Source organism: Haloferax sp. S2CR25 (assembly GCF_031624535.1).
In the GTDB taxonomy this organism is placed as follows: Archaea; Halobacteriota; Halobacteria; order Halobacteriales; family Haloferacaceae; genus Haloferax; species Haloferax massiliensis.
The window spans coordinates 230,160-460,845 of the sequence record NZ_JAMQOO010000003.1 but is presented as its reverse complement, the minus strand read 5'-3'; the positions used below and the strand labels follow the sequence as shown (position 1 = coordinate 460,845).

204 protein-coding genes (2 of these 204 only partly in view) are annotated in these 230,686 nt (G+C 66.8%); 94 read left to right on the top strand and 110 right to left on the bottom strand.

The genetic code is table 11. The features are described from left to right. Positions 1–203: the end of an aminotransferase class III-fold pyridoxal phosphate-dependent enzyme gene (locus NDI65_RS10495; protein ID WP_089780373.1), read on the top strand. Its footprint begins 1,156 nt before the window's first position; 203 of the gene's 1,359 nt are visible here — the last part of the coding sequence; its start codon lies off the left edge, out of view; it ends in the stop codon at positions 201–203. Positions 204–277: 74 nt separating this feature from the next. On the opposite strand, the gene ilvA (NDI65_RS10490) is transcribed toward NDI65_RS10495, so the two are convergent. Both ilvA (NDI65_RS10490) and NDI65_RS10485 read right to left on the bottom strand, forming a co-directional pair. Further along, positions 278–1,576 carry a threonine ammonia-lyase gene (gene ilvA / locus NDI65_RS10490; protein ID WP_310893640.1) on the bottom strand — a complete coding sequence of 433 codons (1,299 nt, stop codon included), beginning with the start codon at positions 1,574–1,576 and terminating at the stop codon, positions 278–280. Further along, positions 1,573–2,880, bottom strand: coding sequence for an amidohydrolase (locus NDI65_RS10485; protein ID WP_089780377.1), 1,308 nt, complete (start codon positions 2,878–2,880; stop codon positions 1,573–1,575). Before NDI65_RS10485 ends, ilvA (NDI65_RS10490) begins: the two co-directional genes overlap by 4 nt. Before the next feature lie 129 nt (positions 2,881–3,009). On the opposite strand from NDI65_RS10485, the gene NDI65_RS10480 reads away from it, so the two are divergent. Together NDI65_RS10480 and NDI65_RS10475 are read left to right on the top strand one after the other, a co-directional pair. Further along, positions 3,010–3,978, top strand: coding sequence for a D-2-hydroxyacid dehydrogenase (locus tag NDI65_RS10480; protein WP_089780379.1), 969 nt, complete (start codon positions 3,010–3,012; stop codon positions 3,976–3,978). A gap of 6 nt (positions 3,979–3,984) precedes the next feature. After that, positions 3,985–7,149 (top strand): FAD-binding and (Fe-S)-binding domain-containing protein, encoded by a 3,165-nt coding sequence (locus tag NDI65_RS10475; protein WP_089780381.1) that lies wholly within the window; start codon positions 3,985–3,987, stop codon positions 7,147–7,149. A gap of 81 nt (positions 7,150–7,230) precedes the next feature. Here the strand turns inward: NDI65_RS10475 and gdhB are convergent, their stop codons facing one another. Both gdhB and NDI65_RS10465 read right to left on the bottom strand, forming a co-directional pair. Then, positions 7,231–8,535, bottom strand: coding sequence for a glutamate dehydrogenase GdhB (gdhB, locus tag NDI65_RS10470; RefSeq protein ID WP_089780383.1), 1,305 nt, complete (start codon positions 8,533–8,535; stop codon positions 7,231–7,233). A gap of 29 nt (positions 8,536–8,564) precedes the next feature. Beyond that, on the bottom strand, positions 8,565–9,743 hold the full coding sequence (locus NDI65_RS10465; RefSeq protein ID WP_089780385.1) for a M24 family metallopeptidase: 1,179 nt from the start codon (positions 9,741–9,743) through the stop codon (positions 8,565–8,567). Positions 9,744–10,101: 358 nt separating this feature from the next. Here NDI65_RS10465 and NDI65_RS10460 point away from each other — a divergent pair, with 358 nt between their 5' ends. Continuing rightward, positions 10,102–11,124 (top strand): LLM class flavin-dependent oxidoreductase, encoded by a 1,023-nt coding sequence (locus tag NDI65_RS10460; RefSeq protein ID WP_089780388.1) that lies wholly within the window; start codon positions 10,102–10,104, stop codon positions 11,122–11,124. Positions 11,125–11,191: 67 nt separating this feature from the next. Then, positions 11,192–11,548, top strand: coding sequence for a hypothetical protein (locus NDI65_RS10455; protein ID WP_089780391.1), 357 nt, complete (start codon positions 11,192–11,194; stop codon positions 11,546–11,548). Between the two features lie 27 nt (positions 11,549–11,575). Here the strand turns inward: NDI65_RS10455 and NDI65_RS10450 are convergent, their stop codons facing one another. The 5 genes from NDI65_RS10450 to NDI65_RS10430 form a co-directional block, all read right to left on the bottom strand. Continuing rightward, positions 11,576–13,456 carry a hypothetical protein gene (locus NDI65_RS10450; RefSeq protein WP_310893639.1) on the bottom strand — a complete coding sequence of 627 codons (1,881 nt, stop codon included), beginning with the start codon at positions 13,454–13,456 and terminating at the stop codon, positions 11,576–11,578. Positions 13,457–13,463: 7 nt separating this feature from the next. After that, positions 13,464–14,270, bottom strand: a complete 807-nt coding sequence (locus NDI65_RS10445; RefSeq protein WP_310893638.1) for a signal peptidase I — start codon at positions 14,268–14,270, stop codon at positions 13,464–13,466. A 3-nt stretch (positions 14,271–14,273) separates the two neighbouring features. Continuing rightward, positions 14,274–15,950 (bottom strand): TasA family protein, encoded by a 1,677-nt coding sequence (locus NDI65_RS10440; RefSeq protein WP_310893637.1) that lies wholly within the window; start codon positions 15,948–15,950, stop codon positions 14,274–14,276. A 110-nt stretch (positions 15,951–16,060) separates the two neighbouring features. After that, complete coding sequence (locus NDI65_RS10435) at positions 16,061–16,693, bottom strand: TasA family protein (protein WP_089780398.1); 633 nt, start codon at positions 16,691–16,693, stop codon at positions 16,061–16,063. A gap of 207 nt (positions 16,694–16,900) precedes the next feature. After that, positions 16,901–18,877, bottom strand: coding sequence for a helix-turn-helix domain-containing protein (locus NDI65_RS10430; protein WP_310893636.1), 1,977 nt, complete (start codon positions 18,875–18,877; stop codon positions 16,901–16,903). 204 nt (positions 18,878–19,081) lie between these two features. Between NDI65_RS10430 and NDI65_RS10425 the strand changes: the two genes are divergently transcribed. Genes NDI65_RS10425 through NDI65_RS10415 form a run of 3 tightly spaced genes read left to right on the top strand, consistent with a single transcriptional unit; the run spans position 19,082 to position 21,607 of the window. Then, complete coding sequence (locus tag NDI65_RS10425; protein WP_089780402.1) at positions 19,082–20,788, top strand: histidine kinase N-terminal 7TM domain-containing protein; 1,707 nt, start codon at positions 19,082–19,084, stop codon at positions 20,786–20,788. Between the two features lie 58 nt (positions 20,789–20,846). Continuing rightward, positions 20,847–21,212, top strand: coding sequence for a phosphatidate cytidylyltransferase (locus tag NDI65_RS10420; RefSeq protein WP_193310964.1), 366 nt, complete (start codon positions 20,847–20,849; stop codon positions 21,210–21,212). Further along, the gene (locus NDI65_RS10415; protein ID WP_089780404.1) at positions 21,209–21,607 is read left to right on the top strand and encodes a hypothetical protein; all 399 of its coding nucleotides are present in this window, start codon (positions 21,209–21,211) and stop codon (positions 21,605–21,607) included. The genes NDI65_RS10420 and NDI65_RS10415 overlap by 4 nt, the downstream gene beginning before the upstream one ends. 269 nt (positions 21,608–21,876) lie before the next feature. Here the strand turns inward: NDI65_RS10415 and NDI65_RS10410 are convergent, their stop codons facing one another. Beyond that, complete coding sequence (locus NDI65_RS10410; RefSeq protein WP_089780405.1) at positions 21,877–22,851, bottom strand: DMT family transporter; 975 nt, start codon at positions 22,849–22,851, stop codon at positions 21,877–21,879. Between the two features lie 196 nt (positions 22,852–23,047). Between NDI65_RS10410 and NDI65_RS10405 the strand changes: the two genes are divergently transcribed. Together NDI65_RS10405 and NDI65_RS10400 are read left to right on the top strand one after the other, a co-directional pair. After that, positions 23,048–23,836 (top strand): transcriptional regulator FilR1 domain-containing protein, encoded by a 789-nt coding sequence (locus NDI65_RS10405; protein ID WP_089780407.1) that lies wholly within the window; start codon positions 23,048–23,050, stop codon positions 23,834–23,836. Between the two features lie 286 nt (positions 23,837–24,122). Continuing rightward, complete coding sequence (locus tag NDI65_RS10400; protein ID WP_089780546.1) at positions 24,123–25,124, top strand: PQQ-binding-like beta-propeller repeat protein; 1,002 nt, start codon at positions 24,123–24,125, stop codon at positions 25,122–25,124. A gap of 113 nt (positions 25,125–25,237) precedes the next feature. Here the strand turns inward: NDI65_RS10400 and NDI65_RS10395 are convergent, their stop codons facing one another. The 3 genes from NDI65_RS10395 to NDI65_RS10385 form a co-directional block, all read right to left on the bottom strand. Next, on the bottom strand, positions 25,238–25,399 hold the full coding sequence (locus tag NDI65_RS10395; protein ID WP_167344150.1) for a hypothetical protein: 162 nt from the start codon (positions 25,397–25,399) through the stop codon (positions 25,238–25,240). A 107-nt stretch (positions 25,400–25,506) separates the two neighbouring features. After that, positions 25,507–26,124, bottom strand: a complete 618-nt coding sequence (locus tag NDI65_RS10390) for a class I SAM-dependent methyltransferase (RefSeq protein WP_004971616.1) — start codon at positions 26,122–26,124, stop codon at positions 25,507–25,509. A 359-nt stretch (positions 26,125–26,483) separates the two neighbouring features. Beyond that, complete coding sequence (locus NDI65_RS10385; protein ID WP_310893635.1) at positions 26,484–26,867, bottom strand: hypothetical protein; 384 nt, start codon at positions 26,865–26,867, stop codon at positions 26,484–26,486. A gap of 427 nt (positions 26,868–27,294) precedes the next feature. Between NDI65_RS10385 and NDI65_RS10380 the strand changes: the two genes are divergently transcribed. The 4 genes from NDI65_RS10380 to NDI65_RS10365 all read left to right on the top strand — a co-directional run bounded on the left by NDI65_RS10380 (position 27,295) and on the right by NDI65_RS10365 (position 31,329). Then, the gene (locus NDI65_RS10380) at positions 27,295–28,848 is read left to right on the top strand and encodes a helix-turn-helix domain-containing protein (RefSeq protein ID WP_089780411.1); all 1,554 of its coding nucleotides are present in this window, start codon (positions 27,295–27,297) and stop codon (positions 28,846–28,848) included. Between the two features lie 110 nt (positions 28,849–28,958). After that, positions 28,959–29,732 carry a helix-turn-helix domain-containing protein gene (locus NDI65_RS10375; RefSeq protein ID WP_089780413.1) on the top strand — a complete coding sequence of 258 codons (774 nt, stop codon included), beginning with the start codon at positions 28,959–28,961 and terminating at the stop codon, positions 29,730–29,732. A 97-nt stretch (positions 29,733–29,829) separates the two neighbouring features. Continuing rightward, entirely contained in the window at positions 29,830–30,132 is a 303-nt protein-coding gene (gene yciH / locus NDI65_RS10370) for a stress response translation initiation inhibitor YciH (RefSeq protein WP_089780415.1), read from the top strand. A gap of 168 nt (positions 30,133–30,300) precedes the next feature. Then, positions 30,301–31,329: a transcription initiation factor IIB 2 gene (locus NDI65_RS10365; RefSeq protein WP_089780417.1), complete on the top strand. Its 1,029-nt coding sequence runs from the start codon at positions 30,301–30,303 to the stop codon at positions 31,327–31,329. 128 nt (positions 31,330–31,457) lie between these two features. Here the strand turns inward: NDI65_RS10365 and NDI65_RS10360 are convergent, their stop codons facing one another. Beyond that, on the bottom strand, positions 31,458–31,895 hold the full coding sequence (locus NDI65_RS10360) for a hypothetical protein (protein WP_089780419.1): 438 nt from the start codon (positions 31,893–31,895) through the stop codon (positions 31,458–31,460). 93 nt (positions 31,896–31,988) lie between these two features. Then, on the bottom strand, positions 31,989–32,492 hold the full coding sequence (locus NDI65_RS10355; RefSeq protein WP_089780421.1) for a TRAM domain-containing protein: 504 nt from the start codon (positions 32,490–32,492) through the stop codon (positions 31,989–31,991). Between the two features lie 150 nt (positions 32,493–32,642). Between NDI65_RS10355 and NDI65_RS10350 the strand changes: the two genes are divergently transcribed. Further along, complete coding sequence (locus NDI65_RS10350; protein WP_167344151.1) at positions 32,643–32,816, top strand: hypothetical protein; 174 nt, start codon at positions 32,643–32,645, stop codon at positions 32,814–32,816. A 46-nt stretch (positions 32,817–32,862) separates the two neighbouring features. Here NDI65_RS10350 and NDI65_RS10345 read toward each other — a convergent pair whose 3' ends face one another. The 3 genes from NDI65_RS10345 to NDI65_RS10335 all read right to left on the bottom strand — a co-directional run bounded on the left by NDI65_RS10345 (position 32,863) and on the right by NDI65_RS10335 (position 36,170). Continuing rightward, the gene (locus tag NDI65_RS10345) at positions 32,863–33,381 is read right to left on the bottom strand and encodes a phage tail protein (protein ID WP_089780423.1); all 519 of its coding nucleotides are present in this window, start codon (positions 33,379–33,381) and stop codon (positions 32,863–32,865) included. Then, positions 33,378–34,001 carry a phage tail protein gene (locus NDI65_RS10340; RefSeq protein WP_089780425.1) on the bottom strand — a complete coding sequence of 208 codons (624 nt, stop codon included), beginning with the start codon at positions 33,999–34,001 and terminating at the stop codon, positions 33,378–33,380. The genes NDI65_RS10345 and NDI65_RS10340 overlap by 4 nt, the downstream gene beginning before the upstream one ends. A gap of 162 nt (positions 34,002–34,163) precedes the next feature. Further along, positions 34,164–36,170, bottom strand: coding sequence for a heavy metal translocating P-type ATPase (locus NDI65_RS10335; RefSeq protein WP_310893652.1), 2,007 nt, complete (start codon positions 36,168–36,170; stop codon positions 34,164–34,166). Positions 36,171–36,699: 529 nt separating this feature from the next. On the opposite strand from NDI65_RS10335, the gene NDI65_RS10330 reads away from it, so the two are divergent. From NDI65_RS10330 to ugpC, 8 genes are all read left to right on the top strand, one after another. Continuing rightward, positions 36,700–37,299: a MarR family transcriptional regulator gene (locus tag NDI65_RS10330; RefSeq protein WP_310893634.1), complete on the top strand. Its 600-nt coding sequence runs from the start codon at positions 36,700–36,702 to the stop codon at positions 37,297–37,299. Positions 37,300–37,519: 220 nt separating this feature from the next. Then, positions 37,520–37,876, top strand: coding sequence for a hypothetical protein (locus NDI65_RS10325; protein WP_310893633.1), 357 nt, complete (start codon positions 37,520–37,522; stop codon positions 37,874–37,876). 57 nt (positions 37,877–37,933) lie between these two features. After that, a complete protein-coding gene (locus tag NDI65_RS10320) occupies positions 37,934–38,284 on the top strand; it encodes an SHOCT domain-containing protein (protein ID WP_089780429.1) in 351 nt (116 codons plus the stop codon). A 126-nt stretch (positions 38,285–38,410) separates the two neighbouring features. Continuing rightward, positions 38,411–39,469: a biotin synthase BioB gene (gene bioB / locus NDI65_RS10315; protein WP_310893632.1), complete on the top strand. Its 1,059-nt coding sequence runs from the start codon at positions 38,411–38,413 to the stop codon at positions 39,467–39,469. A 260-nt stretch (positions 39,470–39,729) separates the two neighbouring features. Further along, positions 39,730–41,190 (top strand): extracellular solute-binding protein, encoded by a 1,461-nt coding sequence (locus NDI65_RS10310; protein WP_345784710.1) that lies wholly within the window; start codon positions 39,730–39,732, stop codon positions 41,188–41,190. Between the two features lie 23 nt (positions 41,191–41,213). Beyond that, the gene (locus tag NDI65_RS10305) at positions 41,214–42,107 is read left to right on the top strand and encodes a sugar ABC transporter permease (protein ID WP_089780436.1); all 894 of its coding nucleotides are present in this window, start codon (positions 41,214–41,216) and stop codon (positions 42,105–42,107) included. A 4-nt stretch (positions 42,108–42,111) separates the two neighbouring features. Continuing rightward, a complete protein-coding gene (locus tag NDI65_RS10300) occupies positions 42,112–42,978 on the top strand; it encodes a carbohydrate ABC transporter permease (protein WP_089780438.1) in 867 nt (288 codons plus the stop codon). Positions 42,979–42,988: 10 nt separating this feature from the next. Continuing rightward, positions 42,989–44,122 carry a sn-glycerol-3-phosphate ABC transporter ATP-binding protein UgpC gene (gene ugpC / locus NDI65_RS10295; protein ID WP_089780440.1) on the top strand — a complete coding sequence of 378 codons (1,134 nt, stop codon included), beginning with the start codon at positions 42,989–42,991 and terminating at the stop codon, positions 44,120–44,122. 35 nt (positions 44,123–44,157) lie between these two features. Here the strand turns inward: ugpC and NDI65_RS10290 are convergent, their stop codons facing one another. The 5 genes from NDI65_RS10290 to NDI65_RS10270 form a co-directional block, all read right to left on the bottom strand. Then, positions 44,158–44,559: a hypothetical protein gene (locus tag NDI65_RS10290; protein ID WP_089780442.1), complete on the bottom strand. Its 402-nt coding sequence runs from the start codon at positions 44,557–44,559 to the stop codon at positions 44,158–44,160. Between the two features lie 100 nt (positions 44,560–44,659). Further along, complete coding sequence (locus tag NDI65_RS10285) at positions 44,660–44,845, bottom strand: hypothetical protein (protein ID WP_089780443.1); 186 nt, start codon at positions 44,843–44,845, stop codon at positions 44,660–44,662. A gap of 676 nt (positions 44,846–45,521) precedes the next feature. After that, positions 45,522–46,289 carry an IclR family transcriptional regulator gene (locus tag NDI65_RS10280; RefSeq protein WP_089780445.1) on the bottom strand — a complete coding sequence of 256 codons (768 nt, stop codon included), beginning with the start codon at positions 46,287–46,289 and terminating at the stop codon, positions 45,522–45,524. 103 nt (positions 46,290–46,392) lie between these two features. Continuing rightward, positions 46,393–47,499, bottom strand: a complete 1,107-nt coding sequence (locus tag NDI65_RS10275) for a Gfo/Idh/MocA family oxidoreductase (protein WP_089780447.1) — start codon at positions 47,497–47,499, stop codon at positions 46,393–46,395. 99 nt (positions 47,500–47,598) lie between these two features. Next, positions 47,599–49,701 carry a pectate lyase gene (locus NDI65_RS10270; protein ID WP_193310965.1) on the bottom strand — a complete coding sequence of 701 codons (2,103 nt, stop codon included), beginning with the start codon at positions 49,699–49,701 and terminating at the stop codon, positions 47,599–47,601. Positions 49,702–50,081: 380 nt separating this feature from the next. Between NDI65_RS10270 and NDI65_RS10265 the strand changes: the two genes are divergently transcribed. Continuing rightward, positions 50,082–51,230 carry a Gfo/Idh/MocA family oxidoreductase gene (locus NDI65_RS10265; protein WP_089780450.1) on the top strand — a complete coding sequence of 383 codons (1,149 nt, stop codon included), beginning with the start codon at positions 50,082–50,084 and terminating at the stop codon, positions 51,228–51,230. Positions 51,231–51,254: 24 nt separating this feature from the next. Further along, positions 51,255–52,631, top strand: a complete 1,377-nt coding sequence (locus tag NDI65_RS10260; RefSeq protein ID WP_310893631.1) for a DUF362 domain-containing protein — start codon at positions 51,255–51,257, stop codon at positions 52,629–52,631. Between the two features lie 48 nt (positions 52,632–52,679). Here the strand turns inward: NDI65_RS10260 and NDI65_RS10255 are convergent, their stop codons facing one another. From NDI65_RS10255 to NDI65_RS10245, 3 genes are all read right to left on the bottom strand, one after another. Then, positions 52,680–54,239 (bottom strand): glycoside hydrolase family 28 protein, encoded by a 1,560-nt coding sequence (locus tag NDI65_RS10255; protein WP_310893630.1) that lies wholly within the window; start codon positions 54,237–54,239, stop codon positions 52,680–52,682. Between the two features lie 95 nt (positions 54,240–54,334). After that, complete coding sequence (locus tag NDI65_RS10250) at positions 54,335–55,399, bottom strand: alpha/beta fold hydrolase (RefSeq protein WP_089780550.1); 1,065 nt, start codon at positions 55,397–55,399, stop codon at positions 54,335–54,337. A gap of 498 nt (positions 55,400–55,897) precedes the next feature. Next, positions 55,898–56,140 carry a hypothetical protein gene (locus NDI65_RS10245; protein WP_226908766.1) on the bottom strand — a complete coding sequence of 81 codons (243 nt, stop codon included), beginning with the start codon at positions 56,138–56,140 and terminating at the stop codon, positions 55,898–55,900. Between the two features lie 160 nt (positions 56,141–56,300). On the opposite strand from NDI65_RS10245, the gene NDI65_RS10240 reads away from it, so the two are divergent. Continuing rightward, entirely contained in the window at positions 56,301–58,394 is a 2,094-nt protein-coding gene (locus NDI65_RS10240; RefSeq protein WP_089780460.1) for an ABC transporter substrate-binding protein, read from the top strand. A 207-nt stretch (positions 58,395–58,601) separates the two neighbouring features. After that, on the top strand, positions 58,602–60,728 hold the full coding sequence (locus NDI65_RS10235; protein WP_089780462.1) for an ABC transporter permease subunit: 2,127 nt from the start codon (positions 58,602–58,604) through the stop codon (positions 60,726–60,728). Positions 60,729–60,961: 233 nt separating this feature from the next. Here NDI65_RS10235 and NDI65_RS10230 read toward each other — a convergent pair whose 3' ends face one another. Then, positions 60,962–61,180 carry a hypothetical protein gene (locus tag NDI65_RS10230; protein WP_089780464.1) on the bottom strand — a complete coding sequence of 73 codons (219 nt, stop codon included), beginning with the start codon at positions 61,178–61,180 and terminating at the stop codon, positions 60,962–60,964. A 215-nt stretch (positions 61,181–61,395) separates the two neighbouring features. On the opposite strand from NDI65_RS10230, the gene NDI65_RS10225 reads away from it, so the two are divergent. Continuing rightward, complete coding sequence (locus NDI65_RS10225; protein ID WP_089780466.1) at positions 61,396–62,457, top strand: ABC transporter ATP-binding protein; 1,062 nt, start codon at positions 61,396–61,398, stop codon at positions 62,455–62,457. After that, positions 62,454–63,569, top strand: a complete 1,116-nt coding sequence (locus NDI65_RS10220) for an ABC transporter ATP-binding protein (protein WP_089780468.1) — start codon at positions 62,454–62,456, stop codon at positions 63,567–63,569. Before NDI65_RS10225 ends, NDI65_RS10220 begins: the two co-directional genes overlap by 4 nt. Before the next feature lie 85 nt (positions 63,570–63,654). On the opposite strand, the gene NDI65_RS10215 is transcribed toward NDI65_RS10220, so the two are convergent. The 3 genes from NDI65_RS10215 to NDI65_RS10205 form a co-directional block, all read right to left on the bottom strand. Then, positions 63,655–64,776 (bottom strand): Gfo/Idh/MocA family oxidoreductase, encoded by a 1,122-nt coding sequence (locus NDI65_RS10215; RefSeq protein ID WP_089780470.1) that lies wholly within the window; start codon positions 64,774–64,776, stop codon positions 63,655–63,657. A gap of 78 nt (positions 64,777–64,854) precedes the next feature. After that, entirely contained in the window at positions 64,855–65,880 is a 1,026-nt protein-coding gene (locus tag NDI65_RS10210) for a Gfo/Idh/MocA family oxidoreductase (RefSeq protein ID WP_089780471.1), read from the bottom strand. 126 nt (positions 65,881–66,006) lie between these two features. Next, on the bottom strand, positions 66,007–67,251 hold the full coding sequence (locus NDI65_RS10205) for an MFS transporter (RefSeq protein WP_310893629.1): 1,245 nt from the start codon (positions 67,249–67,251) through the stop codon (positions 66,007–66,009). Between the two features lie 95 nt (positions 67,252–67,346). On the opposite strand from NDI65_RS10205, the gene NDI65_RS10200 reads away from it, so the two are divergent. From NDI65_RS10200 to NDI65_RS10190, 3 genes are all read left to right on the top strand, one after another. Continuing rightward, complete coding sequence (locus NDI65_RS10200; RefSeq protein WP_089780476.1) at positions 67,347–68,030, top strand: carbohydrate-binding family 9-like protein; 684 nt, start codon at positions 67,347–67,349, stop codon at positions 68,028–68,030. Positions 68,031–68,109: 79 nt separating this feature from the next. Next, positions 68,110–68,763, top strand: a complete 654-nt coding sequence (locus NDI65_RS10195) for a ThuA domain-containing protein (RefSeq protein WP_089780478.1) — start codon at positions 68,110–68,112, stop codon at positions 68,761–68,763. Between the two features lie 70 nt (positions 68,764–68,833). Beyond that, a complete protein-coding gene (locus NDI65_RS10190) occupies positions 68,834–69,076 on the top strand; it encodes a hypothetical protein (RefSeq protein WP_089780480.1) in 243 nt (80 codons plus the stop codon). A 56-nt stretch (positions 69,077–69,132) separates the two neighbouring features. On the opposite strand, the gene NDI65_RS10185 is transcribed toward NDI65_RS10190, so the two are convergent. The 4 genes from NDI65_RS10185 to NDI65_RS10170 form a co-directional block, all read right to left on the bottom strand. Then, a complete protein-coding gene (locus tag NDI65_RS10185) occupies positions 69,133–70,215 on the bottom strand; it encodes an LLM class flavin-dependent oxidoreductase (RefSeq protein WP_089780482.1) in 1,083 nt (360 codons plus the stop codon). A 78-nt stretch (positions 70,216–70,293) separates the two neighbouring features. Next, the gene (locus NDI65_RS10180) at positions 70,294–71,727 is read right to left on the bottom strand and encodes a glycoside hydrolase family 4 (protein WP_310893628.1); all 1,434 of its coding nucleotides are present in this window, start codon (positions 71,725–71,727) and stop codon (positions 70,294–70,296) included. Between the two features lie 63 nt (positions 71,728–71,790). Beyond that, positions 71,791–72,240, bottom strand: a complete 450-nt coding sequence (locus NDI65_RS10175; protein WP_052368035.1) for a universal stress protein — start codon at positions 72,238–72,240, stop codon at positions 71,791–71,793. Between the two features lie 132 nt (positions 72,241–72,372). Further along, on the bottom strand, positions 72,373–73,509 hold the full coding sequence (locus NDI65_RS10170) for a mandelate racemase/muconate lactonizing enzyme family protein (protein WP_310893627.1): 1,137 nt from the start codon (positions 73,507–73,509) through the stop codon (positions 72,373–72,375). 264 nt (positions 73,510–73,773) lie between these two features. Here NDI65_RS10170 and NDI65_RS10165 point away from each other — a divergent pair, with 264 nt between their 5' ends. After that, on the top strand, positions 73,774–74,985 hold the full coding sequence (locus NDI65_RS10165) for a hypothetical protein (protein ID WP_089780488.1): 1,212 nt from the start codon (positions 73,774–73,776) through the stop codon (positions 74,983–74,985). A 63-nt stretch (positions 74,986–75,048) separates the two neighbouring features. Here the strand turns inward: NDI65_RS10165 and NDI65_RS10160 are convergent, their stop codons facing one another. Both NDI65_RS10160 and NDI65_RS10155 read right to left on the bottom strand, forming a co-directional pair. Next, entirely contained in the window at positions 75,049–76,293 is a 1,245-nt protein-coding gene (locus NDI65_RS10160) for a mandelate racemase/muconate lactonizing enzyme family protein (protein WP_089780490.1), read from the bottom strand. A gap of 93 nt (positions 76,294–76,386) precedes the next feature. Then, positions 76,387–77,439, bottom strand: a complete 1,053-nt coding sequence (locus NDI65_RS10155; RefSeq protein WP_089780492.1) for a Gfo/Idh/MocA family oxidoreductase — start codon at positions 77,437–77,439, stop codon at positions 76,387–76,389. A 114-nt stretch (positions 77,440–77,553) separates the two neighbouring features. Here NDI65_RS10155 and NDI65_RS10150 point away from each other — a divergent pair, with 114 nt between their 5' ends. The 3 genes from NDI65_RS10150 to NDI65_RS10140 all read left to right on the top strand — a co-directional run bounded on the left by NDI65_RS10150 (position 77,554) and on the right by NDI65_RS10140 (position 81,904). Then, a complete protein-coding gene (locus NDI65_RS10150; RefSeq protein WP_089780494.1) occupies positions 77,554–78,492 on the top strand; it encodes a dihydrodipicolinate synthase family protein in 939 nt (312 codons plus the stop codon). 243 nt (positions 78,493–78,735) lie between these two features. Continuing rightward, positions 78,736–80,685 (top strand): hypothetical protein, encoded by a 1,950-nt coding sequence (locus NDI65_RS10145; RefSeq protein ID WP_310893626.1) that lies wholly within the window; start codon positions 78,736–78,738, stop codon positions 80,683–80,685. A gap of 496 nt (positions 80,686–81,181) precedes the next feature. Next, a complete protein-coding gene (locus tag NDI65_RS10140; RefSeq protein WP_089780500.1) occupies positions 81,182–81,904 on the top strand; it encodes a ThuA domain-containing protein in 723 nt (240 codons plus the stop codon). Positions 81,905–82,106: 202 nt separating this feature from the next. Here the strand turns inward: NDI65_RS10140 and NDI65_RS10135 are convergent, their stop codons facing one another. After that, a complete protein-coding gene (locus tag NDI65_RS10135; RefSeq protein WP_089780501.1) occupies positions 82,107–82,532 on the bottom strand; it encodes a DUF5518 domain-containing protein in 426 nt (141 codons plus the stop codon). A gap of 250 nt (positions 82,533–82,782) precedes the next feature. Here NDI65_RS10135 and NDI65_RS10130 point away from each other — a divergent pair, with 250 nt between their 5' ends. Together NDI65_RS10130 and NDI65_RS10125 are read left to right on the top strand one after the other, a co-directional pair. Then, on the top strand, positions 82,783–83,136 hold the full coding sequence (locus NDI65_RS10130) for a hypothetical protein (protein ID WP_089780503.1): 354 nt from the start codon (positions 82,783–82,785) through the stop codon (positions 83,134–83,136). Positions 83,137–83,178: 42 nt separating this feature from the next. Continuing rightward, on the top strand, positions 83,179–84,003 hold the full coding sequence (locus tag NDI65_RS10125; RefSeq protein ID WP_089780505.1) for a carbon-nitrogen hydrolase family protein: 825 nt from the start codon (positions 83,179–83,181) through the stop codon (positions 84,001–84,003). 21 nt (positions 84,004–84,024) lie between these two features. Here the strand turns inward: NDI65_RS10125 and NDI65_RS10120 are convergent, their stop codons facing one another. The 8 genes from NDI65_RS10120 to NDI65_RS10085 form a co-directional block, all read right to left on the bottom strand. Beyond that, the gene (locus NDI65_RS10120; protein ID WP_089780508.1) at positions 84,025–86,328 is read right to left on the bottom strand and encodes a pentapeptide repeat-containing protein; all 2,304 of its coding nucleotides are present in this window, start codon (positions 86,326–86,328) and stop codon (positions 84,025–84,027) included. 216 nt (positions 86,329–86,544) lie between these two features. Beyond that, the gene (locus NDI65_RS10115) at positions 86,545–87,501 is read right to left on the bottom strand and encodes a hypothetical protein (RefSeq protein ID WP_089780510.1); all 957 of its coding nucleotides are present in this window, start codon (positions 87,499–87,501) and stop codon (positions 86,545–86,547) included. A 22-nt stretch (positions 87,502–87,523) separates the two neighbouring features. Beyond that, positions 87,524–88,054 carry a hypothetical protein gene (locus NDI65_RS10110; RefSeq protein ID WP_089780512.1) on the bottom strand — a complete coding sequence of 177 codons (531 nt, stop codon included), beginning with the start codon at positions 88,052–88,054 and terminating at the stop codon, positions 87,524–87,526. A gap of 5 nt (positions 88,055–88,059) precedes the next feature. Beyond that, a complete protein-coding gene (locus tag NDI65_RS10105) occupies positions 88,060–89,895 on the bottom strand; it encodes a spermidine synthase (protein ID WP_089780514.1) in 1,836 nt (611 codons plus the stop codon). A 75-nt stretch (positions 89,896–89,970) separates the two neighbouring features. Further along, positions 89,971–90,696, bottom strand: coding sequence for a hypothetical protein (locus tag NDI65_RS10100; RefSeq protein WP_310893625.1), 726 nt, complete (start codon positions 90,694–90,696; stop codon positions 89,971–89,973). Positions 90,697–90,789: 93 nt separating this feature from the next. Beyond that, positions 90,790–91,392: a hypothetical protein gene (locus tag NDI65_RS10095; protein WP_226908748.1), complete on the bottom strand. Its 603-nt coding sequence runs from the start codon at positions 91,390–91,392 to the stop codon at positions 90,790–90,792. Positions 91,393–91,552: 160 nt separating this feature from the next. Beyond that, positions 91,553–92,719, bottom strand: a complete 1,167-nt coding sequence (locus NDI65_RS10090) for a hypothetical protein (RefSeq protein ID WP_089779966.1) — start codon at positions 92,717–92,719, stop codon at positions 91,553–91,555. Between the two features lie 259 nt (positions 92,720–92,978). Next, a complete protein-coding gene (locus NDI65_RS10085) occupies positions 92,979–94,241 on the bottom strand; it encodes a glycosyltransferase family 2 protein (RefSeq protein ID WP_089779969.1) in 1,263 nt (420 codons plus the stop codon). Positions 94,242–94,399: 158 nt separating this feature from the next. On the opposite strand from NDI65_RS10085, the gene NDI65_RS10080 reads away from it, so the two are divergent. The 11 genes from NDI65_RS10080 (at position 94,400) to NDI65_RS10030 (ending at position 104,318) form a co-directional block, all read left to right on the top strand. Continuing rightward, positions 94,400–95,041, top strand: coding sequence for a helix-turn-helix domain-containing protein (locus NDI65_RS10080; protein WP_089780516.1), 642 nt, complete (start codon positions 94,400–94,402; stop codon positions 95,039–95,041). A gap of 133 nt (positions 95,042–95,174) precedes the next feature. Further along, entirely contained in the window at positions 95,175–95,414 is a 240-nt protein-coding gene (locus NDI65_RS10075; RefSeq protein WP_089779971.1) for a 4Fe-4S ferredoxin N-terminal domain-containing protein, read from the top strand. Further along, on the top strand, positions 95,407–97,926 hold the full coding sequence (locus NDI65_RS10070; RefSeq protein ID WP_089779973.1) for a molybdopterin-dependent oxidoreductase: 2,520 nt from the start codon (positions 95,407–95,409) through the stop codon (positions 97,924–97,926). The genes NDI65_RS10075 and NDI65_RS10070 overlap by 8 nt, the downstream gene beginning before the upstream one ends. 2 nt (positions 97,927–97,928) lie before the next feature. Next, the gene (dsrO, locus tag NDI65_RS10065; protein ID WP_089779975.1) at positions 97,929–98,750 is read left to right on the top strand and encodes a sulfate reduction electron transfer complex DsrMKJOP subunit DsrO; all 822 of its coding nucleotides are present in this window, start codon (positions 97,929–97,931) and stop codon (positions 98,748–98,750) included. Next, entirely contained in the window at positions 98,750–100,063 is a 1,314-nt protein-coding gene (gene nrfD / locus NDI65_RS10060; RefSeq protein ID WP_089779976.1) for an NrfD/PsrC family molybdoenzyme membrane anchor subunit, read from the top strand. The genes dsrO and nrfD overlap by 1 nt, the downstream gene beginning before the upstream one ends. Continuing rightward, on the top strand, positions 100,060–100,647 hold the full coding sequence (locus tag NDI65_RS10055; RefSeq protein ID WP_089779977.1) for a molecular chaperone TorD family protein: 588 nt from the start codon (positions 100,060–100,062) through the stop codon (positions 100,645–100,647). The genes nrfD and NDI65_RS10055 overlap by 4 nt, the downstream gene beginning before the upstream one ends. 152 nt (positions 100,648–100,799) lie before the next feature. Further along, positions 100,800–101,273: a molybdopterin-dependent oxidoreductase gene (locus NDI65_RS10050; protein WP_089779978.1), complete on the top strand. Its 474-nt coding sequence runs from the start codon at positions 100,800–100,802 to the stop codon at positions 101,271–101,273. Between the two features lie 4 nt (positions 101,274–101,277). Then, on the top strand, positions 101,278–102,048 hold the full coding sequence (locus NDI65_RS10045; protein WP_089779979.1) for a molybdenum cofactor guanylyltransferase: 771 nt from the start codon (positions 101,278–101,280) through the stop codon (positions 102,046–102,048). 96 nt (positions 102,049–102,144) lie between these two features. Further along, positions 102,145–103,059: an extracellular solute-binding protein gene (locus tag NDI65_RS10040; RefSeq protein WP_089779981.1), complete on the top strand. Its 915-nt coding sequence runs from the start codon at positions 102,145–102,147 to the stop codon at positions 103,057–103,059. Further along, the gene (locus NDI65_RS10035; RefSeq protein ID WP_089779983.1) at positions 103,040–103,849 is read left to right on the top strand and encodes an ABC transporter permease; all 810 of its coding nucleotides are present in this window, start codon (positions 103,040–103,042) and stop codon (positions 103,847–103,849) included. The genes NDI65_RS10040 and NDI65_RS10035 overlap by 20 nt, the downstream gene beginning before the upstream one ends. A 67-nt stretch (positions 103,850–103,916) precedes the next feature. Next, positions 103,917–104,318, top strand: coding sequence for a MaoC/PaaZ C-terminal domain-containing protein (locus NDI65_RS10030; RefSeq protein WP_089779985.1), 402 nt, complete (start codon positions 103,917–103,919; stop codon positions 104,316–104,318). Between the two features lie 67 nt (positions 104,319–104,385). On the opposite strand, the gene NDI65_RS10025 is transcribed toward NDI65_RS10030, so the two are convergent. Further along, on the bottom strand, positions 104,386–105,876 hold the full coding sequence (locus NDI65_RS10025; protein ID WP_089779987.1) for an aldehyde dehydrogenase family protein: 1,491 nt from the start codon (positions 105,874–105,876) through the stop codon (positions 104,386–104,388). 388 nt (positions 105,877–106,264) lie between these two features. Between NDI65_RS10025 and NDI65_RS10020 the strand changes: the two genes are divergently transcribed. From NDI65_RS10020 to NDI65_RS10010, 3 genes are all read left to right on the top strand, one after another. Continuing rightward, complete coding sequence (locus tag NDI65_RS10020; protein WP_089779989.1) at positions 106,265–106,480, top strand: hypothetical protein; 216 nt, start codon at positions 106,265–106,267, stop codon at positions 106,478–106,480. Between the two features lie 244 nt (positions 106,481–106,724). After that, the gene (locus NDI65_RS10015; protein WP_089779991.1) at positions 106,725–107,462 is read left to right on the top strand and encodes a sporulation protein; all 738 of its coding nucleotides are present in this window, start codon (positions 106,725–106,727) and stop codon (positions 107,460–107,462) included. Positions 107,463–107,540: 78 nt separating this feature from the next. Further along, complete coding sequence (locus NDI65_RS10010; protein WP_089779993.1) at positions 107,541–108,551, top strand: aldo/keto reductase; 1,011 nt, start codon at positions 107,541–107,543, stop codon at positions 108,549–108,551. 25 nt (positions 108,552–108,576) lie between these two features. On the opposite strand, the gene NDI65_RS10005 is transcribed toward NDI65_RS10010, so the two are convergent. Further along, a complete protein-coding gene (locus NDI65_RS10005) occupies positions 108,577–109,596 on the bottom strand; it encodes a GNAT family N-acetyltransferase (protein WP_310893624.1) in 1,020 nt (339 codons plus the stop codon). A gap of 260 nt (positions 109,597–109,856) precedes the next feature. Here NDI65_RS10005 and NDI65_RS10000 point away from each other — a divergent pair, with 260 nt between their 5' ends. Next, positions 109,857–110,249: a pyridoxamine 5'-phosphate oxidase family protein gene (locus NDI65_RS10000; protein ID WP_089779997.1), complete on the top strand. Its 393-nt coding sequence runs from the start codon at positions 109,857–109,859 to the stop codon at positions 110,247–110,249. A gap of 23 nt (positions 110,250–110,272) precedes the next feature. Here NDI65_RS10000 and NDI65_RS09995 read toward each other — a convergent pair whose 3' ends face one another. From NDI65_RS09995 to tenA, 3 genes are read right to left on the bottom strand one after another with little or no spacing between them, the layout of a single operon-like run. Beyond that, entirely contained in the window at positions 110,273–111,802 is a 1,530-nt protein-coding gene (locus NDI65_RS09995) for a sodium:proline symporter (RefSeq protein WP_089779999.1), read from the bottom strand. Beyond that, complete coding sequence (locus NDI65_RS09990) at positions 111,796–112,566, bottom strand: TenA family protein (RefSeq protein WP_089780001.1); 771 nt, start codon at positions 112,564–112,566, stop codon at positions 111,796–111,798. The genes NDI65_RS09995 and NDI65_RS09990 overlap by 7 nt, the downstream gene beginning before the upstream one ends. Then, entirely contained in the window at positions 112,563–113,228 is a 666-nt protein-coding gene (gene tenA, locus NDI65_RS09985; RefSeq protein WP_089780003.1) for a thiaminase II, read from the bottom strand. Before tenA ends, NDI65_RS09990 begins: the two co-directional genes overlap by 4 nt. Before the next feature lie 212 nt (positions 113,229–113,440). On the opposite strand from tenA, the gene NDI65_RS09980 reads away from it, so the two are divergent. The 3 genes from NDI65_RS09980 to NDI65_RS09970 all read left to right on the top strand — a co-directional run bounded on the left by NDI65_RS09980 (position 113,441) and on the right by NDI65_RS09970 (position 117,281). Then, positions 113,441–114,007, top strand: coding sequence for a TATA-box-binding protein (locus tag NDI65_RS09980; protein WP_089780005.1), 567 nt, complete (start codon positions 113,441–113,443; stop codon positions 114,005–114,007). 760 nt (positions 114,008–114,767) lie between these two features. Next, on the top strand, positions 114,768–116,000 hold the full coding sequence (locus tag NDI65_RS09975; RefSeq protein WP_089780007.1) for an orc1/cdc6 family replication initiation protein: 1,233 nt from the start codon (positions 114,768–114,770) through the stop codon (positions 115,998–116,000). A gap of 123 nt (positions 116,001–116,123) precedes the next feature. After that, on the top strand, positions 116,124–117,281 hold the full coding sequence (locus tag NDI65_RS09970) for a M20 family metallopeptidase (RefSeq protein ID WP_089780009.1): 1,158 nt from the start codon (positions 116,124–116,126) through the stop codon (positions 117,279–117,281). A 53-nt stretch (positions 117,282–117,334) separates the two neighbouring features. Here NDI65_RS09970 and NDI65_RS09965 read toward each other — a convergent pair whose 3' ends face one another. Then, entirely contained in the window at positions 117,335–117,754 is a 420-nt protein-coding gene (locus NDI65_RS09965) for a heme-binding protein (RefSeq protein ID WP_089780011.1), read from the bottom strand. A 221-nt stretch (positions 117,755–117,975) separates the two neighbouring features. After that, positions 117,976–119,223 (bottom strand): serine hydroxymethyltransferase, encoded by a 1,248-nt coding sequence (gene glyA / locus NDI65_RS09960; protein WP_310893623.1) that lies wholly within the window; start codon positions 119,221–119,223, stop codon positions 117,976–117,978. Positions 119,224–119,597: 374 nt separating this feature from the next. Between glyA and ilvA (NDI65_RS09955) the strand changes: the two genes are divergently transcribed. Continuing rightward, positions 119,598–120,839: a threonine ammonia-lyase gene (gene ilvA, locus NDI65_RS09955; RefSeq protein WP_089780014.1), complete on the top strand. Its 1,242-nt coding sequence runs from the start codon at positions 119,598–119,600 to the stop codon at positions 120,837–120,839. Positions 120,840–120,958: 119 nt separating this feature from the next. Here ilvA (NDI65_RS09955) and NDI65_RS09950 read toward each other — a convergent pair whose 3' ends face one another. Further along, a complete protein-coding gene (locus tag NDI65_RS09950) occupies positions 120,959–121,834 on the bottom strand; it encodes a hypothetical protein (RefSeq protein WP_089780016.1) in 876 nt (291 codons plus the stop codon). Positions 121,835–122,076: 242 nt separating this feature from the next. Here NDI65_RS09950 and NDI65_RS09945 point away from each other — a divergent pair, with 242 nt between their 5' ends. Beyond that, positions 122,077–122,727 carry a helix-turn-helix domain-containing protein gene (locus NDI65_RS09945; protein WP_042665745.1) on the top strand — a complete coding sequence of 217 codons (651 nt, stop codon included), beginning with the start codon at positions 122,077–122,079 and terminating at the stop codon, positions 122,725–122,727. Positions 122,728–122,751: 24 nt separating this feature from the next. Here NDI65_RS09945 and NDI65_RS09940 read toward each other — a convergent pair whose 3' ends face one another. Beyond that, the gene (locus NDI65_RS09940) at positions 122,752–123,126 is read right to left on the bottom strand and encodes a hypothetical protein (RefSeq protein WP_089780018.1); all 375 of its coding nucleotides are present in this window, start codon (positions 123,124–123,126) and stop codon (positions 122,752–122,754) included. Next, positions 123,119–124,261 (bottom strand): SRPBCC family protein, encoded by a 1,143-nt coding sequence (locus NDI65_RS09935; protein WP_089780021.1) that lies wholly within the window; start codon positions 124,259–124,261, stop codon positions 123,119–123,121. Before NDI65_RS09935 ends, NDI65_RS09940 begins: the two co-directional genes overlap by 8 nt. Before the next feature lie 197 nt (positions 124,262–124,458). On the opposite strand from NDI65_RS09935, the gene solA reads away from it, so the two are divergent. From solA to NDI65_RS09915, 4 genes are all read left to right on the top strand, one after another. Then, positions 124,459–125,601, top strand: coding sequence for an N-methyl-L-tryptophan oxidase (gene solA, locus NDI65_RS09930; RefSeq protein WP_089780023.1), 1,143 nt, complete (start codon positions 124,459–124,461; stop codon positions 125,599–125,601). A 291-nt stretch (positions 125,602–125,892) separates the two neighbouring features. Then, positions 125,893–127,647 (top strand): BCCT family transporter, encoded by a 1,755-nt coding sequence (locus NDI65_RS09925; RefSeq protein ID WP_310893622.1) that lies wholly within the window; start codon positions 125,893–125,895, stop codon positions 127,645–127,647. Positions 127,648–127,682: 35 nt separating this feature from the next. Continuing rightward, positions 127,683–127,841 carry a hypothetical protein gene (locus tag NDI65_RS09920; protein ID WP_167344146.1) on the top strand — a complete coding sequence of 53 codons (159 nt, stop codon included), beginning with the start codon at positions 127,683–127,685 and terminating at the stop codon, positions 127,839–127,841. 174 nt (positions 127,842–128,015) lie between these two features. Beyond that, positions 128,016–130,529: an FAD-dependent oxidoreductase gene (locus NDI65_RS09915; RefSeq protein WP_089780026.1), complete on the top strand. Its 2,514-nt coding sequence runs from the start codon at positions 128,016–128,018 to the stop codon at positions 130,527–130,529. A 145-nt stretch (positions 130,530–130,674) separates the two neighbouring features. On the opposite strand, the gene NDI65_RS09910 is transcribed toward NDI65_RS09915, so the two are convergent. From NDI65_RS09910 to NDI65_RS09895, 4 genes are all read right to left on the bottom strand, one after another. After that, positions 130,675–131,049 carry a PIN domain-containing protein gene (locus tag NDI65_RS09910; protein WP_089780029.1) on the bottom strand — a complete coding sequence of 125 codons (375 nt, stop codon included), beginning with the start codon at positions 131,047–131,049 and terminating at the stop codon, positions 130,675–130,677. After that, on the bottom strand, positions 131,050–131,280 hold the full coding sequence (locus tag NDI65_RS09905) for an AbrB/MazE/SpoVT family DNA-binding domain-containing protein (protein WP_004968458.1): 231 nt from the start codon (positions 131,278–131,280) through the stop codon (positions 131,050–131,052). Positions 131,281–131,375: 95 nt separating this feature from the next. Then, positions 131,376–131,786, bottom strand: coding sequence for a hypothetical protein (locus NDI65_RS09900; RefSeq protein ID WP_089780031.1), 411 nt, complete (start codon positions 131,784–131,786; stop codon positions 131,376–131,378). Further along, entirely contained in the window at positions 131,783–132,646 is an 864-nt protein-coding gene (locus NDI65_RS09895) for a ParA family protein (RefSeq protein ID WP_089780033.1), read from the bottom strand. Before NDI65_RS09895 ends, NDI65_RS09900 begins: the two co-directional genes overlap by 4 nt. Positions 132,647–132,908: 262 nt before the next feature. Here NDI65_RS09895 and NDI65_RS09890 point away from each other — a divergent pair, with 262 nt between their 5' ends. The 6 genes from NDI65_RS09890 (at position 132,909) to NDI65_RS09865 (ending at position 141,202) form a co-directional block, all read left to right on the top strand. Continuing rightward, positions 132,909–134,279, top strand: a complete 1,371-nt coding sequence (locus tag NDI65_RS09890; protein ID WP_004972233.1) for an SLC13 family permease — start codon at positions 132,909–132,911, stop codon at positions 134,277–134,279. 145 nt (positions 134,280–134,424) lie between these two features. Next, the gene (locus NDI65_RS09885; RefSeq protein ID WP_050460023.1) at positions 134,425–135,078 is read left to right on the top strand and encodes a helix-turn-helix domain-containing protein; all 654 of its coding nucleotides are present in this window, start codon (positions 134,425–134,427) and stop codon (positions 135,076–135,078) included. A 183-nt stretch (positions 135,079–135,261) separates the two neighbouring features. After that, a complete protein-coding gene (locus NDI65_RS09880) occupies positions 135,262–137,127 on the top strand; it encodes an ABC transporter substrate-binding protein (protein ID WP_089780035.1) in 1,866 nt (621 codons plus the stop codon). A gap of 51 nt (positions 137,128–137,178) precedes the next feature. Continuing rightward, positions 137,179–138,174, top strand: a complete 996-nt coding sequence (locus tag NDI65_RS09875; RefSeq protein WP_004972227.1) for an ABC transporter permease — start codon at positions 137,179–137,181, stop codon at positions 138,172–138,174. Further along, on the top strand, positions 138,171–139,091 hold the full coding sequence (locus NDI65_RS09870) for an ABC transporter permease (RefSeq protein WP_004972224.1): 921 nt from the start codon (positions 138,171–138,173) through the stop codon (positions 139,089–139,091). Before NDI65_RS09875 ends, NDI65_RS09870 begins: the two co-directional genes overlap by 4 nt. Continuing rightward, positions 139,088–141,202 carry an ABC transporter ATP-binding protein gene (locus NDI65_RS09865; protein ID WP_089780039.1) on the top strand — a complete coding sequence of 705 codons (2,115 nt, stop codon included), beginning with the start codon at positions 139,088–139,090 and terminating at the stop codon, positions 141,200–141,202. The genes NDI65_RS09870 and NDI65_RS09865 overlap by 4 nt, the downstream gene beginning before the upstream one ends. A gap of 394 nt (positions 141,203–141,596) precedes the next feature. On the opposite strand, the gene NDI65_RS09860 is transcribed toward NDI65_RS09865, so the two are convergent. Continuing rightward, positions 141,597–142,637 (bottom strand): alcohol dehydrogenase catalytic domain-containing protein, encoded by a 1,041-nt coding sequence (locus tag NDI65_RS09860; RefSeq protein WP_089780041.1) that lies wholly within the window; start codon positions 142,635–142,637, stop codon positions 141,597–141,599. A 99-nt stretch (positions 142,638–142,736) separates the two neighbouring features. Between NDI65_RS09860 and NDI65_RS09855 the strand changes: the two genes are divergently transcribed. From NDI65_RS09855 to NDI65_RS09845, 3 genes are all read left to right on the top strand, one after another. After that, complete coding sequence (locus NDI65_RS09855) at positions 142,737–143,510, top strand: SDR family oxidoreductase (RefSeq protein ID WP_089780043.1); 774 nt, start codon at positions 142,737–142,739, stop codon at positions 143,508–143,510. 763 nt (positions 143,511–144,273) lie between these two features. Further along, positions 144,274–145,143, top strand: coding sequence for a fumarylacetoacetate hydrolase family protein (locus tag NDI65_RS09850; RefSeq protein ID WP_089780045.1), 870 nt, complete (start codon positions 144,274–144,276; stop codon positions 145,141–145,143). A gap of 243 nt (positions 145,144–145,386) precedes the next feature. Then, positions 145,387–146,364, top strand: a complete 978-nt coding sequence (locus tag NDI65_RS09845; RefSeq protein WP_089780047.1) for a D-xylose 1-dehydrogenase — start codon at positions 145,387–145,389, stop codon at positions 146,362–146,364. Between the two features lie 27 nt (positions 146,365–146,391). On the opposite strand, the gene xacC is transcribed toward NDI65_RS09845, so the two are convergent. Beyond that, the gene (gene xacC / locus NDI65_RS09840) at positions 146,392–147,252 is read right to left on the bottom strand and encodes a pentonolactonase XacC (RefSeq protein ID WP_089780049.1); all 861 of its coding nucleotides are present in this window, start codon (positions 147,250–147,252) and stop codon (positions 146,392–146,394) included. 73 nt (positions 147,253–147,325) lie between these two features. Continuing rightward, positions 147,326–148,066, bottom strand: coding sequence for an SDR family oxidoreductase (locus NDI65_RS09835; RefSeq protein WP_042665766.1), 741 nt, complete (start codon positions 148,064–148,066; stop codon positions 147,326–147,328). A 323-nt stretch (positions 148,067–148,389) separates the two neighbouring features. Between NDI65_RS09835 and NDI65_RS09830 the strand changes: the two genes are divergently transcribed. The 5 genes from NDI65_RS09830 to xacK are packed head-to-tail and all read left to right on the top strand — an operon-like array spanning position 148,390 to position 154,045. Further along, positions 148,390–149,772: an ABC transporter substrate-binding protein gene (locus NDI65_RS09830; protein ID WP_226908750.1), complete on the top strand. Its 1,383-nt coding sequence runs from the start codon at positions 148,390–148,392 to the stop codon at positions 149,770–149,772. A 54-nt stretch (positions 149,773–149,826) separates the two neighbouring features. Then, positions 149,827–150,780: a xylose/arabinose ABC transporter permease XacH gene (gene xacH, locus NDI65_RS09825; protein ID WP_042665761.1), complete on the top strand. Its 954-nt coding sequence runs from the start codon at positions 149,827–149,829 to the stop codon at positions 150,778–150,780. 2 nt (positions 150,781–150,782) lie between these two features. Next, the gene (gene xacI, locus NDI65_RS09820) at positions 150,783–151,712 is read left to right on the top strand and encodes a xylose/arabinose ABC transporter permease XacI (protein ID WP_042665763.1); all 930 of its coding nucleotides are present in this window, start codon (positions 150,783–150,785) and stop codon (positions 151,710–151,712) included. A 3-nt stretch (positions 151,713–151,715) separates the two neighbouring features. Continuing rightward, entirely contained in the window at positions 151,716–152,891 is a 1,176-nt protein-coding gene (locus NDI65_RS09815) for an ABC transporter ATP-binding protein (protein WP_089780051.1), read from the top strand. Positions 152,892–152,893: 2 nt separating this feature from the next. Continuing rightward, on the top strand, positions 152,894–154,045 hold the full coding sequence (xacK, locus tag NDI65_RS09810) for a xylose/arabinose ABC transporter ATP-binding protein XacK (protein ID WP_089780053.1): 1,152 nt from the start codon (positions 152,894–152,896) through the stop codon (positions 154,043–154,045). A gap of 268 nt (positions 154,046–154,313) precedes the next feature. On the opposite strand, the gene NDI65_RS09805 is transcribed toward xacK, so the two are convergent. Then, complete coding sequence (locus tag NDI65_RS09805; protein WP_007274193.1) at positions 154,314–155,552, bottom strand: xylonate dehydratase; 1,239 nt, start codon at positions 155,550–155,552, stop codon at positions 154,314–154,316. A gap of 156 nt (positions 155,553–155,708) precedes the next feature. Between NDI65_RS09805 and NDI65_RS09800 the strand changes: the two genes are divergently transcribed. Further along, complete coding sequence (locus NDI65_RS09800) at positions 155,709–157,157, top strand: 2,5-dioxovalerate dehydrogenase (RefSeq protein WP_310893621.1); 1,449 nt, start codon at positions 155,709–155,711, stop codon at positions 157,155–157,157. 316 nt (positions 157,158–157,473) lie between these two features. Here the strand turns inward: NDI65_RS09800 and xacR are convergent, their stop codons facing one another. From xacR to cobN, 11 genes are all read right to left on the bottom strand, one after another. Further along, positions 157,474–158,229: an HTH-type transcriptional regulator XacR gene (gene xacR, locus NDI65_RS09795; protein WP_089780056.1), complete on the bottom strand. Its 756-nt coding sequence runs from the start codon at positions 158,227–158,229 to the stop codon at positions 157,474–157,476. 660 nt (positions 158,230–158,889) lie between these two features. Continuing rightward, on the bottom strand, positions 158,890–160,728 hold the full coding sequence (locus tag NDI65_RS09790) for an IucA/IucC family siderophore biosynthesis protein (protein WP_310893620.1): 1,839 nt from the start codon (positions 160,726–160,728) through the stop codon (positions 158,890–158,892). A gap of 8 nt (positions 160,729–160,736) precedes the next feature. Continuing rightward, positions 160,737–162,110: a lysine N(6)-hydroxylase/L-ornithine N(5)-oxygenase family protein gene (locus tag NDI65_RS09785; RefSeq protein WP_089780060.1), complete on the bottom strand. Its 1,374-nt coding sequence runs from the start codon at positions 162,108–162,110 to the stop codon at positions 160,737–160,739. Continuing rightward, entirely contained in the window at positions 162,107–162,748 is a 642-nt protein-coding gene (locus tag NDI65_RS09780; protein ID WP_089780061.1) for a GNAT family N-acetyltransferase, read from the bottom strand. The genes NDI65_RS09785 and NDI65_RS09780 overlap by 4 nt, the downstream gene beginning before the upstream one ends. Further along, positions 162,745–164,526 (bottom strand): IucA/IucC family protein, encoded by a 1,782-nt coding sequence (locus tag NDI65_RS09775; RefSeq protein ID WP_310893619.1) that lies wholly within the window; start codon positions 164,524–164,526, stop codon positions 162,745–162,747. The genes NDI65_RS09780 and NDI65_RS09775 overlap by 4 nt, the downstream gene beginning before the upstream one ends. Further along, positions 164,523–166,076 (bottom strand): aspartate aminotransferase family protein, encoded by a 1,554-nt coding sequence (locus NDI65_RS09770; RefSeq protein WP_310893618.1) that lies wholly within the window; start codon positions 166,074–166,076, stop codon positions 164,523–164,525. The genes NDI65_RS09775 and NDI65_RS09770 overlap by 4 nt, the downstream gene beginning before the upstream one ends. Continuing rightward, positions 166,073–167,452 carry a diaminobutyrate--2-oxoglutarate transaminase gene (locus NDI65_RS09765; RefSeq protein ID WP_089780067.1) on the bottom strand — a complete coding sequence of 460 codons (1,380 nt, stop codon included), beginning with the start codon at positions 167,450–167,452 and terminating at the stop codon, positions 166,073–166,075. Before NDI65_RS09765 ends, NDI65_RS09770 begins: the two co-directional genes overlap by 4 nt. Before the next feature lie 439 nt (positions 167,453–167,891). Next, positions 167,892–169,100: an ABC transporter substrate-binding protein gene (locus tag NDI65_RS09760; protein ID WP_089780069.1), complete on the bottom strand. Its 1,209-nt coding sequence runs from the start codon at positions 169,098–169,100 to the stop codon at positions 167,892–167,894. Between the two features lie 78 nt (positions 169,101–169,178). Then, positions 169,179–169,973 (bottom strand): cobalt-precorrin-7 (C(5))-methyltransferase, encoded by a 795-nt coding sequence (locus NDI65_RS09755; RefSeq protein ID WP_089780071.1) that lies wholly within the window; start codon positions 169,971–169,973, stop codon positions 169,179–169,181. Continuing rightward, on the bottom strand, positions 169,966–170,646 hold the full coding sequence (locus NDI65_RS09750) for a precorrin-8X methylmutase (RefSeq protein ID WP_089780073.1): 681 nt from the start codon (positions 170,644–170,646) through the stop codon (positions 169,966–169,968). Before NDI65_RS09750 ends, NDI65_RS09755 begins: the two co-directional genes overlap by 8 nt. Continuing rightward, positions 170,639–174,505, bottom strand: coding sequence for a cobaltochelatase subunit CobN (gene cobN, locus NDI65_RS09745; RefSeq protein WP_310893617.1), 3,867 nt, complete (start codon positions 174,503–174,505; stop codon positions 170,639–170,641). Before cobN ends, NDI65_RS09750 begins: the two co-directional genes overlap by 8 nt. 44 nt (positions 174,506–174,549) lie before the next feature. Between cobN and NDI65_RS09740 the strand changes: the two genes are divergently transcribed. Further along, a complete protein-coding gene (locus NDI65_RS09740) occupies positions 174,550–176,658 on the top strand; it encodes a VWA domain-containing protein (protein WP_310893616.1) in 2,109 nt (702 codons plus the stop codon). Between the two features lie 35 nt (positions 176,659–176,693). On the opposite strand, the gene NDI65_RS09735 is transcribed toward NDI65_RS09740, so the two are convergent. Genes NDI65_RS09735 through cbiT form a run of 11 tightly spaced genes read right to left on the bottom strand, consistent with a single transcriptional unit; the run spans position 176,694 to position 185,483 of the window. Further along, complete coding sequence (locus NDI65_RS09735; RefSeq protein WP_089780079.1) at positions 176,694–177,932, bottom strand: PQQ-binding-like beta-propeller repeat protein; 1,239 nt, start codon at positions 177,930–177,932, stop codon at positions 176,694–176,696. Positions 177,933–177,938: 6 nt separating this feature from the next. Then, the gene (locus NDI65_RS09730; RefSeq protein WP_089780081.1) at positions 177,939–178,322 is read right to left on the bottom strand and encodes a DUF3209 family protein; all 384 of its coding nucleotides are present in this window, start codon (positions 178,320–178,322) and stop codon (positions 177,939–177,941) included. Positions 178,323–178,324: 2 nt separating this feature from the next. Then, positions 178,325–179,545: a CbiX/SirB N-terminal domain-containing protein gene (locus NDI65_RS09725; protein WP_089780094.1), complete on the bottom strand. Its 1,221-nt coding sequence runs from the start codon at positions 179,543–179,545 to the stop codon at positions 178,325–178,327. Further along, the gene (locus NDI65_RS09720) at positions 179,542–180,264 is read right to left on the bottom strand and encodes a cobalamin biosynthesis protein (RefSeq protein ID WP_089780096.1); all 723 of its coding nucleotides are present in this window, start codon (positions 180,262–180,264) and stop codon (positions 179,542–179,544) included. Before NDI65_RS09720 ends, NDI65_RS09725 begins: the two co-directional genes overlap by 4 nt. Continuing rightward, positions 180,261–180,518 carry a ferredoxin gene (locus tag NDI65_RS09715; protein ID WP_089780098.1) on the bottom strand — a complete coding sequence of 86 codons (258 nt, stop codon included), beginning with the start codon at positions 180,516–180,518 and terminating at the stop codon, positions 180,261–180,263. The genes NDI65_RS09720 and NDI65_RS09715 overlap by 4 nt, the downstream gene beginning before the upstream one ends. A gap of 1 nt (position 180,519) precedes the next feature. Further along, entirely contained in the window at positions 180,520–181,539 is a 1,020-nt protein-coding gene (gene cobJ, locus NDI65_RS09710; RefSeq protein ID WP_089780100.1) for a precorrin-3B C(17)-methyltransferase, read from the bottom strand. 3 nt (positions 181,540–181,542) lie between these two features. Further along, a complete protein-coding gene (locus NDI65_RS09705) occupies positions 181,543–182,430 on the bottom strand; it encodes an SAM-dependent methyltransferase (RefSeq protein ID WP_089780102.1) in 888 nt (295 codons plus the stop codon). After that, the gene (gene cbiG, locus NDI65_RS09700) at positions 182,427–183,395 is read right to left on the bottom strand and encodes a cobalt-precorrin 5A hydrolase (RefSeq protein WP_089780105.1); all 969 of its coding nucleotides are present in this window, start codon (positions 183,393–183,395) and stop codon (positions 182,427–182,429) included. Before cbiG ends, NDI65_RS09705 begins: the two co-directional genes overlap by 4 nt. Then, positions 183,392–184,228 (bottom strand): precorrin-4 C(11)-methyltransferase, encoded by an 837-nt coding sequence (gene cobM, locus NDI65_RS09695; RefSeq protein WP_089780107.1) that lies wholly within the window; start codon positions 184,226–184,228, stop codon positions 183,392–183,394. The genes cbiG and cobM overlap by 4 nt, the downstream gene beginning before the upstream one ends. Next, positions 184,225–184,932, bottom strand: a complete 708-nt coding sequence (locus tag NDI65_RS09690) for a cobalt-factor II C(20)-methyltransferase (protein WP_089780109.1) — start codon at positions 184,930–184,932, stop codon at positions 184,225–184,227. The genes cobM and NDI65_RS09690 overlap by 4 nt, the downstream gene beginning before the upstream one ends. After that, a complete protein-coding gene (cbiT, locus tag NDI65_RS09685) occupies positions 184,929–185,483 on the bottom strand; it encodes a precorrin-6Y C5,15-methyltransferase (decarboxylating) subunit CbiT (RefSeq protein WP_089780111.1) in 555 nt (184 codons plus the stop codon). Before cbiT ends, NDI65_RS09690 begins: the two co-directional genes overlap by 4 nt. Positions 185,484–185,653: 170 nt before the next feature. Between cbiT and NDI65_RS09680 the strand changes: the two genes are divergently transcribed. The 4 genes from NDI65_RS09680 to NDI65_RS09665 all read left to right on the top strand — a co-directional run bounded on the left by NDI65_RS09680 (position 185,654) and on the right by NDI65_RS09665 (position 187,638). Beyond that, on the top strand, positions 185,654–185,839 hold the full coding sequence (locus tag NDI65_RS09680) for a CbtB domain-containing protein (protein ID WP_089780113.1): 186 nt from the start codon (positions 185,654–185,656) through the stop codon (positions 185,837–185,839). Positions 185,840–185,841: 2 nt separating this feature from the next. Continuing rightward, complete coding sequence (locus NDI65_RS09675; RefSeq protein WP_089780115.1) at positions 185,842–186,678, top strand: CbtA family protein; 837 nt, start codon at positions 185,842–185,844, stop codon at positions 186,676–186,678. Then, positions 186,678–187,019 (top strand): (2Fe-2S) ferredoxin domain-containing protein, encoded by a 342-nt coding sequence (locus NDI65_RS09670; protein WP_089780117.1) that lies wholly within the window; start codon positions 186,678–186,680, stop codon positions 187,017–187,019. The genes NDI65_RS09675 and NDI65_RS09670 overlap by 1 nt, the downstream gene beginning before the upstream one ends. Before the next feature lie 124 nt (positions 187,020–187,143). Further along, positions 187,144–187,638, top strand: a complete 495-nt coding sequence (locus tag NDI65_RS09665) for an Lrp/AsnC family transcriptional regulator (protein WP_042664723.1) — start codon at positions 187,144–187,146, stop codon at positions 187,636–187,638. Positions 187,639–187,764: 126 nt separating this feature from the next. Here the strand turns inward: NDI65_RS09665 and NDI65_RS09660 are convergent, their stop codons facing one another. Then, positions 187,765–189,177, bottom strand: coding sequence for an APC family permease (locus NDI65_RS09660; RefSeq protein WP_310893615.1), 1,413 nt, complete (start codon positions 189,175–189,177; stop codon positions 187,765–187,767). Between the two features lie 264 nt (positions 189,178–189,441). Then, entirely contained in the window at positions 189,442–190,821 is a 1,380-nt protein-coding gene (locus NDI65_RS09655) for an NAD-dependent succinate-semialdehyde dehydrogenase (RefSeq protein WP_089780520.1), read from the bottom strand. Between the two features lie 257 nt (positions 190,822–191,078). On the opposite strand from NDI65_RS09655, the gene NDI65_RS09650 reads away from it, so the two are divergent. Continuing rightward, positions 191,079–192,389 carry an aspartate aminotransferase family protein gene (locus tag NDI65_RS09650; protein WP_310893614.1) on the top strand — a complete coding sequence of 437 codons (1,311 nt, stop codon included), beginning with the start codon at positions 191,079–191,081 and terminating at the stop codon, positions 192,387–192,389. Between the two features lie 33 nt (positions 192,390–192,422). On the opposite strand, the gene NDI65_RS09645 is transcribed toward NDI65_RS09650, so the two are convergent. The 10 genes from NDI65_RS09645 to NDI65_RS09600 all read right to left on the bottom strand — a co-directional run bounded on the left by NDI65_RS09645 (position 192,423) and on the right by NDI65_RS09600 (position 203,803). Then, positions 192,423–192,953: an Lrp/AsnC family transcriptional regulator gene (locus tag NDI65_RS09645; protein ID WP_089780124.1), complete on the bottom strand. Its 531-nt coding sequence runs from the start codon at positions 192,951–192,953 to the stop codon at positions 192,423–192,425. A gap of 204 nt (positions 192,954–193,157) precedes the next feature. After that, a complete protein-coding gene (locus NDI65_RS09640) occupies positions 193,158–194,273 on the bottom strand; it encodes a DUF917 domain-containing protein (protein WP_310893613.1) in 1,116 nt (371 codons plus the stop codon). After that, a complete protein-coding gene (locus NDI65_RS09635) occupies positions 194,270–195,358 on the bottom strand; it encodes a DUF917 domain-containing protein (protein WP_089780128.1) in 1,089 nt (362 codons plus the stop codon). Before NDI65_RS09635 ends, NDI65_RS09640 begins: the two co-directional genes overlap by 4 nt. Continuing rightward, the gene (locus NDI65_RS09630) at positions 195,358–196,902 is read right to left on the bottom strand and encodes a hydantoinase/oxoprolinase family protein (RefSeq protein ID WP_089780130.1); all 1,545 of its coding nucleotides are present in this window, start codon (positions 196,900–196,902) and stop codon (positions 195,358–195,360) included. Before NDI65_RS09630 ends, NDI65_RS09635 begins: the two co-directional genes overlap by 1 nt. After that, positions 196,895–197,986: a DUF917 domain-containing protein gene (locus NDI65_RS09625; protein WP_089780132.1), complete on the bottom strand. Its 1,092-nt coding sequence runs from the start codon at positions 197,984–197,986 to the stop codon at positions 196,895–196,897. Before NDI65_RS09625 ends, NDI65_RS09630 begins: the two co-directional genes overlap by 8 nt. Beyond that, complete coding sequence (locus NDI65_RS09620; protein ID WP_089780134.1) at positions 197,983–199,047, bottom strand: ABC transporter ATP-binding protein; 1,065 nt, start codon at positions 199,045–199,047, stop codon at positions 197,983–197,985. Before NDI65_RS09620 ends, NDI65_RS09625 begins: the two co-directional genes overlap by 4 nt. Before the next feature lies 1 nt (position 199,048). Beyond that, complete coding sequence (locus NDI65_RS09615) at positions 199,049–200,161, bottom strand: ABC transporter ATP-binding protein (RefSeq protein ID WP_310893612.1); 1,113 nt, start codon at positions 200,159–200,161, stop codon at positions 199,049–199,051. Continuing rightward, positions 200,158–201,057, bottom strand: coding sequence for an ABC transporter permease (locus NDI65_RS09610; protein ID WP_089780138.1), 900 nt, complete (start codon positions 201,055–201,057; stop codon positions 200,158–200,160). Before NDI65_RS09610 ends, NDI65_RS09615 begins: the two co-directional genes overlap by 4 nt. Continuing rightward, entirely contained in the window at positions 201,054–202,085 is a 1,032-nt protein-coding gene (locus tag NDI65_RS09605) for an ABC transporter permease (protein ID WP_089780140.1), read from the bottom strand. The genes NDI65_RS09610 and NDI65_RS09605 overlap by 4 nt, the downstream gene beginning before the upstream one ends. Further along, positions 202,082–203,803, bottom strand: coding sequence for an ABC transporter substrate-binding protein (locus NDI65_RS09600; RefSeq protein WP_089780522.1), 1,722 nt, complete (start codon positions 203,801–203,803; stop codon positions 202,082–202,084). Before NDI65_RS09600 ends, NDI65_RS09605 begins: the two co-directional genes overlap by 4 nt. A gap of 745 nt (positions 203,804–204,548) precedes the next feature. Here NDI65_RS09600 and NDI65_RS09595 point away from each other — a divergent pair. After that, on the top strand, positions 204,549–205,424 hold the full coding sequence (locus NDI65_RS09595; protein ID WP_089780141.1) for an SMP-30/gluconolactonase/LRE family protein: 876 nt from the start codon (positions 204,549–204,551) through the stop codon (positions 205,422–205,424). An 84-nt stretch (positions 205,425–205,508) separates the two neighbouring features. On the opposite strand, the gene NDI65_RS09590 is transcribed toward NDI65_RS09595, so the two are convergent. Together NDI65_RS09590 and NDI65_RS09585 are read right to left on the bottom strand one after the other, a co-directional pair. Further along, the gene (locus NDI65_RS09590) at positions 205,509–205,925 is read right to left on the bottom strand and encodes a heme-binding protein (RefSeq protein WP_089780143.1); all 417 of its coding nucleotides are present in this window, start codon (positions 205,923–205,925) and stop codon (positions 205,509–205,511) included. Positions 205,926–206,094: 169 nt separating this feature from the next. Continuing rightward, on the bottom strand, positions 206,095–207,729 hold the full coding sequence (locus tag NDI65_RS09585) for a glycosyl hydrolase family 28 protein (RefSeq protein ID WP_310893611.1): 1,635 nt from the start codon (positions 207,727–207,729) through the stop codon (positions 206,095–206,097). Positions 207,730–207,785: 56 nt separating this feature from the next. Between NDI65_RS09585 and NDI65_RS09580 the strand changes: the two genes are divergently transcribed. Both NDI65_RS09580 and NDI65_RS09575 read left to right on the top strand, forming a co-directional pair. Next, on the top strand, positions 207,786–209,213 hold the full coding sequence (locus NDI65_RS09580; protein ID WP_089780145.1) for a sulfatase-like hydrolase/transferase: 1,428 nt from the start codon (positions 207,786–207,788) through the stop codon (positions 209,211–209,213). 118 nt (positions 209,214–209,331) lie between these two features. Beyond that, positions 209,332–210,462 (top strand): enolase C-terminal domain-like protein, encoded by a 1,131-nt coding sequence (locus NDI65_RS09575; RefSeq protein WP_089780146.1) that lies wholly within the window; start codon positions 209,332–209,334, stop codon positions 210,460–210,462. Between the two features lie 149 nt (positions 210,463–210,611). Here the strand turns inward: NDI65_RS09575 and NDI65_RS09570 are convergent, their stop codons facing one another. The 7 genes from NDI65_RS09570 to NDI65_RS09540 form a co-directional block, all read right to left on the bottom strand. Continuing rightward, a complete protein-coding gene (locus tag NDI65_RS09570; protein WP_089780148.1) occupies positions 210,612–210,830 on the bottom strand; it encodes a hypothetical protein in 219 nt (72 codons plus the stop codon). Between the two features lie 133 nt (positions 210,831–210,963). Then, positions 210,964–212,025, bottom strand: coding sequence for an ABC transporter ATP-binding protein (locus NDI65_RS09565; protein WP_089780150.1), 1,062 nt, complete (start codon positions 212,023–212,025; stop codon positions 210,964–210,966). Beyond that, positions 212,022–213,092 (bottom strand): ABC transporter ATP-binding protein, encoded by a 1,071-nt coding sequence (locus tag NDI65_RS09560; protein WP_089780152.1) that lies wholly within the window; start codon positions 213,090–213,092, stop codon positions 212,022–212,024. Before NDI65_RS09560 ends, NDI65_RS09565 begins: the two co-directional genes overlap by 4 nt. Before the next feature lie 45 nt (positions 213,093–213,137). Then, the gene (locus NDI65_RS09555; RefSeq protein ID WP_089780154.1) at positions 213,138–214,160 is read right to left on the bottom strand and encodes an ABC transporter permease; all 1,023 of its coding nucleotides are present in this window, start codon (positions 214,158–214,160) and stop codon (positions 213,138–213,140) included. A gap of 2 nt (positions 214,161–214,162) precedes the next feature. Next, positions 214,163–215,167 (bottom strand): ABC transporter permease, encoded by a 1,005-nt coding sequence (locus NDI65_RS09550; RefSeq protein WP_310893610.1) that lies wholly within the window; start codon positions 215,165–215,167, stop codon positions 214,163–214,165. 73 nt (positions 215,168–215,240) lie between these two features. Further along, complete coding sequence (locus NDI65_RS09545; RefSeq protein ID WP_089780156.1) at positions 215,241–217,040, bottom strand: ABC transporter substrate-binding protein; 1,800 nt, start codon at positions 217,038–217,040, stop codon at positions 215,241–215,243. Positions 217,041–217,214: 174 nt separating this feature from the next. Then, positions 217,215–217,436, bottom strand: coding sequence for a hypothetical protein (locus NDI65_RS09540; RefSeq protein WP_089780158.1), 222 nt, complete (start codon positions 217,434–217,436; stop codon positions 217,215–217,217). Between the two features lie 87 nt (positions 217,437–217,523). Here NDI65_RS09540 and NDI65_RS09535 point away from each other — a divergent pair, with 87 nt between their 5' ends. Continuing rightward, complete coding sequence (locus NDI65_RS09535; RefSeq protein ID WP_089780159.1) at positions 217,524–217,985, top strand: universal stress protein; 462 nt, start codon at positions 217,524–217,526, stop codon at positions 217,983–217,985. Positions 217,986–218,107: 122 nt separating this feature from the next. On the opposite strand, the gene NDI65_RS09530 is transcribed toward NDI65_RS09535, so the two are convergent. Both NDI65_RS09530 and NDI65_RS09525 read right to left on the bottom strand, forming a co-directional pair. Beyond that, positions 218,108–219,760, bottom strand: a complete 1,653-nt coding sequence (locus NDI65_RS09530) for a right-handed parallel beta-helix repeat-containing protein (protein ID WP_089780161.1) — start codon at positions 219,758–219,760, stop codon at positions 218,108–218,110. A gap of 130 nt (positions 219,761–219,890) precedes the next feature. After that, entirely contained in the window at positions 219,891–220,730 is an 840-nt protein-coding gene (locus NDI65_RS09525; RefSeq protein WP_089780163.1) for an NAD(P)-dependent oxidoreductase, read from the bottom strand. A gap of 228 nt (positions 220,731–220,958) precedes the next feature. Here NDI65_RS09525 and NDI65_RS09520 point away from each other — a divergent pair, with 228 nt between their 5' ends. From NDI65_RS09520 to NDI65_RS09505, 4 genes are all read left to right on the top strand, one after another. Further along, complete coding sequence (locus tag NDI65_RS09520; protein ID WP_089780165.1) at positions 220,959–221,897, top strand: dihydrodipicolinate synthase family protein; 939 nt, start codon at positions 220,959–220,961, stop codon at positions 221,895–221,897. A 610-nt stretch (positions 221,898–222,507) separates the two neighbouring features. Continuing rightward, entirely contained in the window at positions 222,508–223,542 is a 1,035-nt protein-coding gene (locus NDI65_RS09515; RefSeq protein ID WP_089780167.1) for a GDSL-type esterase/lipase family protein, read from the top strand. A gap of 98 nt (positions 223,543–223,640) precedes the next feature. Further along, positions 223,641–224,549 (top strand): AEC family transporter, encoded by a 909-nt coding sequence (locus NDI65_RS09510; protein WP_089780169.1) that lies wholly within the window; start codon positions 223,641–223,643, stop codon positions 224,547–224,549. A gap of 137 nt (positions 224,550–224,686) precedes the next feature. Then, positions 224,687–226,138, top strand: a complete 1,452-nt coding sequence (locus tag NDI65_RS09505; RefSeq protein ID WP_089780171.1) for an aldehyde dehydrogenase family protein — start codon at positions 224,687–224,689, stop codon at positions 226,136–226,138. 19 nt (positions 226,139–226,157) lie between these two features. On the opposite strand, the gene NDI65_RS09500 is transcribed toward NDI65_RS09505, so the two are convergent. Beyond that, positions 226,158–226,931, bottom strand: a complete 774-nt coding sequence (locus NDI65_RS09500) for an IclR family transcriptional regulator (protein ID WP_089780173.1) — start codon at positions 226,929–226,931, stop codon at positions 226,158–226,160. A 185-nt stretch (positions 226,932–227,116) separates the two neighbouring features. On the opposite strand from NDI65_RS09500, the gene NDI65_RS09495 reads away from it, so the two are divergent. Both NDI65_RS09495 and NDI65_RS09490 read left to right on the top strand, forming a co-directional pair. Next, a complete protein-coding gene (locus tag NDI65_RS09495; RefSeq protein ID WP_089780175.1) occupies positions 227,117–228,184 on the top strand; it encodes a glycoside hydrolase family 88 protein in 1,068 nt (355 codons plus the stop codon). 101 nt (positions 228,185–228,285) lie between these two features. Next, positions 228,286–229,383 (top strand): Gfo/Idh/MocA family oxidoreductase, encoded by a 1,098-nt coding sequence (locus tag NDI65_RS09490; protein ID WP_089780177.1) that lies wholly within the window; start codon positions 228,286–228,288, stop codon positions 229,381–229,383. A gap of 543 nt (positions 229,384–229,926) precedes the next feature. On the opposite strand, the gene NDI65_RS09485 is transcribed toward NDI65_RS09490, so the two are convergent. Further along, the gene (locus NDI65_RS09485; protein WP_089780180.1) at positions 229,927–230,229 is read right to left on the bottom strand and encodes an L-rhamnose mutarotase; all 303 of its coding nucleotides are present in this window, start codon (positions 230,227–230,229) and stop codon (positions 229,927–229,929) included. 79 nt (positions 230,230–230,308) lie between these two features. On the opposite strand from NDI65_RS09485, the gene rhcC reads away from it, so the two are divergent. Then, a protein-coding gene (gene rhcC / locus NDI65_RS09480; RefSeq protein ID WP_089780181.1) for an L-rhamnono-1,4-lactonase crosses the window boundary here: on the top strand, positions 230,309–230,686 show its 5' end (the start). The gene runs 492 nt beyond the window's last position; only the first 378 of its 870 coding nucleotides appear in the window; the start codon lies at positions 230,309–230,311; its stop codon lies beyond the right edge, outside the window.

Here is a 230,686-nt window from a genome sequence, read left to right as displayed (position 1 = left end):
TGCTCGCCGTCGAGTTCGACACCAAACAGCGCCGCGACGCCGTCGTCGAGGCGGCGCTCGACCGCGGTCTGCTCACCCTCGGCTGCGGGAAGAAGACGATTCGCCTCCTGCCCCCGCTCGACTCCACGGAGCGCGAAATCGAGATGGGCGTGGGCATCTTCTGCGAGGCGATGGACGCCGTGGCGACCGAAGTGCCCGCGTGAGCGTCGGCGTCGCCGAACGAACAGCACAAAAAGACGCGGACCCGAGACGGGCCACCCTCGTTTTTCCGGACTCGTCAGGCCGACTCGGTGGACTCGCCGACGCGCCTGTTCAGCGAGTGTGAGACGACCTCGACGCCGTCGAGAGCGGCCAGCGAGTCGAGCGCGTCCGCGAGGTGGTCCGGGCCGCTCCCGGCGAGTCGGACCTCGACCGGAACCCGGTTCGGCGCGTCCGCGGCGGTCCGGGCGGCGCGCTCGACGCTATCGAGTTCGGCTCCCGCGTCGGCGACGGTCTCCGAGAGGTCGCCCAGCGCCGCCGGCCAGCCGTCGAGTTCGAGACGGGCTTCGACGGCGCGCCCGAGCGCCTGCATCCCGACGCGAGTCAGTTCGGCGTGTTCGGACAGGCCGACGTTGCCGCCGGAGACGACGGCCGCGACGCGTTCGCCCTCGACGTCGACCGCGCCGGAGAGGAGCGCGGCGACCGGGGCCGCGCCGGCCGGTTCGGCGACCGTCTTCGCCCGCTCGGCGAGGACCGTCACGGCGACCGCGAGGTCCGCGTCGTCGACCGAGACCACGTCGTCGACGCGGTCGCGGACGACAGCGAACGTCCGCTCTAACAGCCGCGCGTCGGCGATGCCCTCGGCGACGGTATCGACCTCCGAGAGCATGCGAATCTCGTCGGCCTCCAGCGAGGGCTTTGCGTGGGCCGCGCCCTCGGGTTGGACGCCGACGACGCGCACGTCTGGGTTCCGCGCCTTCATCGCGGTGGCGATGCCGGAGATGAGGCCGCCGCCGCCGATAGAGACGAGAACCGTGTCCACGTCGGGCGCGTCCGCCGCGATTTCCCGCCCGACGGTTCCCTGTCCGGCGATGACGGCCGCGTCGTCGAAGGGATGGACGAACTCCAGCCCCTCCTCGTCGGCGAGGCGCAGGGCGTGTTCGTACGACTCCTCGTAGATGTCGCCCTCGACGACGACGTCCGCGCCGTAGCCGCGGGTGGCGTCGATTTTCACCGCCGGGGTGATTTCGGGGACGACGATGGTCGTGTCGATGCCGAGCAGGTCGCCCGCGAGCGCGACGCCCTGCGCGTGGTTGCCGGCGCTGGAGGCGACGACGCCCCGCTCGCGCACCGACTCGGGGAGTCGCGCCATCGCGTTGTACGCGCCGCGAATCTTGAACGACCCCGTCCGCTGGACGTTCTCCAGTTTGAGGTCGACCCGCTCGGCCCCGCAGCGGTCGGCGATGGTCCGCGAGCTATCGAGCGGCGTCCGGTGGACCACGCCGTCGAGTCGCTCGTGGGCGTCCGCCACGTCGTCGGCGGTGACGACGTCGGACGCCGGCGGGGCCGACTCGCCGGTGACGCGCCCGTCGCTCATCGATTCGCTCCCTCGATTTCCGGTGCCGACTCGACGCCGGCGACAGAGAGAATCGACCGCGTGAGCACTTCGACGCCGGTTTCGAGGCTTCGCTCGTCCACGTCGAACGTCGCGGTGTGGTGGCTCGTCGGGTGGTCGGTGCCGACGATGGAGTAACACGCGAGGCCGCCGTCCTGCTGGACGCGCTCCATGAGGAACGTCGCGTCCTCGCTCGCGCCGAAGTCGGCGGTCGGCACGACGCGGTCGACGCCCCGTACATCCTCGGCGGCGTCGGCGACCGCCTCGACGAGTTCGGGGTCGCTGTCGGCTCGGGGGCTCTCGCTGACCACGTCCACGGTCGCCTCGCAGTCGTGCAGTTCGGCCGCCTTCTCGAACCGCCGGCGGAGTTCGGACTTCGCGTACTCCATGAGTTCGGTCGTCTCGCCGCGCGCCTCGGCGACGGCCTCGACCTCGTCGGCGATGACGTTGCTCGCGGTGCCGCCTTCGACCCGGCCGACGTTGACGCGGGTCATCCCGTCGGAGTGCCGCGGAATCCCGTAGACGCTCTCGATGGCGGTACCGAGCGCGTGGATGGCGTTCGCGCCGGCCTCCGGCGCTTTCCCCGCGTGGGCCGTCGTGCCCTCGATTTCCGCGTCGATGTGGCACATGGCGAGCGGTTTCTCGATGCCGGCGACGACCTCGCCCGTCGGGTGGTCGAGGCCGACGTGGACCGCGAAGAAGTAGTCGATGCCGGCGGCGTACTCGCTTTTCGCCATGGGCGCGCCGCCGCCCGAAACCTCCTCCGCGGGCTGGAAGAACACGACGAGTCGGCCCGAGAAGTCGCTCTTCTTGACGGCTTCGAGCGTCGCCAGCCCCCACGTCATGTGGGTGTCGTGGCCGCAGGCGTGCATCGTCTCGCCCGTCTCCGAGCGGAAGCCCTCGGCCGCGGGGTCGTGGGCCGCGTCGTCCGACTCCTCGATGAACAGCCCGTCGATGTCGACCCGGAGGCCGACCGTCGGCCCCTCGCCGCGGTCGAGGACCGCGACACAGCCGGTCGTCCCGCCGCGGAGCGGTTCGAGGAGGTCCGGGTCGGTCCCGCTGTCGAGCGCCCGCTCGTACCACTCGTCGAGCCGGTCGTCGCTCGGGACGGCCATCCGGTCTGCGGGGTCGTAGGCGTCCGCGCCGACGGCGAGTTCGTCCACGCCGATGGCGCGCAGTTCCTCGACGAGCCGCGCGGTCGTCCGGAACTCGCACCAGCCGGGTTCGGGGTGGCGGTGGAGGTCTCTGCGAAGCTCCGCTAATCGCGCTCGAACGGCGTCAGCCATGCGTACACGTACCACTCGCCACCCACTTAAGCATAAACGGTATCCGTGGACACCGGCTACACAAAAAGACTAAGGGAGCGTCACCCAATCGATGTAGCAACCGCGCCCGCGACGCGCGCGACTCACACCATGACCGAGACAGACATCGTCGTCCTCCGCGAGGGGACCGAGGGCCTTTCGATGGAATCGTACGCCGACGCGCTCCGCGAGCGCCTCCCGGACCGGACCGTCACGCTCGCCCGGACGCCGAAACAGGAACGCGAACTCGTCGCCGACGCCCGCGTCGTCACGGGCATCACGATAGACGAGGACCTGCTGGACCGCGCCGACCGACTCGAACTGTTCGCCTGCACGTTCGCCGGGACCGACCACGTCCCGATGGACGCGCTCGCGGACCACGGCGTCGCCGTCACCAACGCCGGCGGCATCCACGCGCCCGGCATCGCCGAGCAGGCCATCGGCAACATGCTCGTGTTCGCCCGCCGGCTCCACGAGGGCTGGCGGCGCAAGCAGAGCGCCGAGTGGCGGCACTTCCAGTCCGGCGAGTTCACCGACAGCACGGTGACGATTATCGGTCTCGGCTCCATCGGGCAGGCCGTCGCCCAGCGCTTGCAGGGCTTCGAAGTCGAGACCATCGGCATCCGCTACACCCCGTCGAAGGGCGGCCCGACCGACGAAGTCGCCGGCTTCGAGGCCGACGCGATTCACGACGCGCTCTCCCGGAGCGAGTACGTCGTCGTCGCGTGCCCGCTGAACGACCTGACCCGCGGACTCATCGGCGTCGCCGAGTTCGCCACGATGCCGACCGACGCGGTGGTCGTCAACGCCGCCCGCGGCGGCATCGTCGACACCGACGCGCTCGTGTCTGCCCTCCGGTCGAACAAGATTCGCGGGGCCGCCCTCGACGTGACCGACCCCGAGCCGCTCCCCGCCGACCACCCGCTGTGGGGGCTGGAAAACTGCCTCATCACGCCCCACACGGGCGGCCACACGCCCAAACACTGGGACCGCCTCGCCGACATCGTCGCCGGAAACCTCGGGCGACTCGACGAGGGCGAGGAGTTGGAGAACCAAGTGCTGGCCGCCGAGTCGAACTGACTCCCGATGGCGACGCAGGAACGACCCGACGACCCCCGCGGCGACCGGCAGGCCGACCCGCCCGCTGACTCGCGGGTCGACCCCAGTAACGACCCGCGCGCCGACTACGACTACGTCGGCGGCGACACCGACCGCGAGGCGCTCGTCTCCGACCTCGACCGCCTCGTCGACGGAGACGTGCGGTTCGACGAGTACACCCGACAGCTGTACGCGACCGACGCCTCGGCGTACGAAGTGCTCCCCGTCGGCGTCGTCATGCCGGCCTCGACCGCCGACGTGGCGGCCGTCGTGGAGTACTGCGCCGACCGCGAGATTCCCGTCCTCCCCCGCGGCGGCGGCACGAGCCTCGCCGGACAGGCCGTCAACGAAGCCGTCGTCCTCGACCTCTCGCGGCACATGGACGGCGTCGAGTCGGTGGACGCCGAGGCGGCGACGGCGACCGCGCAGGCCGGAGTCACGCTCGCGGACCTCAATAACTCCGCGGCCGACCATGGTCTCACGTTCGGCCCGGACCCCGCCGCGGGCGACCGGAGCGTCCTCGGGGGCGCTATCGGCAACAACTCCACCGGCGCGCACTCCCTGAAGTACGGCAAGACCGACTACTACGTCGAGGAGTGCGAGGTCGTCCTCGCCGACGGGAGCGTCCACCGCTTCGGCGAGGTGCGCGTGGACGACCTCCGGGAGAAGGCCGACCCCGAGAGCGACGCGTGGGGGGCCGACGGCCCGGCGAGTCCGCTTCTCCCCCGAATCTACGCCGAGGTCGTCCGCGTGCTCGACGAGGAACGCGACGAAATCGACGCCCGCTACCCGGACCTCAAGCGCAACGTCTCCGGCTACAACCTCGACGCGCTGGTCGAGGAGGCTCGCGGGGAGCGCCCGCTGGCCGACGGGACCGGTACCGACCCGGACTGCGAGTCCGGGACCGTGAACCTCGCGCGCCTGCTCGCCGGGAGCGAGGGGACCCTCGCCGTCGTGACCGAGGCGACCGTCTCGCTCGAACCGCTCCCGGAGACGAAGGCGGTCGCGCTCCTCACCTACGAGGACGTGTTCGACGCCGCCGCCGACGTGGCCTCCATCCTCGACCACGACCCGGCGGCGGTCGAACTCATCGACGACGTGCTCATCGACCTCGCGCTCGACACCGCCGAGTTCCACGACGTGGCCGCGTCGCTCCCCGACGGGACCCGCGCGGCCCTGCTGGTCGAGTTCTACGCCGACTCCGACGCCGAGGGCCGGCGGAAAGTCGCCGACCTGCTGACGGCCCGCGCGCCCTCGGTGACGCCGGAGGCGACGCCGTCTTCGGGCGTCGGCGTCGCCGACGACGCCCGCGCGTTCGACGCGCTGGAGGCCCACGACGAGGCGGCCCGCGCGGGGCTCTGGGAGATGCGCAAGGCCGCCGCGCCCATCCTGCTCTCGCGGACGACCGACGAGAAGCACATCTCGTTCATCGAGGACTGCGCCGTGCCGGCCGACGAACTGCCGGGGTACGTCGAGCGCTTCCGCGAGGTCATCGACGACCACGACGCCAACACGAGTTTCTACGCCCACGCGGGCCCGGGCGTGCTGCACGTCCGCCCGCTGGTCAACACGAAGACGCTCGACGGCCTCGACTCGTTCGAGACCATCGCCGACGAGGTGACGGAGTTCGTCGTCGAGGCCGGCGGGTCGGTGTCGGGCGAACACGGCGACGGCCGCGCGCGGACCCAATGGAACCGCAAGCTGTACGGCGACCGCCTCTGGAACGCCTTCCGCGACCTCAAAACCGCGTTCGACCCCGACTGGCTCCTGAATCCGGGGCAGGTCTGCGGCGACGTGTCGATGACCGAGAACCTCCGCTTTTCCCCCGACTACGAGTTCGACGCCGGTTTCGACCCCGAACTCCACTGGGACACCGAAAACGGCTTTCGGGGGATGGCGGAGCTCTGCCACGGTTGCGGCGGCTGTCGGGGCGACCAATCGACCACCGGCGGCGTGATGTGTCCGACCTACCGCGCCACGGAAGAGGAAGGACTGTCGACCCGCGGCCGGGCGAACATGCTCAGACAGGCGATGAGCGGCGACCTCGACGCCGACGCGACGGACACCGAGTTCATGCGCGAGGTGCTGGACCTCTGTGTCGGCTGTAAGGGCTGCGCCCGCGACTGCCCGAGCGAGGTCGACATGGCGAAGCTCAAAGCCGAGGTCGAACACGCCCACCACCAGCGCGAGGGCGCGAGCCTCCGGGACCACCTGTTCGCCGAGGTGGACCGCCTGAACGAACTGGGGTCGCGGCTCGCCCCGCTTTCGAACTGGGCGGCGAAGATTCCGGGCGCGCGGACGGTCATGGAGAAGACCGTCGGCGTCGCCAAGGAGCGGTCGCTCCCGACGTTCCACAGCGAGTCGCTGGAAGAGTGGTTCGAGGCGCGCGGCGGCGCTCGCGTCCCCGAGGCCGAGGCGACCGACAAGGTGCTTCTGTTCCCGGACAGCTACACCAACTACAACCACCCCGACGCGGGGAAGGCCGCGGTTCGCGTCCTCGAAGCCGCCGGCGTCCACGTCTCGATTCCCGACGACGTGACCGCGACCGGCCGCCCGGCCCACTCGAAGGGCTTTCTCGACCGCTCGCGGGCGCGCGCCGAGACGAACGTCGACGCGCTCGCACCCCGCGTCGAAGCCGGCTGGAGCGTCGTCCTCGTCGAGCCGTCCGACGCGGTCATGCTCCAGTCGGACTACCTCGACCTGCTTTCGAGCGAGGACGCCGAGCGCGTCGCCGCCGAGACCTACGGCGTCATGGAGTACCTCGATTCGAAGCGCCTCGTGGAGGACCTCGACTGCGACGCCGCAACGTCGGCGGGCGCGGACGACGAGACGCTGACGTACCACGGCCACTGCCACCAGAAGGCGACGCGAAAGGACCACCACGCGGTGGGCGTCCTCCGGCGCGCCGGCTACGACGTGGACCCGCTCGATTCGGGCTGTTGCGGCATGGCCGGGAGCTTCGGCTACGAGGCCGAACACCACTCGCTGTCGAAGGCCATCGGCGGCATCCTCTCGGACCAAATCGGCGAGAGCCGCGGCGACACCGTCGTCGCCCCCGGCGCGTCGTGTCGGACGCAACTCGAAGACATGGACGGCGCGGCCGACGACCCGCCACATCCGATAGAGAAGGTCGCCGACGCGGTCGCTGACTGAGGAGCGCGCCGAAAAAGAAACCGGACCGCACCGCGGCCCTCGGGTCGCGGGTCGATTGGGGGTCGCGCGAGGCTCAGCCGCTCAGGGCCAGAGACCCCGCGTCTCCTTCGCGCCGCCGATGCGGGAGAGCGCGACGACGTAGGCCGCGTCGCGCCACGTCAGGTCGCGTTCTTCGACGTGTTCGCGGACCGCGTTCCACGCCTTGAGCATCTCGGCTTCGAGTTCCTCGTGGACGCGTTCGAGCGACCACTGGCGGCGGTTGATGTCCTGGAGCCACTCGAAGTACGAGACCGTCACGCCGCCGGCGTTGGCGAGGATGTCGGGGAGGACCGGAATCCCGCGCTCTTCGAGGACGGCGTCGGCCGCGAACGTCGTCGGCCCGTTCGCGCCCTCGACGACCATCTCCGCCGAGACGGCGTCGACGTTCTCGGTCGTGATGACGTTCCCGATGGCCGCGGGGATGAGCACGTCAACGTCGAGTTCGAGCAGTTCCTCGTTCGTGAGCGACTCGGGGGCGTCGTAGCCCGACACCATGCCGGGGCGCTCGTCGTGGCCCTCGACGTCCTGCGTGTCGAGGCCGGCGGGGTCGTAGATGGCCCCGTCCACGTCGGAGACGGCGACCACCTTCGCGCCCCACTCGTCGAGGAGGCGCGCGGCGTTCGCGCCGACGGACCCGAACCCTTGGACGGCGACGGTGGTGTCTTCGATGTCCCAGTCGTAGAAGTCGATGGCTTCGCGGGTGACGATGGCGACGGAGCGACCGGGGGCCTCCTCGCGGCCGTACGACCCGCCGATGACCGGCGGCTTACCCGTCACGACGCCGGGCGTCGTCTCGCCCTGCTGCATCGAGTAGGCGTCCATGAACCACGCCATCTCCTGCGGGCCGGTTCCCATGTCGGGCGCGGGAACGTCTTTCTTCGGCCCGACGACGTTCCGAATCTCCTCGGCGAAGCGGCGCGTGAGTCGCTCGCGCTCCTCGTCGGAGAGCGTCTTCGGGTCGACCGCGACGCCGCCCTTGCCGCCGCCGAACGGCAGGTCCATCACGGCGCACTTCCACGTCATCCACATCGAGAGCCCGATGCACTCGTCGGCGGTCACTTCCGGGTGGTAGCGAAGCCCGCCCTTGTACGGTCCGCGAACGTCGTCGTGCTGGGCTCGGAAGCCCGTGAACACGTCGAGGGAGCCGTCGTCGCGGCGGAGCGGGACCGACACCTGCTGGACTCGCGTCGGGTGCTTCAGGCGCGCGACGACACCGTCGTCGACGGCGGCGTGACTCGCCGCGCGTTCGAGCTGTCTGCGCGCCGTCGCCAGCGCCGATTCGGATTCGGACTCCGTGCCGCCGTCGGCGACCGCCTCGCCGCGTCGATTTTTGCCATCTTCGTTCATCCTATTAGGGCTGTGACCCCGAGTCATAATTAGGTTGTGAATAGTCGCCGGGGGAAGTCGGCCAGCGGCTCCGCCCCGTCGGACGTGACGACGAACGTCTCGCTGAGTTCGACGCCGAAGTCGTCGAACCAGAGGCCGGGGATGGTGTGGAACGTCATGTTCTCTTCGAGGACGGTCTCGTCTCCGGGACGGAGGCTCGCCGTGTGTTCGCCCCAATCCGGCGGGTAGCCGAGCCCCATCGAGTAGCCGATGCGGTCTTTCTTCTCGATGCCGTACTCGGCGATGGTGTCGCGCCACGCCCTCTCGACGGCCTCGCAGGTCACGCCGGGTTCGACCGCGTCGAGCGCGGCCTCCATCCCCTCGACGACGATGTCGGCCCGCCGGGACAGCTCTTCGGGGGGGTCGCCCACGAACGTCGTCCGCGCGAGCGGCGAGTGGTAGCGGTGGCGACAGCCGGAGAGTTCGATGATGACCGGGTCGCCGTCCTCGAACTCGCGGTCGGTCCACGTGAGGTGCGGCGTGCCGGTGTGGTCGCCCGAGGGCATCAGCGGGACGATAGACGGGTAGTCGCCGCCGTAGTCGTCGGTTCCCTCGATGAGCGCCGAGTAGATGGCCTCGGCGGCCTCGTACTCGGGGACGCCCGCCTCGATGACGTCGAGGCCGGCCCGCATCGCGTTCTCGGAGATGCGGGCGGCCTCGCGCATGTAGTCGAGTTCGGCGTCGGACTTCTTGATGCGCACGCGGTTCACGAGGAGCGTCGTGTCCTCGAAACTCGCCTCGGGGAGGTTCTTCTGCAGGCGCGTGTACGACTTCGCGGTGAAGTAGTAGGCGTCCATTTCGAGGCCGACGCGCGCGTCGTCGACGCCGAGGTCCTCCAAGACGGCCGCGACGAAGTCCATCGGGTGGAGGTCGTGCGGCGACTGCACGTGGTCGTCGCTGTACGGCCGGATGCTGTCCTCGCCCAACGTGGTCGTCGCGCGCGCGCCGTTAGCGTCCATGTCGCGGCCGACCCACACCGGCTCGTCGCGGTCCTGCGTCACCACGACGCCCTGATGGACGTAAAAGGACCAGCCGTCGTAGCCGGTGAGGTAGTTCATGTTCGCGGGGTCGCTCACGAAGAGCGCGTCCAGTCCCCGCTCGGCCATCCGCTCTTTCGTCCGGGCGATGCGTCTGTCGTACTCGGCGCTGTCGAATACGGCTCTTGGCATGGGAACCTCTATCGAACCATCGGATAGTGCCCGTAAAAATTTTTTGTGGACCGTGGTGACGGATACTGTGTACACGGGTGAGATTCGAGAGAGACAATATTGAGCTATTTAGACAATACTATGCCCATAGTTTGTGGAGGATAATGATGGAATCGCCGGGCACTGAGTGCTATCCCTCGTATTGTGCGTTTCGTGTCCAGTTGTAAATTTGAATAACCCAGATTATTTAGAATATTTGAAAAATGTAAATTGTAGTAAAGATAGTTCAGAGCAATACTGCCTGTTTTAGAAACCGCAGGAACAGTACGCATCTGCTGGGAGCCAAATCGTTATTCCTCGCAGTCTCGGAGGCGGGGGTATGGACCTCTCTATCGTCGACCTCTCGCCGGTTCCAGAGGGCGGGACCGCGACCGACGCGTACGCGAACACCGTCGAAACCGCCGCGCAGGCCGAGCGACTGGGCTACTCGCGCTTCTGGGTCGCCGAGCACCACGGCATGGCGAGCACCCTCGCGGGGACGACGCCCGAGGTGTTGCTCGGTCACCTCGCCGCCGAGACCGACTCGATTCGGCTCGGTTCCGGCGCGGTGCTGCTCAATCACTACAGCCCGTTCAAGGTCGCCGAACAGTTCGGCGCGCTCGACGGACTCGCGCCCGGTCGAATCGACGCGGGACTCGGCCGAGCGAACGGGTCGCCCGCGTCGGACCAGGCGCTCGGGACGGACCGGCACGTCGAGGACCCCGACGGCGACCACGCCGAGAAGGTCGAGGCCGTCGTCAACCACCTCTACGACGACTACCCCGACGAACACCCCTACGCCGACCTCGAACTCCCGCGAGGGGACGGCGACCCGCCGGTCCCGTGGGTGCTCGGGTCGAGTCCGTCGAGCGCGACCATCGCGGGCGAACTCGGGTTGCCCTACTGCTTCGCGGGGTTCATCAGACCGCAGTTCGCCGTCCACTCCTTCGAGGAGTACCGCGAGAGCTTCCGGGCGTCGCCGCTGGCCGGCGGCATCGACGAACCCCACGGGATGGTCGCGGTGAACGCCGTCTGCGCCGAGACCGACGAGGAGGCGGCGCGAATCCGCGCGGTGGCCGAGGCGACGTACAAGCGGATGCGCCGCGGCGAGGTCGGCACGAGGCCGACCGTCGAGGAGGCGATAGACGAACTCGGCGGGGTTCCCGAACCCACGCCCGCGACCCTCGGAGCGAAGGAGTGGCCGCGCGCGATTTCCGGCAGTCCCGAGACGATTTCGGGGCTGTTGGACCAGCTCGCGGAGCGCGTCGGGGCCGACGAGATGATGATTCAGCACGTCGTCGGCGACCACGAAGACGGACTCCGCTCGCACGAACTGCTCGCCGAGGGCGTCGGCCTCGTCTGACGCGTCGGCGTCCGCGACAGTCTGCCTGCCCGGATAATTCATATTGCAGTCCCCCGGAATAAGGAGTGTGTCACGACTTCGGCATCTCCGGCTCGAAGACACGCCCTTCGAGGCCAGAGAGTTCTCGCTGCTCTGGCTCATCGCGCTCGCTACCTACGGCGTCGGCGACATCGTCACGACGCTGACGATTCTCTACTACGAGCGCCGGTTCGACGAGGCGAACGCCCTCCTCGTGGCGAGCACGGACGCACTCGGACGGTGGGGGCTCGTCCTCCCGAAGCTCGCCGTCTTCCTCCTCTGTCTCGGCATCTGCGTCTACGGCGCTCGCGTGGGCGACAAGGTGCTGTACTACCTCCCGCCGGTCGCGCTCGCCGTCATCGGAGCGTTCGCCACGGCGTTCAACCTCCGGCTCTTCGTCGGGTGAGCGGCGGAAAATCGGGGCGAAGAGCGCTCAGTCGGTCGCCTGTTCGAGCGTGAAGACGAACTCCACGTCGACGCTGTCGGTCTGTATCTCGTTTCCGGCTGACTCCCGAATCTGCCACTCGACGACGAGCGACAGTGACTCCCCGCCGTCGAGTCGGCCGAGCGAGACGGACTCGTTCCACACGTCGGCGAAGTCGAGATACGTCGTCTCGTCGCCGAGGACGTAGGTGCTCGTCCCGTTCGCCCGCTCGACGCGGAGCCGGACGGCGAGCGCCTCGTGGAGTTCGCCCTCGTCGGCTCCGCCGGTCGAGTCGACCGACAGTTCGGGGCCGGAGCGGCCGTTCTCGGCTGACTCGAACGGCATCGAATCCAGCGTCAACACGCCGGGGTCGCGCCCGCGGTTGGTGAGCGTCCCCGTCGAGTTACCCGCGGAGCCGGGCGCGACCGACTGCGTGTCGAGAAGCGAGACGCCCGCCCCGCCGGAGCCGAGTTCGAGGTCGACGCCCTCCGGGGCGCTCCCGGCGGTGTTCTCGACGGTCACGTCGAACGACGCGGTCTCCTCGGTTCGGGCGACTTCGGTCGAGCCGCGGAACAACACCGCGGTCACGGAGACGTAGCCCGTCGTGACGGCGGTCTCGCCGTCGTCGGAAGCCGCGAAGCCGGCGGTTCGGTTGCCGTCGGCGTAGGTCACGTCGGAGCCGAGTGCGGCGGCAATATCCACGGGGCTCGACTCCCGGACAGTGACGCGACGCTCCTCCTGCCAGCCCTCGTCGGGGACCCACGCGTTCACCACGAGCACGACGCTGTCGACCGCGCCGGTCCACGAGAGCGTCCCGGTCACCGGGCCGCTGAGCGTCCCGACCGTCCCGTCGGCGCTTCGGACCGTCGGCGGGTCGGCGGCCCCGACCGAAAGCGTCGGGTCGGGCGACGCCGACGATGCGGCCGTGGTCGTCGTTTGACTGCCGCCACCGCCTCCACCACGGCCACCTCCTCCGCCTCCACCACGGCCACCTCCTCCGCCTCCACCACCGCCCCCAACGCCACCGTCAGTGCCCGAGCGCGCCGTGGTGGTCGGCTCGGGACTGCTCGTCGGCGCGGGCGTCGGCGTGGGCGACGACGGGGTCGGGTTCGATGTCGTGGTCGCGGTCGGCGTCGACGCGGGCGTCGGTGTGTCTTCGTCCTCGTCGTCCTCGTTTGGCGGCGTATCCGACGTCGGCGAGGGCGGCGTCACGGTGACGTCCGGCGGCGACGGCCCGGGGTCGTCGCCGCCCCGGAGGTCCGAAATCGCGTCGTTGATTCCGCTGTCGTCGAGGAAGCGGTCGACGCTTCCGGGAGCGGCCAAGCCGGTGCCGACCAGCACGATGCCGACGACCACGAAGACGATGACCAACCGACCGGCGACCTGCGAGATCCGCGGCGAGAGCGTGCCGAGGAGCTTCGCCGACAGGAGCGAGGCGAGCGACAGCGGAATCGGGAACAGCCCCGCCCGCGACGGACGGTACTCGACCACCAGCGCCGTCTCGGTCGGCCGGTCGCCGGGTTCGACCTCGTCGCCGACGGCGACCGGGCGCGAGTCGGTACGGAGTTCGTCGCCCTCGTCGGGCGAGGGTCGCTCGCGTTCGACAAGCGCGGGTGTGGCGTCGGCTTCGGTGCCGGTGCCGGTGCCGACGAACGACGCCGAATGCGCGTCCCAACGCCGGACCGCCCGAACGACCCCGTGGACGGGCAGACGCTCGCCGGGAAGACAGAGGACGCGGTCGCCCCGTTCGAGCCGCTCGAAGTCGACCTCCTCGAAGTCGTCCGCGTCGCCGTCGACGAGGCGTCGACACCGGGTCGCGTCGGCGAGCATCAGTTCGGGCGACTGCTCGGGGGTCCAGTCGGGTGCGTTCGCGTCGTCCGGGCTGGTCACGAGGGATTCACCGCCCGTCCTCGAAGGTTTCGTCGGTCGGCGCGTCGGAAGGGCAGTCGACGGGGTCGGTCACCCACTCCATACCGTCGGCCGAGTCGGAGCGCGCGGGGGTGGACGCCGAAGGAGACGGGTCGGCGACTGCGACGGGGGGCGCCGAGAGGCGGACGCCCGTCCGCTCCGGGTAGAGCGCGACGCCACCGTCCGAGGCGCTGACGTAGTCAGTTCCGGCCGTCCCGGTCCCCGCGTCGGGCGAACCGTCGCTCCCGTCCGACTCGTCGGAGTCGACCTCGACGAGCGCGTCGGTGTACAGCGAGTAGAGTTCGGTCACGACGAGGAGCGCGCCGGGGAGGATGACGAACAGGACCAACCCGAGTCCCGACTGGACGAACTGCGCGGCGAGCCCGAGATACGGCACGTGGAACCAGACGCGACCGACGACGCGGTCGGCCGCGACGGGGTCCGAGTCGACGTCCTCGTTGGCGTCGCCTTTCGTCCGGAACACCGGGCCGTCGGCGCTTCGGTCCACCGCGACGACCCGGTGGGTCACGCGGTCGGTCCGCTCGTCGGTGATGGCGCTTCCGGCTTCCCGGTAGGTGATGATATCACCCTCCGAGATGTCCGCGGGCGGCACGTCGCGGACGACCACCACGTCGCCGGCGTCGAACGTCGGCGACATACTCCCGGAGAGGACGGTGTAGCTGGCGTCGGCCCCGAAGGCCTGCGGCGCGGCGAGCACGACGACGAGCGCGACGGCGACGAGGAGGACGACGCCGCCGAGGACGCGGGCCGCCGCGGCGAGACGAGACCAGTTCATCGGTCAGACACCCCCGTCGGCGTCGTCTCCGTTCCCGTCGTCACCGCTGACGCTCTCGGGGGCGGCCGATTCGGTTTCGGTTTCGGAGTCGGTCGAGTCGGTTTCGGTTTCGGAGTCGGTCGAGTCGGTTTCGGTTTCGGAGTCGGTCGAGTCGGTTTCGGTTTCGGAGTCGGTCGAGTCGGTTTCGGACTCGGAGTCGGCCGTTTCGTCGCCTTTCCCGACGTCACCGTCTTGGCCGTCTTCACCGTCTCCGTCCTCTTGCTCGGATTCGGCTTCGTCGCCTCGTCCGGATTCGGTCTCGACGTCTTGGTCTTTCTCTCCGGCTCCGTCCTCGACATCCGCGTTCTCGACTCCACCGGCTTCTCCGTCCTCGGATTCACCGTCTTCCTCGGTCGTCTCGACTTCGTTCGTTCTGACTGCGTCGCCCGTCTTGACGTCGACGCGCATCACGAGGTCGTCGGGGTCGGCGTGCGAGTAGTGGTGCCACGAGAACTGGAGCGTGCCGGTGAGCGAGAACGACCCGTCTATCTCGCGGTCGATTCGGACGTGGTTCGTGCCGGTCGCATCGACCGAGACGTCGGCGAGAGTGCTCGTCTGCCCGGCGGCGGTGAGTTCGAGGTCCGAGACCGCGACCGACGACCCGGCGGCCGAGGCGGAGACCGTGACGCCGAGCGCGACCACGTCGTTCGCGCCGACGCCCTGTCCCTTCCACCCGTGTTTGTCCGGGTACTCGGTGCCGCCGACGGTCATCGTCACCTTGCTGCCGTCGAAATCGACGCGGAACGACTCGGTTCGACCCGACCACCACGCGTGTTGCCAGTCGCTGTTCTGCCTGTGGAGGCGAGTCTCGGAGCTTCCGGAGCGCTTCAGCACCGCGACTTCGTAGTTCTCCGGCTCCGAGTTGCCGTACACGAAGCCGTCGTAGGGCTCGCCGTAGCGGGCGAGCGTCGCCCAGTCCCAGCCGCCCATCGCGTCGCGGGCGTCGCCGGTGCCGGACGTCGAACCGTCGTCGCCTCCGTCATCGTCGTCGACCTCGCAGGACGCGCCGTCGTCGGCGTCGGGACGCTGGTCGAGCGCGAACCGGAGGTCGACGCCCGCGACGTCCGAGGCGACCTCGTTGCCGGCGCTCGACGGGAGCCGCCACGCGATGACGAAGTCGACCGACTCGCCGGGCGCGAGTTCGTAGTCGAGGTCGAACGTCTCGTCCGCGACGAAAATCGAGTCGAGGGTCGCGTAGTCCGAACTCCCGCAGAGGTACGTCTTCGACCCGTCGGCGGCTTCGAGCCACGCGCGGACTTCGAGCACCTGCGCGAGTTCGCCGTCCCCGACGCGGGGGTCGTTCTGCGACGGGGGCTCGGACTGGCCGTTCTCGTCGTCGGTGACGCTGAGCACGTCGATATCGAGGAAGCCGGTGAGCGACCCGCGGTTGCGGAGCGTCACCGACGCGGTGCCGCTGTCGCCGGGCGCAAGGCCCGACTCTTCGAGGAACGTGAGTTGCTCGTCGTCGCCGTCGACCGTCAGGTCGAGCGTGCCGACGCCGAACGACGCGTCGGCGCGCTCGGTGTCGGAAAACGCCGAGTAGGTGCCGACGCCCGCGGCGGCGCTTCCGGCGCTAATCGTGAAGAGTCCGCCGAGGAATCGGCGTCGAGTGAGCGTCAGCGTTGGTGTCTGTTTCGGCATCGAGAGGCGTGAAGTCGTCGTGCGCGTTCGGAGGGCCGGAACGAAAGAGCTGGACGCGGTCGGTTCGACCGGGTCGCGTCGTCCCCGTCGCCCGCGAACGCGAACTGTGGTTACTGGCTGTCTCGCTGGTTCAGTTCGAAGTCGAACTGGATGTCGAGCCCGTCGGCTTGGAACTCGTTTCCGGCGCTCTCCCGCATCTCCAGCGCGAAGGAGAACGTCTTCGTCTCGCCGGACGCGAGGGCGATGTCTTGGACGTTGGAGTCGTCGTCGCCGTCGGCCGCGTCGCTGTTGTTGTCGACCACGTCGGCCAACGTGGCCGAGCCGCCGAACCGGTCGGCGAGCACGTCGAGGCTCCCGACTTCGAACGTCGTCACGTCGAGGACGCCCGCGAGGTCCGCCACCGAGGCGTCCGCGTCGCCGTCGTCGCCGGCCGTGGCGTCGCTGTCGTTTTCGGTCAGCGTGAGGTCGATATCGAGGCTCCCGTCGAGCGTGCCGTCGTTTTCGAGGTCGACCTCGAAGGTGTCGGTCTCGTCGCCGGGCGCGAGGCCCGTGGCGCTGAAGCTCGCGGAACTGGCCCCGTCGGCGAGGCTCAGCGTCCCCGCCTGAAGCGTGTTCTCGGTGCTCGATTCGGTGTCGTTGAACAGGGCGAACGTGCCCACCCCGGCGGCGGCGCTTCCCGCGCCGATCGTGAGGAGGCCTCCGAGGGCGCGGCGTCGTGTGAGTTTGAATACTTTTTCTGCCATTGAGTTCTCCGTGCGGCCCACCGTACACCCACTCCCTTCCGTGACATTCTGGGTGGGGTGACCTTCAGACATCTCTACTCGATTACGCGGCAATAACCCGATACCACCATTATGCGGTATCCGGCAAAAACCGAGCGGCGTGATAGCCTTCGGCACAGTCCCGCCGGGACGAGAGGCAAGGCCGCCCCAGTGAGGCGACGCGTCGCCTCACTCGGCGTCGAACAGTTCGGCGAAGACCTTCCGCTGGGCCGCCCTGAGGTGTTGGGTGAACGTCGACCGCGAGACGCCGATGGCCTCGGCCACTTCGGCGGCGCTGCGGCGCTTCGGTCGCTCGAAGTAGCCCGTTCGGTACGCGACTTCGAGCGACTCGCGCTGGCGGTCGGTGAGGCCGGCCAGCACGCTCGCGCCGATATCGGACTCGACGGTGCGGTGGCTCCGCGCGGTCATCACGACGCTGTCGAAAGCCGCCGCGAGCGCCTCGACGAACGGGCCCGCCGGTCGCCGCCGGGAGAGGTCGACGACGACCGTCGCCTCGCCGTCCACGACGACGACCCGGTGGAGAACGCCGCCCGCGTCGGCGATGGCCGTCCCCAGCGAGGGCGCGAGCGTGTCGAACTGCGCCCGGACGACCCCGTCGCCGGGGGTCACGGCACCGGGCGTCACCCCGTCGAGACTCGCCAGCGCGTCTGTCACCGCGGCCTCGGACGCGCCGCGGACCGTCACGAAGTAGCGCTCGCTGTCGCCGCGGGGCAACGCCGTGTGGACGACGAGTTCCGCGTCCCGGCCGAGCGCATCGCCGACCGCCAGCAGCCCCGCGTCGCCGTCGCGGACGCGGAGGCGGACGCGGACGACCTCGTCGGCAACCAGCGCCTCGCGGCTCTCGGCGGTGCTGAGGGCGTAGCCGAGCGTCTCCGCCAGCTCTTCGAGCCGCCGGCGCTCCCGGTCGTCGTCGGCACCGCGGCGGTACACGCCGAGGACGCCGTAGTCGACGCCGCCGTGCCGGAGCGCGACGGCGACCGCGGTTTCGATACCGCCGGCGGCCGCGGCCGCCGTCCACCCGGCGTCGGGAGCGGTCGCCGGTGCGTCGGCGTCGGTGTCGGGTTCGTCGCCGACGGCGCGGACGACCGTCGTCCCCTCGCGGAAGGCGGTCAGACTCGGTTCGGTCGAGCCGCGCCGGACCGCCGCGTCGGCGTCGAAAACGCCCGCCATCCGGAGATACGACTCGTCGCCGACGACGGCGAGCGGGGCGAGTCCGCCGCCCGCGGTGCGCTCGCCCACCCACGCCGCGACGGTGTCGGGGTCGCTCCCGATGTACCGACAGAACGACTCCGCGACCTCGACGCGCGACGACTGTCGGACGAGAATCTCCCGAATCGCCTCCTTCGTGTCGCGCTCGCGTTCGAGTCGGCGCTGGTGGTGGACCTGCGCCGTGATGTCCCGGAGGACGCCGATGGTGCCGGGGAGTCCGTCGTCGACGACGTCGTCGGTATCGAGGATGCAGTGGCGCGTCTCGCCGCCGCGGTTGCGGATACGAATGTCGAGCGACTGCGGGACCCCCCGGTCGAGCGCGTCGCGGACGCGGGCCCGGTCGTCGGGGTGGACGACCGTCTCGACGATGTCGCCGGCGGTGAGCGCCGCGCGGTCGTAGCCGGTGAGCGTCGTCGCCGCCTCGTTGACGAGGACGACGACGCCGTCGCGGGCGACGAAGATGGCGTCGCGGACGTTCTCGACGAGCGTCCGGTAGCGAGCCTCGCTCTCGGCGAGCGCGCGCTCCGTTCGGTGCTTGTCGACGGCCGTCCGAACGCGCGTGGCGAGCGCCGCGGCGCTGTCGTCGACGCTCGTCTTGACGATGTAGTCGTCCGCCCCGGCCGACAGCGCGCTACTGGCGAGCCCCTCGTTTCCGGCACCCGTAAACAGGAGAAACGGGATGTCGGGTCGGTCCTCGCGGACCTCGGACAGCAGTTCGATGCCCGTCCGCCCGGGCATGTAGTAGTCGCTGACGACGCACTCGACGTCGTCTGTGAGGCGGTCGAGCGCGTCATCGGGACTGTTTGCCTCCCGGACGTCGAAGTCGGGGGCCACCTCGCGGAGTCGATGCACCACGAGCGTCAGCCAGTCGCGGTTGTCGTCGACGAGGAGGACCGTGACTGGGTCCGCGCTCGTCTCGTCTGTCGTCTCGGTCACGGCGGTTCTGTCGTCCGTGGTACATCTACTGAGATAAACTGTTCGGGTGCGGAACCCGAGCGGTAATCGAGAGAATAGGGAACGTTCGTTCGGTTTATTCCGACAAAGACGGGCAGAACCTCTCGCGAACAGACACGTCTAAGTACCAGAACGGGCACAGAACACGCACCGATGGACGCGAAAAGCGGTCGGACGCGGTGAGAGATGGGCTGGCAATACACAGTCTTGGCGCTTCCGACCCTCTTTGCAATGGTTACCGCGGTCCTGCTCGGAGCGTACAGCCTGCGGTACATGCGGGTCCACGGCCGGTCGCCCGAGCTCGTCGCGTTCTTCGCCGTGAACGTCGGACTCGTCCTCTGGACCGGGTTCGCGGCGCTCAAACTCCTGCAGACCGATCCGGAACTGAAGCTGCTTTTCTACCGGTTTCTCTACTTCGGCGTCGCGCCGCTCGGCGCGCTCGCGTTCCTCTTTACGCTCTTCCACACCGACCGAGTCAGCCGAACCACGCCCGGACTGGTCGCGGCGGTCATGACCGTGCCGGCCGTCTTTCTGGCGGTCCTCTTTGCGAACCCCGACGGTCTCGCTATCGAGGCGACGCACCTCGTCGAGACGAACGGCCTCGTCGTCCTGCGGGTCGACGTCGGTCTCGGTCACGTGGTGTTGCAGTTGCTCTACAACGCGGTGCTCTGCGCGCTGGCCGTCGCGCTCATCCTCTCCGAGGCGATTCGGTTGGGCCGGCCGTACATCCCGCAGGCGGTGTTGGTGAGCGTCGGCCTCGTCGCCCCGTTCGTCTTCACGGCCTGCAGTTCGCTCGGAGTCCCGCCGTTCGGGAGCGACGGCGTGAACCTCGTGCCGACCTCGGCCGCGGTCACGTCGGCCGCCATCGGCGTCGCGCTCTTTCGCTACCGGTTTCTCGACCTGCCACCCATCGCCTACACCACCGCGATGGAGGAGTCGCCCGACGGCGTGTTCGTCCTCGACGCCGACGAGCGAATCGTCCACGTCAACACCCGCGGCGCGGCGCTGTTAGAGCGCTTCGGCGCGGCCGTCGGCGACCCGGTCACCGCGGTCTCGCCGGACCTCGACCTGACGACCGAGAGCAACGACAGCGTCAGAACCACCCGAGAAGGCGGCGAAGCGGTGTACCTCAGCGCCCGCTCCCAGCGGCTCAAACGAGGCGACCAGACCGTCGGCTGGGTCATCGTCCTCCGCGACGTGACCGAGTTGCACCGCCAAAAACAGACCATTCTCTCCCAAAACGAGAAGCTCACGCTCCTCAACCAGATCGTCCGCCACGACATCCGAAACGACATGGCCGTCATCCTCGGCAACGCCCGGCTTATCGAGGAGTCGGTCGACGACGAGGTCGTGCGCGAACGCCTCGCCACGATACTCAGAAACGGGGAACACGCCACCGAACTCACCGTGAACGTCCGGAACCTCATGGCGACGATGCTCGACGACGAGGAGACGACCCGGCCGACGACGCTCGCCGGGCCGCTCTGGGCGGAAGCGAGCGCGGTCCACGACGGAACCGCCGACGCGGCGGTCTCGCTCCCCGACGAGCCGCCGGACGTGACCGTCGTCGCCGACGACATGCTGGGGACGGTCTTCCGAAACCTCCTCACGAACGCGGTGCGGCACAACGACGCCGACCGGACCGAAATCGACGTGTCGGTCGAGGTTCGAGACGGCGAGGCGCTCGTCCGCATCGCCGACAACGGGCCGGGCGTGCCCGACGAGCGCAAAGAGGAGGCGTTCGGCCGCGGCGAGAAGGGCCTCGAAAGCCCCGGGACCGGCCTCGGTCTCTACCTCGTAGACACCATCGTCAGCGGCTACGGCGGCGACGTGTGGGTCGAGGACAACGAGCCCCGGGGCGCGGTCTTCGTCGTCCGCCTGCGGCGGGCCTGAGAGCGGGACGACCGCACAGTCCCAACATTCAAAAAATCAGCACGCCGATAGGAAGGCGATGCCCTCCACCGTTCTGCCCGCCGGCGTCAGCCGATGGCGACTGGCCGTGTTCGCGGTCGTCGCCGTCGTGCTCGCCGGGCTATTGTCTCTCACCGACGAGCCGGTCAGTCCGGCGCTCGCGGCCATGGGACTGCTCACCCTCGTCTACATAGCCTCGACCGCGGTCGACGCCGTCCGCGAGCATCCCGCCTTCCCGCTCGCCTCCGCGGTGTACACGACGCTCCTGTTCGCCGGCGGGTACGCCAGCGGCGCGCTGTCGAATCTCCTGTGGGGCGTCCTCGCCGTCCTCTCAGCAGTCGGCGTCGTCGTCGAGGCGTACAACTACCGGCACGGAACGAGCTATCTCAGACTCGATTTCGAATGACGAGACTGAGCGAGACCACCGTTTCTGGGGCGATTGCCGTCGCGTCGCTCATCGTGGGACTCATCGTCGCCTTCGACGGCCCGGAGGTCGACCTCGCGGCCGGAGTCGTATGGACCAGCGCGACCGGCATGGTACTCCTGAATCTTCGCGGGAAAGTCCGCGAGGCTCGGAGCGACGAGCCGCCCGAACCGGGACCGCTCCTGCGTCTGGCCGAAGTCGATTACGACCCGCGGTACGACCGGTATCTCGGCGTCGTCCTGTTCGTCCTCGGTCTCGCGGCGTTCGCGGCGGTCGTCGCGGTCGACACGTCCGACTCGAATACGTTGTTCCTCGTCGGCGTCGGACACTTCTGTCTGATTTCCGCGCTGGCCGCGGTCGCGCTCTCCGATAGATAGTGCGAAAAGTCGGAATGACCACGCCGCCGTCAGCTGTTTTTTGAGAATCGGGCCAAAAAGACTACTTAGCTGGCTGGCAACTCTCAGGTGTCCGCTCGATACTGTCTGGTCGGCGGACTGGTGACATAACATCGCAGGCAGGCGGCCCATCCCGTGCCACCGGTACTCCGACCCTGCCCCCTCGGACTGCCGCCCGATGGTCCGCCCCTACATTTCTACCCTCTCACCGCGCGTTCCGCTGAGCGGCCGGCCCGCGACCAGTCCGCGACTCAGTCGCGGCTCGGAGCGCCGCCCCCGACGAGACCGGCCACGCGGGACTCGACTTTCCCGTAGGCGCGCGCGACTTCCGCGAGGAGCGACTCCGTCGCGAGGACGGCGAACCCGGTGAAGATAGTCGCGAAGCCGACGACGGTGAGCGTCGAAATCGACTCGCCGAGGAGCGCCGTCCCCCCGAGCGTGGCGACGATGGGCACGGCGTAGAAGACGAGGTTGCCGCGAATCGGCCCCACGTCGTCGAGGAAGCCGAAGTAGGTGAGATAGGCAACCGCGCCGGCGAAGACGCCGACGTAGGCGAGCGCGAGGAGCGCCGTCGGCGACCACGTGGCCGCGGCGAGCGACTCGCCGGAGGCGACGCTCAGGCCGTGGGTGAGCGCCGCGCTGACGGGGAGCGCCCACGCCGTGCGGACGGGGCTCGAAAGCGACGTGTCGGCCCAGCGGATGAGGACGGTCCCGAGCGCGCCGCTGACCGCGCCGAGGAAGACGACGCCCTTCCAGAGCGCCTCGCCGCCGAGCAGGTTCGCGGGGTCGACGCCGACGACGAGGCCGACGCCGAGGAGGCCGATGAGCATCCCGAACGCGCCGCGGGTGGAGAGTCGTTCGTCGGCGAGGAGCGCCATGGCGAACACGGGCGTCAGAATCGGGTTGAGGCTGAAGATAATCGACCCGACGCCGCTGGAGACGTGCTCCTGTCCGACGAACAGGAGAGCGTTGGCGAGTCCGATGACGAACACGCCGGTGGCGAGGATGCCGACCACGTCGCGGACCGACCGCGGGAGCAGTTCGGCGCGCGGCCGGGTGGCGACGACGTAGCCCACGAGCAACACCGCCGCGATGTCGAACCGGAGCGCGACGAACAGGAGCGGCGGCAGGTAGTCGAGGCCCGCCTTCGCGGCGACGAACGTCCCGCCGAAGAAGAACGCCGTCAGGGCGAACAGGACGAACCGCCGGCGCGTCGCCGTCACCATGCCGCACCTCCGAGCGAGAGACCGAACGCAGAGTGAAGTGAACGCATCTTGGATAGTCGTACGACTCCCCCACGTATAGTTTGATTCAGAAATTAATTCATGGCAAGAAAATCCGGCGGCGGTCGAGTATGATTCATGGTATGAAATTATTTCGAGACGCGAAAGGTGTTTAATCGAGCGCGCACAACTCCGCCCCATGGAGTCGGCATTAGACGAGATAGAGTTTCTCGCGCTCTCGCAGAACCGCGTCGACGCGCTCAGACACCTCTCGGAGCGGCCGCACTCCAGACGCGAACTCGTCGAGCGAACCGGCGCGTCGCAGCCGACGATGGGCCGGATTCTCAGCGATTTCGAAGCCCGGTCGTGGCTCGTCCGCGAGGACGGCGCGTATCGGGCGACGGTGACGGGCGAACTCGTCTCGCGAGGGTTCGACGACCTCGTCGACATCCTCGACACCGACGCCAAACTCCGGCCGGTCGTCGAGTGGCTCCCGACCGACGCCATCACGTTCGACCTCGAACATCTGACCGAGGCGACGATTACCACGCCGAGTCAGGTCCGGCCGAACGCGCCGGTCAAGCGCGCCGTGTCCCTCCTGAGCGAGGCCGAGGACGTGCGCATCTTCTCCTACGCGTTCAACGAGCAGAACCTCGACATCGTCAGGGAGCGGACCGCCGCCGGCGACCAGCGGTTCGAGGGCGTCTTCTCCTCGGCCGCCATCGACGCGCTCGCCCACGACTCCCAGCTTCGCGAACAGCTCCGCGACCTCCTCGACGCCGACGCGGCCGCCGTCCGCATCACCGACGAGCCGATTCCGATGGCGGCGACCATCGCCGACTCGACCGTCCACCTGTTCCTCCGCGACGACAGCGGCATCCTCCAGGCCTCCATCGACGTGACCGAACCCGAAGTCCTCGCGTGGGCCGACGAACTGTTCGAGCGCTACTGGGAGGCGGCGGAGCCGCTCGACCTCGACCGGCTGTAACGGGCGGGCGTCTCCGAGAGTATCCGCGTCGCCGACCCGTCAACCGACCCACAATACATATCAGCGACCTGTGAGAAGCCGACGTATGCCCTCGCCTTCGTCCCCTCCCTCCCACGCACCCTCCGGTTCTCCCGCGAACTCCGACACCGGTTCCGACGCCGGTTCCGACACCCCGTCGCGCCGCGCGTTTCTCGCCGCCGCCGGCACCGCCCTCGCGAGCGGGCTCGCCGGCTGTTCGTCGCTTCGGCGGTTCCGGTCGCCCGACGGAACGGACTGGTCCGCCTCCGTGCCCGAACCGAGCGTCCTCTCGCCGCCGTCGGCCACCGATGGGGTCGTCGCCGTCATCGGCCACCGGAGCGGCGACATCGACGCGGGGCGCGTCGTCGCCTTCGACCGAGAGAGCGGCGAGCGCCTGTGGGACATCGATTTCGGCCGTCCGACCGGGCTGCTCGCCGCTGACGGCTCGGTGTACGCGGGCGAGAGACTCGGGTCGGGTCGCGGGCGAATCTACGCGTTCGACGCCGCGGACGGGAGCCAGCGATGGTCCCAGACCGTCGGGAACATCGGTTCTTCGATGGCCATCGCGGGCGACTCCCTCTACGCGGCGAACGGGACGCTCGCGGCGCTTTCGACCGACGACGGCGCGGTTCGCTGGGAGCAATCGGCGGTCGACGGCGTCGGCTTCACCGTCGTCGTCGCCCCGCAGGACCAACTGTTCGCCGACGAGCGGGCGGTGTACTACGGTGACGACGAGGGCGTCTTCGCGATGGCCCCCGAGGACGGGGGCCTCCGGTGGGCGTGGCGACCGGACGAGTGGGACTGGACCGACGTGGGGCCGGTTCCGGCCGGTGGCGGCGTTTACGCCGGCGGTGGCGGCGACATCGCCATGCTCGACGCGGACGACGGGTCGCTCCGGTGGCGCACCTCGTTCGGGGCCGGCGCGCAGGTCGTCGGCGTCCACGAGCGGGGTTCGACGGTGCTGGTCGCGGAGGGGACCGACGAGTCGCCGTCGGACACCTTCGGAACGCTGTACGAACTCGCGGTTCGGGACGGCTCGGAGCGCTACGAAGTCCGGTTCGACAGCCCGGTCGAGCGAACCGCCTCGACCGAAGAGACGTTCGTCGTCGGGACCCGCGCGGGTCGGATTCGGTGGTCCCGCGGCGCGTCGTTTTTCGAGCCGTTCGAGACGACGCTCTCGGCGGACGGCTACCTCCTCGGCGCGGCCGGGGCGCAGGCGTTCGCACAGACGGGCGAGGGGACGCTCTGGGCGCTCTCGCCTGACCAGTAAGTCACGAATTCGAAGCCGTCGCCGTGGAACCCCGCGTCAGAACGAGCCGCGCCGTGCGCTGAGCGCACCGGCGTCCGAAACCGCTACCGAACGATGCCCTCGCGTCCCACCCGTCAGTCGAGTTCGTCGAACGAGTCGAACTCGTCCCAGCAGGAACACGGCAGGTCGTCCAGAGAGGTGACTTCGTCCGGGAGACTGGTGATGGGAATCCCGGAACCAGCTTCGTCGCAGTCGCGGAGGTGAACGCTGAAGTCGTCGCTGGACATCGTGTACATAGTCAGCACGCTCTGTTCGCCGGCTTCATTGAAACAGTTTGTGAGTGTGGCAGACGCGAGGGGAAATCCGCCGGCGCGCGATATCGGCCGTGCGGACGGGCGCGGGGTCAGAGCACCCGAAAGACGCGTACCGTGTCGCGCTTGCCCGGTTCGCAGAGCAGTTGCGCGAGGCCGAGGTCGGAGAACTCGTCCTTCCAGTTGCGGTGGTACAGCGGGAAGTCGTCGTTGACGTAGCTCACCTCGGAGCCGGAGCGCCCGCGGGTCGGCCCGTTACCCTCGTTTTCGGCGGTTATCACGAGGTCCGAGGAGACGCGGGCGATTTCCTCGAACACCCACGTGTCGTCGGGGTGGACGTGCTGAAGCGTCTCGACCGAGTAGATAACGTCGAACTTGTCGTCGGGGAAGTCGGGGAGCAGGTCCTCGATAGCGCCGGTGAGGAACGTGCCGGTGTCGACGAGTTCGGGGAAGTACTCGGCCATCACCTCGAAGGAGTCGTCGTTGATGTCGATGCCGGTGAGGTCCTCGTAGCCGCGGTCGCGGAGGTGCGCGAGGTGGCGACCGGAGCTACAGCCGAGTTCGAGAACCGACGCGTCTTCCGCCGCGTAGTGCTCGAACACGGTCGCGAGCGTCTCGCTGACCTCGTTCGGGCCGATTTGGGCGTAGTACTCCGGCGAGAAGTCGCCGGAGCGCTCGGCCCACCCGCGGTGGTTGTCGTCTGCGTCCATACCCCGAGTAGCGAACGGGCGGGTAAATGTTCCGCGGAGTGCGCGCCGTCGGTGCGACGCGCGGACGGTGCGACAAATCCGATGACCGCGCGCGGGACGGGTGCGCTGGAGGGCGCGAAAAGGGCGTGCCGGAGGGCACGTTTGGGAGGGCTTCGCCGATTAGGGGTGCGTCAGGGGGACCGAATAGGGGAGGGAACGTCAGCGGGGAGTCGGGCGTCCCGCGAAGGGACTGGAAGCGAGCGTGCCGTGGAGGGCTGGAGGATCGTCGCGCCGCCGCGAACACCGGCAGTCGGGTGTACCAGTCGAGCGTGCCGTGCTCGCTCGCGGCGCGTGCGTCAGCGGGTCGTCGACCGCGACGGTCACGCCGAGTCGTCGGTCGTCGTCTCGTTCGCCGTGGTCGTCTCGTTCGCCGTGGTCGTCTCCTCGGTTGTCTCGTCTTCCGTCGTCGTTTCGTCCTCGGTTGTCTCGTCCTCGGTCGTCTCTTCCGTCATCTCGTCTTCCGTCGTCGTCTCTTCTTCTGTTGTCGTCTCTTCTTCCGTCTCTATCGTCGTCTCGTCTTCCGTCGTCGTCTCAACACCGCCGGTCTCTGCCGTCGTCTCGGTGCCGCCGACGGCTGGTTCGGCGTCCGTGCCGTTCGTTCCGTTCGCGGAGCCACCACCGCCCGTGTCCGTACAGCCGGCGAGTGCGACGGTCGCCGCGGCGACTCCGACACCGAACTGCCGTCGAGTGAGCGTTTCGCGCATCGCAGTCAGCAGTATCGCTCGGCGGAAGATAATGGGAGAGAGTCGTCCCGACCGTTCTCCGCCGAGCAACCGTTTCGACTGTCTGTTTCGGCCGTTTCAGTCGCATTAACGGAACGTTTGGCGGTGAGCCGAACGCCGACGAAGGAGACGGAGTTCGTCGATTACCTCGTCGCTGAGAGCGACCCGACGAGGAGAGCGGTTGTCGGTCACCCGCGGCGACGGGCGGTGGTGGAGACCTGTCGAGAAGCGACGGACGCGCCCGAAAACCACAGTGATGACTGCCGATGCGGACGCCGCGTCGGTGGATGAAAACCATGATTCATGAACATTCTAAACACATTGACTGTCAAAATAGTTGAAAAAAGAGTATCGAACAGATAAACAAAACATTATGCACTAGCAGAGTCGACAAATAAGGAACGAACACATGCCAGTCAAACGCGTCTCGGGGGTCGGGTGGGTGCTCGTGGCGGCGTTACTCGTCGTCGCGGCCGGCGTCACGCCGATCGTCGTCGCCGCGGACGGCGTCGAGGTGCAGTCGGTCGACCACACCGGCGCGGGCGTCGTCGCGACGGACAACGGCCGAACGTACATCGCCTCGTGGCGGCCATCGACGGTTTCGGTGGCCGTCGCGACGGACAGCGGCGACTACGAGGTCTGCCTGCAGACAGACCTCGACGACGGCTCGACGATGTCGTTGGGGTGCGAACCGCTCGGGAGCGCGGAAACGAACACGAGCGGCGAGGCGCGCGCCGAGTTCGACGTGACCACGTGGCCGGTGAACGCGACCGGCGAGCGCACCGTGACGGCCCTCGTCAGACCCACCGGAGGCGGCGAGCCGGTCGCGCAGGCGAGTCACGGCGTCACGGTGCTCGCGCCGGCCGGCGACGCCGACGGCGACGGTCTCGGCAACCGCGACGAACTCGACCGGGGGACGGACGTGCTCGTCGCCGACACCGACACCGACGGCGTGCCCGACGGCGAGGAGGTGAACCGCTACGAGACCGACCCGACGAGCACGGACACCGACGGCGACGAACTCAGCGACGGCGTCGAAATCAACGAGCAGGGGAGCAATCCGACCGAGACCGACACCGACGGCGACGGCCTCGACGACGGCGCGGAGGTGACGACCTACGGCACGGACCCGACGACCGCCGACACAGACGGCGACGGCCTCGACGACGGCCCCGAAGTCAACGACTTCGAGACGAACCCAACCGAGGCGGACACCGACGGCGACGGCCTCGACGACGGTCCCGAGGTGAACGTCCACGAGACGAACCCCACCGCCGCCGATACCGACGGCGACGGCCTCGACGACGGCCCCGAAGTCAACCGATACGAGACGAACCCAACCGAGGCGGACACCGACGGCGACGGCCTCGACGACGGACGCGAAGTCAACGTCATCGGGACCGACCCGAACCGCGGCGACACCGACGGCGACGGGCGCGGGGACGGCGCGGAGGTCGAAGCGGGGTCAGACCCGAACGCCGCGCCGGGGTCGGTCGTCGGGTCGCTCGAACTCGGCGACGACGGCTGGCTGTTCGTCTTCGCGGTCGGGGCCGTGGCCGTCGCCCTGCTCGCCGTCGGCGCGGTGGTCCGCGGAAGCGACGTGCGAGCGCGCCTGTCCGGCGTTCGCTCCCGTGGGACCGACCGCGTCGGCGACCGACGCAACGGAGGGTCGTCCGGCGGGGTCCCGACTGCCGGAAGCGACGGCGCGGGAGCGACCGCCGACGCCGAGGAGCTCATCGACGATGAGACGCGCATTCTCAAACTCCTCGACGACAACGGCGGCCAACTCCGGCAGTCGAAGGTCGTAGAGGGGACGGGGTGGTCGAAGTCGAAGGTGAGTCGCGTCCTCTCGCGGATGGCCGAGGAGGGCGCCGTCGCCAAGATAAACCTCGGTCGGGAGAACCTCATCGCCCGCCCGGAGAACGTCCCCGAACACGCCCGGTCGCCGTTCGACGAGTCCTGATCGAAACGCGTCGCGGTCGGAGCGGCTCGCGAGTCGGAGCGCGCGAGTCGCGTCTCGGGGTTGGAACATACCAACCAAGGCTATAGGGCTCGGGCGACTAGGTGAGAGCCATGCGCGAATTCGTCTTCACGGTCGAGTACGAGCGGGGCGTCGACGAGGTGATGGACCTCTTCATCGAGAACCCGGACCTACACTCCAAGACGATGGCGATACACGCCACGAGCGAGTCGATGTGGCGGCTCGACCGCCTCACCGGGCCGACGGAGGCGCTCGAAGCGTTCGACGAGGTCATAGAGCAGGCCACCCGATGCAACGGCGTCCTCGGGATGTGCGGCGCACCCGTCGTCGAGTGGGACTACGAAGTGCTCTCGGAGACGCCAAACGGGCGCATCGTCTACTCCTGCCGCGAGGAGGGCGACGGGATTCAGTCGATACCCCACGTCGCCGCGAAGCACATCGGCGACGGTCTCCTGATGCAGGCCGAACGCCGGGGGGCACAGAACCAGTGGCGACTGCTCATCTCCGACGACGACACGGTGAGCGAGATTTACGAGGAGGTCAAAGACAGCCTCAGCGACGGCCTCTCGCTGAGCGTCCAGCGCATCAGCGAACCCGAGTGCTGGCTCGAAGAGGGCGTCTCCGCCGACGGCCTCCCGCCGGAACAGCAGGCCGCGCTCGAAGCCGCCGTCGAGTTCGGCTACTACGAGACGCCGCGACAGCACACCGTCAAAGAGATTTCTGAGGAACTCGACATCCCGAACTCGACGCTCCAGTACCGCCTGACCCGCGCCGAGGCGTGGCTGGCCCGGCAGTTCGTCACCGATACGCTCGGCACCGAGGTCGAAGAGCGCGTCGACCCCGAAAAGCTCGAAGCGAGCGCCTGACCGGCGAATCTCGACCGGGAGCGCGATAGGACGCGTCCGAAGCCGATTGGAACATTCCAACCGCACCCTGATACGGTGAGGAAGCGTACTCAAGTACGTGGAAAAGGACACTTTCAGCGACGTCACCGGCCTACCGGACGACCTCGGAATCGGCGACGACCTCGCGCGAGCGGACCAGCGCGCGTCGATTCGCGTCGATACCCGACGGTACGGCAAGCCCGTGACGGTGGTCGACGGCCTCGACCTCCCGGCCGACGAACTGGACGCCCTCGCGTCGACCCTGAAGCGACGGCTCGCGGTCGGCGGGACCGTGACCGACGGACGCATCGAACTGCAGGGCGAACACGGCGAGCGCCTCGAAGCCGCGCTCCGCGACGAGGGCTTCGACGTCGAGCGCTGAGCCTGTTTTCGTGATTCGGTGCTCTCGCGGCCGCGAGAAGCGGATGACGGACGTGACGACTACGTAGCCGAGCGGCCGTCGTCCGCCGGTTACGGCTCGGAGTCGGGTGCGTTTGGCATATTCCAAACGAGGGCCCATTACCCTCGATACGGAATACACGGGTACTCAATGGACACGAAACACGTCGACTGGCGTTCGATGCGAGACGAGTCGGCACCGACGGCGAAGCCCGAGGCCCGACAGTCCGGCGACGAGCGCGACGAGGACGGGGCCGAACCGTCCGAGGCGTCGGTCGCGGAGCGGACCGACCTCGTCTACGACGAACAGCACGGCGAGTGGGTCGACCCCGAGACGGGCGAGATTCTCCGCGAGGACGAGATCGACCGCGGTCCCGAATGGCGCGCGTTCGACGCCGCCGAGCGCGACAGCAAGTCCCGCGTCGGGTCGCCGACGACGAACATGATGCACGACAAGGGGCTGTCGACCAACATCGGCTGGCAGAACAAAGACGCCTACGGCAACTCCCTGTCGACGGGCCAGCGCCAGAAGATGCAGCGACTCCGGACGTGGAACGAGCGGTTCCGCACCCGCGACTCCAAGGAGCGCAACCTCAAGCAGGCGCTCGGCGAAGTCGAGCGGATGGGATCGGCGCTCGGCCTGCCGGACACCGTCCGCGAGACCGCCTCGGTCATCTACCGGCGCGCGCTCAACGAGGACCTACTGCCCGGTCGCTCTATCGAGGGCGTCGCCACGGCCGCAATCTACGCCGCCGCTCGGCAGGCCGGCGTTCCGCGCTCCCTCGACGAGGTGCGGCGCGTCTCCCGCGTCGACAAGATGGAACTCACCCGGACGTACCGCTACGTCTCCCGCGAGCTGGGTCTGGACATGAAGCCGGCCGACCCGGCGCAGTACCTCCCGCGGTTCGTCTCCGAACTCGACGTGACCGACGACGTGGAGCGCCGCGCTCGGTCGCTTCTGGACAACGCGAAGCGGCAGGGCATCCACAGCGGGAAAAGCCCGGTCGGACTCGCGGCGGCGGCAATCTACGCCGGCGCGCTCCTCGCCGACGAGGAACTGACGCAGTCCGAGGTGAGCGACGTGACCGACATCAGCGAAGTGACTATCAGGAACCGCTACCGCGAGCTCCTCGAAGCGACCCAGAAGTCGGGCGAGAGAGCCGTCGGAACGACCGCCTAAGGCGGCGTTTCGGGCGCGAAAATCGGATTTCCTCTTCGGTTCAGTTCGTTTTCAGTCGATACGTTCGAGTCGATACGTTCGGACCGGCCGGGTCGACCGCGAGCGACGCGGCGACGGTCTCACAGCCGTCAGCGGTTGCACGAACACGTCGAGCGAGTCGAACCGCCGCGTCCCGGCCGAGCGTCGCGGACGCGGTCGACGAGTTCGCCCGCGGTCTCGCGGACGGCGCGTCGGGCGCTCGGTTCGGGTCGCCGCGCTCGGAAGTCGAGGTAGAGCGCCGTCGGCAGGAGAAGGGAGGCGTACACGCCGCTGACGGCGACGGCAATCTGCACCGGATGGTCGGCGGGAACGACCGCCCATCCGACCGCGATGAGCGCCCACAGCGCGATTCCCTGTCGGATAGTCGGACGCCATCGGTTCGGGCGCGCCGACCGCGACCGCACCTCCGGGGAGACGTCAGCGTCGGCGTCGCCGCGCGACTCGGACGGCGGGCGGTCTGCTCGGCTGGACTCGGTTCGCGTGTCGTCACGTGGAGAAGCGGCGTGACGAACCGTTCGTTCGGACATAGGATGGTACCGCCGGCTACGGCTCCGAGCCTAATGGGGACACGGTTGGAATATGCCAATCGAGAGGGCGTCCGGGCAGGAGGCCGCTGGGGCTCAGTTGATGCTCGAACCGTCGACCGGTTCGGCGAACGCGACGGTCTGTTTCACGTCGGTGACTTCGACTTCGACGCGGTCGCCGGGGTCGGTGCCGGGGACGATGATGACGAAGCCGCGTTCGACCTTGGCGATGCCGTCGCCCTGGTCGCCGAGGGTGTCGATGATGACGGTCCGAACGTCGCCCTCCGCGACCGGAGGCTGTCGCGGCTGGGAGGGCGCTTCGCTGGGAGCGGACGCCGAGTCGACTGTGACCCGGTCGTCCGAACCGGTGTCGCGGTCGTCCGCCGGAGTCTCCGTCGCCGTCGCGGCCGTCGGTTCGACCGAAGAGTCGGCCGCCGACGCGGTGTTCGAACTCGAAAGCAGTGCGACGCGGTACAGTTCCTCCGTCGAAATCGACCCGCTCTCGACGAGTTCGCTCGGAATCGACACCACGTATCGGTCGCCGTCTCGCTCGACCGAAGTCTCGAAAAGGAGCCGAAGAGAATCTGAGATATCAGTCACTACCGCTACTTCGCCTCAGACCAAATAAAAGGTGGTGAAAATTCCGCACCCGCCACGGTCGCCGGGGGACGGTGAAAACCGACCGAGACCGGCTGTCCACGACCAGAGGTGCGCCCGAAAGCACATGACAACCGGACACAACTTTCAGCCATGGCCCGTGACACGCTCGTTTCGTGGCAGACGTTCGCGCTGTTCGTTCTGTTTCCGCCGGCGGCGCTCGTCGCCCTCGTGTTCTTTCCCGTGACGTTACTCGTCTTCGGGTGGCTGTACTACCGCGGCAAGTACGAGGCGCTGTCGGAGACCGACGGCGAAAAACGGGTGTGAAGCCGGACGACCCCAGCCCGTGAGGCGACGCACCCGCGGGGGGACCTCAGTCGTCGCAGTCGTCGAGGTCGGTTACGGCGTCGATTCCCTCGTGTGTCAGTTCGAGCGACTCCGTCGCCACGGTGGCCGCGTCGGCGACGAGATGCGGGCCGGTCCACCTGACCGGCGTCGCCGCCCGGCAGACCCACCCGCGGACCGGGTCGCCGGTCGCGTCGAGGAGGCAGATTCGAACGTCCTGCGGGGTCGCCTCGCCGTCGACCCACGCGCGGAACCACGCCCACAGCGACCGGTCGTCGGTGACGCCGCGGCGGAGTTCGAGCGGCGGCGAACTCGTCGCTCGGCGGGACGACGAGGGTGGCCGCGGTCGCGGCGTCGGGCGCTTCCGCGCGCGGCGGCCGCGTCCGTCGGCACCGGGCGACTGCGACTCGGACCCTGAGTCGTCCCCGTTCGCGGACTCGACCGCCACCGAGAGCCCGCGGACCTCGGAGAACCCCAGTTTCGGGAGCGCGTCGCATCGGACGCGAAACCGGTGTGCGCCGTAGGGGTCAGACTCGGCCGCGGTCACGTCTCGTCCGACGCCTCGCCTTCGGCGCGGGTCGCCTTCAGCCGCGATTCGTCGATGCCCTGCGGCAGTCCCTCGCCGACCGGGAAGTCGAGGTCCGGAAGCGACGGGGAGGAACCGCCGTCGCTCTCGGAGTCATCGCCGTCGTTCTCACTCTCGTCGCCCTCGTCGGAACCGGTTTCGACCGCGATTCGTGCGAAGCCCTCGTGGACGACGACGAGGCGCTCGACGGCGACTTCGGAGGCCATCGCGTCCAACCGGGGCGCGTCGTACTTCGAGGGCCACGCCTCGCGGAAGACCCAGCGAGCGGCGGGGTTGCCCGTCGCGTCCAGCAACACGACCGCGGCGTCGCGCCGGGCCTCGTCCATCTTGCCCTGTTCGACGAGCGTTCGCCACTCGGACAGTTCGAGCGAGCGGTCGGTCACGCCGACTTCGAGCACGAGCGGCCCGTACTCGTTGAGACAGGGGAGCTTCCGCGGCGTCGGCGGGTCCGCCCCCTCGCGGTACTCGACGACCGCCGAGGTCGCCGACGGGAGGTCACAGCGACTGAACCCGGCGGTCACGAGTCCCTCGATTTCGAGGATGAACCGCAGCTGTCGGTACGGGTCTGTCCGGGTGGCCATCGTCAGCGGCCTCCGAGGAAGGCGGGAGCCGGCGACCGGGTCGCGACCAGGCGCGAAGCAGCGTCATGTGAGAACATAGCAATCGAGACTCGCAGTGGCGGCTAATGAACGTGTACCCTACGTGCGAAAGCGCGCACGGAGGCTTCGAAGTACGCGGCGTCGTCACGCCGAGAGGTCGACGCCCCGGAGCCGGCGGGCGTTGATGGCGACGATAATCGTCGACAGGGACATGAACACGGCGCCGACCGCCGGCGACAGGAGGATGCCGAACGGCGCGAGGACGCCGGCAGCGAGCGGGAGCGCGAACACGTTGTAACCGGTCGCCCAGACGAGGTTCTCCTGCATCTTTCGGTAGCTCGCCTTCGAGAGCTTGACGAGCCGAACCACGTCTAGGGGGTCGTTGTCGACGAGGATGATGTCGCCGGATTCGATGGCGACGTCGGTGCCGGAGCCGATGGCGATACCCACGTCCGCCCTCGCGAGCGCCGGCGCGTCGTTGACGCCGTCGCCGACCATCGCGACCCGCTTCCCCTCGGACTGGAGCCGCGCTACGTTGGTGTCTTTCTCCTCGGGCAGGACCTCCGCGAAGTACCGGTCGATGCCGAGTTCCGCAGAGACGGCGCGGGCCACGTCCTCGGAGTCGCCGGTCAGCATCACCACCTCGATACCCATCGCGTGGAGCGCTTCGATGGCCCGCCGGCTCTCCTCGCGGACGACGTCGGCGAGCGCGAACGCCGCGACCACCTCGGACTCGTCTCGAATCAGATAGACGACCGTCTGAGCGTTCGAGCCGGCCTCGTCGGCGAACGACGCGATTTCGTCGGGACGCTCGATACCGAGCCTCTCCAGCAGGTTGGGGCCGCCGAGGTGAACCGTCTCACCGTCACCAGAACCCGATTCGGGTTCTGGTTGGCTCGACGGAGCGCCGCTCTGTCGAACGTCGACGGTCGCCCGGACGCCGAGCCCGCGGAGGTTCTCGAAGTCCGAGACAGGGGCCGGTCGAACGTCGCGTTCGGCGGCGGCGTTCCGAATCGCGCGAGCAATCATGTGCTCCGAATCGCCTTCGACGCCCGCGGCGACACCGAGAGCGCGCGTTTCGTCCCACTCGGCCGCGGTCTCGACGGCGACGACCCCCTGTTCGCCCTTCGTGAGCGTGCCCGTCTTGTCGAAGATGACGGTATCAAGCTTTCTGGCTTCTTCCATGGCGATTCGGTCGCGGACGAGCATCCCGTTCTGGGCGGCCGTCGAGGTGTTGATTGCGACCACGAGCGGGACCGCCAGACCGAGCGCGTGCGGACACGCGATGACGAGGACCGTCACGACGCGTTCGAGGACGTCGACGCTGAACCCGACCGCGAGAACCCACGCGACGGCCGTGACTCCCGCGACGGCGAGCGCGGCGTAGAACAGCCACCCCGCCGCGCGGTCCGCGAGGAGTTGCGTCCGGGACTTGGACTGCTGGGCGTCCTCGACCAGCCGCATGATTCCCGCCAGCGCCGTCTCGTCTCCCGTCTTCGTGACTCTCACCCGGAGGCTCCCGTCCTGATTGACCGTGCCGGCGATGACCTCCGAGCCGGAGTCCTTGTCGACGGGCCGCGACTCACCCGTAATCATCGACTCGTCGACGGACGACTCGCCCCCGACGACCTCGCCGTCGGCGGGAACCGACGCACCGGGACGGACGAGCACGACGTCGCCTTCCGACAGTTCCGAGACGGGGACTTCCTCGGTATCCCCGCCCTCGGTGACGCGCTCGGCGGTATCGGGCATGAGTTTGGCCAGTTCATCGAGCGCCCCGGAGGCCTGTCGGACCGACCGCATCTCCATCCAGTGACCGAGGAGCATGATGTCGATTAGCGTGACCAGTTCCCAGAAGAACGGCGTCGTCCCCTCGATGAACAGGCTCGCAATCGAGTAGACGAACGCGACGGTAATCGCCAGCGAGATGAGCATCATCATCCCCGGTTCGCGGTTCTCCAGTTCGGTCTGCGCCATCGAGAGGAACGGCACACCGCCGTAGGCGAAGACGACGGTAGAGAGGGCGGGGGTAATCCAGACGCTTCCGGGGAACGTGGGTGCGGTGTAGCCGAAGACACCTTGGACGAACTCGCTGAAGAAGACGACCGGCAACGAGAGCGCGAGCGACACCCAGAACCGCCGACGAAACATCCGCTCGTGGCCCGAATGGTCGGTGTGAGCCTGGCGATGGTGGTGCGACGAAGCGTCGTGGTCGTGGTCGTAATCTGGGTGGGTGCTCATGGATTGGTGGCTGGTGCGGTTCCCCGTATCTTATCCAGAGCCTGAAACAGCGCGGCGCGGTCGGGCGAAGGAGATTCGGGTGAGAGCGGCGAGTCGGTCGCCGAATGGGACGCGGTCTCGAACGGTCTCGGACGGTTCCCGCAGACGCGGGAAACGCATCGTATCACGCGAGTTCGGCTATCTGCTCACGGTCAGCGGGCTATCCCCCGGCGGAGACAGCCGCCGACGTACACGGAAAGTACGCGCTCCGACCTTATCCGGATTTTCCCTACGAATCATCGGCTCCGGGACGGCCGATAACTTGGAATCGAAACAGCACGGTGCATCCCGAACCCCATCGGGCGCACGCGGGCGTGGACGCAGCAATCACAACTGGTACACCGGTGTCCCCCCAATTACCGTGCATGAACGAGCACCACGGTGAACCGAGGTGGGACAGATGAATCGGCGACGAGCCGACGCGGTCGTCGGCGCGCTCGTCGCTGGCACCGTTCTCATCGGCGGAGCGCTCAGTTGGCAGGCGTACCAGCGACAGCAGGCGTTCGAGCAGATGGGGTCGATGATGGATATGGGAACGTCGATGGGGGCCGTTCACGGGACGAACCCGCTGTGGTACGTCCTCGGGACAGTCCTCGCCGCGACCGTCATCGGCGGCGGGTATCTCGCGGTTCGAGACGCGCTCAACGGTGCGGACGCGAGCGAGCGCGTCCAGAACCGGACGGCAGATCCGACCGACCGTGAGCGGTCCGAACCGCCGGCGGAAGTCGGCCAATCGGAGGAGACGAGTACCTCGGCGTCACACCCGCGGACTCGCGTGTTGGACCTCCTGCCGGAGGACGAGCGTCGCGTCCTCGAACCGGTCGTTTCCTCCCCGGGTATCACGCAAATCGAACTCCGGGACCGCTCTGACTTCTCGAAGAGCAAGGTGAGCCAGACGGTGAGCGCCCTCGAAAAACGCGGGTTGCTGTACCGCGAGCGCCAGGGACGGACGTATCGAATCTATCCGAGTGACGAGCTACAGCAGAACCAAGCGCCGTAGCCGACTGCCGCGGCGTCTCCTCGCCCGCGGGTCGCCCAAACGAGATGGACTGCGAGTGCGAAAAAAATCCCAACACCGACGAATTCGGTGGGGATGAACGGTCTCGTTTCTGAAAAACGATTAGAACGACGTATAAACGTTCTCGAACGCTCTCAGGGATGGATTCACACCCAGCGAGATAACTCCGAAGCGGTCCTACGACCAACCGAGGAGAAACACAATGACCAACTTCGAACTCGGCCGCTGGCTACTCGTGGCGCTCGCAATCGCCGGACTCGCAGTCGCCGCGCCCGTCGTCAGTGCACACGGCGACGGACCGACCGCAGACGACGCACCCCCGGCCGACGGAACCGCCGCCGACTGGGCGGCGTGGATGGAATCGCAGATGGCCGAACACATGGGACCGGAGAGCGTCGAGTGGATGGAGTCGCACATGGGCGTGACCGTCGACGAGATGGCCCGATACATGGCAGACAACCACGACGACAGGACGCACGGACAGGCCGGATGGATGTACGGTCAGAGCGGCGGAACGTACGGTCAGAGCGGAGGGATGTACGGACAGGGCCACTGCTGACGGCCCTGGCCGACTGAATCGCCTCGACAGAACACCGCAATCCACCGATTCGAAATAATGACACAACGTGACACTCACCTCGGGCGTACTGCTCGCCGACTCGCGATGCTTGCGGTCCCGCTACTGGTCGCGGCGACCGGCACGGCCGCCGCCATGGGCGGCGGATACGGCGGTGGCATGAGGGGCGGTAGTTGGGGACTCTTCGGCGGCGGGATGGGCCTCTGGGGACTCCTCTGGATGGGGTTACTGCTCGTGGTTCCGCTGTACCTCGTCTTCGCCCTCGGGAAGCGGCGGGAGAGCGAACCCGACGAACGGCCGCTGTCGGTCCTTCGAACCCGCTACGCGCGCGGCGAACTCTCCGACGACGAGTTCGAACGGCGGCGCGAACGGTTGAAGCGCTCCGAATAGAGTCGTGGAGTCAGGGGGAAGGCCCCCTCTCGGAGCGGTCAATGGGGGGTACAGACCGACGGACGCGACCGCACAAGCTGTCGGTAGGTCAACGGGTTTTTGAACTCGTCAACTGAGATGTGAAGTATGGTTTACGAGACTGGAAACCCGACGGTCGACGACGCGGTGCGGCGAGTGCTCGACGGCGAGGAACTCGACCGGACCGACGGCGTGGCGCTCATCGCACAGCCGGTCGAGCCCCTCGCGGCGGGGGCCGACTACGTCCGCTCGGTCCGCTCCGACGGGACCGTGGACGCCTGTTCCATCGTCAACGCGAAGGCCGGCGATTGCGCCGAGGACTGCGGCTTCTGCGCGCAGTCGGCGCACTTCGACACCGGTGTCGAGACGCACGGGTTTCTCGGGCCGGAAGCGGTGTTGGACGCCGCGCGCCGTGCCGAGCGCGACGGCGCACAGCGATTCGGCATCGTCGTCGCCGAGAAGGGCGTCTCGAAGGAGCGCCGGCCCGACGAGTGGGCGGAGGTGCTGGCGGCGATTCGACTCGTCCGCGACGAGACGAGCGTCGAAATCGACGCCTCGCTCGGCCTGCTCACCGAGGAGGAGGCGCGAATCCTCGCCGACGAGGGCGTGAACCACTACAACCACAACATCGAGACCTCGCCTCGGTACTTCGACGAGGTGGTCGGAACCCACGACTTCGAGGACCGGCTCGTGACGCTTCGTCGGGCGAAAGACGCCGGGATGGACCTCTGTGCCGGCGTCGTCCTCGGGATGGGCGAGACGCCGGCGGACCGCGTCGACGCCGCTATCGAACTTCAGAAAGTCGGCGTCGAGTCGCTACCGGTGAACGTGCTCAATCCCGTTTCCGGGACGCCGCTCGGCGACGCCGACCACGCGGACATCACGACGACGGAACTCGTCAAGGCCGTCGCGGTCTACCGACTGCTCCACCCCGACGCGCGCGTCCGGCTGACCGGCGGGCGGGAGGTCAACCTCGCGCCCGACGAGCAACACCTGCCGTTCGAGGCCGGCGCGGACGGCGTCCTCACCGGCGATTACCTGACGACCGACGGCCAGTCGCCGGCGGCGGACATCGAAGTGGTCGAGCGGGCGGGGCTCGAACCGAACCGCGCGGTCAACGACTTCGACGTGGACGCGGTCAAGCGCCGGGAGTCCGGAGACGACTGAGGGACAGGGGACCGTCGAACCGCCGAATCGCCGAACCATCGAATTATCGAATCGCCGCCAGAGACGCGCCGCTCACCCAAGGGGTTGTGCCGAGACAGGAGCGAGATGACCTGCCGGTGGGGCGCTCGGTTTGACGCGACGACGTCCGTATTTTATACAGCAATCAGAGCAGTATGGGGCACACCATAGAACAACGTATGTCTAATTATCTTGCTTATAATAGTAAAATTTAAACTATATGTTCGGATATGTCCCGGTACATGCCTGAGAATGGCCCTGACGGCGAGCGAGCCGAAACGACGAACCGAACTGTCGGACGCACAACCAGTCGACGCGGATTCCTCGCAACGGCGGGGGCCGTCGGCGTCGCGGGACTCGCGGGCTGTTCCGGCGGGAGCAACTCGCCGACCGGAACCGAGGGCGGGAGCACCGAACAGTCGGGAACGACGGCCGGCGCGTCCGGCGCACAGGACGTGACGATTTCGTTTTGGCACATCTTCGGCGGCGAACTCGGCCAGACGCTGGGAGACATGGCCGCCGAGTTCTCGCAGCAGAACGACGGAATCACCATCGAGGCGGTCAACAACGGCGGCTACAGGCAGAACCTCAACCAGTCGCTACAGGCGTCACGGGCGGGAGACCCGCCGGGAATCGTCCAGATATTCGAGGTCGGAACGCGACTCGCGCTCGACAGCGGCTCGTTCACGCCGGTCGAGGAGATTCTGCCGGAGGACAAAATCGACTTCGACGACTTCCTGCCGTCGGTCCTGAACTACTACCGCATCGACGGGACGCTGAACTCGATGCCGTTCAACTCCTCGAACACCGTCATGCTCTACAACAAGAGCGCGTTCGAGGAGGCCGGCCTCGACCCCGAGAGCCCGCCGCGGAGCCTCGCGGAGGTCCGGCAGGCCGCACAGACCATCGTCGACCAGACCGACATGGAGAGCGGAATCAGCTGGCCGAACCACACGTGGATGCAGGTCGAACAGCAGTTCGCCAAGCAGGACCAGGTGCTCGTGAATCAGGAGAACGGCCGCGACGGTCGGCCCGACCAGACGTTCTTCAACTCCGAGGCGGGGCGTCGCGTCTACTCCTGGTGGAAGGGGATGGCCCAAGACGGCCTCTATCTCAACCCCGGCATCGAGGCGTGGGGCGAAGCGCGGCAGGCGTTCCTCACCGGGAAGGTGCCGATGCTGTGGGACTCCACGTCCAACATCGTCTCGATGCAGTCCGGCGCGAAGGAGAACGGCTTCGAACTCGGCTCCGGCTACCTGCCGACGCCCGACGGCGCGAACACCGGCGTCGTCATCGGCGGGGGGTCGCTGTGGGTGCCCGACGCCCTCTCCGACGAGAAGAAGCGGGCCGCGGGTGAGTTCATCGCCTACGTCACCCAGACCGAACAGCAGGCGCGGTGGCACCGCAACAGCGGCTACTTCCCGGTCCGACAGAGCTCCATCGACCGGCTCACGGACGACGGGTGGTTCGAGAACAACCCCAACTTCAGCACGGCGTTCGACCAGCTACAGGACACCGAGGACACGCCCGCGACGCGCGGCGCGGTGATGGGCGTGTTCCCCAAGAGCCGGTCGATTAACGAGGAGATATCCGTCAGCATCATCAACGACCAACTCGGCGTCGAAGAGGGGCTGTCGCGGATGGACACGCAGGTCGGCGAAGCGCTCTCCGGGTACAACGGCAACTACGACGGGAGCCAGTAGGCTCTCCCCGCCACGTCAGTTACATGTCTACTGCCACAAAACCGTACGACTCGACGCTTCAGGCGGCGCTGTTGTTACTCCCGACAGCGGCGGTACTCGTCGCGTTCCTGTACTACCCCGCGCTCGAAACGTTCCGTCTCAGCCTCTACGAGACGCTGTTTCTCGGACAGCGACAGACGTGGACCGGGCTCGGGAACTTCGTCACCCTGCTCACCTCGGGCACCTACCAGTACAGCTTCTTCGTCACGGTCGCGTTCGCGGCGGTCGTCGTCTTCGGGACGCTCGGCGTCTCGCTGTTGATCGGCTACATGATATTCTCCGTCGACGTCCGAACGTCCGTCTATCTCGTCGCCGCGATTTGGCCGTACGCGCTCCCGCCGGCGGTCGCCGCGGTTCTCCTGAACTTCATCCTCCATCCGAACCTCGGCATCTTCACCCACTACCTCGAACTCCTGACGCCGCTCACCTTAGACTGGTTCAACGACGGCCCGCAGGCGTTCGCCATCCTCGCGGTCGTCGCCGTCTGGAAACAGCTCGGCTACAACATCATCTTCATCGTCGCCGCGCTGAACAACATCCCCGAGATACTGACGGAGAACGCGCGCATCGACGGCGTCGGCCGGTTCAGAATGCTGTACAAGGTGTACGTGCCGATGATTGCACCGACGATGACGTTCCTCGTCGTCATGAACACGATATACGCGTTCTTCTCGACGTTCCCGCTCGTGGACCTGATGACGAGCGGCGGGCCGAGCGACGCCACGAACTTCCTGATATTCAAGCTCTACCGCGACGCCTTCCAGTTCAACAGCCTCGGGCTGGCGTCCGCGCAGTCCGTGATTCTGTTCGTCGTCGTGTCGGTGCTGATGTACGTCCAACTTCGGTTCGCGTCGGGCTACGGGCGGTACGGAGGATAACGAGATGGCCACAGAGACAGACACCACGACGTTCAACGCGAGACAGCTCGCGCACCGACTCCCCGACGACGCGCTGCTACACGGCGGCATCGTCTTCGCAATCCTCCTGATGGCGTCGCCGCTGCTGCTCGCGATTATCATGAGCACGCAGTCGACGACGGAGGTGTATCAGGTGACGAACCTCGGCCTCGGGTCGAGAGGCCTCTCGAACTACTCGGACGCGCTCGTGAACTACGACTTCAGCACGTACATGCTGAACTCGTTCGTGATGAGCGTCATCGTCGTCGTGGGGAAGGTCACGCTCTCGCTTTTCGCGGCGCTCGCGCTCGTCTACTACCGCTTCCCGTACGAGCGGGCGGTGTTCATGTTCATCCTGCTGACGCTGTTGTTGCCGGTGCCGGTTCGAATCGTCCCGCTGTTCCAGTTGATGGCCGACCTCGGGTGGACGAACTCCCTGTTGGCGTTGACCGGGCCGTACATCGCGAGCGCGACGGCCGTGTTCCTCTTTCGCCAGCAGTTCATGGGAATCCCGGCCTCGCTCGTCGAGGTCGCGCGCCTCGACGGCGTCGGCCCGCTCACCTTCCTGTTCAGGGTGCTCATCCCGATGTCGAGAGGGATGATCGCCGGGGTGTGCGTTATCACGTTCATCTACACGTGGAACCAGTTCCTCTGGCCGCTGGTCGTCGTGACCGACAAGAGCAGTCAGGTCGTCCAAGTCGGGATTCGGTACCTCCAGGGCTCCGCGCAGGCGGGGCTGACGCAGTGGGGGCTCATCATGGCCGGCGCGGTGCTCGCGTTGCTCCCGCCGCTCGCGGTGCTCGTCGTGCTACACCGACCGCTCCTGCGAACGCTCACCATCCAACAGAAATAGCGAACTCACCATGTCAGACATCACGATTCAGAACCTACGGAAGACGTACGACGACGTGCGCGCCGTGAAGGGTATCGACCTCGAAATCGACGACGGGGAGTTCCTCGTCGTCGTCGGCCCCTCGGGGTGCGGGAAATCCACGACGCTCCGAATGCTCGCCGGCCTCGAATCGGTGACGGACGGCTCCATCGCCATCGGCGACCGCGTCGTCAACGAGGTGCCGCCGAAGGACCGAAGCATCGCGATGGTGTTTCAGAACTACGCGCTGTACCCCCACATGACGGCGGCGGAGAACATGAAATTCGGCATGAAATCGGCCAGCGAGTTCTCCGCCGACGAAATCGAGCGCCGCGTCGAACAGGCAACCGAGACGCTCGGAATCGCGCATCTCCGCGACCGGAAGCCGAAGGAACTCTCCGGCGGGGAGCGGCAGCGAGTCGCCATCGGCCGGGCGCTCGTCCGCGAACCGGACGTGTTCCTGATGGACGAGCCGCTTTCGAACCTCGACGCGAAGCTCCGGGTGCAGATGCGCGCCGAGTTGCTCAAGCTCCACCGCGACCTCGATACGACGACCGTCTACGTCACCCACGACCAGACGGAGGCGATGACGCTCGGCGACAGAGTCGCCGTGCTCGAAGACGGGAAACTCCAGCAGGTCGCGCCGCCCCAAGAGCTGTACGACTACCCGACGAACCGGTTCGTCGCGGGCTTCGTCGGCGAGCCCGCGATGAACTTCGTTCCGGTGGCGGTCCGTCGGCAACGCGGTGAACACGTCGCCGAAGCGCCGGGACTCTCGCTTACGCTCCCCGCCGGGTCCGGACTGGACGACGTGGACGACGACGGTCTCACGCTCGGCGTCAGACCCGAAGACGTGTCTCTCGTCTCGAACACCGCCGGGGCGTCGGAGTCGTTCACCGCCGAGGTGACGGTCACCGAACCGCTCGGCGAGCTCCTGCTCTTGCACTGTCGCCTCGGCGACGAGGAGATTCGGGTCAAGGTCGAGCCGCGAAGCCGAATCACGGCCGGCGACACCGTCGAACTCGCCGTCGATACGGACCGTCTGCACCTGTTCGATTCGAGCGGCGACGCCGTCTACCACTCGTCGGTTCCCGAGCGGGCGACCGAGAGCGTCGCGGCCGATTGACGAGGCGAGCGGCGAAGCGAGCGCAGGGCGCGCCGCTACCGCCCGTCGAACGATTCGGGTGACAGGTCGAGGCCCGCCCGCTCCTCATCGGTGAGTTCTTCGAGAACGCTCGTCCCGGAGCCGGGCTTCGAGTCCCACGACCAGTCCTCGTGGAGGCGGAGGCGGCCGTCGCCCAGTCGCTCGATGCGGTCCGTGGAGTGGCCGGTCGCGGTCGTCCCGTCTTCGGTGACGTGAGAGTACCGGAAGTCGAGCGTGTCGCCGAGGTGGCGGCCGACGAGGTGGCCCAACCTGACGGTTCCGCCGCGGTACGTCGCGTGAAGCAGGTCGTCGGACTGGTCGAACCAGAAGTAGGTGTCGCCGCCGACGTCGCCGCTCTCGGCGTTGGCGACCGATTTGAAGACTCGTCCGTCGAGCGACGGCGCGTGAGATTCGGGCATAGTCCGTGTGCGAGGCCGAACGATATGAGTGGTCCGCCGAGACGCGCGAGATACCCGCTTGTCTCCCGACCGACCGTCACGACCCGTCACGACCCGTCGGTCAGTGGCTCCCCCGGTCCCCCGAGCCGCCGTCAGAGCCGGTTTCGACCGCGTCAGTCGCCTTATCGATGCCTCTCTTGGCCTTCTCCTCGCTCACCTTCGTCCGCTTTCCGACTTGTTTGGCGACTTCGTCTTCGCGTCCCTCTACGAGGCCGAGCAGCCGTCGAAGCTTGCTCATCACGCCCATAGCGTCGGCGGTAACGACTCCTCGGAAGAAAAGGTGGCGGCCGTCGAACGAACACGGCGGGTTCCGAGAGCACACGCCGATGAAATATAAATAATCAGATATACATTTGAAATTGGTATTTCACGGGGAGCCACTTCGAATCTCGATTCGTGGTTCGGGGGTACGAGGGAACGAACAAGAGAGGCGAACGGGCCGCAACGACGGTTAGTTCGACGTTTACGGGGTCTTTTCGGGGGCGAATCGCAACGACCCGAACCAGCGTTGGTCGGTACCGGAAACCGAGTCGAAAATCGGAGCGAACGGGATATATTGTGCTCTTCACCGTTTCAGCGTTCAAATAGTGACGTTTCTGATATCGTCGAACGCGAGTCGAGAGATAGCCTCTCAGAAACGAATTATTACTGGATTCCGATAGTACAGAAGACTAGTCTTGTATTCGATAGTATTGATACGCCGGCCGTAATCGAGAGCGTTCGGTCACTGCGTCCGAACGCCCGTTCAGGCGGGTGGAGCGGTACGAGAATATATTACAGACGTACGAGCGTAATTTGTTGATTCGTAGTAATAATCCAGCGGAGAGCGCGGCTGTAACTATCGTGGGTATATAACGTTCGGCGATTCCGAACGCCCGAGGACGCTCGACCGCGGAGAGTGACGCGGGGCGGTCCCACCCGAGTCACGCGAGCGCGAGCTCCAGTTCGAACTCGCTGACGATGTCTCTAACCGTGTGTGCGAGTTCGGCTTTCCTGTCCTCGCCGGTCACCGAGTGAGCCGGTCCCGTGACGCTGAAACCGCCGATAACGTCGCCGGAGCGCCGCGTCGCGGCGACGCCGATGGCGTAGAGTTCGTTGAAGTTCTCGGCGCGGTTGACGGCGTAGCCCTGCTCGCGGACGCGCTCCAGTTCCTCGAACAGCGCCTCGCGGTCGGTGGTGGTGTTTTCCGTCTCCCGCGGGAGGCCCCACCGGTCGATTATCTGTTCGATGCGCGGCTCCGGGAGTTCCGCGAGAATCGCCTTCCCGACGGCGGTGTTGTGCAGGAACAACCGGTTACCGAGTTGCTCGTGGGACCACCCCATCTTACTCCCCGACGCGGTGTGCAGGAAGACGGCCTTCCCGCCCATCTCGACGGTGAAAATCGACCGGAGGCGTGTCTCTTCGAACAGTCGCTCGGTGAACTGTCGCGCGAGGACGAACGCCGGCTCCCGCGTCCGGACTTGGTTCCCCAATCGGAGCAGTTCCGGACCGATAAAGTAGAAATCGCCCTCTTTGATGACGAACTGTTCCTGCTTGAGCGTCGCGAGGTGACCGTGAATCGTGCTCTTGGGCTTGTCCATCCGCTCGGCGATTTCGGAGACTCTCGCGCCGTCTATCGCTTCGAGTTGCTTCAGAATCGCTATCGAAGTGGCGGTCGTCCGAAGCGTCGTGGGCGAGTCATCCGTTGGCATACCTCGATATCTTCGGCCACGTATTTAAAGTTCAGGAAGGCCGAACGGCCGGTCGGCGACGCGGCGCGGCGCGGTCCGCCGGGCACAGCGTCGGCGAGCGCGTTCATCCCTCGACTTCGACCCAGCCGCCGCGCTCTCCGGACTCGTAGGCCGCGTCGAGGACGCGCAGCAGTTGCACGGCGTCGTCGACCGTCGCGGGCACGTCGCCGGTGTCGTAGCCCGCGAAGTAGTCCTCGAAGTAGTCCTGTACGAAGTCGCCCCACGCCGGGAACCGGTCGTAGGTGAACTCGAACTCGACGGTCCGTTTCGGCGCGGCGGTCCAGTCGGGGTGCTCCGAGGTGATGTCGAGCGGGACCGTGGGTTCGTGCTGCAGCGAGTCGTGGTGCAGCGGCGTCAGCGCCTGCGCGTCGGTGCCGTAGATGCCGAGGTGCGTGTCCTTGCCGCGGTCGCTCAGGTAGTAGCCGGTGTGATACGTGCCGAGCGTCCCGCTTTCGGTCTCGAACTGGAGGACCGCCCCGGCTTCCACGTCCGCCTCGACCGCGTCGTGGAATCGGGCGTTCACCCGCGCGATGGGGTCGTCGAGAATCCACGGCATCACGTCGACCCAGTGCGGACCGATCCACTGGAGCGCGCCGCCGCGACTCGTCTCTCGGTCGTAGAGGTAGTGGTCGGTGTCCCGGTAGGAGAGCTGGCTGGCGTTGAAGCGGCCGTCGAGCGTCCACACGTCGCCGAAGAAGCCCTCCGAAACCCGGTCGCGGAGCGTCATCGCGACGGGGTTGCGACGGTAGTACATCGTCGGCGAGACGGTCACGCCGAGTTCGTTGGCCCGCTCGGCGATGGCTTCGAGGTCGGCGGCGGTCCGGGCGATGGGCTTCTCGCTGATGACGTGGACGCCGTTTTCGACGGCGCTCTCGACGATTGCCGGCGTCTCGTCGCTCCGGTGGGTTATCCACGCCACGTCGACGTCGGCGTCTGAGACGAGTTCGTGAGGGTCCTCGTACACCGCCGCGCCGCCGACGAGGTCCGCCATGTCCTGTCCCTCGGTCGTGATTTCGTCGGGTCGGTCGTCCATCGCCGCGATATTCGCCACGTCGACCCGTCGTCCCGGTTCGCAGACCGCGGTAATCGTCGCGTCCAACTCGCTCGCGACGGCGAAGTAAGGGTCCCGGTGGTGGTGGTCGATACCGATGTATCCGATGTTCGCACCCATACACGTAGTTCATAGAAAATAATTTAAAAATATGTGGGTACGGGCAAGATAGCCGGCGGCGAACGGGGTGGCGGCGGACGGTGCGTCGGCCTCGTGCGGTCAGCGCCGCGGCGTCTCGACCCGCCGGGACCACGACCGGAGCCACGGGCGGGTTCCGCCGTTGGGGACGTTCAGTTCGTGGCTGTTGACCGGGAGGTCCGGGTAGCCGCCGACCCGCTTTTGGCTGTCGACGAGATAGCTCGCGCCGAGTTCGACGTGTTCGAGGATGCGCTCGTCGGTCGCGGTCCGGTCGGCGGGCCGCGCGCCGACGTTTGCGAGGTTGTGTTCGAACGTCCGGTCCGACGGCATCGCGGCCAGTCCGTCGGGCCAGAGCGGCCGCTCGTCGACCACGGTCACGTCGTCGTCGACCATCGCCACGTCGTCGTCGTCGGTGACGTTGTCTTCGAGGTACACCACGGCCGTGTCCACGCCGTCCTCGGCGAAGACGTTCGCCTTCTCCGAGTTGGGCTGGAGGTAGGCGTTGCCGACGATGCTCGCCTCGGTGTCGGGGTCCAACCACGTTCCGTCCTCGAAGTCGTACATCACGTTGTTGACGACGACGCTCTCGGTTCCCTCCTTGAGTCTGGGGTGGCGGTCGGTGTTGAACGCCCAGACGTTCCCCAGCATGGCGACGTTCTTCGCGTCGTTGCCGATGAGCGAGCCGTAGCCGTGTTCGCCCTTCGGGTGGACCGAGTCGTCGAGCGCCTCGGCGACGAGGCAGTTCGAGACGGTCGTGTCGGCGGTCTCGTAGCCGACCGAGAGACACTCGTCGACGCTCCACGAGGCAGAGACGTGGTCGATGACGTTGTTCTCCGTCTCGTCGGCCGTGTTGACCGTGTCGAGCGCCCAGTCCTCTGTCGGTTCATCGATGCCCGCGTCGCCGAGTCGAACCCGAACGTGCTGGAGGACGCAGTCGCTCGCCGCGATATTCACGCGTCCTTTGACCAGCGTGACGCCCGGCGAGGGCGCGGTCTGACCCGCGATGTAGCACTTGTCGTACGGAATCGGGAGGTCGCGCACGCCGAGGTCGATTGTACCGCTGGTCTCGAAGACGACCAGTCGCTCGCCGTCGACGGTGACCGCCTTCTCCAGTTGGCGGCGCGTCGGCTCGGTTATCACGATGACCGGCGTGTCGTCGTCGAGCCACGGGGCCGCATCGGCGAACCCGTCACTCGGTCCGAACTGCGACGCGCTGTCCGGGCCGGCGTCGGCCGGGACCTCGCTGTTCGACGGGCTCGGCGTGCTGAACGTGGAGACTGCGCCCCATGCAGTATCGCCGTCTGCCGTGTCGGCCACCGCGCGCACCTCGTAGTAGCGGCGTTCCGTCAGGTCGTCAGCCTCGACGTTGAACGCGCCCGACGAGGTGAGTTGCGTCGATTCCGTGGTCTGCCACGCTTCGGTCGGTACCTCCCGATACTCGAAGTAACAGTCCGCGGAATCGGCACCGCCGAGGTCGCCGAGTTCGCCGGTGAGCGTCGCGGAGTCGGGACCGACGTCGGTCACGTCGCCGGTCGAGACGAGCGGGACGCCCGTCGTGTTCTCCACGCTCCCCGCGACGTCGACGTCGCCGATATCGCGGTTCCGGTCGGGTTCGACGCCCGAGAGGCTCTGAAACGTCGCCGTCGCGAGCGTCCCCGAGAGGTGACTGGTGACGGCCAGTCCGACGTAGACGCTGTCGCCCAGCGAGATGTCGTCGGCCCCGAGCGTGTTAATCGACGTCCACGTCTCGCCGTCCGTGGAGCGGTACGTCTCTATCGTGTCGCCGTGTCGCGTGAGGCGGAGCCAGTCGGCCGATGTGCCGCCGACGCTATCCGTCTCAGCGCCGTCTTCGGGCCGATACTGCATCGACGCCTCGCCGTTGGGTCGCCGGCGGACCATGACGTTCTTCGAGTCGGGGTCGAGCGACTCGCGGACCATCGGACCCGCCTTCGTCCAACTTTCGACGTTGTCGATGCCGGTGTTCTGGACGGCGACGTCGAAGTCGCCGCTCAGCTCCGTGTAGTGGTAGTGGAACGCGTCGGCCGTCCCCCAGATGTCGTCGCCGCCGCCTCGCATCGTAATCACGGTCGCGGCCGCGGCACTGCCGCCGAAGAGGCCAGTCGTCGCCGCACCGATACTCCCGGCTCCGAGCACGCGGAGGAACGTTCTCCTATCAGGTTTCATGAGCGTATCACTCGAACAGATAACATATTCAACGATTGTTATAATTTACGGCGGCCTCGAACCCCGGCGGCCGGAAGTACATAAAGTTCGAACCAGTCGAACAGATTCCGTCGTTTCGGGGGCGAGATAACGGGATAGAGCCGAATGTATTACAGACATATGTTTGTAACACATTGTTCATTGCTTATAAAGTTCGGAGAGTTCGAATCGGTATGCGAATCGCTCGCGGCGCGGGCGGGGACCCGCTCTCACGCGGGGTGCGATGAGTCAGATTCACGACGAAGAGCCGTTCGAGCGCGCGAATCGCCGTCCATTGGGAACCCGATTCATGCAAAAGGTTATTACGCTCCGACAATCAGGTTGGTGCAACGAGTCAGCCCATGCAAGAGCTAGGTATCATTATGAACGGCGTGACCGGCCGGATGGGAACGAATCAGCATCTCATCCGCTCTATCGTCGCGCTGCGCGAGGAGGGCGGCGTGGAACTTCCCAGCGGGGAACGGGTGATGCCGGACCCGATTCTCGTCGGCCGCAACGAACGCAAACTCCGCGAACTGAGCGAGGAACACGGCATCGACCGCTGGACCGTCGACCCCGACCTCGAAACGTGTCTCGACGGCGACGACGAGGTGTACTTCGACTCGCAGATTACTCCCCGCCGGCCGGACAGCGTCATGAAGGCCATCGACGCCGGAAAGCACGTCTACTGCGAGAAACCGCTGGCGAGCGACCTCAGCGCCGCGCTCGACGTGGCCGGGATGGCCGAAGACAGCGACGTGAAACACGGCATCGTGCAGGACAAACTCTGGCTCCCGGGGCTGTTGAAGCTCCAGCGGCTCATCGAACAGGACTTCTTCGGCGATATCCTCTCCGTGCGCGTCGAGTTCGGCTACTGGGTGTTCACCGGGCACGGACAGGAGGCACAGCGCCCCTCGTGGAACTACCGGGCCGAGGACGGCGGCGGCATCGTCGACGACATGTTCTCCCACTGGAGCTACGTGCTGGAGAACCTCTTCGGCGAGGTGGAGTCCGTCCGCTGTCTCCAGAAGACCCACATCGACGAGCGAATCGACGAGGACGGCGAGCCGTACGAGGCGACCGCCGACGACGCCGCCTACGCCATCATGGAACTGGAAGACGACATCGTCGCCCAGCTCAACTCCTCGTGGACCGTCCGCGTCAACCGCGACGACCTCCTCGAAATTCAGGTCGACGGGACCGACGGCAGCGCGGTCGCCGGCCTGCGCGACTGCAAGACGCAGGGCCACGCGAACACGCCGAAACCGGAGTGGAACCCGGACACGCCGAAGGAACACGACTTCTACGAGGACTGGACGGGCGTCCCGAACAACCGGGTGTTCGAGAACGCGTTCAAGCTCCAGTGGGAGAAGTTCATCCGCCACGTCGTCGCCGACGAGCCGTTCCCGTGGGACTTCACCGCCGGAGCGCGCGGCGTCCAACTCACCGAGGCGAGCTATCGGTCCTCCGAGGAGGGCCGCCGCGTCGTTCTCGACGACCTCAACGCGTAGAAAAGCCCCCCGACGAACAGTTTTATGTCGAACTCGGCCGTCGAGTGGCGCATGCACACAGATGGCGACGAGAACCCCACAGACTGGCTCTCCGTGCCGGAGGACGTTATCCTCGAAGCGTGCGGAAACCCCCCGCTCCCCGAGTTAGGCGTCATCGAACAGCTCTGGGAGACGGAGCCGATTCCGGAAGCCGAGGTCCCGGAGGCGGCCGCGAGCGCCGTCGCCGCGCTGTCGTTCGCGGACGTTCCCGACGGCGGCGAGGTCGCACTCGGGGTCGGGAGCCGCGGTATCGCGAACATACCCGAAATCGTCGCGGGCGTCGTCGACGCCGTCTCCGAGGCGGGCTACGAGCCGTTCGTCTTCCCCGCGATGGGGAGCCACGGCGGCGCGACCGGCGAGGGACAGCGGGAGATGCTGAACGAACTCGGCGTCACCGAAGCACGAATCGGCTGTGAGATTCGGTCCAGCATGGAGGTCGTGGAGGTCGGGCGCACGCCGGACCGCGACGTGCCCGTCGTCGCCGACGCCAACGCGGCGGGCGCGGACGCCATCGTCCCCATCAACCGCGTCAAGCCCCACACCGACTTCGACGGCGAGGTCGAAAGCGGGCTGTCGAAGATGCTCGTCATCGGCATGGGCAAACAGCGCGGCGCGCAGATCGCCCACAAGTGGGCGGTCGACTGGTCGTTCCGGCGGATGATTCCCGAGATAACCGAGCAACTCTTGGACTCGCTTCCCATCGTGGGCGGCGTCGCCATCGTGGAAGACCAGCACGACGACACCACGCTGGTCGAGGGCGTCCCCCCGTCGGGCTTCCTCGACCGCGAGCGCGAACTGCTCGAAACCGCGTACGAACTGATGCCGAAGCTCCCGTTCGAGGAGCTCGATTTGGTCGTGTTCGACCGACAGGGCAAGGAGATTAGCGGGCAGGGGATGGACACGAACGTCATCGGCCGCCGGCCGTTCTCCATCAACGAGCCCGCCCCCGAGAAGCCGAACGTCAAGCGCATCTACACCCGCGGACTGACCGACAAGACCCACGGCAACGCGATGGGCGTCGGGTCGGCGGACGTGATTCACGAGGACATCGTCGCCGAGTTGGACGCGGGGACGACGCTCATCAACGCGCTCACCGCGAGCACCATCCGCGGCGTGAAGCTCCCGCCCGTCGTCGAGACCGACCGCGCGGGCGTGGTCGCGGCGCTGTCGACCATCGGCGTCGTCGACCTCGACACGGTCCGGGTCGTCCGCGCGGCCGACACCATGCACCTCCACCGGCTGTACGCCTCGCCGGCGCTGGTCGAGGAGGCCCGCGACCGCGACGACCTGCGCGTGGTCGAGGAGCCCTCGGCGATAGCGTTCGAAGACGGGCGGTTCGCCGCGCCGTCGATCCGGGACTGAAGCGCGCAGGAACGTCTTTTTCGAAAAAACGGGGTTGTCGGGCGTCGCTTACCGCTCGACCGGTTCGGACTGTGCCGAGACGACGGCCTCGTCCATGTCGCCGTAGTTGCCCGCGAGGAGCACCGACGACTCGCCGTCATTCGCGTCATCCCCGTCATTCGCGCCGTCGCGGACGCGGGCGAACGGTTCGCCGTCCTCGGGGGCGACACAGCCGCCGATTCGGAGGTGTTCGACGCCGTCCGCCTCGACGGCCGGCCCCCCGTCGGACTGGGCTTCGAAGCCGTCGAGGACGACCGTCGAACTCGCTTCCGCGGTCAGCGGGGTCCCGCTCCCGTCGGGGACCGTCACGCGAACGTCCGTGAACGAGACGCTCCCGAGCGACTTACAGAAGACGCCGTGTCGCTGGTCGTAGCCGTTCGCCATCGCCGGCGAGAGGTCCGAGGCGTCGAAGGGGCGAGTCGCGTCGATGTCCACGTCGGTAAAGGAGATGCTCTCGAAGCGCCGTTCGGGAAGGCCCGCGAGGAACGCCGCCGACTCGACCTCCTCGGCGGTGATGTGGTGGAAGTCGACGTTGCGGACGTTCGGCGTCGCCTCGGTGACGGGCTCGGGGTCGCTGTCGATGTCCGTCTGGTAGTAGCCGTTGATGACGAACGGGCAGGCGACGCGGCGCATGACGATGGTGTCGAACCGGAGGTCCTCGACCGTCCCGCCGCGGCCGCGCTTGGACTTGATGCGGATGCCGCGGTCGGTGTCGGTGAAGGTGCAGTTCGTGACGGTGACGTGTCGCACGTCGCCGGCCGTCTCGCTCCCGATGACGACGCCGCCGTGGCCGTGTTCGACCGTGCAGTTCGTCACGACGACGTTCTCGGTCGGGCGACCGACCTCGCGGCCCTCCTCGTCCTTGCCGGACTTCAGGCAGATGGCGTCGTCGCCGGCGTCGATGTGGGTGTCGCTGACCCTGACGAACCGCGAGGAGTCGATGTCGATGCCGTCGCCGTTCGGGGCGTCCGGCGGGTTCTGAATCGATACGTCGTGAATCGTCACGTCCTCGGAGTAGACGACGTGCGTGTTCCAAAACGGGGAGTTCCGAAGCGTCACGCCGGAGAGGGTCACGTTCTCACAGCCGTCGATTTGGAGTAGCGGCGGGCGCACCGTGAACGTGCTCACCTCGTCCTGCTGGTTGCCGCGCCGAATCTCTTCGAGTCGCTCGGCGAGTTCGGAGGGGTACTGTTCGGGCGGTAACGACACGAACTCCCACCAGTAGGAGCCGCCGCCGTCGATGACGCCCTCGCCGGTGATGGTGACGTTGGAGGCGTCGGCCACGTGGAGACACGGGTGGAAGCCGTCTTGGTCCCACCCCTCCCATCGGCTCTCGACCGTCGGGAACTCGGTGAAGTCCTCGACGAACCGGAGTTCCGCGCCGTTCGCCAGCCTGAGAGTCGTGTCGTCGCCGACGCGGAGCGGGGCGCTTCGGTACGTCCCCGGCGGGAGATACACCTCGCCGCCCTCGCCGGCGCAGTCGTCGAGCGCCGCCTGAATCGCCGCCGTGTCGAGCGAATCGTCGTCGTCGGTACCGTAGTCACGCACGTTCCGCTGTTCGAGAGTCACGCCTCAAGCATCCGCGAGCGAATTGATAAACGTTGTGCCGGGGTAACACGACGCAGCACGGCCTGTCCCCGTGGGGAGGGGTACGGCGAGTCGGCTCAGAGTCGGTCGCGCAGGAAGGGCCACGCGCCGGCCTCGAAGAAGCGGTGGCCGCCGTCGCCGACGAACAGGCTACATTCGCCTGCCGCGTCCGCGGCGCAGTACCGCCCGCGAATGCGGTCGAACGCCCGTCTCGCCCCGGCTATCGGGAAGATGGGGTCGGCGTCGCCCGCGACGACGCGGAGCGGCCGCGGGGCGACGAGACCGGCGACGTCCCACACCTCGCCGAGGCGTCGGAGACCGGGGACGTAGTTGCACAGACAGTGGTCGATGGGGACGATAGAGTCCTCGAACGGGCAGACCGACGCGCAGGCGACGACGGCCCCGACTCGCTCATCGAGCGCGCCCGCGAGGAGCGCGACGGTCCCGCCGCCGGAGTGGCCGCAGACGGCCAGTCGGTCCGCGTCGAGGTCGGGACGGTCCGCGACGAAGTCGACCAGGCGGCCCACGTCCCAGACGCGCTCGCCGACGAGCGACCGGCCGACGAGTTGGGCGCGCTTCTGCCAGTACGCACACGCGCTGACGGCGTCGGACGCGTTCGGTTCGTCGGCCGCGTCGGGACGTAGTTCGCCGAAGGCGCGCATGTCGGGAGCGACGACGGCGAAGCCACGGCGGACCGCCTGCCGCGCGATGTCCCGTCGGTCGTCGGCGATGTGACGGCGGGCCGCCTCGTCGTCGGCGACGCCGGCGGCGAGGTCTTTGCCGTGTTCGGAGTGGCCGTGCAGCGCGACGACGACGGGATACGGCGGGTCCACCGAGTCGGGGACGAGCAGGTAGAACGGGACGCGGAACCCCCGTTCCGTGCGGACGCTCCACGTCTGTCGCTGGTACCGCCGGCGTTGAACCGTCGCTCCCGGGCGCTCCCGTCGCCTCGGGTCGATGTCCTCGACGGTGCGGTCACGCATCGTCGGAAACCCGAGCACGTCGCGCAGTTCGCCGCGGAACGACGCCTGCCACGCCGCGAACGCCCGGCCGGGTTCGCCCGCAGACGCGGCCGAACTGTCGCCGCTGTCGCTCGCTCGGAGGACGCCGTCGAACCAGTCGTCGTAGTCGAAGCCAGTCATTCGGTGTCGGTCCGACGAACGCGACGGGGTCACAAGTGCGTGTCGACGCCGCGAATTAGCGGAGTCGTTCCCCGTGTGCGAACGCGAGGGCGATTTCGGAAAACGGTCGTCTGAGACACTCTTTCGTCCGACTTCAGCAAGCGCCCGCGTCAGTCGAGTCGTCCTGAAACCGAGTGAGTGAGTATTACGCTTGTAGCGGCGTCACGGTGGGAGACATTTCGCTGTTCTCCCCATATTCGGCGCACAAAGGCCACGAAACGGGATATTCACTCGTACGAGACACTGACCGAAGTCCGGTTCGGTGCGAACGTTCAGACGTCGGCTGTGGGTGAGTTCCCCCTGTGCGAACAGAAACGGCCGTCTCGGAGGCGATTGTGGCGCGGAAATCGAGAGACTGCGGCGTGTTCGGGGTCGAAAATGGCATCGTACTACGAAGAACGGAGGTGATGCGAGTCGAGGGCGGCGGCGAGAACGAAAACGGGGCGGACCGACGGCCGGTCAGTCGAGGGCGTCACTCAGGTAGCCACAGCGCCAGAAGACGACGCCGACGGTCAGGAGGAGTACGCCGGCGAGAGCGAAGTCCATCATGAGGACGACGTACGACGCCGTCCCGCGTTCGATGCCCGTCATCGCGAGGAGGCCGAGCACGACGATAAGCAGGGTGAACGAGAGCACGCTCGTCCAGAGCATCTTCTTTCGGCAGATCCAACATTTGAAGTACGACCGTTCTGAGGTTCCCATTACCGGCGGTTTCGGGAAACGCGATAATAGTCCTTTGGGGCCACCGTCCTTCGGTTCGGCCGCCGCAGGTCCCGGGAGCGGCCGCGCTACCGTGTCGTGTCATTATACAATCAGCATTATCGATGGATGTATATAGAATAGTCATAATGGGTAGTGTGTGATGGATTCGCAAAGCAGCGCTGAGTCCGACAAGTGGATCAGCGACGGAGAATGGGAAGACGTGTCGTCGCAGACGCGGCGTCGTCTGCTTCGAAACGCGTTCGGTGCCACGGCCGGCGCCGCCGCGCTGGCTGGGTGTAGTCAGGGCGGAGACGAGGACACGCCGACGCCCCTCGAAAACGAGGGCGGCGGCGGCGGAAGCACGACGACCGACGGCGAGTCGAGCGGCCAGTCGTCGGGGACGACACTCAACCACATCATCTCGCTCGCGCCGACGAACGCCCGGTTCAACCCCTACGGTAACGCCGCGAACTTCTCGTTCCGGTGGTACTGGGCGATGTTCGACCAGTTGGCAGTCCACGACAAGGTGTCGAACAAGACGAAGGGGATGGTCGTCAAGGACTGGGAGTACGCCGACAACGGACAGGTCACGTGGAACATCCGCGACACCTACACGTGGCACAACGGCGACGACCTGACGGCGGAGGACGTGACGACGCAGCTCAAAATCGGTCAGCTGATGCAGACCGTCCACAAGGGCTACGGCGCACAGCCCCTGTACGAGAACGTAGAGCAGACCGGGAAGTACGAACTCACCTTCGACCTCGTCGAGCCCGGCATCAGCCGGGAGATATTCGAGTTCGGTCACATGAAGCGCCGGGCGTGGCTCTGGGCGCACCGAGACATCTGGGGACAGTACGCCGAGATGTTCGACGACGCCACCACCGAATCGGAGCGGACCTCCGCCCAGCAGGAGATGATGCAGGCGATTCAGCAGGACGTCTGGGACAACGCGAACGTGCCGGGGAACTCCGTCTGGGAGTTCGTCAGCGGAGAGGAGAACGTCGCGCACTTCGAGCCCTACGACGACTACGTCAGCCCGTTCAGCGACGCCGAGTGGTCGAGCGGCGAAATCACGGGCGACATGATAGACTACAACCTCGATTGGCACCGCTACCCGAACCAACAACAGCGGACCAAGGCGATGCAGGAGGGCGTCATCGACGTGAGCTACCCGCCGGAGTCGCAGTCCGCCCGAGACCAACTCAAAGAAAACGGCTGGGGGCCGGCCGACAGCCTCTCCGAGGACCAGATCACGCCGCAGATGCGCAGCGGGGCGATGGGCGTCCTGCTCAACTGTCAGAGCGACATCACCGGCGACCCGCGCGTTCGGAAGGCGATTCACCACATCGTCCCCCGGAAGCCGCTCGTCGAGTGGGTTCCTGACTACGGCACTTACTGGGTCGAAGACCGCATTCCGTCCGGCATCGGGCAGGACAAGGAAGTGCCGTGGTTCGGCGGGAACTCCAACTGGCCGAGCGGGGACCTCGCGAGTCTCGAACGGTACGCACACACGGAGAGCGACGTGGACGAACAGCGAGCGACCGAACTCCTCGAAGCCGCCGGCTTCACGAAGCCGGGCAACCGCTGGAAGGACCCCAACGGCGAGAACGTCACCCTTCGGTTCTACACGGCGACCTCCGACGAGGAGCCGATGGCCCTGCGGTTCGCCCAAATCGCGAAGACCTACCTGGACGACTTCGGCCTCCAGACCGAAGTGACCGCACAGGAGGCGACCATCCGCGCGGGGAAGACGCTGGAGTCAGGCGACTGGGAGCTGCTGTTCGACAACTGGGGCGGGGCGAAGTCCGGTCCGCCGTTCCTCGGCTTCTCGAACTCGTTCAGAGTTCAGGAGTCGCTGTCCGGACAGCCGCTTCCGACCAACGACAACTGGGCGATGGACCGCGTGGTCGAGGTGCCGTACCCCATCGGCGACCCGAGCGGCGACCTCCAAGAGGTCGACGTCATCGACAAGCTCAACGAGCTTCGGACGCAGATGTCGGACGAAGAGCGCAGACAGAAAGTCGCCGAAGTCTCGTGGATATTCAACCAGTCCCTACCGATGATGCTCATCAACGAGGAGGGCGGCACCGGCGGCTACTGGTTGAATCACGACAACTGGGAGACGAAGCCGCCGAACAACAACCGGAACCCCGCGTACCGCTACGAAATCGTCGAGATCGGCCAGTACTCGTACTGTCAGTACATGGCCAAGATGGGAACCGAGTACTTCCACTCGGCCGGAGGACAGTAAGCGCCGAGAGCGCCGCCCTCTGAACCAGAACCCGTCGTCTCACCGAGTCAGTCAGAACGTATCAGCCATGCGGTGAACTCCTCGTCCGGAGGCCGAGATACTCGCCTCCGGGCGCGACGACGGCGAGGCCGGTTCGGTCGAGTGCGGTCGAAAGTAGCCCTATTCATAATGATTAAGTGCGCTCATGAGAGCTAACAACTAGCAAGGATGGTCGAGAAAAATTACTACGTGCGCCGGATAGCGCAGGCCCTGATAACGGTCTGGGCGGCGATTACGTTCTCGTTCGCGACGGTTCGGCTCATACCCGGTGGGCCGATGGACTACATCGCCGCGCAGATCAGACAGCGGTCCGGAGGGGCGGTTTCGACGACCCGCCTCAACCAGATGGTCGAGATGTACTCGAACGTCAATCCGGACAAGCCGATGCTGCAGGCGTACGTCGAATACATCGTATCGGTCGCACAATTTGACTTCGGACGGTCTATCTTCTACGCGCAGCCGGTCTGGGACGTGCTCGGACCGGCGATTCCGTGGACGATGTTCGTCTCCCTTTTCGCCCTCGTCATCGGCACCATCATGGTGTTCCTCATCGGCGGCTTCCTCGCCGTCCACGAGGGCGACAGTTGGGACGTCGTGGGGAGCTACTTCGTCATCTTCTCCGACGCGGTCCCGTACTACATCGTCGGACTCGTGTTGCTGTTCACGCTCGGGTTCGGCACCGAGTTCTTCCCCAACGGCGGGCGGTACGACAACGCGCTCACGCCCGGCTTCAACGTCGAGTTCATGGCCAGCGTGCTGCGACACGCGGCGCTGCCCATCATGTCGTTCGCGCTGACCTCGTGGGGCGGCCTCGAATTCCGGGCGCACTGTACCCGCATCATCGGCGAAGACTACGTCGACGTGGCGGAACTCAGGGGACTGCCCGACAGCAGGATTCAATTGCGCTACATCGGCTGGAACTCGATGCTCCCGATGTACACGGGTCTCATGGCCGGTCTCGCCAGCCTCTTCGGCGGGTCGGTCATCATGGAGCAGATATTCCGCTACCGCGGCATGGGCTTTTACTTCTACGAGGCCACGATGGCGCGGGACTACACGACGGTCATGGCGGCGGTCATCCTCTTTACCCTCGTCACCGTTATCGGCCTGCTCATCGCCGACTTCACCTACGGCTTCATCGACCCCCGCGCCGGGCACACCCAGCGCGAGTCCTACTCGCGGTCGTACCGCGAAACGCTCCAGCGGTTCGTCAACCGCCTGCGGGGCGGCGGCGCGGACGAGACCGAAACCATCGACGACCGCATCGAAGGGAACCGCATCTCGTCCAGCGGCGCGATGAGCTTCGACGTCGATAGCTCCGACTTCTCGCGCGGCGAGTACATCAGAGAGCGAATCGACCAGAGCCTCCTGACCCCGTTCCGCATCATCTGGACCTCGCCGCGAGCGCGGGTCGGTGCGATAATCCTCGGCATCTTCGGGTTCCTCGGGCTGTTCGGGCCGTACATCGTCCGGCCCGTCGAACCGTTCCAGGGAGACATTCTCCTGCAACCGCTGGAGAACATGGCCTACCCGCTCGGCACCGACGACATCGGCCGCGACCTCCTCGCACAGCAGGTGCTCGCGACCCGTCCGATGCTCATCATGATGCTGTCGGGAGCCATGCTCACGCTGGGACTCGCCATCTTCTTCGGCGTCACGTCCGGCTACCTCGGCGGCGTCATCGACAAGGTGCTCATGACGGTGACCGACGTGATGATGAACATCCCCGGGCTGGCGCTCGTCATCGTCCTCGCCGTGATTCTCGAACCGAAGAGTCCGGTGTTCGTCGGGTTCGTGCTGGCAATCGACAACTGGCCACGGTTGGCCCGACAGCTCCGCTCGCAGGTGCTCACCATCCGCGGTGAGTCCCACGTCGAGGCCTCGCGGGTGCTCGGACTCCCCACGTCGAGCATCCTCTCGAAGAACGTCATGTCCCGGCTCATGCCGATGCTGACGATGGGAACGGTCGGGTCGATGCGGAACATCCTGATGGAGTCCGTCGGCCTGTACTTCATCGGCGTGCTGCCGTTCACGACGAGCAACTGGGGCGTCATCCTCAACGTCGCCCGCACCGGCGGGGCACTGTCGGGGATGGACCGCTTCCACTGGCTGCTCGCGCCGATACTGTTCATCGTCACGATGACGTACGGCCTCCAGCTGTTCGCGCAGGGGACGGACCGACTGTTCAACCCCCGTCTTCGCGCCCGCCACGCGGCCACCGTCTCGACCGACGACATGGAGGGCGGTCGCGGTGGCTCGGAGGGCGGCGACGGTGCCGCGTCCGCCGCGGACTGACTAGCACGACCCGGTCGGTCGGTTTCGCGTCGCTGTTTTTTCGGTCGTTCCGCGCCGAGAGCGCCCGTGTCACTCGGTCGCAGGGAAAAGGTTAACACACGCGCTATCGACCTACCAAACGGACTTCAACTATGAAAGTGGAGAAAGAAGGAAATACGACGCGGTACCTGCTCGGCCTCGTGATACTCGTTATCCTGCTCGTCGGGGTGTACTACGGATTCACCATGATGTGATCAGACCAGTCGGTACGCCCACAAGAGCACCCGGAACGCGACGGCGACGAACACCAGTAACCCACCGATTATTCCGAACATCCCCGCCCAGACGCCGGTCTGAAGGGCGGCACCGAAGAGAATCAACAGCGCGCCGAGGAGAATCACCGTCGAGGTGATGCCGCCGATTTTGGAGCGAACTGTCCACAGTACGTTCTGTCGCGTTTGTGCTTGCGCCATGTCAGCACGGACATCGCGGGCGAACTTATAGTTTTCCGGTATCGCTGGCTGAACCGTCCGAAGTGGCCGAAATTGGTCGAACCCGCTTGCACCGGCGGAAAGTATTAAGTAGGATTGAACGTGATATTTTCCTACTACGGTCACATGTTGACGATACGCACGCGTAACGGGCGGGGACGCTCGCCCGGCGCACGAACCGACGAGAGGGACTGACCATGGCGACACAACACACCAAACAGAAGATGCCAGACGAGCCGTCGGCCGAGCACAACGTGTTAGAGATAACGAACGCGAGCGTCGCGTTCGCGATGGAACGGGGGGACGCGCGGGTCCTCGACGACGTGTCGATTAACGTCCGCCGCGGCGAGGTGCTCGGCGTCGTCGGCGAGTCCGGGTCCGGCAAGTCGATGCTGGCGGACTCCATGCTCGACGCCATCGACTCGCCGGGGACGCTCACCGGCGACGTGGTGTTCAACCCGCCGGAGGGCGGCGAGCCCATCAGGGTCAACGACCTGAGCAAAGAGGAGCTTCGCCGGTTCCGCTGGGAACGGGTCTCGATGGTCGTTCAGGGAGCGCTCGACTCTTTTAACCCGACGCTCAGTATCGGCGATCACTTCGTCGAGACGCTCCGCGCGCACGACTACGATATTCAGGACGGGATGGAGCGCGCCCGACAGCTCATCTCCGACGTGCACCTCGAACCCGACCGCGTCCTCGACGCGTACCCCCACGAGCTCTCGGGCGGGATGAAACAGCGCGCGCTCATCGCGCTGAGCCTCATCCTCGACCCCGACGTGCTCGTGATGGACGAGCCGACCGCCGCGCTCGACCTCCTGATGCAGCAGTCGATTCTGAAGCTCCTCTCGGAGCTGAAAGCCGAGTACGACCTCACCATCGTCATCGTGACGCACGACCTGAGCCACGTCGCGCGCATCTCCGACCGCCTCGCGGTGATGTACGCCTTCGAACTGCTGGAACTCGGCCCGGTCGAAGACATCGTCATGGACCCCGCCCACCCCTACACGCGGGAGCTCCTCAACTCGATACCCGACATCGACGCCAACCTCGACGAGATGGCGTCCATCGAGGGGACGAGCCCGGACCCGCTGAACGTCCCGAAGGGCTGTTCGTACCACACCCGATGCCCACTCGCCGACGAGCAGTGCCGGGCGACGAACCCTGACCTCATGGAGGTGTCCGACGACCACGGGGCCGCGTGCTTCTACACGGACGAGGCCCGCGAGACGATTCCCCTCAAGAAGGAGGTCTCGAAATGAGCACCGACCCCCTGCTCCGCGTCGACGACCTGAGCGTCCACTTCGGCGGCAACGAGGGCATCCTCGACCGCTTCCTCGGCGACGACAAGGGCGTCGTCCGCGCCGTCGACGACGTCTCGCTCGACATCGGCGAGAACGACGTGGTCGCGCTCGTCGGCGAGTCCGGCTGTGGCAAGACGACGCTCGGGAAGGCCATGATCGGCCTCCAACGGCCCACCTCGGGGACGGTCAGCTTCCGCGGGCAGGACATCTGGAAGTCCGACCTCGAACCCGGCGACATCCCGTACAAGGAGATTCGGAAGTCGCTCCAGATGGTCCATCAGGACGCGGGGAACTCGCTTGACCCCAACCGGACGATATTCAAGAACCTCAATCCGGCGCTGAAGAAGTGGCGGCCGGAGCTCAACCTCGTCGAACGACGAGAGCTCGTCCACCAGATGCTCGATACGGTCGGCCTCACCCCCGCGGACGACTACGCCTCGCGGTACCCCCACCAGCTGAGCGGCGGGGAGGCCCAGCGGACCGTCATCGTCCGCTCGATGCTCCTCGAACCGGACCTCATCCTCGCCGACGAGGCCGTGAGCGCCCTCGACGTGTCGCTGCGGGTGAACCTGATGGACCTCCTCCTCGAACTGCAGGAGATGTTCAGCACCTCGTTCGTCTTCATCTCGCACAACATGGCGAACGCCCGCTACCTCGCCGGGCGCGCCGACGGTCGCATCGCCGTCATGTACCTCGGCCGCATCGTCGAAATCGGCCCGGCGGACGAGATTATCAAGAACCCCCAGCACCCGTACACCAAGAGCCTCCTGTGGGCGACTTCCGGTCTCTCGGAGATAAACGACCCCATCGAGACGCCGCCGGTCAGGAAAATCGACATCCCGGACCCGGAGAACCCGCCGAGCGGCTGTCGGTTCCACACCCGGTGTCCCGAGGCGCGGGAGTACTGTACGTCGAACACGCCGGACCTCTCGGGCATGAGCGGCCCGTCGGACCGCCACGAGGCGGCCTGCTTCGACGCCCACGACAGAATCGACTACCGGAACAGCGAACCGCTCAGCGACGACCTCGACATCGACGTCGCGGACGACGCGGAGCAACCGGCCGACTGAAAAACCTCGGTTCGGACTGCCGTTCAGGCGCCGGAACCGGCACCGAAACCCGCACTAAAACCTGTTTTCGCACCCGAGTTCAAGTTCACTCCGCGTCGTCCGCGGGACCGACGTCAGTCGGGAAGCCGTCGGGGACCGACGGGGGGCGCTCGCACTGCGCCGAGAGCTCGACGTACGCGCCCTCTTCGGCGGACTCGCGGATGCCGTCCATCGCTTCGAGGACGTGGAACCCGAGGTCGCCGCTGGTCCGGTGGTCCCAGTCGGAATCGAGCGAGTACGCGAGGTCGACGAGGCCGAGGCCGCGCTGTTGGCCGGGGTGGTCGCGCTCGACGGGAACCTCGCGCCACTCGCCGTCGTCGTCGTCGCTGCGGTGGACGCGGGGCGTCCCGTCGAACCGGTTGGGGTTGGTGACGCTCAGCGTCCCCTCGGTGCCGTAAATCTCGAACCCCGGCAGTTCGGACCCCCACACGTCGAAACTCGTCAGGAGCGTCCCCGTCGCGCCGTTCTCGAAGGTCACGACGGCCGTCTCGTGGGTCGGCACCGACACCGGAATCCGCTCGCCGCGGCGCGGTTCGCTCGTTATCTCGCGCTCTGCGAACGGCGTGTTCGCGGTGCCGGCGACCGACTGAATCGGGCCGAGAAGCGTCACGAGCGACGTGAGATAGTACGGGCCCATGTCGAAAAGCGGGCCGCCGCCTTCCGCGTAGAAGCCGTCGGGGTCCGGGTGCCAGTGTTCGTGGCCGTGGTTCGACCAGAACGCCGTCGCGCCGACGGGGTCGCCGATGCGGCTCTCGTCGATGAGGTCGCGGCAGGTCTGGATGCCGGTTCCGAGGACGGTGTCGGGCGCGACGCCGACGGTCAGTCCGCGCTCGGCGGCGGTCCCCAGAATCGCCTCGCCTTCGGCCTTGGTCGCCGCGAGCGGCTTTTCCGTGTAGGCGTGCTTGCCAGCCTGAAGCGCGGCCGACACGAGGTCGCCGTGGGTGCCCGCCGGCGTGAGCACGACCGCCACGTCGATTTCGGGGTCGGCGAGCAGGTCCTCGGTCGAGAGGACGCGGGGAACACCGTACTCGGCCGCTTTCGACTCCGCGCGGTCCGCGTCGAGGTCGGCGCAGGCGGCGATATCGAGGGCGTCGAAGCGGTTCCCCGCCTCGAAGTAGACGTCGCTGATGGCTCCACAACCGATGATACCGAGAGTCACGCGCTCCATACCGGGGCGACGCGGGAGAGGCCCAAATAGCTGTTGACGGGCGCGGGCGCGAGGGAGTCGTCGGGCGAGTCAGCGCGCTCAGTCGTCCGCGTCACCGGGGCCGGCGAGCGACGACACCGACACCCACTCGCCGCGGCTGTCCGAGCGCTCGGCGGCGAAAACGATGTCCAGCCCCGCCCTCGCCTCGTCCGGCGGCACCATCGGCGGTCGCCCCTCGGAGACGGCCGCGACGAAGTCGCGTATCTGTGTGACGTGCGGCCCGTCGGGGCACGGGTCGGGGAGGTCGACGGGTTGTGTCTCCCCGTTCACTTCGAACAGTTCGACGCCCGTCTCGGTGACGCGGAGCGTTCCCTCCGTCCCGTTGAATTCGAGACTGATGGGCTGTTGGGGTCGCGTCGCCGTCGTCGCCGACACCTGCCCGACCGCGCCGTCTTCGAATCGGAGGGAAAGAGCGGCCGTATCGGGTGCGTCGATGTCGTGGGACAGCGCGTCGCCGGTGCCGGCGACCCGTGACACGTCGCCCGCGACCCACTGGAGCAGGTCGACACCGTGGAGCGCCTGCGTGAACAGGACGCCGCCGTCGAGGTCGGCGCTCCCATGCCACGACGAGTCGTCGTAGTACGAGCGGTCGCGGTGCCACTTCACCCGCACGTCGGCGAACACGAGTCGTCCGAGCCGACCGTCGCGGACCGCCTCGCGGGCGAACCGCATCGAGGGGAACAGCCGCCGCTGGAGGATACACGCGAGGGTGACGCCGGCGTCGCGGCAGGCGTCGACCATGTCCGCCACGCGGTCGGGCGTGATTTCCAGCGGCTTCTCGCAGAGCACGTCGATGCCGTCCGCCGCGGCGTCGACGACGATATCGCGGTGGGCACCGTTGGGTGTGCAGACGCAGACGGCGTCGAGCGCGGCGTCGGCGAACAGGTCGGCGTGGCCGGTGTACGACGGACAGCCGTGCGTCTCGCCGAACGACCGGGCGGTCTCGGCGGTGTGGTCGGCACAGCCGACGAGTGTCGCGCCGTCGATGTCGGCGAGCGCTTCGGCGTGAGAGTGACCCATGCTCGCACAGCCGACGATGCCGACCCGAATCGGCGTCTCGGTCATCGGCGCTCACCGTCGGACGAGGGAGTGACTGTGACTGTAGGCGTCATCGATTCGAACGTCAGCGGGCGGTGTGATAAGCGTTTACGAGCGGCGAGCGGGGTCGCGCAGTTGCGCGGTCGTGCGGCCTCAGTCGGGCGAGAAGCTCTCGGTGAGCGTCCGCCCGACCAGCCCGGCGGCGACGAACGCGAGGACGCTGGTGCAGACGAACGCCGTCGCGTAGTCGAACCGGGTGGCGAGCACGCCGACGACGAGCGGCCCGAGGACGCCGCCGAGGCCGCGGGCGGTCGAGCGGAGACCCATTAGCTCGGATTCGCGGTCGACGGGGGCCACGTCGGCGACGAAGGCGATGGTGCCCACGGTGAGCATGGAGAACGTGACCGCGTGGACGACGAAGGCGGTGCTGCTGATACCGATGCGGGCCAACTGTCCGTCGGGGACGAGCGCGAGCACGACGACGAGCGCCTGCACGCCGCTGCCGGCGAGGCCGCCGACGATGAGCTTCTTCCGGCCGATGGTATCGCTCAGGCGACCGAAGCCGTACATCGAGACCACACGGACCGCGGGACTGACCGCGAGGACGGCACCCATGACGACGTTCGAGAGACCCACGTCGGCGACGAGGAACACCGGAACGACCGAGATAAAGCCCTTCTCGGTCATGTTCCGGAGGACGATGCCGACGTACAGCCAGCCGAGTCCGGTGCGCTCGAACAGTTCGCGCCGCGCGCCGCCGGGGAGGAGCCGACCGCGGACCTCCCGCAGGAGTCGGCCCGCGGTCAGCGTCGCCTCCGACGGCGGCGTCGGGTCGCTGATGCGGAGCGTGAGGAGCGTCGCCACGAGGCCGAGTCCGACGACGACGAGGTAGAGGTCTGTCGGCACGAGCAGGCCGACGAGATAGCCGACGAACAGCCGACCGCTGATGGCTCCGGCGGAGCGGGCGCTGCTGTAAAAGCCGATGGAGCGCCCGCGGTCGGAGTCGCCGCCCGACTCGCTCACGATGGTGAGGATCACCGACTGGAATCCGGCGGTGAACACCGCGAACAGTCCGCGACAGGCGATTTGGAGCGGGACCGACGCGGTCACGGTCAGCGGAACGATGGCGAGCGTCGAGAGGAGCGCGGTCCCGACGAGTATCGCACGCCGGCGACCCGTGATGTCGGCGATTGCGCCCCAGACAGGGGCGAACACGAACAGTCCGAACGAGAACGCCGCGTACGCGAGGCTCACGGCGAACGGCGACCCCTGTTCGCCGATGTAGAGCGCCATCGCCGTGCCGAAAAGCGACCCGCACGCGACGCGCGAGAGGCCGATGAGCGCGAGCGCGCTTCGCTGCCCTCGACTCGCTGGTCGAGCCTGCTGATTGACTACCACTACGACCGGGTGTGACGCTACCATCCAATAAAGATTGGCGAGGCGGAAGGCCGCGGGCGGAACGCTCTTGCGGGCGGGTCGAGTGAGTGAGTCGTATGCGAACCTACGAGGTCAGCCGCATCGACGCGGCCAGAGCGGTCCCGCTGACCGGCGCGGTCGACGGCACGGTGTGGGAGCGGGCGAACGTCGCCCGGCTGGACGAGTACGCGTGGGGCGACGAGCCCGGCCCGGAGACGACGGTCAGGGCGCTGTACGACACGAAGGCGCTCTACCTCCAGTTCCACGTCGAGGACGGCGAGATAACCGCCGACGTGACGGAGCTGAACGGGCCGACGTTCGAGGACAGTTCCGTCGAGTGCTTCGCCACGCCGGAACCACCAGACGACGGCTCGTCGGGCCGGTACTTCAACTTCGAGGCGAACTGTTGCGGCGCGTTCAAACTCGCGTGGCAGGAGCCGGACTGGCGAGAGCGCGACGTCGGCCGCGACCTCGTCGCGCCGGCCGACGCGGCGGCCGTCGAGGTCGAGACGTCCGTCCCCGGACCCACGAAGACCGCGTCCCCGGACGACGACTCGTGGTGGCTCGCGGCGCGGCTCCCGGTTTCGACGCTCCGGTCGTTGACCGGCCTCCCGCTCGAACTCGACTCGGAGACGGTCTGGCGCGGGAACTTCTACCGGAGCGGCCTCCCGGACGCGCAGAAGGGGACGTGGAACCGAATCGAACTGCCGGAGCCGACGTACCACTCCCCCGAGTTCTTCGGGCGCATCGAGTTCGAGTGAGCGGTCGCCCCGGTCGGTTCAACGAGTGGACGCTGGTCGCACCGAAACGGCTTTTCGCGCGGGTCGTGAACGGGTGTTCATGCAACAGCCGTCAGCGTTAGTCATCGGAGAGACGACCTTCTCGTTCCACGATTTCGAGGAGATGCGACCGCACATCGAGTCCGCCATCGGCGACGCCGCCGCGGTGACCGCGACGACCGACAAGGACGCCCTCGCCGACCTCGCGGGCTACGACCTCGTCGTGGACTACCTGACGGACGTCACCCTGACCCCCGAGCAGTTGGACGGCCTCCTCGGCTTCGTCCGCGACGGCGGGGCGTACCTCGGTCTCCACTGCGCCGCCGACCTGACGAACGTCCACGACGGAAACGGCGGCCTCGACAAACGCGACGAGCCGTTTCCCGATTTCCGCGACCTCCTCGGCGGCCACTTCCTCACCCATCCCGAGCAGTCCACCTTCGGCGTCGAAATCGTCGCGGACCACGACGTGACCGACGGCGTCAGCGACTTCGAGGTGTTCGACGAACCGTACCAAGTCGACGTTGACGACGACGTGACCGTGCTCGCGCGCATGAATCACCCCGACCTCGCAGACTACCCGGTCGCATGGGTCAGAGAGTACGGCGCGGGCCGGGTCTGTTACGCGTCGCTCGGCCACACCGCCGAGGCCTTCGAGAACGACGACTACCGGCGACTGCTCCGCAACGCCGTCGGCTGGCTGGTCCGCGACTGAGCGGGGCGGCCGCGGCGTCGACGGCTGCGGCGTGTGAACGTTTATCCCGGTCGATTCCGAACGTCTGGGCATGAACCTTCGAGCCGCCGACCTGACCGTGTTCGTGTTCGTCCTCGGCGTCCTGCTCTCGGGAATGTGGCTGGCCCAGCAGTTCGGCATGGAGTGGTCGCCGACGCTGTTGGCCATCGTCGCCGTCGTCTCGGCCGTCTGGACGGCCTACTACCGGTTCGGCGTTGCGCCGCGAATCGACGCGAGCGGAGCGGACGACGACGCCCGAAATGAGACAGGAGTCGGCGACGGCGCACAGGAGTGACCGACTGACCGCATCAGCCGGTGTCGGCGACCGACACGCCGATTCGTCCCGCCGCGCTACCGCTCGCCGAAGTACGGAATAATCTCGTTTTCGTAGTGCCGCATCGTCTCCTCGAAGTCGCCGACCGGGATGAGAACGAGGTTGTCGACGCCCGCGTCGCGGAACGCCTCGATGCGCTCGATGGCGCGCTCGGGGTCGCCGGCGACGCAGACCTCGTCGACGGCCTCGTCCGGGATGCGCTCGGCCGCCGCCGACAGTTGCCGCTCCTGTTCCTCGTCGAACGCCATCTGCCACATGACGGGCGTCGATTCCGCGATGTCCTCGTAGCCCATCGCGGCGAGGAGCGGCGGCCGGAGCGCGAGGTTCACGCGGTTGCGCTCGATACCGGCCGCGCGGGCCTCGTCGCCGTCGTCGGAGACCGTCGTCGGAACCATGACGGCGCGGTCGATGGCGTCTGGGTCGCGGCCGCGGTCCGCGGCCACGTCGAGGACTTTCCCGAGGTCCGCGGCGTACTCGTCGGGCGAGTAAATCCACGGGAACCAACCGTCCGCGACCGCGCCCGTCAGGCCGCGCATGCTCTCGCCGTAGCCGCCTATCCAGAGCGGCGGTCGCGGCTCCTGTGCGGGCTTCAGCCCCATGTGGGCGTCGTCGAGGTCGAAGTAGTCGCCCGCGAAGGAAAACGGCTCGTCCGCCGTCGAGTTCCACAGCCCGTCGATGACGGCGACACACTCCCTGAACCGGGTGTAGGGGTCGTCCCAGTCGATGTCCGCAATCGGCGCGAAGTTGAACGCCTCGCCGGCCCCGATGCCGAGACCGGCGCGGCCGTCCGTCATCCGGTCCAGCGTGGCCGTGACGTGCGCGAGTTCGGTCGGGTGCCGGCGCACCGAGTCTGCGACCCCGGGCAGCAGCGTCACCTCCTCGGTGCGCTGGGCAACCGCCCCGAGAACGGAGAACGCCTCCCACGGCGGGTCGACCAGATACTCCTCGGAACCGGTCGGATGAAACAGGTGGTCCGGGAGGGAGACTGCGTCGAACCCGGCCGTCTCGGCTCGGACCGCCCGCTCGATAGTTTCCTCGACGTTTCCGTAGCTGACCACTTGACAGCCGAAGCTCAGGCCGCGACTCGTTGCGCTCGACATCGCGTGTACCGACTGAACGGCGAGATAAATAGCTGGCCCCGGAAGCGGGGGGAGTGACGCGTTCGCGGGGGGGCCGGCTTACGCCCGCAAGACAGACGCGTTGAGGTCGTAGTCGGAGAAGTACTCCCGCTCCAGTTCGACGAGTTTCGCGAACAGCTCCTGTGCCTCGTCGCGCGAGACGGTGACGAGCGGTTCGTTGAGGAACGCCTGAAACGCGAGGTCGAGGTCGCCCTCGAAGCCCGCGCGCACCAGCGTCTCCTGATTCGTGACGTGGGTTTCGACCATGCTCTCGACCTCGTCGGGCAGGCCGCCCGCACAGAGGGGCGTCACGTCGTCGCCGGAGAGCAGCGCGTTCGTCTCGACGACCGCGCCCTCGGGGAGGCCGTCGACCTGCCCCTCGTTGGGGTAGTTGAGGTGCGTGACGAACGTCCCCTCGCCGGCGAGCGCCCGCATGATGTCGACCGCCTCCTCGCCCGACTCGCGGAACTCGAACTCCGCGTCGCCTTCGAGGTAGCGCTCCATCTCGTCGGGGCCCTCGTCGTCGGAGACGCGGGCCGAACTCGGCGTGGTCCGAATCCCGTAGCGCTGGACTTCCTCGGCGTCGTCGATGCTCAGATACCACGGGACGAACTCCACGAGGTGACGGTCGCCCGCCGCGCCGAGGACGCCGAAGCGGTCGTAGAGGTCGAAGGCGACCTCGTCGTTGTTCACCCAGTAGGACTCGGCGTCGAGGTCGCCCGGCTCGCGGTCGAAAAGCGGCTTTCGGCGGTCGAGCTCCTCGTCGAGGTACCGGAACACGTCGCGGTCGCGCCACCGCGCCTCGTCGACCCACGTGAAGTGATTGACGCCCTTGACGTTCACCCGAACCTCGTCGCGGGCGACGTCCTCGGCCTCGTCGATGTGGCGCTCCGCCAGCTCGGCGAACAGTTCCTGCGTCTTGAACACCTCGTGGCAGAGCCCGATGGCGTTGATGTCGGGGTACTCCTCGTAGAGCGTCCGCGTGCAGACCGTCATCGGGTTGGTGTAGTTGATGACCCACGCGTCCGGACAGCGCTCGCGGACCGTCGCGGCGATTTCGCGGTACTGCGGAATCGCTCGCAGGGAGCGAATCGCTCCGCCGGGGCCGACGGTGTCGGCGACCGTCTGATAGATACCGTACTCCTGCGGCACGTCGATGTCGTGGACGAACGTCTCGCCCGGCGGGTCCTGTATCGAGCAGATGACGAAGTCGGCCCCGTCGAGCGCCTTGTCCATGCTCCGGGTCGCCTCGAACGACCAGTCGCCGACCGCCTCCTCGCGGTCCATCACGCGGTTTCCGAGGAGGGCGTTCTTCGACGCCATCTCGTAGTCAACGTCGTACAGCGTGACGCTCCCCGCGAGGTCAGGACACTGTGCGAGGTCGTTGATGAGCGTGTGCGCCCATCCCTGACTCCCCCCGCCGATGTAGCCGATGTCGATGGTTCGGGACGAACCCGACGGTACAGGCTCCGCTTGCTCCGACAGCTGATACATGTGATAACACGTGACGAATCGCGGTCGCAAATAGCTGTCGTTTCCGGGGGTCCGGTCGCTCCGTCACTCGGTCAGGATGGTGACCGGCCCGTCGAAGTTGAGGACGACGCGCTGTGCGGTGTCGCCGAACAGCGCCTTGCCGGTCGGCGAGCGCTGTCGCCCGGCGACGTAGACGTGGTCACAGCCGCGCTCGTCGGCGACGCGAATCACCTCCTCGGCGAACTCGCTCTCCTCGGCGACGACGCTGACGGCGTCGTACTCGACGGTCCCGTCGAGCGATTCGAACGCCTCGTCGGCGGCCTGCGACGCGAATCGGTTTGCGACCTCTCGGGCGGAGTTCGACTCCAGCGACGTGTTGGCGGCGTCGCTCATCGCCTGCAACGTCTCGGCGTTCTCGACGAGTTCGTCCTCGGTGACGCGCGTGAGGAGCACGAGCGGCGTGTCCGTGCCGGCCGCGATTTGTCCGGCCTCGGCGAGGAGGCGTTCGTTGGAGTCCGCACTGTCGACTACCACTAGCGATGACTGCATACCGGTGCAACGGTGCTCCGGCGCATAAAACTATCCCGCGAGACGGGGTGGAGGCGTCGATTCGGCGGCGCGGTGACCGAGGGGGGCGAGCGAGGGAGACGAACGAGCGACCCGCGCTCAGCGGTCGGCTCGGTACCGCTCGACCGCGTCCTCGTCGATTTCGACGCCCAGACCGGGGGCCTGCGGCACGTCCACCTCGCCGCCGGTCGGGTCGAACGGGGTTCGCAGAATCTCGTCGCGGAGCGGGTTCTCGCTCCGGTCGAACTCGACCATCATCGGGTCCGGGACGTGTCGGGTGTGCGGGTAGTCCGAGACGGACGCCGCGAACTGGACCGCCGCGGCGAGGCCGACAGCGCTGTTCCAGATGTGGGGCCGGACCGCCACGTTCTCCGTGCTGGCGAGGTCGGCGATGCGGCTCGCCTCCGAGAGCCCGCCGCACCGACCGAGGTTCGGCTGGACCACGTCGACCGTCCGGTCGTCCACGAGGCGCTTGAACTCGAAGCGGCCGTAGTGCGCCTCGCCGGCCGCCAGCGGCACGTCGACGCCGCGTTTGACCTCGCGGTAGCCCGAGAGGTTCTCCGGCGGGACCGGCTCTTCCATCCACGTGATGTCGAACTCCTCGATGGCCTTCGCGGTGCGAATCGCCTGTCGGGGCCGGTAGTTTCCGTTGATGTCGACCATCAGTCGCGCGTCGTCGCCGAGGAGTTGGCGGGCGGTTCGAACCCGCTCCACGTCGGAGTCCGTGCCGTTGCCGATTTTTATCTTGGCCGCCGAGAAGCCCTCGTCGACGGCGTCGCGAATCGGCTCGGCGATGTCCCGGTCTTCCTCGGTGAAGTACATCGTCGAGGCGTAGGCGGTGAGCGTCTCGCGGGGCGTTCCGCCGAGGAGTCGGTGGACGGGTTTCCCGGTCGCCTTGCCGACGAGGTCCCACAGCGCCACGTCGATGCCGCTGAGGGCGCTCTGGACGAAGACGCTCCCGCCGAAGTGGTACGGGTCGGTGTACGACTCCTCGGCGAGGCGTCGCACGTCGAAGGGGTCCATGCCGACCACGTCGTCGCGGAAGAACTCGTCGACGACGGGCGCGACGACGCTCCCCGGCGCGAACGCCTCGCCCCAGCCGACCTCGCCGGTGTCGGTGTCGACGCGGATGAGCGTCGTCGCCCTGTCGTGGCCGAACCCGCGCGCGTCGCCGAGCCCCTGCCCGTCGGGCAGGCGGTGCGATATCGGAATGACTTCGATGTCTGTGATTTCCATGTCGGCTACACTGCGGACCGGTACAATATAGCTTGTGCCGAGCGGTCGAGCGGCGGCGCGGCGGCGACCCACCGACGTGACGGTGCCGAGTGGGGCGACCGAGGCGCTTGAGGCCGATTTCACTCGGTTTCGGGGTGTCCGGCCCGAGGAGCGCGAACCAACGATGTCAGATGGCCATAACTTTCATTAATTTTCACTTTGATTGACAATCGCTGGCAACCATGCCACACGTTAGCTACCATGAGACACAACAGACGGGAGTTCATGAGAGCGATTGGTGTCGGAACTATCGGGAGCTCGGCTCTGCTCGCGGCCGATTCGGCCGCGGCAGCGGACGGGTCCGAGCGTGCCGACTCGTCCGCCGGATCGTATTTCGACCCCGACGACGGGTTCGCCGATGCGGCCCCGTGGCTCGACGACGACACGCCGGTGTACACTGTGACCGAGCCCACGCGCGAGGCGTTCGAGGCCGCCGTCAACCGGAGCGGACCGCGCGTCGTCGTGTTCGAGACCAGCGGAACCATCGACCTCGGCGCGGAACGGCTCACTATCGACGAGGACGAGCTGTACCTCGCCGGACAGACCGCCCCGTCGCCGGGTATCACGCTCGTCCGAGGCGGGCTCTGGGTCGAAGCTGACGACTGCTTGCTCAGACACATCCGGGTTCGGCCGGGCGACGCCGGACAGGACGTCGGCTGGATTCCCGACGGGGTGCGGACGGCCGACGAGACGGAGAACAACGTCATCGACCACTGTTCGATTACCTGGGCGGTCGACGAGAACGGGTCGCCCGGGTACGACTCACGGCGGACGACCTACTCGAACTGCATCATGGCCGAGGGACTAGCCGACGCCACGCACCCGAAGGGGACCCATTCCTATGGGTCGCTCGTCGGCGACGGTGCAGAGGAGGTTGCGCTGTACGGGAACGTCTGGGCCCACAACATCGGTCGCAATCCGCGACTAAAGGCCGAGACGCGCAGCGCGCTCGTGAACAACGTCATGTACCACTACAACGAGTCGGTCAACCTCGGCGACTCGACGGTCGCGAGCATCGTGGGGAACTCGTTCCTCCGGGTCGACGAGGGGGACTACAATATCGAGGGCGGCGGCGAGGTGTACGGCGACGCCAACACCACCGACCCGGAGACGCCGATGTACGGGCCCGACGTGACGCTCCTCGACGAACCGCCGCTGTGGCCCGACGGCCTTTCGCCGCTCTCGACCGCCGACGCGACGCGACACAACCTCGCGTACGCCGGGGCGCGCCCGGGCGACCGAACGTATCAGGACCGGCGGGTCATCAACAACGTCCGAAACTTCGGTGGCGAGTACATCGACAGCCAGTCGGCGGTCGGCGGCTATCCGGACCTCGCCGAGAACAGCCGGGAACTGCACGTCCCCGAGAGCGACCTCCGACAGTGGCTCGAATCGCACGCCGTCCGCGTCGAACAGCGCGAGGCCGGGTCGCGCTGACCCGTTCGACGACTCGAAAAGAAACGCGGCGTCGTGGCGACTACCGACACACTACCGGCTTTGTCACTCGGCGTCGTCGTAGTGGAACTCGGTCCACGGCCCCTCCTCGAAGGGGTAGTCGTCGAGCGCGTCGAGGTTCGCCTCGACGCCCAGTCCCGGCTCGTCGGACAGCGAGAGGACGCCGTCCTCGACGGCCGGCCGTCCCTCGATGATGTCGAACGCGAGGTCGAAGGGGTACATGCCGGGGTCGGTGTCGGCGTCGAGGAGCGGGTCGTCCTCGAACACCGGGTATTCGAGGAGCGACACCTCGGGGGCGGCCGCGACGAGGTGCGCGTTGGCGAGCAGGCCGACCCACGTCCCGAAGTTGTGCGGGACGAACTCCACGTCGCGGCCGACGCAGGACTCGACCGCGGGGCGACAACCGGTGTAGCCGCAGTGGTGTCGAACGTCGCCCTGGAGAAAGTCGACCGCGCCCGTCTCGCCGAGCGCGACGAGGCCCTCTGGCGTCGGTTCGCTCTCGCCACCGGCCAGCGGCGCGCCCGTCTCCGCGAGGTCGACGTAGCCCGCGTGGTCGTCCGGCGAGACCGGCTCTTCGACCCAGTAGCAGTCCCGCTCGGCGGCGAAGGTGACGAGGTCTTCGACCGTCTCGCGGTCGTAGCCGTCGCGAATCTTCCACCACGTGTGCACGTCGAGCATCACTTCCATGTCGCCCGCGACATCCGAGAGGAGTTCGATAGTCCGGCGGTCCCCGTCGGGGCCGATTCCCGGTCGGTATTTGTAGCCGAAGAAGCCGAGGTCGCGGATGGTCGCCGCCTGTTCGGCGTAGCCCTCGGGTTCCATGTACATCCCGGCGCTGGCGTACAGGGGCATCTCCGTCGTCGGGTCGGTGCCGTACTCGTCGGCGAGCAGTTCGTAGATGGGCGCGCCGACCTCCTTCCCGCGGATGTCGTACAGCGCCACGTCGAGCGCCGAGATGGCCTCGCGGCGGAGTCGGTCGGGGAGGTCGGTGTCGCGGAGCATCGCGCGGGCGTCTTCGACTTCCTCGACGGTCTCGCCTTCGAGCGCGTCGGCGACCGCGCCGTTTACCACGTCCGCGAAGGTCCCCTGCGAGTCGCCCTCGAAGTACTCCCGCATCGCGGAACTGCTCGCGCCGGCGGTGGCGATGCCGCGGGTGCCCTCGGCCGATTCGACGACGACGAGCACCACGTCGCGTTTGAGGAGGCGACGGACGCCGCCGTGGAAGGGGCGGTCCTGCGGCGGTTCGATGGGTGACGAGAGAGCGTAGCCGCTGACAGTCGCGATTCGCATACCTCTACAGACTCGGCCACCACGATAAAACTCCGCTTCGGAACAGGAGACACGGGAAGGAGACGGTCGAGAGAAGCGGGAAAAACGAGCGCGCTACTGGAAGACGTCGGACGCGAACGGGTAGAGTTCGTCGAGGGCGACGCGCTCGTTGCGGCGGCCCGACTCGTAGGCGGCCATCGTGATGAGCACCGCCTTGAGGCCGTCGCGGGCGGTCGCGGGCGGCGTCTCGCCGGTCTCTATCGCGTCGAGGAACGCGGTGCCCTTGCTCAGCCACCGCTCGTAGCCGTCGTAGGGGTGGTGTTCGGTCCCCTCGTCGTCGATGACGTAGCCGGTGCGGTCGTCCCACTCGTGGCCTTCGAGGTATATCGCGCCCTCGTCGTCCCAGATGTGGACGTGCTCGCGGGTCCGCGCGACGACGCCCGTGTCGGAGACGTTCGCCACCGCGCCCTCCGCGAACTCGATGATGATGGAGGACTGGCGGTCGAACACCTGCTCGTCGTCGTGGAAGTCGACGTAGGCGTTGACGTGCGTGGGCGTGAGGCCGGTCGTCCAGAGGATGGCGTCGATGACGTGCGTGCCGACGTTCAGGAGGTGGCCGCCGCCGCTCAGCTCGGGGTTCATCCGCCAGTCGTCTTCCTGCTCGTAGTAGGACTGCCAGTCGTGGGTCACCTCGCCGGTGATAAACCGCGGGACGCGGTCGCCGTCGGCCCACTCGTCGCGGGCGCGCTTGTAGGCCGGGTTGAAGTGTCGCTGGTAGCCGACCATCACGGTTCGGTCGCTCTCCTCGGCGCGGGTCGTGAGCTCGTAGGCCTCCTCGGCGTCGGTCGCGAGGGGCTTCTCGCAGAGGACGTGGAGGCCGCGGTCCAACACGGCCGAGGTCTGTTCGTAGTGCAGGCCGTTCGGCGTCGCGACGGCGACGGCGTCCATCGGGGCCGAGTCGAGGAACGCCTCGAACGACCGGTAGCGGTGCGCCTCGGGAACGTCGAACTCGTCGCCGACCTCGGCGAGGCCGTCGGGGTCCACGTCGGAGACGGCGACGAGTTCCGACCGCGGGAGTTCGACGAACTGTTGACAGAGCCGACGGCCGAGGCTACCGAGGCCGACGACTCCGACGGCGATTGGAGACGAGTCTGTCTGACGCGGCATGGGTGCGACTACAGAGATGGGGCAGATAACTGTTGTGACGGTCCGCGGGCGCTCGGCGTCGCTCGCGACCCCCCTGTCCGAAGATTTTATGCGCGAGTACCCGGTGGTTCGGGTATGCCACTCGCAGAGAGCGGTGTGCGCGAGCACCTGCGCGGCGTCGCCGCCGGGCTCCTCACCCCGTTCGACGACGACCTCGACATCGAACACGACGAACTGGCAGCGAACGCGACGACGCTCTACGACGGGGGAATCCGAACGTTCCTCGCGGCCGCGAACATCAGCGAGTACCACTCGCTGTCCCAGCAGGAACGCGTCGACGTGACCGAGACGGCGGTCGACGCGCTCCCGTCGGACGTGTGCGTCCTCGCCGGCGTCGGCGGAAGTACGGCCGGCGCGACAGAGCTCATCGAAGCCTACGACCGCATCGGCGTCGACGGGATGATGATAATGCCGCCGGACCACACCTACGTCCACGAGCGCGGCCTGCTTCGCTACTACGAAAAGCTCGCCGACGCCTCGTCGGCCCCGCTGGTGCCGTACGTCAAGGGGTTCGACCCGTCAATCAGCTACCTCCGTGACCTCGCGGGGCTCGACGGCGTGGTCGGCATCAAGTACGCCATCGAGGACCCGGTCAAACTCGGCGCGGCCGCCAGCGCCACCGGCGACGACGCGGTCTGGGTGGACGGCCTCGCCGAACCCTTCGCCGTCTCGTTTTGGAACGAGGGCATCGAGGGGTTCTCGGCGGGCGTGAGCAACTTCCGTCCGGAAGTCGGACTCGCGCTGTTCGAGGCGCTCACCGAGGAGAACTGGGAGCGCGCCCGCGAGCTTCGGAACATCTGTCTGCCCTACCAGAACTTCCGCGACCAGACCGGACAGGACAACACCCTCGATGGCGCTATCAGCGTCCCGGCGGTGAAGAAAGGCCTCGAACTGGCCGGCCTGCACGGCGGGGGAGTCCGCGAGCCGATTCGCCCGCTGTCGGCCGAAGACGAGCGCCAGGCGGAGGAGCTGTACGACCAGCTCGACGACGACATCGAGCGCCTCATCGACTGAGCGCGACCGACGGAAGACGCCGACCGCGACCGACAACGACCGACTGGGGCCGCGAGAGCGACTGCGATAGCCCGCAGTAACGGCGAGAGGCCACGGCGCGGAGAGTGACGACTGAAGCGGGCGGTTCGGCGACAGCGGTGCGGCAACAGCGCGACCGCTCGGAGCGCCGCGAACCGACCCGACCTCGCGACTGCGACCCGCGCGACCCGAATATTCATCACCCGAGGCGCGGGGTATGTGGACATGCGCGAGTTCGAAGCGACCGCCGAGGCGACGCGACCGCCGACGTGGGCGCACAAGCAGCGAGCACTGTTCGACCTGACGGCCGACGCGGTCGACCGGTTCGTCGACGACTACACCGGTCCCGACGGGGAGCCGTTCTGGCCGCCGGACGACCACGTGGGCGTCGACGGCTTCGACGACGTGGTCGAGGGGTTCTACAACTGGCCGCTGTTGTACGCGATGGGCGGCGACGAGCGCCTGCTCGACCACGCCCGCCGCGCGTACGAGGCCGCGCTCGAACGCGGCGCGGCGACCGAAACGCCGTTCGGCCATCCGATGGTCGTCGACGAGTTCGAACAGTGCCGCGACTGGTTCCACCTCGGCGAGGGCAATCTCTACACGTACAACATGGGCCTCGCCGCGCCCGACGACGACGCGGTCATCGACCGGGCGACGAAGTTCGCGGAGTTCTACACCGCCGACTCGGAGACGGGGAACTACGACGCCGACGAGCGGGTGGTTCGCGGGCCGATGAACGGGAGCACGGGGCCGGAGTTCTGCGACTTCTCCGCCTACGAACACCACCCCTACGGCGCGGACTACCGCTGGGCCAGACACGGTCTCCCGTGGCGGGACTTGGAGTTCGACGAGGCCGCGGACCTCCTCGACCCGGCGAACGAGGAGCGCCTGTTCGAGGTGTTGAACGAGCGCTGCGCGAAGGGCGACATCCCGCTGAACCTCAACATCACGAGCCTGATGACGAACGCCTATCTCCACACGGGCGACGACGACTACCGGGAGTGGGTGACCGACTACCTCGACGCGTGGCGGGAGCGGACGGCCGAAAACGGCGGCATCATCCCCGACAACGTCGGGCGCTCGGGCGAAATCGGCGAGTACACAGACGGGTCGTGGTACGGCGGCTACTACGGCTGGTCGTGGGGCGGGTGGCACTACGTCGGCATCGGACCGACGGTCGCCGCCGAGAACGCGGTCCTGCTCGAAGGCGACCGGGAGTATCTCGACTTCCCGCGGTCCCAGCTCGACGTGCTCATCGAAAACGGCATCGAGGTGGCCGAAGACGACGTACACAGCACCCTCTACATCCCGCACAAGTACGGCGACGAGGGTGACTACCACTACGACGCGTCGGGCGTCCTCACCGAAGACGACGGGGAAGTGCTGTGGCGGGACGGCTGGTACGAGTTCCAGCCGCACACGGACGACCCCTACGCGGTCCACCTCTGGTACATGTCGATGCGCGAGGAGGACCGAAAGCGGGTCCGCCGGCTCCGCGACTGGGGGAAGCAGGACTGGCAGCGGGTCGACCCGCGCGCGAAGACGAAACACGACGACGGCCACGAGTACGCGTGGCTCGCCTACCTCGACGGAGAGTTCCCGGACTACCCGGACCGAATTTTCGACGCGACACGCGAGCACGTCGACGAGCGACTGCGCCTGTTCGACGCCGAGGGGAACGAACCGGCGACCGTCGACGAGGACTACCTCAGAGACCGGAACCCGGCGTTCCACAAGGCGCTGCTCCAACTCACGATGGGAGCGCCACAGCCCGTCTACTACGGCGGCCTCGTCATGGCGCAGGTGCGGCACTTCGACGCGCGAAGAGAGCGGCCGGGACTCCCGACCGGCGTTGCCGCGCTCGTCGAATCGGTGACGAGCGACGGACTCGAACTGACGCTCGTCAACACCGGCGCGAGACGGGAGGAGGTCGTCGTTCAAGCCGGTGCGTACGGCGAACACCGCTTTACGACGGTCGAGACCGACGGGACGGAGCCCCGCGTCGGCGACGACGGCGATGGAGGCACCGACAGCGCGAGCGACGGCGACGAAGGCACGGACGTGCTCCGAGTTCGGCTCCCGGCTGGAAGCCGAATGTCGATTCGCGCCGGCCTCGACCGCTTCGTCGATGACCCGAGTTACGACCACCCGTGGTCTGAGACGGGGTCGTAAGCGGGGCTCCGGCCGCGTCGCGCGGAGTTCGGAAGACGCGTACGAGGATTCGAAAGCCGCAGATTCGTTCCCAGCAGGGGAACGGCAGTATTCGACGTGTGGAATCTCACGATTCGGGAGAGCGACTGAGAAGTCTCGAAACCGGCGATTAGCTATCAGGCCGTCTCGAACCGGAAACTCCGAGCCGAACGCTGTTCCCGTGTCGGGAATTACTAATCAGGGAGTATCATGTGAGTGCGGGACAAGGTCCGTGAGAGAAGCCCACCAGACTGACATTACATGCATACGCCTGTAACGCAAACGGGTCGAAAATGTCGGGGCGACAGCTCGTAGTTCGTCAGCTATGATAGCTGAAATCCAATATTCGTCGGTGATAGCCGTTCTTCTTTCTCATTACACGTTGTTCCCGGTTGGGGAACGTATTTCGCGAGTGAACGAGGACCGCCGTCACGCTCGGGGTGAGAGAATTTATCAACGGGGGCGAACAGTATGGCGCATGCCGACACGAGTCACCGTCTGGAACGAGAACGTCCACGAGCGAGAGGAACCGGAAGTCGCGGAGCGGTATCCGAAGGGAATCCACGGGACCATCGCGGAGCATCTGGAGGCACCGGACCGCGAGGTGCGAACGGCGACGCTACAGGAGCCCGAACACGGGTTAGACGCAGAGACGCTGGACGCGACGGACGTGTTAATCTGGTGGTCTCACTGCGCCAACGACGAGGTGACAGACGCCGTCGCGGAGCGCGTCGTCGAGCGCGTCCACGAGGGGATGGGCTTCGTCCCGCTGCACTCGGGGAAGAACTCGAAGCCGTTCACGCGGCTGATGGGCACGACCTGCAACATCAAGTACCGCCACGGCGGCGAGCGCGAGCGCGTCTGGGTCGCGGACCCCGGCCACCCCATCGCCGACGGCCTCGACGAGCAGTTCGTCATCCCGGCGACGGAGACCTACGGCGAGCCCTACGACATCCCGGAACCCGACAGGACCGTCTTCATCTCGTGGTTCGAAGGCGGCGACGTGTTCCGCTCGGGCGTCTGCTATCGGCGCGGCCGCGGGCGAATCTTCGCGTTCCGACCGGGCCACGAGGAGTATCCCATCTTCCACCAAGACGAGGTCAAACGGGTCATCGACAACGCCGTCGAGTGGGCGGCCCCGACCGAGGGCGCGTCGGCGCGGTGGGGGAAGACCGACCCCCTCGAACCCGTCGACGAGTGAGCGGAGCGGCGCGCGTCGCGGCGTAATCTGTTCCCCGTTGAGGAACGGGTTGCCCTATCGTTGCTGAACGAGTTCGCATTCTCGTCGCTGAGTGGTCCAAGGAGATGTTCGAACCCGAGAGCAAGCATCAATATCAGAGAACATATCAGATTTAAATATATCTTTAAAATTTGGTGATTCGGTGTGAGATACCGCGAGGAAGCTACGACGTATTCACGGGCAAATTCCGCCGTGAGGCAATAGTTTGCACTACCCACCCGCCGATTCGACCGCATCCCAGTCCAAAGAGCGGGGCGAGACACAGGATGGCTCCCCCGGCGACCGCGAAGAACGCGACTCTGGACAGCGGCCACGCCGCCGTCGGTGCCGTCGTCACGGCGAATATGAGCAGTTCGAGACCACCACCGAGAAAGCCAGCGCGGAGACCGGCGGCGTCCGAATCCACAGAGCGGACCGCGGCGACGGCCCCAGCGATGAACCCGCCGAACAGCATCACACCAGCGCCGACGGTCGCCTCCGAGTCTGGGAGCCAGTTTACAAGCGTACTGACGGGTATCGATGCGATTGCCCCGACAAGCGCGGCGTTCCACGCCGGAGAGAGGGCCGAAAAGCGAGGAATTGAGACCATACTCGTGTATGTAAGACAGCTAAGATGTTATATATGTTGGCGGGGTTTGACTGCGGAGTTTGAACCGTACTCGACGTCTGGGCCCTTCGTGGTACTGTTCGCGGACTGAGGGGTCGGCAACGACAGTTCCCGGCTATCAATAACTATCGGAAATGATGGATGAATAGAGTTTGAAAAATATTCTTACATTTTTGTGACCGGGGTTTGGTACCGGCGCAAGAGATACTATCACGCCCGCGGAACGTGTTCTATGGCAGACAGTACAGAAGTTGACGAACTGGTCGTCACGGAGCTTTCCGACACGAACCCGACGGCGCTCGAAGCCGGCCGCACGGAGTCCGTCGAACTGAGCGGCGTGGCGGTCACGCGGGCGACGCTGGAACCGGAGTGGGGAACCGACGGCGACCGCGGGAGCGCGGAACCCGACTACTGTCAGAACGCACACGACATCTACGTCGTTTCGGGGACGCTCGGCCTCGAACTGGACGACGGGACGCGGACGGAGATTACCGCCGGCTGTACCGCGACCATCCCGCCGGGGCACCACGGCTGGACGGTCGGAGACGAGCGACTCGTCTATCTGGAGTTCGACCCGAGCGAGTAACCGTGACTACCATGTCGTCGGTCCGCGTAGTATTCCGACGAGATGTCCCGATTCGTGGCGGCCGCGTGCCAGCTAGACTCGCGAGACGACAAGGCGGCGAACGTGGAGCGGGCGCTCGGCCTCCTCGACGAGGCCGCGACCGACGGCGCTGACTTCGTCGCGTTCCCGGAGATGACGACCTTCATCGGCCCGGAGGAGCGGTTCGCCGAGGTCGCGGAGTCGCTCGACGGGCCGACGATACGGCGCTTCTCGGAGAAGGCCCGCGAGCACGGCGTCTACGTCCACACGGGCAGTTTCTTCGAGCGGATTCCGAACAGCGACCGGGTGTACAACACGTCGGCGCTCATCGGCCCGGGCGGCGAGGTGCTCGACACCTACCGGAAGGTCCACCTGTTCGACATCGAACTCGACGGGAGCGTCGAACACCGCGAGTCCGACCGCGTCGCACCCGGCGACCGAGCGGTGACGGTCGACACCGACCTCGCGTCGTTCGGCCTCTCTATCTGTTACGACCTCCGGTTTCCGGGACTCTACCGAACGATGGCGCAGTCCGGCGCGAACGTGCTTCTGGTCCCGTCGGCGTTCACGATGCACACCGGAAAAGACCACTGGGAGCCGCTGCTTCGCGCCCGAGCCATCGAGAATCAGGCGTACGTCATCGCGCCCGGCCAAATCGGCGACAAGCCGTCGTGGGTCGAGACCTACGGCCGCACGCTCGTCGTCGACCCGTGGGGGAACGTGATTTCGAAGGCGCGGGACCGCGAAGAGGTCGTCACGGCGACTATCGACCTGTCGCATCTGGACGAGATTCGCCGCGACATGCAGACGCTCCAGCACGCGCGGCCGGACGTGTACGAGCGCCGATGACGACAACGACGCCCGGCGCGATTAGCTCCCGCCGAGCACGCGCTTGAACAGCGTGAACGTGAGCAGGGTAAAGAACAGGCCATTCAACATCCCCTGACTCGCCGCGAGCACGCGCGCCGCCGGCCCGAGCGGGTTGATGTCGCCGTAGCCGACCGTGCTGAAACTGATGTAGCTGTAGTAGACGTTGTCGAACAGGACCTCCATCGTCGTCTTGTCGACCGCGGCGGGGTCGAAGACGCTCCCCGCCTGCGTCAGAAACGGCCCGCCGAGGGCGTAACACAGCCCGAACAGCGCCGGGAGGAGGAACGTGAACGCCGCGATTCTCGGGAGTCGGTTGCCGTAGCCGCAGGTGACCTGCATGAGCGTGTTCAGCCCCACGCTTGCGACCTTCTTGCCGCGGGCCCACGTGTTCAGCGAGTACTCGTTGAGGATGATGTCGAAGTTCTTCTGTCGGTTGTAGTAGTAGCGCTTGAACTCGAACTCGCGGCTCGCGGGGGTGTCGCCGACGGCGTTGGCGCTGTCCTGCGCCTTCCGGTAGGTCTCCTCGATGATTTCGGGCGTCAGTTCGACGGCGAACTGGCCGGTCGCGCCGTTGCCGACGAAGTCGTGGATGGTCCAGTCGTTGCGTTCGAGATAGCCGTGGTGGTCGCTGAAGTCGAAGCGGTCGAACTCGGTGAGACAGAAGCGGAAGTGGTCCAGAAGCTGGTGTTCGTTGCCGTCGCCCTCCAGCGTCAGGTCGCCGATGGTCGCGCGGGTGAGGTCGTACGGCGTCGGCTCGCCGGAGCCCTGCGAAACTGTGCCGCCGGCGAGCGTCGCGTCGGTGAAGTCGAGGTAGGTGTCGCGGTCACCGACGAGCACGCGGAAACGCGCCGTTTCGAAGTCCGACTGCCGGAAGTCAGCGCGGTCGTGGAACGTCGTCTCCCAGAACGACGCGCTCGTGAAGTTCGCCGCCTCGAACTCCGCGCCGGCCTCGAAGGTCGCCTCGTTGAACGAGGCGTTCGCTTCGAGGTGTTGCAGTTCGCCCTCGAAGAAGGTCCCGCGGAACGAGGCCGGACCGTGGAACGTGGCGGTCTTGAACGTCACGTCCTCTTCGAACCGCGCCTCGCCGAACCGGGCGTTAGATTGGAACTCGACCGCCTCGAAGGAGGTGTCGCAGCCGAACGTCGCCTCCTCGGCGACGACGGCGTCTCGGAACTCGCTCTCGTCGAAGTTGGCTTCCCCGCCGAACGACGCCAGAGAGAGGTCGAACGAGCCGTCGACCCGGAGGCGGTGGCAGTCGGTGCGGGCGGTGAACGTCGCGCGGTCGAAGCTGACCGCGTCCTTGAACGCGGCGTCTTTGAAGTCCGAATAGCGGAAGCGCGCGAGTTTGTAATCGGCCTCGCCCTCGAACGTCGCGCCCTCGAACGTCACGTCGTCGTGAATCGTCCGGCTGCCGCCGTTGAACTCGACGCCGCGGAACTCGGCCAACTGCATGAACCGGGCGTCGGCGAAGCTCGCGTCGTCGTCGAACCGCGCCTCGTCGAAGTCGGCCATCTCGTCGAAGCGGACGCCGTCGAACCGGGCGTCACCCTCGAACGCGACGTGTTCGAAGTCCGAGCCGGCGGCGAAGCGCGCGCCCTCGAACGTCACGTAGTCGAAGGTGGCCTGTCTGAAGCTCGCGTCGTCGCGGAACGTCGCGTCCGCGAAGGTGATGTGGTCTTCGAGGACGTGACTGCTCCCGCTGGTCTCGGCGTCGCGGAAGCGCGCGGTGCCGTGGAACGTGGCGTCCGCGAAACTCGTGTCGCCCTGGAACGCCGTCTCGTCGCAGCAGACATCGCCGCGGAAGGTCGCCCCCGAGAAGCGAACGTCCTGTTCGAACGTCGCCTCGTCGGTCGTCACCGCGCCGGTGACGGTCACGTCGCGGGCGTCCACGTCGCCGGTGACGACCGCCTCGTCGAGTTTGAGCCGGTCGACCGTCGCCTCGCGGAGAATCAACCCCTGATCGAGGCGGCCGTGGGTGAGGTCCAATCCGTCGATGTCGGCGTGCTGGAAGTTGAGTACGTGATTCGTCGCGCCGTTGATGTCCTGATAGGTGAACGAGAGATGCGGGAGGTCCGCGCCGACGTACTCGTTGACGCGGGTGTCGGGCGACTGGAGGTTCGCTCGGAGTTCGTCGACGATATCGCCGCCAGTCACGTCGAGCGAGGCGCGCTCGTCGCGGCTCATGTGGAACACGCAGAACTCGCTTTCGGGGTGGGCCTCGTGCGGACACTCCCACGTCGTCTGGAGGTGGGCGTCGGTCTGCACCGACGGGTCGAACGTGTACCGGCACGACGAAGAGGACATCAGCGCCGGCGTGGATTCATTTCTCGACATGGCTGGGGAGGGGCGGACGGATACGCTGTGGACAGCGGGTGCGACGGGAGCCGCGAGTGGGGCGGGCGAGTCGGGGTCGGAGTCGGCGAACGCGCTCGGGCGTCGGGGCGACGCTCGAACGCGCGGACAGTCGTACGTGCAACATTGTCCTGTGTTCTGATATATATCTTCGGACCGGGACCGGCGTCAGTCGAATATCTCGCGGCGCTCGGACGCCGAGAGTTCGGCGTGAATCGCGTTCGGCGAGCAGTGTTCGCACTCGCGGGCGGGGTTGGTGCTCTGCTCGAAGGTCCAAAGCGGCCACCCGAAGAGGAAAAACGCCTCCATCTGGTGGCGCTCGATGATGGCCTCGGCGGGCTTGCCGCAGTTCGGGCACCACTCGTCGCCGTCGGCCGGCTCTTGGAACGTCACCTTCCGACGGCCGAATCCGGCGTTCGAGTAGGCCTCGCTTCTGGACATCTCGACGAGGTCCTCGGCGGGGTACGGGTCGGCGTCGACCGCGTTGTCGAAGCCGGTGTCGGTCTCGACGCTCGACGCGAGGTACGGGCCGACGCTGACGGTGTTGTCGTAGCCGACGAAGTGAACCGAGACCGCCGCGCCCCGACCCTCGACTCGCACCTCGTGGCCGTGGCCGACGAGGTAGAGTTCCACGTCGGAGCTGACTTTCGTGAGGTCGATGTCGTGGGCCATGCCGACCGCGTAGACGCCGGTGTCGGGGTCGGTCGCGCTCCCCGACTGCTGCCAGCCGAAGGTGGAGACGTCGTAGTCGTCGGGGGCGGCGGCGGGCGTCGCGTCGCCCGCGTAGACGTTCTCCGCGCCGGGCGCGGAGACCGCGCCGTCGGCGGCGTCGGCCGCGATGAACACGTCTTCGGCGTCGTCGAGGCGCACGTCGCCGTCGACCGACTGGACGTAGCCGTCTTCGAGACTGCCGCGGATTTCGGTCTCGACGGCCGCGTCGCCGACGGCCGCGTCGTCGCTCACCGGGGCGTGGGTGAAGACGTACTCGGCGTTCTGCACGGTGAGGTCGCCGGCGACGCTCGCGCCGCCGACGAACACGTCCGCGGGGGCGCGGAGTTCGACCGGGGGTCGTTCGGAGCCGTTGAGCGTCACGTCGCCGTCGTAGGTGGAAGCGTTTCGGGTCATCGGTGGGTCTGTCGTTCGGGAGTTATCGCTGAGCCGCTCGTCTGGGAGTCATCGTCGTCTCGGTGTACAGCGCGAGGTCGTACTCCGGGTAGGTGTGGTACGTCTCGTAGCCGCCGTCTGCGACGCGGATGGTGGTCCACGCCTCCGGTTCGAACCGATAGGCGACCGTCGCCGTCTCCGGGCCGGGGAAGGCGTCGAGCGGCCGCCCCTCGACGACCGTCCGGGCGTCGAGTCGGTCGCTCTCGAAGCGGAACTCGCGTTCCGCGCCGGCCGAAAGCGGCGTCTCGTGGGTTCGCTCGTGCGGCAGCGGCTCGCACGAACACAGCTCGTGGAAGTCGAGCGCCGGCAGGCCGACGTAGTGGGACGAACCGATGACGGTGAGCACCGCCGGTTCTCCCGCGAGCGTCGCCGGGGCGACCGTCTTCACGTCGACGGTCGTCAGGTCGGGGACGTCGGCGCTGTAGCCGAAGTACAGCTCCGTCGGTGTCTCGGCCGACTGCGATGGGTCGGAGCCGGCGGGCGGTTCGGTCGTCGGGTGTGAGTGGGAAGGCATAGTGGTCAGGTGTCGACGAGGATGTCGTAGTTCGGGTGGAAAATGGAGTTCTCGCGGACGCCGCGGTAGTGCGGGACCGCGTGCCACTCGACGGAGCCGTAGTGCTCCTCGCGGGCGCGGACGTACTCGGTCGCGCCGTCGCCGGTCAACCGGGGGCGCTCGCCGGGCGCGAGCACGTAGAACTGCTCGACGCGCTCGGTCTCGCCGTCGTCGTCGAGGTCCTCGCGCACCCAGTAGGACAGCTCTCGGGTGAAGCCCGCGGCACCGACGGTGTTGACGAACGCCTTGTGGTGTTCGGGGTAGGCGTCGGGCGAGTAGCCCCACGTCACCGCGACGCCGTCCTCGGAGAGATGCGTCCGGACGGAGCGGTAGAACTCCGTCGAGTAGAGCGTGAGCAGGTCGTCGTCGGTCGCGCCGGGAATGTCGAGCAACACGAGGTCGTACGTCTCGTTCGTCTCCTGGAGGTAGCGGTAGCCGTCGGCGACCGTCGTGTTCAGCCGGTCGTACTCGTAGGCGTCGTCGTGCCAGCGGCGGAAGAACGGGTCCGTCTTCGCGTCGCGCATGAACTCGCCGTCGAGGTCGACGTGGTCGACGGTGACGCCGTACTCCCGCAGGTGGTCGATGGCGATCCAGTCGCCGCCGCCGACGACGAGCACCTTCGTCTCGGGGCCGGGTTCGACGAGCGACATCGGCACGTCGACCAACCCCCGATGGTAGCTGTCGGCCCAGCTCTCGCAGAGTTGGACGGCCGCGCCGAGGCGGAGACACTGCTCGGTTCGCCCGTCGAAGTACGGGTTCGGACCGGTACCGGTCCACGTGCGGTCGTACCGGATGACGTGCTGGTAGGCGGTCGTCTCTTGGGAGGTGACCGTCGCGCGCATCGCGCCCGGCGAGTACTCGTTTTCGATCTGCTGTTCGAGATAGAGCTGTGACAGTCGCTCGTCGGCGACGTCGTGTTTGGCGACGACGCCCGCGTAGGTCGCCGTCAGGAGCAGGCAGACGACGAGAAGCGTCTTCGAGACGCGAGCGGCCGAGAGCGAGCGGTCGGCTCGCGCGCTGGCGGTCGCGTTCCCGTCGGGTGCGGCGCTGGCGGACGGAGCGGGACTTGCTGACGACGCGTCGCCGCCGAGGGGCCACCACGACCAGTCGCCGAAGTGGGCGACGAAGACGAGCGCGGCGACCCCGTTGAGGAGCGCCAGCACGAATATCGTCGGGATGAGGCCGAGGCCCGGGTAGAGGACGCGGGCGTAGACGACGGCACCGGCGAGGCCGCCGACGTAGTCCATCGCGAGGATGACCGAGAGCCCGCTTCTGCGGCCCTCGGTCCGCTCGACGGTCCAGAGGGTTCCGATGGCGGCCACGACGAAATCGTGGATTCGGGTTCCGGCGTCCCGGAGCAACGAGGGCGTCGCCGACCCGTCGTCGTCGAGTTCGTCGAACATGCGGGTCAAAAGCGGGAGTTCGAACCCGGAGAGGAACCCGACGACGACGACCGGCAGGCGGGCGACGGTCCAGACGAGTTCCGCGGGCACGGCCTGCGGGATGCGGACGCTGTTGAGACCGACGATGAGCAGGAAGCCCGCGGGCGCGGCCGCGGCCAAGAGCACCTCGGTTCGGAAGAAGTTCCCGCCGAGGGTCGCGCCGTCGAGGTCGTCTGAGAGCGCCGCGCCGATGCCGAGGCTGAAGAAGTACAGGCCGACCGTGATGACGTACTGGGTCACCGTCCCGCCGTACATCACCGTCAACAGCTCCGAGTAGACGAACTCGTAGGCGAAGCTACAGAACGACACCACGAAGGTGAGCGTCAGGAGCGTCGCCGTGTCGGTTCGTGTGTCAGACATCGATAGAGAGCGAATCGGTCGCGGCGGACGCGGCGGTGTCGCCGTCGCGGCCGCCGCCGTCGTCGTTCGTCCCGCTCAGATGCGCGGGGAGACTTTCCACTCTTCCTCGATGGAGTACCCCGCGTCGCCGATGCCGTCGGTGACTTCGAGGTCGTAACACTCCCAGCGGAAGTCGTGGTTCACGTCGTCGCCGACGACGTGCGCGCCGACGCGGTACCAGCCGTCCTGTCCGAGCTGGCTGTCGTCGTCGATGTCGTACTCGACGGTGTCGTTCGGGTCCTGAATCTCGCGGTCCCACGGCACCGGGCCGGCGTCGGGCGCGTCGTCACGCATCGCCGCGGTCGACCCGAGGTAGGCGACGCCGAGCGCGGCGACGCCGACCGGGAACCGGCTCACTTTCCCGGTGTTGTTCTCGTACCAGTCGTCGGCGTAGTCGCCGCCGTGGTACCACGCGTGGCCGTGGACCGTCCGCGGGGCGGAGGCGTAGCCGCCCGTGCCGCGGCCGGTCGCGCCGCGGCCGCCACCGCCGCCGCTCTTGCCTTTCGCGCTCGCGACCCCGACGGGGCTGAGCGCGGCCAGCGACTGCGGGTCGAATCCCGACAGCGACGACTGGTCGGCGGCTTCGTAGCGGGACATCACCCACGTCTGGTCGGCGAGGTCGACGACGAGCGAGCCGTCGGACACCTCGAAGTCGGAGACGACGCTCGATTTCCGCGGGGGAGGGGAGTTCGAACCGAGACAGCCGGCGAGTCCGCCGACGGCCCCGAGACCGGTCAGTTGGAGGAACGTACGACGCTTCATGGGGACTCTCGTCTCTGTCAATCAGAAAACTAGGATAACAGTCTTGTGGTTCGATACGTCTCGCGCGACGGACAGTACGGTTCGCTGATCGGTCTAGGAGGGAACCACCCGGAACGCGGCTCTGACGCTCCCGACGACCAGCCTGTCGAGCGAGCGCGTCGCCGCGCCGAACGAGACGAAGAAGACGACCATCACGAGGAACTCGACGAGGGGGAACGCGCCGAACAGGAAGACGCCGAGACCGAGGTCCGCGACGAGTCGGATGAGCGCGATGCCCGCGTCGACGGCGCGGTCGAACGTGACCGCGGCGATGAACCCGGCGACGACGGCGACGACGGCGGACGACAGAAGTCGGAGCGCAGAGGGGGCGGCCCGCACCGACCGCGCGCCGTCGGTTCGGCGGCCGTCGTCGGAGACGAGCCCGAGCGCCGCGAGTTGCCGGCGGAGTTGGTCGAGCGTCGTCACCGCGAAGACGAACCACAGCACCGCCGCGAGTCCGAAGCCGACCGCCGACGCAGAGAGCCCGGTGACGGCGCTCGTCAGGATATCGACGACGGTCGGCGTGGCGCGCTCGACGAACAGGTAGAAGACGACGAACCCGAGTGCCGCGTCCACGGGTCCGTACGCCGGGAAGGGCTCGCGTCCCCGGGGCCGGTCCGGGTCGGGTTCGGGGTCGGCCCCCGCATGCGCGTTCATGTGTGAGCGGACGTGCCCCGAGCCCATCAATCGGCCAGTCGATTTTGTCACGGCGCGGGAGCCGGCCCCCGAGCGTCGTCGGTGTCACCGACTTCGACCGAGGGCGGGCGCGACCGCACTGGGCGCGCGACCGCGTCGAACGCACTCGATTCTCGACTCGCTACGCGGCGAGCGGGATGACGAGGACGAGTAGCTTCGCGTAGACTACCATGAACAGGAGCGCGAAGGGGTAGGTGTTACCGTAGCCCGCGGCGACCTCGTCGGCCCCGGTGGCGTCGACGGCGGCCGCGAGCCCTTTCGTGTCGGTGTGGCCGCCGGTGATGCCGCCGGCGGCGCTTATCCAGTCCATGCCCCAGACGTACCGCGTGAGCGCGAGGCCGGCGAGGATGGCGACGAAGCTCGTGAGCGCCGAGGCCGCCACGATTTGGAGGCCGTACTCGGCGATGGTGGCGAGGAAGCCGCCGCCGGCACCCACGCCGACGACCGCGAGGAACATCGCCAGCGTGAACGCCCGAATCTCCGAGAGGATGCCGGTGTCCATCCGCGTCGGTACGGGGCCGACCCGGCCGAAGTAGCCGAAGACGAGCGCCGCGACGAGCACGCCGCCGGTCGTCCCGAGCGAGGGCGTGCCGAACGGTCCCATCGGAATCGGAATCGACCCGATGACCGCGCCGGCGACGATGACGAGCGCGTAGCCCATCACGCTGAACGTCACCTCGGTGACCGACGAGCCCGATTCGTCGTCGTCGGTGCCGCCGATAGCCTCGTCGAAGCGGCGTTTTTCGTCATCGAGGTCGAGGCGGGCGATGACGGGGTACAACTGCTGGAACACGACGATGACGAGCACGCCGACGACGTAGCCGACGGAGTGACCGATTTGGTAGTCCTGCCGGACGGCCGCGGGGAGCGCCTCGATGGCCGACCCGAGCCCCGGACTGCTCGTCAGCGCGCCCGAGAACGACCCCATGATGAGGGGCGTCGACGCGTTGGGGAAGACGAACTGCGTCCAGACGTACGTGAGCGCCAGCGCGACGGTCGGCATCAGCACCGCGACGGCGACGAAGTTGAGGCCGTACGCCTTGACGGTTCCCTCGATTTCGTGGGCCGCGATGAGGCCGACCGCGGCGACGAACAGCGCCAGCGTGAGTCCGCTGTACGCGTCGGGGACGGTGAAGCCGAAGTGGCCGAGCACCAACCCCGCGAACAGCGGCCCCGCGACGCCGAACTTGACGCCGCGGACGCTGATTTTGCCGAGCCCCATCCCGATGAGCACCGCGAGGAACAGGACGAACAACCCGTTGCCGACGAGTGAGTCGACTATCGCCACGGGAACTCACCCCCGGTACCGAGACGGTACGCGCGGGCCGTCGTGCCGGTCACAGCCGAGCGCCGTGAACGATAATGATGAATTTGATTTCTCGGTGACATACGAGTAACAGTTCGCGGATTCGGTGGATAAGGCTTGATTCGATTCCCACGGGATGGCGACGCGGGAAAATCGACAGACAGTACCGGCGAACACGCTGTATTTATCGGGGTATTATCGGGCGCAACCGCGAGAACGACTCGGCTCGGACGAGCCCATATTAATCATCATCGATATGAAACGATTCGCGGAGTTCGCTCGTGAATCTGGTCACATCCAGCTGTTCCGGCAGGTCGTTCCGGCCGTCGTGGTCCGTGAGCGAGCCGGGTTCGAACGCGGGGTTGCGCTCTTCGACCGTCTCCAGCGGCACCTTCGTCGTGACGGTGAAGTGTTCGACCGGGGAGACGAACCCCCAGAGGGCGCCCGCGGTGTTGAGGACGACGAGAATCGGCGTCCACGGGACCGCGAGGAGCGCGAGTTTCGACTCGGCCCAGTAGCTCGCGACGCCGACGCCCGTCACGACGAACAGCGTGGCGAACTCGATGAGCGAGCCGATTCGGTAGAGCATCAGGTCGGGGAGCGCGCCGGGGACGAGGAACGTGACGACCGTTATCAGCGGGATGAGCGGCGAAAAGCCCCACGCGACGAGGCGGAACTGCAGGAACGCCTGATAGTGCAGCGGGAGCAAGTCTGAGTCCTGCCGCGTCCCGGAGAACCACCGCCGCCGCTGTTTGAGCATCGTCGGCACCGACGGCGGGGCCTGATTGCGGAACTTGCAGTTCAGCACGGTGAAATCGAGGTCCGACGCGCTGGCGGCGCGCCACGCGAAGTCCGTGTCCTCGGTGATGGTCTTCGAGTCCCACGTGATTTCGTTTTCGAGGCTCGACCGAATCGCGATGCCGCCGCCCCACGCGTACAGCGGGAAGCTGAACCGGCCGAACGCCCGCTGTTCGCGCTGGTAGCCGATGCGGAACACCTCCGAGAGGTACGTCACCCACGACCCGGTGTACAGCGGAAGCTCCGTAATCTGGACGATATCGCCCTCCGGCAACCCCGCGAAGTTCGCCATCAGCGTGTCCTCGTCGAGGTAGAGGACGAACTCCTCGTCGCAGGGCACCTCGCGGCGCGCCCATTCGAGCGCTCGGCCCTTGTGGGTCGCCGTGCAGGTGAACTCCTCCGGGACGACGTGGACCGACGCGCCGTCCACCGAAATCGGCTTCTCGGCGACGACTCGCACGTCCGCGAGGTCGTCGGGGACCGCGTCGACCGTCGACTGGACGATGTCCGCGGCGTCGATGGTGATGACGCGCACTTGGATGTCGTCGTAGCCGTAGACGACATCGCCGGCGGAGGTCGTCTGTCGCCACGCGAGGACGAGCACCTCGACGAGCCACGTGAAGACCGACGCCGAGTAGAGCACGAAGACGGTCCAGACGAGCATCAGGAGGACGAATACCGCCAGCTCGGACTGGACCCCGAACATGTAATTCAGAAATGCTTTCTGAGAATAATGAATGTGTGGATTTCGGACCCGACGCCTCGATTCGGGCCGGCGACCGTCTATGCGCCGACGAGACGGCGGAGTTCCGAAACCTGAGAACCAGCACAACCCACTTCCCCGGTGTTGACCGACTGAACACGATGGCTGATTCCACGGGCGGCGTCGCGGAGGCGGAACACGACACGTCGCGAGAGCAACACATCCGACTCCTGTTGGAAATCGAGCCCGCGAAACGCTGTTCATGCCCGTTAGCCGCCCCCGAGTCGTCGGTCGAGAACGTTCACACCCAGCTTGACGGAGACACCTGCCACGCCGAAGTAACCGTCGGCGACGGGGAAACCTCGAAGGTGGTTCACACGACGACGCACGTCGGCGACGACTGCCTCTGTCGGGCGTTCGGGGAGTTCGGGTGCGTGCCGCGTATCCGACGCGCCGACGGGAAACACATCGTCGTCGAGACGTATCTCTCGGACCGCGAGACGATTTCGAACCTCGTGGGGCGGCTCGACGAGGTGGCCGAGCGCGTCTGTCTCAGGCGGCTCACCTCCGACGGGCGCGGCGATTCGAACGAGTCGAAGACGGCGACCATCGACCTCTCGTCGCTCACGGCGAAACAGCGCGAGGCGGCGCTCATCGCCGTCCACCACGGCTACTACGAGACGCCGCGGCGGACGGAGTTGGCGGCGCTCGCGGAGGCGCTCGGCATCTCGAAGTCGGCGCTCTCCCAGCGGCTGAACGCGGTGGAAGCGAAGCTCGCGACGGCGGTGTTCGACTCCGAGTGACGGCCGAGTCGGCCGAGCGAAAAACGGCAGACGGTTGACGTCCGAGGCGGTCCGCGCGTCGGCGAGTACATAAACTGCTTCATTATCCAGCGGGCGGCCTACCGGGGGAGGCCTCCACAGTACGTGTGTACCTATGACCGACCCACAACAGCCGCGACTGACTCCGCTCGACGAGTGGGAGTCGGAAGCGGCGACCATCCTCGACGGGGGCGACTACGACGCCGAGTTGGGACTGCGGATGGCCCGCGACGCGATTCGGGTCTCGAACGGCGAGCTCTCCGACGCGGCGTTCCACGAGAAATATCACGAGGCGGTCGTCGCGGAGTTCGGCGAGGACTCCCGCCCGACCGAGCCGGAGGGGTTCGATGAGTGACGACGGGAGCGGCCCGAAGGGGGGTGACGGCGACGGCGTGTTCAGACGCGACGTGCTGAAGGCCAGCGGGGCCGCGGCCGTCGCGCTCGGACTCGGGGGCGGCGGCTACGCCTCCTCGCTGGCCGAGACCGGCGACGAGGCGGCGTCGAGACAGAACCCCGGCATCGAGAGCTACGTCGGACAGGACGAGATTATCAGGACGGCGTGCGCGCCGAACTGCCGCGGGAAATGCCCGCTCGAAGCGCACGTCCGCGACGGGCGCGTCAGGAAAATCGAGCCGCAGATTCCCGAAGACGAGCGGTACAAGCGCGCCTGCACCCTCGGGCTGTCGCACACCCAGCGCATCTACAACGCCACGCGGCTCAAATACCCGATGAAGCGCGTCGGCTGGGAGCCGGGGAGTCCGAACCCCGAGGGCCGCGGCGACGACGCCGAGTTCGAGCGCGTCGCGTGGGACGAGGCGCTCGACTACATCGCCGCCGAGATGGAGCGCGTCCGCGACGACTACGGCCCCGAGAGCGTCTACTTCGAGACGGGGTCGGGAAACAACGGCGTCAGCGGCACCATCCAGAGCCGGCTGTCGTCGCTGTTCGGCGGGACCCAGAAGTCGTGGTCCATCGACATCAACGTCGGACTCGGCTTCAGCCGGCTCGCCGGGGCCGGCTTCTTCAACGTGCCGACCAACGAGGTGGTCGACTGGCGGAACGCGAACACCGTCATCGTCTGGGGGTCGGACATCTTCGCCAGCAACCTCCAACAGGACGCCTCGAAGCTCCTCGACGCGGTCGAAAACGGCGCGAAGCTCGTCTGCGTCGACCCCGTGTTCACGAACACCGCCGCGAAGGCCGATCTCTGGCTCCCCATCAAGCCGGGCAAGGACACGCTCCTGACCCTGTCGATGATTAAGACGGTCCTCGACGACGAGACCTACGACACCGAGTTCCTCAGAAGGCGGACGCTCGGGCCGGCGCTCGTCCGCGACGACACGGGCGAACTGCTCGACGCGAGCGACGTGTTCGACGACGTGACCGAGGACCTGCCCGTCGCGGTCGACGAGTCGACGGGCGAGCCGGTCGCGCTCGAACCCGAAACGTACGGCGAGTACGCGCTGTTCGGCGAGTACACCGTCGCCGGCGTCGCCTGCCACACGGCGCTTTCGCTCCTCGAAGCCCACGTCGCCGACTACGACGCCGACGCCGTCGCGGCCGAGGTCGGCATCAACGCCGACAACATCCGGACCGCGGTCCGGTGGCTCGCCACGCGCGGCCCCGGCGGCATCGCCTCGGGCTACGGCGTCGACCGCTACAAGTACGGCCACACCTTCGGGCAGGCGTACGCCATCCTCCTCGGGCTGACCGGCGACTTCGGTCGCCACGGGAGCATTCAGGGGAGCCACCCGCTCGGCGGGTCGTACGACGACGGCGGCTACGGCTCACCCGAGGACGGGCCCGGAACGACGTCGCTCCCGCAGACGGACATCCTCACCGCGATAGAGTCCGGCGACCCCTATCAGCTGAAGGTGATGTACTCCCAGGAGTCGAACTTCATCGCCAACCAGATGCCGGACAGACAGCGGTGGCTGGAGGCGTCGAAGAACCTCGACCTCATCGCCGTCGCCGACATGCACCACACGCCGTCGGTCCAGCACGCGGACATCATCCTGCCCGCGTCCCACTGGTTCGAACGCGAGGACGTCGTGGACACGTGGGGCGGCCACCCCCACATCATGTACCGCCAGCCCGCCCACGACCCGCTGTGGGAGTCGAAGTCCGACCACTGGATGCTGGTCAGGCTGGCCGAGCGCCTCGGCTTCGGCGACTACTTCAACCGCGACAAGTCGGCGACGCTGCGCGAGATGCTCGCCCACGACGACGAGGTGGACTACGAGACGCTGAGAGAACAGGGGACGGTGAAGGTGAGCACGCCGGTCGTCAAGTTCACGGGGCCGTTCAACACCCCGTCGGGCCGGCTGGAACTGTACGACGAGGACGCGCCGACCGAAAACGGCGTCACGCTGGAACTGCCGAAGCACATGGAGAGCCGGACGGCCGACGACTGGGACACGGCGGCGGACTATCCGCTGATGTTCATCCAGAAGCACTCGAAGTGGCGCATCCACTCGCAGTACGAGTACCAAAACTGGCTCCGGGAGATAAACAACGAGCCGCAGTTGGACATCAACCCGAAGGACGCCGCCGCCCGCGGCATCGAGGACGGCGACTACGTCCGCGTCCACAACGAGCGCGGCGAGATGGTCGTGAAGGCGAAACTGAACGACGGCATGCAACCCGGGCTGGTGAACACCGACCAGGGCTGGTGGGGACGCGACTACGTCCGCGGCCACCACAACGACCTGACGCACACGGACGTCTGCGAGGTGACCGGGAACTTCGCGTTCTACGACACCAGGGTCGAGGTCGAACCGGCACCGAGCGACGTCGACACGAGCAAGTACACGAGCGGCCAGCCGACCGGTTCGGGCGCGACCAGCGCCGGGGCGGGAGGTGACTGACCATGACTAACTACGGCTTAGTAATCGACCAGGAGCGGTGTATCGGCTGTCACGCCTGCGCCGTGACGTGTAAACAGGAGAACAACGTCGGCCTCGGCCAGTACTGGAACCGCGTGCTCACCGAGGGGGGCGACAAGATGGACACGCCGGCCGGGACGTACCCGGAGAACGGCGAGGACGGCACGCTGGAGATGTCCTACCAGCCGACGGCCTGCCAGCACTGCGAGAACGCGCCGTGCGTGAAAGTGTGTCCGGTCAACGCGACCTACACCCGCGAGGACGGCATCGTCGAAATCGACTACGACAAGTGTATCGGCTGTCGCTACTGCATGGCCGCCTGCCCGTACAACGCCCGCGTGTTCAACTGGGACGAACCGCAGACGGTCCCCGAAGACGGGACCGGCGACGTGCCGGCCCGCCCGCAGGGCGTCGTCGAGAAGTGTACGTTCTGTTCCCACCGCGTCGAGGAGGGGCTCGACCCCGCCTGCGTCGTGAACTGCCCGGCTGACGCCCGCATCTTCGGCGACCTCGACAACGAGGAAAGCACCGTCTCGAAGTACATCAGGAAGTACCAGACGACGCGACTGCTCGAAGACCGCGGCACCGACCCGAAGACGTACTACATCCGCGGCGAGATGAGTCCGGGTCGCCCGCAGACCTCCGACAAGATGGAGAGCGAACTCGACGACGTGTCGGTCTGGTCGGAGCCGAAGGACAACGGTCCGGTCGAGGAAACCGGCGGAAGCGGCGGCGGCGGGTCGCACGGCTCGCTGTCGAACGACGCGCTTCCGCACGTCCCCGCGTTCGAGGGGGGTGACGACTGATGTCGAGAGAGACCGCCACCTCGCGGTTCGTCGTCCCCGAGTTCGGGAGCGCCGGGAAGCTCTGGGTGGGCTTCCTCGCCGCGCTCGTCGTAGTCGGCGTCGCCGCGTGGGCCTACCAACTCGCCACCGGCCTCGTCGTCACGGGGATGCGCAACGTGTTCTCGTGGGGGCTGTACATCATGATGTTCGTCCTGTTCGTCGGGCTGTCGGCCGGCGGGCTCATCATCTCCAGCGCGCCGAAGTTCTTCCACTCGCACCGCTACGAGGGATTCGCCCGCCTCGGCGTGCTGGTGAGCCTCGCGTGCATCACCGTCGCCGGGCTCCTCATCCTGCCCGACATCGGCCGCCCCGAGCGCCTCTACCAGTTTTTCACCTCGCCGGACTTCCGGTCGCCGATGGTGTGGGACTTCGGCATCGTCATCCTCTACGGCGCGCTGAACCTCTGGTATCTCTGGCTCCTGACCCGGCGCGACCTCGCGGCCCGCGGGTCGCGGCTGGCGCTCGGCGTCGAGGACACGGACGCCGGCCGCGAGCGCGACCGGACGCTCATGTTCTGGACCGCCGCCGTCGCACTGCCGACCGCGGTCGCGCTCCACTCGGTCACCGGGTGGATTTTCGCCACGCAAATCGGCCGCGGCGACTGGTTCAGCCCGCTCGTCGCGCCGGTGTTCATCGCCAAGGCGCTCGTCTCCGGCCTCGGCCTGCTGTTGGTCGTGTCCGTCCTCGCCTCGCGGTTCACCCGCTTTACCGTCGACCGCGAGGAACTCACGAGCCTCGGGAAGGTGCTCGGCATCTTCCTCGCGTTCCACGTCGTCTACCTGCTCGCGGCCGAGCGCCTCCCGCACGCGTGGGCCGACCACTTCGGGTTCTGGGCCATCACGGGGAGCTTCCTCATCGGCGAGTCGGCGTACTTCTGGCTCTGGACGGTCGTCGGCGGGGCGGTCCCGCTGGCGATGCTCGCGCTCCCGTCGTTCCGCGAGCGCGTGTCGGTCATCTTCACCGCCAGCGCCCTCGCGGTGTTCGGGACGACGTTCGAGGGGGTTCGGTTGGTCTTCACGGGCTACGACGCGGCCAACATCGACGCCGCGCCCGGCATCTCCGTCGGCGGCGAGTACGCCGGGGTGACGACCGACATCTGGGCGAGCGCGGGGTCGTACACCCCCACGCTCGTCGAGATTGCGGTCACCGCGGGCGTCATCGCCATCGGCGCGCTCATCGTCACCTTCGGACTCCGGTACGTCCCGATTCAAGCCGAAAACGAATCGACCGCGGTGGCGACCGACGGAGGCGAGACGCGGGGGGAAGACCGATGAACGAACCCGCCGCGCGAAACGCGAGCGAGGAACACGACGCGGCCGGCGGCGCGGCCGGCGACGCCTTCGAGTCGGCCCGGACGGCGACGTACGCGGTCCTCGCGGCCTGCTGGCGCGAGCCGACCGAGCGGTTGGTCGACGTCGCCAACGGCGGCGGGCTGTCGGCGCTTTTCGGCCCGCTGGAATCGCTCGAACTCCACGCGCTTCGGAGCGAGTACGCCCGGCTGTTCATCGGCCCGGACGGGCCGCCGTGTCCGCCCTACGAGAGCGTCTACCGCGACAGGGAGAGCGACGACGAGTTCGGCGAGGTACTGGGGCCGGCGACGATGGCAGTCGAGCGCTGGTATCGGGCGTTCGGCGTCGAGCACCGGCCCGAGCAGCGCGACCTGCCGGACCACGTGGCGACGGAACTGGAGTTCTGCGCGCACCTCGCCGAACGCGGCCGCGACGACCGCCTCGACCAGTTCCGCGACGAACATCTCACGCGGTGGGTCGGCGACCTCTGCGACCGGGTCGAAGCCGAGACGCGGTCGCCGTTCTACGCGGCGCTCGCCCGGACGACGCGAGAGGTGGTCAAAGACTGACACTCGGCCGCGTTGGAACCGCCGAACCGAATAGAATCGCCAGTTCGCTCTCGCACCGAGCCGACTCGGTTTTCGGGGGCTCTTTAAAAGCCTTAATTATCAGCGGTTACATACACCGTTAGAGTCAACCAATATCGGACTAGTGAGTACGCATGCACGCACACCACGACCGGTCGCGGCCGGCGACCCCCCTCTCCGAGCCGATTCTCGTCCGCGGCGACAGTAGGGTGTCGCTGTCCGGCCCGGAGCTACGCGGGTTGCCCGCCGAGGACCGAACGGTGACGGTCGCGTGCGCGTCGGGGACGCGACACACCGCGACGTGGACCGGGGTTCCGGTCCTCGACCTCTTTGCCGACGCCGGCCTCGACGACGAGACGACGCACCTCGTGGTCGAGAGCGCCGACGGCTATCGGGTCTGCATCGACGTGTACGCCGCGTTCGACGCCGTCGTCGCCTACGCCCGCGACGGGACGCCCATCCGCGAGGAACACGACTACGAGACGCGCTTTATTGCCCCCGACGTCGACGGGTCGCGGACGGTGAAAGGCGTCCGCGCCGTCGAGGCGCGCGCGCTCGACCCCGCAACCGACCCCGAATCGCTCGAAGACATCTTCAAGAAGCCCTGACCAGATGACGCGAGAGAGACAGAACCGACCGAGCCGGACGGACGCGCCGACAGCGGCGACCCCGCCGAGTCCACGGACCGCGCCGGACGCGACGGCCGTCGTCCTCGCCGGCGGCGAGAGCAGTCGCTTCGGACCCGGACACAAGGCCCTCGCGACGCTCGACGGAGAGCCGCTAATTCGGCGCGTCGTCGGGACGCTCCGAACCGTGACGGGTCGCCCCCCGATAGTCGCGGTTCGGACCGCCGGCCAGCACGAGCGTCTCACCGCGGCGCTTCCGGCGGCGTGGGGCGTGCGGTTCGTCGGCGACGACCCGAGTCTGTCGGGGCCGCTCGCCGGCGTCGCCGCGGCCGCCGAGGCGGCCGCGACACCGTGGCTGTTCGTCGCCGGCTGTGATATGCCGCTTCTCGAACCGCACGCGGTGGCGGCGCTGTTCGAGCGCGCCGCCCGGCGAGACGGCGACGGCGACCACCTCGTCTCCGCGGACGGTGACCGCCTCGCCTCCACCGGCGGCGACCGTTCCGTCCCGCCGGCCATCGTCCCCGTCTCCGAGCGGGGTCACGAACCGCTCCACGCCCTGTACCGTCGGTCTGCGGTCCGGGACAACGCCTTCGAACTCGCTCCCGACGACGGCCTCGGGGCGCTCTTGGACCGCGTCGACGGCGTCGAGTACGTCGGGTTCGACGCGCTTCCCGAGAGCGTCGGCCGGTCGGTGACGAACGTGAACACGCGCACTGAGTTGGCGCGGGTCGCCGCCGGGTGCGAGGTGCGGCGATGAGATGCGAGGTGCGGCGATGAGATGCGAGGTGCGGCGATGAGATGCGAGGTGCGGCGATGAGATGCGAGGTGCGGCGATGAGATGCGAGGTGCGGCGATGAGTCGTGACGCGCGCGGTGCGTCGAGCAGGCGGACGTTCCTCGCGGCCGTCGGCGGGGTCGCGGCGGCCGGTTTCACCGCGACGGCGGGCTGTCTCGGCCGGGCGGGCTCGACACCGACCGTGTCGGTTCTCGCCGCCGGAAGCCTCCAGCGGGCGCTCACCACCGAATTCGAATCGCCGGAAGGGACCCGCGTCGAGGTCGAGGCTCACGGCTCAGCGCGCGTGGCTCGGATGGTCGCCGACGGCCAACGCGACCCCGACATCGTCGCGCTCGCGGACCCGACGCTGTTCGACGCGCCGCTTTCGGTGCCGTGGTACGCCACGTTCGCCAACAACGCGCTCGTCGTCGCGTACAACCCGCAGACCGACGGCGGAACGCGGGTCGCCGAAGCCGCGTCGTGGCCCGACGCCCTCCTCGACGACGCGGTCAGCCTCGGCCGAACCGACCCCGACCTCGACCCGCTGGGCTACCGGACGCGGTTCGCGCTCGCGCTCGCGGCCGACCACTACGACCGGCCGGCGCTGGCCGACGACCTGCTCCGGCGCGACCAGGTATACCCCGAGACGCAACTGCTCGCGCAGTTCGACGCCGGCGGCGTCGACGCGGCGTTCGTCTACCGGAGCATGGCCGTCGAGCGCGGCTACCCGTCCCTCGAACTCCCGGCCGCAATCAACCTGAGCGACCCCGACCACGCGTCGGCGTACGAGACGGCTTCCTACACGCTTCCGGGGGGCGTCACCGTCCGCGGTGCGCCAATCCGGTACGCCGCGACGCGCCGCACCGACACGGCGGCGGCGAAGTCGGTGTTCGAGGCGCTCGTCGGGACCGCCGGCGACCTCCTCGAACCCTCCGGGTTCACCGTGCGCGAGAGCCACCCACACTACTTCGGAGATGTCCCACCGACAGCCTAACCGCCGCGAGCGCGGCGTCACGCGACTCCTGCCCGAGACGTGGCGAGGCCTGACGCTGGTTCTCGCCGGGATGCTCCTCATCTACTACCTGCTTCCCATCGGCGCGCTCGTCCTCGCGCAGTCGCCGGCGTCGCTGGCCGCCGACGTGACGAGCGAGGTCGTCCTGACCGCCGCCACCAACTCCGTCGTCGCGGCGACGCTCAGCACGCTGGTCGCCGTCGCCTTCGGCGTCCCCTTGGCCTACTGGCTCTCGCGCACGTCGTTCCGCGGCCGCGACGTGATTCTGGCGCTGGTGATGCTCCCGCTGGTTCTCCCGCCGGTCGTCAGCGGGATGCTACTCCTCAAGCTCGTCGGCCCCGCCGGCCTCGGCCAACTGACGAGCGTCCCGCTGACGCGCTCGCTCGTCGGGGTCGTCCTCGCCCAGACCTACGTCGCCTCGCCGTTTCTGGTCGTGACCGCGAAGACGGCCTTCGACGGCGTGGACAGACAGCTCGAAGCGGCGGCCCGCTCGCTCGGCGAGGACCGCGTCGGGAGCGTCCGGCGCGTGACGCTCCCGCTGGCGAAACAGGGCATCCTCGCCGGCGTGACTCTGACGTTCGCCCGGGCGATGGGCGAGTTCGGCGCGACGCTCATGCTGGCGTACTACCCGCGGACGCTCCCGGTGCAAATCTGGGTGTCGTATCTCTCGACCGGCCTCGACGCCGCGTTCCCCGTCGCGCTCGTCCTCGTCGGCATCGCCGTCGGGGCGATTTTGCTGGTCCACGCGCTGGGGACAAACCCGTGGGAGTGAGGGCGGGCGAGACATCGGCGTCACGCCGCACCCGAGGATTGAGTTCGGCGGCCGTCGAAGCGACCGTATGCCAGTCGCGACCGTCGGCGACCGCGCGGGAGCGGAGCGCGCAGTGACCGAGGAGACAATCGACCGATTCGCCGAGGTATCGGGCGACGAGAACCCGATTCACCTCGACGCGGAGTACGCCGCCGAGACGACGTTCGGCGGGCGCATCGCCCACGGGATGCTCGCCGCGTCGGTCGTCAGCGCCGCGCTCGCGCGGCTTCCGGGCGATATTGTCTACCTCTCGCAGGACCTGTCCTTCGAGCGGCCGGTCCGCCCCGGTGACACGGTGGTCGCCGAGGTGGCCGTGGTCGAGTCGCTCGGCGGCGACCGACTCGCCGTCGAGACGACCGCGAGCGTCGGCGACGAGACGGTCGTCTCCGGCGAGGCCGTCGTGTTGTCGCTGGCGCACGACGGGGCGTGAGAGGACGGAACGAAGGGAGGAATCGGGCCACCGACCGCAGTTCTCACTCAGTTCGGCGTCGTCCGGCTTACAGCGGGTAGTCGCGCGGTTCGTGCTGGAGAGAAATCCACTTGTCCTCCGTGATTTCGTCGAGGAAGGCGTCGCTGTTGTAGGTGCCGACGCCGGAGGCTCCGATACCGCTGAACGGGACGTGCGCCTCGTCGTTGATGGGTTGGTCGTTGACGTGGACGTTGCCGGTCTCCATGCGGAGGGCGATTTCCTTGCCTGCGGCGAGGTCGCCGGCGTGGACCGACCCGGAGAGACCGTACTCGGTCGCGTTGGCGAGTTCGACCGCCTCGTCCACGTCCGAGAACGGAATGACGGGCGCGATGGGACCGAAGTGCTCGTTGCAGGCCGCGGCCATGTCGTTCGTCACGCCCGAGAGGACGGTCGGTTCGACGACCAGCGAGTCGTCGACGCCGTCGAGGTCGGCCGTCGAGCCGCCGGTTTCCAGCGTCGCGCCGGCGTCGACCGTCTCCTCGACGTAGCCCAGCATCTCGTCGCGCTGGGACTCGTCGATGATGGGGCCGACGACCGTGTCGCCCTCGTGGGCGGAGCCGACGGGCAACTCCTCGGCCCGGGCGGTCAGCTTCTCGACGTACTCGTCGTAGACCGACTCGTGGACGATGTGGCGGTTGATGGAGATACAGACCTGCCCCTGGTGGACGAAGCTCCCGAAGACCGCGGCGTCGACCGCGCGGTCGACGTCAGCGTCCTCGGTCACGACGTGGGCGTTGTTGCCGCCGAGTTCCATCGCGGGGACGGCGAGGTTCTCTCCGGCGATGCCCGAGACGCGCTTGCCGACTTCGGTCGAGCCGGTGAACGCCACCACGTCGCTCTCGGGGTGGCCGGCGACGCGGTCGCCGATTTCGGAGCCGCGGCCGGTGACGACGTTGACGACGCCCTCGGGGAGGTCGGTCTCCTCGAACAGCTTGGCGAACAGCAGCCCGCCGGTGATGGGGGAGTTGGTCGAGGGCTTCAGCACGACCGCGTTGCCCGCGGCGACCGCGGGCGCGACCGCCCGCATCGACAGGTTCAGCGGGAAGTTCCACGGCGAGATGACCGTCACCACGCCCTTCGGGTTCTTCTGGACGATGTTCTCCTTGCCGGGGATGTTGGAATCGACGTACTCGCCCCGCATCCGCCGGGGGAGCGTCGCGGCCTCGCTCGCGTGGTCGGTGGCGATCTGGACGGACGTCTCGCCCATGATGCGCGAGCCGCCGACCTCGTGTGCGAGAAGGTCGATGATTTCCGCTTCGTACTCCCGCAGTTTCTGGAGGAACTGCTCGACGACTTCCTGTCGTCTCGCGGGCGGCGCTTCGGCCCACTCCGCTTGGGCTTCGGCGGCCGCCTCGTAGGCGGCGTCGACGTCGGCCTCCGTCCCGCGAGGGACGTGCGCGACCGTCTCGCGGGTCGACGGGTCCTCGACTGCGATGCTCTCACCGCTCTCGCTTTCGGTCCACTCGCCGTCGATGTACAGGGCGTTCCAGTCGGCGTCGGTGGCGATTTCGTCGACCATGTGCAGCCGTTCGTTGGGGACTGCCGGATAAATGGGGCCGTAATGGGGAGAAGGGCTCGCGTTGCGACAGCCTCAAAAACGTCTGTCCCTACGACGCCGGCCGACGGTTCGAAGTCCCACGGTAACAGCAGGACGAGGCAGACAGGACAAGGCAGGACAAGACAGCACAGGACAGCTATCGGTTCACGCATCCGCGAACGGAGCGAGCGGTTCACCGCCGGCTTCGAGGCGGAAGCCCGAGGAGTCGGCCATTTTCGCCCGGGGGGTTTCGAGGAGCGGTGTGCGACGAAGCGAGAACACCCGACGAAGAAGAACGGAGGGTATCGGAACACCCGAATCGACACCCACCTTCTTTACGGAGCGCTCCGTGGTTGCGAATAGAGGCTCGATGACACCGAATCAGGGTGGACACACGCCGCTTTCTCCTCGCGCGACGCGAGCGTTCGAGCATCTCCGACCCCTCGTCACCGACCGCGACGCGGGGATGCCCGTGGCGGACGCTCGCCGCCGGGTTCGCTCGGCGGGCGAAGACCCCGAGGCCGTCGACGAACTCCTGAACAAGGGGTATCTCTACGAAGTCGAAGGCGACGTGTACGTGACGTGACGGCCGTCGCGCCGGCCTAACCGGACCCCGATGGTGGGCACCGAACCCGGTCCGGACGCGAAGCGGCGCGAGGCCGAACGCCGACCCGTGACCCGCTTTCGGGGTCGGGGGTCGACTACCCCGTGACACGCGAAATCCTCGAACGATATACCGACCGGCCGACTCGTGAGACGCACGGATCCGTCACGAGAATCGCGAGGGCCACGAGATACTTACACCGCGAGCGACACCTGCGGCGTGCATCATGAAGAAGGTCCTCGCACGAATCGGGATCGGCAACGCGACCGTCGATACCGTCCTCCCCTCCGACACCGTCCGCCCCGGTGAGACGGTCGACGCCGAGGTTCGCATCGAAGGAGGGTCGACGGAACAGGAAATCGGGAAGATTCGGTTCGAACTGGAGACCCGCTACCGGACCGAAGAGGGCTACCGTGAGATCGATATCGCGCAGTACACCCTCGCGGAGAGCCTCACGGTCCACCCCGACGAACAGGAGGTCCGGGACGTGTCGCTCGACATCCCTCACGGAGCCCCAGTCACCCTCGGGAACGTCGACGTGTGGGTCGAGACGGAACTCGACATCGAACTGGCAGTCGACCCCGAGGACAAAGACTACCTGAACGTCCAACCGACGCCGCGGCTGCAGTCCGTCTTCGACGCGCTCGACGACCTCGGCTTCTCGCTGCACAGCGCCGAGTGCGAGGCCGACCCCCACGGCGTTTTCGCCTCGACCCGGCGGTTCGTTCAGGAGTTCGAGTTCCGACCCACGTCGGGGCCGTTCGCCGGTGAGTTGGACGAACTCGAAGTCGTCCCCCGACCGGGAGAAGACGCGCTCGAACTGTACCTCGAAGTCGACCGCCGCGGCGGCGTGCTGAGCGAACTCGGCGACTTCGACGAGCGGGCGGTTCAGACGACGGTTCGGACCACCGACGCGAGCGAGGTACGCGACGAACTGGCGTCGCTGATTCGCGCGAACGCCTGACTGGAACGCGGTCAACTCACCCCAATCGCCTTCCGGCTACCCAACGTTTTTGCGGTAATTCGGCGTATCTGCGCGGGCATGACGACACTCGAAGACATCGACCTGGATTTCGTTCCGTTCGGCGAGACGGGCCTCCGGACGAGCGAACTCCAGTTCGGGACCTGGCGGTTCGGCAAGGAGACCGAACGGGGGAACGTCGAAATCGACGAGGAGCGCGCGCACGAACTCCTCGACGCCTACGAAGCGGCCGGCGGTCGCTTCATCGACACCGCGGACATCTACGGCGGCGGGGCGAGCGAGCGCTGGATCGGCGACTGGCTCGAAGATCGAGACCGAGAGCGGTTCACCATCGCGTCCAAAATCTACTGGCAGATTCGAAGCGGCGACCCGAACAGCCTCGGGACGAACCGGAAGAACGTCCGCCACCGCATCGACGCCCTGCTCGACCGCCTCGATACCGACTACGTCGACGTGCTCTACATCCACCGCTGGGACGACGAAACCCCCACGCGCGAGATGATGAAGACGCTCAACGGCCTCGTCGAAGACGGGAAGGTCCACTACCTCGGCGCGTCGACGCTCCGACCGAACGCGTGGAAGGTGGCGAAGGCGAACGAAATCGCCCGCGCCGAGGGCTGGGAACCGTTCACCGTCGCACAGCCGCGGTACAACCTCGTCGACCGCGAAATCGAGGGAGACTACTTGGAGATGACCCGCTCGTACGGCATCGCGGTGTGCCCGTGGAGCCCGCTCGGACAGGGCTTCCTCACCGGGAAGTACACCCGCGAGGAGGGCCTCACCGGCGAGTCCCGCGCCGCGGAGTCCAGTCGGTTCGAGGACTCCTACCTGACCGAGGAGAACTTCGACGCGCACGACGAACTCGACGCGGTCGCCGAGGAAGTCGACGCGACGCCCGCACAGACGGCGCTCGCGTGGCTCATGCACCGCGACGGCGTGACCGCCCCCATCGTCGGCGCGCGCACGGTCGAACAGCTGACCGAGAACCTCGAAGCCGCCGCCATCGACCTCAGCGACGAGCAGGTCGACCGCCTGACCGAGGCGAAGCCCGACCCCTACGCGGGGCTCTAACAGTCAGGCGAGGCAGTATAGTCCGCTACACCCCCTCGCGAATCGTCTTGTAGAGGTGCGCGAGCGTCTTCATCCCCGCCGCGTTCCGTTCGAGGCTGTAGAAGGGGTGGAGTTCGGGGTTGAACTTCGCCTTGTATCGGTTGATGCGGCGGTTGTTCGCGCCGACGAGGTCGTAGGTGGTCCGCCCGCGGTCCATCGCGTCGCGCATGATGCGCCAGTCGAGCAGGTCGTTGATGGCGAGGTCGGAGTCGATGTCCGTCCGAACGCCGCCTTGCCACCGCGAGACCGTCTCCTTGTAGTCGACGACGAGGATACCGCCCGCGAACTCGCCGTCGGTTCGGAGGACGTAGGGTCGAATCTGTCCCTCGGGGAGGGTCGAATAGAGGTCCCTGACGAACCCCGGAGTCGACCGATAGGAGATACCCTGCGACTCGTAGCGCGAGGCGACCTGTTCGACGATCTGTTCGATTGCCTCCGGGCCGCCTTCCTCGATGGTGTACGCGTCGTCGGGCGCGTTCCGGATGTTCGACCGGGCGTCGCTGCTGAAACTCATGAACACGTCGTCGACGCCGGGCGAGAGGTCGACGTGGTAGGTGTACTGCGGCGTTATCGCGTAGTCGTTCCACGAGAACGCTCTGAGGTCGTCGTACCGGCCGTCGAGGCGGATGTGAGTGTACCGCGGACGAATCTCCTCGCGGACCCAGTCGAGGCAGTCGTCGATGAACTCGTGGTGTCGGCCCTCGCGCTTTCGCTGTTTCATGTGGTCCATGTTCAGGAGGACCGGACCGAGGTACGCCACCCGAAGCTCCGGCGGCGGTGAGAACACCGTCGCTATCGGCCCCTTGTTGATTCGGAACAGCGGGAACAGCCCGACGACTTCCTCGCCTTTGCGACCGACGAGCGGAATCAACTCCGCGCCGGCGTGCGCCGCCTGAATCTCCAGTGCGTCGAACTGATGGAACGCGTTGCCGTGGGGTGACTGTTCGACGAACGTGTCCCAGTTGTGGACGTCGTCTTCAGTCGCCCGCCGAACCTCGATACTCATGAGTAAGCTGCCTGAACTGTCGCGTCCGACCCCTTTGTTATGCGCCCGTTATGCGGGGGATTTCACCCGGTTCGGACGGGTCACAACCGCATCACGGCATCGGTTAACGGCAAATTTCTGATAAGAATCCGAAGACGGTGCGAACGTTTACGGGTCGGAAGTCGGCGAGCCGGGAGACAACCGTCGAAGCAGGGACTACCCTCGCGTTTGTAAAATCGGGTCGGAGCCACCGTTTTACGCCGGGAGACAGATATCTAACCATGTCAAGCCTCTCCGAACGCGCCGCGGCGCTCGTGACGAGCGAACCGCTCATGGCGCACCTCGCGACCAGCGTCGACGACCGGCCTCACGTCGCCCCCGTCTGGTTCGACTACGCGGCCGACCGCGGGGTGTTCGAGGTGCTCACTTCGGGTCGAAAGCTCGAAAACATCCGCGAGAATCCGCGCGTCGCGCTCTCCATTCAGAAAGACGAGCGGGGACAGGCGCAATGGAAGGTGACGGTGCTCGGGACGGCCACCGTCGTCACCGACGAGGACGCCGTTCGAGACGCCACGCGGCGAATCAACCGGAAGTACGGGACCGAGGAGTCGGCGTGGCCCGAAAACGAGTTGGTCCGAATCTCGGTGGGGACCGCGGCGGTCAGCGAGTACTGAGGCGGACAGCCGGAAGGCCCGCGTCAGTCGGACGACCGCGCGTCGGTTCGGCCGTCGTCGAACCGCCGAATCTCCCGCGAGAGCCGGCCGAGGTCGAACCCGGCGTCCGTGAGTCGGGCGGCGACGAGCGCCGCCGCCGTCGACACCACGAACGCGCCGCCGAAGGAGGTGAGATACAGCGGGTCGGCGGCGGGCAGCAGGCCGCCGACGACCGGAATCGACGTGATGACGCCGCGGAGGTCGGGGAAGAACGCGAGGCCCACAGCGAGCCCGGTGAGACTGCTCGCGAGCGCGCCGGGACCGGTGATTCGCGTCGAGTACAAGCCGTAGACGAGCGGGAAGGCGACGGCCGCGCCGAGCAGGTCGGCGAAGAAGAACAGCCGGAGGACGCTCTGTGCGCGGAGGCTGACGTAAATCGCGGCGACCGCGACGGCGATTGTGAGCGCCCGCGACCCGAGGGCGAGGCGGCGGTCGCTCGGCGCCGCGAGCAGGCGGGCGAGGTCCGCGGTCACGAGGCTCGAAAGCGCGTTGAACAGCGTGTCGATGGAGCTCATCACGAGCAGGAGCGCGAGGAGGACCGCCGCGAGGACGAGCCACTCGGGGAACGCCTCGCCGAGGAGGACGAAGAAGGCGGCGTCGGCGTTGTAGCCCGCGCTCGCGGGGTCGGTGACCACGGCGGCGTTGCCGACCGCGACGACGCCGAAGAAGGCGGTGACGAACACGATGGCACCGTTGGCGAGCGCCGCGGTCCGAAAGCTCCGCCCGACCGTCTCCGACGAGTCGGCCGCGTAGATGCGTTGCCACCACGTCTGGTTGATGAGTTCCGCGCCGAGGATGGCGAACGCGAGCGCGAGTCCGAACTGGAGGCCGGCGACCGCGCCGAGGTCGAGGAGCGCGGGGTTCGTCTCCGTGATGCCGTCGATGGCGGCGGCGGGGCCGCCGAGCGCGACGAGCGCGCCGGCGAACGCAAGCAGGAGAAGCGGGATGACGATGACCGCTTGAACCGCATCGGTCGCGATGCTGGCCCGGAGGCCGCCGTAACTCGTGTAGAGGAGGACGAAGCCGCCGACGAGGAGCGCGGTCTGCCACTGCGGGACGCCGGCGACGAGCGAGAGCGCGCCCGCGATGCCGGTCAGTTCGGCGGCGAGGAAGATGAACATGTAGAGCGCGCTCACGAGGAGGACGAAGGCGTACATCGCGGTCCCGTAGCGCGCGTGGGCGTACTCGGTCAGCGAGTGGCCCTCGGGGATGAGCTTCCGGATTCGCGGGCCGAGGCGGGCATAGACGAGCATCGGGACGGCCTCGCCGACCGCGTAGCCGACGACGGCCGCGATACCGAAACTTGCGCCCGCTTCGGGAGCCGAAAAGAGCACCCAGACGCCCATGACGGACGCGACGAGCGTCGCCGTCGTTCGCCGACTCCCCGCGGAGTCGCGCGCGGTGATGAGGTCCTCGACGGAGCCGACGCGACCCCGGGAGAACCACACGCCGACGCCCGTGAAGGCGACGAGCGTTGCGACGGTCAGTCCGAGCGCGACGGTCGAGCTCACCATCGGCCGTCACCCGGCTGGGAAGAACCGCCGGTCGAATCGGTGGACGGAGCCAGTTCGTACGCCTCGTCGAAGAAGGCGACTTCGAGTTCGACCGTGCGACGGAACAGCTGTTCGAGCCGCCGTTGCCGACGCGGCGAGGCCGCTGCGCCCTCGCGGTCGAGTTCGGTTCGGAGCCACCCGACGAACGCCGCGAAGTCGTCGACCGCGTGGAGATCGATCCACTCGGAGAGGTAGAACCGCGAGGGAGAGTTGGCAGAGTCCGCCGCGGCGGTCGCCCACGACAGGTAGACCCACTCGGCGGGGACGAGCACCGCCAGCGTCTCGGCGTACCCGCCCTGCCCCCCGGCGCGTTCGAGGAGGTCGATAAAGGCGCGCGTCGTCGGCGTGGTTTTCGGGTCCGCGTAGACCGACTCGGGAACGTCGAGCGCGTCGAACGCCCGCAGGAAGTAGTCGTCCTCGTCGTCGGTCAGAACGCCGAGAAACGAGACGAGTTCGGACTTCGACTCCATGGTCGGCGCGGTGCCGACGGCGTGGCCGAAGACGCCGACGAGCGTCTCCACGAAGGCGTAGTCCTGCACGAGATACTGCCTGAACACGTCGTCTGCGAGTTCGTCGGCGGCGAGTTCGCGCGTCAGTCGGTGAGCGGTCGCGTCGTCCCACGACTCGCCCGCGCGCTCGCGGAGCCAGTCGGTAAAGCGCGGGTCCGACCGCGACGCGGCGAACTCGTCGTACGTCTCGGGGGCCGACGGCTCCGTGTTGCTCATAGCGGCCACTCCTCTTGCCGCCACGCGGCGTCCCAAAACAGGTACTCGTACTGCGCCGACGTGCGGAACAGGTCGCGGAAGCGCTCGCGGTCCGATTCGGTGGCGCTCGCGGCCACGTCGTCCATGAGCGACTTACACCAGTCGGTGAGTTCGGTGAACTCGTCGCCGGCGTACATCTCGACCCACGCGGCGTACTGGTCGTGGTCCGGAACGCCCGCGTCGGCGAGTCGGCGTCCAGTCTCGTTGAACCCCCACATACAGGGGAGCAGGGCGGCGACGATGTCGCCGAACGAGCCGAGCGTCGCGGTGCGAACGAGGAAGTCCGTGTAGGCGCGGGTCGTCGGCGACGGCGTCGTCGCTTCGAGGTCGGCGGTGTCGATGCCGAACTCGGCGGCGTAGCTCCGGTGGAGGTCCATCTCCTCGTTGACGGTCGATTCGAGGAGGCTCGCGAACGTCCCCATCGAGTCGAGCGTCGGGGCCTTCGCGGCACCGAGCGCGAAGAGGCGACTGTACTCGACGAGGTAGACGTAGTCCTGCCGCACCCAGTAGCGGAACGGCCCCTCGTCGAGGCTCCCCTCCCCGAGTCGGGCGACCATCGGATGGTCGAGGATGGCCGACCAGAACTCGTCGGCCTCGTCGTGAATCGTATCTGTGAACGCCATAGCGAGTAATCGGAGAAGACGCTGAAAAGAATTATGAAGAGATGATATTCGCCGGTTATCCGTCGCGTAAGAAACCCCGTTTCTCGGTTTTTGTCTCGTGGGTTAGCCATCGACTTCGTCGTGCGTTTCGATTGTTGTCCAGTTGTCCGGTGATTAACGCGGGCGAACGACCCCGGTAGTTTAACACGACCGAGTGTCAACGAGTTCACAAGATGTCGCACGTGAACGCCGTCAGGTCCATCGAGATTCAGAACGTCGTCGCTTCGACGGAGGTCCCGGTCGAACTCGACCTCGAACGACTCTCGCTCGATATGGACGGAACCGACTACGACCCGGAGAACTTCCCCGGTCTCGTGTATCGAACCCGCGACCCGAAGTCGGCGTGTCTCGTCTTTCGGTCGGGGAAGATCGTCTGTACCGGCGCGAACAGCGTCGACGACGTGAACACGGCCATCGAAACGCTGTTCGACGAGTTCACCGACTTCGGAATACCGATTCCCGACGAGCCGGACATCACGGTTCAAAACATCGTGTCGAGCGCCGACCTCGGTGCGGCGCTCAACCTGAACGCGCTGGCTATCGGCCTCGGTCTCGAAGCCGTCGAGTACGAACCCGAGCAGTTCCCCGGACTCGTCTACCGCCTCGACGGACCGAGCGTCGTCGTCCTCATGTTCGGGAGCGGGAAAGTCGTGATTACGGGAGCGAAGCGAGTCTCCGACGCTGAAACGGCTCTCGAAGTGGTCGATGAGGACGTCCGCGAACTCGGACTGCTCGGGTGAGCACTCGGCAGGTACTCGGTGGGCGTCGAGGGACGGGATGTCGTACTGACGTGCTGGCGTCGCTGGGTAGGCGGTGGACTGGAACCCGGTAGACTGGTCTCTGGTTCGTTGTTCGTTGTTGTGTTGTGTTGTGTTGAGTAGTAGAACTAGTAGTGTAGCTAGACTACTAGTGTGGCTACACTACTAGCCTAGCTACTAGTGATAGCTCGGTGTCGAGAATCGTGGCTGTTCTTCGAGAAACGGGTGTTGCTCGTGATTTGTCCGTCTACGTCCGGGAACACACACACACCACCCTCGCGTTTGTAACGGCTACGCCAGTCCCTAGGAGGATTCGACACACCCCCCTCGCGTTTGTAAATCTAGGGGCAAAATAAACCGATAACACCTCGCTCGTCGACCCACCCCCACACCGATTCGCGTTACAAACGCGAGGGTGGTGTGTCTGCACCACCGCTCCCAGCGCTCGGCGTTACAAACGCGACGGTACTCCCCCGCTCGATTACAAACGCGAGGGTGGTCTGTCGGGTCCCGTGTTACAAACGCGAGTGTACCCCCACGAACCGTGTCATCCACGTGACCGTCTCGCGCGTTACAAACGCGAGGGTGGTGTCTGACGGTCTTACTTGCGCGACACTACTCGTTGATCATCGAATCCAAAACCGGGTTCAAAGTACGGTTCAAACGGCCGTATTTGTCGCTGTTACAAACGCGAGACCACCCCTTCACCTTTATTAGGGGTGAGTATGAATACCGAACTCACATGACATCGGACGAGGGCGAGGGTGGGACTCGCGACCCGCTGTTCCGGTACGACCAACCCATCTTCGCGAACGAGGATATCCTCAAAATCTCTCATCTTCCCGGTCCCGACAAGATTGTCGGCCGCGACGAGCACATGTCGAAAGTCGCGCAGGCGCTCAACCCCGCCATCTTCGGACGCGAACCGACCCACCTGTTCATCTTCGGGAAGACGGGGTCGGGCAAGACGCTCACCGCCCGGCTCGTGAGCGAGCGACTCCAACAAGAGGCGGTCCGCGAGGACGTCGACGTCCGTATCGCCGTCATCGACTGCGGCGAACAGCACACCGAGGCGTCGGTCATCAAGACGCTCGCCTCGCAGGTCAACGACCCGGCGAAAAGCGGGATGACGATTCCCGAGCGCGGGCTGTCGACCGGCGACTACTACAATCGACTGTGGCAGGTGCTCGACACCTGCTCCGACGTGACCATCGTCATCCTCGACGAGATAGACATGCTCCGCGACGACGAGGTGCTTCGAAAGCTCTCGCGTGCGGGCGAAAACCAGAAGATAGTGGACTCGCGCATCGGCATCATCGGCATCTCGAACAAGATCGATTACCCCGAGGAACTCACGGAGCGCGTCAAATCGAGTTTCGCCCACGACGAACTCGTCTTTCCGTCCTACGACGCGAACCAGCTTCGCGAAATCCTCGCAAACCGGAAGGACGCCTTCAAACCCGGCGTTCTCACCGACGACGTGATTCCCCTCGCGAGCGCGCTCGCCGCCCAGGAACACGGCGACGCTCGGAAGGCCATCGACATCCTCCGGAACGCCGGCCGCATCGCGCGAAACGAGAGTGCCGAGACCGTCACCGACGACCACGTGCGGGCGGCCAAGGAGAAAAGCGAGGCCGACCGCTTCAGCGAACTCCTCGAAGGGACCGCCACGCAGTCGAAGGCCGTCCTCTACTCGCTGGTCCTCCAGACCGGCGGCCGAAAGACCGCCGAAATCACGACGAACAAGATTTACCGGCAGTACCTCACCGTCGCCGACGACCTCGACATGGACCAGCTCTCCGAGCGTCGCGTGCAGGAACTCCTGCAGGAACTCGACTTCCTCAACGTCATCCAGTCCGAAGTCCGCGGGCGCGGGCGCGGTCAGGGCGTCCACGGGACTCACCGTCTTCTCGAAGACCCGGACATCGTCAAGCGGGTGCTCCTCCGAGACAGCCGTATCTCCACGCTCGAATAGCGACGCGCGACGCACGGCGTTCGAACGGGGCCGGAACCCTCCGACGCTGACAGTCGAATCGGAAAAAAGCTACCGCACGAACCATTATCCCGCGCCCGTCTCTGTCGATAGACGACCGAAACCATGGACGAGGAGTTACTATCGTTGCTCACGAGTCTCGTCGAAATCGAGACCGAGAACCCGCCGGGAGACGAGGCGGCGGCGGCGAACTTCGTGTACGACTGGCTCGAATCCCGAGGCGTCTCGGCGACGCTCGTCGAGGAACCGTATCCCGACCGACCGCAGGTCGCGGCCCGCGTCGGCGAGGGCGAACCCTCGGTCGTCCTCAACGGCCACCTCGACGTGGTTCCGGCCGGCGACCGAGACCAGTGGGACCACCCGCCGTACGAGCCGACCGTCCGAGACGGAAGGCTGTACGGCCGCGGGAGCGCGGACATGAAATGCGGCGTCGCCCTCGCGATGCTCGCGACGGTCGAGTTCGCCGACGCGCTCGACTCCGGAGAGCTCGACGGCTCGCTCGTGTTCCACGCGGCGGTCGGCGAGGAGACGGCCGAACCGGGGACGAAGACGCTCCTCGAACGCGGCTACGACGCCACCTACGGCGTCGTGCTCGAACCCACGTCGTTGCGGACCGCGACGAGCGCGAAGGGGCTCGGCTGGTACGAAATCTCGGTCGGCGGCGACCCGTCGCACGCCAGCCGACCGGACGAGGGAGACAACGCGATACAGAACGCCCGGCCGGTTCTCGACGCGCTCGAAGCGTACGACGAGGAGATTCGAGCGCGCTCCGACTCGCTCGTCGGTCGGCCGACCGCGACGGTCACGCGGTTCGAGGCGGGGACGAAGGAGAACGTCGTCCCGGAGGGCGCGACGATAACGGTCGACAGGCGGTTCGTTCCATCGGAATCCGTCGAGGCGGTCGACGCCGAAATCGACGCGCTGCTGTCCGACGTGGCGGCCGAACACGACCTGCGCGTCGAGTGGACGCGAACGCGGGTCTACGAGTCCGCGGCGGTTCCGACCGACAGCGAGGTCGCGGCGCGCTTTCGGGACGCGGCCGCCGAGCGGGCAGACGTCGACCCCGAGCCGTGGGGTATCCGGGCGGCGACCGACGTTCGGAACCTCGTCAACGACGCCGGGATGGACGCGATTACGTGGGGACCGGGGTCGATGGCGCAGGCCCACGCCTACGACGAGTACATCGAGCTGTCGGAGGTCGAGGTCGGATACGACATCCTCCGCTCGGCGCTCCGGGCACTGTTCGAAGACGGCGGGAACTGAGCACTCGGCCGTCGAACGAACGGCTCGAAAAAAGCGGCTGACGGCCAGTTCGGCTATTCGACGAGCTCTTCGAACCGCTCGACCGCGGCGCTCGCGACCGCCATATCCTCGGACACTTCGCCGCCGCTGACGCCGACGGTCCCGACGAGTTCGCCGTCGACTTCGAGGGGATAACCGCCGCCGAAGACGACGAGTCGGTTCTCGTCGGTCGTCTGGAGTCCCCACAGCGACTCGCCGGGCTGGCTCCCCTCGGCGAGTTCGTGGGTGGGCATCTGCAGCGCGGCCGCCGTGTACGCCTTGTTCCGAGAGATGTTGACGCTCGCCAGCCACGCGTCGTCCATCCGGTGCTGTGCGACGAGGTTACCCTCCGGGTTCGCGACCGTAATCACCATCCGCAGCCCCATCGACTCGGCCTCCGCTTCGGCCGCCTCGATGAGTACCTTCGCGGTTTCGAGATTGATTGCGTCGGACATATCGCTTCGTCGAAACCGGTCTCGACGACCGTACTTATACGTGTGCCGCCGCCCCGACTCGGCGGCCGAAATCGGCGTGTACACGCCGATTTCGGCCGCTTGAGGCTCCCCGAACGACGCTGCCGGCGAAACAATAGTAGTCGAAATACCGACAACTCGTGTCGGCGACGACGGGAGCGACCCGGGGACCGGTCGGTTCGAGGTGAGTCGCTCGGACCGACTCAGTCGTACAGTGGGTACTCCTCGGTCAGTTCGTCGACCTTCTGGTCGACGAACCCCTTGACCGACTCGTCGTGCGGCGCCTCGACGATTTCGTAGATGAGGTCGGCGACGGTCCGGCAGGCCTCCTCGTCGAAACCGCGGGTCGTCAGCGCGGGCGTGCCGGCGCGAATCCCGCTGGGGTTGAACGCCGAGCGACTCTCGCCGGGGACCGTGTTGGCGTTGAGGACGATGCCGACCTCTTCGAGGGCCGCTTCCACGTCCTTGCCGGTCGTGTCCGGGTGCGACGGACGGAGGTCGACAAGGACTAAGTGCGTGTCAGTTCCGCCGGAGACGAGTTCGAGGCCGCGCTCCTGTAGCCGCTCGCCGAGGGCGGCGGCGTTATCGACGACCTGCGAGGCGTACTCCTCGAACTCGGGGGAAAGCGCCTCGCCGAAGCCGACGGCCTTACCGGCGACGTTGTGCAGTATCGGCCCGCCTTGGAGGCCGGGGAACACCGCGGAATCGACGTCGTCGGCGTGTTCTTCGTCGCACATGATGATACCGCCGCGACCCGAGCGAATCGTCTTGTGGGTCGAGCCGGTGACGAAGTCCGCGATGCCGACGGGCGAGGAGTGTTCGCCCGCGGCGACGAGGCCCGTGATGTGGGCGATGTCGGCGAGGTGGTAGGCGTCGACCGCCTCGGCCGCGGCCTGCACGCGCTCCCACTCGACCTCCCGGGGGTACGCGGAGTAGCCCGAGATGACGATGTCCGGGTCGAACTCCTCGGCCTTTTCGGCCAACTGGTCGTAGTCGACGTAGCCGGTCTCGGCGTCGACCTCGTACTGTTCGACCTCGTACGTCTTCCCCGCGACGTTCACCGGGTGTCCGTGGCTCAGGTGACCGCCGTGGGTCAAATCGAGCGAGAGAATCTTGTCGCCGGGGTCGAGCACCGCGAGGAACACTCCCATGTTCGCCTGCGACCCGGAGTGCGGTTGGACGTTCACGTGGTCGGCTCCCCAGAGTTCCTTCGCGCGGTCGATGGCGAGCTGTTCGACCTCGTCGGCGTACGCACAGCCGCCGTAGTACCGACTTCCCGGGTAGCCCTCGGCGTAGTTGTTCGTCAGCTCCGAGCTTTGGGCCTCCATGACCGCCTCGCTGACGTGGTTCTCGCTCGCTATCATCGCGAGGGTGTCGTTCTGTCGCCCGCGTTCGCCTTCCAGCGCGTCGGCGACGGCCGGGTCGGTCTCTCGAACGGTGTCGTAAGGCATCGTGGGTGCATCTCGACTCTGCGGTATAACGCTTCGCTGCGGCCGGACCTGAGGCGACGACGACCGACGAAAACCACAAATTGACAGAAAACGTATGGTATGTGGTCGCGTCGGTCGCCCCGACGAGGTGGCCCTTGGTGGTCACGAAGAATCTCCGAACATGAGGTCTCTAATTCCCGGAATCGACGTTTTCAGTGTTTCGTACGCCTCACCGCAGTTCGTCGACCGGCGATAGCTCTATATTGGAACTTCGTCACGTTCGTCACACATACCGTGCTAAGAACTATCACAGCTCACCGGAAGTCCCGGGGCCGAGGCGACGGGCGTGCGTCGCCTCACCGCGCAGGACGGCGGATCGCCGGAGTGGGTCGCCGATGAACGAGACGCGGCCGTCCCCGATACAGTACAGCGACATCGAACGCGCGCGTGAGCGTCTCGAAAACGACCGCGTCGTCAAGCGGACGCCGATAGAGCGGAGCACCTCCCTCGGCGACCTCGTCGGCGCGGACGTCTACCTGAAGATGGAACACCTCCAGTGGACGGGGTCGTTCAAGACGCGGGGCGCGTACAACAAGATTCGACAGGACACCGACCGGGGAATCGACGAGTTCGTGGCCGCGAGCGCCGGCAACCACGCGCAGGGCGTCGCGCTCGCCGCGACCGAGTGCGGCGCCGACTCCACGGTCGCGATGCCGGAGAACGCCCCGCAGACGAAAATCGACGCGACGCGCGACTACGGCGCGGACGTCGAACTCGTCGGCGAGGACTTCCAGGAGACGATGGCGTACGCGCAGTCGCTCGCCGAGGGCTCGGACGCCGAGTTCGTCCACGCGTACGACGACCGCGACATCGTCGCCGGGCAGGGGACGCTCGGCGCGGAGATGTATCGCGACCTTCCCGAGATGGACACCGTGGTCGTCCCCATCGGCGGCGGCGGACTCATCTCGGGCATCGCCACCGCCATCAAACACCACGACCCCGAGATTCGCGTCGTCGGCGTGCAGGCCGCGGGCGCGGAGACGGTCCACGAGAGCCTCGACAAGGGCGTTCCCGTGACGCTCGACGACACGAACACCATCGCCGACGGCATCGCCACCGGCGGCATCTCCGAGTTGACGCTCCGAACCATCGAGGAACACGTCGACGAGGTGGTCACGGTCTCCGACGGGGAAATCGCAGAGGCGATTCTCCTCCTGCTCGAACGCGCCAAGCAGGTCGTCGAGGGAGCCGGTGCCGCCTCGGTCGCCGCCGTGCTGAGCGACGACCTCGACGTCGAGGGCGAGACCGTCATGCCGCTTCTCTGCGGGGGGAACCTCGACATGACGATGCTCCAGACGGTGCTCGTCCACGCGCTCACCGGCCGCCGACAGACCCTCCGACTGCGAGTTCGGATACGCGATCGACCGGGCGAGATGGCGCGGCTCTCCCGACTCATCGCCGACCGCGACGCGAACATCCACGACGTTCGGCACGTCCGCGCCGTCGACGCCCTCGACGTCGGCGAGGCCCATCTCCTGTTCCGCATCGAGACCAAAGGAGCAGAGCACGCGGCCGCCGTCGTGGACACCATCGAAGACGCGGGCTACGCGGTCGACGACGTCTCGGAGGAGAGATAGCTCCGACCTCCCGGCGTCTCGACCGTTCTCGTCGCCGAACCACGTGCTATCTCACTTCTAACAGGAGCCGCGGGCCGCGGCCGTCGAAGCCGTCGCCGCGGCCGAGTCGCGCAGCGCCGCTAGTTCTCGCCGGCCGACTGTCTGATACGCGCGACGACGTCGTTCCGACTCACGTCGGGGTCGTCGTCGGTCGTGAGACGCCCCATCACGAACTCCAGCAGGTCGAGCGTCTGGAGTAGTTCGAGCGCTTCGGTTCGGTCGAGGTCGATGGATTTCCCGAACTCGCGAATCGTCTTCGCGTCGTTGGCGGCGTCGGCGAGTTGGTCTATCGTCACGGACTCGGGCAGGCCGATTCCGTCGGCGAGCGCCTCGGGCGACCCGCCGGAATCGTCCGCGGCCGTCGGTCCCGGTGTTTCCACCGGCGACTCGTCGGCGAGCGACGTCTCGTAGGAGTCCGGTTCGTGGACGCCCTGTGCGATCATGTACCGTCGGACCGTCTCGTCCGACACGTCCATCTCGAACGCCGCCGCCATCCGGTCGAACGTCTCGTACCTCGCGTACACCGCTTCGAGATACGCCGTGTCCTCGAACGCCGGCACGTCCGGACTCCGCACGCTACCGAGCGATTCGGGAACGTCGGGCCCCGCGGAACCCTCCGCGGAGGGCGCGTCGGTTGTGACCGTCACGACGGCCGTCGGCTCGGCGTCGAGCGAGACTTCGGCCGCGTCGACGTCGACGTGTTCGTGGTCGCTCGGAACGACGTCGTCGATTTCGAGCGTGAGCCCGATGGTCCCGTCGGACTCGATTGCAGTCTCCCGGGTCCGGGTCCGCACGGGCGACTCGGCTTCGTCGCTCGGCGAGAGCGCGAACTCGATGTCCGCCGACGCTCCCGACTCCGTGACCGCCACGGACGAGTCCCGGACGCTCGCGGCTCCCGCCCGCTCGCACTCTTCGAGGAATTCACCCAGTCGCCGAAGCGATGTGCCCACGCTCATTGTGCGGTTCCCCAGACGCGCCGAGGCCCCCTGAAAAGCGGTGTGGAATACTGAGTCGGTTTATATAACCCCACAGAATATACGGCGAAAACTATAAACGAGAATCTGCTGTTCAAAATACTATACCGTGCCCATGAGACACGTTTCTATCGCGAACGTCGAAACGACTTCGCGTACTTCAACCGATTCGACACTCTGGTTTGGTCGGTGTCGAATCCACTGGGCCACGAGGTGAAGCCACAATGAGCTTGATAACTGTCGCCGACATCGCGCACGACGACCTCGCGCTGACGCCGACGATTCAGTCGGAAGCCGCGAGCGAGATAGACGTTGTCTCTCAGTCCGGGACTGATCCCGAGACGGGCCAGTTCTTCTTCGCCGTGAAGAACGCGGACGTCGCCGCGTTCGAAGAGGCGTTGGAAGCCGACCACACCGTCCGCGACTGGTGGCTCGTCTCCGAGCGTGAGGACTCCGTCGTCTATCGCATCGGCCACACGAACGACGCGATACTGCTGTCGCCGATAGTCACGGAACTCGGCGGACTCATGCTCGACGCGTGCAGCAACGAGACGTCCGGGTGGCGGGTCCGTCTCCAGTTGTCGGACCGCGAGGCGCTCGCGGAGCTCTGGGAGTACTGCGAGGCCAACGACATCTCCTTCGACCTGAATCGGATGTTCCAGCAGGACGGCTGGATGAACGGCGAGCCGAGTAAGCTGACCGACGCGCAGCGCGACGCGCTCGTGGCCGCCTACGAGCACGGCTACTTCGAGGAGCCGCGAGAGGCGGCGTTAGACGACCTTTCGGACGTACTCGACATCTCGCCGACTGCTGTTAGTGGGCGTATCAGGAGAGGGACCGCGGAGCTGGTCGAGTCGATTCTCGTAGACGAGTGACCGCCTCAGAAGGGGCTGCGGGAGTCAGACCGCGAGAACGTGGTCGTCCCGCGGTTCGTAGATTTCTCCGCTCATTCGCAGGTCGTAGACGGCGTCGAGCGCGTCGCCGATGGCGACGCCGCTGTCCGTGAGCGCCGCGGCGAGTCGCCCGAGTTCGACGCCGTCCGGGTGACGTTCGCCGAGTTCGACGAGGGCTGTTTTCACGTCTTCGGCGTCGACTTCGGCGTCGAACGCGACGCGTTCCCACTCGACGTCGTGGCCGGTGACGTCCGCGTGTCGCCGGTACAGTTCGACGGCGTCGTTGGGCTCCGAAACCGCGACGTGGAGGTCGCACGACGGGCAGGTGACGACCCCGGCGCGGGGCTTTTCGGCCGGTTCGACGTCCCCGTCGTCAGGCATTGTAAGCGTCCTGCGCGAGCCGGTGGAGTTTGTGGACCGTGTGTTCGTTCGGCCCGAGCTGCGCCTGCCCGAGCGCGCCGGACGTGAGCCCCTCGTACTGCCGCTCGACGAGCTCGAAGTCCTCCTCTTGGAGCTGGCGGCTCGTCTGGACGAACTCCTCTTCTTCGTCCGAGAGGTCGGCGTCGCGGAAGTAGTAGTCCGCGATGAGCTGGAAGCGCCCCTCGTCGATTGGGTCGATGATGTACGTGCCGTAGCCGTCGGCGGTGCCGTACATGTTGACCGTGAAGTTCGGCCAGAAGTAGTAGAACTTGGCCTCGTGTTCGGGGTGGATGCGCATCTCGTCGTCGACGTCCTCTCTGTGCTTGTAGTGGAGCACCCAGTGGTAGTCGTTGACTTCGAGCTCGGATTCCATGAGTTCGAGCCCCTGCACCCAGTCTTGGTGGTTCGCCTGACAGTGGTCGCACTCCGAGTAGTTCCCGCTGAACGTCTTCCAGTTGCACTCGACCTCGGAGACGTAGCGCCGGGCGTGTTCGTACTCGCCGAGCGGCAGGTCTTCGAGTTCCGTCTTCATCGACCCTGCCTGTTCGGCAAGCGAGAGGCTCGGTTCATCCTCGAAGTTGACGAACACGAGCGGCCCGATGGCGTCCGTGTTGACCTCCATGAGGCCGTTTTCTTCGGGGTCGAGCTCGCCGACGGCGTCGTCGTCGAGGTCGGGGTTCAGACTCGCCTCCTCGAAGCTCTTCGGGGTGCTCTGGAGTGACCCGTCGAGTTCGTACGCCCAGAGGTGGTACGGGCAGGTGATTCGACTCAGGCTTCCGGGGTCGGTCATCGGCGTCTCGTCGAGCATCTTCGACCCGCGGTGGGCACAGACGTTGTAGAACGCCCGAACGTCGCCGTCGCCGTCGCGGGTGACGATAATCTGCTTGTCGCCGATGGTCCGCGTGAAGTAGTCGCCCGCGTCCGGGATGTGGGTCTCGTGACCCGCGTAGACCCAGTACTGACCGAACACTTTCTCCTTTTCCATCTCGTGGACTTCGGGGTCCGTGAAGTACTTCGCCGGTAACGCGTTCGTTTCCGCGGTGATGTCGGCACTTACTGCACCGATTTCGTCACGACCGTTGTTCCACCGTGTCATGGGAGGAAGAAACACACATCCGATGAAAAGGATTCGTCGGGAATAGTTGAGCCGTATAAGTGGCGGTGGATATCCGCGAGCGGTCGGCGTTCGGCCGCCAGCGCCGATATCGACGACTCAGGCGTCGTCTCCCTGAAAAAGGGGCTCCGTGATACAGGTCAAGAGTGAAGGGGGGACGTTCCGAACCGCCGGACACCATGAGTGTCCGTGACAACCGATACGACGTCGCCGTCGTCGGGGTCGGCGGGATGGGGAGCGCGACCGCGTACCACCTCGCCGACCGCGGCCTCGACGTCGTCGGTCTCGAACGCTACGACATCCCCCACTCGCAGGGGTCCTCGCACGGTATCACGCGCATCATCCGGCGCGCGTACTACGAACACCCCTCGTACGTCCCGCTCATCGAGCGGGCGTACGACCTCTGGGACGACCTCGCCGAGGAGACCGGCCGCGATGTCATCCACCGAACCGGCTCCATCGACGCCGGGCCGGTCGACAACGACGTGTTCGCGGGTTCGAAACGCTCCTGCGAGGAACACGACATCCCCCACGAGGTGCTGACCGGCGCGGAGGTCAACGAGCGGTTCCCCGGCTACGAACTCCCAGAGGAGTACCGCGCGGTCTATCAGGAAGACGGCGGGTTCGTCGTCCCCGAGCAGGCGATTATCGCGCACATCGAGGCCGCACAAGCACGGGGTGCCGAGATTCGCGCGCGCGAGCGGGTCGAAGACTGGGCGGAGACGAACGACGGCGGGGTGCGCGTCCGCACCGACCGGGGGGTCTACGTCGCGGACGCGCTCGTGCTCGCCGCGGGCGCGTGGAACTACAAACTCGCCGACGCCCTCGACGGGCTTGCGGTCCCCGAGCGACAGGCGCTCGCGTGGTTCCAGCCCGAGTCGCCGGCGACGTTCGCGCCCGAGGAGTTCCCCGTCTGGAACCTCAGCGTCCCCGAGGGCCGGTTCTACGGGTTCCCGGTCCACGACGTGCCGGGGTTCAAACTCGGCAAGTACCACCACCGCGACGAGGATGTCGACCCCGACGACTTCGACCGCGAGCCGAACCGCGCCGACGAGGCGATACTCCGGGACGTCACGGAGAAGTACTTCCCGGAGGCCGCGGGGCCGACGATGTCGCTCGCGACGTGCATGTTCACGAACTCGCCGGACGAACACTTCATCCTCGACACGCTGCCCGACCACCCGCAGGTCGCGGTGGGAGCCGGCTTCTCGGGACACGGCTTCAAGTTCGCCAGCGTCATCGGCGAAATCCTCGCCGACCTCGCCGTCGACGGCGAGAGCGACCTGCCGCTCGGCATGTTCTCGCTCGACCGGTTCGAGTGACGACGGACGCGTTTCGATTGTCATCCGTAAACTGTTCATGCGATATTATCTTTGCACTATCTATTCATTTGCGTATAAATACCACTATTATCGGAGACTACTCGTTATGATGTGTAATACCAATGGGTTGGTTGAATCGTGAGGGGTGTGGACTCGCAACATGGGTCAAACTGACGTGCCGAACCTGACCATCGACCGTCTCTCGGCGGTCGCGGCGGGTGCCCCAAAGCGGGGAAAACAACATGATCGAACACGAACTCAAGTGGCGGTCGTCCACGGAGGGTGTGACGGATGACAGATAACAACGACTCGGCCGGTCGGTCGACGAGCGGACTACAGGCGGACCTGTTCTACCCCGAGACGGAGCGGGAACCCGGCGACGGGAACATCCAGCGGTGGGGGTTCGACATCCACCCCGTCGTCTTTCCGGTCGCGCTCTTGATCATCGGCGTCTTCGTCGCGGTGACGCTCGTTCTCGGTGAACAGGCGGCGACTATCTACTCGGACGTCAGGGGCTTCTTTGAGGGCAACTTCGGTTGGTTCTACCTCCTGTCGGTGAACCTCTTTATCGTCGTCTTGGCGTACTTCGCGCTGAGTAAGTACGGCGAGATAACCCTCGGCGGCGTCGAGGCCGAAAAGGAGTTCAGCGACTTCTCCTGGATGGCGATGCTGTTCAGCGCGGGCATGGGTATCGGGCTCATGTTCTACAGCGTCTCGGAGCCGCTGTACTACTTCACCAACGTCCCCGGCTTCTTCGACGCCGAGGCCGGGACCGGTGGTGCGGGCATCGCAGCGATGACCCAGACGTTCTTCCATTGGGGGTTCCACCCGTGGGCCATCTACGGTCTCGTCGGACTGGGGCTCGCGTTCTTCTCGTTCAACCGGGGGCTCCCGCTCACCTTCCGGTCGATTTTCTGGCCGCTCCTCGGCGAACGAATCTACGGCTGGCCGGGTCACCTCATCGACCTCGTCTCGGTGTTCGCGACGCTGTTCGGCCTCGCCACGTCGCTCGGTCTCGGGGTCGCACAGATAAACACGGGCGTGTCGTACATCCTCGGCGAGAACATGCTCGGCATTCTGAGCGTTCCCAACAACACCGGCATGCAAATCGCGCTCATCGCCGTGATAACTCTCATCGCCACCGCCTCCGTCGCGGCCGGACTCGAAGCCGGAGTGCGGCGGCTGAGCACGGTGAACGTCTTCTTTATGTTCGCGCTGTTGGCGTTCCTGCTCGTCGTCGGCCCGACGATGAGTATCTTCGGCGCGTGGGTGCAGGGTCTCGGGAACTACTTCAGCGACTTCCTCTCGCTCGCGTTCTTCACCGGGACGCTCGGCGACGGCGCGTCGACCGTCCACAGTTGGACGGTGTTCTACTGGGCGTGGTGGATCGCCTGGTCGCCGTTCGTCGGCATGTTCGTCGCGCGCATCTCCAAGGGTCGCACGGTCCGCGAGTTCGTCTTCGGCGTGTTCGTCCTGCCGTCGCTGTTCTCGACCGTTTGGCTCTCGGCGTTCGGCGGCAGCGCGCTGTTCAACTCGCTTCAGGGTAACGGCGCGGTTCTCGCGACCTACGGCGAGGCAGGACAGACGGTGGCGATGTTCGCGCTCCTCGAACAGTTCCCGTTCAGCGCCGTCTCGGGGCTGCTCGCCGTGACGCTCGTGGTGACGTTCTTCGTGACCTCCTCGGACTCGGGGTCGCTCGTCGTCGACCACCTCACGTCGGGCGGTAAACACAACGTTCCGCGGAGGCAGCGTGTCTTCTGGGCGGTCACGGAGGGCCTCGTCGCGTCGCTTCTCCTCTACGGCGGCGGGCTCGGCGCGCTCCAGACCGCGGCCATCGCCACGGGATTCCCGTTCGCCGTCGTCCTCGTCGTCATGTGCTACACGGTGTATCTCGGCCTCGACAAGGAGTACGAACTCCTGCAGTCCGAGGAGTTCGCCGAGCGGATCGAGGACTTGGCCGACGAGGACATCGACTTCGCCGTCGGTCGCTCTCGGACGTCGGTCGTGACCAACGTTCGGGAGAACCCCGGCACGACGGACGATTGACGACCGACTCACCAAACGATGACTCGACGCTATCGATGAACGCGCTCGCTGTCGGTTCGGCGGCGTTCGCGGTCTTCCTTTTCGCCGTTGCGCTGGTCGCGATGACCGTCGGTGAGCTACGGGGGGCGGGGCTCGCGTTCCTGAGCGCCAGCCTCGTCATCTACCTCAGAGAGAAGCACCTCGTCGGCGACTGACGCCCGCCGGCGACCGCTATTCGTCGGCGTGCGATTCTCGCCGGCGCACAATTCTTGCCGAGGCCGACGTTCGTCCGCGACGAGACCCGGCTCTCGTCACCCCCCGGTACGTATACACCTCAGATAGTGGACCCGGAGAGATATCCGGGGGCCGCAGTCACTACTGTTTGGTACATGAACACATGGTCTACGTTTCCCGAACGCGCCGGAACGGTTGTCGTCGGGGCCGGCTGTGTCGGCTGTAGCGCGGCGTATCACCTCGCCGAGTCGGGCCGCGAAGACGTCGTCGTCCTCGACCGCGGACCGCTGTTCGAGACCGGGGGGTCGACGTCTCACGCACCCGGGCTCGTGTTCCAGACGGCCGGGAACAAGCTGATGACGGAGATGGCGTCGTACACGCGCGACCTCTACGACGGGTTCGGCGACTTCCGGACGTGCGGCGGCATCGAAGTCGCCTACTCCGAAGCGCGCTGGGACTTCCTCAAGCGCAAGCGCGAGTGGGGACAGTCCTACGGCATCGACGAGGGCGAACTGCTCACGCCCGAGGAGGTCGAAGCGCGCGTCCCGCAGATAAACTCCGACGTCATCTACGGCGGGTACTACGTCCCGTCGGACGGGAAGGCTGACGCCGTCAGCGCCGCCGAGTCGATGGCGGAGGAGGCGCGTGAGGTCGGCGTCGAGTTCTACGGCCACACCGAGGTCACGGACATCGACGTCTCCGACGGCAGTATCGACGCGGTCGACACCGAACACGGCCGCATCGAGGCCGACGAGGTGCTCGTCGCCACGAACATCTGGGGGCCGCTGTTCGGCGAGATGGTCGGCACGGACATCCCGCTCGTTCCCTGCGCGCACCAGTATCTCGTCTCCGACGAACTGGACGAACTCGAAGGCGCGGAGCGCGAAATCGAACAGCCGCTCCTCCGGCATCAGGACCACTCGCTGTACTACCGCCAGCACGGCGAGCGCTACGGTATCGGCTCGTACAACCACGAGTCGCTTCTGGTCGACCCGGCGGACATCTACGGTCCCGACAAGCTCGACGACCTCGGACTCGAATACCCGTCGCTCCGCGAGTTCACGGAGGAGCACTTCTACGAGAACACCCACCCGGACCACGACCGGTCGGCGTTCGACGCCGCTAGCGAACTCGTCCCCGGCTTCGAGGACTGCGAGTGGACCTCCGCCATCAACGGCATGTTCTCGTTCACCCCCGACGGGATGCCCATCCTCGGACCGGACGAGGACACCGAGGGACTCTGGTGGGCGCTCGCCGTCTGGGTCACGCAGTCCGGCGGCGCGGGCGACATCGTCGCCAGCTGGATGGAAGACGGGACGCCGCGGCTCGACGGCTCCCGCGTCAACGCTTCCGGCGCGCACGTCTCTCGGTTCCAATCGCACACGGGCAGTCGAGAGTACACCTACGGGCGCGGCGCACAGCAGTACCGCGAGGTGTACCAGCTCATCCATCCGCGCGAGCAACCGAGCGGGCAGCGCGCGCTCCGCCGGAGCCCGTTTTACGACCGGCAGGACGACCTCGGCGCGGAGTTCTACGACAGCGACGGCTGGGAGGTCCCGCAGTGGTACGAGTCCAACGAGACGCTGCTCGAAACGTACGACGTGCCGGACCGCCCCGACTGGCTCTCCCAGAACTGGTCGAAGGTCCACGGCGCGGAACACCAGCACCTCCGCGAGAAGGTCGGCATGGTCGACATGACGACGTTCACGCCAATCGAAGTGACGGGACCGGGCGCGCTGGAGTTCCTGCAGGGTCTCCTGACCAACGATATGGACGTCACGCCGGGTCGGATGCGCTACTCGGCGATGCTCAACGAGGACGGCGGCGTGCTCGCCGACCTGACGGTCGCCCGTCTCGGCGACGACCGATTCGTGCTGTTCACCGGCGGCGGAAGCTCGGCGACGCTCCACTCGCGGTGGGTCGAAGAGCACGCGCCCGACGACGGCTCCGTCGACGTGACCGCACACGTCTCCAGTCGGACCGGCATCGGCGTCTTCGGACCCGACTCCCGGAAGGTGCTTTCGGACCTCGTCGAGGCCGACCTCTCGAACGACGAGTTCCCGTTCTACTCCGCACAGGAGACCTACCTCGGAAGCATCCCCGTCACGATGCTTCGACTCTCGTACGCCGGCGAACTCGGCTGGGAAATCTACGCCCCGACCGAGTACGGAAGCCAGCTCTGGGACGCGATTCGGGAGGCCGGCGAGGAGTACGACATCGCGCCGGTCGGCTGGGCCGCGCTCGACTCGACGAGCATGGAGAAGGGGTTCCGCCTCTGGGGGACGGACCTCACGCCCGAGCACAATCCGTACGAGGCCGGAATCGGCTTCGCGGTCGACCTCGACACCGACTTCGTCGGGAAGGCGGCGCTGGTGGAGGACAGGGAGGGCGACGGTCCGAGCGACCGAATCGTCCCGATAACGCTCGACGAGGAGGAAGCCGTCGTCGACGCGGGCCATCCGGTGGTCGCCGACGGTGACGTCGTCGGCTACTGCTGTCGGGCGGACTACGGCTACACCATCGACGCCGGCATCGCGTACGCCTACCTCCCCGAGAAATACGCCAGTTCGGGGCAAGACGTCGAAATTCGGTACGAGGGCGACGCCCACCCCGCGACGGTCCGGTCCGGGCCGCTTTTCGACCCCGACCGAGACAAGATGATTCGGTGAGTGCCGGATTTCGACGCGTCACCGCCTCCGCCTCGATTTATCGGCGCTGTCGAACTTCAGTCGCTGATAATCCGCCGCGGCCGTGTTGAACTCGGCAGATCTGTGGGGAACCGGGACTGTCTGCAGAATAACTGCCCTACCGCTGTCACTCGTCTCGGACGGCCTTCAGGTCGAGCCGCGGGGCAAACGACTCGTACGTCTCGTCGCTCGACACGATCGTGTCGCCATCGGACTCGACGAGATGGAGCGCGTCGAAGGGCGTGAACCCGTGGTCTTCCACGTAGGTCGCGGCCGTGAGAACCGTGTCCACGTCCCCGCGCACTTCCAACAGCGTGGCGACGTTCGCGACGACCCGCTCCGTGTCCCGCTCTTCTCGATACGCGACCATGAGGAGTTCGATGAGCGTGAACTGCGACGTCCACAGCTCGTCTCGGTGGTCTCGGTAGACCGCCTCTGCGGCGTCGCCGAGCCAGTCCTCGTCCTTGATGAGCGCCAGCAGGAAGTCCGTCTCGGCGTACATTCAGCGGCCGGCCTCGTCTATCGCCGCGTTCCGGGCCCCGTGGCGGAGTTCTTCGGCCGTCTTCTCGACGTCCGCGAACTCGGTGCGGAGCGCATCGAGCGGGTCGTCCTCGATTGGTATCAGCTTGATACCGTCGTGCAGTTGGACGATGCGGTAGTGTTCGCCGTACCGCTCTCTGACCTCTTTGGGGAGCGTGAGGCGTCCGCGACCGTCCAGCGTCGCTTCGGACATACGTCCTACTACGATGGGTAGAAACAAGAGTTTTCCCCATATTTCGATTCACGACCCACTCGGATAGAACCTTCGACGGTTTCGGATTATTCGAATTACTCGGACTCCTCGTCGTCGACGCCGCGCTGTTCGAGGACGCGTTCGACGATTTCTTCGGGGTGTTCGGTCGCCACGGCGAGCGCGGCGTTGTGGAGTTCGCTCTTCGTGACGCCCCTGAGACCGTGGTCGCGGGTCAGTTCGCGCTCCACGTCGTAGGTGATGATGTCGTCGAACTCGTCGGCGACCGCTTCGAGGACGTACAGCGCCTTGTGGACGGTCTCGTCGAACTCGAAGGCGGGGCGCTCGCGGGGGTCTACGGGTTCGGCGGACGCCGATTCCGACTCCCCCTCCGATTCGACCGCGTCGTCGGTGCCGGCGTCTTCGGGTTCGGGTTCCGGCTCTGGCTCCGAGGCGGTTTCGCCGCTCCCCATCGCGGCGTCGAGGTCGCCGAAGGGGTCTTCGCTCATCGGGCCACCTCGCCCTCTTCGACGATTTGCGCGAGTTCGTCGTAGCACGCCAACTGGTCGCAGGTGCTGTCGTAGTCCCGCAGGGGCATGTGCTCGCGAATCGACGCGTCGATGGCCGACCGATGCCGAATCCCCGGCTTCGGCAGGTCGCCGTCCCACTCGCCGTTGTCGATGGCCTCGAACACTTCAGGGTCGGTGTACGCGAAGTTCGGGAGCTTCGAGGCGATGTTCGGCTTCGAGACGAGCGCCTCCACGAGCCGTCTCGTCGGGCGGTCGTGGTCGATTCGGTCCCGGAGGTCGGTCGGTACGACGGCGAGGATTTCGAGGTCGAAGTGCTCCCGCGCGGGCGTGATAAGCCGCTTGACCGTCTTTTCGAGCCCCGAGAGCGCGCCCGACTCGGGGCGCATCGGCAAGACGAGGTTCTGCGTGGCGTACAGCGCGTTGTCGTTGAGTTTCCCGCGCGCCGCGGGGCAGTCCACGACGACGTAGTCGTAGTCGTCGCCGAGAAGCGGGTCGATGACGCGCTGTTTGAGCCGCGCCGACCCCATCATCACGCCGCCGAGGTCCGACTCGACCTGTTCGATGCGGTCGTTCGACGGGAGGAGGTCGATTTCGAACCCGGTCTCCAAGATAAGCTCCCGCGGCTCCAACTCGGCGTCGTCGAGGAGCACGTCGCCGAGGTGCGCTTCCGAGTAGAACTCCTCGCCGAACCCGAGGCCCGTCGTGGTGTGTCCGTTCGGGTCGAGGTCGACGAGCAGCACGTCGCTGCCCCGGTGTGCGAGCTCGCGGGCGAGGTTGATGGAGGTCGTCGACTTTCCGATACCGCCTTTGAGGAGACAGACGCTGACTGCACGTGACATGATGGGGATATCCGTGATAGCGAGATTCTCGGCACAGTTGAAATAATTATGGTTACTCCGACTCTTTGAGAAGTTCAAATAATCCAAGTAATTCTAATAGTTTCTATTCGGGTCGTGTCAACTCGATTCGCGCTCTCTCCTTCGACTGGCGGCCCGAATTGTCGCCGGCAGTAGCTATTTGGGCCCGTTGTGTGCAGATAAATTCGTGACAGATTGGTTGCCCGGCCGAGGGCTACGCGCCCCCGAACTCTCGCCGCAGACGGTGACGCTCGCGGTCGCCGCCGCCTTGCTCCTCGCAGTCGTCGGGCTCCACCCAGTCTCCGTCCTTCCGGTCCGGTCGCAGTACGCGCTCTCGGTTTTCGTCGTCGCGCTCCTGCTTTGGTTGACGAAACCGGTTCCGTACGTGATTTCGAGTCTGGCCTGCGTCTCCCTGTTGTACGCCCTCGGCGTCGTGGACTCCTTCGAGGCCGCGGTGAGCGGCTTCACCTCCTCGCTCGTGTACTTCCTCCTCGTGCTGTTACTCCTCGGCAACGCGGTCCGGTCGGTGGGGTTGGATACCCGGTTAGCGAGCCGACTGCTGTCCCCGGACAGCACCCCTCGCGGGGCGTTTCGTTCCATCGCGCGAAACGTCCTCGTGCTGGCGCTGTTCATGCCGTCCGCGATGGCCCGTGCGGTCGCGTTCATCCCCATCGTCGAGGAGGTGACCGAGGAGTTCGACCTCCCGGCGCGAAGCGGGTTCGAACGGGCGACGTTCCTCCTCTTGGGTCACATCAATCCCATCGCGTCGATGGCGCTCATGACCGGCGGCGGGATGGCGCTGGTCACCTCGGGCATCCTCGCGACGAGCGTCCGACCGCTCTCGTGGGTCGAGTGGGCCGTCTTGATGATTCCGCCGACAGTGGTTCTCTACGCGCTCGCCGCCGCGGCCGCCGGTCTCTTCAACGCCGTCGATGCCGACTCGACTGTCGACCCCGGCGAGCCGGGGATTGCGGACGCGCCCCCCGACGGCGAGTTGACCCGCGAACAGGGACTCGTCGCGGCGGTGATGGCCGGTACCGTCCTCGCGTGGGTCGTCGGTTCGTTCGTCGGACTCCCCGAGATTCTCCCGGCGGTCGTCGCCGTCACAGTCCTCGCGCTTCCGGGAGTCGACGTTATCGACGCCGACGACGTCAAGCAACTCAGTTGGGGCGTCCTCTTTCTCATCGGCGCGACGCTGTCGATTCTGGACGCCCTGGAAGCGACCCAAACCATCGCGCTCGTCGTCGACCTCCTCGCGCGGTTCGTCCCGTTCGAGGCGTTCAGCCACTGGCAACTCGTCGGGCTGCTTCTCGGGTTCGCGGTCGTCGTTCGCGTGCTGTTTTCGACCGGGTCGGCCGCCATCGTGGTGATTCTCCCCATCGTGCTGCGATTCGCGGAGACGTTCGGCGTGACGCAACTCTATCTCGGACTCGCGGTCCTCCTCGTGGTGGGGTCGACCACGATTCTCCCGTTCAACACGACCGCCGTCCTCGTCTCGCTAGACCGCGGACCGCTGACGAACCGGGACGTGACGCTGTTCGGGTTCGTGACGATGGGCCTGTCGCTCGTCGTCGTGACCCTCTCGTGGCTCTTCTACTGGCCGCTCGTCGCCTGAAACGTTGACGAGGGCGTCGCGAACTCGGGCCGGTATCCTCGCCCGTTGCGGTAACCACCGGTCTATTTGTAGGTGAACGGTATCTGCCCGGTACGGGTGAGTTCGCATCTTACGTGTTGAGTTTACGACGGCTCCGACCGGCGTCATGTCGAAGATAGATCGCCGCCTGCGAGACGCACGGAGCATCGAGTTGGACAACGCGTTTTACGTCGAGGACGGGACGTGGATCGAGTCGCTCACCATCGCCTCGAACGGCCCCTTCGACGTGGAGTCCCTCCTCGCCGACATCTCGGGCGTGACCGTCTTCTACGACGAGGAGATTCCGACCGCCTCGACCGACGTGCAGATACGTCGAGTGACGATTCTCGCCAACGAGTCGTACCCGTTCATCCTCGGACTGGTTCTCAGACAGGAGACGATTCCGAACCGCATCGTCCTCCAAGACGGCGTCTTCGAGGTCGTCGCCACCGCCCAGGACTGGGACCACTTCAGGGAACTCGCCGACGAGATTCAGGAGACGCTCGGGGAGTTCGAACTCCGCTCCGTCACGCAGGACGAAGCCCCGGGTGAACCGCTCGACAGCGGCCGATTAAAGGAGGTGTTAATCTCCAAGCTGACCGACGACCAACTCGCGGTTCTGGAGACGGCATTCAACCACGGCTACTTCCACATTCCGCGGGAGATCTCTGAGACCGAACTCGCCGAGGAACTGGGTATCGCGCAGTCCACGCTGAGCGAACGACTCCGGACCGCGGAGCGAAATCTGCTCGAACTCATCTACGGTCCGCGACAGGAGTAGCTCACTGCTTGTTGGAGAATATTGCCGCATCCCGCCGACCGAGTATATAAAGAACGATAGATATCGGGCCGTATCGGGAACAGCACCATGGAAGATACTCCATAACAAGCGGTCGCAATGTCGGAGAAAAATCGTGATAGTTCGGGTGTCGAACGTGGAACTGGCCTTACGCGACGCGACTACGTGGCGGCGACTGCGACCGCCCTCGGCGTGACCGGACTCGCCGGGTGTACCGGTGGCGGCGACGGAAGCGGCGGGAGCGACGGCGGGTCGAGTCTCACCCCCGAGGTCCCGTCCGGAACCCCGGAGACGGTCGAGACGAAGTACTGGCGCGAGTGGGAGACCATCGACGCCGACGAACCGCCGCTCGACTACAGCGCGACCGCCGGCGCGGTGTTGGACCCCGTCCCGGTCGAATTTTCGAGCGAGGACGACCCGTGGATGCGGGAACACGCGCTCATGGTCCAGCGCGGGCTTGACGCCCTCGGCGTCGGGACGCAACTCAACGACCGACCGCTGAACCAACTGTACGCCCAGAGTTGGGACACGAAGGGGCTCGAAGCGATCATCTCGATGAGCACCCACGGTCCGGACCCGCAACGCGGGCTGGACCCGAACCCGCTTTTGATGCGGCGGAGCGAGACGAGCCTCTCGAACTACGACAACTACTACCACCCCGACCTGCAGGAGGTGCTGACGGAACAGAGTCAGACGACCGACCGCACCGAGCGCGAGGAGCTCGTCGCCGAGGCGCAGCGCATCTTCAGCGAGGACGTGGGCGCGCTCATCACGCTGTTCCCCGATATCATCACCGCGGTCAACACGGAGCGCTGGAGCGGCTACGTCCAGACGCCGGGCAACGGGCCGACGAAGGACTCGTTCGTCTGGTCGGAGGTGAACCTGCAACCCCAGACCGACGACCGGACCTACATCAAGGGCGTGACCACCTCGATGAACTCGCTGAACCTCCCGTGGGCCGCCGGCGGCGCGGAGGCGAAGCGGCTGACGTTCATCTACGACGGCCTCTTCGACGCCACGCCGGACCTCGAAGTCGTCCCCGCGCTGGCGACCGGCGGCGGGTTCGTCGACGACACCACCGTCGAACTCACTCTTCGCGAGGGCGTCGAGTGGCACGACGGCGAGCCGTTCACCGCGGAGGACGTGAAGTTCACCGTCGAACTGTACAAGGAACACTCCTCGACCAGTCAGACGCCGTTCTACGAACCGGTCGAGTCGGTCGAGGTGCTCGGCGACCACGAGGTTCGGTTCAATCTGAAGGGCCCCGACGCGGCGTTCATGACCCAGCGCGTCGTTCGCAGCGTCATCATCCCCAAGCACAAGTGGGAGGACGTGGAGAACCCGTCCCAGCACAACCCCGAGTCGCCCGTTGGCACGGGGCCGTTCACGTACGAGAACTGGGAGCAGGGAACCCGCTTCGAGGTCTCGAAAAACGAGGGCCACTGGATGTTCGACGACGACTGGCGGGCAGACGTGCTCGGCGACCAGGCCACGACCGGCGAGGGCGTCGACCGCGTCATCTGGATAAACGTCGGCAACATCGACTCCATGATCGGCTCGCTGCAGGGCGGCGAAATCGACGCCATCGGCACGACGCTCTCGAACTCGCAGGCCGACCGCGCCGCGAGCACCGGCGGCGTCGAAAAGATGACCTCGGGCAACTTCGCGCCGCTCGACACGAAGCTGATGTTCTCCTGTCCGCTCGTCCGCGACAAGGAGTTCCGCGTCGCCCTCGCCAAGTCGGTCGACACCGAGGGCTTCGCCGCCGACGTGCTGCAGGACCGCGCGACCGTTCCGAGCGGGGAGAACCCGATTTCGGACCTCACGCCGTGGCACACGTCGGACACGACCCACTACGAGTTCGACATCGACGGGGCGAAATCGCTCCTCGAACAGGCCGGCTACACGCGGGACGGCGACGGCAACCTCCGGTTCCCCAACGGGGACGCGTGGGCCGCCTTCGTTGAGCGCATCCAGCCCGGGAACATGCACAAGCGCCGCGACGAACTCGGACAGGCGGACTTCTCGTGAGGTGACACGCATGTCGAACACTATCCACTCGTGGCGTTGGGTGGTCCGGCCATGAGCGAGTTCCAGCGGTTTCTCGCAAAGCGGCTCGCCATCTCCATCGTGCTCACCCTCGTGGCCGTCTCGGTCATCTTCGTCGTCCTGCGGCTGCTTCCGGGGAGTCCGTTCGAATCTCTCGTCACCGCGGGCAACCTGAGCCAGCAACAAATCACCGAGATTCGAGCGATGTACGGCCTCGACCAGCCGATGTGGCGGCAGTACCTCAGCTACCTCCAGAGCATCCTGCTGTTCCAGTTCGGCTACTCCATCCTGCGGAGCCAGCCCGTCTGGGGGGTACTGGCCCCGCGGCTCGTCAACACGCTCATCCTGCTCGTCCCCGCGTTAGTGACGACGGCGGTCCTGAGTTCCCTCCTCGGGATGTACGTCGGCTGGAACCGCGGAAGCAAACTGGAGAAGCTCAGCATCATCACCACGACCTTCCTCCGGTCGACGCCGGTGTTCATCACGGGCATCCTGTTCGTCATCGTCTTCGCGTACAACCTCGAACTGGTGCCAGCTTTCGGGATGCGCTCTATCAGCGCCTCGCCGGAGGGCTACGTCGAGACGTTCGCCTCGCTCGACTTCCTGCACCACTACATCCTGCCGTTTACCGTGTCGGTGCTGTACTACAGCGGCGACTTCCTGCTGTTGGCGCGCAACGGCGTCGTCGAAAAGCGGGGCTCTGAGTTCCTCAAGCTCCACCGCGCGAAGGGGCTCTCGGAGATGCAGCAGCTCGCACGCGCGGGCCGGAACTCCATGCTGCCGATTCTGACCTACTTCGCGCTGCGTCTCGGGATGATTTTCCAGGGACTCATCCTGCTCGAAGTCGTCTTCGGCTGGCCCGGCATCGGCCGCGAACTCGTGCTCGCCATCCAACAGCAGGACTACCCGCTGGTGCAGGCCGCCGTCTTCATCATGGCGCTCGCGGTCATCGTGGCGAACCTCGTCGCCGACGTGCTGTACGCCTACTTCGACCCGACCGTCTCGACCAGCGGAGGTGGTGCCGCGTGAGCACCGAGACGAAGCCCGAAGCCGAACTGAAAAAGCGCGTCGAGGGGGTCGCGGAGACGCTCCGCGACCAGTTCACGTTCCTGCGACGCGACCGCCTCGCGTTCGCCGGCGTCCTCATCGTCGCGGCGTTCGTCTTCCTCGGTCTCCTCGGCCCCGCGCTCGCCCCGCACGACCCCATCGAGCACACCGTCCGCGACGACGCCGGCTCGATGCTGCGGCTGTCCGAACCGACCGGCGCGGCTCCGTTCGGGACGACCGCCTACGGCAAAGACGTACTGAGCCAGTTCCTCGCCGGCGCGCAACCGACGTTCATCGTCGGACTGTTCGGCGGCATCGGGACCGGTGCGCTCGGCTTTCTCGTGGGACTCGTCAGCGGGTACTACGGCGGCTGGGTCGACGAGGTTCTCATGCGTATCACGGACCTCACGTTCTCGCTGCCGTTCACGCCGATGGCGCTGTTACTCCTGACGTTCGTGACGCCGAGCGTCTGGCTCATGACGGGTATCATCGTCGCGTTCCTCTGGAAGATGCCCGCCCGCGTCGTCCGCTCCGAGGTCCTCTCCGTCAGAGAGCGCACCTTCGTGAAGTCGGCGCGCGCCAGCGGCGCGAGCGACCTGCGGACGATGCTCTACCACGTCGCGCCGAACGTGCTTCCCATCGGATTTCTCTACACGGCCTACGGCATCGCGTGGGCCATCGCCGCGCAGGCCAGCCTGGCGTTCCTCGGCTTCGGCGACCCGACCGTCACGAGTTGGGGCCGGATGCTCCGACAGGTGTTCGAATCGGGCAACATGCGCGTCGCCTGGTGGTGGGTGCTCCCGCCCGCACTCGGCATCGCGGCCATCACCACCTCGGTGTTCCTCATCGGCCGCGCCTACGAAGAAGTCATCAACCCGGAAATTCAGACCGAACAATGAGCCTCCTCGACATCACGGACCTCACGGTCACGTACTCGACCGACAGCGGAACCGTCCACGCCGTCAACGACGTGTCGTTCAGCATCGACGAGGGCGTCAACTACGGCCTCGCCGGCGAGTCCGGCTCGGGGAAATCGACGCTGGCCGAGGCGGTTCTCGGCCTCCTCCCGAGCAACGGCTCCGTCGAATCCGGCAGCATCGAATTCCAGGGCCGCGACCTGACCGGCCTCAGCGAGCGCGAGCGCCGCGACGTGCTCTGGGAGGACATCGCCTACATCCCCCAGAGCGCGATGGACTCGCTCGACCCGGTGATGTCCACCGGCGCGCAGATTCGACAGGCGATTCAGACCCATCGGAACGTCACCGACGACAAGGCGCGTTCGCGGGTCAGAGAACTGTTCGAAATCGTCGGGCTCGACCCCGACCGCATCGACGACTATCCCCACGAGTTCTCCGGCGGGATGCGCCAGCGCGTGACTATCGCCATGGCGCTCGCGCTCGAACCGGACCTCATCATCGCCGACGAGCCGACCACGGGTCTCGACGTCATCGTCCAAGACAAGATTATCGACAAGATTCTGGAGATACAGGACCGGATGGACAGTTCGCTGCTTCTCATCACCCACGAAATCGGCGTCATCGCCGAGACGTGCGACGAGCTGTCTATCCTCTACGGCGGGAAGGCGATGGAGCAGGGGAGCGTCGACAACGTCCTCGTCAACCCCACGAATCCGTACACGATGGGGCTGAAGAACTCCTTCCCCGAGATTGAGGAGGGCGACCAAGACCCCGTCTCGATTCCGGGGTCGCCGCCGAACCTGAGCGAGTCACCCAGCGCGTGCGTCTTCAAGGACAGGTGTCCGTTCGCGACCGAGGAATGCGAGGCGTCCCATCCGGACCTCGTCGACCTGCCGAACCGCAACCACCGCTCGGCGTGCCACCACGTCACCAAAGCCGCCCAGATGCGGCGCGACGCCACCGACCCGGAGACGTGGGGCATCCCCGACAGTCACGACGAATCGGACCGCGGCGAAGTGCTCCTCGAAACCGACGGCCTTGAGAAGTACTACGAGCAGAGCCAGCCGCTCTTGGAGAAACTCAGGGGCAACGACCCGAACTACGTCCGCGCCGTCGACGGCGTCTCCCTGCGGGTCCGGCGGTCAGAAATCCTCGGCGTCGCCGGCGAGTCCGGCTGTGGGAAGTCGACGCTCGGCGAGACCATCGCGCTTCTCAAACAGCCGACCGGCGGCGAGTTCGCCTTCGACGGCGAGTCCTACGAGCACTACGCCGACGGGAACATGCGCGAGTTCCGCCGGAAGGTGCAGATAATCTTCCAGGACCCCTTCGACTCGCTCAACCCGAGACAGACGGTTCGGCAGTTGGTCGGCGAACCGCTCACCATCCACGACTACCGGACCGACGAGCGCGAACGGGCCGTCGTCGAGACGCTGGAGAAAGTCGGGCTCACGCCCGCGCGGAAGTTCCTCGACCAGTACCCCCACCAGCTCTCGGGGGGCCAACGCCAGCGCGTCGCGGTGGCCAAAGCGCTCGTCCTCGACCCCGACTTCCTCATCTGCGACGAACCGGCGTCGATGCTCGACGTGTCGCTGAAGGTGAACCTGCTGAACCTCCTTCGAGAACTCGCGGACACGGAGGACATCGGTATCGTCTACATCTCTCACGACCTCGCCAGTCTGGTGCAGGTGTCGGACCGGCTCGCGATTATGTACCTCGGGCGGGTCATCGAGGAGGGTGACGTCGAGTCCGTCGCGGCCGAGCCGAAACACCCGTACACCACCTCGCTCCTCGCGGCCGCCCCCGAGAAGGACCCGACGGTCGACCGCGACCGCGTCCTGCTCGACGGCGAGCCTCCGAACCCGGTCGACCTCCCGCCGGGGTGCGTCTTCGCCCCGCGGTGCCCGAAGGCCGAAGACGAGTGCCGGGAGAGCGAACCCGGACTCGACACCGCCCGAAGCGGCGACCACCGCGCCGCGTGCTACTTCCCGGACGGGGAGACCCCCGCCGCGGACGACCCCGCCGACGACCGCTCCGGCACATACGGGGACCCCGAGTTCTCGTCGCCGGCTAGTGGCGATTCGGCGAGCGACTGACGTCCTCCTTCGATTCCGCTCCCGTCGTCTCTTTGGCGACCTCCCGGTAGCGCCGCGTCTCGATTCGGATTCGAGGTCTGGACCGCTGCAGTAGTATTGTGGAAAATAAAAAATTACATCGGAAACTAGATTGGAAAGTCTCCAATATATCGGCTAAATTCATCTGTTTTGGCGGTTTAAAGCGACCACAACTGAATGAAAATGCTTCACCATTGGGTATGATTGATATTTCATCCGGAATATCTGAATATGTCCGGTAGGAATCAGTTGAAAAGCAAAAAACACCGAGCTATTAGTGTTTATTTGGGGCTTTTCCCTGATTTCCTCCGTATATAGTATTGTGGTTGTTTTGGTTTTCCATCTCGGTTTGGGTTGCGGCCGTTCGAGGGCTCGCTTACGCCAACTCCGAGACGTCGAACACCGGCTTGCACGTCCCGCCCTCGATGAACGTCTCGAAGGCCTCGTCGGCTTCGAGCAGCGAAAACCGGGTGTCGACGAACGTCTCGCAGTCCACGTCGCCGTCGCGAATCAGGCGGAAAGAGCGCTCGAAGTCCTCGTACATGGAGGCGTACGAACACTGGAGGTCGATTTCGGCCCGGACGAGCGGGGAGTAGGGCATCGTGGTCTCGCCGGTCTGCCCGACGAGGACGATTTGACCGCCCTTGCGGACCTCCTCGACGGCCGTCGTGAGCCCCGAGGGGTGGCCGGTCGTGTCGAACACCACGTCGTAGCCGACGCCGCCGGTGTGGCGCTCGCGTCGCGCCTCGGTGTCGTCGTCGGCGACGTTGACCGTCTCGAACCCGAGTTCCTCGGCGAGCGGGAGCCGATACTCGGCGTCCTGTCCCACGCCGGAGACGACGACGGTCCCGCCCTGCGCGGCCGCGATTTGGGCCGTGAGGAGGCCGATTGGCCCCGGTCCCTCGACCAGTACGCGGTCGCCCGCGCCGACCCGCGAGTTCTCGATGACGGCGCGCGCGGCGATGCTCGTCGGCTCCGCGACCGCGGCGTGTCGCTGTTCCACGTCGTCGGGAATCGGGTGCAGGGCGCGTTCCGGGACGGCGATGAAGCGCTCGTACGCGCCGTCGTGGTCGACGCCGGTGATGACCGCGTCCTGGCAGACGTTCTCCTCGCCGATGCGACACTGGTAACACTCGCCGCAGCCCCGAATCGGCCGTTCGACCACGCGGTCGCCGACACCGAACTCAGTCACGCCGCCGCCGACTTCGACCACGCGCCCGGCGTACTCGTGGCCGATGACGGTCGGGAGCTCCATCCGCTCGAAGGCGGATTCGAACTCGTAGATACCCGCGTCACTCCCGCAGAGGCCGGCGTAGTCGACCTCTACGAGCACTTCTCCCGTCCCCGGCTCCGGTTTCTGTCGCTCGACGAACTCCATAGCGCCGGAGCTACGCTCCACTTTGGCAAGTCCTCGCATGAGAGCATATGTGGCACGGGTCGGTAAAAACGTATTGCATGCGGCACTCCAGTCGCGCGTTCCGCAACTATCATGTCGGCACCGTGCGGACTGGAACCCATGGTCGCATACGAGCACACGCCAGTCTCCGTCAGTGACAAGCGCGTCGTCGTCGTCGGCGGAACGAGCGGTATCGGACAGGCAATCGCCCTCGGATTCGCCAGCGAGGGCGCGGACGTCCTCGCAACCAGCCGACGCGAGTCGGCGGTCGACGAGACGGCCGACGCGATCGAGGACTTGGGGGCGAACGCGGTTCGAGAGACGTGCGACGTGACCGACCCGGCCTCGCTCGAACGCGTCCGCGAGCGCGCCGTCGAGGAGTTCGGGGGCATCGACGTGGTCGTCGCCTCGCAGGGCGCGATTTCGCGCGACTCGGTCCTCGATATCGACGACGACGCGTGGGACCACGTCACCGACATCGCGCTCGGTGGCGTCCGCCGCGTCACGCAGGCGATGGCCCCGGCCGTCGCCGACGGCGGGTCGATAATCAACATCTCCTCTCTGGCCGCGCGACTCTCGATGGCGAACCTCCCCGCCTACTCGGCGGCGAAGGGTGGCGTCGAGGCGTTCACCCGCGCGTCCGCGAAGGAACTCGCGCCCGAGATACGCGTCAACGCCATCGCGCCCGGGTTCGTCATCACGCCGCAGAACGCCGACACCTACGCCGAGGGGACCGAAAAGCGCGAGCGAATCGACGAGCGAACGCCGCTCGGTCGGGTCGCGGAGCGAGAGGAAATCGTCGGTGCGGCGGTCTTCCTCGCGAGCGACGCGTCTTCGTTCGTGACGGGCGAAGTCGTCACCGTCGACGGCGGCTTCGCGGACAGCGCGTTCTGACCGACTGTTCTCCTTTTGCGTCGCGGATTCGTCGCTCGTGACCGCGCGCGCCGCCTCTCGGGTAGTCTCCGGCCTCTCCCCGCTCCCCGGCGGGCCGTCTCCGTTTGATTCCGGTCACCGCAGGACGGTAATTCTGTAATAGGGAACGACACCGTCGAATCACACACCGCCTCGTCCGTGCCCGTTCGTCGCCGCGGTGACTCGGTAACATCGCGTCCGTTTCCCGTCGTCAGCCGTTCTGTATTACAAGCGTACTCGTGTAATTCATGCGGTCCTCTTCGACCGTAGAATGCACCAATCGCGCGATTTCTCGTTCGAATACGGCGAGACTCTGTTCTGTAATAGACAATATTCAGTTATCACTGCCTCTCGACTCGAAAGCCCCCGAATATCGACGTAGACGGTTCAAAGCGGTCGAACTGCCTTCTGTTCGAGACTCGTTTTCGTCAGTCCCTTCCTCAGTTCTCTGTGACGGTCTGATACGCCCATGTCCGAGTCGTTCGGTCGACAGTTCCCTGCATCCGACTCTGTTCTGTCTCTGAGAACATTTGTGTCGGCCTTCAGCACGGTGGTCCCGAGTGCGCGTCGACCACGATGCCCCGGCCTGCCGGCGGTCGAGCGAGACGAGGGCGGCCACTACCCGCGCTCGCCAGGGGTTCGAGACCGAACCCGCCGCCGTTTCGTGGTTCTGTGTCTCACCCCCTCGCACCCCGCTCGCGTCGGGACGTACTTTTTTAACAATCGCTGGTAATGGGGTTACTGAATGCACTACCACCAGCTAGCGGTGTCGGGAGAGCGACACCTCACGGTGAGTCGTGACTCCACGACGTACGACCTCACGAGCGCCGACCCGGACCTTCGGACGTTCGGAGACTTGGCTCGGGTGGCGAGTATCGCCCGGACTTCCATCGACCGACTCGCGGCCGAACTGACCGAGGACGCGGACGTGGTCGACGACGCGTTCGTCGACCGACACGCGACCGTCCCGGTCGACGCGGAGGAGGTTTGGGCCGCGGGCGTCACCTACCAAATCAGCGAACAGGCGCGCGAGGAGGAGAGTTCGATGCCGGACATGTACTTCGACGTGTACGACGCCGACCGGCCGGAGATCTTCTTCAAAGCGACACCGTCGCGAACGGTCGAACCGGGCGACGCCATCGGCGTCAGGGACGACTCAGAGTGGGACGTTCCCGAACCCGAACTCGGAATCGTCCTCCGCCGCGGCGAAATCGTCGGCTACACCGTCGGCAACGACGTGAGCAGTCGTTCCATCGAGGGCGAAAACCCGCTGTATCTGCCGCAGGCCAAGGTCTACGACCGCTGTTGCTCTATCGGTCCGTGCGTGGTCACGCCGGACGACGTCGACGACCCCCACGAGTTGGAGATGAGCATGACCATCGAACGCGACGGCGAGGTCGTCTACGACGACGCCACGAACACGAGCGAGATGGTCCGGAGCTGTGAGGAACTCGTGTCGTACTTCACGCGCCACAACACGGTCCCCGAACTGGCGGTCATCCTCACGGGCACGTCGCTCGTCCCGGACCACCCGTTCGACCTGCAGGCGGGCGACCGCGTCGACATCACCGTCGAGGGCATCGGCACGCTCTCGAACTCCGTCACCACCGTATGAGCCCACAGCCATCGACCTCGTCGAGGAGTTCACGCGCCGGGACTGGCGGGACGACGACGCGGCTGGCACCGACGGGGTCGCCGTGACCGGCCTCGGGTGGTGGACCCGCGACGAGGCGTCCGAGCTCTGAGAGACCGCGGTCGTCGTTAGCTCGAAGGCGAACCACGGTGCGACGGCGCATAGACCCGATTCGACGGGGGTTTCTCCAGCAGTTTTATCACCGGAGTCGCCTGAATTCCTCCCATGAAATTCGGCATCGTCGGCACGGCGGGCATCGGCGTCAAATCGGTCATCCCGGCGGTTCAGGCGAGCGAACACGCGGCGGCCGCCATCGCGTCCCGCGACGAGGCGCGGGCGAGCGCGGTCGCCGACGAACTCGGTATCCCCACCGCGTACGGGAGTTACGAGGCGCTTCTGGCCGACGACTCCCTCGACGCGGTCTACATCCCGCTTCCCAACAGCCTCCACGCCGACTGGGTCCGGGCGGCCGCCGACCGCGGCCTGCACGTCCTCTGCGAGAAGCCGCTGACCGCCAGCGCCGACGAGACGGCCGCCGTCTTCGACTACTGCGAGGACGCGGACGTCACGCTGATGGAGGGGTTCATGTACCGGTTCCACCCGCGGACCGAGCGGGCCGCGGAACTCGTCGCCTCCGAGCTCGGCGAGGTCGTCTCGGTCACGTCGAACTTCTCGTTCCGGCTCCCCGACGGGGCCGAGAACATCCGCATCGACCCCGACCTCGCCGGCGGGAGCGTCATGGACGTGGGCTGTTACGCCGTCAGCGCGGCGCGGCTCTTCCTCGGGACGCCCGACCGGGTGTACGCGACCACGACCGACACGTGCGACTGCGGCGTCGACACGCGGATGTCGGGCGTCTTGGAGTACGACGACGGCGCGACCGCCCGCGTCGAGTCGTCGTTCGACACGCCCGAGACCCAGTACTACCGCGTCCAGACCACCGACGGCTGGCTGGAGGCGAAGACCGCGTTCAACGTCGACCCGACGGCCTCGGCCGAACTCACCTACGCCACCGACGGCCGCGTCGTCACGGAGACGTTCGACCCGACCGACAGCTACCGCCGCGAGGTCGAGGCGTTCGCCCGCGCCGTCGAGACCGGCGAGACGCCGCGAATCGACCGCGAGGAGTCCGTTGCGGTCATGCGGACCATCGACGCGATTTACGAGAGCGCCGAGACCGGGGCCGCGGTCGACCTGAACTGACCGCCCGCGGTCGCTGTCCGCTTCGGCTCAGTCCAGCCGAACGTCAGAGCGGAACTCGGGCCGTCCGGTCGCCGCCACGTCGAGGCGGAACAGCGCACCCGCGTCCTCGTCCTCGTCTGCTCCGCCGTCCGGGTCGCCGCCGGCGGTCGTCACGTAGAGCGAATCGAGGTCGGCCCCGCCGAAGGCGACGCTCGTCACTTTCTCCGTCGGCACGTCGAACCGGTCGAGTTCGGTTCCGTCGGTGTCGTACTTGACCACACAGCTCCCTTCCCAGCGGGCCGACCAGATGTTGCCCGCCGAATCGACCGTCATCCCATCAGGGAGTCCCGGCGTTTCCGGCGACTCGACGAACCGCTCGCGGTCCGCGACGGCCCCCGTCTCCTCGTCGTAGGCGTACCGATAGATAGTGTGGGCCTCGGTCTCCGTGAAGTAGAACCGATCGCGGTCGCGGGTAAAGCCCATCCCGTTCGGGATGCCGACGCCGGTTTCGACCGTCGTCACCGTTCCATCGGTGTCGAGTCGGAACAGCCGTCCGCCCGCAGCATCCGAGGGCATCGTCCCGCAGAACACTCGTCCCGCGGGGTCGGCGATGACGTCGTTGAACCGGGTCGGCGAGTCGACGATTTCCGTCGCCCCTGTGAGTTCGCCACCGACGACGCGCCCGACGCGGCCGCGGTCCATGAACGCCAGGAGCGACCCGTCGCGCTGAATCGTCACGCCGGCGATGACCGACGTTTCGACGGGACAGTCGTGCGCCCCGGTTTCGGGGTCGTAGCGGTGCAACCGGCCACCTTCGATGTCCACCCAGTACAGTCGCTTCTCTTCGGGGTGCCAGACCGGCCCCTCGCCGAGTCGGCACGACGTGTCGACCACTCGCGTGACGGTCATAGGCGTTCGTTCGGAACCGACCGCAAAATACGCTTCCCTCGATTGTTGGGGGTGCCGTCGCGCCCGCCCCCGTTCAGAAGTGCGAGAGCTTGTCGCGCCGGTAGAGGTCGAGCGACAGCACCGTGTTCGGCGACCGCTGGCGGACCGCGTAGGCGATGGCGTCGGCGACCTCTATCGCCTCCGTCACCGACCCCTCCTCGAACGACTCTTCGAGCGTCTCGCCGCTCTCGGAGCCGAACTCGGTCCGGACCTCGGTCGGGTTGACGCAGGTCACGCCGACGTTCTCCTCGCCGATGGACCCCTGCAGGCTCGACGCGAACCCGCGGACCCACCACTTCGTCGCGGCGTACACCGGGTTGTGGGGTCGGGGGTGGTTCCCGGACATGCTCCCGAGGAAGACGAGGTTCCCCTCGGACTCCACGAGGTGCGGAATCGCCTCTCTCGCCGTGTAGAACATCCCGTCGACGTTGACGCCGGTCATCAGGCGGTACTCCTCGTCGGTGAGTTCGGCGACCGACTTGTCGATGCCGAGGCCGGCGTTGCAGACGACGATGTCGAGCGAGCCGAAGCGCTCGACGGTCGCGTCGACGAGCGCCCGGACCGCGTCGGAGTCGGTCACGTCCGTCGGCACGACGCTCACGGCGGCGTCCGTCGTCTCGCGAATCTCCTCTGCGAGCGATTCCAGCCGTTCGGCTCGGCGGGCGGCGAGACACACGTCCGCGCCGTCCTCGGCGAGCACGCGCGCGGTCGCCGCGCCGATTCCCGAACTCGCACCCGTGACGAGTGCTGTGCGTCCGTCGAGCGGATCGTCCATGGCGGTTGGTCGGTCGACCATACGCCGTGATTAGCTCCCTGCCGCATACGTGTTTCCCCGCGACAACGTCGCGCCGAACGCTGAGACTCGTCGAACGCCGTCTGCGGACCGCGACGCGAGCTAGAGCCCGCCTGCGAGGGGGTGTCGCGGCCGACGACAGTTCCCGCACGGGCTTCGCTCGGTTCTCGACCGCGCCCCCACGCTCGTCCGACGCAGTTCCGCCCGCAATTCTTGCGAAAGACGTTCGCTCGACCCTGTGGAGCTGTTACATAACCATCATTCATTCACAACCTATATATGCGGGTAGCTAACATGGGTATAACATGGCTGAGAACGACAGTAGCGATAAAAGTGTGAACCGTCGAAAGTATCTCACTGTCCTGTCCGCGGGTGTCGCAACCGGCATCGCTGGATGTACCGGCGGTGGCGGCTCCGAGACGGATGGAACCGAAAGCGGAAGCGAAAGTGGAAGCGGTTCTGACGGTACCTCCGACACCGAGACCGGCGGGAGCAGTTCGGGCGGCACGTGGGACTCGCAACTCGAAGTGCTCCACGGTTGGGCCGGCGGCGACGGCGAGGCGGCGGTCACCGCGCTCATCGAGGCGTTCGAGGAGGAGTATCCAGAGATGGATACGAACTTCCAAGCGGTCGGCGCGAGCGCGAACGTGAACCTCAACGCGACGATTCTCCGACGACTGGCGAACAACAACCCGATGAGTTCGTTCGCCAACTGGCCGGGGAAGAACCTCGAACGGTACTCGGGCGCGCTGATGGACCTCGAAGCCGACGTGTGGGACGCCGAAGGATTCAAAGACACCATGCAGTCCCGCGCGGTCGAACTGTGTAAGTTCAACGACAAGATGCCGGCGGTCCCGATCGGCTCCCACCGGATGAACAACCTGTTTTACAACACCGCCGTGTTCGAGGAGGCCGGCATCGACGCGTCGAGCCTCGACAGCGTCGACGCGCTCCTCGACGCGCTCGAAGCTATCGACCAGAACACGGACGTGACGCCGATGGCGCAGGCGATGGTCGCGCCGTGGACGAACCTCCAACTTTGGGCGCAGATTCTGACGAGCCAGAGCGGTGTCGAGGCGTACACGAACTTCATCGAGGGCAACCCCGACAGGGCGGCCGTCGTCGAGGCGCTCGAAGCGCTGAAGACCATCAACGAGAACTACATCACCGCCGACGCCTCGTCCATCAGCTTCACGACGGCGGGGCAGAAGGTCATCTCGGGGAACGCGGCGACCATCCATCAGGGGAACTGGGTGTACGGAATGTTCCGCGCCGACGACAGCTTCAACTACAAAGAGCAGTGGGACTGGATACCGTTCCCGGGGACGGAAGGTATCTACTTCTACCACGTCGACTCCATCGTCGCGCCGAGCAACAACCCGAGCCGCGAGGAGACCATCGCGTGGCAGAAGTTCGTCGGCACGAAGAAGGCCCAAATCGCCTTCAACAACCCCAAGGGGTCGGTCCCGCTTCGCACCGACATCGACCCGAGCGAACTGACCGACTTCCTCGCGATGACGTACGAGGACCTCACCGACTCGGAGGCGTACCCGCCGACCATCGCCCACGGTCTCGCCGTCACGCCCAAGACGATGGGCGCGTGTAAGACCGCCTTCGGCGATAACTTCATGGGGCCGTTCAAGGTCGAAGCCACCGCCGACGCGCTCGTCGAAGCGGTCTCCGAGTAACGCCTCGGTCGAAATCACAGCCCCATCATCAACAAATAACATATAGGTACATCGATGGCAACACACGATAACACGGAGCACGTCGCCGACGCGACCGACGAGGCGGTCGGGTGGGAGTCGAAGCTCCGGTATTTCCTCAACAGCGACTTCGTTCGCTCCTCGCCGTACTGGGGAATCCCGTTCGTCCTCATGAGCATCGCCGTCTACGGTGGCATCGGCTACAACTTCGCAATCTCGTTTACGGATTACGAGGGCCTCGGGACGCCCGATTACTCCACGCTCGACTTGGATATGTACGCACAGGCGCTGTCGAGCGAGGCGTTCAGGGCCGCCGCGCAGAACAACTTAGTCCTCCTCGTGGGCTTTACGACCGTCTGTCTGGTGCTCGGGCTGTTCCTCGCGGTCCTCTTGGACCACGGCATCAGGTTCTCCGAGAAGTTCCAGACGGTCTATCTCCTCCCGATGAGCCTCTCGTTCGTCGTCACCGCGCAACTGTGGCTCTGGATGTTCAACGTCGAAAGCGGCATCCTCAACCTCGTCGTGACGACTCTCGGGTTCAACCCGGTGGACTGGCTCGGGAATCCGTCGATAGCGCTCGGGGCGGTGATATTCGCCCTCATCTGGCAGTTCAGCGGGTACACGATGGTCGTCTACCTCGCGGGACTCCAGTCGATTCCCGACGACCAGTTCGAGGCGGCCCGCGTCGACGGCGCGAGCATGATTCGGACCTACCTCCGCATCATCGTCCCGCAACTCAAGGAGGCGTCCGTCAGCGCGGCCGTCGTGCTGATGGTGTTCGCGCTGAAGGCGTTTACCTTCCTGTACGCGCTCGTCGGCCGGTACCGCCCGCCGAACGGGACGGACATCCTGGCGACGCTCATGGTCCGCCGGGCGTTCAAGTTCGGTGAGTGGGCCTACTCGGCCGCCATCGCGACCATGCTTCTCATCATGGCGCTCGGCGTCATCGGACCGTACCTCTACTACCAGTACAAACAGGGGAGCCTCTGACCATGTCACAGCCGTCATCCACAGGCAGCTTCGACGTCGCATCGCTCGTCGAGGACGTGAACCTGCGGCGCGTCGCTCAGTACGCGCTCGTCGTGTTCTTCCTCGGATTCTTCCTCGTCCCGCTGGAGACGGGAATCATGACCGCCATCAAGACGAACGAGTCGGTCGCTCGCTCGCTTCCCTTCGCGCCGCCCGTCGGCGAGGGCTTCACCCTCGGGAACGTCCAGTTCGCCCTCGAACAGCTCTCGGGGTCGTTCTTCAACTCGCTCATCATGTCGATTCCGGCGACCATCGGGAGCGTCCTGTTCGGGAGTATGGCCGCCTACGGCCTGACGATGGTCAACTGGCGGGCGCAGATGGGCATGCTGATGCTGTTCGTCATCGGCGTCTTCGTCCCGTATCAGGCCGTGTTGGTCCCGCTCGCGCGCTTCTGGAACAACATCTTCCCGCTCGCACGGATGATAGAGCCGATGGTGGCGTCGATACCCTTCTTCCAGGGGTACCACGCCGACCTCGTGCCGCTCGTCATCACCCACATCGCTTACGGGATTCCCATCTGTACGATACTGTTCCGGTCGTACTACCAGAGCCTCCCGAACTCGCTCGTCGAGGCCGGGAAGATCGACGGCGCGAGCATCACGAAGATTTACCGGCGCGTCATCCTGCCCATCTCGAAGCCGATGTTCGGCGTCGTGTTCATCTACCAGTTCACGCAGATTTACAACGAGTTCCTCTTCGCGTTCACGCTGGTCACCGGGTCCGACGCGCCCGCGGCACCGGTCACGCTGGTGCTGCCCGCAATCGGGGCGTCGACCTCCGGCATCGACTTCGGTATCAGGATGTCCGCGGCGTTCCTCGCGGCGGTTCCGACGCTCATCCTGTACGTCGCGTTCGCCGAACAGTTCGCCAAGGGACTTCGGACGGAGGCCTAACCTATGGGAGAGATTCAACTCACCGACCTGACGAAGCGCTTCGGCGACACCGTCGCCGTCGACGACCTCTCGCTCGACATCGACGACGAGGAGTTCCTCGTTCTCGTCGGTCCCTCGGGGTGCGGCAAGTCGACGACGCTCCGGATGCTCGCCGGCTTGGAGACCCCGACCAGCGGCGACATCTACATCGGCGGGGACCACATGAACTACCGCGTCCCGCAGAACCGCGACATCGCGATGGTGTTCCAGGACTACGCGCTGTACCCGCACATGACCGTCCGGCAGAACATCCGGTTCGGGCTGGAAGAAGAGGAAGGGTACACGTCTGCGGAGCGCGACGAGCGCGTCGTCGAGGTCGCCGAGACGCTCGGCATCTCGGACCTGCTCGACCGGAAACCCGACGAACTCTCCGGCGGCCAGCAACAGCGTGTCGCCCTCGGTCGCGCCATCGTGCGTGACCCGGAGGTGTTCCTGATGGACGAGCCGCTGTCCAACTTGGACGCCAAACTGCGCGCGGAGATGCGCACCGAACTCCAGAACCTACAGGACCAACTCGCGGTCACGACCGTCTACGTCACCCACAACCAGACCGAGGCGATGACGATGGCCGACCGCATCGCCGTCATGGACGACGGCGAACTCCAACAGGTGGCCTCTCCCTTCGAGTGCTACCACCGCCCGAACAACCTGTTCGTCGCGGAGTTCATCGGCGAGCCGATGATAAACCTCGTCCGCGGGACGCGCTCGGAGACGACGTTCGTCGGCGAGCACTTCTCGTACCCGCTCGACGAAGACGTGATGGAGTCCGTCGGCGCCCGCGAGGACCTCGTCTTGGGGATTCGCCCCGAAGACATCGCGGTCGTTGACGCGACGACCGACGACACCGCCGACGACACCGCCGACGACACCGCGCTCGGCGACCACGAACTCCGGATGGACGTGACCGTCGTGGAACCCCACGGCGACCAGAACGTCCTCCACCTCTCGCACCCGGACCAACCCTCCGCCGACGACGCCCTGCAGGCGGTCACGGAGGGGATGCACCTCGTCACGCGGGGCGACCGCGTCACGGTGACGATTCCGCCGGACAAGATTCACGTGTTCGACGCGGAGACCGGAACCGCGGTGCACAACCGCCGCTACGACCAGGAAGCCGACCGCACGCAACTCGAACAGTAGCCATGGCACGATTAACACTCGACGACGTGACGAAGGTGTACACTGACGACGGCGGCGGCGACATCGTCGCCGTCGAAGACCTCTCGCTCGACATCGACGACGGGGAGTTCCTCGTGCTCGTCGGTCCCTCGGGGTGCGGGAAGTCGACGACGCTCCGGATGATGGCGGGCCTCGAAACCGTCACCGAGGGCGAGCTCAGACTCGAAGAGCGCGTCCTCAACGACGTGTCCGCGCAGGACCGGGACATCGCGATGGTGTTCCAGTCGTACGCGCTGTACCCGCACAAGAGCGTCCGCGGGAACATGTCGTTCGGTCTCGAAGAGTCGACCGACCTCCCTGACGACGAGATACGTCAGCGGGTCGAAGAGACGACCGATATGCTCGGCATCTCGGACCTGCTCGACCGCAAGCCCGGACAGCTTTCGGGCGGCCAGCAACAGCGGGTCGCGCTGGGGCGGGCCATCGTCCGTGACCCGGAAGTGTTCCTGATGGACGAGCCGCTGTCCAACTTGGACGCCAAACTCCGGGCGGAGATGCGGACCGAACTCCAGCGCCTGCAAGGGGAACTCGGTGTCACGACCGTCTACGTCACCCACGACCAGACCGAGGCGATGACGATGGGCGACCGCGTCGCCGTCCTCGACGACGGCGAACTCCAGCAGGTCGGCACGCCGCTGGACTGCTACCACCGCCCGAACAACCTGTTCGTCGCGGGCTTCATCGGCGAACCGTCGATGAACTTCTTCGACGGGTCACTGGAAGGCGACACCTTCGGCGGCGACGGCTTCGACTACCCGCTTTCGGGCGCGACCAGAGACCAACTCGGCGACGTGAGCTCCCTCACACTCGGTATCCGGCCCGAGGACGTCGCGGTCGGAGACCAGCGGTCGAGCGGCCGAACGTTCGACGCCGAGGTCGTCGTCGTCGAGCCGCAGGGGAACGAGAACACCGTCCACCTGCGGTTCGTCGGCGGGGGCGAGGGGACCCAGTTCACCGCCACCACGACCGGCAAGTCGAGAGTCGAAGCGGGCGACCGCACGACCGTCTCGTTCCCCGAAGACGCGGTTCACCTGTTCGACGGGGAGACCGGCGACGCGCTGAAGAACCGAGAGCTCCCGTCGAACCGCGCCATCGGCGCGTTCGTCTCGGACTGACCGGTCACCGCTTTCTGCGCTTTCTGTTTCTCGTCCGCGGTTCGCGCGCCGTTCTCAGCCGTCGAGCTATCCGCGTCGGCGTAGCGACTGTCTCCGCGAATCGCGTCGCTCCGGTATCGAACTCCAGCGAGTGAAAAGGCGGCCGCGACGGCGCGCCGCGAGCCGAGAGACGCTCACTTCTCTCGTCCGCGGTGGTGCGTCCGGGTTATGGGTGTTGCATGTCAGGTTGATGCGGCCGCCGTGGGACAGTCTCGTCCTCGGTGTCGGCTTACTCCTCGTCGAAGAGAGTCTCCCCTTCGACCATGTGTTCTCCGACGGCGTCGAGGTCGAGCGTCAGCCCGAGACCGGGCTTCTCGGGAATCTCCATCCGACCGTTCTGAATCAGGTCGTCCTCCTCGACGAGGTCCTCCCACCAGCCGAGCTGGTAGGAGTGGTATTCGAGGGCAAGCGAGTTCGGGATGGCCGCAGCGACTTGTGCAGACGCCATCGTCCCGATGGGCGACGAGACGTTGTGCATCGCCACGGGGATGTAGTACATGTCCGCGAGGTCGGCTATCTTCCGCGTCTCGCGCATGCCGCCGACGCGGGGCAGGTCGGGCGCGATGATGTCCACCGCCTGCGGTTCGAGCAGCGTCCGCTGGCCGAACTTCCGGTAGACGTTCTCGCCGACCGCGATGGGCGTCGTCGTGGACTGCGTCACGAGCTTCTGTACGTCGTGGTTCTCCGGCGGGACGGGGTCTTCGAGCCACCACACGTCGTAGTCTTCCAGCTCGGCGGCGAGGCGCTTTGCGCTCCCGCCCGTAAAGGACCAGTGGCAGTCGAACGCCACGTCCGCGCGGTCGCCGACGGCTTCGGTGACGGCTTCGACGATTTCGACCTTGTGGTCGATTTCGGGGTTGCGGAGGTGGCGGTTCGCGCGGTCCTTCTCGTGGCCCGAGGGCACGTCGAGGTCGAACTTGATGGCGTCGTAGCCGAGCTCCTCGACCACGCGGACGCCCTCCTCGGCGCAGGCCTGCGGATTGGCCTCGTCTTCCGTGTGGAGGTCGCAGTAGACGCGCACTTCGTCGCGGTACTTCCCGCCGACGAGTTGGTAGGCGGGCACGTCGAGGAGCTTCCCGGCGACGTCGTGGAGCGCGATTTCGATGCCCGAGATGGCGGAGATGACCTTGCCCGAGACAGAGCCCTCGCCGGACATCTTCTGGACGAGGTGCTCGTACAGTCGGTCGATGTCGAGGGGGTTCTCGCCGACGAGGAAGGGTTTCATCCGCTCGATGATGGCGGTGTCGCCGCCGCCCCAGTAGGCCTCGCCGGTGCCGACGACGCCGGCGTCTGTGTAGACGCGGACGAGAATCCACGGATAGTTGCCGTCGACCATCGTCGTCTGTACGTCCGTGATTTCGGCGTCGCGAACGCCGCCTCGCGGATTCGTGATGTCCATCGTCTCCGCGGACAGGTCGCGCATCGTGTACTCCGCGTTCGGGTCGCTAAGCTTCGCTTGCTCAACCATTGCGCACGTATATCTCGAAAGCCACTACAAAAGTGTGTGGGTTGGTATTCCGTCGCTCATCCCGGCGCACGCTCCTGAACTCGCCTCGACGACGACAGCCCACAAATGGTGACAATTTCGCAAGAATTGTATGTCGGAAGAGAGAACACATGACCGATGACGGAACCCAGTAAAAACTACGTCAACGGCGAGTGGGTGTCCTCGGAGACCGGCGAGACCGCCGAGGTGACGGACCCCGCGAACCCGAGCGAAGTGGTCGCGACGTATCAGCACTCGAACGAAGCCGACGCCGCCGCGGCCGTCGACGCCGCCGCCGCGGCCGAAGACGAGTGGCGAAACACGCCCGGCCCGGAGCGCGGGCGCATCCTCCGCGAGGCGGGCACGCTCCTCGCCCAGCGGAAGGACGAACTGACGGAGATTCTCATCGCCGAGGAGGGGAAGGCGCGGCCCGAAGCGGCGGGCGAGGTACAGCGCGCCATCGACATCTTCCACTACTTCTCGACGAAGGCCGCCGATCTCGGCGGCACGAGGAAGGGCGCGAGCGGACCGAACACGAACCTCTACACGCGGCAGGAGCCGGTGGGCGTCGCGGCGCTCATCACGCCGTGGAACTACCCCATCGCCATCCCCGCGTGGAAGCTCGCCCCGGCGCTCGCCGCCGGCAACACCGTCGTCCTGAAGCCCGCCTCCATCGCGCCCGGCGTCGTCATCGAAATCGCCCGCGCGCTCGACGAGGCCGGCCTCCCGGACGGCGTCCTCAACGTCGTCACCGGCCCCGGAAGCTCGGTCGGCACCGAGTTCATCACCAACGAGGGCACGGACCTCGTCTCCTTCACCGGGAGCAGTCAGGTCGGCGAGATGGTCTACGAGCAGGCCACCGACGCCGGCAAGCGCGTCCAGACCGAACTCGGCGGGAAGAACCCGACGCTCGTCGCCGACTCGGCTGACCCCGCCGAGGCAGCCGATATCGTCGCCAACGGCGGGTTCGGAACCACCGGCCAGTCGTGTACGGCCTGTTCCCGCGCCATCGTTCACGAGGACGTGTACGACGACTTCGTCGCCGAGCTCGTCGACCGCGCGGAATCGCTCGACGTCGGTCCCGGCACCGACCACGAGATGGGCCCGCAGGTCAGCGAGTCCGAACTCTCCTCGACGCTCGAATACATCGACATCGCCGAGGGCGAGGGCGCGACGCTCGCCGCTGGCGGCGGCGTCCCCGAGGGTGAGGAGGTCGAGACGGGCCACTTCGTGGAGCCGACGGTGTTCACCGACGTCGACCCCGACATGCGCATCGCGCAGGAAGAGGTCTTCGGCCCGGTCATCGCCGTCATCAAAGTGAGCGACTTCGACGAAGGGCTGGAAGTCGCAAACGACGTCGAGTACGGCCTCTCGGCGAGCGTCGTCACCGACGACCACACCGAGGCGAACCGCTTCGTCGACGAGGCAGAAGCCGGCGTGGTGAAGGTCAACGACAAGACGACCGGCCTCGAACTCCACGTTCCCTTCGGCGGGTTCAAGCGCTCTTCCTCCGAGACGTGGCGCGAACAGGGCGACGCCGGCCTCGACTTCTACACCATCGAGAAGACCGTCTACGACAACTACTGAGCTTCACCGGTCATCGAACCGGCCCCGCACCCGCCGTTTTCTCGGTTTTTCTTCTCTTCGGTGCTCGTCTCTCAAGGCACCTCTTTCTCTCTCGCTTGTTTCGTCCCACCCTGCCAGCACCACCTCAATACCGGCCTTCTGCCCGTCGCCAGCCGATTCTCTATGGCAGAACGCTCCTTCTCCGAATTCGGGGCTTGAATTACACGCATAGCTGTGTAATAGAGGGCGCGGTTCACTAGCAAGAACTATGCTAACACGGTTATCCGTTGAAAATTCCGGTTGCTCGCGTCTCGTTCCGAGATAGCGAACGCGGGGTTCAGTAGTTGATGTTGAGCTCGACGACGTTGGCCGCGCTCAGGACGCGTTCGGGGAGCGACCCGTGGAGGTCTTCGTCGCTGACTCGGCTGGCCGGGGCCGAGACGCTGATGGCCCCGAGGACTTCACCGGCCGAGGATTTGATAGGTGCCGCGAGACAGCGCAGCCCTTCGAGGCGCTCGCCGTCGTCGATGGCGTACCCCCGCTCGCGGACCCCTTCGAGCACCTGAAACAGTTCTTCCCGCGTGCCGATGCTCTTCGGCGTCTTCCGTTCGAGACCGTGACGCTCGATTATCTCGTCGACCCTCGACTCCGGGAGGTTCGCGAGAATCGCCTTCCCGAGGGCCGTCGTGTGCAGGTGCGTCCGCAGGCCCGCGTAGGTGTCGAGGTCGACGGCGTCGTCGCCTTTCGCCCGCATCAGGTAGACGCCCATCCCCTGCTCTTCGACGAGGAGGTTCGCGAGTTCGCCCGTGTCGGCGGCGAGCGATTTGACCTCGGGTTCGGCGACCTGATACACTTCCATCGACTTCCGACTGTGGCCGCCGACTTCGAGGAACTTCAAGCCGACGCGGTAGTCGTCGCCGTCCTTCAGGACGTAGCCGTGCTTCTGGAGTGTCGTCAGGTGGTTGTGGACCGCGCTCTTTCCCATGTCGAGGTCGCTGGCCAACTCCGTGACCCCGCACGGTCCCTTCTCCATCAACTCCTCGACGAGTGCGAGGGTCTTCTCAGTGGTTCGCACCGGATGCTTGGCGTCCATGATTATTCGTTATCGAGTACCCGATTAAATGTTCTGGTCGCGAGAACGAGATGCCGTGAGCGTAGAATGTCGCTCGATGCGAGGTCGGGTTCGTCACTCGCGGCCGATGTCGGCCTCCGCTTCGTGAACCCCATCTCGAAGGGCTGGTCGGCCGCCTCCCGGTATCCGCAGTCGCTCCGAGAACTCCAGCAGAGGCCCTACCACCTGTCCAGTGACCGTCTCCCCCGACCTTCGACTGCTGTTCCCGTACTACACAATTCAGTATGCGGCGAATCTTCGGTTCTGTTCCTCGACGTGACCGGACTCCGTCCGTAACTCGACAGGTCCTCGCCGAAACGGTACTGAATGTCTGCCCCCGTCTCTCGGTTACTTTCGGAAAAGATCCGAGAAAATCTGGTTCTCAGATAACTTTTGTGTAACCATTTCGATACATTCGCACTGCCGACGAAGTAGTTCCCGAGGACTGCCGATTCACCTTTCTACGCAACCAGATGTGTGTCCACTGGACACTATCTTCCGGGCCTCTCTGTCCCCACCGGCCAGTTTCACGCTCCACATCTCGATGTTCCGCGACGGAGACTAAAGGGGCGAGACCGCGCAACGGGGCTCGGCGGCGGGTGCGAACCGCCGTCGACGACGACGCGCCGGAACCCCGCCGGGTCAGTCGTCCACCGTACCCGCCTGCTTCGCGTCGCTCGCTCGCTCGCCCGCGACTTCGGCGAGGGCGTTCGTCACCGTCCCGTGTTCGGAGGCGTGCGGACGACCGGGGGAGTCGTCGTAGCCGTAGTCGAAGATGCGGTTCCGGTTGAGACTGAGCTTCGTGAACTCCGGTCGGAGCACGTCGAACAGGTCGAACCGCGCTTGGAGTTCGGGGAACTGCGCCTGATAGTCCAGAACCGCGCGTCGCGCGTGCGTCCAGAACTCCCGCTCGGCGTAGTCTTCGTGTTCTTCGAGCACGTCGGCGACGTACCGGAGGACGCAGACGAACAGCCCGGAGAAGATGAACTGACAGAGCCCCTCCGGCGGCTCCTCTCGGAGCACGTCGTGCACCTCGTCGGGAAGCGATTCCAACTCCGGGAGCGACTGGTCGCTCACGTTCACGTCGTCCGCGAAGTCCTTGACCGCGAGTCGGGTGGGAACGCCGTCTTCGACGACGAGGATGGTGTTTTGGCCGTGCGGGGAGAACACCGTTCCGTAGCGGTAGAGGAAGTGCAACAGCGGCGGCAGGACGGTGTCGAAGAACTCGCTCAGCCACTCGTCGAGGGTGAGCCCTGACTGTTCGACCAGCCGCGAGACGAAGGGTTCGCCCGCGCCGTCGACGTGCATCAGCGACGAGAGCGTAATCGCCCGCTCGTCGTCTTCGAGGAACGTGTAGATGGATTCCCGCCAGACCGCGCCCAGCAGTTCGTGGTACTGGTACGGCGAGCCGTCGATGTCGGTGAAGTCCGCGTGGTCGTAGTTGAGACCCGCAATCTCGCCGGGGAGAATCAACCCCCGTTCCTGCAGGAAGTCGTCTCGGTCGTAGATGCCCTTGATGTACTCGGTGACCGTCGGCGCGAGTTCGGTCCGCTCGCCGGGAAGCCCCCGCCAGACCAGCGTGTTGAGGATTCGCATCGGCACCTTCACGTGGTGTTTCTCGGCGTCGTCGACGTTGACGAAGGTCCGGACCGACTGTTGCGGGAGGTACTCGTCCGGCCCGTCACCGAGCGGGACGATGTCGCCGGCCGCGATGTGGTCGGGAAACAGCGGAACGACGCTGTGTTCCCACTGCCAGTCGTGGACCGGCATGAAGAAGTAGGCGTCCGGGTCGTACCCCTTCGCGTCGAGCCGGTCGCGGAACTGGTCGTAGTGGTCGCCGAGTTCGCCGCGGACGAGCGAGTCGTGGTCGACCTCCTCGGTCCCGACGAACGTCGCGTGTTCCTTGCGGACTGCCGCCCACGAGAGCGTCACCGGTTCTTTGCGTTCGGGCGCGTACTGCTTGTAATCGTCGTACCCCCAGCCGAGTCGCCCCTTGTTGTACGTAATCCACGGGTGGCCCTCCATCTCGCCTTCGAGACGGGCGTAATCGAGCGCCGTCGGGTCGAACCCCTCCCGGCCCCGCTTTCGCGACTCGATGTGGGCGTCCGCGAGTAGCGTTCGCTTGTACTCGCGGACGAGGTTCCCCTCGGTGAGCCCGTCGAGGTCGGTCGTCTCGCCGAGGTCGCGCAGTAGTCGAAGAGGGTCGCCGAGCGGCTTCCACGCCCCGTCGGTTCGGCGTTCGACCGTATCTCCGTAGACGTGAAGGCTGTCCATCAGTCGGTCGGCGGCCTCGAACCGATAGCTCGTCTCGCCGAGGTCGAACCGGTAGACGTGGCGGTCGTCGCCGGCGTCGACCGTCCGCGGCTCGATTATCTCCTCGTAGGCGAACTCTTCGAGCATCTTCGTCAGGAGGCGGCGTTCGACCGTCTCCCAGACCTCCGGGTCCAGTGCGTCCTGCAGCGTGGTGTCGTTCGGATTCATCGGTATCGTTAGTCGTCCTGCGTCGGCGTGGGTGGTGTCTCGCTTCCGCCCGCGCGGGTAGCGTTCGGTGCGTGTTCGAGGAACTGCGCCACCGAGAAGTCCTGAAAGACCGTGTCGCCGTCGTCGGGGTAGACCTCGCGGCCGACGAGTCGGTTGACGAACTTCGCGTTCCGGTAGCACCCGAGGCCGAGGTCCGGAACCCCGACGCCGTGGGTGTGGACCTCGGCGTTCTGGAGGAACACGTCACCCGGCACGTCGACCGCGAGCCGGTGGTCTTCGGTCACCTCGAACCGGTCCTTTTCGTCCCACTCGATGGCGTCTTCCATCGGTTCGAGGAACTCGGGAATCGGTCGTTCGTAGCCCGTGCCGAGAATCACGACCTCGCTCTCGTGGACGAACGACTCCTCGGCCTGCCACTGGTGACAGTCGAGGGCGTACGCGTCGCCGACGGCCTCGATATCCCGGACCTCGGTCATCGCAAAGAGACCGACGTCGGGGTCGCGGTCACCGATGGAGCGCCGGTAGAGCAGGTCGTATACCTCGGCGCTCGTCTCCGGGTCGATTCCCTTGTACAGCAGGTCCTGATTCGGGATGAGGTCGTCTTTCACCGCCTGCGGGAGGTCGTAGACGTACCGCTCGTACTCGGGCGTGAAGTGCTGGAGGCCGAGCTTCGAGTACTCCATGGGGAAAAAGCCGTCAGACCGAGTCAGCCAATCCAGCCGGTAGCCGTGTTCTGGCTGGCGCTCCAAGAGGTCCCGAAACACCTCGGCCGCGCTCTGTCCGGACCCGACGACGGTGACCGTGTCCGCGTCCACGACGCGCTCGCGGTTGTGCCGATACCGCGCCGTGTGGTGGACGTCTTCGCTCGGGTGTCCGCGGAGGTGCTCGGGGACGTTCGGCCGAGAGCCGATTCCGAGCGCGAGGTTGTCGGCGCGGTACTCGAAGCGGTCGCCGGTCTCCGGGTTCCGCGCGGTGACCGCGTAGTTCCCCTCGCGTTCGTCCCAGCGCACTTCGGTGACCTCGCGGCTGAACCGGCAGGCGTCGAGTCGGTCGACCACCCATCGGAGATAGTCGTTGTACTCTCGTCGGGGAATCTGGAACGTCTCGTAGAAGTAGAACTCGTAGATGCGGCCGGTCTCCCGCAGGTAGTTGAGGTAGCTGTGGGGACTCGTCGGGTCGGCCAGCGTCACGAGGTCCGCGAGGAACGGGACTTCCAGCGTCGTCCCCTCGATGAGCATCCCCTCGTGCCAGGCGAACTCGGCGTCTCGTTCGAGGAACGCCGCGTCCACGTCCTCGGGCGCGCCGTCGAGCAGGGCGGCCAGTCCGAGGTTGAACGGGCCGAGACCGATTCCGACCACGTCGTGGACGTGCGACTCGCTCATCGGCTCACCTCCGCCTCCGCGTCCTCGGCCACCGCGTCGAAGAACCGGTCGCGCTCGCAGTGCATCAACAGCGCCTCCTTGTCGGGCAGGTCGATACGTCTCTGTGCCTCGTAGCCGCACCGCTCGAAGACGTGGATGACCCGCTCGTTTCGCACGTCCGGTTCGCTGACGACGCGGGCCGCGTCGGTCGAGCGGAACTGAAACGCCGTCATCGCCCGCAAGAGCGGTATCGAGTAGCCGTGGCCGAGATACTCCGGCGGCCCGATGAGCAGGTGGACGCCGCGGTCCTCGGGGGCGGCGTCGTAGCGCGACGCGACGACGTCGTCGGCCGCGCGGTACGCCTCCCAGTAGCTCATCGGCGTGTGGTCGAGCAGTCCGACGTACGGGGTGAGATGGTCGTCGGCCAGCTTCTCGTCGAGCCGCTCTCGAAACGCCGGCTCGGGGAGGTCGAGTTGCCAGTACGGCTTGACGTGGTCGGAGCCGAGCCACGCGTGAAGCCGGTCGAAGTCCAGCGCCGGGTCGACTTCCGCGAAGGCGATGGTCCGGTCGATGGTCTCCTCGCGGACGCGGTAGGCGTACTCGCGGCCCGCGTCGTCCGTCGCCGGGCTTGCGGCGGTGTTTGCCGACGCGTCGGTCACGGCGTTGGCACCTCCAGTTCCGTGACGAGCGGGTTGTCGATGTCGGCGTACACCGACTGGTTCGCCAGCAACCCCTCCAGTTCGTCCATGTCGTGGAACCGCGTGAGCAGGTTCGCCTTGCAGGGAATCGTCGCTCTCGTGAGGAGGTCGTCGAGCAGCGACGACGACGGCCGGTCGTACCGGCGAAGCGATTCGAGCTCCTCGCGGAGGACGCCCAAGAGGCGTCGCTCGTCGACCAGTCCGGCCGTGCCGAAGGCGTTGACGAGGCCGAAGGCGTTGTTGATGATGACGTAGTACCGGACGCGCTCGTCGGCGACGGCGTCCGGACAGACGGTGTCGGCGCGCTCGCCGATACCGGGCAGGAGCGCGTCCACCTCGTCGTACATCGACTCGGGGAGGTAGTAGCCCTGGTTGTCGCGGTAGCGGAACGTCTCCGGATAGCCGCCGTCGAGCGTTAGGACGCTGTTTTGCTGGTGGGCCTCGACGCCCAGTCCGCGTTCGAGATACAGCCACAGCACCGGCCGAACCGACAGTTCGAGGTACTGGCGGAACCAGTCTTCCGCCACCTCGTCTGTCGGCCGTCCCTCGTGGTCGGCGATGCCCTCCACGAGCGTCGCCAGCCGCGACGACCCGTCGCCGAGGTGGTCCTGACAGAGGCCGACCACGGGCGTCGCGTTCGTCGCCGCGTTGCCGCGGAAGGGGTTCTCGCGGAGGACGGTCTCGAAGCCGGACTCGCCGTCGCCGAGGTCGACCGTCAGGTACGCCGGGTCGCGGACGACGTCGAACGCCGGGAACCGGGATTCCATCTCATCGCCGAGTTCGGTGTCCAGCAGTTCGGTGACGGCGACCCCGCGCTCCAGTTCGGGGCGTTTGTTCGTCCGCTCGGAGTTGGTGATTTTGACGTTCAGCGACGCCTTGACCATGAACGGCGAGTCGGGGGCGTACAGGGTCCGCACCGACGAGGTCGGGTAGAACTCCCGGCCGACTTGGCCGACGTGTTCGAGGCCGTCGCCGAGGTGCGCCCGCACCTCGGGTTGTGCGCGGAGGTAGTCCGCCTGCCACGGGTGGACGGGAAGCAACACCCTGTCCGAATCGACGTGTTCAGAGACGAACGACTCGGGGACCAAGTCGTCCGCGCGGAGGGCCGACGCGACCCACTCGGCCGCCGAGTCGTCGCGGGCGGACTCCTGCACGACGAGTCCGGGGTCAGCGCTGAAGTACGAAAGCGAAAACGACCCGCGGAGTTCCGGCGCGTAGGTCCGCGACTCGTGGTCGGGGATGCCCTGTCTGCTCTTGGGCGTCGGGTGCAGCGGGTGGCCGAAGACGAGCGACTGCTCGGCGTCGCGGAAGGAGGTGTCGAAGCCGTACAGTCGCTCCTCGTCGCCGCGGCGGGCCTCGACGAACCGCTCGATGTTCTGACAGCTCTTGACGACTCGGAGGAGGAGTTCGTCGGCCGCGCCGGCGGCGTCGCGCCCGAGTCTGAGTTCGGACGTGACGAGGGTCACGAGCACCGTGTAGTCGAGGGGGAGCGTCTCGCCGTGGGGAAGCCGGTAGACCCCGGGCAGGTCGAACAGGTGGCGGTCCGTCGGCGACCGGTACGAAAGCGGGACGTAGAGGTCCACGCCCTGCTGGGAAAGCGGTGCGTGGACGACTTCGTCGGCGTCCGTCTCGACCGGCGCGTCCCCGGCTGGGACGACGGCGTAGTCGCCGGTCTCCCGGAGGTAGCAGTTCAGGAAGCTGTGTATCGTCGCTGACTCGGCTGTGTCGTTCGGATTCATGCGTGTCGGTCGTCGGTCGTCGGTTCGAGAGCGGTTCCGCGGGCCGAAATCTCGCCCAGGAGGGCTCGGAGGTCCTCGCGCGTCGTTCGGGGATTCAGGAGCGTCAGCTTCAGGCACGTCTCGCCGTCGACGGTGGTCCGGGCCACCACGGCCTCGCCGTCGTCGAGGAGCGAGTCGCGGATGGCCTCGTTCAGGTCGGCGGCGCCGCGTCTGTCGGGGTCACCGTCCCGTCCGTCGCCGGGGACGTACCGGAAGACGACGACGTTCAGCTCGGAGTCGTGGACGAGGCGGAGGTCGGGGTCGGCCTCGACGAGCCTCGCGGCGTCGTCGGCGAGGTCGATGGTGTACTCGACCATCGACGCCAGCCCCTCGCGGCCGAGCGCCTGCATCGTGACGAAGGGTTTGAGCGCGTCGAACCGCCGGGTCGTCTGGACGGACTTCGAGACGAGATTCGGCACGCCCGCTTCGTCGTCGCGCTCCGGGTTCAGGTAGGCCGCGTTGCGGTCGATGAGGTCGTACGCCGACTCGTCGCGCACGAGGACCGCGCCGCAGCTAATCGGCTGGTAGAACAGCTTGTGGAAGTCGACCGCGACGGAGTCCGCGGCCTCGACGCCCGCGAGTTTGTCGGCGTGGTCGTCGCTCAGCGCGAGCGCGCCGCCCCACGCGGCGTCGACGTGGTACCAGCAGTCGAGTTCGGCCGCACGGTCGGCCAGCGGGCCTAACGGGTCGATGCTCCCGAAGTCGGTCGTCCCGGCGGTCGCGACGATTGCGAACGGGCGTTTCCCGCGCTCGCGGAGGTCCGCCACCGCCTCGTCGAACGCTTCCATCGACAGGCGGCGGTCGTCGTCGGTCGGGACGGTGACGACGGCGTTCTCACCGAGGCCGAGGTGCGAGGCCGCCTGCGTGGCGGTGAAGTGGGCGTCGGCCGAACAGAGGATTCGCAGGTCCCGCGCCTCCGGCGGGAGGCCTGCCTGTTGTACATCGACGCCGCACTCCTCCAGGACGACCCTGTTGCGCGCGAGGAGCAGGCCGACGAAGTTCGACTGCGTGCCGCCGCTCGTGAACACGCCGTCGCCGTCCTCGTAGCCGAACAGGTCGCACAACTCGTCGACGAATCGCCGTTCGAGCTGCGTCGCGGCGGGGCTCTGGTCCCACGAGTCCATCGACTGGTTCGTCGCGGTCAAAAGCACCTCGGCCGCGAGCGCCGGAATCGTCGGCGGACACTGGAGGTGCGCGACGCAGGCCGGGTCCGAGACGCCGACCGAGTTCCGCAGAATCGGTTCGGTGCGGTCGAGCGCCGCGGCCACGCCGTCGCCCTCGTGGGGCAACATCTCGAACCGGGCGAGCGCGTCGTCGAGTTCCTCGGGCGTCGCCCCCGAGTACGGCGTCGCCTCGTCGGCGAACTCGTCGAGGACGAGGTCGCGCGCCCGGCGAATCGCGTCCCGGTAGCGCGCCCGGTCGTCGTCGTCGCCGCTCAGGAACCACTTCGCGGCGTCCGGTCGCGGGTCGCGGCGCTCGCCGACGCCGTCGACGCCGCCGACGCCGTTCATGCGGCGACCTCCCGGCGGCCGTCGGCGTTGACCTCCTCGATTGCGGCCTCCACGGCGTCGGCGAAGATGCTCCCGATGGCGTCCACGTCGCTCGGGGTGACGACGAGCGGCGGGAGGAACCGGACGACGCTCCCGTGGCGGCCGCCGAGTTCGACGATGAGCCCGCGGTCGAAACACGCCGCGCGGACGGCGTCGGCGAGGTCCGGATGCGCCGGGAAGCGCCCGCAGGCGTCGGGCTCGCCCGCGGGGTCGACGAGTTCGACGCCGAGCATCAGCCCGCGGCCGCGAACGTCGCCGACGGCGTCGTGAGCGCGTTTCGTCGCGTCGAGGTGGCCGCGGAGTCGGTCGCCCATGCGCGCGGCGTGGTCGTCGAGGTCGTGTTCGAGCACGTGTTCGATGGTGGCGATGCCGGCGGCCATCGCCAGTTGGTTGCCCCGGAAGGTCCCGGCGTGCGCGCCCGGCTCCCAGACGTCGAGCGACTCGTCGTAGACGACGACCGAAAGCGGGAGCGACCCGCCGATGGCCTTCGAGAGCGTGACCGCGTCGGGGACGATGTCGGCGTGTTCGAAGGCGTACAGTTCGCCGGTCCGGCCGAGGCCGGTCTGAATCTCGTCCACGACCAGCGGGATGTCGCGCTCGCGGGTCATCCGCCGAATCTCGCGGGTCCAGTCGTCGGGCGCGGGAATCGCGCCGCCCTCGCCCTGCACGAGTTCGACCACCATCCCCGCGGGCTCGGTGATGCCGCTTTCGGGGTCGTCGAGGGTGCGTTCGACGTACCGCGCGGCGAGTTCGTGGCACTCGTCGCCGCCGACGCCGAACGGACACCGGTACTCGTACGGATACGGGAGGTGGTGTACGTCGGGCATCAGTCCCGGCACGTCCTCCTTCGGGTCGGTGTCGCCCATCAGGCTCAGCGCCCCGTTGGTCATCCCGTGGTAGCCGCCCTGAAACCCGAGGACGCTCCGGTTGCCCGTCGCCGTCTTGACGAGCTTGAGCGCGGCCTCGACGGCGTCGGTCCCGGCGGGGCTACAGAACTGCACCCGCGCGTTGTCGGCGAACTCGTCGGGGAGGCTGTCGAACAGCGTGTCGACGAACTGCTCTTTGACGGGCGTCGTGATATCGAGGGTGTGGAGCGGCCGGTCCTCCGCGAGGACGCGCTCCATCGCCTCGACCACTCTCGGGTGGTTGTGGCCGAGCGCGAGCGTGCCGGCCCCCGCGAGACAGTCGTAGTACTCCTCGCCGTCCATGTCGGTGACGGTGACGCCCGAGGCCTCCCGTATCGCGTGCGGGAGGTGTCGGGGGTAGGTCCGCGCGCTCGACTCGCGAGCGGCCTGCTGTTCGAGCAACGCCTCGTTGCCGGCCGTCGGGCCGGTCATCGCGCATTCCTCCGCCGGTTCGCCGTCGGTGTGTCGCTGTCGAGCATACGATTTTAGGTCTACCTAAAAACACAAAAGGTTTACTGCAATATATATTTTAGTGAAAATAACGGAACAGCGCGGCCGCTCTTCGGTCGCCGCGGCCCGTTCGCGGCGGTTGACTCACCGGCCGCCGGCCCGCTCGCCTCACGGACGCGGTCGGATGTTCGGACTCGCGTCGAGTCGTCCCGACGACTTAGCTCGCTTCCGCTCGGTGGGCCGTCGTCACGAGTGGAGCGTCACCCCCGGAACGCGGCGCGATGGCCGCGAGGGACCGTCCGAATCTCGGTTGGCTGCCATACTTTTAGGCTAGCCTAAAACACAATAAGGATTCTGGCGGACCGCGTCGCTCGCCGCCGAGCGAACGCGGGGAAAAGCGGGGCCGCGAGGTCGGACCGGGTTACAGGTTACCGTTGGCGATGTCTGCGACGCGCTGGGCGTCGAACAGGCGCTCGTCGGCGTCGTACAGCGTCCGCGCGAGTCGGTCCGTCACGACGAGGTTCGTGATGGGGCCCTGATAGAGCGCGCCGGCGCGGTAGACGTCGCCGTTCTTGACGGCCGTGAGTTCGCTCGCGACCTGGTGGTTCTCCATGAACGAGATGACAGTGTTCTGGAACTCCTCGCGTGTCTTGGCCTCCTGTCCGCGCAGGAGGATTACCTCGGGGTCCACCTCCAGAAGGGTCTCGAAGTCGACCGCGCCGCGGTTGCTGTAGAAGTCCTTCACGTCGGTCGCCGCGAGCGCGTCGTCGACCTCCAGGTCGTTGAGGTGCTTGAAGCTCGTCCCCTCGTCGATGATGTAGGGGTAGAACTCCTCCGGTTCGTCGCCGCCGCCCCAGACGACGGCGGCCGAGGGCCGCTCGCCCTCCGCGGGGAGGACCGACGCGAGGTTCGACTGGAACTCCTCGTGGACCCGCTCGAACGCCTCGAAGCGTTCCTCGCGCTGGAACACCTGTGCGAGCTTCTCGAACGCCTCGTAGAGGCTGTAGTAGCGGTAGTCGTCGTGCCACGCGTAGCTGCGCGAGAAGATGCTGTTGCCGAAGAACGGCCCGACCTGCGTGCTGATCTCCTCGATATCGGCCTCGCTCCACTGGCCGCGGTTCAGGAGGAAGTTCGGGTCGGCGATGTGTACGTCGGCGTTCAGCTCGTAGAACTGCTCTTTGCCGACGCCGCTGTCGCCCCACAGCTGGCGGATGGACGACTTGTCGACGCTCACGTCCGGAATCTCGTCGTAGTACTGCGTGTGGTACCGGCCGGGGAGCCAGACGCCCATCGGCGCGTCGAGACCGAGCGCGACGCCCATGTCGGCCCAACTGCCGTTGTTCGCGATCCACGTCTCGGGAACCGAGTCGAAGGCGACCTCGCCGACCGGCTCTATCGACACCGAGTAGGACTCCGACGCCTCGGTCGCCGTCTCGGTTTCGGTCTCGGTCTCCGTCGCCGCGCTCGTCGTGGTCGCGGCCGCGGTCGTCTCGGCCTCGGACTCCGTCGTCGTCTCCGACCCGCTACCGCCGGTACAGCCGGCGAGCAGGCCACCTGCGACGACTGCCCCGCCGTATCGCAGGTACTCGCGCCGCGTCGATTCCCGTCCGCTTTGTCCGTCGTTTGCCATGTCTTTTAGGCTTGCCTAAACAGTTAAAACGTCTTCGGAATTTAGGCGGGCCTAACCACCCTCGCGCGGCGGGGCGGCTCAGTCCGCCGCGTCGACGGGCGCTCTGACGGCGAGCACCGAGAGGTCCGAGTACGGCGTCGAGTCGGGGCCGCTCCCGCCGGCCGAGTCGCGCAGGTCGCCGAGCGTGGTCCGGGTGATTCGCTCGTCGTCGTGGGTCAGTCGTTCGAGTACGAGCGCGTCCAGCGACGCGTCCGCGCCCGAATCGAGGAGGAACTCGGCGATGTCCCCCGGCATCCAGTCGAACGGCCGCGGCAGGACGAGCAGGTGGCGCTCGCCGACCGCCTCGGCCAGTCGGTCGAGGTCGGCGTCGAGCGACCCGCTTTTGTGGAGCGTGACGAACCGCGTGTCCTCCATCGGCGTCCGGGCGCGACTCGCGGCTATCTGGAGCGACGAGATGCCCGGAATCACCCGCACCGGTCGCTCGACGGCCCGCTGGACCTTCCCGAGGAACTGGTAGCCCGAGTGGTTCGGGTCGCCCATGAGCACCGCCGTTCCCCGGTCGCCGGCCGCGACGCGCCGCCCGAACTCGGCCAGCGCGTCGGCCTCGTCGGCGTAGCCGCAGGTGAGCAGGTCGGCGTCGGTCTCGCCGGCGACGAACTCGACGACCGTCTCGAAGCCGACGACCACGTCGGCCTCCCGAATCGCCCGCTTCCCGCGAGGTGTCAGGTACTCCGGGTTGCCGGGGCCGACGCCGACTGCATAGACCGGCGCGTCAGTGTCTTTATCCATGCTCTGCTCGGGAGCGGCGGCCGCGAACGTCGCCGGGTCCGGCCCCGAATCGAGGTCGTACGGGTCGTTCTCGTCCTCACTCATGGTCCCCGAGGTCAACGTCGCCGTTGCGCACGTCGCTGGCGACGTGAATCAACTCGTTCGTGAGCGCGGCCGCGAGACCGCTCCCGCCGCGTTTCCCGACGTTCGTCACCGCCGGAACGTCGTACTCGTCGGCGATGTCGCGGACGCGCTTCCGGCTCTCTTCGGCCTTCACGAACCCGACGGGCGTCGCCACGACGGCCGCCGGACGAGTCCCGTTTTCGATGCAGTCGCAGAGCGCCAACGCGGCGGTCGGCGCGTTGCCGACGACCGCGATTGCGCCGTCGTAGACGCCTTCCTTGTCGAGTTCGAGCACCGCGGCCGCGGTCCGGGTCATGCCCGTCTCGGCGGCGAGGTCCGCCCCGTTGCCGATTGCCTTCCGCACCGGGCAGTCGTGGCCGCGGCCGGTGATGCCGGCTTTCGCCATCGTGATGTCGGTCACGATGGGGCGCTCGTCGAGGACGGCCCTCGCGCCCGCGACGACCGGGTCGTTCTGGCACCGGATGAGGTGCTGGAACTCGATGTCGCCGGTCGAGTGGACCGCTTTCTGCCGCAGTCGGTCGGTCAGCGTCTCGTCGGGCACGAACGTCCGGACGATGTCCATGCTCGTCTCCGCGATGTCCATCGCTTCCTGCGTCGTCGCGCCGAGGTCGGCGTAGGCGTCTCGTTCAGTCATCGGATTGGGTCTGCGTCATGGCGTTCGTCGTGTTCGCTTCGAGGTCGCCCTCCACGGAGAGGTTGATGTCCTGCAACCGCTCTCGCACGTCGTCGTCGGCGTCCCACAGGTCGCGGTCGATGGCTTCGAGGAACGTCGCGGTGATGCTTTCGAGCGCCCACGGGTTCACGTCGCGCATCCACTCCTGTCGGTCCTCGTCGAAGGCGTAGGCGTCGGCGAGACTCTCCCAGAGCGTGTCGCTGACGACGCCTGTGGTCGCGTCCCAGCCGAGCGCGACGTCGACCGTGGTCGAGAGGTCGCCCGCGCCCTTGTAGCCGTGTTCCTCCATGCTGTCGAGCCAGTCGGGGTTGAGGACGCGCGCCCGCATCGCCTTGCGGACTTTCTCCTCGTTCGTGTAGACGCTGACGTTGTCGGGGTCGCTGGAGTCGCCGACGTACGAGGCCGGGTCGCTTCCGGAAATCTCGCCGACGGCGGAGACGAACCCGCCGTGGAACGCGTACCAGTCGGAGGAGTCGAACTCGTCTTGCTCGGCGGTGTCTTCGATTTTGACGGTCGCATCGACGCCGCTCAGGCGGCGCTCGAAGGCGTCGTGGGCCTCGGTCACCTTGCCGCGACTCCCGAGGGCGTAGCCGCCCCACTGGACGAACACGTCCGCGAGGTCGCTCCGGTCGTCCCACTCGCCCTCGTCGACCGCCTTGTTCGTCCCCGCGCCGTAGCCGCCGGGCGTCGTCGTGAACACGCGGTGTTTGGCCAGTTTCTCGGCCTCGTCGGGGTCCACGCCGTCGGCCTCGAACTCCGCGGCGTCCTCCTCGACGTGCTTTTTCACGTAGTTCATCTCGTGGGGTTCGTCGAGTTCGACCACCGCGTCGACGGCGTCGTTGACGACGCTCGCGGCCTGCGGGAACGCGTCGCGGAACAGCCCCGAGACGCGGGTGGTCACGTCGATTCGCGGGCGGTCGAGTTCGTCCAGCGGAATCGGCTCCACGTCGTCGACGCGGCCCGCGTCGGTCCACACCGGTTCGACGCCCATGAACGCGAGCACCTGCGCGATGGTCTCGCCGCGGGTCCGGACCGTCGGCGTCCCCCACGCGACGACCCCGAACTCCTCGGGGTACTCGCCGTGGTCGTCGTAGTGGCGGTCCAGAACGCCCTCGGCGACGCGCTCGCCGACGCTCCACGCCGGCTTGGCCGGGACTTTCCGCGGGTCGAGCGTGTAGAAGTTCCGCCCGGTCGGGAGCAGGTCCACGCCGCCGCGGGTCGGCGCACCGGAACCGCCGGGCCGGACGTACTCGCCGGCCAGCGCGTCCGCAGTCTGAGGAATCTCGGCTTCCGCGGCCGCGACTCGCGGGGCCGCCTCGTCGCAGATGAACGCCAGCACCTCGCGCAGGTCGTCGTGCGCGCCCCGCTTGGCTTTCGCGTCGCCGAGTTGGTCGATATCGACCACGAGCAGGTTCATGTTCACCTCGTCGTCGGGGCCGGCGTCGACCTCCGACTCGGGCACGTCGAAGCCGCGGTCGGCGAGTGCGGAGACCAGTTCGACGCACTGGTCGTAGACGCGGTCCGCGGCCTCCGAGAGGTACATCCCGAGGTCGTCGTCGTACGTCCCCGGTTCGTCCCGCATCCGGTCGTAGTCGACGCCCATGACGCCCGCGACGCTCTCGCGGAGACTCGGCGTGTCGGCGTTCGGGAGCCGAGTGAGCGCGACGAGGTACTCCACGAGCCGGTCGCGCTCGGGCGGTTCGCCCATCGTGTGGAGGCCCATCCGAATCTGCGTCGTCTTCACGTCGGTCAGGTACTCGTGGACGCGCTCGACCAGTTCGTCGAAGTCGACGGCGTCGGCATCGACGCCGGAACCGGAATCCGCGCCGCCGATGGCGTCACCGACCGCGTCGGCGTCGTCGAACCCGAGTTCGACCGCGAGGTCGAGGTCGTCGACCGCCGCAACGAGGAGTTCGCGGAGTTGGTCGCCGCGCTCGGGGCGGGCCTCGTCCATGCCCGCCTCGCGGTACTCGCGGGCGAGTTCTTCGAGGTCCGCGAGGTCGTCGTAGGTCCCCGCCGTGCGCATGACCGGCGTGAGGTAGTCCACGATGGCCGCGTACGACCGGCGCTTGGCCTGCGTCCCCTCGCCGGGGTTGTTGATGATGTACGGGTAGACGTTCGGGAGGTCGCCGACCAACTGGTCCGGCGCGCTCTCGCCGTTCAGGCCGACGGTCTTGCCGGGGAGCCATTCGAGACTCCCGTGGGTGCCGAGGTGGACCACGGCGTCGGCGTCGAACTCCTCGCGGAGCCACGCGTAGAACGCCACGTAGTCGTGCGGCGGCTGGAGGTCCGAATCGTGGTACACCTTCGAGGGGTCCATCCCGAACCCGCGCGGCGGCTGGACGGTCACGAGAACGTTCTCGAACTCGACGCCCGGAATCGCGAATGGTCGCTCGGGCGGGTCGCCCCACTCCTCGACGACGTTGTCGCGGAAGCGGTCGTCGGCGTCGGCGAACCAGTCGGCGTACTGGTTCGGAGACACCACGTCGACGCTCAGGTCTCGCACGTCCTCGGGGGCGACCCAGCGGTCGTCCAGCGTCAACTGCGAGGTGAGGTCGTCGATGAGCGCCTGCCCGTCCGCGGGGAGGTCGCCGACGGCGTAGCCTCGACTCCGGAGTTCGGACAGGAGGTTGACCGTGCTCTCGGGGCTGTCCATCCCGAAGGCCGTCCCGATGCCGTCGTCGCTCGGCGGGTAGTTGTGGAGGACGACCGCGACGTTCTTCTCGTCGTTCGGCAGGTGGCGGAGTCGCGCCCAGTTGACGGCGAGGCGGGCGACGTGGTCCACGCGGTCCTCGATGGGGAAGTGCTGTTTCGGCGCGCTCCCGACGCCCGCCTCGTCTTCCATCCGCTCTTTCCCGCTTATCGGGTGGGTGATGACGTTGCCGTCGAACTCCGGGAGCGCGACCGACAGCGCGAGTTCGAAGCCCATCACGCCCGTGTCGCTCGATTCGTACCGGCTTCGAGAGCGCATGGTCGTGATTGCCTGCAACACGGGAACGCCGAGTTCGGTGAGGAACACGTCCTCGGCGGCCGCGCCCTCGTCGTCGGCGTCGCGGCCGCGCTCGCTCATCGACAGCGAGAACATGAAGGAGCTGACGACGGCGTCCACGACGGGGCCGTCGTCGTCCGAAAACCAGTTCCGGGCGACCCACTCGGCGTTCTCCTGTCCCTCCTCGTCGGTCGCGGGATTGCAGAACGCCGGGAGGACGTTCGCGCCGAGCGATTCGAGTCGCTCCACGAGCGCGTCCACGTACCGGGTGTTCGCGTGCGTCCAGTGGGACTCGTAGAACCAGACGCCGATGGTCGGCTTGTCGGGGTCGTGGGTGTCGAGCAGTTCGTCGTACTCGACGCCGGGGTAGTCCGGGTGGTAGACGCCCTCGGTCGGGAGTTCGACCGGGTCGTCAACCTCGGTCTCGACGCCGGCGTACTCGGCGGCGAGGAACCGACAGAGGTTCTCGACGTTCACCGCGCCGCCGCGGTCGAGGTACTCGCAGACGCGCCCGCGGTCCGCGTCGGAAACGGTCGTGTCCTGCCGCGCGAAGGCGTCGCCCGTGGCCTTGACGACGAGCGGCACGCCCGCGGCTTCGAGTCGTTCGACCGCGTGGTCGTAGCCGGGCATGCTGTCTTCGGCCCCGTGGAGCCAGAAGACGGCCGCCGTCGCCGACTCCAACTCGTCGACGAAGGCGTCCGCGTCGGTCACGTCGTCCAAATCGCTCGCGGAGCGGACGACGAGGTCGATTCCGTCGAGTCGGCGCGCGGCCCGCTGGACCGCGCCCAACTCGTTTTCGGTCGCTGTGTACAGTCCGATTGTCGGTGTCATTGATAAAGTGTTATTGTCTTACTGCAACTACGATTTCGCATTCGATGACGACTCAGACGCTTCCGTTCTCGGCTATCGTCGGGCAAGACGAACTGAAACGGGCGCTGTTGGCCGTCGGGGCCGACGACGACCTCGACGGCCTGCTCGTCCGCGGCGAGAAGGGAACCGCGAAGTCGACCGCGGTCCGCGCGCTCGCCGACCTCTTGCCCGAACAGGCGGTCGTCGCGGGCTGTCCGTACGGCTGTCCGCCGGACCCGGACGACCCGGCCCGCCAGTGTGACTCCTGTCGCGCCCGCGACGACCACGAGGTCGAACATCGGCCGGTCCCGCTCGTGACGCTCCCGCTCGGCGCGACCCGCGACCGGGTCGCGGGCACGCTCTCTGTCGCCGACGCGCTCGACGGCGAGGCGTCGTTCGACCCCGGGCTCTTGGCTCGCGCGAACCGCGGCATCCTCTACGTTGACGAGGTGAATCTCCTCGACGACCACCTCGTCGACCTGCTTTTGGACGCGGCCGCGAGCGGCGTCAACCGCGTCGAACGCGACGGGGTGAGCGTCGAGCACCCCGCCGAGTTCACCCTCGTCGGGACGATGAACCCCGAGGAGGGCGACCTCCGCCCCCAACTCCGGGACCGCTTCGCCCTCCAGGCGACCGTCGTCGGCAGCCGCGACATCGACGACCGGGTGGAGATTATCGACCGGGCGCTGGCGCGCGGCGACGACCCGGAGACGGTCGCCGACGCCCACCGCGAGGAGACCGCGGCGCTCGAAACCGCGCTCCGCGAGGCGACCGACCGCCTCGACTCGGTCGCCCTCCCGGCCGAGTTCAAACGCGACATCGCCGAACTCTGCGTCGACGCCGGCGTCGAGGGCCACCGCGCCGACATCGCCATCGCCCGCGCGGCCCGCACCCTCGCGGCGCTCGACGGTCGGACGAAGGTGCTCGAAAGCGACGTGCGCGAAGCGGCCGCCCTCGCGCTCCCGCACCGACTCCGGAGCCGCCCGTTCGACGACGACCCCGACCTCGACGACGTGCTCGACGACCACTTCGACGAGGACGCGGACCGGGACGACTCGGGCGATGGAGACGGCGGAGACGACGCCAGCGATGGCGACCGCGCGAGCGACGGCGGAGACGGCGAAGGCGACGCCGAGAGAGACGACGCCGGGGGAGACGATGACGGCGACGCCGCGGGAGAGGCTCCCGGCTCCGACGCCGGGAACGACGATACCGGCGGCGACGACCGAGACGGTGGAGTCGGCGGAGCCGACGAGAGTGGTGCCGAGAATGGCGATTCGGAAGACGGAGCTTCCGAAGACGGCGACTCCGGTGACGCCCCCGACGAAGCGACCCCGCTTCTCCCCGGCCAGAACCGGGCCGCCGTCGGCGACACCGAGCGCCCGCCGGTCGAGGACGCGGGCCTCGACGCGGAGACGCCGGGCGACGGAAGCCGCGCCGCGGTGCGGGAGTCGCGGCAGGGGCGAGGCTCGCGGGTGCGAACCGAACCGGCGACGGAGACCGACGACATCGACGTTCCGGCGTCGGTCCGGGCCGCGGCCTCGGCCGGTCGGTCCCGCGTCACCCGGTCGGACCTCAGAACCGCGGTCGCCCGCGGGTCGGCCGCGACGCTCGTCGTGTTCGTCGTGGACGCGAGCGCGTCGATGCGCGCCGCGATGCGGCGGGCGAAGGGTACCGTGCTGTCGCTCCTCGAAGACGCCTACGAACAGCGCGACGAGGTCGCGTTCGTCGCGGTCGCCGGCGACGACGCCGAGGTGTTGCTCCCGCCGACCGACAGCGTCACGCTGGCGGCGCGGCACCTGAAGGAACTCCCGACGGGCGACCGGACGCCGCTTCCGTCCGGGCTGGACGCCGCCCGTCGGGTCATCGACCGCTCGGACGCCGACGCCGCGCTCGTCGTCGTCGTCACCGACGGCCGGGCCAACGTCGCGGACGGGAGCCCGACCGGACAGACCCGGTCGGCGGCGCGGGGCCTCGCCGCCGCCGACGCTTCGGTCGTCGTCGTCGACGCCGGCGACGACGGCATCGGCGTGACCGACATCCTCGTCTCCGAGACGGGCGCGCGGCGCATCCCGCTTTCCGACTTGTCGGCCGAGCGGGTCGCCGAGGTCGCGCGCTCCGCGGACGGGCAGTAGTCGGGGGTCGGTCGTCTCGTTTCGCATGGTGTCTCCTATCGAATCGGTCGCGTTCGGAGTCGGTACGCCCCGCGCGTGACGCCCTCGTCGTGGTACTCGACCGGCTCTTCGACCACCGCGAGGACGCCCCCGCCCGCGGCGACCGCGGTCGGGATGCCCGGGAGGTCGTCGGTCCGGACGTGCCCCGCCGTCGCATCGAACGTGTGGACCCCGTGGCGGTCGGCCTCCCGCTCCCGGAAGTGCTGGGCGGACGGCACGAACACCCGCGGGCCGGCGGCGACGGCCGAGCGCGCGAACCCGCCGGTGTCGCGGGTCCACAGGCGCTCGCCCCCGTCGACCGAGACGCCGACCGCGGTGTGTTCGTCGGGGTGTCGCGCGTCCGGGTCGCGGGTCGACTCGGCGAACGTGTTCCCCGTGACGAAGGCGGCGGCTCCGTCGGCGACGCAGACGTGGGTCGGATAGGCGTAGACGGTCTCGTCGCCGACGCGGCGCTCGGTGGCGAGGTCGAGTCGCCACCGCTCGTTCCCCTCGAAATCGAGGAGATAGCCGCGTTTGTCGCCGTGGCTGGCGACGGCGAGCGCGTCGCCCGCGAAGGCCACGTCGCCGACCCGTCGGTCCCCGTCGGTGCCGGGGTCCCACGACGCGACCCGTCCCCCGGTGTGGGCGTCGAGGAGCACGAGGCCGTCCTGTTCGGAGTTCGGACAGCGGTTGTACGCGACGGCGACGCGGTCCCCGTCGGCGGCGACCGCGATGGGCGACGCGTGGACCCGTCTGCGCCACGCGAGCCGCCCGTCTCGGTCGAACCCGAGAACGACGCTCCGCCAGACTCTGTCCTCGCCGTCGCGTTCGTAGCGCCGGGCGGCGACGACGACCCTGTCACCCGTCACCGCGAGGTCGACGACGTAGGGTCGGAAGAACAGCGAGTCCTTCGTCGCCGTACCCACGTCGTCGGCCGTCGCGTACGTCCAGCGCGCGTCGCCCGTCTCGGCGTCGAGGACGCGAACGAGTCCGTCGCCGCCGCGCTCGCCGACGACGAGAACGTCGTCGGTGGCGGCCATCGACACGACGGGATTGTCGCCGCGCGTCTCCCAGCGTTCGCCGCCGTCGGATGCGGAGTCGGCAGCAGTCTCCAGCGCGACGACGCGGCCGGCCGCGGTTCCGACGAAGACGGCGTCTTCGGTCGCTTCGACCGCGGAGCGCGCCCAGTTGTGGCGACTGCTCGCGGGGTCGACTTCCCCGAGGTCGCGGCGGGCCGTGAGTGGGGACGGAGCCATCGGAACTCAGTCCTCGACGGGGAAGGCGTCGTGGAGCGTGTGGTGCGCCTCTCCGAGGTCGTCGAGCAGCGAGTCGGTTCCCTCGCGGACGCGGCGAAGCGACCGTTCGGCGTCGCGGACGGCGACGAGTCGCCCGCGGAGGTAGCCGGCTCGCGGGTCGTCGTCGTCGATTCGCGTCGCCTCCTCTTCGAGGTCGACGAGCGCGGCGTCGAGGTGTCGCTGGGCCTCGTCGAGGGTGGTCGCGTTCGCGAGCGCCCGAATCGGGCCGGGGTCGGCGTCGCCGAGGTAGTCTTCGAGTTCGGCTTCGGCGTGTCGCTTCGCGTGTTCGTCGGTCGTTCCGGTGATGTTCAACAGCGCCAGTCGGAGCGCTTCGAGTTCTGCGCAGGCCATGGTTAGAGTGATTGGTGGACGAGGTTCGAGACGATGCGGTCCCGTTCGAGGTGGGACGAGACGATGCGGTCGGTGTCGTCGGGCGTCACGCCGCCGTACCAGACGCTGTCGGGGTAGACGGCGACGATTGGGCCGTCACCGCACTGGCCGAGACACGAACTCCGCGAGACGTGCACGTCGCAGTCATCGGCGTCGCGCACGCCCTGTCTGAGTCGTTCGAGGACGGTCGCCGCCCCGCTCGCGGCGCAGGTCTGGTTCGTGCAGACCGCGACGTGTTTCTCGGGGGCGTCGTGGACGTGCGGGTCGTCGTCGACGTCGCTCCGGTCGGCGTGTTCCGCCTGATGGACGAGCGAGCGGAGCATCGCCCGAGCGCCCCCCTCGTCGTCCTCGTAGCCGGCGAGTTCGACCTTGTACTTGCAGGTGTCGCAGGACATCTCGACGCTTCCCGTGCGGGCCTCTCGGTAGCGGTCCGCGAGCGTCTCGACCACTCGGTCGTCCGTCCCGAGCGGTCCCGACGCGCCGGCGTCGACGTAGGGGTACTCCTCGTCGAACGTCTCGGCTTTGTCCACGATTCGCCCCGTCAGCACGCCGTCGCCGAGCATGTACGGGAGGACGACGACGGCGTCCGGGCGGTCCCTGGCGACGGTGTGAAGCGTCTCCTCAAGTCGGGGCGTGGTGACGCCGATGAACGCCGATTCGACCCGGGTGAACTCCCGGCCCTCGTACAGCAGGCGCGCCAGTTTGTGCACGTCGCCGTTCGAGTCGGGGTCGCTCGACCCGCGGGCGCAGAGCACGACCGCCACGTCGTCGTCCTCGCGGTCGACGCCGAGGTCGGACTCGACCGCTCGCGCCCGCTCGTCCAACAGGTCCACGAGCGAGGGGTGGATGCCGAGATGCGACCCGAACCGGAACTCGGTGTCGTCGTGGGTCGCGCGGGCCCGCTGGACCGCCAGCGGCACGTCGTTTTTGACGTGGCTCGCGGCGAAAAGCGAGAGGGGGACGACGGTCATCGTCCGGCAGGTCGGGGCCATCGACTCGATCGCGTCGTCTATCGACGGCTCGGCGAGTTCGATGTACGCCGCGTCCACCGGGACCGACAGCCGCGATTCCAGCTTCGCGGCGAGCGTCCGCACCTGCTCGTTCGACTCCTCGCGGCGCGAACCGTGGCCGACGAGGAGCACCGCGTCGTCGTCGAGCACCGGGTCGGGCCGTTCGAGACTCATGCGTTCTCGGCCTCTTCGAGGCTTCGGACGAGCTTTCGACGCCGCGTCGGCGCGAACAGGCTCGTCTCGTCGCTTCCCTCGTAGACCCACTCGCCGAAGTCGGCGGCCGCGTCGTCGTCGATACCGAACCAGTAGCCGCCCGAGGAGGTCTCCCCAATCTCGCCGGTCGGCGCGTCGACCGGGCAGGCGTCGAGCAGTCGGTCCACGGTGTCGAGGAGCGCCCGGTCGTCGTGGACGAACGAGATGCCGACCGTCCCCGTCGAGGACTTGAAACAGACCGTCCCGCAGGATTCGAGGAGACCCCGAAGGAGCTGTTTCCGCCGGTCTTCGAACGCGTCGAAGCGGTAGCCGCCGGCGTCGTCGCCGACGGGGAGGCCGAACGCGGCGCTCGCGCTTCTGACCACGTCGCCTTCGACCATGACGTGGTACTCGTCTTTGACGCGGGTGACGGCGGTGTTGTGGGCGTACTCTCGTGCCGTCTCTCGGCGGTCGATTTCGCCGCCGCCGGCGATGACCGCGAGGCGGTTCGCGCAGGTCTCGTCGCCTGTCAGCACCGTGAACTGTCCCGGCTCGACGCGGCCGCCGCCGGCGACGTGGCCCCACAGGTACGCCGTCTCTGGCGCGCTCTTCAGGAGGTCGTCAGCGGGGGCGACGCCGGAGTCCACGCTCGCGTCCGAGTCGGCGTCCGCGGCCGAACCGTCGGCGTTCGCGTCGCTCACGCGTCCACCTCCCGGACCGAAATCGCGCCCGGCGGACAGGCTCGCGCCGCGAGCGTCGCGTCGTCGTCGTCCGCCTCGGCGTCGCCTTCGAGGAGGGCGACGACGCGCTCGTCGGTTCGCTCGACGCTTACGACGCCGGCCGCGTCGGGGTCGATTGTGGCGAGTCCGTCGTCGTCCTCGACGAACCGGCCGTCGCGGGCGAGACAGGCGAAGATGCCGTCGCAGGCGTCTCGGTCGATTGCGATTTCGAACATCTCAGTACTCGTACTTCTGCTCGTAGCCCCGGGGGGTCACCATCCGGTCGTCCCAGACGTACGTCTCCTCGTTGCCGACCAGCAGCGTCGTCGTCATGTCCACGAGGTCGGTCTCGCCGAGGTCGGGCAGGTCGCCGAGTTCGACGATTTCGACCTCCTCGTCGTCGCGGCCCGCGCCGTGGACGACGCCGACCGGCGTGTCGGGCGCGCGGTGTTCGAGGAGAATCTCGCAGCACTTCTCGTAGTTCGACCGGCGCTTGCGGCTCCACGGGTTGTAGATGGCGATGGTGAAGCCCTCCTTGGCGGCCGCGTGGAGCCGCGATTCGATGGTCGGCATCGAGGTCAGGTGGTCCGAGAGGCTGATGGTCACCGTGTCGTTGACCAGCGGCGCGCCCAGTCGGGCCGCGCAGGACTGCGCCGCCGGGACGCCCGCGACCACGTCGAAGTCGACCATGCTCGCGGTCGCGCCCTTCGATTCGAGGATTTCGAGCGCGAGGCCCGCCAGCGCGTAGACGTTGGGGTCGCCGCTGCCGACGATTGCCACGTCGTTGCCGGCGAGCGTTCGGTCGACCGCCTCTTCGGTCCGGGAGACTTCGCCGCACATCGGCGTCGAGTAGATGTCTTCTGCCCCCTCGACGACGTCGTCGGGGAGGAGTTCGATGTAGGTCGTGTAGCCGACGATGTGGTCGGCCTCGCGGAGGGTGTCTTTCGCCAGCGTGGTCATCTCGCTCGCGCGACCGGGTCCGAGGCCGACGGCGACGAGTTGCCCCGGTTCGCCGTCGAAGTCCTCGATAGTGGCTTCGACCTTCTCGGCGGTCTGTTCCTTCTTCGATTCGCCCGAACTGCCGCCGCACTTCGAGGACGACCCGCCGTCGGATTTCGAGGACGACGCGCCGCACTTCGAGGTCGTGTCCGACTCGGCCTCCGTCTTCGCCCCGCCGCACTTCGATTCCGATTCCGATTTCGATTCGGTCGTCGCCCCGCCACAGTTCGATTCGGTTGTGGTGTCTGAGTCGCTCATGTGTTAGAAGTCGTCGACGTCGCGCCCGCCGCGGGGCGTGACGAGGTACGTTTCGTAGTCGTTGCTCCAGGGTTCGGTCTCGTGGGTCCCGATGAGAATCGAGGTTCCCATCCCGCCCACGTCGTCGTCGTGGGCTTTCGCGTCGCCGAGGGTCGTAATCGAGAACGTCTCGTCGTCCAGATTCCGGCCGGCCTCGCCGCGGCCGGCGTCGTTGAAGATGCCGACCGGCACGTCGTCGGCCCGCTCCTCGCGGACCACGTCGATGGCGCGTTCGTAGTTCCGCCAGCAGTTGTACAGGACGATGACGAAGCCGCTGATGGCGGCCGCGCGCAGTTTCTCCTCGATTTCGTCCCAGCCGCGCCACTTGTCGGATAGCGAGACCGTACAGAAGTCGTTCGACAGCGGCGCGCCCATCATGGCCGCGCCGCCGAGCGCCGCGGTGACGCCGGGGACGATTTCGATGGGCACGTCGGTCGCCTCGTCCGTCTCCGCCATCGTGAACACGAGGTCGGACTTCCCGTAGACGTTCGGGTCGCCGCCGGAGACGTGGACCACGTCCTCGCCGTTTCGGACGCGCTCGAACGCCTCGCGGGTCAGTTCGACCTGCTTTCCCATCGACGAGCGGACGACCTCCGGCCCCTCGTCGCTCTCTTCCGGCGGGAGGGTTCCGTCGTCGCGGAGGAACTCCTGATAGAGGTTCGACGCGACCACGCAGTCCGACGTCGAGATGAGTTCCTTCGCCCGCTTCGTCATGTGGTCCGGGAGGCCGGGACCGATGCCGACGACGTAGAGCGTCCCGTAGTCGTCTGGGACCTCGTTTCGGCCGTCGGAATCGGTCGCCGATTCGTCGCGGCCGCCGGCCGTCGATTCGGGTTCGCCGCCGTCGCTCATCGTCCCACCGCCACGGTCACGGCGTCGTCGTAGCGCCGCTTTTCGACGACGAGTTCGTGGTCGCGGCCGCCGGCGATGGCGCTCGCCTCGGCGATACCGGGCCAGCCGATGAGTTCCTTCGACCGCGAGGGCGTCGGCCCCTCGAACTCGGTGAGGGTCTCCTTTTCGAAGTAGACGACGCCCGCGCCGATTTCCTCGGCGGCGTCGAGCATGCCGGGTTCGTCGGCCTTCCGCGTGCCGGTGGCGACGAACTCCACGTCGTCCCAGTCGCAGTCGGCGTCGTCGAGCGCCCGTTCCCACGCCGTCAGGAACTGTTCTTTCTTCGCGCCGGAGACGCTCCCGGTTCCGAGGACGACGCCGTCGTCGCCGTTGCGCTTCAGGACGGTCACGTCGTCGCCGACGAGCACCGCCTTCGGGCCGTCGAGGCGAGCGACGGGACCGAGTTCGTCGTTGAGGACGGCGAGGTTCGTCGCCACGGTCGAATCTCCGTTGACGACGTGGGAGTCGAGCGCCTTCGCCTTGCTCTCGACGCCCTGCTTGCCCGCGGCCTCCGAGGCGGTCGTCATCGCCGGGACGGCCCCGAGCTTCGAGAGGTCGTGGGCGACCTGATTCGCGCCGTGGTGGCCGCCGGTGAGCGGAATCGCCCACGTCAGTTCCTCGTCGACGACGACGACCGCCGGGTCTTCCCACTTGTCGTCGAGGAGGCCGGCGGTCTTCCGCATGGCGATGCCGCTGGCCATGAGGCCGACGAAGCAGTCGTACTCGCCCCAGTGGTCGGCGAACACGTCGCCGTGGTACGTGAGGACGTCTATCCGGTCGTAGTCGTCCGCGAGGTCCCGCTTGATTTCCTCCGCCGTGTCGAGCTTTCGCTCGAAGCTGACGATGGCGATTTCGTCGGCGACCTCGCCGTCGCTGTCGGGAGTGCTACAGTGGCCGCCTCCGGAGTCTGTCGAGTTGTCGCTCATTGTGTCTGCCCCTCTGTTTCAGAATCCGGTTCGTCGTTCGGTGCGTCGCCGCCGCGGGCCCAGTCGCCGTAGAGGAACGACCGCTCGTAGTCCGAGCCGTTCACCGCCTCGCCGATGATGACGAGCGCCGAGGCGCGGTAGCCGGCGTCTTCGACCTTTTCGCCGATGGTCTCGATGGTGCCCTCGATGACGTCTTCGTCCGGCCACGAGGCGTGGTAGACGACCGCGACGGGCGTGTCGGGGTCGTGGCCCTCGTCCAGCAGGCGGTCCATCGTCTCGGCGACGGCGTGGGTCCCGAGGTAGATGCAGACCGTGGTGTCGCCGAAGCCCACGAAGTCGCCGATGTGGTCTTCCTCGGGCGAAAGCGTCCGGCCCTGCGGCCGGGTGAAGACGACGTGGTTCGACACCTCGTTCAGCGTCAACTGGGTGCGGAGCGTCGCGCTCGCGGCGAACGCCGAGGTGACGCCGGGGACGAGGTAGCTCGGCACGCCCGCCTCGGCCAGCGCGTCCATCTGCTCCAAGGCGGCCCCGTAAATCGCCGGGTCGCCGCTGTGGAGTCGGACGACGGTCCGACCCGACTCGTAGGCGTCGGCCATCAGCGGAATCAGTTCTTCGAGGTCCTTGCCGACGCTGTTGACCTGCTCGGCGTCGGCGCAGAACTCGTCTAGGAGTTCGCTGTTGACGAGCGACCCCGCGTGAACCACGAGGTCGGCGTCCTCGACGAGTTTTCTCCCGGCGACGGTGAGCAGGTCCGGGTCGCCCGGTCCCGCGCCGACGAAGGGGATTCCCTCCTCGTCGGTGAAGCCGGTGTCCGCGTCGCCGTCGACGCTCACGCCGACCCCCCCGATTCGACGCCGTCGAACGCGGCGGTCGCCACGTCGCGCTCGACGCCCTCGCGCTCCGCGTAGGCCAGCGTGTAGTAGTCGCGTTCGGCGAGTTCCTCGGGGTCGTCGGTGACGACCGTCTCGCCCTGTTCCATGAACAGCCGGCGGCCGAACCGGACGTCGTAGCCCGCCTCGGTCAGCTTCTCGTGGGTCGCCGGCGCGTCGGTGACCTTGAACAGCACCATTCGGTCGGGGCCGGTCGGCGCGGAGCCGTTGGCGGCCTCGCGGAGCGCGAGCCCGGTCCCGGACTCGATTTCGACGCCGAGCGCGGTCGCGAAGGCCGTCATCGCGCTCACGCCGGGGACGACTTCGAGGTCGACCTCGGGGTGGAACGCGTCGAGGGTGCGGCGGAGGTGGCCGAACGTCGAGTAGACGTTGGGGTCGCCGAGCGTCACGAACGCCACGTCCTCGGACTCGGCGCGGGCGGCCACCTCGGCGGCGGCCTCCTTCCACGCGCGGCGGAGTTCGTCCGGGTCGCGCGTCATCGGGAAGTCGAGGTCGCCGATACGCTCCTCGGGGACGTGGTTCAGCGCGACCGTCCGGGAGAGGCGGCCGGGCGAGTAGACCACCGCCGCAGATTCGAGCAGGCGCTTCCCCTTGACGGTCACGAGGTCGGCGTCGCCGGGGCCGAGACCGATGCCGTAGACGGTCATAGCCCCTCCGCGCCGCGTCGACCGACGACGACGTACACCGGGTTGTTCGACCGGAAGCTCGTCGCGCCGGCGAGTTCGTAGCCGTGGCTCACCTGCATCTGGACGACCTCCGAGAGCAGGCCGCGCTCGCGGAACGCCTCGATGGCGTCGCCGGCGGGTTCGACCCGCGAGACGTTCATGACGACGCGGTCGACGCCGGTGTCGACGGCGTGGTCGAGGACGGCATCGAAGTTCCGACTGCCGCCGACGAACATCGCGTCGGCGTCGTCCGGGAGGCCGTCGGGAGCCTCCGCCTCGCGGAGCGTCACGTCGGCGTCGTACTCGTTCGCCGCGAGGTTCTTCCGCGTCACGTCCAGTCGGTTCGGTTTGCGCTCGACGGCGGTCACGCGCTCGACCCGCCGGGCCGCCTCGATGGTGACCGAGCCGGTACAGGAGCCGACGTCGACGAAGTGGTCCGTCGGCCGCAAGCCGAGTTTGTCGAGCGTGACCGCTCTCACCTCCGGTTTCGTGGGCCCCGCCTTGGCGTCGTGCGGGAGCGTTACCTGTGACATTCGACCTGACAATCCCGGCGCTGTTTGAAAACAATTGTGCTTGGAGTATAGCAAATCAACTTTCATAAAATCGCCCCGCCGAGTTATTAAATCTGAATTGCCCAAACACAATCTCGGTTGTTCTCGAAAGTTTTACAACTGTGCTTGGTTTTCATCAACCCGAGTTTACCATGGCTACGGCGAACACCGTCAACGGTCGCATCGAACGCGCTCGAACCGAGCTGTCACCCACGCAGATGGCCGCGGGAGCCCTCTTTATGGCCGCGCTGGGCTTTACGCTCCTGTTCGTGCAGGACCCGCTCGTCCACGACTCGCTGCACAACTTCCGCCACGCGGCCGGCATCGCCTGCCACTGACGATGTTCGCCGAGTACCTGACTCGGGGGGTGAAGGCGGGGTTGGTCGCCGGACTGGTGTTCGGCCTGTTCATGGCCGTCGTCGCTAACCCCCTCGTCGGCTACGCGGACGAACTGAACCACGCCGCCGTCGAGGAGAGCGGTCACGCCCACGAGGCCGAAAGCGCCCACAGCCACGGGACTGACGGGAGTCACAGCCACGACTCCGAAGGCACCCACGCCAGCGAGAGCGGTGGCCACCACGATACCGCGGTGTCGATGGCAGTCACGAAGGCCGTGAGCGTCGCGGCCGGCGGCCTGTGGGGCGTCGTGCTCGGCGGCGCGTTCTTCGGGGTCGCCTTCTTCTTCCTCGAACCCGCGATTCCCGGTCCCGACGCCGCCAAGAGCTACCTGATGGGGCTCGCGGGATTCGTCACCGTCTCGGGCGCGCCGTGGCTGGTCCTCCCGCCGGTCGCGCCGGGGGCGGAACAGTCGCTTTCGGTGGCGACGCGGCTCCCGCTCTACGCCGGGATGATGCTCGCCGGGGCGCTCGCCTGTCTCTCGGCCGGCTACGCCTACACCCGCCTGCGCGAGTCGAGCGGCCTCGCCGCGGCCCTCGTCGGCGCGGCCGTCCCGTTCGGCCTGCTCGCGGTGCTCGCGGTCTTCGCTCCCGAAAACGCGGTTCACGGGGCGCTGTCGCCGACGCTCGAAACCGGGCTCACCGGCCTGTTCGCGTTCGGACAGGTCCTCCAGTGGCTGGTCCTCGCGGCGGCGCACTCGCGGCTTCGGCCGTCGAGCGAGTCCGAGCCCGAACCGGCGATTCCGACCGCGGGCCGGGACTCGGCTCCCGCGGCCGACTGATGCGCGACCGAACCGACGAGGTCCGCGAGCACGGCTTTACGGACCACGTGTTGGTCTGTACGAACGGTCGGGACTCCGAGTACGCCGACTGCGCCGAGGCCGACGGCCCGGCGGTGTACGACGCGGTGACCTCGTGGTTGCGCGACCGCGGCGTCTTCTGGTCGCGGGTTCAGGTCGCCGAAACGAGCTGTCTCGGACTCTGTAGCGCCGAGGGGGCCGCGGTCGCCATCCACCCGCGGAACCGGTGGTACTCGGACGTTCGCCCCGGGGACGTGCCGTCGCTGTTGGCCGACGAGTTCGGCCCCGACGCGTCGAACCTCGGCGTTCGACCCGACCGCTGACCGCCGACTCGCCGACACCGGCGGCCGCGACGCGCCCGTCTCACCACCGTCTTGCCGCCATCTCCCCGACGCGGACGGGGTTGAACGCAGAACAATAATATCGTTGCACTTCTGATTACGGTTCATGGACGAGAAGGACCTTCGAATCCTCAAGGCCATCGGGACGCTCGAATCGGGGAGTCCCGACCGGATAACCGAGGAGACGGGCATCCCGAAGTCGACGGTTCACTACCGCCTCGAACGGCTCCAAGAACAGGGCATCATCAAGAACGACATCTTCGACGTCGACTTCGAGAAAGCCGGGCTGAACCTCACGCTCATCACCGAGGTCTGGGCCGAGTACGGCTCTGAGTACCACAAGGAGGTCGGCGACAAACTCGGCGAGGTCCCCGGCGTCAATCAGGTGTACTTCACGCTCGGCGACACCGACTTCGTCCTGATTTCGCACCTCGCCTCGCGCGGGATGGTCGAAGACCTCATCTCGGAGTTCGAGGAGATAGACGAGATTTCGCGGACGAGCTCGACGTTCGTCATCACGACCATCAAGGACGAGCCGAACCCGCTGAACGACTACGAACTCGAAGAACTGAAAGCGGCGCTCCTCCCCGACGTGTCGTAACGCGGTCCGCGCCGACTCCCCGGGTGCGACGAGTCGCACCCGCGATGCGTTCGACCCGCATCCGCGTCCGTGTCCGCATCGCGGCTGAACCCGCACCGACACCGCGCTTCGACCGCCGGAAGCGAATCAGTCTTCGAGCTGCTGGGCGCTCAGGTGCGCCTTGGCCTCCGTCCGGGTCGGGAGCCCGCCGGCGACGGCCAGCAGGACGACGCCGAGCAGGCACCAGCCGCCGACCATCGCCCACTCGTAGGGCCACGCCAGCGCCGAGGGCGAGCCGGGGAGGTAGAGGCCGACGAAGAACACCGTCAACAGCAGGCCGAGCGCGCCGACCGCGTAGCCCGCCGGAAGCTTGAACGGCCGGTCGAAGTCGGGGTCGCGGTACCGGAGCACGAGGAACGAGACGACGACGAGGAGCCACGCCGTCACCATGCCGAGGCCGCCGGCGTTGACGACCCACACGAGCATCTGCTCGCCGAACAGGGGCGCGAGCGCCGCCAGCCCGCCGACGAGCACGATTGCGGTCGACGGCGTGTCGTGGTCGTCGTGGATCGTCGCGAGCCGCTCGGGGAGCATGTTCGAGTCGGCCATGGCGTAGATGGCGCGGCTGGCTCCGAGGACGAAACCGTTCCAGCTCGTGAGGATGCCCGCGAGGCCGGCCAGCGCCATGATGCGGCCGATGGTCACGCTGTCGAACGCGATTTCCATCGCCGTCGCGGCGGGGAGCGAACTCTCGACGAGCGTCGCGCCCGTGGCGACCTGCCCGGCCGCCCAGATGACGGCGATGTAGAACGCGGCGGCGCAGGCGACCGAGAGCCCGATGAGCCCGCCGAGGAGCTTCGGCGACACGTCGGCCTCGCCCGCGGCCTGCGGAATCACGTCGAAGCCGACGAACATGAACGGCGTCATGATGGCGACCGTGAACACGCCGCCGATGCCGGCCCCCGCGAGCGGTGGCGAGGACGGCGAGGTGCCGTTGAACAGCGCGCCGAGGAGGAGCGTCAGGCCGGACAGCGTGATGACGAGCGCGAGAATCGCCTGGAACTGCGCGGCCGGGCGGACGCCCCGGTAATTGAGGTACGTGATAACCACGGAGCCGATGACGCCCGTCGCCACCCACGTGCCGTAGACCGGCTGGCCGGCGACCGTCCAGAGTTCGAACACGTTGAACCCGGGGACGATGTACGCGAGGGCGCTCGGGAGCGCGACCGCCTCGAACGCGACGACGCTGATGTAGCCGAAGATTATCGCCCACGTGCAGACGAACGAGCCGGCCGGCCCCAACGCCCGCATGCTGTAGACGTGCTCGCCGCCGACGAAGGGCATCGCCGAGGCGAGTTCGCCGTAGATGAGCGAGACGACGGACACCATGAACCCGCCGAGAACGAACGCCGAGATGGCGCCGGTGACGCCGCTCTGGTCGATGAAGTACCCCGTCTGCACGATCCAACCCCATCCGATCATCGCCCCGAGCGCGAGCACGAACACGTCGCGCTTCGAGAGGACGCGTGAGAGTTCTCCTGTCATGGTTATGATTGACATCACCACATTCTAACTTACCCACTATATATCTTACTGTGTTCAATTTTTAGAGAAAATTAGGGACACAGTTCAATAGATAATCATGGTCTGGAACGACAAACTGGCCGACGATTCACCGGAAAATCGCCAAACGGCCGGCGGTTCGAATGGTAGTCAACTCGTCGAGCGGAAAGAAAAGCCGAGAACGCTCGATTCACCTTCCGGGCGGTCGTCGCGGCCGCCGCGCCGGTGTCGCTCCGGGCGTCGGGTCGGGTGCCGGCTCGGTTACTCGTCGGCGGGCGCGTCCTCGACCCGGACCGTCTTCGTGTTGACGAACTCCAGAATCCCGTGCCGGGAGAGTTCGGTCCCGTAGCCCGAGTCTTTCGTCCCGCTGAACGGGACTCGCGGGTCCGACGCGACGACGTTGTTGACGGCGACGTTGCCCGCGGTGAGTCTCTCCGTGAGCGCCTCGCCGCGCTCGGCGTCGGCCGTCCAGACGCTCGCGCCGAGGCCGTAGGGCGTGTCGTTCGCCACGCGGACCGCCGCAGATTCGTCTTCGACCTCGATGACCGTGGCGACGGGGCCGAACAGCTCCTCGGTCCTCGCGGGTGCGTCTTCGGGCACGTCGGTTAGCACCGTCGGCGGATAGTAGTGGCCGGGTCGGTCGAGCGGTTCGCCGCCGAGGCGGAGCGTCGCGCCGGCCTCGACGGACGCCGCGACCTGCTCGTGGAGCGTCTCCATGAGGTCCGCTCGGGCCTGCGGCCCCACGTCGGTCTCGGGGTCGGTGGGGTCGCCGACGGTCAGCGCGCGCATCTCCTCGGTGAAGCGCTCGACGAACTCGTCGTAGACGGCCTCGTGGACGACAAAGCGCTTCGCGGCGATACACGACTGGCCGTTGTTCTGGGTCCGCGCCCGCGCGGCCCGCTTCGCGGTCGATTCGAGCGGCGCGTCGTCGAGGACGACGAAGGGGTCGCTCCCGCCGAGTTCGAGCACCGTCGGCTTGAGTTCGCGGCCGCTCGTCTCCGCGACGGCCCGCCCGGCGCGGGTGCTCCCCGTCAGACTCACGCCGCGAACCCGGTCGTCTTCGATGACGCCGGCGACGCGCTCGGCGGAAATCTGCAGCGAGGTGAACACGTCGTCCGGATAGCCCGCCCGCTCGAAGACGGAGGCGATTGCGTCGGCACAGCCGAAGACGTTCGGCGCGTGCTTGAGCACCGCGACGTTGCCGGCGGTGATGTGCGGGGCCGCGAACCGGAACACCTGCCAGAACGGGAAGTTCCACGGCATCACCGCGAGCACCGGGCCGATGGGCTCGTAGGAGACGTACGTCTTCGACCCCGGCGCGGTGCCGATGTGTTCGTCCTGTAGGAACTCGGCGGCGTGTTCAGCGTAGTAGTCGCAGACCCACGCGCACTTTTCGACCTCCGAGGCCGCCTGCTCTATGGGCTTTCCCATCTCCTCTGTCATCAGTTCCGCGTACTCCTCGCTGTGCTCGCGCAGCACGTCGGCGGCGGCCGCGAGCAACTTCTCGCGCCGCGAAATCGGCGTCTCGCGCCACGATTCGAACCGGTCCCACGCGGCGTCCAAGCGCGCGTCGACAGTCGCCTCGTCGTGCTCCTCGTGCGTCTCGATGACCTCCTCGGTCGCGGGGTTGATGGATTTCATGGTCGGCTCTCGGGAGCGCGGCGGTCGCTCGCGGCTCCCGCTTGGCTCCACCGTCGCCCCATATGTTGATAAATGTTCCATCTGTGTCTGAATGTTTGGACTGTGTTCAAAACCCATCGGTGACGAACGCAGTCGAGTACGTGGTCACCAGCTACGTTCGAGTCTGGAGCACCGGTTTCGACCCGATACAATCGGTGTTTTCTGAACTTTATCCTACACAGAACAATTTATTAGGATTCAGTTTAGAATCTGTGTTCATGAGAGAACGGACGACGAATTCGTCGGTCGAGGCGGCGTACGACGACTACCTCATGCCGATATGGAAATCGCTGAACGTCCCGGTCGAGCGGGCGTCGGGGTGCACGCTCGAAGACTTCGACGGCAACGAGTACCTCGACGTGTTCTCGGGTATCTCGGTGACCAACGTCGGGCACAACAACGAGGCCGTCGTCGAGGCCGCGACCGAGCAGTTGGAGGAGTTCGTCCACGGCTGTTCGTACGTCCACCCGAACCGGCCGGTGGCCGACCTCGCCGAGACCATCGCCGAGGTGACGCCCGGCGACCTTCAGAAGACCTTCTTCTGTAACTCCGGCACCGAGGCCGTCGAGGGGGCCATCAAGCTCGCCCGGAAGTACACCGGCTCGAAGGAGGTCATCTCGCTGGAGATGGGTTTCCACGGCCGCACCCTCGGAAGCCTCGCGCTCACTGGCAACAGGGCCTACAAGCAGGACATGGCCCCGACCATCAACGACGTGGCGCACACCGCGCCGCCGTACGCCTACCGGTGTCCCCGCTGTGACGGCGACACCTGCGGCGCGGACTGCGCCGACGCGCTCGAACGGGTCATCGGCTCGCACACCAGCGGCGACCTCGCGGCGGTCGTCGTCGAACCCGTCATGGGCGAGGCCGGCATCGTCGTCCCCTCGGAGGCGTGGCTCAAGCGCGTCCGGGACATCGCCCACGACCACGGCGCGCTCCTCATCGCCGACGAGGTCCAGACCGGCTACGGCCGCACCGGCGAGCTGTTCGCCAGCGAGCACTTCGGCGTCGAACCCGACATTCTGACGCAGGCGAAGGGCATCGCCAACGGCCTGCCCCTCGGCGCGTTCACGGCTTCCGCGGAAATCGCGGACGCGTTCGGCTCCGGCGACCACCTCTCGACGTTCGGCGGCAACCCCGTCGCCTGCGCGGCCGCGCTGGCGACCATCGAGGAACTGCAGAACGGCATCATCGACGACGCCCGCGAGAACGGCGAGTGGCTCTCGGCCGAACTCGCGACGCTCGAATCCGACTACGACGTGGTCGGCGAGGCCCGCGGCCTCGGGCTGATGCAGGGCATCGAACTCGTCGACCCGGAAAAGTCGGGCCCGCAACACGTCGCACCGGCTCCTGACAAGGAACTCGCGGCCGCGGTCGGAGACCACCTCCGCGAGGAGTCCAACGTCGTCATGGGCGTCGGCGGCTACTACAAGAACGTCATGCGCTTCCAGCCCCCGCTGACGATTTCGCGGGCGCAACTCGGCGAGGCCGTCGACGCGCTCCGCGTCGCGCTGGACGACCTGGCCTAAACGAGAGTCCTCCGTACCGCGCTCCCGACCGATTCAGGGGCGGTCCAGCTCTTTGTCCCACGCCTTCCACGTCTTCAGAAGCGGGATGATGGTGTAGTCGTCGACGATGTCCTCGCCGTCGAAGAGGTCCCAGACGTACTCTTTCAGCGCGTTCAGGTCGGTGTGCCACGCGCTGAAGACGAGGTCGTACTCGCCGAGACAGGAACTCGCGTTGTAGACGAGTCCCTCGTCGATGAGCATCGCGATGAACTCGGTTCGCACCTCGGACGAGACGTGCTGGTCGAACGAGACGAGTATCTGCGCGTCGGCGAGGTCGGCCTCCTGGAGGACGATGACCGCGAGGATTTCGAGCACGTCGCTCTCCTGAAGGTTCTCGCGGCGGCGACGGACCGCGGTCCGGGAGAGTCCGACGCGCTCGGCGAGTTCGGTGTCGGAGATGCGGCCGTTCTCGTTGAGCGCGCGGAATATCTCGTAGTCGTGCTCGTCGAGGTAGTTTTCGAGGACCGCCTCCGGCGTGTTCGGGTCGGACGGGGCGTCGGCGGACGTGAGGTCGGGGTTTTCCATGGTCGGATATATTTTCGGGGTTCGATTTGAAACTGCTGGTGGCGTAAACGTATCAAAACGACACAAGAGCTGTGCCGAATCGGCTAGTTCGCGGCTTGTGGTGTGTGGGTGACGAGTTGTTCGATTGTGGGACGCCGCGGGGACCGCGGCACCGGGGGCGGTTCAGCGGTTACGTCGGCCGGTACGGTTGCGGCGACCGCGTCGTCACCACCCCGTCTCGTCCCGCGGAAGCGGGTCGTACGGAACCTCGTACCCGAACGCTTCGGGGCCGATGACGTCGAGCGCCTCGGGCGTCGTGAGCAGTTCGGGCGCGGGCACGCCGAGGACGCGGACGCGCTGGCCGTACCGCAGGGCGTCGGTCGTGACCGGCGCGCCGGTGTCGGTGTCGACCAGACAGATGAGGTCCGGGACCGTCGTGCGGAGGTCGCCGTCGTCGTCGCGGGCGACGAGGAACTCGTTTTGGAACTCGATTTCGAGGGTCGCGTCCTCGTCTATCCCGGCGAGCGTGACGCTCCCGAGCGCGAAGCCGTCGCGGTTGCGTCGGTGGACGTCCACGATTTTCCCGGCGAACAGCTCCTCGCCGCCGAGGAGTTCGCGGCCGGCGTCGACGGGGTCGGTGCCGGAGTCGCGGGCGCGTTCGACCGCCCGGCCCAGTTCGGTGGCGAGCGAGACGGTGTGGGGAACCGCGTACTCCGAGACGAACTCCCCGGTCATGAGCGGGAAGGCGTAGCCCGAGCGGCCGCCCATCTGGACGGTGATTGCCCGCGCGAGGTCTTCGAGGCGCTTGGCCGAGTCGATGTCCCGGTAGACGACCTGATTGCCGCGCTCGTCGGTCGTCGCCGCGTAGTTCACGGGCGTCCCGTAGATGAAGAACGTGTCCATCTGGAGTTCGGGGAACGCCCGACCCATGCCGTCGGCGTCGACCACGGGGAGGTCGGTCATCGCCGCCACGCACAGCGGGGCCATGCTGTTCGCCCCGCCGATTTCGCCGGGGATGAGCGCGTCGACCGTCTCGCCGGAGAGGTCTTCGATGGCGCGAAGCGACTGCACCTCCTCGTCGCCGCCGGCGAACTTCTCGACGCTGATGGTGGGCGCGCCCATGCCGCCGACGCTCGCCACGGTGGCGTCCGCGGGGAGGTCCCGCGGGTCGACCAGTTCGACCGAGTCGGGGTAGGCGTCGTCTTCGAGGAGCGTCTGGAGTCGCAGCCGGCCGAGGCGGGGGTTGCCGCCGCCGCCGGTGCCGAGGATGCCCGCGCCGATGCCGAGCGCTTCGAGGTCGTCGAGCGTTATCTCCGTCAGGTGTGGGATGTCGAAACTCATGGGTGGTCCGCGAGTGGTTCGTAGGTCGCGTCGAGGCCGAACGACTGCGGCCCCCACACGTCGAGCGCGGCGGGCGTCCGCATTATCTCGGGCGTCCGAATGCCGAGCACGCGGACTCGCGCCCCGTATCGGAGGCTCTCTGTCGGAATCGGGCCGCCCGTCTCGCGGTCGAGGACGGTGATGAGGTCGGGGACGGTCGCCACGTAGCTCCCGTCGACGGTCGCGCCGAGGTTCTCGTTTTGGAACTCGATGCGCATCGCCGACCCCTCGTCGGAGTCGAGGCCGTCGATATCGACGTGCCCGAAGACGAACCCGCGTTCGGTGCGGCGCTGGACGTCGACGATTTTCCCCTCGAACAGCGACCGCGCCTCGCCGTAAATCGACTCGCGGGTCACCTCGCGGACGGCGCTCATCGCGTCGTCCTCGGCGAGTCGGAGCGCGCGGCCGAGGTCGCGGGCGAGCGACATCGTGCCCGGAATGGCCGTCTCTTTGACCTGCGCGCCGGTCATGGGGTAGTCGGAGACGTAGCCGACGCCGCCCATTCTGACCGTGACGCCGCGTGCCAGCCACTCCAACTGGTCGTTGTCTTCCGTCTCGATGAGACAGGTGTTCCCCCGCTCGTCGCTGACGGCCGCGGGCGTCCCGCTGACGCCGTAGATGTTGAACGTCTCGTGTTGGAGTTCTGGGAACGCCCGGCCCATGCCGTCGGCGTCGACCACGGGAAGCCCGCGGCGGGCCGCGACGGCGAAGGGGAACGTCGAGTTGATGCCGCCGCACTCTATCGGCATCGTCGCGTCGGCGGTCTTTCCGAGTTCGCGCTCGACGCGCTCCAGCGAGGTGACGGCCTCCCGCCCGCTCGGGAGTTTCTCGACCGAGACGGTCGGCGCGCCCATCTGGGCGGTCGGCACGACGAAGTCCTCGGCGTCCAGTTCGTCCGGGGAGACGAGTTCGACGGGGCCGAACTCCTCGATTGCCTGCTTCGCGACGAGTTTGCCGACGTGGGGGTCGCCCCCGCCGCCGGTCCCGAGGACGGTCGCGCCGAGCGCGATATCCTCTATCTCCTCGACGCCGATTTCGACCGTCATCAGTAGTCGAGCGCCCCGGCGGCTTTCACCTTGATTCGCACCGCGTTGCCGGGCAGGTACGAAAGCGGGACCTCCTCGACGTCCACGATGTCCACGCTGTCGGGGTCAGCGCCGGCGGCGAGCGCGTTGTCGGTGGCCTCGTCTTTCGCGTGCTGGATGGCCTCCTCGCGGTCCATCTCGTCGAGGCTGTAGATGCGGTCGACCTCGCCGGAGACCTGCGCGATGGCGACGCCGACGGCGTTCGCGACCTCGTAGTGGTCGGGCTTGTGGACCTCGCTCGCGCCCGCGATGTCGTCGGGGACGAGGATGCTCCCGCCGCCGACGATGACCACGGGGACCGGCTCGGCGCTCGTCTTCATGCGGTCGACCTCGCGCTCGACGCGCTCTCTGACGTACTCGCGGGCGGCCTCGACGATTTCATCGTCGACGGCCGGCGTCTCGGAGCCGATGTCGATGGTTCCCGCGGCGACTTCGAGGTCGGTCGCGGTCAGCGTCTCGCCGCCGAAACACCTCGCCTCCTCGGTCAGTTTGTAGCCGACGCTCTGGGGGCCGACGGTGACGCCGTCGTCGGTCGAGACGATGGAGCCGCCGCCGATGCCGATGGCGATGATGTCTGGCATGCGGAAGTTGGTCTTCACCTCGCCGATTTCGACGGCGACGCTGCTCTCGCGGGGGAAGCCCTCGGTGACCGCGCCCACGTCGGTCGTCGTGCCGCCCACGTCGACGATGATGCCGTTTTCGACCTGCGAGAGGTACGCCGCTCCCCGGACCGAGTTCGAGGGGCCGCTGGCGACCGTGAAGATGGGGTAGCGGATGGCGTAGTCGACGCTCATCAGCGTCCCGTCGTTCTGGCCGAAGTAGAGGTTCGCGTCGATGCCGCGTTCGTCCATCGCCTCGACGAAGGCGTTCGCGGCCTCCGAGGCGACGCCGGTGAGCGCGGCGTTGAGCGCCGTCGCGTTCTCGCGTTCGAGCAGGCCGACGCTCCCGATTTCGTTCGAGACGGAGATGGGCACGTCGTCGCCGACCTCCTCGCGGATGAGTTCGGCGACCCGCGTCTCGTGGTCGTCGCGGACGGGCGAGAAGACGCTCGTCACGGCGAAGGCGTCCACGTCGGCGAACTCGCGAATCTGCGCTCTGACCTGCTCCTCGTCGAGGTCGTTGAGGAGGCGGCCGTCGAACTCGTGGCCGCCGTCGAGGATGGCGACGTTGTCGCCGATTGCCGCGGCGAGGTCGTCGGGCCATTCGAGAAGCGGGCGGATGCTCTGGGTCGCGGGCGCGCCGATGCGGATGACGCCGACCTCGTTGAGGCCGCGCCGCTCCGTGATGGCGTTCGTCGCGTGGGTCGTGCCGAGCATCACGTAGTCGAGTTCGTCTTCTGAGACGCCGCTGTCGTCGAGGACCACGTCGAGGGCGCTGAGGATGCCCGAGGTGATGTCTTCGGTCGTGGGGGTCTTCGTCTTCGCGAGGAGGTTGTCGTCGCCGTCCATGACGACGGCGTCCGTGTTGGTGCCGCCGACGTCGATTCCGATTCGGTAGTCAGTCATGTCTGGGTTGCTGGAGAGTTTCGATTGGTTCGTAGTCGATGCTGTAGTCGAAGTACCTCGGCCCGACGAGGTCGAGTCCCTCCTCGGTCCGCCACTTCGGCGAACACGGCATGCCGATGACCCGCACCCGGTGGCCGTAGGCGAGTCGCTCGGTGGTGACGGGGTCGCCCGTCTCGGCGTCCACGACCGTAATCAGGTCGGGGGTGCTCGCCACGACGCCGCGCTCGGAGTCGCGGGCGACGAGGTTCTCGTTCTGGAAGTCGAGGGTGAACGTCCGGCCCTCGCAGTCGTCGATGCCGTCGAGGGTCGCCTCGCCGACCGCGAAGCCGCCTTCGGTCCGGCGCTCCACGTCGGTTATCTTCCCCGCGAACAGCTCGTAGCCGTCGGTGAGGTCGAGGACCGACTCGACGGGGTCCCGCGAGCGGTGCTTGGCGGTGCGAATCGCCTCGCCGATGTCGTGGGCGAGGGACATCGAGTCGAGAATCGCGTGCTCGCGGACCTCTGCGCCGGAGAGCGCGTAGGTTCCTATCATGCACGCGCCGCCCATCTCGATGCTCGTCACGCGGGCGAACGCCTCGGCGTACTCGTTGCTGACGGTGTTCACGAGAAGCGAGTTGCCCTTCTCGTCGGCGATGCTCATCGGGGTGGCGCTGACGCCGCCCATCGTGAGCGTCACCATCTGCACCTCGGGGAACGCCCGGCCCATGCCGTCGGCGTCCACGAGGGGGAGTCCGAGCGCGGCGGCGACGGCGATGGGGACGGTGCTGTTCAGCCCGCCCGCCTCGATGCTCATCGTCGCGTAGGCCTCCTGTCCGAGGTGCGTTTCGAGCGCCTCGAACGCGGCGAGCGCCTCGGTACCCTTCGGCATCTTCTCGACCATCACGGTCGGCGCGCCGAGCATCGCGCTCGGGATGACGAGCGCGTCGTCGGGCACGTCTCGCGGGTCGATGAGGTCGACGGGACCGTGCTCTTCGATAGCCTGCTGTGCCATCAGCTTCCCGATGTAGGGGTCGCCCCCGCCGCCCGTCCCGAGGACGGTCGCGCCGGTGGCGAAGTCGTCGATGTTGTCTGTGGTTATCTTCATGGCTCGTTGGTGTTCGATGCGACCCCCTCGTCGGCGACCGCCGCGACCGCCACGTCGGGCACGTCGTCGAACGCGTCGGCGTACGCCTCGTCGTAGATGTGACACCGGACGCTGGGGCCGGCGTCGACCGCGACGAACTCCGGTTCGTCGGTCGAACACGCGTCGGTCGCGTAGGGACACCGCGTGTGGAACCGACAGCCCGCGGGCACGTCCCGCGGACTCGGGATTTCGCCCCGGAGGGGTTCGTGCCGCGGCTTGTACGCTTCTTCCTCGTCGGTCGTGACGGGAATCGCGGAGAGGAGCGCCCGCGAGTAGGGGTGTCGCGGCCGCTTGAACACCTCCTCCGTGGGGCCGCGTTCCTGAATCTCGCCGAGGTACATCACGGCCGTCTCGTCGGCGAAGTTGCGGACCAGAGAGAGGTCGTGGGTGATAAACAGGTAGGTGAGTCCGAACTCCGCCTGTAAGTCTTCGAGGAGCGCGATAATCTTCGCCTGCACGCTCACGTCGAGGGCGCTCGTCGGCTCGTCGAGCAAGAGCAGTTCCGGCTCGACCGCGAGCGCGCGGGCGATGTTCACCCGCTGTTTCTGCCCGCCGGAGAGTTCGTGGGGGTATTTGTTCCAGTACTCGTCGTTCAGTTCGACGCGTTCGAGCAGGTCGACCACGCGCTCCCGGAGGTCCGATTTCGGCACGCCACGCGCTTTTAGCGGGACTGCGAGCGACTTGCCGATGGTCCGCCGGGGATTCAGACTCGACGTGGGGTCCTGAAACACCATCTGGACGCGCGACCGGAGGCGAGCCAGTTGCTCGTCGGTCGCGTTCGTGATGTCCTCGCCGTCGAATCTAACCGTCCCGCCGGTCGCGCCGGTCAGGCCGATAACCGTCCGCGCGACGGTGCTTTTCCCACTGCCGGACTCGCCGATGAGCGCGAGGGTCTCGCCGCGCTCGATGTCGAACGAGACGCCGTCGACCGCTTTCACGTGGTCGGACGTGCGCTTGATGATGCCGCTTTTGACGGGGAAGTACTTCTTCAGGTCGTCGACTTCGAGCAGGGGTTCCGACATCTCAGTCGCCCCCCGCTTGTTTGCCCGGTCGCCGGGTCATGTGGCTCCGGGTCTCCTCGACGGTCGGCCGCTCGGACGCCGGCACGGCCTCGTCGTAGAGGACGCACTCGACGCCGGTCTGCGGGCCGCGCTCGTACATCTCCGGGCGGGCCTCCTCGCACTCGGCGGTGGCGTAGGGACACCGCGGCGCGAACCGACAGCCCGGCGGCGGGTCGAGGTACTCGGGAATCGAGCCGTCGATGCCCGTGGCCATCTCGTCGCCCGTCAGGCGCGGAATCGACGCGATGAGGCCCTGCGTGTAGGGGTGCTTCGGGTTCTCGAACAGCTCTTCGGTCGGTGCGGTCTCGACGATGCGGCCGCCGTACATGACGTACACGCGGTCGCTCACCTGTCGGGCGACGCCGAGGTTGTGGGTGATCATCAGGACGCTCAGGTCGTGGTTCTCGATGAGGTCCTTCAGCAGGTCGAGAATCTGGTCGTGAATCGTCACGTCCAGCGCGGTGCCGATTTCGTCGGCGATGAGCAGGTCCGGCTCGTTCAGCAGGGCCTGCGCGATGAGCGCGCGCTGGCGCATCCCGCCGGACAGCTGCGACGGGTACGAGTCCATGATGTTCTCGGGGTCCGGCATCTGGACCTCGCGGAGCATCTCCAAGACGCGCTCGCGCGCCTCCTCGCGTTCGCCGCTGAAGCGGCGGCGGAAGAACTCCACGACGCCCGTGTCGCTGTCGCCGCCGAACTGCGCGGTGTCGGTGAGCTGTTCGCCGATGGTGAACGTCGGGTTCAGACTCGACATCGGGTCTTGGAACACGAGGCTCATCCGCTGGCCCTTGACGCGCTCGAACTCGCGGTCCGAAAGCGACAGCAGTTCCGTCCCGTCGAACGTGATTTCGCCGCTGACGCGGGCCGGCGGCTGATTGAGCAAGCGGAGGATGGACTTCATCGTCACCGACTTGCCACAGCCGGTTTCGCCGGCGATGGTGACGACCTCGCCTTTGCCGATAGAGAGGTTGACGCCGTCGATGACCTCCGCGAGGCCGTCGAACGACTCGAAACCGACTTCGAGGTCTTCGACGGTCAAAAGCGGGTTCTCGGCGACCGGCTCGTCGAGTCTCATCGGTTCACCTCCACGTCGAAGAGGTCACGCAGGCCGTCGCCGAGCATGTTGAACCCCATCACGAGGACGAAGATGGCGAGCCCGGAGAAGACACTCACCCACCACGAGTCGGGCAGGTAGGAGGTCCCTTGGCTGACCATCGTCCCGAGGCCGGGCTGGGGCGGCTGGACGCCGACGCCGATGAACGACAGCCCCGCGCCGATGAGGATGACGAAGCCCGCGTCGAGGGTCACCTTGACCAGAATCGGCGACAGCGTGTTCGGGAGAATCTCCCGGAAGAGGATGTGCGGCGTGCTCGCGCCGGCGAGCTTGGCGGCCTGCACGTACTCCTCGCTGCGCTCGCTGGCGACGATGCTCTGGACGAGGCGGGCGTGCCACGTCCACCACAGCGCCGCGATGGCTATCATCGCGTTCGTCAGCGTCGGCTCCAGGGCCGACGTGATGGCCAGCGCCATCACGAGCGGCGGTAAGGCGAGCGCCGTGTCGGTCGCCCGCATGATGATCGTCTCGGTCCAGCCGCCGTAGTAGCCGGCGACGAGGCCGAGGAGCACGCCCACGGGGACGCCGAAGCCGAGGACGACGGCCACGAGCATGAGCGACAGCCGGTAGCCGAAGAGGATGCGCGAGAGCACGTCGCGGCCGACGTGGTCGGTCCCCAGCGGGTGGTCGACGCTCGGCGGCTGGAGCGTGTTCGAGAAGTCGGTGAACTTCCCGGCGTGTTCGGGGTACGGCGCGACGACGGGCGCGAAGACGGCGAGCAGGACGATGGCGACGATGATGCCGAGACCGACGACGCTCATCGGCCTGCTGGTAAAGCGTTTCCACGACCGTTGCCAGAGTTCGCGGCGCTCGGCCGAGACGACCCGGTCGAGGACGCTCGCCGACTCGGTGCTCATGTCGCCTCCTCCATCGCCAGTCTGATTCGGGGGTCGACGCGACCCAACAGCACGTCGACGAGGAAGTTGATGCTCACGAACGCGACGCCGATGGTCATCGTGACGCCGACGACGGCGTTGAAGTCGTTGTTCAGCACCGCGGTGACGCCGTAGGACGCGAGGCCGGGCCACGAGTAGACGAGTTCGATGAGGAACGCGTTGCCCAGAAGCGAGGCGTACAACAGCCCCAGAATCGTGAGCGTCGGGATGAACGCGTTCTTGAGGGTGTACTTGTACGTGACGAGCCACGACGGAAGCCCGAAGCCGCGCTCGGCCTCGACGTAGTCCTGGTCTTTCACGTCAATCATGCTCGACCGGGTGATGCGCATCACCTGTCCGATGCCGGCGAGCGAGAGCGCGAGCGCCGGGAGGATGATGTGCGCCCACGCGTCGACGTGGGCCGCGAGGTTCCCCGACAGCAGTGTGTCCACGAGCAGGAAGCCCGTGAACCGCGAGACGCCGGACCCGAACTCCGAGCCGAGCCGGCCCGTGATGGGGAGCCATTCGAGCAGGTAGCCGAATATCAGCTGAAACATGATTGCGATGAAGAAGCCGGGCACGCTCACGCTGAAGAACGCGACGAGTCGCGTGGCGTTGTCGGCGAGTCCGTCTTTGTTCTGCGCGGCGATGACGCCGAGCGGGATGCCGATGACGACGGTGAGGAACATCGACACGGTGATGAGTTCGAGCGTCGCCGGCAGGTAGTAGACGATGTCGGTGCTGACCGCGCGCTTCGTTTCGAGGCTCGTGCCGAGGTCGCCGACGAGTAACCCCTGCATGTAGTCGAGGTACTGCAGGGGAATCGGCTTGTTCAGGCCCATCTCGGCCGCGAGCGCCCGCACCTGTTCTTCCGACGCGAGCGCGCCGAGGGCCATTCGCGCGGGGTTCCCGGGGAGCACTCGTGACGTGGTGAAGATGATTATCGACAGGCCGATGAGGCTCACGAGGATGCCCGCGAGCCGGCGCACGAGATACTGCCAGTACTTCATTCTTGGTAGAAGTCGGGGAACCAGTAGTCGAAACTCATCGACGGGCGGAAGGTGTAGCCCGCCACGTCGTCGGCGAAGGCGTGTTTCTTCGACTGGACGAAGATGAACAGGTCGGGGTACTGGTTCGCGATGCGTTCTTGGACCTCGGCGTACAGTTCGGCGCGGGCGTCGGCATCGACCGTCGAGCGCGCCTCGTCGATGAGGGAGTCGACGTTCTCGTCTTCGAGGTGTTCCATGCTCATCCACGTCGAGGCGGCCTCGGAGTGGTACTGGTTGTAGAACACCGTGTCGGGCGAGGGGTACACCGGTCCGTAGAACACCTGATTGATGTGCGGCGTGTCCTCGACGCTCGTGGCGAGTTCGGTCATCGTCCCCCACGTCTGGGGGTTCAACTCGACGTCGATGCCGATTTCGTCCATGTTCTGCTGGAACAGAAGCCCCATCTTCTCTTCGAGGCCGTAGTCCTTCACGTAGGTGTTCTGGACGGTGATGTCGCCCTCCTCGTAGCCGGCGTCGGCGAGAATCTGCCGCGCCCGCTCGGGGTCGTAGGTCGGCTGGACGATGTCGTCGTTGTGGACGCCGAACGACGACGGGAGCGGGCCCTGTGCGGGGAGCGACCCGGGCGCGATCTCGTTGCGCGCCGTCTCGTAGTCGAAGCCGTAGGCCATCGCCTCGCGGACGGCGGGGTCGTCGGTCGGGGCCTTCTGGGTGTTGATTTTGAAGTAGAACGTCGTCACCGTCGGGACCGACTCGACGCGGATGTCGTCTTCGGCCGCGAGCGCCTCGTAGGTCTCCTCGCTTTGGTACTGGCTCGACATGTCGAGTTCGCCCGTCTTCATCAGCGAGCGGACGGTCGGGTCGTTCGTGATGATTTGGACGGTGACGTTGTCGTACGCGCCGTCTTTGAACGACCCCCAGTAGTCGGCGTAGCGGCTGAACGAAATCTGCGCCTGCCGCTCGAAGCCCGCGAGTTCGTACGGGCCGGAGCCGGCGTCGTTGTCGTTGAGGAACGACTGGGCGTAGTCGCCGCGGTCGCCGAAGTCGCCGTCTCCGACGTTGTCGAGGACCAACTGCTTGTCGACGACGAACAGCAACACGAGCGTCGCGAGGAACGGCGAGTGGACGCGGTCGAGCGTGAACGACACGGTCCGCTCGTCTTCCACGGTCACGTTCTCCTTCGAGAGCACGTTCCCGAGCAGCGACGAGTAGCCCTGGTTGATATCGAGGAAGCGCTCGGCCGAGAACTGCACGTCCTCCGCCGTGACGGGGTTGCCGCTGTGGAACGTCGCTCCCTCGCGGAGCGTGAACGTGTAGGTCCGGTTGTCGTCCGAGACGGTCCAGTCCTCGGCGAGGTGGCCCTGTAGGTTCCCCTCCGTGTCGGGGAACACGAGCGGGTCGTAGAGGTTGACCAACGCGAGCACCTGCGTGTAGTCGGTCCCCTTCGCGGGGTCGACAGTCCCGAAGCGCTGGGTCGCGCTCATGCGGAGCGTCGAACCGCCGTCGTCGCCGCCGGACGACGACTCCGTCTCTGTCTCCTCGTCGTCGCCGCCCGAGGCCGTGGTCTGTTCTTGGCCGTCGTAGCTCTCGCCGCCGCCGGAACAGCCGGCGAGGCCGGCGATACCGGCCGTTCCGAGCGCCTTGAGGAAGTTCCGCCGACTCGCCGCGTCTCCGAACCGAGCGCGGACCGACTCCGACGCCGACCCCACCTGCGACCGCATCTGTGTGATGTCTTTTCTCGACATACGTTACTCATTCTCACAGAGGTGTATTGGAACATAAAGGTACCGTATAGTAACCTAAAACAATATTCTCGGGTCAAAACGGAATACTCTACGAACGATATGGAACAATCGAGCGATGTGTCGTCTGCCGTCCGGCTGAGACGGAGGTCCGTAATCGACCGACGGCACCACCCTTCGGAGGTTATCGTGGACGACCGAACGGTTCGATTTCTCCGAACTGGGGTCTGTTCACGCCGCCCGCCCGCGCTTCTCGTCGTTGCTGTGACGAGTGCCCGTCCCCGGCTATACCGTTGTCGGTCGCGCTGCCGCGATAACTAACAAATCACAATTATATATTGGCATTTGGTAGTTTAGAGCTCGTCTTTCTATCCGAGCCTAGTGCGTTTCAAATTTTGATAAAATCCCTGAATTTTCCGCCATCTAGATTAATAGCCACGGCAATTCACTACTATACCTGAGTTATTCAAATAACTTCAATAACTCAGATATCGTTGAACTATCTTTAGTATGGGTGGTGATTTATACGGTAATTATACTGTTCTATTTCGTGCCACCCCGCTGACTCTGTAACACGCCGCGTCGTTTCCGGCCACGACCGAACCGACGTAATCGCGTGGTCCCACGCCCAAAACTGATTCCCGAATCGGAAATCAAATTGACAAATCGGGACGTGACGGAAGTCGGGCGACGTTTAAGGTCTCGTGGTCAAAACGACCATTCGATGGCATGGGAGTTCGAGCGAGTCGCGGGTCCGTTTCGGGCCACCGAGGGTCCGATTTGGGCCGTCGACGCGGTTCGATTCACGGAAATAAAGGAGCATCAGGTCCTCGAATACGACCCGGAGACGGGACAGACGAGCGTCTACATCGACTCGACCGCCGGCGCGGTCGGCCTCCACGAGGGGCGCGACGGCGAGCTGTACGCCTGCGAGGCCGAGGGTCACCGAATCGCCGCGCTGACCCCGGACGAACCCGCGTCGGTCGTCGTCGACGGGTTCGATGGGACGCCGCTCAACGGGCCGAACGACCTCGAAATCGACCGCGACGGGGATATCTGGTTCACCGACCCCGACGACAAGGACCGGGGACTGCTCGGCCACACCTCCGTCTTCCGCGCCGAGCGGCCGGATGTGGACGCGAACGCGAGCGGCGACTGGCAACTCGTCCACCTTACAGACGAGATGGACCGCCCGAACGGCATCCTCCTCTCGCCGGACGAGACGCGCCTCTACGTTGCTGAATGCACTTACGGCCCTGACCAAGCGACCGACTTGCGGGCCTACCCGATTCGGGACGACGGGTCGCTCGGCCCCCGCGAGATACTGCACGACTTCGGCGACCACCGCGGTATCGACGGCATGACGCTCACCGAGTCGGGCGATATCGTCGCCTGCGCCGGCTGGGAAAAGGGCGGTCCGGGACCGTCGGTTTACGTGTTCTCCCCGTCGGGCGAGGTGCTCGAACGTCATCCGTTCCCCGAGGACCGCCCGACGAACTGCACGCTCGGTGGGCCGGACGGCTCGACGCTCTACGTCGCGGACATGACCGGCAGTCTCTACGCGGCCGAGACCGACCGCTCGGCGTACGTTCGATTTTAACCGAAAAGGGACCGTGAGGACAGATACGCTGGGTTGTGTGTCGTCGGAACCGAAACCGAACTCGGCGACTCCGACGCGGGCGTCTCAGCGGAGCGGTTCGAACGCCTCCAGTCCCGCTTGGGACGCTTCCATGTCCTCGGACACCGCGCCGCCGCTCGCGCCGACCGCGCCGACGACGACGCCGTCGTGTTCGACCGGGAACCCGCCGCCGAAGACGACGACGCGGCCGTTGTCGGTGGTGTGGAGGCCGTACACGTCGCCGCCGGGTTCGGCTCCCTCCTTCAGTTCGTGGGTCGGCTTCTTGACCGCGGCCGCGGTGTAGGCCTTGTTCTGTGCGATGTTGCTCGCGACGAGTTTCGCGCCGTCCATCCGGCGGAAGCCGAGGAGGTTGCCCTCGCTGTTCGTCACCGCGAGGTTCAGCGGCACGCCGAGGTCTTCGGCTTTCTCCTCCGCCGCGTCGAGAATCGTCTTGGCTTCGGCTAGCGTCAGCTCTTGTACCATCGACTCGACCGTCGGCGGCTCGGAGCAAAAACCCACCGCTCACGGGGAGAACCGCCGCTGGAACGGCCACAGACGGCGATACGGCTATCCGAACCGAATCGAACGCCGCGGGATCGACTGCGCGGTTTCGCGTTCCCCCGTCGTCGTCGCGTCGGCTTGAACGTACGGGTTATCTCGGGAGGGCGTTCCCCGACCGCTCGAACGACTCCACGTCGCCGGCGTCGGCGGCGTCGATGAGGTCGTTGTTGACGAACAGACGCTCGCCCTCGGTGTCCGACAGCGAGAGGAACGTTCCCGTCCCCTCGGTCGCCCGCGAGTTCCGAACCGTGATGTCCGTCGTGTCGACGAGCGAAATCGCCGCCGCGTCGTCCGCGTCGTCCGCGTCGTCGTCGCGGTGGGCCTGTCGGCCGACGAAGCCGTCGACGAGCAGGCCGTTCACGTCCTCGCAGGCCAGCCCGCTCCGGTAGTAGTCTGGCAGGTCGCCGTCGTCGTCCCACTCGACGGTCACGTCGCGCATCGTCACGTCGCGGGCGTTCTCGACGTGGACGCCGGCGATGTCGTTGGCGAAGATTGGCGTGACGACCGAACTCGGCTGGAGGTCGAAGTTGCCGCCCACCTCGTCGGCGTGCTCGCTCCCGGTGAGTTCGATGCGGACGTTGTCGAACTCGATAGTCTCGATATCGGAATCCTCGGAGCCGTAGACGAGCGCCCCGTTCTCGCTTCGCGCGACGATGTTCGAGAAGCGCACGTTCCGAATGCCACCGAGGTCGGTGTCGTCGTCTCGCGGGACCGACGTGACGTAGATGGGCTCGCCCTTGCCCCACCACGGGCCGGGGAGCATGTTGGAGTTGACGACGATATCGGTGAAAAGCACGTTCTCGACGACGCCCGAATCGCGGTGCTGGATGCCGAGGCCGCGGTTCGACTCCTGCACGACGATGTTCTGGAACAGGCAGTCGCGAATCGTGTCGTCGGTGCCCGAGCCGAACTTGATGGCGCAGGCGCTCGACCGGAGCGTGCAGTTCGTCACGACGATGCCCTCGCAGGTCGTCGGCTCGTCGGGCCGCGCGCCGAAGGTGATGCTGTCGTCGCACGACTGGATGGTGCAGTCGGAGATGTGGACGTTCTTCGTGTCGCCGAGCGCGATGCCGTCGCAGTTCGGGATGAGCAGGTGGTTGAGGATGTCGACGCCGCGGATGTCGACTTCTTCGGTCCCGTGGAACGACAGCGTCCACGCGGGCATGTCGCGGATGGTCACGTCGCGGACGCGGACGTTCGTGCAGTTGTTGAACCGGAACATCGGGCCGGGCCGGAAGTCGGGCTTGGCGACGGGCCAGCCCTCGGTCCCCCTCGTCCGCGAGAGGTAGGCGTCTCCCTGTCGCGCCTCGTGGGGGCCGTTCGAGATGAGCGGGTGCGACGCGCTCTCGTTGGAGTGGCCCTGAATGGGCGTGTCCATCCGCATGAACTCGGTTCCGAGGCCGTCGAACTCGCCCTCGCCGGCGATGGTGACGTTCTCGACGTCCTCGGCGAGGAAGAAGATGCGCTCGTTGTCGGGGCCGATGAACTTGTCCGTGTACTCGGCTTCGTCCTTCGCGGGGCTGACGACCGCGCCGGCCTCCAGATAGAGCGTCACGTTACTTCGGAGATGGACGGTTCCGACGGTGTACGTCCCGCTGGGGACGGTAACGGTTCCGCCGTCGGACTCCGTGCAGTCGTCGATGGCGGTCTGGAACGCCTCGGTCTGGAGGTCGTCCGTCTCGTCGGCGTAGGCTGTCACGTCGAAGGCACTCGCTGTGGGCGGCATGTACGCGTACCGTCGCGGTGGCCTATCTTTATACTACTGGTGGTCGGAGTTCGGCCGTGAGTGATGCTCGCCCAAACGTCCTGTTCGTGATGACTGACCAGCAGCGGTCGGACACGATTCGGGCGCTCGGAAACAGTCGAATCCACACCCCGAACATCGACCGACTCGTCGACCGCGGCGTCTCCTTCGCCAACGCCTACTCGCCGGACCCCATCTGCATCCCGGCGCGGCACACGATTCGAACCGGCTGTGAGGCCGTCTCGACGGGCTACCTCGGGAACGAAAAGCGCGACGCGCGACACCTCGAACAGCGGTGCGGCCCCTTCCTCGCCCGAAGCATGCGCGAGCGGGGCTACCGGACGTTCCTCGTCGGGAAGTACCACGCCCACCCGCGCGACATCGACCTCGGCTACGACCACCACCTGAGCTTCGAGGCGTTCCGCGAGGAGACCGGCCACGAGGTCAAGACGACCGCCCGGCAGGGCGCGATGGTCCACCTCCCCCAACAGAACCGGCTCCCGCCGGACGACAACTACGAGGCGTGGATGACCGACCGCGCGGTCGACCTCATCGGCCGCGACACCGACGAGCCGTTCTTCGGCCTCGTCTCGTACGAACCGCCGCACCCGCCGTTCGCGCCGTCGCCGCCCTTCGACCGGATGTACGACCCCGAGCGGCTCGAAAACCCGGTGAAAGGCGACATCGAAACCGACCACATGGACGAGAAGATTCCCGCCCAGAACCACCACTTCTGGACGACCCGCGAGGGCGGCATCGACGACACCACCGTCCGGGTCATCAAGGCGTACTACTACGGCATGATTTCGGAGGTCGACCGCCGCATCGGTCGCCTGCTCGACGCGGTCGAGGCCCGCGACGACGCGGACAACACGCTCATCTGCTTCTTCTCGGACCACGGCGAACTCCTCGGCGACCACCGCGGCTGGGAGAAGTCGTCGTTCTTCGAGCCGTCGTGTCGCGTCCCGTTCCTCGTGAGCTGGCCCGCGGAGCTACCGGGCGGCGAGCGCCGCGACGACCTCGTGGCGCTGACCGACCTGTTCGGCATCGCGACGACCGCCGCTGGCGACCAAGAACTCCGCGAAGGCGTCGATGTGCTCGGGACGATTCGGGGCGACGCGGAGCCGCGCGAGCGGCTGTTCGGCTACCACCGGACGCCGCGGCTCCCGCCGAACTTCACCGGGATGGTCCGCGAGGGACGCTGGAAGTACGTGTTCATGCGCAACGGCGGCCGCGAACAGCTGTTCGACCTCGCCGCCGACCCGAACGAACTCGACGAGTGCGCCGCCGATCACCCCGAGGTCGTCGCCGAACTCCGCGACGCGCTGGCGACGAAGCTGACCGACGCGGGCGCGGACGAGTTCGTCGAGAACGGGACGCTCAGACGCTCGCCGTACCAGGAAATCGACATGGGCCGGCTCGTCCGCGAGCCGTACCCCGAGGAGCCTGCGGACGTACTGGACTGACGGACCGGCGTGCCGGTTTCTCCTCCGCTTTCTCCCCGCCGCCCACCCCACCGTCTGGCCCCGAAATCGCCGGTCCCGCCGTACTTTTATCACCGTTCCGCGTAACCGACTACCACGAATGGAGATCAGCGACATCCGTACCATCCGGTTCAGCTGTGAGTCTCACATCGACCCCGACGAGAAGGGCCACGGCCACCCCGGCGAGCCGCGGGAGTCGACGCGGACTATCACGCACGTCGTCGTCGACGGCGGTCCCGACGGCTACTGCCGCGGCGGCCACGAGGCGGCCAACGAGTTCGCCAAGAAGCACCTCGTCGGCGAGAACCCGCTGTACCGCGAGAAGCTCTGGCAACTGCTCTGCCGGGCCGAGCGACTGAACAAGGGGACGCTCACCGACAAGCGCGTCGCGCCCATCGACTGCGCGCTCTGGGACATCGCCGGCAAGGACGCCGGCCTCCCGGTCTACCAACTCATCGGCGCGGCCCGCGATTCGGTCCCGGCCTACGGCAGCACGATGGTCGGCGACGACGACCCCGACGGACTCGGCTCGCCCGAGGCGTACGCCGACTTCGCCGAGGAACTCGTCGCGGAGGGCTATCAGGCCGTCAAACTCCACACGTGGATGCCCCCGTTCGGTGACGACCCCGAACGGGACATCGCCGCCTGCCGGGCGGTCCGCGAGCGCGTCGGCGACGATATCGACCTCATGCTCGACGCCCACCACTTCTACAGCCGAAGCGAGGCCAAGAAAATCGGCAAGGCGCTCGAAGACCTCGACTTCCGCTGGATAGAGGAGCCGATGGACGAACACTCGATGTCCTCCTACGAGTGGCTCTCGAACGAACTCGACATCGCCGTCGTCGGCCCCGAGACCGCCGAGGGTCGGATGCACACCCGCGCGGAGTGGATTAAGCGGGACATCGCCGACATCATCCGCGTCGGCGTCTACGACGTGGGCGGCATCACGCCGGCGCTGAAGGCGGTCGGTCTCTGCGAGTCGTTCAACATCGAGTGCGAGATTCACGGCCGCGACGCGCCCAACCTCCAACTGCTCGGGACGATGGCGTTCCCCGGTCGGTACTACGAGCGCGGCCTCCTGCACCCGAAACACGACTACGAGACGTACTTCCCCGGCCTCGAACACCCGCCGGACGAAATCGACGACAACGGCGTGGTCGAACTCCCGCAAACGCCCGGACTCGGCTACGCGTTCGACTGGGACTACATCGACGCTAACCGCGTCGAGTAACCGCGTCGGACGCGACGGCCGGGAGCCGGGACAACCGGCGAGGCCCGTTACGAAACAGAATCGACGGCGGTCGCTCGCGGAACGCTGCACGCTGCTTTTCGGGTCGGTGATTCAGTTCGACGTTCGGTTCCGGTGGCGGGCCTCCGCGGTCAATTGTACGAGCCCCACAGCCGGAGCAGCAGGTAGCCGCCGATGCCGACCCCGACGAGCGAGATTCCCCAGACGCCGAACATCCCCGCTATCGTTCCGTCGAGGACGAAGCGCGCGAGGAGAATCATGAAGACGCCGGCGAGTACGGTCATGATGAAGTTGCGGTTCGACGACGCGGCCTTCCGGAGCGAAGGCACGCGCGATGCGTTGACTGACATACGTACTCACACGGTAGCTCTCCGCACACAAATAGATACTGTTCGCACGGGGGTCGTTCGACCGGCTCGCACGGCTCTTGGGGGCGAAAACGGATGGTTGAAAACCGGGTCGCGGCGTCCGCGAACGGGTGACTCAGTCGTCGACGATGCTCGGACTATCCCAGTACTCGTGGGTGTCGTCGGCGCGGAAGCACCGCGCGGCGTGGCCGGTCTCGTCTTCGAACGCGCCCGGGTCGTTGGTCTCGCAGACCTCCCGCGCCTTCGGACAGCGCGGGTGGAAGTGACAGCCGCTGGGCCGGTTCGTCGGGTCGGGGATGTCGATTTTCCGAATCGGGAGGTCGTCGTCCTCGTCGCCCTCGTAGAGGTTCGGCGTCGCCCACTTCAGCGCCTGCGTGTAGGGGTGCTGGGGGTCGCCGATGACCTGCTCTATCGGCCCGACCTCGACGATGCGGCCGAGGTACATGACGGCGATGCGGCCGCCGGACTTCTCGGCGATGTACCGGGCGTTCGAGAGGTCGTGGCTGATGAAGACGTAGGAGGTGTTGAACAGGTCCTGCAGTTCGAGCATCAGGTCCATCATCTCCACCCGGAGGCTCACGTCGAGCGCGCTGATGGCCTCGTCGGCGAGGATGACGTCCGGGTTCAAAAGCAGCGACCGGACGAGCACGACGCGCTGTTTCTCGCCGCCCGAGAGCTGGTGGGGGAACCGCTCGACGAAGTCCTCCGCGGGCGTGAGTCCGACGCGTTCGAGGAGCGCGTAGACGCGCTTTCGGCGCTCTTCTTCGCCGAGGTTCGGGTTCCACTTCTTCAGCGGGAGCATCAGCGAGGTGAGGATGCGCTGGTTCGGGTTCAGCGCGCTGCCGGGGTCCTGATGGATTATCTGGAGCGACCGCCGAATCTCCGAGAACGGGATGTCCGGGTCGCCGCCGTTCTTGGCCTCCCAGATATCCTGTCCGCGGTAGGTTATCGAGCCGTGGGTCGGCTCCTGCGCGCCGATGATTGTCTTGCCCAACGTCGATTTGCCACAGCCGGACTCGCCGATGAGTGTGACCACGTCGTTCTCGCCGATGTCGAGCGAGATGCCGTCGACGGCGCGGACCGTCTGCCGCTCGCCGAACAGGCCGAGGAAGCCGCTACTGTCGGTGAAGTGGACGGACACGTCGTCCACCGAGAGGATGGAGTCGTCGACGCTCATTTCGACTCACCGCCCTCTTCGGCCGCCTCCATCGCGGGAATCGGAATCTCGTCGGACACGTCGTCGTGGTAGAAACACGCGGTCCGGTGACCGCTTCCGCGGTCGGCCATCGGCGGCTCCGCCTCCGCGCAGGACTCGTCGGCCATCGGACACCGGGGCCGGTACGAGCAGCCCGGGATGTTGGTCACCGGGTCGGGCTTCGAGCCCGAGATGGACTGCATCTCCTCGATGGGCGCGTTCAGGTCCGGCGTCGCGTTGAGGAGCGACCGCGTGTAGGGGTGCGCCGCGTCGTACAGAATCTCCTCGGTCGAGCCGACCTCGACGATGTCGAACGCGTACATCACGACGAGCCGGTCCGCGAGCTTGGTGAGAAGCGGCAGGTCGTGCGTGATGAAGATAATCGTCAGGTCGTACTCCTCTTTGAGCTCCTTGAGCAGCGAGACGATAGAGCGCTGCATCAGGAGGTCGAGCGCGGCGGTCGGCTCGTCCATCACGAGCACCTCCGGTTCGAGGATGAGCGCGAGCGCGACGAGCGCGCGCTGTTTCATCCCGCCGGAGAGCTCGTAGGGGTACGAGTCGAGGACGCGGTCGGGGTCGAGATAGAGGTCGCCCAGAATCTGGTGGGCGCGTTCGAGCCCCGCTTCCACGTCGCGGTTGTGGTCTTCGAGGGTCTCCCGGAAGTGACCACGGACCTTCTTGACGGGGTTGAACGAGCTCATCGCGCCCTGGAACACCATGGCGACTTCGCCCCAGCGGAACTTCCGAAGCTCCTCTTCGTCGAGGTCGAGCACGGAAATCGGCTCGCCGCCGTCGGGCGGGTAGTACGTGACCTCGCCGGAGGTCTCCCCCGGGCTGACGACCGCGTTCATCAACGCGGACGAGGTCATGGACTTCCCGCTACCGCTTTCGCCGACCATGCCGAGCGTCTCGTTTCGGTAGATGTCGAAATCGACGTTGCGGACGACTCTCGATTCGCCTCGATTGGTCCCGAAGGTGACCTCCAGGTCGCGGACTTCGAACACGACGTCTTGGTCCGGGTCCGAGTCGTTCTGATTCGACGTTCGCATTGCTTGGTTGGTAGTCATCGTCTGGTAATAGGTGTTGGCACGGGGTCAGTCCCCGCCGGTCGCCTGCGATTGGTTGTTCTTCGAGGTGCCTTTCTTCGAGGTCTTCGCGTGGCGCGCCCGGAGGCGGACGTTGAACAGGCTGTCGAGCCCCTGCGACAGGAGGACGAGCCCGAACGACAGCAGGAAGATGCAGACCATGGGCGCGACCATCCACGGGAGCATGTCCGGGCGGGTGAGCGCGTTGCCCTCGTACGCGAGGTTCATCATCACGCCCCAGTTGAACGTGGTAAAGGGCAGGATGCCGAGGAAGTACAGCCCCACGGACTCGAAGATGATGCGACGGGAGGTGAGCGCCCCGTTTATCATCACGTACGGCATGAGCTGCGAGAGGATGTCCCGCCGGAGAATCGACGACAGCGGGATGCCCATGATTTCGGACGCCTCGACGTAGGACTCCTCGCGGATGCTCAGCACCTGCGAGCGGACGGTCCGCGCCAGCCCGGGCCAGTTGTCGATGCCGAGGAAGACCCCGACGATGTAGGGGTTCTCGGGCTGGAAGATGGCCGTGATGACGATGATGAGCGGCAGGCCCGGAATCGTGATGACCACGTCGGTGACGGTCATCAGGAACGAGTCGATGCGCGTGCCGTGTTCGAAGCCGGCGACGACGCCCACGAGGGCGGCGAAGCCGACGCTCACGACCGCGCCCGCGAATATCATCTTGAACATGCCCGGCGTCGCGTGGATGAGCTGGGCGTGAATCGGCTGGCCGAACACGTCGGTGCCGAGCGGGTACGCGAGCGACTCGAACGGCGCGGCGAGGACGGGAGCGTCACCGCTGGTCGGCCGCTCGACGAGCCAGACGCCGACGGTTCCCATGAGGAGGAAAAAGGCGAGAATCGCGCCGCCGACGAGCGCGCGCCAGTCGTCGGCCGCGATGCGCGCGGGGGCGACGACGTTCATTTCGAGGAATCGCTTTGCGCGGTCGGCCCGCGATTCCGGGTCCGGGTCGATGTCTTCGTCGTAGAGGTCCTTCAGGTCGAACGAGTCGGAATGTGCTTCGCTCATAGTTACTCCTCACCCACCGAGATGCGCGGGTCGATGAGCGTGTACGTGAGGTCGGCGATGAAGATGGCGGTCAGCGAAATCGCCGTGAACACGAGGAGCGTGCCCATCAAAAGCGGGTAGTCCTGCGTCTTGACCGCCTCGAACATCAGGAGGCCCATGCCCGGGTACGCGAAGACCTCCTCGACGATGACGGCGCTGCTGAAGACGCCGGCGATGCCGATCATGAACTGCGTGTACATCGGGAGGATGGAGTTGTGCCCGAGGTACTGCGTGGCGATGCGGGTCTCGCGGAGACCCCGCAGTTGCGCCACGCGGATGTAGTCCTCGCCGAGGACGCGAATCGCGTTGCCGCGCATGGCGAGCGCGCCGGAGGTCGCGAGCGCGCCCATCGAAATCGCCGGGAGCGCCGCGTGTTGCACGAGGCTGAGCATGAACTCGGGGTTGTACCCCGCGGCGATTCCCGAGCCGATGCGGCCGCCCGTCGGGAAGTAGTTGTTCTGGATGGCGAGGAAGTAGATGAGCACGACGCCGACGATGTAGTACGGAATCGAGTTGAGCCTGATGATGAGCGATGACACCGTGGAGTCGAACCGCGACTTCTCGCGGTAGGCCGTCATCACGCCGAGGAAGATGCTCAGCGAGTAACCCAGCGCGAGCGCGTAGACGCTGATGAACATCGACCACGGGATGCGCTGCATGATGAGCGTCGTGACCTCCTCGTTTTTGAAGAACGAGGTGCCGAGGTCCTGCCGGAGAATCACGTCAGACGCGTAATTGAAGTACTGTACGTGCATCGGCTGGTCCGGGTTCACGTTCGTGTAGAGCTGTATCATCCTGTTCAGTCGGTCGATGTCGACGCTCCCGCCGCTCTGCGAGAGAATCACGCTCCGCATCGCTTCCGTCGGCCCGCCGGGCATGGCCTGATACAGCAGAAACGAGACCGTCATCGTGACGAGAAACGTCAGTATCGCTTGCCCGAGACGCTTCAACAAATACTTTGGTGTCATTATTAATAGTTTGGCTTCTAGCGTGAGAGAGCTTAATTGTGGTGGTTAAGCCCGTTGGGGGTGCCGTCTCACCTTACTGCGAGTTCGAGCTAATCCATCCGTTCTTGAACGAGAACTCGCCCGGCCGGTTCGTGTTGAGTTCGTAGTCGTCGCCCGTCGGCATGGAGAAGTCCTGCGTATCGCCCCAGTAGCCGGAGTCCTCCTCGACGAAGACGAAGTCGGGAAGCGCGTAGTTGAACCACTGGACGAGGTCGCGGGTTCGCTCTCTGACCTGTTCTGCCGACTCGGAGTTCGGCAGGTCGTTCATCAGTTTCGCGGGCTGAATCTCCCTGCCGCTGCCCGAAATCTCGGCCGCGCCGACCTCGCTCGGGATGGTCGTCGTAAAGGGCTTGCCCGTCGGACCGGTCTCGTTCCCGCTGGACGGGTCGCCGACCTCGATGCCGTAGAAGTTGTTCGAGAAGTACGCCGTCGGGTGCCACAGCGCCTTCGCGACGTGCCATATCCAGAAGATGTCCGCCTCGTACGTCTGGAGGCGCTGGTAGTAGTCGGTCGAGCTGACGGTGCTGATTTCGGTCTGGAGGCCGAACGCGTTGAGCTGGTCGTTGAAGACCTTCGTGGCCTGCACCTGGGTGTTGTTGTTCTGCGTGAGGACGGTGAACGTGAAGGACTCGCCGTTCGGGTCGACCCACGTGCCGTTCTCCTTGGTGTAGCCGGCGTCTTCGAGCAGTTGCGTCGCGGTTTCGAGGTCCTTGCCGACCGGGTAGTCGATGAGCTGGTCGACGAAGTCCGAACCGAGGTACTCGTCGTGAATCGTCGAGCGCAGCGCCGTCTGGTTCTCGGCGGGCTCGCCGACGGTCCCGGCCTGCCGCATCGCGGCGACCATCGACTCGAAGTCCACCGCGTTGACGATGGCGCGTCGGACGGGGAGCCGCGCGATGTGCTCGTTTTTGAAGTTGAACGTGAACTTCTGGGTGCGGAACCAGTTGAGCCGGTAGACGTTCTCGATGTTGTCCGGGTACCGGGACTGCTGGGACTCCGACATGAGCACGTCGGGGTTCATGTCGAGCTGGTCGTTCACCGACAGCGACTCCACGTCGGAGGTCGTCTCGGGGATGATGCGCACCTTCGGGATGTCCGTGCGGCTCGCGTACGGGTGGTCTTCGAACTTTTCGAGGATGGTCTCCGAGGAGTTGAAGCCGGTGACGCGGTACAGCGCGTTGCCGAGTCCCTCGTCGATGAGCTGCTGGGTGGTGATGCTCATATCGAGGAGGTCGCTCGTCACGCTCTCGCGCTCGCTGTCACTCGATGCTTCCTCGTAGCGGGTGAGGTACTCGCGGTAGACCGACCGCGGGGTGTTGACGAACGTCTCGGCGACGTTCGCCTTCATGAGGTTGGGCGAGACGGCCGTCTTGAACGTCCGCTCGATGGTGTAGTCGTCCACCAGCGTGTTGCTCTCGATGGGCGACTCCTCGGGCGACTGCAGGCGGTCGATTTCGAGGCCGACGTAGTAGTCTTCGGCCGTCAGGTCGTCGCCGTTCCACCACTTGAACCCCTCGGGGAACGTCAGCGTGAGCGTCCGCCCGTCGACGCTCATGTCTTCGAGCAGGTCGGGTCGGACCGTCCCGTCGGCGTAGCCGCGCGCGACTTCCTCGAACAGTTGGTCCTGCAGGGTGTGCGCGTAGTTGCCGAGGCTGTAGCGGTTGAACTGCACGTCAGTCGCGGGTCGCCCCGCGGGGTAATCGAGGGTGTCGTCGGCGATGGTCGAGCCGCCCTCGGTGTTCGTGCCCCCGTCCGTGCCGTCTTCGGTGTTTCCGCCCTCGGTCGTCTGCCCCGAGCTATCGAAGCAACCGGCCAGTCCGGCCGTCCCAGCCACCGCTCCGTACTTGATAAGGTCTCGTCTACTCCAGTTGGTTGAACGCTTTCCAGCCATGCGGTATCATCTATCATGATACTCCCTGTTAATATAGATACTGGATTTGCCCATACTATCCATGATAGAGAAAATACCTGTTGCGCCGCTCGTCACGATGGTCGGTCGGCGTCCGTCTCACGCGCTCTTCGCCGTCCACAGCAACAGTCCGAGCATCACGACCGCCAGCCCGCCGAACGTCGTCAACTGGAGGTAGACGAGCGCGTGGGTCGTCGTTCCCGGCTCTATCGACGGAAGCGAGACGAGGAGCAGCGCGATGGAAGCCAGCGAGATGACGAGGACGAACTTCATCCGGGTCTCGTAATCGCGGAGCACGTCGGCGAGACTCGATTCGGGCATGCCTACGTAGAGTACCGCGGTGTATTTCAGTATACTGCCCCCGGTTCCTGCGGTAGACTTAGATAAGACGAGACGGAATGCAGGTGCATGGACAGAGGATTAGTACTCATCGAGAACACCGACTCGCACGCGGACCTCCTCCGGGAGGCCAGAGAACACGCGCTCGGCGCGGACGCCGACCTCGTCCTCCTCGTCACGCTCACCGAAGACGAGTTCGAGGAGACCCAGGAGGTCCTCGACACCATCGGGGACGTCGAGCACACGTCGTACACGGAACAGGACGCGTTCAAGGGCGCGATGAACGACGCCGAGGAAGTCGCCCGAGAGGTGTTCGGGACCGACGACGAGGTGTCCTACGACATCGTCCCGCGAATCGCCGCCGAGAAAGAGCGCGCCGAGACGGTCATCGAAGTCGCGGAAGAGGAGGACGCGGACCACGTGTTCATCCTCGGCCGGAACCGCTCGCCGACCGGGAAGGCGCTGTTCGGCGACCTCGCGCAGTTCGTGATTCTCAACTTCGACGGCTACGTCACGCTCCACACCGAGTGAGCGTCGTCGCGGCGGGCTGCCCCGCCGCCATCATTTTTCGGACTCACCGACTCGCGCAGTAGGCGATACGTCCGTCGTCAGCCGCCAACAGCGAACCGACGGCCGCCGGTTCGACGACCGCCTCAGCGCGTCTTGTCCACGACGTAGTCGAGCGTCACGTCGACGCCGGGGTCGGTGCGCCACTCGAAGACGAGGTCCCAACACCCGGCGGAGCCGTTCCACTCCACGTAGCTCTCCCACGCGTACGTCTCGGCGGTCCCCGTCGTCGCGGGCTTCGCGCGGACCGAGAGCGCCGACGCCTCGAAGTCCTCCGGTTCGTCGACGCTCCCCGGGATTGTCACGTCGGGGAACTCGCTGACGCCCTCGACGCGGGCCGCGGGCGATTCGCCGGCCGAGAGCGTCACCTCGCCGTCGGCGAAGCCGCCGCCGACGTTGTCCCGAACGACCGTCGTGTTCGAGAAAATCCCGATGTTCCGGGTCGTCCCGCCGCCCCGAACGTCGTTGTTGACGATGCGGTTGTGGTTGCACGCCGGCCCGGTTTCGAGGATGCCCCACGTCTGTCTCGGCTCGTCGCGGTCGTCGTAGACGCGGAGGTTGCTGATGGAGACGCCCTCGGCCGGAAGCTGTTCGCCGTCGTCCCGCGAGTCGATGCGGACGCCGTCGCCGTTCGTGTTCTTGACGACGCCGCCCTGCACCGCGAAGTCCCGGCAGTTCTGCACGAGGATTCCTTGGTCCTCCGCCCCCTCGATGTTGACGTGGCCGATGGTGACGTCGTAGCACTCGGAGACGCCGAAGACGCCCCGGTTGCCGCCGCGGCTGACGACCTCGCCGACCGTCACGTCGTGTGCGCCGTTGGCGACGCGGAACGTCGCGTAGCCCGCGGGGCCGCCCGGTTCGAGGCCGACGACGCTGTTGACTGTCGCGTCGACGGTGTCGTTGAGGAGGACGACGCAACTCGCGGGGTCGTTGCCGACGACCTGCTCGATTTGGATGCGGTCGACGCCGTAGGTCTCGACGCCGTGGTGGTCGTTCCCCTCGACGTATATCTGCTCCATCTGGATGTCGGTCGAGCGGGGCGCGTCACCCCGGCCGTCGATGCGGATGCCGTCACTCGTCACGCCCGTGATGCGGACGTCGCCGATGCGGACGTTCGAACAACTGGTGAGTCGGATGCCCATCGCCGCGGGTCCCTCGACGACGAGCGACTCGACTTCGACGTGGTCCGCGCCGACGGCCCGGACGACCGGCGGCACGGACTCGCCCTCGGGAACCGAGAGCGTGGCCGGCGCGTCGAGCGTCGTGTAACTCGGGAGTTCGAGGCTCCCGTCCCCGCTCGTAATCTCGCCGGGCGAGGCGATGAGCACCTTCTCGTTCCACGTCCGCCCCTCGGTGAGGCTATCGATGGCCGCTTGCGCGACCGGCACGACGCTGTCGCCCGACGCGACTTCGCCGTCCGCGCCGTCCGCGTGGAACGCCCCGTCGTCGTCCTTCCAGACGATGACGTCGGCGTCGCGCGCCGAGGTGTACACGTGGTCCACGTCGAGCGACGCGAGGTTGTACAGCCCGTTCCCGTTCGCGTCGACGTCTCGGTTCCACGGCTTGCCGTCCGCCCCCCGACCGTCGTCGCGTTCCTCGCCGTCGCCGCGCTCGCCGTCGGACCGGGCGGCCGCGGGACCGGATAGCGCCGCGACCCCGGTCCCTCCGAGGAGCGCGAGCGCTGTTCGTCTGCTGAGCGATGCCCGATTCGAATCGCTGTCTGTGGGTGTGTCTTTCATACCCACGAAAACGTGTCTGACAACTACATAAAAATCTGATTGCAGAGTTCCCTTCGCTCGTGTGAGCTACGGGGGTCGTTGGAAGCACCGAAAACGGGACAGACGGCGGGACGTGGCTCGGACTTCGGGACTACTCCGGCGGGCTGTCCCACTCCTCGCCGTCGTCCTGCGGGTGATACCCGATTTGCGAGCGGGCGTGTTCGAGGTCGTACCACCGGCGCTGGTTGTCGCTCACGCCGCTGAAGATGCCGAACTCGACGTCGTCGTCCTGCAGGCAGCAGTCGATTTCGTGGGCGAAGTCGCGGCGGGACTGCCACATCGCCTTCATGCGCCCGACGGTCTCCTCGTACTCGGCGCTCCCGCGCTCGAACTCGCCGTTCTCGACGGCCTGCTCGGCGTCGCCGTAGGGATGGTCGTACTCGGGCATCCGGACGCTGCACACCCGGAGGGCGTAGAACTGCTTGGGGTATTCGTAGTTCTCGACGTAGTAGCGACCCATGTCCTCGCCGTAGGCCTTCGACGCGCCGTAGAACGAGTCGGGGCGGACGGGGTCGTCGTGCCCGATGACGAGGCCGTGACCCGGTTCGTAAATCTCGGGGGAGAACTCGTCTTCGTAGCCGCCCATGACGTGGTTGGTCGAGAGGAAGACGAACGACTCGATTTCGTTCTCGCGGGCGACTTCGAGCGCGTTGTACATCCCGATGATGTTGGGCTCGAAGATGTCCTCCCACGTGCCGTCGGTGTAGGGGTACGCCGCCATGTGAATCATGGCGTCCTGTCCCGCCGCGGCGTCGTTGAGGGCGTCGTAGTCGGACACGTCGCCGACGACGGTGTCGTAGCCCCCGTAGGGGTGGTCGTCGGGTCGGTCAGAGCGGTTGAAATACGTGAAGTCGTAGGCGTCGTCGTCGTGCAGGTGGTCTATGACTGCGGTGCCGCACCGGCCATAGACGCCGGTCATCAAGACGTCCATACGAATCCACTCTGACCAAATCGTAATAAATTGATGGGTGGCGAAGTCGGGCCGCGCGTCGGAACACTCCGCACCGACCGAACCACCCCGTCGCCACCCGCCCCGCTCAGTTCACGAACGCTGAACGTCGCGTTCCGGACCGGACGACTCGCGGGCGCTCTCACGCGCGTACGACGGGTTCAAGGGTTGACGATGGCTTTATCACGGTTGACTCAGATTGACTGTACCATGCCACTCGCAGACGACCGTGTACGTAGTCGTCTCCGTGGCGTCGCCGTCGGCTTGCTCACGCCGTTCGACGACGACCTGGAGATTCAACACGACAAACTCGAAGCGAACGCGAAGTCGCTTTCCGGCGACGGTATCTCGTCGTTCCTCGCGGCCGCGAACATCAGCGAATATCACTCCCTCACCCAGCAGGAGCGCGTCGACGTGACTGAGACGGCGGTCGACGCGCTCCCCGACAGCGCCTGCGTCCTCGCCGGCGTCGGCGGGTCGACGAAGGCGGCGACTGACCTGATGGACGCCTACGACCGCGTCGGCGTCGACGCCATGATGGTCATGCCGCCGGACCACACGTACGTCCACGAGCGCGGCCTGCTTCGCTACTACGAGAAACTCGACGCCGCGACCGACACGCCGCTCGTTCCCTACGTCCGCGGCTTCGACCCCTCGGTCGCCTTCCTCCGCGACCTCTCTCGCATCGAGGGCGTCGTCGGCGTCAAGTACGCCATCGAGGACCCGGTCAAACTCGGCTCCGCCGTCGCCGCCGCGGACGACGACGTGGTCTGGGTGGACGGCCTCGCGGAGCCGTACGCCGTCTCGTTTTGGAACGAGGGTATCGAGGGGTTCTCGGCGGGGGTCAGTAACTTCCGCCCGGAAATCGGCCTCGCGCTGTTCGATGCGCTCTCCGAGGAGAACTGGGAGCGCGCCCGCGAGATTCGCGACCTGACGCTTCCCTTCCAAGCCCTCCGCGGCGAGACGGGAGAAGACAACGACCTCCCCGGCGCGATCAGCGTTCCGGTGGTGAAGAAGGGCCTCGAACTGGCCGGCCTGCACGGCGGGGCGGTCCGCGAGCCGATTCGGTCGCTGTCGGCCGAAGACGAGCGCCGCGCCGAGGAACTGTACGAGGAGCTGTCCGACGGCGTCGCCCGCGTCATCGACTGACTGGCGATATCGACCCGAGCGCGCACCGACATCCGGCCGCATCGACGACGACTGACCACCACCCACACTGCCTGACGGCTCCCGACTGTGTCGGTCGGAAGCACCCACCACTATCTTTGAGCCCCGAGTCGCGTCTCCGCCTCCCCTACCGTTCGGAGCGGTGCCAGCCCGTCTGGAGGCGACGACCCTCCCCCGCTGCGCTCACCTGTCCCAGACAGCCGAGGGCTGAACCGCCCAAGCCGACCACCGCGGAGTCGCCGTGTTCCTGCCCTCCGTTCGCAGGTGGGGAACGCATTATCGGAGAATTGTGCCGATTATTCCCCTGCAATGATTTCGATGTTCCTCTCTCGCGAACGTGGGTTGTTGTTGACTGTAACGTAGAAATTCGGGCGATTAGGGGGTTTAGTGTTCCCGGGGAACCACCCGATGGAGGCGACGAACGCGCGAATTCGGAGGCACAGTAGCCCAGATATTACAAGCATATGGGTGTAATTTTCCCGCCTCGGGAACCCGGCTGTCGAATCAGGCCGTAGCCCGCGGTGGCGCTCGCCGCGCGTCGGCGGTCGGAGGTAGCGATAAGTAGGTGCGGAGTGTGCGTGACTCACACGGTATGCAGCACGACGATATCCAGCACGACGACGTTCAGTTCCACAACGTCAGGGCGCTCCAGCGGGTCAGACCACACGAGGGGCTTCGACTGCTCCGCGTCCCGGAGGCCGTCAGGAGCGGCCTGAACACCGGCGCGCAGACGCGGATGTGTCACCCGGCGGGGACCGAGATTCGGTTCGTCCCCGAGGGGACGGTTCGAATCACGCTCTCCTCCGAGGAGCGAAACAGCCTCGTTCGACCGTTCTGGGGGGACTTTCAGGCGAGCGGCGAGGAGTTCACGCTCGGCCCGGAGCCGACGACGGTCGAACTGTCCCTCCCGGAGTCGCTTACCGACCTCGACCCGGAGGCGACCGGCGAGATGCGCTATGCGCCCGACGTGTGTCGACTCGTCTTCCCCGGCGACCACCGCGGCGGCCACATCTACTATCACGACGTCGAGGGCGCGCGACGGCCGCCGACCGCCGACGAGGTGCCGAGCCTCCGATACCTCGCGTACGGAACGTCGATTACCGAGGGCGAGGCCCCGTCGGCGGAGATGCTCACGTACGTCAACCAGACGGCTCTCCGACTGGGCGCGGACCCGATAAACCTCGGCTCCTGCGGGACCGCCTACTGCGACCCCGCGATGGCCGACCACATCGCCGCCCGCGACGACTGGGACGTGGCGACGCTCTCGCTTTCGGTGAACATGGTCGGTCGATTCTCGCCCGACGAGTTCCGCGAGCGGGCCGCTGACATGGTCGAAACCGTCGCCGCGGCGAACCCGACGAAACCCGTCGCCTGCATCACGCTGTTCCCGCACGTGCGCGAGTATCAACGCGACCACGAGGAGGCGACGCTCTCCGAGACGTTCCGCCAACACCTCCGCGACGTGGTCGCCGAGTGCGGCTACGACAACGTCCACCTCGTGGAGGGGCCGGACCTCCTGCCGACCGCCAGCGGGATGACGACCGACCTCGTCCACCCCGGCGACGACGCGATGATTCGCGTCGGCGAACGCCTCGCTCGTGAGCTCGAATCTCTCATGGACGATTAACCGGAATACGCGCGATTCAGGCGCTCTCGTGCTCGAATTACCCGAACGAAATCTCCGCGAGCGTAACACCGAAGAACCCCCCTGTTCGATGGAAGGGTATGACCGTCGCCGCAAATCTGGGCTACATGCTCGGGGTGCTCTGCCTCGGGGCGCTAGCGAAGCGTCTCGGCGTCCTCGACAGCGGCCGCCGCGACAAGCTCACGTTCTTCGCGTTCGCCTTCGCGCTCCCCGCGCTCGTGTTCACCTCGACGTACGACCAGCCGATTCGCGAGGTCATCGAACCGACGCTCCTCCTGGGTTTCTGGCTCGTCCTCTTCACCATGCTGTTCGTCGGCTGGGTCGTCCACCGCCGGGTGTCGCCGGACTCGGCCCGCAGCGTCGCCATCGTCCAGTCGTACTACTCGAACCTCGGCTTCCTCGGCCTCCCGCTCGTCAAGTCGACGTTCGGCTCGCTGGCGTCGGCGAAGGCGGCCGTCATCCTCGGCGTCGGCGCGCTCACGCACGTCCCGCTCACCATCACCGTCCTCGTCCTCGTCAACGGCGCTGACGTATCGTTCAGAGAGGAGTTCGTCGGCGTGCTCAAGACGCCGGTCATCCCGGCGCTCGTGTTGGGGCTCGCCTTCTCCGGGCTCGGCCTCGGCGTCCCCGGCGTCCTCCTGACGGGTCTCAACGCGCTCTCCTCGCTCGCGCTCCCCGTCGCGCTGCTCTCTATCGGCGCGTCGCTCACCGTCTCCACCGAGTCGTTCGACTTCCGCACCGTCGGCGCCGTCGTCGGGAGCAAGGTCGTCCTGATGCCGCTTCTCGCCTTCGCCGTGTTCTCGACGTTCGCGACGAGTTGGTCGACGGTCCAAGCCGGCGTGACGATGCTCGCGACGCCGACCGCCGTCTCGTCGTTCGTCTACGCGAACGAACTCGGCGGCGACGCCGACCTCGCGTCGATGAACGTGTTCGCCACGACCGCCGTCTCGGTCGCGACGCTCTTCGTCGTTCTCCAGTTCCTGCTCTGAGTCGGCGGCTCGTCGCTCTTTCTTCGAATGGTCCAAATTCGCGTGCCCCACGCCCGGTGTCGCTCACGAGCGCGGGCCGGCCACCGGCGTTCGGCATGAGAAGCTTACTTAGTGATGGGTGTGCATGGCTAGGTCGAATGTCGAGAACCTACGGTAACTTCATCGACGGCGAATGGACCGACTCCCAGTCGGGAGAGACGTTCGAAGTGACGAACCCCGCGGCGGCCGGCGAAGTCGTCAGCGTCCACCCCGCGTCCACCGAGGCGGACGTCGAGGCGGCGCTCGACGCGGCCGTCGCCGCGCAGGACGAGTGGGCGTCGACGCCCGGCCCGTCCCGCGGCGCGATTCTCCGCGAGGCAGGTAACAACCTCGAAGCGCGGAAGGACGAGGCGACCGAGGTGCTCGTCCGCGAGGAGGGCAAGACGCGCTCCGAGGCGGGCGGCGAGGTACAGCGCGCAATCGACATCTTCCACTACTACGGCGCGAAGGCGCGGGACGTCGGCGGCACCGTCAAGTCGGCGAGCGCCCCCGGAAAGGACCTCTACACGAAGCACGAACCCCTCGGGACGGTCGCGCTCATCACGCCGTGGAACTACCCCATCGCCATCCCGGTGTGGAAGCTCGCCCCGGCGCTCGCCGCCGGCAACACCGCGGTCCTCAAGCCGGCGTCAGAGGCACCGGGCGTCGTCGCTATCGTCCTCGAATGCCTCGACGACGCGGGCCTGCCGGCCGGCGTGGCGAACACAATCACCGGGTCCGGGAGCGAGGTCGGCGGCCCGCTCATCGAGAGCGAGCGCATCGACGGCGTCTCCTTCACCGGGAGCACCGCCGTGGGGACGATGGTCGCCGAGACGGCCGCGGTCGACCTCAAGCGCGTCCAGTGTGAGATGGGCGGCAAGAACCCGACCGTCGTGATGCCCAGCGCGGACATCGAAGACGCCGCCGAGACCGTCGGCGTCGGCGCGTTCGGCACGACCGGCCAGTCGTGTACGGCCACCTCGCGCGCCATCGTCCACGAAGACGTCTACGACGAGTTCGTTGCGGCCGTCTCGGACTACGCCGAGTCGCTCGTCGTCGGCGACGGCCTCGACGACCCCGACGTGGGCCCGCACGTCTCCGAGAGCGAACTCTCTTCGACGCTCGAATACATCGACATCGGCTCCGCCGAGGGCGCGACGCTCGAAGCCGGCGGGAGCAGGCTCTTCGGCGACGACTACGACGACGGCTACTTCGTCGAGCCGACGGTGTTCTCCGGCGTCGAAAACGACGCTCGCATCGCCCAAGAGGAGATTTTCGGCCCCGTGCTCGCGGTCGTCAAAGCCGACTCGTTCGAGGACGCGCTCGCCCTCGCCAACGACGTCGACTACGGCCTGTCTGCCAGCATCGTCACGCAGGACCTCAGCGAGGGCAAACGCTTCGTCAACGAGGTCGAAGCGGGCGTCGCGAAAATCAACGAGAAGACGACCGGCCTCGAACTCCACGTCCCCTTCGGCGGCTACAAGGACTCGTCGACCAACACGTACCGCGAGCAGGGCGACGCCGGACTCGACTTCTTCTCGTCGGTGAAGACCATCTACGAGAACTACTGAGCCGCGGGCCCCCGCGCGCTCAGGAAAACTTCGTGTTCAGTTCGATGACGTTCGCGGCGCTCCGGACGTAGTCCGCGAGTTCGCCGTGCAGGCGGTCTTCGGTGAACCGACTCGACGGACCGGTGATGCTTATCGCGCCGAGGATGGTCTCGTCGTTCTTGACGGGCGCGGAGACACAGCGCAGACCGTTGATGTTCTCCTCGTCGTCGATGCCGTAGCCCTGCTCGCGGATGGTTTCGAGTTCCTCGAACAGTTCTTCGGGGCTGGTGATGGTGTTCGCCGTCTTCGGCTCGTACTCCATCTCCGCCGCAATCTCCTCGATGCGCTCGGCGGGCAGATACGCGAGAATCGTCTTGCCGAGCGACGTGGAGTACATCGGCTGTTGGGTCCCCACCCGGGAGAGCGTCTCGACGGCGTGGTCTCCCTGGGCCTTGTGGAGGTACGAGACCATCCCGTACTCCTCGACGCCGAACTGGACGATTTCGCCCGTCTCATCGGCCAGCGAGTCGACCTCCTTCTGGACGATGTCGAAGTTCCCTATCTGGTCGCGGACGTGCGAGGCGACGTCGAGAAACCGCAGTCCGAGCCGGTAGCCGTCGCCCTCGCGCACGATGATACGCCGCTCTTCGAGCGTTCGGAGGTGGCTGTGGACGGTGCTCTTGGAGTGACCGAGCTCGTCGGCGATTCTCGTCACGCCGATACCCGCCTCCTCCTGTAGGAGGTCGATGATGTTGAACGCTATCTGGACCGAGCGGATGGTTCGGCCGGGGCGTTTGTTCGGTTGGGGGCTCATGGTGTGACAGTCGGACCAAAGCCGTATATATCTGTTCCCGCTTGGGGAACGCCCCGTTTTGGCGACCGAGCACCCCCGAGGCGTCCCGGCCGGCCGAGTGGCGCACACGGCCGCCGACCCGCGGCGGCGCGCGGGCATGGGATACATTTTTCATCCTCGGACGTATTCGTGTGGGTACCGTACCCATGCCAGCAGACGAGCTTACACCAGTCCAGCGCGCCGCCTCGTATCTCCGGTCTTTGGACATCGACGGTCAGTCGTGGATCACCGGCGTCGCCATCAACGGCCTGCTCGCCGAGGGCGGAGACGAGTCGGTCGAGCGCGCGAAACGCCTCGTCGATACCGCGGTGGCGACCCAGAACGACGCCGGGCAGTTGAGCTACGGGCCGAGCTACCCGATAGAGGTGTTCAGCCACGGCCGCGAGTACGAGGCGAGCTGGGAGCTGACCGTCAAGAAGTGCATGAACACGAACAACAGCACCGCCATCGGTCACGGCGTCCTCGACTTCTACGACCGGACGGGCGAGGACCGCTACCTCGACGCGGCCGAGCGCGCCTACGAGTCGCTTCTGTCCTTCGAGCGGACCGAGGACGGCGGCATCCCCCACCACGACCCCGAACTCGCGGGCATCAAGTCGCTGTGGATAGACTCCGTCTACATGATGTGTCCGTTCCTCGCCCGCTACGGCGAGGCCGCGGGCGACGCCGACGCCTTCGACGAGGCGGTCGACCAGATTCTGATTCACGCCGCGCACCTCCGCGACGGCCACACGGGGCTGTTCCGACACATCTGGGTCGAACAGCCGAACCACTACCCGCAGGGCGCGTTCTGGGCGCGCGGCAACGGCTGGGCCGCCGCCGCGTCGGCCGACGTGCTCGAACGGCTCCCCGAGGACCACCCGAAGCGCGACGACCTCCTCGACCTGTTCCGGTCGCACTGCGAGGCGCTGCTCCCGCTCCAAGACGGCAGCGGCTTCTGGCACAACCTCGTCGACGACCCGCACACGCCGCTGGAGTCGTCGGGGACGCTCATGTTCGCCTACGCCTTCGCCCGCGGCATCGACCTCGGTATCCTCGACGAGGAGACCTACCGCCAACCCGCCGAAGACGGACTCGCGGCCGTCTCCCGCGTCGTCGGCGACGAGGGCGCGGTCAACCGCGTCGCCGGGCCGCCGGGCGGTCCCGAAGCACCCCTGACGGACACGCCTTACGGGCAGGGCTGGTTCCTGATGGCCGCGGCCGCGCTCGACTGAGACCTTCGACCTCGGCGTCCTTCTCGACTCGTTCCGAGCCGGCACCACAGTTATGCGCCCCGGCGCACAGTGACGAACGAACGCGAGCGACAGAAGACACTATGACCTACCACGCAGGCATCATCGGCACGGGCGGCATCGCAGGGATGGGCATCCTCGGCATGCACGACGAGGAAGCCATCGGCAGAGAGAAAATCGACGCGAGCCACGCGGGCGGCTACGCCGCGACCGACGACGTCGAACTCGTCGCCGTCGCCGACGTGGACGAGTCGAAACTGGACACCTTCGGCGAGGCGTGGGATATCCCAGCGGACCGCCGGTACGTCGGCCACGAGGCGATGCTCGAAGCCGAGGACCTCGACGCCGTGTCGGTCTGCACGCCGTCGTTCCTCCACCGCGACCACGTCGTCGACGCCGCGCGCTCCGCCGCCGGCCCCTCGGTCATCTGGTGCGAGAAGCCCATCGCGTCGTCCGTCAGCGACGCCGAGGAGATGGTCGCCGTCTGCGACGAGACCGACACGGAACTCGTCATCAACCACTCGTTCCGGTTCACGGACAAGCTTCGTCGACTCCGCGACCTCGTCCGCGAGGAGGGCATCCTCGGCGACGTGAAGTCCGTGAGCGCGCAGTACCGCATGGAACTCATGCGGAACTCCACGCACGTCCTCGACACGCTCGTCTACCTCCTCGACGCGCGGGCGTCGCGGGTGAGCGGGCACATCACCGGCGAGAACGAGGCGCTCGACGCGCTGGACGCCACGGAGTCGGTCGTCGATGCCGGCGGCGGCGGGCACGTCGTCATGGACGACGGCACGTTCGTCACCGTGGACTGCACGATCCCGCGCGACGTCTCCTCGATGACGCTGAGTTTCATCGGCACCGAGGGCAAACTCTACATGAACAACGACGACGGCGAGTGGCGCTACTGGTCGCTCGAAGACGGCGAGCACGTCGAGCGACCGCTCCCCGGCATCGAGGGCGCGTGGACGTGGGAGGACGACTACGAGGGGTCGTTCGCCAACGCGGCGGCCCACGTGCAGGACCTTCTCGACGGGCAGGTGGAGAACTACTCGCCCGGCGGCGCGGCCACTCGCTCGCTCGAAATCATCGTCGGGTTCTACCTCTCGCACTACACCGACTCGACGGTCGATGTCCCGCTTCCGGGGCCGCTCCGCGAGGTGCCTATCACGTCGTGGTAGTCCGCGGGCGGTCGGTTCGTCGCTCATGACGGAAAGCCATCCGGCATGGCCGGACGCTCGCTCACCGTCGGCGTTCACCGATAACGTTCCGAATATACGTGACTGACGCGCTGTCGGCACGGAGTAGCGCCGTTTCGTGACGCGTGCCCGCGGTCGCCTACGGCGTCACCGATTCGAGCCCGACCGCCGAGCGATTCCTTCGAGAATCCGGTCGGAATCACGTCCGAATTACATTTCTATGGGCGTAATGATTCGTGGGCGTACGACCCGCATTGACGGCGGGAGTGCGCAACTAGCCCTGCGTTCTCGCCTCGACGGACGACCGCAACTGGTCGGTTCCGTCCCGAACGAACTTCCGATATCGCCGGACGGCCATCCGGCAGAGCCGGAGATTCGAGACATTCGGAGAATCGCCCCGACATTCGGGTTAAAGTGGCAAAAGACGGGGACCTACGGGGATTGATTCGATACTGATGGTGTTGATAAATTCGGTCGGCACGGCGTTTCGTCCGCCATGTCCGGACAATCCTCGTTTTTCGGGCGTCAGACCATCCGGTAGACTTCGTCCATCCAACTGTCGTCGGTCTCGACGGTGATACCGCTCATGACCTCCGCCCAGTCGGCCTGCGCCTCGCTGTTGTCCATCACTTCTTGGATGGCCTCGGGGTCGTCGACTTCCATGAAGCCGAAGACGTGGCCGTTCTTCTCGAAGACGCTGTAGGTCCGCAGGCCGGCGTCAGAGTCCAAGTAGGCCGATTCGAGCGCCTCGGGGACGTTCTCGTGTTTCGTTCGGTACTCCTCTCGCTTGCCGTCTTCTATCTCCAGGTGGAACGCGATTCGCGCCATACGGCCTCCGATTCGGCGGCACCCGTCTTAGCTTTTCGGCGGGTAAGATTTAGTACGGGGACGCCCGTCGTCGATTGTAATGATAGATTCTCACACCCACGCGTGGGGTGCCGCGAGTCCGGACCACCCGTGGACCAACGGCCCCATCTTGGACCTCGTGGACAGCTTCGACGTACACACCGTCTACACCGCCGACCGCTTGCTCGCCGACATGGACCGAAACGGCGTGGACGAGGCCGTCGTCGTGGGCTATCCCATCTGCGACTGGACGGACAACTGGTACACCCGCCGGGTCGCCGCCGAGCACGACCGACTCCACGGCGTCGTGATGCTCGACCCCTTCGCCGACGACGCCGTCGAGCGCCTCGACCGATGCATGGAGACCGACGGCGTCCTCGGCTTCCGACTGGGCGCGGCCTGCCCGTACGACCGGATGTGGGAGACGTTCGACCCGAGC

Coding starts and splice junctions, on each gene's coding strand:
- ilvA (WP_310893640.1), bottom strand. CDS start 1,576: ATGAGCGACGGGCGCGTCACCGGCGAGTCGGCCCCGCCGGCGTCCGAC.
- NDI65_RS10485 (WP_089780377.1), bottom strand. CDS start 2,880: ATGGCTGACGCCGTTCGAGCGCGATTAGCGGAGCTTCGCAGAGACCTC.
- NDI65_RS10480 (WP_089780379.1), top strand. CDS start 3,010: ATGACCGAGACAGACATCGTCGTCCTCCGCGAGGGGACCGAGGGCCTT.
- NDI65_RS10475 (WP_089780381.1), top strand. CDS start 3,985: ATGGCGACGCAGGAACGACCCGACGACCCCCGCGGCGACCGGCAGGCC.
- gdhB (WP_089780383.1), bottom strand. CDS start 8,535: ATGAACGAAGATGGCAAAAATCGACGCGGCGAGGCGGTCGCCGACGGC.
- NDI65_RS10465 (WP_089780385.1), bottom strand. CDS start 9,743: ATGCCAAGAGCCGTATTCGACAGCGCCGAGTACGACAGACGCATCGCC.
- NDI65_RS10460 (WP_089780388.1), top strand. CDS start 10,102: ATGGACCTCTCTATCGTCGACCTCTCGCCGGTTCCAGAGGGCGGGACC.
- NDI65_RS10445 (WP_310893638.1), bottom strand. CDS start 14,270: ATGAACTGGTCTCGTCTCGCCGCGGCGGCCCGCGTCCTCGGCGGCGTC.
- NDI65_RS10440 (WP_310893637.1), bottom strand. CDS start 15,950: ATGCCGAAACAGACACCAACGCTGACGCTCACTCGACGCCGATTCCTC.
- NDI65_RS10435 (WP_089780398.1), bottom strand. CDS start 16,693: ATGGCAGAAAAAGTATTCAAACTCACACGACGCCGCGCCCTCGGAGGC.
- NDI65_RS10425 (WP_089780402.1), top strand. CDS start 19,082: ATGGGCTGGCAATACACAGTCTTGGCGCTTCCGACCCTCTTTGCAATG.
- NDI65_RS10420 (WP_193310964.1), top strand. CDS start 20,847: ATGCCCTCCACCGTTCTGCCCGCCGGCGTCAGCCGATGGCGACTGGCC.
- NDI65_RS10415 (WP_089780404.1), top strand. CDS start 21,209: ATGACGAGACTGAGCGAGACCACCGTTTCTGGGGCGATTGCCGTCGCG.
- NDI65_RS10410 (WP_089780405.1), bottom strand. CDS start 22,851: ATGGTGACGGCGACGCGCCGGCGGTTCGTCCTGTTCGCCCTGACGGCG.
- NDI65_RS10405 (WP_089780407.1), top strand. CDS start 23,048: ATGGAGTCGGCATTAGACGAGATAGAGTTTCTCGCGCTCTCGCAGAAC.
- NDI65_RS10395 (WP_167344150.1), bottom strand. CDS start 25,399: ATGTACACGATGTCCAGCGACGACTTCAGCGTTCACCTCCGCGACTGC.
- NDI65_RS10390 (WP_004971616.1), bottom strand. CDS start 26,124: ATGGACGCAGACGACAACCACCGCGGGTGGGCCGAGCGCTCCGGCGAC.
- NDI65_RS10385 (WP_310893635.1), bottom strand. CDS start 26,867: ATGCGCGAAACGCTCACTCGACGGCAGTTCGGTGTCGGAGTCGCCGCG.
- NDI65_RS10380 (WP_089780411.1), top strand. CDS start 27,295: ATGCCAGTCAAACGCGTCTCGGGGGTCGGGTGGGTGCTCGTGGCGGCG.
- NDI65_RS10375 (WP_089780413.1), top strand. CDS start 28,959: ATGCGCGAATTCGTCTTCACGGTCGAGTACGAGCGGGGCGTCGACGAG.
- NDI65_RS10365 (WP_089780417.1), top strand. CDS start 30,301: ATGGACACGAAACACGTCGACTGGCGTTCGATGCGAGACGAGTCGGCA.
- NDI65_RS10360 (WP_089780419.1), bottom strand. CDS start 31,895: ATGTCCGAACGAACGGTTCGTCACGCCGCTTCTCCACGTGACGACACG.
- NDI65_RS10350 (WP_167344151.1), top strand. CDS start 32,643: ATGGCCCGTGACACGCTCGTTTCGTGGCAGACGTTCGCGCTGTTCGTT.
- NDI65_RS10340 (WP_089780425.1), bottom strand. CDS start 34,001: ATGGCCACCCGGACAGACCCGTACCGACAGCTGCGGTTCATCCTCGAA.
- NDI65_RS10335 (WP_310893652.1), bottom strand. CDS start 36,170: ATGTTTCGTCGGCGGTTCTGGGTGTCGCTCGCGCTCTCGTTGCCGGTC.
- NDI65_RS10330 (WP_310893634.1), top strand. CDS start 36,700: ATGAATCGGCGACGAGCCGACGCGGTCGTCGGCGCGCTCGTCGCTGGC.
- NDI65_RS10325 (WP_310893633.1), top strand. CDS start 37,520: ATGACCAACTTCGAACTCGGCCGCTGGCTACTCGTGGCGCTCGCAATC.
- NDI65_RS10320 (WP_089780429.1), top strand. CDS start 37,934: ATGACACAACGTGACACTCACCTCGGGCGTACTGCTCGCCGACTCGCG.
- bioB (WP_310893632.1), top strand. CDS start 38,411: ATGGTTTACGAGACTGGAAACCCGACGGTCGACGACGCGGTGCGGCGA.
- NDI65_RS10310 (WP_345784710.1), top strand. CDS start 39,730: ATGCCTGAGAATGGCCCTGACGGCGAGCGAGCCGAAACGACGAACCGA.
- NDI65_RS10305 (WP_089780436.1), top strand. CDS start 41,214: ATGTCTACTGCCACAAAACCGTACGACTCGACGCTTCAGGCGGCGCTG.
- NDI65_RS10300 (WP_089780438.1), top strand. CDS start 42,112: ATGGCCACAGAGACAGACACCACGACGTTCAACGCGAGACAGCTCGCG.
- ugpC (WP_089780440.1), top strand. CDS start 42,989: ATGTCAGACATCACGATTCAGAACCTACGGAAGACGTACGACGACGTG.
- NDI65_RS10290 (WP_089780442.1), bottom strand. CDS start 44,559: ATGCCCGAATCTCACGCGCCGTCGCTCGACGGACGAGTCTTCAAATCG.
- NDI65_RS10285 (WP_089780443.1), bottom strand. CDS start 44,845: ATGGGCGTGATGAGCAAGCTTCGACGGCTGCTCGGCCTCGTAGAGGGA.
- NDI65_RS10280 (WP_089780445.1), bottom strand. CDS start 46,289: ATGCCAACGGATGACTCGCCCACGACGCTTCGGACGACCGCCACTTCG.
- NDI65_RS10275 (WP_089780447.1), bottom strand. CDS start 47,499: ATGGGTGCGAACATCGGATACATCGGTATCGACCACCACCACCGGGAC.
- NDI65_RS10270 (WP_193310965.1), bottom strand. CDS start 49,701: ATGAAACCTGATAGGAGAACGTTCCTCCGCGTGCTCGGAGCCGGGAGT.
- NDI65_RS10265 (WP_089780450.1), top strand. CDS start 50,082: ATGCAAGAGCTAGGTATCATTATGAACGGCGTGACCGGCCGGATGGGA.
- NDI65_RS10260 (WP_310893631.1), top strand. CDS start 51,255: ATGTCGAACTCGGCCGTCGAGTGGCGCATGCACACAGATGGCGACGAG.
- NDI65_RS10250 (WP_089780550.1), bottom strand. CDS start 55,399: ATGACTGGCTTCGACTACGACGACTGGTTCGACGGCGTCCTCCGAGCG.
- NDI65_RS10245 (WP_226908766.1), bottom strand. CDS start 56,140: ATGGGAACCTCAGAACGGTCGTACTTCAAATGTTGGATCTGCCGAAAG.
- NDI65_RS10240 (WP_089780460.1), top strand. CDS start 56,301: ATGGATTCGCAAAGCAGCGCTGAGTCCGACAAGTGGATCAGCGACGGA.
- NDI65_RS10235 (WP_089780462.1), top strand. CDS start 58,602: ATGGTCGAGAAAAATTACTACGTGCGCCGGATAGCGCAGGCCCTGATA.
- NDI65_RS10230 (WP_089780464.1), bottom strand. CDS start 61,180: ATGGCGCAAGCACAAACGCGACAGAACGTACTGTGGACAGTTCGCTCC.
- NDI65_RS10225 (WP_089780466.1), top strand. CDS start 61,396: ATGGCGACACAACACACCAAACAGAAGATGCCAGACGAGCCGTCGGCC.
- NDI65_RS10220 (WP_089780468.1), top strand. CDS start 62,454: ATGAGCACCGACCCCCTGCTCCGCGTCGACGACCTGAGCGTCCACTTC.
- NDI65_RS10215 (WP_089780470.1), bottom strand. CDS start 64,776: ATGGAGCGCGTGACTCTCGGTATCATCGGTTGTGGAGCCATCAGCGAC.
- NDI65_RS10210 (WP_089780471.1), bottom strand. CDS start 65,880: ATGACCGAGACGCCGATTCGGGTCGGCATCGTCGGCTGTGCGAGCATG.
- NDI65_RS10200 (WP_089780476.1), top strand. CDS start 67,347: ATGCGAACCTACGAGGTCAGCCGCATCGACGCGGCCAGAGCGGTCCCG.
- NDI65_RS10195 (WP_089780478.1), top strand. CDS start 68,110: ATGCAACAGCCGTCAGCGTTAGTCATCGGAGAGACGACCTTCTCGTTC.
- NDI65_RS10190 (WP_089780480.1), top strand. CDS start 68,834: ATGAACCTTCGAGCCGCCGACCTGACCGTGTTCGTGTTCGTCCTCGGC.
- NDI65_RS10185 (WP_089780482.1), bottom strand. CDS start 70,215: ATGTCGAGCGCAACGAGTCGCGGCCTGAGCTTCGGCTGTCAAGTGGTC.
- NDI65_RS10180 (WP_310893628.1), bottom strand. CDS start 71,727: ATGTATCAGCTGTCGGAGCAAGCGGAGCCTGTACCGTCGGGTTCGTCC.
- NDI65_RS10170 (WP_310893627.1), bottom strand. CDS start 73,509: ATGGAAATCACAGACATCGAAGTCATTCCGATATCGCACCGCCTGCCC.
- NDI65_RS10165 (WP_089780488.1), top strand. CDS start 73,774: ATGAGAGCGATTGGTGTCGGAACTATCGGGAGCTCGGCTCTGCTCGCG.
- NDI65_RS10160 (WP_089780490.1), bottom strand. CDS start 76,293: ATGCGAATCGCGACTGTCAGCGGCTACGCTCTCTCGTCACCCATCGAA.
- NDI65_RS10155 (WP_089780492.1), bottom strand. CDS start 77,439: ATGCCGCGTCAGACAGACTCGTCTCCAATCGCCGTCGGAGTCGTCGGC.
- NDI65_RS10150 (WP_089780494.1), top strand. CDS start 77,554: ATGCCACTCGCAGAGAGCGGTGTGCGCGAGCACCTGCGCGGCGTCGCC.
- NDI65_RS10145 (WP_310893626.1), top strand. CDS start 78,736: ATGCGCGAGTTCGAAGCGACCGCCGAGGCGACGCGACCGCCGACGTGG.
- NDI65_RS10140 (WP_089780500.1), top strand. CDS start 81,182: ATGCCGACACGAGTCACCGTCTGGAACGAGAACGTCCACGAGCGAGAG.
- NDI65_RS10135 (WP_089780501.1), bottom strand. CDS start 82,532: ATGGTCTCAATTCCTCGCTTTTCGGCCCTCTCTCCGGCGTGGAACGCC.
- NDI65_RS10130 (WP_089780503.1), top strand. CDS start 82,783: ATGGCAGACAGTACAGAAGTTGACGAACTGGTCGTCACGGAGCTTTCC.
- NDI65_RS10125 (WP_089780505.1), top strand. CDS start 83,179: ATGTCCCGATTCGTGGCGGCCGCGTGCCAGCTAGACTCGCGAGACGAC.
- NDI65_RS10120 (WP_089780508.1), bottom strand. CDS start 86,328: ATGTCCTCTTCGTCGTGCCGGTACACGTTCGACCCGTCGGTGCAGACC.
- NDI65_RS10115 (WP_089780510.1), bottom strand. CDS start 87,501: ATGACCCGAAACGCTTCCACCTACGACGGCGACGTGACGCTCAACGGC.
- NDI65_RS10110 (WP_089780512.1), bottom strand. CDS start 88,054: ATGCCTTCCCACTCACACCCGACGACCGAACCGCCCGCCGGCTCCGAC.
- NDI65_RS10105 (WP_089780514.1), bottom strand. CDS start 89,895: ATGTCTGACACACGAACCGACACGGCGACGCTCCTGACGCTCACCTTC.
- NDI65_RS10100 (WP_310893625.1), bottom strand. CDS start 90,696: ATGAAGCGTCGTACGTTCCTCCAACTGACCGGTCTCGGGGCCGTCGGC.
- NDI65_RS10095 (WP_226908748.1), bottom strand. CDS start 91,392: ATGAACGCGCATGCGGGGGCCGACCCCGAACCCGACCCGGACCGGCCC.
- NDI65_RS10085 (WP_089779969.1), bottom strand. CDS start 94,241: ATGTTCGGGGTCCAGTCCGAGCTGGCGGTATTCGTCCTCCTGATGCTC.
- NDI65_RS10080 (WP_089780516.1), top strand. CDS start 94,400: ATGGCTGATTCCACGGGCGGCGTCGCGGAGGCGGAACACGACACGTCG.
- NDI65_RS10075 (WP_089779971.1), top strand. CDS start 95,175: ATGACCGACCCACAACAGCCGCGACTGACTCCGCTCGACGAGTGGGAG.
- NDI65_RS10070 (WP_089779973.1), top strand. CDS start 95,407: ATGAGTGACGACGGGAGCGGCCCGAAGGGGGGTGACGGCGACGGCGTG.
- dsrO (WP_089779975.1), top strand. CDS start 97,929: ATGACTAACTACGGCTTAGTAATCGACCAGGAGCGGTGTATCGGCTGT.
- nrfD (WP_089779976.1), top strand. CDS start 98,750: ATGTCGAGAGAGACCGCCACCTCGCGGTTCGTCGTCCCCGAGTTCGGG.
- NDI65_RS10055 (WP_089779977.1), top strand. CDS start 100,060: ATGAACGAACCCGCCGCGCGAAACGCGAGCGAGGAACACGACGCGGCC.
- NDI65_RS10050 (WP_089779978.1), top strand. CDS start 100,800: ATGCACGCACACCACGACCGGTCGCGGCCGGCGACCCCCCTCTCCGAG.
- NDI65_RS10045 (WP_089779979.1), top strand. CDS start 101,278: ATGACGCGAGAGAGACAGAACCGACCGAGCCGGACGGACGCGCCGACA.
- NDI65_RS10040 (WP_089779981.1), top strand. CDS start 102,145: ATGAGTCGTGACGCGCGCGGTGCGTCGAGCAGGCGGACGTTCCTCGCG.
- NDI65_RS10035 (WP_089779983.1), top strand. CDS start 103,040: ATGTCCCACCGACAGCCTAACCGCCGCGAGCGCGGCGTCACGCGACTC.
- NDI65_RS10030 (WP_089779985.1), top strand. CDS start 103,917: ATGCCAGTCGCGACCGTCGGCGACCGCGCGGGAGCGGAGCGCGCAGTG.
- NDI65_RS10025 (WP_089779987.1), bottom strand. CDS start 105,876: ATGGTCGACGAAATCGCCACCGACGCCGACTGGAACGCCCTGTACATC.
- NDI65_RS10020 (WP_089779989.1), top strand. CDS start 106,265: ATGACACCGAATCAGGGTGGACACACGCCGCTTTCTCCTCGCGCGACG.
- NDI65_RS10015 (WP_089779991.1), top strand. CDS start 106,725: ATGAAGAAGGTCCTCGCACGAATCGGGATCGGCAACGCGACCGTCGAT.
- NDI65_RS10010 (WP_089779993.1), top strand. CDS start 107,541: ATGACGACACTCGAAGACATCGACCTGGATTTCGTTCCGTTCGGCGAG.
- NDI65_RS10005 (WP_310893624.1), bottom strand. CDS start 109,596: ATGAGTATCGAGGTTCGGCGGGCGACTGAAGACGACGTCCACAACTGG.
- NDI65_RS10000 (WP_089779997.1), top strand. CDS start 109,857: ATGTCAAGCCTCTCCGAACGCGCCGCGGCGCTCGTGACGAGCGAACCG.
- NDI65_RS09995 (WP_089779999.1), bottom strand. CDS start 111,802: ATGGTGAGCTCGACCGTCGCGCTCGGACTGACCGTCGCAACGCTCGTC.
- NDI65_RS09990 (WP_089780001.1), bottom strand. CDS start 112,566: ATGAGCAACACGGAGCCGTCGGCCCCCGAGACGTACGACGAGTTCGCC.
- tenA (WP_089780003.1), bottom strand. CDS start 113,228: ATGGCGTTCACAGATACGATTCACGACGAGGCCGACGAGTTCTGGTCG.
- NDI65_RS09980 (WP_089780005.1), top strand. CDS start 113,441: ATGTCGCACGTGAACGCCGTCAGGTCCATCGAGATTCAGAACGTCGTC.
- NDI65_RS09975 (WP_089780007.1), top strand. CDS start 114,768: ATGACATCGGACGAGGGCGAGGGTGGGACTCGCGACCCGCTGTTCCGG.
- NDI65_RS09970 (WP_089780009.1), top strand. CDS start 116,124: ATGGACGAGGAGTTACTATCGTTGCTCACGAGTCTCGTCGAAATCGAG.
- NDI65_RS09965 (WP_089780011.1), bottom strand. CDS start 117,754: ATGTCCGACGCAATCAATCTCGAAACCGCGAAGGTACTCATCGAGGCG.
- glyA (WP_310893623.1), bottom strand. CDS start 119,223: ATGCCTTACGACACCGTTCGAGAGACCGACCCGGCCGTCGCCGACGCG.
- ilvA (WP_089780014.1), top strand. CDS start 119,598: ATGAACGAGACGCGGCCGTCCCCGATACAGTACAGCGACATCGAACGC.
- NDI65_RS09950 (WP_089780016.1), bottom strand. CDS start 121,834: ATGAGCGTGGGCACATCGCTTCGGCGACTGGGTGAATTCCTCGAAGAG.
- NDI65_RS09945 (WP_042665745.1), top strand. CDS start 122,077: ATGAGCTTGATAACTGTCGCCGACATCGCGCACGACGACCTCGCGCTG.
- NDI65_RS09940 (WP_089780018.1), bottom strand. CDS start 123,126: ATGCCTGACGACGGGGACGTCGAACCGGCCGAAAAGCCCCGCGCCGGG.
- NDI65_RS09935 (WP_089780021.1), bottom strand. CDS start 124,261: ATGACACGGTGGAACAACGGTCGTGACGAAATCGGTGCAGTAAGTGCC.
- solA (WP_089780023.1), top strand. CDS start 124,459: ATGAGTGTCCGTGACAACCGATACGACGTCGCCGTCGTCGGGGTCGGC.
- NDI65_RS09925 (WP_310893622.1), top strand. CDS start 125,893: ATGACAGATAACAACGACTCGGCCGGTCGGTCGACGAGCGGACTACAG.
- NDI65_RS09920 (WP_167344146.1), top strand. CDS start 127,683: ATGAACGCGCTCGCTGTCGGTTCGGCGGCGTTCGCGGTCTTCCTTTTC.
- NDI65_RS09915 (WP_089780026.1), top strand. CDS start 128,016: ATGAACACATGGTCTACGTTTCCCGAACGCGCCGGAACGGTTGTCGTC.
- NDI65_RS09910 (WP_089780029.1), bottom strand. CDS start 131,049: ATGTACGCCGAGACGGACTTCCTGCTGGCGCTCATCAAGGACGAGGAC.
- NDI65_RS09905 (WP_004968458.1), bottom strand. CDS start 131,280: ATGTCCGAAGCGACGCTGGACGGTCGCGGACGCCTCACGCTCCCCAAA.
- NDI65_RS09900 (WP_089780031.1), bottom strand. CDS start 131,786: ATGAGCGAAGACCCCTTCGGCGACCTCGACGCCGCGATGGGGAGCGGC.
- NDI65_RS09895 (WP_089780033.1), bottom strand. CDS start 132,646: ATGTCACGTGCAGTCAGCGTCTGTCTCCTCAAAGGCGGTATCGGAAAG.
- NDI65_RS09885 (WP_050460023.1), top strand. CDS start 134,425: ATGTCGAAGATAGATCGCCGCCTGCGAGACGCACGGAGCATCGAGTTG.
- NDI65_RS09875 (WP_004972227.1), top strand. CDS start 137,179: ATGAGCGAGTTCCAGCGGTTTCTCGCAAAGCGGCTCGCCATCTCCATC.
- NDI65_RS09865 (WP_089780039.1), top strand. CDS start 139,088: ATGAGCCTCCTCGACATCACGGACCTCACGGTCACGTACTCGACCGAC.
- NDI65_RS09860 (WP_089780041.1), bottom strand. CDS start 142,637: ATGCGAGGACTTGCCAAAGTGGAGCGTAGCTCCGGCGCTATGGAGTTC.
- NDI65_RS09855 (WP_089780043.1), top strand. CDS start 142,737: ATGGTCGCATACGAGCACACGCCAGTCTCCGTCAGTGACAAGCGCGTC.
- NDI65_RS09850 (WP_089780045.1), top strand. CDS start 144,274: ATGCACTACCACCAGCTAGCGGTGTCGGGAGAGCGACACCTCACGGTG.
- NDI65_RS09845 (WP_089780047.1), top strand. CDS start 145,387: ATGAAATTCGGCATCGTCGGCACGGCGGGCATCGGCGTCAAATCGGTC.
- xacC (WP_089780049.1), bottom strand. CDS start 147,252: ATGACCGTCACGCGAGTGGTCGACACGTCGTGCCGACTCGGCGAGGGG.
- NDI65_RS09835 (WP_042665766.1), bottom strand. CDS start 148,066: ATGGACGATCCGCTCGACGGACGCACAGCACTCGTCACGGGTGCGAGT.
- NDI65_RS09830 (WP_226908750.1), top strand. CDS start 148,390: ATGGCTGAGAACGACAGTAGCGATAAAAGTGTGAACCGTCGAAAGTAT.
- xacH (WP_042665761.1), top strand. CDS start 149,827: ATGGCAACACACGATAACACGGAGCACGTCGCCGACGCGACCGACGAG.
- xacI (WP_042665763.1), top strand. CDS start 150,783: ATGTCACAGCCGTCATCCACAGGCAGCTTCGACGTCGCATCGCTCGTC.
- NDI65_RS09815 (WP_089780051.1), top strand. CDS start 151,716: ATGGGAGAGATTCAACTCACCGACCTGACGAAGCGCTTCGGCGACACC.
- xacK (WP_089780053.1), top strand. CDS start 152,894: ATGGCACGATTAACACTCGACGACGTGACGAAGGTGTACACTGACGAC.
- NDI65_RS09805 (WP_007274193.1), bottom strand. CDS start 155,552: ATGGTTGAGCAAGCGAAGCTTAGCGACCCGAACGCGGAGTACACGATG.
- NDI65_RS09800 (WP_310893621.1), top strand. CDS start 155,709: ATGACGGAACCCAGTAAAAACTACGTCAACGGCGAGTGGGTGTCCTCG.
- xacR (WP_089780056.1), bottom strand. CDS start 158,229: ATGGACGCCAAGCATCCGGTGCGAACCACTGAGAAGACCCTCGCACTC.
- NDI65_RS09790 (WP_310893620.1), bottom strand. CDS start 160,728: ATGAATCCGAACGACACCACGCTGCAGGACGCACTGGACCCGGAGGTC.
- NDI65_RS09785 (WP_089780060.1), bottom strand. CDS start 162,110: ATGAGCGAGTCGCACGTCCACGACGTGGTCGGAATCGGTCTCGGCCCG.
- NDI65_RS09775 (WP_310893619.1), bottom strand. CDS start 164,526: ATGAATCCGAACGACACAGCCGAGTCAGCGACGATACACAGCTTCCTG.
- NDI65_RS09770 (WP_310893618.1), bottom strand. CDS start 166,076: ATGAACGGCGTCGGCGGCGTCGACGGCGTCGGCGAGCGCCGCGACCCG.
- NDI65_RS09765 (WP_089780067.1), bottom strand. CDS start 167,452: ATGACCGGCCCGACGGCCGGCAACGAGGCGTTGCTCGAACAGCAGGCC.
- NDI65_RS09760 (WP_089780069.1), bottom strand. CDS start 169,100: ATGGCAAACGACGGACAAAGCGGACGGGAATCGACGCGGCGCGAGTAC.
- NDI65_RS09755 (WP_089780071.1), bottom strand. CDS start 169,973: ATGAGTGAGGACGAGAACGACCCGTACGACCTCGATTCGGGGCCGGAC.
- NDI65_RS09750 (WP_089780073.1), bottom strand. CDS start 170,646: ATGACTGAACGAGACGCCTACGCCGACCTCGGCGCGACGACGCAGGAA.
- cobN (WP_310893617.1), bottom strand. CDS start 174,505: ATGACACCGACAATCGGACTGTACACAGCGACCGAAAACGAGTTGGGC.
- NDI65_RS09740 (WP_310893616.1), top strand. CDS start 174,550: ATGACGACTCAGACGCTTCCGTTCTCGGCTATCGTCGGGCAAGACGAA.
- NDI65_RS09735 (WP_089780079.1), bottom strand. CDS start 177,932: ATGGCTCCGTCCCCACTCACGGCCCGCCGCGACCTCGGGGAAGTCGAC.
- NDI65_RS09730 (WP_089780081.1), bottom strand. CDS start 178,322: ATGGCCTGCGCAGAACTCGAAGCGCTCCGACTGGCGCTGTTGAACATC.
- NDI65_RS09725 (WP_089780094.1), bottom strand. CDS start 179,545: ATGAGTCTCGAACGGCCCGACCCGGTGCTCGACGACGACGCGGTGCTC.
- NDI65_RS09715 (WP_089780098.1), bottom strand. CDS start 180,518: ATGTTCGAAATCGCAATCGACCGAGACGCCTGCGACGGCATCTTCGCC.
- cobJ (WP_089780100.1), bottom strand. CDS start 181,539: ATGAGCGACTCAGACACCACAACCGAATCGAACTGTGGCGGGGCGACG.
- NDI65_RS09705 (WP_089780102.1), bottom strand. CDS start 182,430: ATGAGCGACGGCGGCGAACCCGAATCGACGGCCGGCGGCCGCGACGAA.
- cbiG (WP_089780105.1), bottom strand. CDS start 183,395: ATGAGCGACAACTCGACAGACTCCGGAGGCGGCCACTGTAGCACTCCC.
- NDI65_RS09690 (WP_089780109.1), bottom strand. CDS start 184,932: ATGACCGTCTACGGCATCGGTCTCGGCCCCGGCGACGCCGACCTCGTG.
- cbiT (WP_089780111.1), bottom strand. CDS start 185,483: ATGTCACAGGTAACGCTCCCGCACGACGCCAAGGCGGGGCCCACGAAA.
- NDI65_RS09680 (WP_089780113.1), top strand. CDS start 185,654: ATGGCTACGGCGAACACCGTCAACGGTCGCATCGAACGCGCTCGAACC.
- NDI65_RS09675 (WP_089780115.1), top strand. CDS start 185,842: ATGTTCGCCGAGTACCTGACTCGGGGGGTGAAGGCGGGGTTGGTCGCC.
- NDI65_RS09670 (WP_089780117.1), top strand. CDS start 186,678: ATGCGCGACCGAACCGACGAGGTCCGCGAGCACGGCTTTACGGACCAC.
- NDI65_RS09665 (WP_042664723.1), top strand. CDS start 187,144: ATGGACGAGAAGGACCTTCGAATCCTCAAGGCCATCGGGACGCTCGAA.
- NDI65_RS09660 (WP_310893615.1), bottom strand. CDS start 189,177: ATGTCAATCATAACCATGACAGGAGAACTCTCACGCGTCCTCTCGAAG.
- NDI65_RS09655 (WP_089780520.1), bottom strand. CDS start 190,821: ATGAAATCCATCAACCCCGCGACCGAGGAGGTCATCGAGACGCACGAG.
- NDI65_RS09650 (WP_310893614.1), top strand. CDS start 191,079: ATGAGAGAACGGACGACGAATTCGTCGGTCGAGGCGGCGTACGACGAC.
- NDI65_RS09645 (WP_089780124.1), bottom strand. CDS start 192,953: ATGGAAAACCCCGACCTCACGTCCGCCGACGCCCCGTCCGACCCGAAC.
- NDI65_RS09640 (WP_310893613.1), bottom strand. CDS start 194,273: ATGAGTTTCGACATCCCACACCTGACGGAGATAACGCTCGACGACCTC.
- NDI65_RS09635 (WP_089780128.1), bottom strand. CDS start 195,358: ATGACGGTCGAAATCGGCGTCGAGGAGATAGAGGATATCGCGCTCGGC.
- NDI65_RS09630 (WP_089780130.1), bottom strand. CDS start 196,902: ATGACTGACTACCGAATCGGAATCGACGTCGGCGGCACCAACACGGAC.
- NDI65_RS09625 (WP_089780132.1), bottom strand. CDS start 197,986: ATGAAGATAACCACAGACAACATCGACGACTTCGCCACCGGCGCGACC.
- NDI65_RS09620 (WP_089780134.1), bottom strand. CDS start 199,047: ATGTCGGAACCCCTGCTCGAAGTCGACGACCTGAAGAAGTACTTCCCC.
- NDI65_RS09615 (WP_310893612.1), bottom strand. CDS start 200,161: ATGAGACTCGACGAGCCGGTCGCCGAGAACCCGCTTTTGACCGTCGAA.
- NDI65_RS09610 (WP_089780138.1), bottom strand. CDS start 201,057: ATGAGCACCGAGTCGGCGAGCGTCCTCGACCGGGTCGTCTCGGCCGAG.
- NDI65_RS09605 (WP_089780140.1), bottom strand. CDS start 202,085: ATGAAGTACTGGCAGTATCTCGTGCGCCGGCTCGCGGGCATCCTCGTG.
- NDI65_RS09600 (WP_089780522.1), bottom strand. CDS start 203,803: ATGCGGTCGCAGGTGGGGTCGGCGTCGGAGTCGGTCCGCGCTCGGTTC.
- NDI65_RS09595 (WP_089780141.1), top strand. CDS start 204,549: ATGGCATGGGAGTTCGAGCGAGTCGCGGGTCCGTTTCGGGCCACCGAG.
- NDI65_RS09590 (WP_089780143.1), bottom strand. CDS start 205,925: ATGGTACAAGAGCTGACGCTAGCCGAAGCCAAGACGATTCTCGACGCG.
- NDI65_RS09585 (WP_310893611.1), bottom strand. CDS start 207,729: ATGCCGCCCACAGCGAGTGCCTTCGACGTGACAGCCTACGCCGACGAG.
- NDI65_RS09575 (WP_089780146.1), top strand. CDS start 209,332: ATGGAGATCAGCGACATCCGTACCATCCGGTTCAGCTGTGAGTCTCAC.
- NDI65_RS09570 (WP_089780148.1), bottom strand. CDS start 210,830: ATGTCAGTCAACGCATCGCGCGTGCCTTCGCTCCGGAAGGCCGCGTCG.
- NDI65_RS09565 (WP_089780150.1), bottom strand. CDS start 212,025: ATGAGCGTCGACGACTCCATCCTCTCGGTGGACGACGTGTCCGTCCAC.
- NDI65_RS09560 (WP_089780152.1), bottom strand. CDS start 213,092: ATGCGAACGTCGAATCAGAACGACTCGGACCCGGACCAAGACGTCGTG.
- NDI65_RS09555 (WP_089780154.1), bottom strand. CDS start 214,160: ATGAGCGAAGCACATTCCGACTCGTTCGACCTGAAGGACCTCTACGAC.
- NDI65_RS09550 (WP_310893610.1), bottom strand. CDS start 215,167: ATGACACCAAAGTATTTGTTGAAGCGTCTCGGGCAAGCGATACTGACG.
- NDI65_RS09540 (WP_089780158.1), bottom strand. CDS start 217,436: ATGCCCGAATCGAGTCTCGCCGACGTGCTCCGCGATTACGAGACCCGG.
- NDI65_RS09535 (WP_089780159.1), top strand. CDS start 217,524: ATGGACAGAGGATTAGTACTCATCGAGAACACCGACTCGCACGCGGAC.
- NDI65_RS09530 (WP_089780161.1), bottom strand. CDS start 219,760: ATGAAAGACACACCCACAGACAGCGATTCGAATCGGGCATCGCTCAGC.
- NDI65_RS09525 (WP_089780163.1), bottom strand. CDS start 220,730: ATGGACGTCTTGATGACCGGCGTCTATGGCCGGTGCGGCACCGCAGTC.
- NDI65_RS09520 (WP_089780165.1), top strand. CDS start 220,959: ATGCCACTCGCAGACGACCGTGTACGTAGTCGTCTCCGTGGCGTCGCC.
- NDI65_RS09515 (WP_089780167.1), top strand. CDS start 222,508: ATGCAGCACGACGATATCCAGCACGACGACGTTCAGTTCCACAACGTC.
- NDI65_RS09510 (WP_089780169.1), top strand. CDS start 223,641: ATGACCGTCGCCGCAAATCTGGGCTACATGCTCGGGGTGCTCTGCCTC.
- NDI65_RS09505 (WP_089780171.1), top strand. CDS start 224,687: ATGTCGAGAACCTACGGTAACTTCATCGACGGCGAATGGACCGACTCC.
- NDI65_RS09500 (WP_089780173.1), bottom strand. CDS start 226,931: ATGAGCCCCCAACCGAACAAACGCCCCGGCCGAACCATCCGCTCGGTC.
- NDI65_RS09495 (WP_089780175.1), top strand. CDS start 227,117: ATGCCAGCAGACGAGCTTACACCAGTCCAGCGCGCCGCCTCGTATCTC.
- NDI65_RS09490 (WP_089780177.1), top strand. CDS start 228,286: ATGACCTACCACGCAGGCATCATCGGCACGGGCGGCATCGCAGGGATG.
- NDI65_RS09485 (WP_089780180.1), bottom strand. CDS start 230,229: ATGGCGCGAATCGCGTTCCACCTGGAGATAGAAGACGGCAAGCGAGAG.